This is a genomic window from Pseudomonas sp. SCA2728.1_7, from assembly GCF_018138145.1.
Taxonomy (GTDB): Bacteria; Pseudomonadota; Gammaproteobacteria; order Pseudomonadales; family Pseudomonadaceae; genus Aquipseudomonas; species Aquipseudomonas koreensis_A.
Genome location: NZ_CP073104.1, coordinates 5,288,098 through 5,518,783, shown reverse-complemented (window position 1 = coordinate 5,518,783; position 230,686 = coordinate 5,288,098). Strand labels below are relative to the sequence as shown.

General features: G+C 58.4%; 199 protein-coding genes, 1 tRNA gene and 2 pseudogenes (2 of these 202 running past the window's edge). 91 read left to right on the top strand and 111 right to left on the bottom strand.

Annotation, left to right across the window (positions count from 1 at the left end):
• A protein-coding gene (locus KBP52_RS24745) for a HAMP domain-containing sensor histidine kinase (protein WP_016986674.1) crosses the window boundary here: on the bottom strand, positions 1–230 show its start. It extends 1,045 nt beyond the left edge of the window; 230 of the gene's 1,275 nt are visible here — the first part of the coding sequence; the start codon lies at positions 228–230; the stop codon falls past the left edge of the window.
• A complete protein-coding gene (gene colR / locus KBP52_RS24740; RefSeq protein ID WP_016986673.1) occupies positions 220–903 on the bottom strand; it encodes a two-component system response regulator ColR in 684 nt (227 codons plus the stop codon). Before colR ends, KBP52_RS24745 begins: the two co-directional genes overlap by 11 nt.
• Before the next feature lie 202 nt (positions 904–1,105).
• Here colR and KBP52_RS24735 point away from each other — a divergent pair, with 202 nt between their 5' ends.
• Positions 1,106–3,055: an LTA synthase family protein gene (locus KBP52_RS24735; RefSeq protein ID WP_212621160.1), complete on the top strand. Its 1,950-nt coding sequence runs from the start codon at positions 1,106–1,108 to the stop codon at positions 3,053–3,055.
• A gap of 54 nt (positions 3,056–3,109) precedes the next feature.
• Complete coding sequence (locus tag KBP52_RS24730) at positions 3,110–3,853, top strand: phosphatase PAP2 family protein (RefSeq protein ID WP_212621159.1); 744 nt, start codon at positions 3,110–3,112, stop codon at positions 3,851–3,853.
• 14 nt (positions 3,854–3,867) lie between these two features.
• Here the strand turns inward: KBP52_RS24730 and KBP52_RS30600 are convergent.
• From KBP52_RS30600 to KBP52_RS24710, 5 genes and pseudogenes are all read right to left on the bottom strand, one after another.
• A pseudogene (locus KBP52_RS30600) lies at positions 3,868–3,957 on the bottom strand (metal ABC transporter ATP-binding protein); the annotation flags it as partial.
• An 89-nt stretch (positions 3,958–4,046) separates the two neighbouring features.
• A complete protein-coding gene (groL, locus tag KBP52_RS24725) occupies positions 4,047–5,693 on the bottom strand; it encodes a chaperonin GroEL (protein WP_016986670.1) in 1,647 nt (548 codons plus the stop codon).
• Between the two features lie 50 nt (positions 5,694–5,743).
• On the bottom strand, positions 5,744–6,037 hold the full coding sequence (locus KBP52_RS24720) for a co-chaperone GroES (RefSeq protein WP_007916610.1): 294 nt from the start codon (positions 6,035–6,037) through the stop codon (positions 5,744–5,746).
• A gap of 248 nt (positions 6,038–6,285) precedes the next feature.
• Entirely contained in the window at positions 6,286–6,762 is a 477-nt protein-coding gene (locus KBP52_RS24715) for an FxsA family protein (RefSeq protein WP_077574356.1), read from the bottom strand.
• 65 nt (positions 6,763–6,827) lie between these two features.
• A complete protein-coding gene (locus KBP52_RS24710) occupies positions 6,828–7,559 on the bottom strand; it encodes a DUF2470 domain-containing protein (protein WP_212621158.1) in 732 nt (243 codons plus the stop codon).
• Between the two features lie 164 nt (positions 7,560–7,723).
• Here KBP52_RS24710 and KBP52_RS24705 point away from each other — a divergent pair, with 164 nt between their 5' ends.
• Positions 7,724–8,482: an SDR family oxidoreductase gene (locus KBP52_RS24705; protein WP_064391936.1), complete on the top strand. Its 759-nt coding sequence runs from the start codon at positions 7,724–7,726 to the stop codon at positions 8,480–8,482.
• 132 nt (positions 8,483–8,614) lie between these two features.
• Here KBP52_RS24705 and apbC read toward each other — a convergent pair whose 3' ends face one another.
• Positions 8,615–9,709: an iron-sulfur cluster carrier protein ApbC gene (gene apbC, locus KBP52_RS24700; RefSeq protein ID WP_077574358.1), complete on the bottom strand. Its 1,095-nt coding sequence runs from the start codon at positions 9,707–9,709 to the stop codon at positions 8,615–8,617.
• Positions 9,710–9,864: 155 nt separating this feature from the next.
• Between apbC and metG the strand changes: the two genes are divergently transcribed.
• From metG to KBP52_RS24660, 8 genes are all read left to right on the top strand, one after another.
• The gene (metG, locus tag KBP52_RS24695) at positions 9,865–11,916 is read left to right on the top strand and encodes a methionine--tRNA ligase (protein WP_212621157.1); all 2,052 of its coding nucleotides are present in this window, start codon (positions 9,865–9,867) and stop codon (positions 11,914–11,916) included.
• Between the two features lie 114 nt (positions 11,917–12,030).
• The gene (locus KBP52_RS24690) at positions 12,031–12,600 is read left to right on the top strand and encodes an Rnf-Nqr domain containing protein (protein WP_116030036.1); all 570 of its coding nucleotides are present in this window, start codon (positions 12,031–12,033) and stop codon (positions 12,598–12,600) included.
• The gene (gene rsxB / locus KBP52_RS24685; RefSeq protein ID WP_137219166.1) at positions 12,597–13,805 is read left to right on the top strand and encodes an electron transport complex subunit RsxB; all 1,209 of its coding nucleotides are present in this window, start codon (positions 12,597–12,599) and stop codon (positions 13,803–13,805) included. Before KBP52_RS24690 ends, rsxB begins: the two co-directional genes overlap by 4 nt.
• The gene (locus KBP52_RS24680; protein WP_212621156.1) at positions 13,792–14,775 is read left to right on the top strand and encodes an RnfABCDGE type electron transport complex subunit D; all 984 of its coding nucleotides are present in this window, start codon (positions 13,792–13,794) and stop codon (positions 14,773–14,775) included. The genes rsxB and KBP52_RS24680 overlap by 14 nt, the downstream gene beginning before the upstream one ends.
• The gene (locus tag KBP52_RS24675) at positions 14,772–15,377 is read left to right on the top strand and encodes an RnfABCDGE type electron transport complex subunit G (protein WP_212621155.1); all 606 of its coding nucleotides are present in this window, start codon (positions 14,772–14,774) and stop codon (positions 15,375–15,377) included. Before KBP52_RS24680 ends, KBP52_RS24675 begins: the two co-directional genes overlap by 4 nt.
• Positions 15,374–15,955, top strand: coding sequence for an Rnf-Nqr domain containing protein (locus tag KBP52_RS24670; RefSeq protein ID WP_212621154.1), 582 nt, complete (start codon positions 15,374–15,376; stop codon positions 15,953–15,955). Before KBP52_RS24675 ends, KBP52_RS24670 begins: the two co-directional genes overlap by 4 nt.
• On the top strand, positions 15,952–16,590 hold the full coding sequence (gene nth, locus KBP52_RS24665) for an endonuclease III (RefSeq protein ID WP_077574364.1): 639 nt from the start codon (positions 15,952–15,954) through the stop codon (positions 16,588–16,590). Before KBP52_RS24670 ends, nth begins: the two co-directional genes overlap by 4 nt.
• Before the next feature lie 106 nt (positions 16,591–16,696).
• Complete coding sequence (locus KBP52_RS24660; protein ID WP_176091769.1) at positions 16,697–16,873, top strand: hypothetical protein; 177 nt, start codon at positions 16,697–16,699, stop codon at positions 16,871–16,873.
• Positions 16,874–16,962: 89 nt separating this feature from the next.
• On the opposite strand, the gene KBP52_RS24655 is transcribed toward KBP52_RS24660, so the two are convergent.
• On the bottom strand, positions 16,963–17,589 hold the full coding sequence (locus KBP52_RS24655) for a response regulator transcription factor (protein WP_007916656.1): 627 nt from the start codon (positions 17,587–17,589) through the stop codon (positions 16,963–16,965).
• A 507-nt stretch (positions 17,590–18,096) separates the two neighbouring features.
• Here KBP52_RS24655 and KBP52_RS24650 point away from each other — a divergent pair.
• The gene (locus tag KBP52_RS24650) at positions 18,097–18,813 is read left to right on the top strand and encodes a hypothetical protein (protein ID WP_212621153.1); all 717 of its coding nucleotides are present in this window, start codon (positions 18,097–18,099) and stop codon (positions 18,811–18,813) included.
• A 133-nt stretch (positions 18,814–18,946) separates the two neighbouring features.
• Here the strand turns inward: KBP52_RS24650 and KBP52_RS24645 are convergent, their stop codons facing one another.
• Entirely contained in the window at positions 18,947–20,164 is a 1,218-nt protein-coding gene (locus KBP52_RS24645; protein WP_016986656.1) for an argininosuccinate synthase, read from the bottom strand.
• A gap of 129 nt (positions 20,165–20,293) precedes the next feature.
• A complete protein-coding gene (locus KBP52_RS24640) occupies positions 20,294–21,205 on the bottom strand; it encodes an OmpA family protein (RefSeq protein ID WP_016986655.1) in 912 nt (303 codons plus the stop codon).
• 160 nt (positions 21,206–21,365) lie between these two features.
• On the opposite strand from KBP52_RS24640, the gene pyrC reads away from it, so the two are divergent.
• Both pyrC and rnt read left to right on the top strand, forming a co-directional pair.
• Positions 21,366–22,412 carry a dihydroorotase gene (pyrC, locus tag KBP52_RS24635; RefSeq protein WP_008079419.1) on the top strand — a complete coding sequence of 349 codons (1,047 nt, stop codon included), beginning with the start codon at positions 21,366–21,368 and terminating at the stop codon, positions 22,410–22,412.
• Entirely contained in the window at positions 22,409–23,086 is a 678-nt protein-coding gene (rnt, locus tag KBP52_RS24630; RefSeq protein ID WP_007916667.1) for a ribonuclease T, read from the top strand. Before pyrC ends, rnt begins: the two co-directional genes overlap by 4 nt.
• A 77-nt stretch (positions 23,087–23,163) precedes the next feature.
• Here the strand turns inward: rnt and KBP52_RS24625 are convergent, their stop codons facing one another.
• Positions 23,164–23,766: a peroxiredoxin gene (locus KBP52_RS24625; protein ID WP_003227723.1), complete on the bottom strand. Its 603-nt coding sequence runs from the start codon at positions 23,764–23,766 to the stop codon at positions 23,164–23,166.
• A 314-nt stretch (positions 23,767–24,080) separates the two neighbouring features.
• On the opposite strand from KBP52_RS24625, the gene KBP52_RS24620 reads away from it, so the two are divergent.
• Entirely contained in the window at positions 24,081–24,299 is a 219-nt protein-coding gene (locus tag KBP52_RS24620) for a bacterioferritin-associated ferredoxin (RefSeq protein ID WP_003227725.1), read from the top strand.
• Positions 24,300–24,500: 201 nt separating this feature from the next.
• Complete coding sequence (bfr, locus tag KBP52_RS24615) at positions 24,501–24,974, top strand: bacterioferritin (RefSeq protein ID WP_007916671.1); 474 nt, start codon at positions 24,501–24,503, stop codon at positions 24,972–24,974.
• Between the two features lie 181 nt (positions 24,975–25,155).
• On the opposite strand, the gene grxD is transcribed toward bfr, so the two are convergent.
• The 3 genes from grxD to KBP52_RS24600 form a co-directional block, all read right to left on the bottom strand.
• Complete coding sequence (gene grxD / locus KBP52_RS24610) at positions 25,156–25,497, bottom strand: Grx4 family monothiol glutaredoxin (RefSeq protein WP_008079424.1); 342 nt, start codon at positions 25,495–25,497, stop codon at positions 25,156–25,158.
• 97 nt (positions 25,498–25,594) lie between these two features.
• A complete protein-coding gene (locus KBP52_RS24605; protein ID WP_212621152.1) occupies positions 25,595–27,700 on the bottom strand; it encodes a molybdopterin oxidoreductase family protein in 2,106 nt (701 codons plus the stop codon).
• A gap of 134 nt (positions 27,701–27,834) precedes the next feature.
• Positions 27,835–28,125, bottom strand: coding sequence for a hypothetical protein (locus KBP52_RS24600; RefSeq protein WP_027612069.1), 291 nt, complete (start codon positions 28,123–28,125; stop codon positions 27,835–27,837).
• 403 nt (positions 28,126–28,528) lie between these two features.
• Here KBP52_RS24600 and argF point away from each other — a divergent pair, with 403 nt between their 5' ends.
• Together argF and KBP52_RS24590 are read left to right on the top strand one after the other, a co-directional pair.
• Positions 28,529–29,449, top strand: coding sequence for an ornithine carbamoyltransferase (gene argF / locus KBP52_RS24595; RefSeq protein WP_038369078.1), 921 nt, complete (start codon positions 28,529–28,531; stop codon positions 29,447–29,449).
• Entirely contained in the window at positions 29,446–30,555 is a 1,110-nt protein-coding gene (locus KBP52_RS24590) for an ABC transporter ATP-binding protein (protein WP_123593727.1), read from the top strand. The genes argF and KBP52_RS24590 overlap by 4 nt, the downstream gene beginning before the upstream one ends.
• Before the next feature lie 117 nt (positions 30,556–30,672).
• Here the strand turns inward: KBP52_RS24590 and KBP52_RS24585 are convergent, their stop codons facing one another.
• Together KBP52_RS24585 and ybaK are read right to left on the bottom strand one after the other, a co-directional pair.
• On the bottom strand, positions 30,673–31,455 hold the full coding sequence (locus KBP52_RS24585) for a PhzF family phenazine biosynthesis protein (RefSeq protein ID WP_212621151.1): 783 nt from the start codon (positions 31,453–31,455) through the stop codon (positions 30,673–30,675).
• 95 nt (positions 31,456–31,550) lie between these two features.
• Complete coding sequence (gene ybaK, locus KBP52_RS24580; protein WP_003227741.1) at positions 31,551–32,021, bottom strand: Cys-tRNA(Pro) deacylase; 471 nt, start codon at positions 32,019–32,021, stop codon at positions 31,551–31,553.
• Between the two features lie 362 nt (positions 32,022–32,383).
• On the opposite strand from ybaK, the gene KBP52_RS24575 reads away from it, so the two are divergent.
• From KBP52_RS24575 to KBP52_RS24525, 11 genes are all read left to right on the top strand, one after another.
• Positions 32,384–33,235 (top strand): MIP/aquaporin family protein, encoded by an 852-nt coding sequence (locus KBP52_RS24575; RefSeq protein ID WP_212621150.1) that lies wholly within the window; start codon positions 32,384–32,386, stop codon positions 33,233–33,235.
• Positions 33,236–33,312: 77 nt separating this feature from the next.
• Positions 33,313–34,815, top strand: a complete 1,503-nt coding sequence (gene glpK / locus KBP52_RS24570; protein ID WP_077574371.1) for a glycerol kinase GlpK — start codon at positions 33,313–33,315, stop codon at positions 34,813–34,815.
• A gap of 94 nt (positions 34,816–34,909) precedes the next feature.
• The gene (locus KBP52_RS24565) at positions 34,910–35,665 is read left to right on the top strand and encodes a DeoR/GlpR family transcriptional regulator (protein ID WP_007916700.1); all 756 of its coding nucleotides are present in this window, start codon (positions 34,910–34,912) and stop codon (positions 35,663–35,665) included.
• Between the two features lie 333 nt (positions 35,666–35,998).
• Positions 35,999–37,540, top strand: a complete 1,542-nt coding sequence (gene glpD, locus KBP52_RS24560; RefSeq protein WP_212621149.1) for a glycerol-3-phosphate dehydrogenase — start codon at positions 35,999–36,001, stop codon at positions 37,538–37,540.
• Between the two features lie 520 nt (positions 37,541–38,060).
• The gene (locus tag KBP52_RS24555) at positions 38,061–38,987 is read left to right on the top strand and encodes a glutamate/aspartate ABC transporter substrate-binding protein (protein WP_077574373.1); all 927 of its coding nucleotides are present in this window, start codon (positions 38,061–38,063) and stop codon (positions 38,985–38,987) included.
• A 192-nt stretch (positions 38,988–39,179) separates the two neighbouring features.
• Positions 39,180–39,926 (top strand): amino acid ABC transporter permease, encoded by a 747-nt coding sequence (locus KBP52_RS24550; protein ID WP_016986630.1) that lies wholly within the window; start codon positions 39,180–39,182, stop codon positions 39,924–39,926.
• On the top strand, positions 39,926–40,597 hold the full coding sequence (locus tag KBP52_RS24545; RefSeq protein ID WP_003227756.1) for an ABC transporter permease subunit: 672 nt from the start codon (positions 39,926–39,928) through the stop codon (positions 40,595–40,597). Before KBP52_RS24550 ends, KBP52_RS24545 begins: the two co-directional genes overlap by 1 nt.
• On the top strand, positions 40,594–41,328 hold the full coding sequence (locus KBP52_RS24540) for an amino acid ABC transporter ATP-binding protein (RefSeq protein ID WP_007963947.1): 735 nt from the start codon (positions 40,594–40,596) through the stop codon (positions 41,326–41,328). Before KBP52_RS24545 ends, KBP52_RS24540 begins: the two co-directional genes overlap by 4 nt.
• Positions 41,329–41,498: 170 nt before the next feature.
• The gene (locus tag KBP52_RS24535) at positions 41,499–43,400 is read left to right on the top strand and encodes an ATP-binding protein (RefSeq protein WP_212621148.1); all 1,902 of its coding nucleotides are present in this window, start codon (positions 41,499–41,501) and stop codon (positions 43,398–43,400) included.
• Positions 43,397–44,725, top strand: a complete 1,329-nt coding sequence (locus KBP52_RS24530) for a sigma-54 dependent transcriptional regulator (protein WP_077574375.1) — start codon at positions 43,397–43,399, stop codon at positions 44,723–44,725. The genes KBP52_RS24535 and KBP52_RS24530 overlap by 4 nt, the downstream gene beginning before the upstream one ends.
• Positions 44,726–44,736: 11 nt before the next feature.
• Positions 44,737–45,075 carry a GlpM family protein gene (locus tag KBP52_RS24525; RefSeq protein ID WP_212621147.1) on the top strand — a complete coding sequence of 113 codons (339 nt, stop codon included), beginning with the start codon at positions 44,737–44,739 and terminating at the stop codon, positions 45,073–45,075.
• A gap of 1,241 nt (positions 45,076–46,316) precedes the next feature.
• Here KBP52_RS24525 and KBP52_RS24520 read toward each other — a convergent pair.
• Entirely contained in the window at positions 46,317–46,982 is a 666-nt protein-coding gene (locus KBP52_RS24520; protein ID WP_137219178.1) for a DsbA family oxidoreductase, read from the bottom strand.
• Between the two features lie 178 nt (positions 46,983–47,160).
• Positions 47,161–48,195, bottom strand: coding sequence for an alpha/beta hydrolase (locus tag KBP52_RS24515; protein ID WP_212621146.1), 1,035 nt, complete (start codon positions 48,193–48,195; stop codon positions 47,161–47,163).
• A gap of 216 nt (positions 48,196–48,411) precedes the next feature.
• Here KBP52_RS24515 and KBP52_RS24510 point away from each other — a divergent pair, with 216 nt between their 5' ends.
• The 3 genes from KBP52_RS24510 (at position 48,412) to metR (ending at position 55,664) form a co-directional block, all read left to right on the top strand.
• Positions 48,412–53,964 (top strand): DUF6543 domain-containing protein, encoded by a 5,553-nt coding sequence (locus tag KBP52_RS24510; RefSeq protein ID WP_212621145.1) that lies wholly within the window; start codon positions 48,412–48,414, stop codon positions 53,962–53,964.
• A 127-nt stretch (positions 53,965–54,091) separates the two neighbouring features.
• Positions 54,092–54,604 carry a hypothetical protein gene (locus KBP52_RS24505; RefSeq protein ID WP_212621144.1) on the top strand — a complete coding sequence of 171 codons (513 nt, stop codon included), beginning with the start codon at positions 54,092–54,094 and terminating at the stop codon, positions 54,602–54,604.
• Between the two features lie 142 nt (positions 54,605–54,746).
• Entirely contained in the window at positions 54,747–55,664 is a 918-nt protein-coding gene (metR, locus tag KBP52_RS24500; protein WP_212621143.1) for a transcriptional regulator MetR, read from the top strand.
• Between the two features lie 125 nt (positions 55,665–55,789).
• Here metR and KBP52_RS24495 read toward each other — a convergent pair whose 3' ends face one another.
• The 5 genes from KBP52_RS24495 to KBP52_RS24475 all read right to left on the bottom strand — a co-directional run bounded on the left by KBP52_RS24495 (position 55,790) and on the right by KBP52_RS24475 (position 60,029).
• On the bottom strand, positions 55,790–56,287 hold the full coding sequence (locus tag KBP52_RS24495) for a GNAT family N-acetyltransferase (RefSeq protein ID WP_077574381.1): 498 nt from the start codon (positions 56,285–56,287) through the stop codon (positions 55,790–55,792).
• A 2-nt stretch (positions 56,288–56,289) separates the two neighbouring features.
• Positions 56,290–56,928: a LysE family translocator gene (locus KBP52_RS24490; protein WP_034153531.1), complete on the bottom strand. Its 639-nt coding sequence runs from the start codon at positions 56,926–56,928 to the stop codon at positions 56,290–56,292.
• Positions 56,929–56,951: 23 nt separating this feature from the next.
• Positions 56,952–57,371 (bottom strand): NUDIX domain-containing protein, encoded by a 420-nt coding sequence (locus KBP52_RS24485; protein WP_077574382.1) that lies wholly within the window; start codon positions 57,369–57,371, stop codon positions 56,952–56,954.
• A 68-nt stretch (positions 57,372–57,439) separates the two neighbouring features.
• Entirely contained in the window at positions 57,440–58,765 is a 1,326-nt protein-coding gene (locus KBP52_RS24480; RefSeq protein WP_212621142.1) for an APC family permease, read from the bottom strand.
• A gap of 442 nt (positions 58,766–59,207) precedes the next feature.
• Positions 59,208–60,029 carry a carbon-nitrogen hydrolase family protein gene (locus KBP52_RS24475; RefSeq protein WP_212621141.1) on the bottom strand — a complete coding sequence of 274 codons (822 nt, stop codon included), beginning with the start codon at positions 60,027–60,029 and terminating at the stop codon, positions 59,208–59,210.
• Between the two features lie 126 nt (positions 60,030–60,155).
• On the opposite strand from KBP52_RS24475, the gene KBP52_RS24470 reads away from it, so the two are divergent.
• On the top strand, positions 60,156–60,956 hold the full coding sequence (locus KBP52_RS24470) for a LuxR C-terminal-related transcriptional regulator (RefSeq protein ID WP_038368479.1): 801 nt from the start codon (positions 60,156–60,158) through the stop codon (positions 60,954–60,956).
• Positions 60,957–61,127: 171 nt separating this feature from the next.
• Complete coding sequence (locus KBP52_RS24465) at positions 61,128–62,747, top strand: FMN-binding glutamate synthase family protein (protein WP_123593738.1); 1,620 nt, start codon at positions 61,128–61,130, stop codon at positions 62,745–62,747.
• Positions 62,748–62,795: 48 nt separating this feature from the next.
• Here KBP52_RS24465 and KBP52_RS24460 read toward each other — a convergent pair whose 3' ends face one another.
• The 8 genes from KBP52_RS24460 to KBP52_RS24425 form a co-directional block, all read right to left on the bottom strand.
• The gene (locus tag KBP52_RS24460) at positions 62,796–64,226 is read right to left on the bottom strand and encodes a glycosyltransferase family 39 protein (protein WP_212621140.1); all 1,431 of its coding nucleotides are present in this window, start codon (positions 64,224–64,226) and stop codon (positions 62,796–62,798) included.
• Positions 64,216–65,178, bottom strand: a complete 963-nt coding sequence (locus tag KBP52_RS24455) for a lysylphosphatidylglycerol synthase transmembrane domain-containing protein (RefSeq protein WP_212621139.1) — start codon at positions 65,176–65,178, stop codon at positions 64,216–64,218. The genes KBP52_RS24460 and KBP52_RS24455 overlap by 11 nt, the downstream gene beginning before the upstream one ends.
• Entirely contained in the window at positions 65,175–65,915 is a 741-nt protein-coding gene (locus KBP52_RS24450; RefSeq protein WP_212621138.1) for an SDR family oxidoreductase, read from the bottom strand. The genes KBP52_RS24455 and KBP52_RS24450 overlap by 4 nt, the downstream gene beginning before the upstream one ends.
• Complete coding sequence (locus tag KBP52_RS24445) at positions 65,912–67,234, bottom strand: FAD-binding oxidoreductase (protein WP_212621137.1); 1,323 nt, start codon at positions 67,232–67,234, stop codon at positions 65,912–65,914. Before KBP52_RS24445 ends, KBP52_RS24450 begins: the two co-directional genes overlap by 4 nt.
• On the bottom strand, positions 67,231–68,700 hold the full coding sequence (locus KBP52_RS24440) for a UbiA family prenyltransferase (RefSeq protein WP_212621136.1): 1,470 nt from the start codon (positions 68,698–68,700) through the stop codon (positions 67,231–67,233). The genes KBP52_RS24445 and KBP52_RS24440 overlap by 4 nt, the downstream gene beginning before the upstream one ends.
• Positions 68,697–69,059: a GtrA family protein gene (locus tag KBP52_RS24435; RefSeq protein ID WP_212621135.1), complete on the bottom strand. Its 363-nt coding sequence runs from the start codon at positions 69,057–69,059 to the stop codon at positions 68,697–68,699. Before KBP52_RS24435 ends, KBP52_RS24440 begins: the two co-directional genes overlap by 4 nt.
• A 113-nt stretch (positions 69,060–69,172) precedes the next feature.
• Positions 69,173–70,657, bottom strand: a complete 1,485-nt coding sequence (locus KBP52_RS24430) for a glucosyltransferase domain-containing protein (protein ID WP_212621134.1) — start codon at positions 70,655–70,657, stop codon at positions 69,173–69,175.
• Between the two features lie 155 nt (positions 70,658–70,812).
• On the bottom strand, positions 70,813–72,234 hold the full coding sequence (locus KBP52_RS24425; RefSeq protein ID WP_116033074.1) for an amino acid permease: 1,422 nt from the start codon (positions 72,232–72,234) through the stop codon (positions 70,813–70,815).
• A 489-nt stretch (positions 72,235–72,723) separates the two neighbouring features.
• On the opposite strand from KBP52_RS24425, the gene KBP52_RS24420 reads away from it, so the two are divergent.
• The 3 genes from KBP52_RS24420 to KBP52_RS30595 all read left to right on the top strand — a co-directional run bounded on the left by KBP52_RS24420 (position 72,724) and on the right by KBP52_RS30595 (position 81,184).
• A complete protein-coding gene (locus KBP52_RS24420; protein WP_212621133.1) occupies positions 72,724–75,867 on the top strand; it encodes a transglycosylase domain-containing protein in 3,144 nt (1,047 codons plus the stop codon).
• 192 nt (positions 75,868–76,059) lie between these two features.
• Positions 76,060–80,862, top strand: coding sequence for a DUF6543 domain-containing protein (locus KBP52_RS24415; RefSeq protein WP_249122210.1), 4,803 nt, complete (start codon positions 76,060–76,062; stop codon positions 80,860–80,862).
• Positions 80,840–81,184, top strand: coding sequence for a hypothetical protein (locus KBP52_RS30595; protein WP_249122209.1), 345 nt, complete (start codon positions 80,840–80,842; stop codon positions 81,182–81,184). The genes KBP52_RS24415 and KBP52_RS30595 overlap by 23 nt, the downstream gene beginning before the upstream one ends.
• 53 nt (positions 81,185–81,237) lie before the next feature.
• Here the strand turns inward: KBP52_RS30595 and KBP52_RS24410 are convergent, their stop codons facing one another.
• From KBP52_RS24410 to KBP52_RS24385, 6 genes are all read right to left on the bottom strand, one after another.
• Positions 81,238–82,437, bottom strand: a complete 1,200-nt coding sequence (locus KBP52_RS24410; protein ID WP_349251745.1) for a hypothetical protein — start codon at positions 82,435–82,437, stop codon at positions 81,238–81,240.
• 63 nt (positions 82,438–82,500) lie between these two features.
• Positions 82,501–83,004, bottom strand: coding sequence for a CS1 type fimbrial major subunit (locus KBP52_RS24405; protein ID WP_249122208.1), 504 nt, complete (start codon positions 83,002–83,004; stop codon positions 82,501–82,503).
• Between the two features lie 33 nt (positions 83,005–83,037).
• On the bottom strand, positions 83,038–83,781 hold the full coding sequence (locus KBP52_RS24400; RefSeq protein ID WP_212621131.1) for a molecular chaperone: 744 nt from the start codon (positions 83,779–83,781) through the stop codon (positions 83,038–83,040).
• 44 nt (positions 83,782–83,825) lie between these two features.
• Positions 83,826–85,037: a hypothetical protein gene (locus KBP52_RS24395; protein WP_212621130.1), complete on the bottom strand. Its 1,212-nt coding sequence runs from the start codon at positions 85,035–85,037 to the stop codon at positions 83,826–83,828.
• A 4-nt stretch (positions 85,038–85,041) separates the two neighbouring features.
• Positions 85,042–87,564 (bottom strand): CS1-pili formation C-terminal domain-containing protein, encoded by a 2,523-nt coding sequence (locus tag KBP52_RS24390; protein WP_212621129.1) that lies wholly within the window; start codon positions 87,562–87,564, stop codon positions 85,042–85,044.
• A gap of 110 nt (positions 87,565–87,674) precedes the next feature.
• Positions 87,675–88,160, bottom strand: a complete 486-nt coding sequence (locus tag KBP52_RS24385; RefSeq protein ID WP_123593743.1) for a CS1 type fimbrial major subunit — start codon at positions 88,158–88,160, stop codon at positions 87,675–87,677.
• A 509-nt stretch (positions 88,161–88,669) separates the two neighbouring features.
• On the opposite strand from KBP52_RS24385, the gene KBP52_RS24380 reads away from it, so the two are divergent.
• Both KBP52_RS24380 and KBP52_RS24375 read left to right on the top strand, forming a co-directional pair.
• On the top strand, positions 88,670–89,245 hold the full coding sequence (locus tag KBP52_RS24380; RefSeq protein ID WP_077574396.1) for a PadR family transcriptional regulator: 576 nt from the start codon (positions 88,670–88,672) through the stop codon (positions 89,243–89,245).
• Positions 89,242–90,027: a siderophore-interacting protein gene (locus KBP52_RS24375; protein ID WP_212621128.1), complete on the top strand. Its 786-nt coding sequence runs from the start codon at positions 89,242–89,244 to the stop codon at positions 90,025–90,027. The genes KBP52_RS24380 and KBP52_RS24375 overlap by 4 nt, the downstream gene beginning before the upstream one ends.
• A gap of 102 nt (positions 90,028–90,129) precedes the next feature.
• Here KBP52_RS24375 and KBP52_RS24370 read toward each other — a convergent pair whose 3' ends face one another.
• Positions 90,130–90,771: a Pr6Pr family membrane protein gene (locus tag KBP52_RS24370; protein ID WP_212621127.1), complete on the bottom strand. Its 642-nt coding sequence runs from the start codon at positions 90,769–90,771 to the stop codon at positions 90,130–90,132.
• Between the two features lies 1 nt (position 90,772).
• A complete protein-coding gene (locus KBP52_RS24365) occupies positions 90,773–91,003 on the bottom strand; it encodes a VF530 family protein (RefSeq protein ID WP_007916799.1) in 231 nt (76 codons plus the stop codon).
• 300 nt (positions 91,004–91,303) lie between these two features.
• Here KBP52_RS24365 and KBP52_RS24360 point away from each other — a divergent pair, with 300 nt between their 5' ends.
• The 10 genes from KBP52_RS24360 (at position 91,304) to cmoB (ending at position 108,887) form a co-directional block, all read left to right on the top strand.
• Positions 91,304–92,665, top strand: a complete 1,362-nt coding sequence (locus tag KBP52_RS24360; RefSeq protein ID WP_212621126.1) for a carbohydrate porin — start codon at positions 91,304–91,306, stop codon at positions 92,663–92,665.
• A gap of 218 nt (positions 92,666–92,883) precedes the next feature.
• The gene (locus KBP52_RS24355) at positions 92,884–95,295 is read left to right on the top strand and encodes a glucose/quinate/shikimate family membrane-bound PQQ-dependent dehydrogenase (protein ID WP_077574400.1); all 2,412 of its coding nucleotides are present in this window, start codon (positions 92,884–92,886) and stop codon (positions 95,293–95,295) included.
• 509 nt (positions 95,296–95,804) lie between these two features.
• Complete coding sequence (locus tag KBP52_RS24350) at positions 95,805–96,179, top strand: DUF6124 family protein (protein WP_116033046.1); 375 nt, start codon at positions 95,805–95,807, stop codon at positions 96,177–96,179.
• A gap of 205 nt (positions 96,180–96,384) precedes the next feature.
• Entirely contained in the window at positions 96,385–101,832 is a 5,448-nt protein-coding gene (locus KBP52_RS24345) for a membrane-targeted effector domain-containing toxin (protein ID WP_249122207.1), read from the top strand.
• Entirely contained in the window at positions 101,781–102,116 is a 336-nt protein-coding gene (locus tag KBP52_RS30590) for a hypothetical protein (protein WP_249122206.1), read from the top strand. Before KBP52_RS24345 ends, KBP52_RS30590 begins: the two co-directional genes overlap by 52 nt.
• Positions 102,117–103,308: 1,192 nt before the next feature.
• The gene (lon, locus tag KBP52_RS24340; protein WP_249122205.1) at positions 103,309–105,726 is read left to right on the top strand and encodes an endopeptidase La; all 2,418 of its coding nucleotides are present in this window, start codon (positions 103,309–103,311) and stop codon (positions 105,724–105,726) included.
• A gap of 262 nt (positions 105,727–105,988) precedes the next feature.
• Entirely contained in the window at positions 105,989–106,381 is a 393-nt protein-coding gene (locus tag KBP52_RS24335) for a protease inhibitor I42 family protein (RefSeq protein WP_212621125.1), read from the top strand.
• Positions 106,382–106,383: 2 nt separating this feature from the next.
• The gene (locus tag KBP52_RS24330; protein WP_212621124.1) at positions 106,384–107,028 is read left to right on the top strand and encodes a lysoplasmalogenase; all 645 of its coding nucleotides are present in this window, start codon (positions 106,384–106,386) and stop codon (positions 107,026–107,028) included.
• Positions 107,029–107,154: 126 nt separating this feature from the next.
• Positions 107,155–107,934, top strand: coding sequence for a carboxy-S-adenosyl-L-methionine synthase CmoA (gene cmoA, locus KBP52_RS24325; RefSeq protein ID WP_175559565.1), 780 nt, complete (start codon positions 107,155–107,157; stop codon positions 107,932–107,934).
• Positions 107,931–108,887, top strand: a complete 957-nt coding sequence (gene cmoB / locus KBP52_RS24320; RefSeq protein WP_212621123.1) for a tRNA 5-methoxyuridine(34)/uridine 5-oxyacetic acid(34) synthase CmoB — start codon at positions 107,931–107,933, stop codon at positions 108,885–108,887. The genes cmoA and cmoB overlap by 4 nt, the downstream gene beginning before the upstream one ends.
• A gap of 385 nt (positions 108,888–109,272) precedes the next feature.
• Here cmoB and tadA read toward each other — a convergent pair whose 3' ends face one another.
• From tadA to treP, 7 genes are all read right to left on the bottom strand, one after another.
• Positions 109,273–109,773: a tRNA adenosine(34) deaminase TadA gene (tadA, locus tag KBP52_RS24315; protein WP_212621122.1), complete on the bottom strand. Its 501-nt coding sequence runs from the start codon at positions 109,771–109,773 to the stop codon at positions 109,273–109,275.
• Positions 109,773–111,149 (bottom strand): multicopper oxidase family protein, encoded by a 1,377-nt coding sequence (locus KBP52_RS24310; protein ID WP_212621121.1) that lies wholly within the window; start codon positions 111,147–111,149, stop codon positions 109,773–109,775. Before KBP52_RS24310 ends, tadA begins: the two co-directional genes overlap by 1 nt.
• 117 nt (positions 111,150–111,266) lie before the next feature.
• Positions 111,267–111,557: a PTS transporter subunit EIIB gene (locus tag KBP52_RS24305; RefSeq protein ID WP_212621120.1), complete on the bottom strand. Its 291-nt coding sequence runs from the start codon at positions 111,555–111,557 to the stop codon at positions 111,267–111,269.
• A gap of 2 nt (positions 111,558–111,559) precedes the next feature.
• The gene (gene ptsP, locus KBP52_RS24300) at positions 111,560–114,082 is read right to left on the bottom strand and encodes a phosphoenolpyruvate--protein phosphotransferase (RefSeq protein ID WP_212621119.1); all 2,523 of its coding nucleotides are present in this window, start codon (positions 114,080–114,082) and stop codon (positions 111,560–111,562) included.
• A gap of 62 nt (positions 114,083–114,144) precedes the next feature.
• Positions 114,145–115,368: a carbohydrate porin gene (locus KBP52_RS24295; protein ID WP_116033168.1), complete on the bottom strand. Its 1,224-nt coding sequence runs from the start codon at positions 115,366–115,368 to the stop codon at positions 114,145–114,147.
• Positions 115,369–115,474: 106 nt separating this feature from the next.
• A complete protein-coding gene (treC, locus tag KBP52_RS24290) occupies positions 115,475–117,124 on the bottom strand; it encodes an alpha,alpha-phosphotrehalase (protein WP_137218368.1) in 1,650 nt (549 codons plus the stop codon).
• Positions 117,125–117,214: 90 nt separating this feature from the next.
• A complete protein-coding gene (gene treP / locus KBP52_RS24285; protein ID WP_212621118.1) occupies positions 117,215–118,657 on the bottom strand; it encodes a PTS system trehalose-specific EIIBC component in 1,443 nt (480 codons plus the stop codon).
• A 235-nt stretch (positions 118,658–118,892) separates the two neighbouring features.
• On the opposite strand from treP, the gene treR reads away from it, so the two are divergent.
• The 3 genes from treR to KBP52_RS24270 all read left to right on the top strand — a co-directional run bounded on the left by treR (position 118,893) and on the right by KBP52_RS24270 (position 126,028).
• Positions 118,893–119,597 carry a trehalose operon repressor gene (gene treR, locus KBP52_RS24280; RefSeq protein ID WP_034156275.1) on the top strand — a complete coding sequence of 235 codons (705 nt, stop codon included), beginning with the start codon at positions 118,893–118,895 and terminating at the stop codon, positions 119,595–119,597.
• A gap of 101 nt (positions 119,598–119,698) precedes the next feature.
• Positions 119,699–122,785 carry a membrane-targeted effector domain-containing toxin gene (locus KBP52_RS24275; protein ID WP_212621117.1) on the top strand — a complete coding sequence of 1,029 codons (3,087 nt, stop codon included), beginning with the start codon at positions 119,699–119,701 and terminating at the stop codon, positions 122,783–122,785.
• Between the two features lie 105 nt (positions 122,786–122,890).
• Entirely contained in the window at positions 122,891–126,028 is a 3,138-nt protein-coding gene (locus tag KBP52_RS24270) for a membrane-targeted effector domain-containing toxin (RefSeq protein WP_212621116.1), read from the top strand.
• 77 nt (positions 126,029–126,105) lie between these two features.
• Here the strand turns inward: KBP52_RS24270 and guaA are convergent, their stop codons facing one another.
• The 4 genes from guaA to KBP52_RS24250 form a co-directional block, all read right to left on the bottom strand.
• Positions 126,106–127,683, bottom strand: a complete 1,578-nt coding sequence (gene guaA / locus KBP52_RS24265; protein WP_007916833.1) for a glutamine-hydrolyzing GMP synthase — start codon at positions 127,681–127,683, stop codon at positions 126,106–126,108.
• Positions 127,684–127,782: 99 nt separating this feature from the next.
• Positions 127,783–129,252 carry an IMP dehydrogenase gene (guaB, locus tag KBP52_RS24260; RefSeq protein ID WP_007916845.1) on the bottom strand — a complete coding sequence of 490 codons (1,470 nt, stop codon included), beginning with the start codon at positions 129,250–129,252 and terminating at the stop codon, positions 127,783–127,785.
• 117 nt (positions 129,253–129,369) lie between these two features.
• Positions 129,370–129,918 carry a sugar ABC transporter ATPase gene (locus KBP52_RS24255; protein ID WP_077574417.1) on the bottom strand — a complete coding sequence of 183 codons (549 nt, stop codon included), beginning with the start codon at positions 129,916–129,918 and terminating at the stop codon, positions 129,370–129,372.
• Positions 129,919–130,054: 136 nt separating this feature from the next.
• Entirely contained in the window at positions 130,055–130,822 is a 768-nt protein-coding gene (locus KBP52_RS24250; RefSeq protein ID WP_212621115.1) for a sulfite exporter TauE/SafE family protein, read from the bottom strand.
• 100 nt (positions 130,823–130,922) lie between these two features.
• On the opposite strand from KBP52_RS24250, the gene KBP52_RS24245 reads away from it, so the two are divergent.
• The 4 genes from KBP52_RS24245 to leuA all read left to right on the top strand — a co-directional run bounded on the left by KBP52_RS24245 (position 130,923) and on the right by leuA (position 136,290).
• A complete protein-coding gene (locus tag KBP52_RS24245) occupies positions 130,923–131,810 on the top strand; it encodes a LysR family transcriptional regulator (RefSeq protein WP_212621114.1) in 888 nt (295 codons plus the stop codon).
• A gap of 131 nt (positions 131,811–131,941) precedes the next feature.
• Positions 131,942–133,321 (top strand): exodeoxyribonuclease VII large subunit, encoded by a 1,380-nt coding sequence (gene xseA, locus KBP52_RS24240; protein WP_016984362.1) that lies wholly within the window; start codon positions 131,942–131,944, stop codon positions 133,319–133,321.
• A 3-nt stretch (positions 133,322–133,324) separates the two neighbouring features.
• Entirely contained in the window at positions 133,325–134,146 is an 822-nt protein-coding gene (locus KBP52_RS24235) for a M23 family metallopeptidase (RefSeq protein ID WP_102900320.1), read from the top strand.
• A 464-nt stretch (positions 134,147–134,610) separates the two neighbouring features.
• Positions 134,611–136,290, top strand: coding sequence for a 2-isopropylmalate synthase (leuA, locus tag KBP52_RS24230; RefSeq protein WP_008082522.1), 1,680 nt, complete (start codon positions 134,611–134,613; stop codon positions 136,288–136,290).
• 176 nt (positions 136,291–136,466) lie between these two features.
• Here the strand turns inward: leuA and KBP52_RS24225 are convergent, their stop codons facing one another.
• From KBP52_RS24225 to trmJ, 21 genes are all read right to left on the bottom strand, one after another.
• The gene (locus tag KBP52_RS24225; RefSeq protein ID WP_077574422.1) at positions 136,467–137,258 is read right to left on the bottom strand and encodes an amidohydrolase; all 792 of its coding nucleotides are present in this window, start codon (positions 137,256–137,258) and stop codon (positions 136,467–136,469) included.
• Entirely contained in the window at positions 137,246–138,394 is a 1,149-nt protein-coding gene (locus KBP52_RS24220) for a pyridoxal phosphate-dependent aminotransferase (protein WP_212621113.1), read from the bottom strand. Before KBP52_RS24220 ends, KBP52_RS24225 begins: the two co-directional genes overlap by 13 nt.
• A 214-nt stretch (positions 138,395–138,608) precedes the next feature.
• On the bottom strand, positions 138,609–140,078 hold the full coding sequence (gene der, locus KBP52_RS24215) for a ribosome biogenesis GTPase Der (RefSeq protein WP_008084638.1): 1,470 nt from the start codon (positions 140,076–140,078) through the stop codon (positions 138,609–138,611).
• Positions 140,079–140,315: 237 nt separating this feature from the next.
• Positions 140,316–141,467, bottom strand: a complete 1,152-nt coding sequence (gene bamB / locus KBP52_RS24210) for an outer membrane protein assembly factor BamB (RefSeq protein ID WP_034156262.1) — start codon at positions 141,465–141,467, stop codon at positions 140,316–140,318.
• Positions 141,460–142,101, bottom strand: a complete 642-nt coding sequence (locus tag KBP52_RS24205) for a tetratricopeptide repeat protein (protein ID WP_007916865.1) — start codon at positions 142,099–142,101, stop codon at positions 141,460–141,462. The genes bamB and KBP52_RS24205 overlap by 8 nt, the downstream gene beginning before the upstream one ends.
• 41 nt (positions 142,102–142,142) lie before the next feature.
• Entirely contained in the window at positions 142,143–143,432 is a 1,290-nt protein-coding gene (gene hisS / locus KBP52_RS24200; protein ID WP_016984369.1) for a histidine--tRNA ligase, read from the bottom strand.
• Between the two features lie 23 nt (positions 143,433–143,455).
• On the bottom strand, positions 143,456–144,565 hold the full coding sequence (ispG, locus tag KBP52_RS24195) for a flavodoxin-dependent (E)-4-hydroxy-3-methylbut-2-enyl-diphosphate synthase (protein ID WP_077574424.1): 1,110 nt from the start codon (positions 144,563–144,565) through the stop codon (positions 143,456–143,458).
• 3 nt (positions 144,566–144,568) lie between these two features.
• Positions 144,569–145,612, bottom strand: coding sequence for a RodZ family helix-turn-helix domain-containing protein (locus KBP52_RS24190; protein ID WP_212621112.1), 1,044 nt, complete (start codon positions 145,610–145,612; stop codon positions 144,569–144,571).
• Positions 145,612–146,370, bottom strand: coding sequence for a type IV pilus biogenesis/stability protein PilW (pilW, locus tag KBP52_RS24185; protein WP_212621111.1), 759 nt, complete (start codon positions 146,368–146,370; stop codon positions 145,612–145,614). The genes KBP52_RS24190 and pilW overlap by 1 nt, the downstream gene beginning before the upstream one ends.
• A gap of 12 nt (positions 146,371–146,382) precedes the next feature.
• The gene (gene rlmN / locus KBP52_RS24180) at positions 146,383–147,531 is read right to left on the bottom strand and encodes a 23S rRNA (adenine(2503)-C(2))-methyltransferase RlmN (RefSeq protein WP_212621110.1); all 1,149 of its coding nucleotides are present in this window, start codon (positions 147,529–147,531) and stop codon (positions 146,383–146,385) included.
• A 28-nt stretch (positions 147,532–147,559) separates the two neighbouring features.
• On the bottom strand, positions 147,560–147,985 hold the full coding sequence (gene ndk / locus KBP52_RS24175; RefSeq protein WP_007916882.1) for a nucleoside-diphosphate kinase: 426 nt from the start codon (positions 147,983–147,985) through the stop codon (positions 147,560–147,562).
• A gap of 88 nt (positions 147,986–148,073) precedes the next feature.
• Positions 148,074–148,274, bottom strand: coding sequence for a Fe-S cluster assembly protein IscX (gene iscX / locus KBP52_RS24170; RefSeq protein WP_027619659.1), 201 nt, complete (start codon positions 148,272–148,274; stop codon positions 148,074–148,076).
• Between the two features lie 14 nt (positions 148,275–148,288).
• Positions 148,289–148,630, bottom strand: coding sequence for an ISC system 2Fe-2S type ferredoxin (gene fdx, locus KBP52_RS24165; RefSeq protein ID WP_116033204.1), 342 nt, complete (start codon positions 148,628–148,630; stop codon positions 148,289–148,291).
• On the bottom strand, positions 148,630–150,495 hold the full coding sequence (hscA, locus tag KBP52_RS24160) for a Fe-S protein assembly chaperone HscA (protein WP_212621109.1): 1,866 nt from the start codon (positions 150,493–150,495) through the stop codon (positions 148,630–148,632). The genes fdx and hscA overlap by 1 nt, the downstream gene beginning before the upstream one ends.
• Before the next feature lie 51 nt (positions 150,496–150,546).
• The gene (hscB, locus tag KBP52_RS24155; protein WP_007916889.1) at positions 150,547–151,068 is read right to left on the bottom strand and encodes a co-chaperone HscB; all 522 of its coding nucleotides are present in this window, start codon (positions 151,066–151,068) and stop codon (positions 150,547–150,549) included.
• An 8-nt stretch (positions 151,069–151,076) separates the two neighbouring features.
• Complete coding sequence (iscA, locus tag KBP52_RS24150; protein WP_003227904.1) at positions 151,077–151,400, bottom strand: iron-sulfur cluster assembly protein IscA; 324 nt, start codon at positions 151,398–151,400, stop codon at positions 151,077–151,079.
• Between the two features lie 34 nt (positions 151,401–151,434).
• Entirely contained in the window at positions 151,435–151,821 is a 387-nt protein-coding gene (gene iscU, locus KBP52_RS24145; RefSeq protein ID WP_007916892.1) for a Fe-S cluster assembly scaffold IscU, read from the bottom strand.
• Between the two features lie 101 nt (positions 151,822–151,922).
• Complete coding sequence (locus KBP52_RS24140) at positions 151,923–153,137, bottom strand: IscS subfamily cysteine desulfurase (RefSeq protein ID WP_077574430.1); 1,215 nt, start codon at positions 153,135–153,137, stop codon at positions 151,923–151,925.
• A gap of 47 nt (positions 153,138–153,184) precedes the next feature.
• Positions 153,185–153,676 carry a Fe-S cluster assembly transcriptional regulator IscR gene (iscR, locus tag KBP52_RS24135; RefSeq protein ID WP_003227911.1) on the bottom strand — a complete coding sequence of 164 codons (492 nt, stop codon included), beginning with the start codon at positions 153,674–153,676 and terminating at the stop codon, positions 153,185–153,187.
• Between the two features lie 238 nt (positions 153,677–153,914).
• The gene (gene cysE / locus KBP52_RS24130) at positions 153,915–154,691 is read right to left on the bottom strand and encodes a serine O-acetyltransferase (protein WP_007916901.1); all 777 of its coding nucleotides are present in this window, start codon (positions 154,689–154,691) and stop codon (positions 153,915–153,917) included.
• A gap of 3 nt (positions 154,692–154,694) precedes the next feature.
• Positions 154,695–155,465, bottom strand: coding sequence for a tRNA (cytosine(32)/uridine(32)-2'-O)-methyltransferase TrmJ (trmJ, locus tag KBP52_RS24125; RefSeq protein ID WP_008084663.1), 771 nt, complete (start codon positions 155,463–155,465; stop codon positions 154,695–154,697).
• A 145-nt stretch (positions 155,466–155,610) separates the two neighbouring features.
• On the opposite strand from trmJ, the gene suhB reads away from it, so the two are divergent.
• Positions 155,611–156,429 (top strand): inositol-phosphate phosphatase, encoded by an 819-nt coding sequence (suhB, locus tag KBP52_RS24120; RefSeq protein WP_016984379.1) that lies wholly within the window; start codon positions 155,611–155,613, stop codon positions 156,427–156,429.
• 250 nt (positions 156,430–156,679) lie between these two features.
• On the opposite strand, the gene KBP52_RS24115 is transcribed toward suhB, so the two are convergent.
• The 6 genes from KBP52_RS24115 to queA form a co-directional block, all read right to left on the bottom strand.
• Positions 156,680–157,228, bottom strand: a complete 549-nt coding sequence (locus KBP52_RS24115) for a glycine zipper 2TM domain-containing protein (protein WP_007956693.1) — start codon at positions 157,226–157,228, stop codon at positions 156,680–156,682.
• A 121-nt stretch (positions 157,229–157,349) separates the two neighbouring features.
• Entirely contained in the window at positions 157,350–158,264 is a 915-nt protein-coding gene (gene secF, locus KBP52_RS24110) for a protein translocase subunit SecF (RefSeq protein WP_038362953.1), read from the bottom strand.
• Between the two features lie 9 nt (positions 158,265–158,273).
• On the bottom strand, positions 158,274–160,142 hold the full coding sequence (secD, locus tag KBP52_RS24105; RefSeq protein ID WP_077574432.1) for a protein translocase subunit SecD: 1,869 nt from the start codon (positions 160,140–160,142) through the stop codon (positions 158,274–158,276).
• A 64-nt stretch (positions 160,143–160,206) separates the two neighbouring features.
• Entirely contained in the window at positions 160,207–160,545 is a 339-nt protein-coding gene (gene yajC / locus KBP52_RS24100; RefSeq protein WP_007916913.1) for a preprotein translocase subunit YajC, read from the bottom strand.
• A gap of 43 nt (positions 160,546–160,588) precedes the next feature.
• Entirely contained in the window at positions 160,589–161,704 is a 1,116-nt protein-coding gene (tgt, locus tag KBP52_RS24095) for a tRNA guanosine(34) transglycosylase Tgt (protein WP_161986576.1), read from the bottom strand.
• A gap of 14 nt (positions 161,705–161,718) precedes the next feature.
• Positions 161,719–162,783 (bottom strand): tRNA preQ1(34) S-adenosylmethionine ribosyltransferase-isomerase QueA, encoded by a 1,065-nt coding sequence (queA, locus tag KBP52_RS24090; protein WP_077574434.1) that lies wholly within the window; start codon positions 162,781–162,783, stop codon positions 161,719–161,721.
• 107 nt (positions 162,784–162,890) lie between these two features.
• On the opposite strand from queA, the gene KBP52_RS24085 reads away from it, so the two are divergent.
• The 3 genes from KBP52_RS24085 (at position 162,891) to KBP52_RS24075 (ending at position 165,497) form a co-directional block, all read left to right on the top strand.
• A tRNA-Leu gene (locus tag KBP52_RS24085) sits at positions 162,891–162,975 on the top strand.
• Between the two features lie 164 nt (positions 162,976–163,139).
• Positions 163,140–164,381 (top strand): tyrosine-type recombinase/integrase, encoded by a 1,242-nt coding sequence (locus KBP52_RS24080; protein WP_212621108.1) that lies wholly within the window; start codon positions 163,140–163,142, stop codon positions 164,379–164,381.
• 258 nt (positions 164,382–164,639) lie between these two features.
• Entirely contained in the window at positions 164,640–165,497 is an 858-nt protein-coding gene (locus tag KBP52_RS24075) for a hypothetical protein (RefSeq protein ID WP_212621107.1), read from the top strand.
• 46 nt (positions 165,498–165,543) lie between these two features.
• Here KBP52_RS24075 and KBP52_RS24070 read toward each other — a convergent pair whose 3' ends face one another.
• Together KBP52_RS24070 and KBP52_RS24065 are read right to left on the bottom strand one after the other, a co-directional pair.
• Complete coding sequence (locus KBP52_RS24070; protein ID WP_212621106.1) at positions 165,544–166,401, bottom strand: sugar transferase; 858 nt, start codon at positions 166,399–166,401, stop codon at positions 165,544–165,546.
• 2 nt (positions 166,402–166,403) lie between these two features.
• Positions 166,404–166,811 carry a hypothetical protein gene (locus tag KBP52_RS24065; protein WP_212621105.1) on the bottom strand — a complete coding sequence of 136 codons (408 nt, stop codon included), beginning with the start codon at positions 166,809–166,811 and terminating at the stop codon, positions 166,404–166,406.
• A gap of 451 nt (positions 166,812–167,262) precedes the next feature.
• On the opposite strand from KBP52_RS24065, the gene KBP52_RS24060 reads away from it, so the two are divergent.
• From KBP52_RS24060 to KBP52_RS24030, 7 genes are all read left to right on the top strand, one after another.
• Positions 167,263–167,511: a helix-turn-helix domain-containing protein gene (locus KBP52_RS24060; RefSeq protein WP_212621104.1), complete on the top strand. Its 249-nt coding sequence runs from the start codon at positions 167,263–167,265 to the stop codon at positions 167,509–167,511.
• Positions 167,508–167,777 (top strand): AlpA family phage regulatory protein, encoded by a 270-nt coding sequence (locus tag KBP52_RS24055; protein ID WP_212621103.1) that lies wholly within the window; start codon positions 167,508–167,510, stop codon positions 167,775–167,777. Before KBP52_RS24060 ends, KBP52_RS24055 begins: the two co-directional genes overlap by 4 nt.
• On the top strand, positions 167,774–168,079 hold the full coding sequence (locus KBP52_RS24050) for a hypothetical protein (protein ID WP_212621102.1): 306 nt from the start codon (positions 167,774–167,776) through the stop codon (positions 168,077–168,079). The genes KBP52_RS24055 and KBP52_RS24050 overlap by 4 nt, the downstream gene beginning before the upstream one ends.
• A gap of 528 nt (positions 168,080–168,607) precedes the next feature.
• The gene (locus KBP52_RS24045) at positions 168,608–168,889 is read left to right on the top strand and encodes a hypothetical protein (RefSeq protein ID WP_212621101.1); all 282 of its coding nucleotides are present in this window, start codon (positions 168,608–168,610) and stop codon (positions 168,887–168,889) included.
• On the top strand, positions 168,886–169,158 hold the full coding sequence (locus tag KBP52_RS24040) for a DUF3077 domain-containing protein (protein ID WP_212621100.1): 273 nt from the start codon (positions 168,886–168,888) through the stop codon (positions 169,156–169,158). The genes KBP52_RS24045 and KBP52_RS24040 overlap by 4 nt, the downstream gene beginning before the upstream one ends.
• A complete protein-coding gene (locus KBP52_RS24035; protein WP_212621099.1) occupies positions 169,155–172,040 on the top strand; it encodes a DUF927 domain-containing protein in 2,886 nt (961 codons plus the stop codon). Before KBP52_RS24040 ends, KBP52_RS24035 begins: the two co-directional genes overlap by 4 nt.
• Before the next feature lie 98 nt (positions 172,041–172,138).
• Positions 172,139–172,993 (top strand): hypothetical protein, encoded by an 855-nt coding sequence (locus KBP52_RS24030; RefSeq protein WP_212621098.1) that lies wholly within the window; start codon positions 172,139–172,141, stop codon positions 172,991–172,993.
• A gap of 480 nt (positions 172,994–173,473) precedes the next feature.
• Here KBP52_RS24030 and KBP52_RS24025 read toward each other — a convergent pair whose 3' ends face one another.
• From KBP52_RS24025 to KBP52_RS24010, 4 genes are all read right to left on the bottom strand, one after another.
• Positions 173,474–174,658, bottom strand: coding sequence for an alpha/beta hydrolase (locus KBP52_RS24025; RefSeq protein WP_212621097.1), 1,185 nt, complete (start codon positions 174,656–174,658; stop codon positions 173,474–173,476).
• Positions 174,652–175,098 carry a response regulator gene (locus KBP52_RS24020; protein ID WP_212621096.1) on the bottom strand — a complete coding sequence of 149 codons (447 nt, stop codon included), beginning with the start codon at positions 175,096–175,098 and terminating at the stop codon, positions 174,652–174,654. Before KBP52_RS24020 ends, KBP52_RS24025 begins: the two co-directional genes overlap by 7 nt.
• On the bottom strand, positions 175,073–178,291 hold the full coding sequence (locus tag KBP52_RS24015) for a hypothetical protein (RefSeq protein ID WP_212621095.1): 3,219 nt from the start codon (positions 178,289–178,291) through the stop codon (positions 175,073–175,075). The genes KBP52_RS24020 and KBP52_RS24015 overlap by 26 nt, the downstream gene beginning before the upstream one ends.
• Positions 178,292–179,113: 822 nt before the next feature.
• Entirely contained in the window at positions 179,114–179,374 is a 261-nt protein-coding gene (locus KBP52_RS24010) for a DUF6429 family protein (RefSeq protein WP_212621094.1), read from the bottom strand.
• A 267-nt stretch (positions 179,375–179,641) separates the two neighbouring features.
• On the opposite strand from KBP52_RS24010, the gene KBP52_RS24005 reads away from it, so the two are divergent.
• The gene (locus KBP52_RS24005; protein WP_212621093.1) at positions 179,642–179,971 is read left to right on the top strand and encodes a hypothetical protein; all 330 of its coding nucleotides are present in this window, start codon (positions 179,642–179,644) and stop codon (positions 179,969–179,971) included.
• Between the two features lie 12 nt (positions 179,972–179,983).
• On the opposite strand, the gene KBP52_RS24000 is transcribed toward KBP52_RS24005, so the two are convergent.
• Positions 179,984–180,352, bottom strand: coding sequence for a PH domain-containing protein (locus KBP52_RS24000; protein ID WP_034156100.1), 369 nt, complete (start codon positions 180,350–180,352; stop codon positions 179,984–179,986).
• 45 nt (positions 180,353–180,397) lie between these two features.
• Complete coding sequence (locus KBP52_RS23995) at positions 180,398–181,144, bottom strand: hypothetical protein (protein ID WP_212621092.1); 747 nt, start codon at positions 181,142–181,144, stop codon at positions 180,398–180,400.
• Between the two features lie 125 nt (positions 181,145–181,269).
• On the opposite strand from KBP52_RS23995, the gene KBP52_RS23990 reads away from it, so the two are divergent.
• The 5 genes from KBP52_RS23990 to KBP52_RS23970 all read left to right on the top strand — a co-directional run bounded on the left by KBP52_RS23990 (position 181,270) and on the right by KBP52_RS23970 (position 185,209).
• On the top strand, positions 181,270–181,629 hold the full coding sequence (locus KBP52_RS23990; protein WP_137218391.1) for a hypothetical protein: 360 nt from the start codon (positions 181,270–181,272) through the stop codon (positions 181,627–181,629).
• 116 nt (positions 181,630–181,745) lie between these two features.
• A complete protein-coding gene (locus tag KBP52_RS23985; protein WP_212621091.1) occupies positions 181,746–182,483 on the top strand; it encodes a hypothetical protein in 738 nt (245 codons plus the stop codon).
• A gap of 72 nt (positions 182,484–182,555) precedes the next feature.
• Positions 182,556–184,475, top strand: coding sequence for an alkaline phosphatase D family protein (locus tag KBP52_RS23980; protein ID WP_212621090.1), 1,920 nt, complete (start codon positions 182,556–182,558; stop codon positions 184,473–184,475).
• Between the two features lie 228 nt (positions 184,476–184,703).
• Positions 184,704–184,958 carry a type II toxin-antitoxin system prevent-host-death family antitoxin gene (locus KBP52_RS23975; RefSeq protein WP_086791676.1) on the top strand — a complete coding sequence of 85 codons (255 nt, stop codon included), beginning with the start codon at positions 184,704–184,706 and terminating at the stop codon, positions 184,956–184,958.
• Positions 184,955–185,209 carry a Txe/YoeB family addiction module toxin gene (locus tag KBP52_RS23970; protein ID WP_108226058.1) on the top strand — a complete coding sequence of 85 codons (255 nt, stop codon included), beginning with the start codon at positions 184,955–184,957 and terminating at the stop codon, positions 185,207–185,209. The genes KBP52_RS23975 and KBP52_RS23970 overlap by 4 nt, the downstream gene beginning before the upstream one ends.
• Here the strand turns inward: KBP52_RS23970 and KBP52_RS23965 are convergent.
• Entirely contained in the window at positions 185,187–186,368 is a 1,182-nt protein-coding gene (locus KBP52_RS23965; protein ID WP_137218394.1) for an aspartate aminotransferase family protein, read from the bottom strand. The two genes, KBP52_RS23970 and KBP52_RS23965, sit on opposite strands and share 23 nt — an antisense overlap.
• A gap of 102 nt (positions 186,369–186,470) precedes the next feature.
• Here KBP52_RS23965 and KBP52_RS23960 point away from each other — a divergent pair, with 102 nt between their 5' ends.
• From KBP52_RS23960 to KBP52_RS23945, 5 genes and pseudogenes are all read left to right on the top strand, one after another.
• Complete coding sequence (locus tag KBP52_RS23960) at positions 186,471–187,376, top strand: LysR family transcriptional regulator (RefSeq protein WP_212621089.1); 906 nt, start codon at positions 186,471–186,473, stop codon at positions 187,374–187,376.
• Between the two features lie 56 nt (positions 187,377–187,432).
• Positions 187,433–187,837 carry a GNAT family N-acetyltransferase gene (locus KBP52_RS23955; RefSeq protein WP_077574458.1) on the top strand — a complete coding sequence of 135 codons (405 nt, stop codon included), beginning with the start codon at positions 187,433–187,435 and terminating at the stop codon, positions 187,835–187,837.
• A 60-nt stretch (positions 187,838–187,897) separates the two neighbouring features.
• A complete protein-coding gene (locus KBP52_RS23950; protein ID WP_212621088.1) occupies positions 187,898–188,413 on the top strand; it encodes a hypothetical protein in 516 nt (171 codons plus the stop codon).
• Between the two features lie 39 nt (positions 188,414–188,452).
• Positions 188,453–188,617 (top strand): annotated as a pseudogene (locus KBP52_RS30585) (two-component sensor histidine kinase); the annotation flags it as partial.
• A gap of 117 nt (positions 188,618–188,734) precedes the next feature.
• Positions 188,735–189,436 carry a hypothetical protein gene (locus KBP52_RS23945; protein ID WP_007949995.1) on the top strand — a complete coding sequence of 234 codons (702 nt, stop codon included), beginning with the start codon at positions 188,735–188,737 and terminating at the stop codon, positions 189,434–189,436.
• A gap of 293 nt (positions 189,437–189,729) precedes the next feature.
• Here the strand turns inward: KBP52_RS23945 and KBP52_RS23940 are convergent, their stop codons facing one another.
• From KBP52_RS23940 to hmpA, 10 genes are all read right to left on the bottom strand, one after another.
• Positions 189,730–190,221, bottom strand: a complete 492-nt coding sequence (locus KBP52_RS23940; protein ID WP_212621087.1) for a RidA family protein — start codon at positions 190,219–190,221, stop codon at positions 189,730–189,732.
• Between the two features lie 200 nt (positions 190,222–190,421).
• Positions 190,422–190,736 carry a helix-turn-helix domain-containing protein gene (locus tag KBP52_RS23935; protein ID WP_127929687.1) on the bottom strand — a complete coding sequence of 105 codons (315 nt, stop codon included), beginning with the start codon at positions 190,734–190,736 and terminating at the stop codon, positions 190,422–190,424.
• On the bottom strand, positions 190,733–191,077 hold the full coding sequence (locus KBP52_RS23930; RefSeq protein ID WP_127929688.1) for a toxin: 345 nt from the start codon (positions 191,075–191,077) through the stop codon (positions 190,733–190,735). The genes KBP52_RS23935 and KBP52_RS23930 overlap by 4 nt, the downstream gene beginning before the upstream one ends.
• Positions 191,078–191,192: 115 nt before the next feature.
• Entirely contained in the window at positions 191,193–192,080 is an 888-nt protein-coding gene (gene cyoE / locus KBP52_RS23925) for a heme o synthase (protein WP_007916939.1), read from the bottom strand.
• An 11-nt stretch (positions 192,081–192,091) separates the two neighbouring features.
• Positions 192,092–192,427, bottom strand: a complete 336-nt coding sequence (gene cyoD, locus KBP52_RS23920) for a cytochrome o ubiquinol oxidase subunit IV (RefSeq protein ID WP_007916940.1) — start codon at positions 192,425–192,427, stop codon at positions 192,092–192,094.
• A complete protein-coding gene (gene cyoC / locus KBP52_RS23915) occupies positions 192,427–193,050 on the bottom strand; it encodes a cytochrome o ubiquinol oxidase subunit III (protein ID WP_016985612.1) in 624 nt (207 codons plus the stop codon). The genes cyoD and cyoC overlap by 1 nt, the downstream gene beginning before the upstream one ends.
• 3 nt (positions 193,051–193,053) lie before the next feature.
• Positions 193,054–195,084: a cytochrome o ubiquinol oxidase subunit I gene (cyoB, locus tag KBP52_RS23910; protein ID WP_077574460.1), complete on the bottom strand. Its 2,031-nt coding sequence runs from the start codon at positions 195,082–195,084 to the stop codon at positions 193,054–193,056.
• Positions 195,085–195,087: 3 nt separating this feature from the next.
• Positions 195,088–196,029 carry a ubiquinol oxidase subunit II gene (cyoA, locus tag KBP52_RS23905; protein WP_007916947.1) on the bottom strand — a complete coding sequence of 314 codons (942 nt, stop codon included), beginning with the start codon at positions 196,027–196,029 and terminating at the stop codon, positions 195,088–195,090.
• An 842-nt stretch (positions 196,030–196,871) separates the two neighbouring features.
• Positions 196,872–197,381 carry a disulfide bond formation protein B gene (locus tag KBP52_RS23900; protein ID WP_077574461.1) on the bottom strand — a complete coding sequence of 170 codons (510 nt, stop codon included), beginning with the start codon at positions 197,379–197,381 and terminating at the stop codon, positions 196,872–196,874.
• A gap of 255 nt (positions 197,382–197,636) precedes the next feature.
• Entirely contained in the window at positions 197,637–198,818 is a 1,182-nt protein-coding gene (hmpA, locus tag KBP52_RS23895) for an NO-inducible flavohemoprotein (protein ID WP_212621086.1), read from the bottom strand.
• A gap of 164 nt (positions 198,819–198,982) precedes the next feature.
• On the opposite strand from hmpA, the gene norR reads away from it, so the two are divergent.
• The 5 genes from norR (at position 198,983) to KBP52_RS23870 (ending at position 203,552) form a co-directional block, all read left to right on the top strand.
• Positions 198,983–200,542 (top strand): nitric oxide reductase transcriptional regulator NorR, encoded by a 1,560-nt coding sequence (gene norR, locus KBP52_RS23890; RefSeq protein WP_137218400.1) that lies wholly within the window; start codon positions 198,983–198,985, stop codon positions 200,540–200,542.
• Between the two features lie 312 nt (positions 200,543–200,854).
• Positions 200,855–201,757 (top strand): chemotaxis protein, encoded by a 903-nt coding sequence (locus KBP52_RS23885; RefSeq protein WP_034156080.1) that lies wholly within the window; start codon positions 200,855–200,857, stop codon positions 201,755–201,757.
• A gap of 27 nt (positions 201,758–201,784) precedes the next feature.
• Positions 201,785–202,243 (top strand): GNAT family N-acetyltransferase, encoded by a 459-nt coding sequence (locus tag KBP52_RS23880; protein WP_077574464.1) that lies wholly within the window; start codon positions 201,785–201,787, stop codon positions 202,241–202,243.
• 149 nt (positions 202,244–202,392) lie between these two features.
• The gene (locus KBP52_RS23875) at positions 202,393–202,719 is read left to right on the top strand and encodes a hypothetical protein (RefSeq protein WP_212621085.1); all 327 of its coding nucleotides are present in this window, start codon (positions 202,393–202,395) and stop codon (positions 202,717–202,719) included.
• An 83-nt stretch (positions 202,720–202,802) separates the two neighbouring features.
• A complete protein-coding gene (locus tag KBP52_RS23870) occupies positions 202,803–203,552 on the top strand; it encodes a YkgJ family cysteine cluster protein (protein WP_123595728.1) in 750 nt (249 codons plus the stop codon).
• A 104-nt stretch (positions 203,553–203,656) separates the two neighbouring features.
• Here KBP52_RS23870 and KBP52_RS23865 read toward each other — a convergent pair whose 3' ends face one another.
• The 3 genes from KBP52_RS23865 to KBP52_RS23855 form a co-directional block, all read right to left on the bottom strand.
• Complete coding sequence (locus KBP52_RS23865) at positions 203,657–203,896, bottom strand: hypothetical protein (protein WP_212621084.1); 240 nt, start codon at positions 203,894–203,896, stop codon at positions 203,657–203,659.
• A gap of 112 nt (positions 203,897–204,008) precedes the next feature.
• Positions 204,009–204,314 (bottom strand): hypothetical protein, encoded by a 306-nt coding sequence (locus tag KBP52_RS23860; protein ID WP_077574467.1) that lies wholly within the window; start codon positions 204,312–204,314, stop codon positions 204,009–204,011.
• Between the two features lie 274 nt (positions 204,315–204,588).
• The gene (locus tag KBP52_RS23855) at positions 204,589–204,951 is read right to left on the bottom strand and encodes a DUF6124 family protein (RefSeq protein WP_116031565.1); all 363 of its coding nucleotides are present in this window, start codon (positions 204,949–204,951) and stop codon (positions 204,589–204,591) included.
• Positions 204,952–206,200: 1,249 nt separating this feature from the next.
• On the opposite strand from KBP52_RS23855, the gene KBP52_RS23850 reads away from it, so the two are divergent.
• From KBP52_RS23850 to KBP52_RS23815, 8 genes are all read left to right on the top strand, one after another.
• A complete protein-coding gene (locus KBP52_RS23850) occupies positions 206,201–207,502 on the top strand; it encodes an IS4 family transposase (RefSeq protein ID WP_077571455.1) in 1,302 nt (433 codons plus the stop codon).
• 164 nt (positions 207,503–207,666) lie between these two features.
• Positions 207,667–208,827: an efflux RND transporter periplasmic adaptor subunit gene (locus KBP52_RS23845; protein WP_212621083.1), complete on the top strand. Its 1,161-nt coding sequence runs from the start codon at positions 207,667–207,669 to the stop codon at positions 208,825–208,827.
• Positions 208,824–211,925 (top strand): multidrug efflux RND transporter permease subunit, encoded by a 3,102-nt coding sequence (locus KBP52_RS23840; protein WP_212621082.1) that lies wholly within the window; start codon positions 208,824–208,826, stop codon positions 211,923–211,925. The genes KBP52_RS23845 and KBP52_RS23840 overlap by 4 nt, the downstream gene beginning before the upstream one ends.
• A gap of 9 nt (positions 211,926–211,934) precedes the next feature.
• A complete protein-coding gene (locus KBP52_RS23835; protein ID WP_007916978.1) occupies positions 211,935–212,612 on the top strand; it encodes a heavy metal response regulator transcription factor in 678 nt (225 codons plus the stop codon).
• The gene (locus tag KBP52_RS23830; protein WP_212621081.1) at positions 212,602–213,966 is read left to right on the top strand and encodes a heavy metal sensor histidine kinase; all 1,365 of its coding nucleotides are present in this window, start codon (positions 212,602–212,604) and stop codon (positions 213,964–213,966) included. Before KBP52_RS23835 ends, KBP52_RS23830 begins: the two co-directional genes overlap by 11 nt.
• A 417-nt stretch (positions 213,967–214,383) precedes the next feature.
• Positions 214,384–214,605: a hypothetical protein gene (locus tag KBP52_RS23825; RefSeq protein ID WP_007916980.1), complete on the top strand. Its 222-nt coding sequence runs from the start codon at positions 214,384–214,386 to the stop codon at positions 214,603–214,605.
• Between the two features lie 197 nt (positions 214,606–214,802).
• Positions 214,803–216,119: an OprD family porin gene (locus KBP52_RS23820; RefSeq protein ID WP_212621080.1), complete on the top strand. Its 1,317-nt coding sequence runs from the start codon at positions 214,803–214,805 to the stop codon at positions 216,117–216,119.
• A 223-nt stretch (positions 216,120–216,342) separates the two neighbouring features.
• Entirely contained in the window at positions 216,343–217,851 is a 1,509-nt protein-coding gene (locus tag KBP52_RS23815) for a sensor domain-containing diguanylate cyclase (RefSeq protein ID WP_212621079.1), read from the top strand.
• A gap of 176 nt (positions 217,852–218,027) precedes the next feature.
• Here KBP52_RS23815 and lpxC read toward each other — a convergent pair whose 3' ends face one another.
• The 11 genes from lpxC to murF all read right to left on the bottom strand — a co-directional run.
• On the bottom strand, positions 218,028–218,939 hold the full coding sequence (gene lpxC / locus KBP52_RS23810; RefSeq protein WP_007916984.1) for a UDP-3-O-acyl-N-acetylglucosamine deacetylase: 912 nt from the start codon (positions 218,937–218,939) through the stop codon (positions 218,028–218,030).
• 112 nt (positions 218,940–219,051) lie between these two features.
• Positions 219,052–220,248 (bottom strand): cell division protein FtsZ, encoded by a 1,197-nt coding sequence (ftsZ, locus tag KBP52_RS23805; protein ID WP_007916986.1) that lies wholly within the window; start codon positions 220,246–220,248, stop codon positions 219,052–219,054.
• Positions 220,249–220,352: 104 nt separating this feature from the next.
• A complete protein-coding gene (gene ftsA, locus KBP52_RS23800) occupies positions 220,353–221,612 on the bottom strand; it encodes a cell division protein FtsA (protein ID WP_007916987.1) in 1,260 nt (419 codons plus the stop codon).
• Positions 221,613–221,627: 15 nt separating this feature from the next.
• On the bottom strand, positions 221,628–222,494 hold the full coding sequence (locus tag KBP52_RS23795; RefSeq protein ID WP_007916989.1) for a cell division protein FtsQ/DivIB: 867 nt from the start codon (positions 222,492–222,494) through the stop codon (positions 221,628–221,630).
• Positions 222,495–222,498: 4 nt separating this feature from the next.
• Positions 222,499–223,458: a D-alanine--D-alanine ligase gene (locus tag KBP52_RS23790; RefSeq protein ID WP_134177977.1), complete on the bottom strand. Its 960-nt coding sequence runs from the start codon at positions 223,456–223,458 to the stop codon at positions 222,499–222,501.
• Complete coding sequence (gene murC / locus KBP52_RS23785; RefSeq protein WP_137218408.1) at positions 223,455–224,915, bottom strand: UDP-N-acetylmuramate--L-alanine ligase; 1,461 nt, start codon at positions 224,913–224,915, stop codon at positions 223,455–223,457. The genes KBP52_RS23790 and murC overlap by 4 nt, the downstream gene beginning before the upstream one ends.
• Positions 224,908–225,978 carry an undecaprenyldiphospho-muramoylpentapeptide beta-N-acetylglucosaminyltransferase gene (gene murG, locus KBP52_RS23780; protein WP_212621078.1) on the bottom strand — a complete coding sequence of 357 codons (1,071 nt, stop codon included), beginning with the start codon at positions 225,976–225,978 and terminating at the stop codon, positions 224,908–224,910. Before murG ends, murC begins: the two co-directional genes overlap by 8 nt.
• Positions 225,968–227,179, bottom strand: a complete 1,212-nt coding sequence (ftsW, locus tag KBP52_RS23775) for a putative lipid II flippase FtsW (RefSeq protein ID WP_174244528.1) — start codon at positions 227,177–227,179, stop codon at positions 225,968–225,970. Before ftsW ends, murG begins: the two co-directional genes overlap by 11 nt.
• 2 nt (positions 227,180–227,181) lie before the next feature.
• Positions 227,182–228,528 carry a UDP-N-acetylmuramoyl-L-alanine--D-glutamate ligase gene (gene murD / locus KBP52_RS23770; protein WP_077574476.1) on the bottom strand — a complete coding sequence of 449 codons (1,347 nt, stop codon included), beginning with the start codon at positions 228,526–228,528 and terminating at the stop codon, positions 227,182–227,184.
• Positions 228,529–228,533: 5 nt separating this feature from the next.
• Positions 228,534–229,616: a phospho-N-acetylmuramoyl-pentapeptide-transferase gene (gene mraY / locus KBP52_RS23765; protein ID WP_007917000.1), complete on the bottom strand. Its 1,083-nt coding sequence runs from the start codon at positions 229,614–229,616 to the stop codon at positions 228,534–228,536.
• Positions 229,616–230,686, bottom strand: partial view of a UDP-N-acetylmuramoyl-tripeptide--D-alanyl-D-alanine ligase gene (murF, locus tag KBP52_RS23760; protein WP_212621077.1) — the 3' portion only. It continues 297 nt past the right edge of the window; the window shows 1,071 of its 1,368 coding nt (coding positions 298–1,368); its start codon lies off the right edge, out of view — the gene reads right to left on this strand; it ends in the stop codon at positions 229,616–229,618. Before murF ends, mraY begins: the two co-directional genes overlap by 1 nt.

Sequence of the window (230,686 nt, the reverse complement as noted above, 5' to 3'; positions counted from 1 at the left end):
CCGCCGCTGAAATAGAACAATTGGTCCGGTTCCGGGCGGTGGCTCCAGTCCGAAACATTGTCCATGAGCAAAAGGCGCTGCAGGTCGCCGCCCAGCCCGGCCGAAATCAACTTCTCTTCCACAAGGTGCACGGTCGCAACAATGCCCATGGCAAACGCGCCGGCCACCAGTGCGCTCATCAGCGCAAAAGCGATGATGATCCGCTGGGAAAGGCTTTGCTTAAACTCCATCGCGGCCCTCGGCCAAGCGATAACCGACGCCATGCACGGTGTGCAGCAGTGGTTTGGCGAACGGTTTGTCAATCACCTGACGCAATTGGTGCACGTGGCTGCGCAGGCTGTCGCTGTCCGGGCAATCATCACCCCACAGCGCCTCTTCAAGAATTTCCCGACGCAAGACATGCGGGCTCTTCTGCATCAACACCGCCAGCAACTTCAGGCCGACCGGGTTGAGCTTGAGAAACTTGCCTTCACGGGTCACTTCCAGTGTATCGAGGTCATAGCTCAGATCTCCGACCTGCAACGCCCGGCGTCCGCCACCCTGGGTACGCCGCATCACCGCTTCGACGCGCGCGGCAAGTTCCGACAGGGCGAACGGTTTGACCAGATAATCGTCAGCCCCGGACTTGAAGCCCTGCAAGCGGTCGTCGAGTTGATCGCGGGCAGTGAGCATGATCACCGGCGTGTCACGACGGGCGTCTTCACGCAGGCGTTTGCACAGGGTGTAGCCATCGATGCCGGGCAGCATGATGTCGAGCACGATCAGGTCGTAATGCTCGGTGGCGGCCAGATGCAGGCCTGACAGACCGTCCTGGGCGCAATCGACGGTATAGCCTTTGAGCCCCAGGTAATCGGCCAGATTGGCGAGGATATCGCGGTTGTCTTCAACCAATAGAATTCGCATGGGCACTCCTCCGTACACAGTAACGGCCGTCATGGCTCGCGCAGCTTAAGGCCATCGCCAGCTCAGGGCTAGGGCTGAAAGCCTCGTAAATCAACTCTCTCAGGCAAATTCAAAGCTTAACGAGTTTTTCACTATTGGTTCACAACCTGACTACAGTGACAACGCGAGACTCTCGCGCCATTAGATATAAGGAATGTAGACAATGGACTTTTTCAAGACGGCGCCCATGCGCCTTCTGCTGTTGGTCACTGGCGTCTGGCTGGTGCTGTTCTTCCTGACCCGAACCGTCCTGCTGCTGACTCACCTTGATGAGGCCGGCGGCATTGCGCTTTCCGTCTTCGGCATCGGTCTGTTGTATGACCTGGGTTTCCTCGCCTATGCCGCGCTGCCGATGGGCCTGTACCTGCTGCTCTGCCCGCCAGCGCTGTGGCGTCGCCGTGGCCATCGCTGGTTTCTGCAAGGGCTGTTGAGCGTCAGCCTGTTCGCCATGCTGTTCGTCTCGGTGGCCGAGTGGCTGTTCTGGGACGAGTTCGGTGTGCGCTTCAACTTCATCGCCGTCGACTATCTGGTGTATTCCGACGAAGTGCTGAACAACGTGCTGGAGTCGTATCCGATCGGTACGCTGTTGAGCATTCTGGCGCTGCTGGCCATTGCTATCAGTTTTGCCCTGCGCAAGCCGTTCAACTCTGCGCTGGACGCTCCGCTGCCGCCGTTACGTGGACGTCTGCTCAATGCATTGGCGTTGCTGGTGGTCGCCGGCCTGAGCCTGCAACTGCTCAGCCAGGATGCGCCGCGTGCGCAGGGCGGCAACGCCTATCAGAACGAACTGGCAAGCAATGGCCCATATCAGTTCTTCGCCGCGTTCCGGAACAACGAACTGGACTACACGCAGTTTTACGGCAGCCTGGCGCCGGAAAAAGTCGCCCAGCAGATTCGTGCCGAACTGAATGAACCCAACGCGCAGTTCATCGGCAAGGACCCGCAGGACATCCGCCGGATGATCGACAACCCCGGCACCCCACGCAAACCGAACATCGTGCTGGTAACCATCGAAAGCCTCAGCGCCAAGTACCTGGGCAGCAATGGCGACGAGCGTAACCTGACACCGAATCTGGATGCCTTGCGCAAACAGAGCTTGTACTTCAACAACTTCTACGCCACCGGTACCCGTACCGACCGCGGCCTGGAAGCCATCACCCTGGCCATTCCACCGACCCCGGGCCGTTCGATCGTCAAACGCATCGGTCGTGAAAGCGGTTTCGCCAGCCTCGGTCAGCAACTCAGCGCGGTGGGCTACGACAGCGTGTTTGTCTATGGCGGGCGCGGCTACTTCGACAACATGAACGCGTTTTTCAGTGGCAATGGTTACCGCGTGGTCGATCAGAGCAGCGTTGACGAAGCCGAGATTCATTTCAAGAACGCTTGGGGCATGGCCGACGAGGACCTGTACAAACAGACCCTGAAACTGGCCGATGCCGACTATGCCAAGCAGCAACCGTTTCTGTTGCAGTTGATGACCACCTCCAACCATCGCCCCTACACCTATCCGGACGACCGGATCGACATCAAATCCGGTAACGGTCGTGATGGCGCGGTGAAATACACCGACTACGCGATTGGCCAGTTCCTTGAGCAGGCGCGGCAGAAACCGTGGTTCGACAACACGATCTTCATCTTCGTCGCCGACCACACGGCCGGTAGCGCCGGTAAAGAAGACTTGCCGATCACCAACTATCAAATCCCACTGTTTATCTATGCGCCGAAACTGGTCGAGCCGCGTGAAAGTGGCCAACTGGCCAGCCAGATCGATCTTGCGCCGACGCTGCTGGGCCTGTTGAACATGGATTACCAATCGACGTTCTTCGGTCGCAACCTGTTGCAGGATAACCCGCTGCCACCACGTGTGGTGGTCGGCAACTACCAGCATCTGGGCCTGTTCGACGGCAAGGATCTGGCGATCCTCAGCCCGCGTCAGGGCTTGCGTCGGCATGACGATGCGCTGACCGAGAGCCGCGAATCCCGAGCGACCAGTGATGATCCACTGATCACCCGCGCGATCACTTATTACCAAACCGCCAGTTATGGCTTCAAGCAACAGCTGCTTGCCTGGAAAGCACCCAAGGAGGGTGCTCCACAAGTCAGCGAACGTTAATCGAAGCGCCCCGGGCTGATGCCCCGGGGCGTTTTCTTTTATTCAGGAACCAACATGTCATCAACTGTTGTACGCCCCACTCCTCGCCCGATGAATCTATGGCTGTATCTGGGCATTCCCGTCGTTGCAGCGCTCACGCTGGTCCTGCTGGAAATGACTGATCTGGACATGGTGCTGGCGCGGTTGTTCTATGACCCGGTGGCCGGCGACTTCATTGGCCGCCACAGTTTTTTCCTTGAAGACATCCTGCACGATCGCGCCAAACAGGTGGTGATCGGCTTCTCGGTGTTTGCGGTACTGGGCTTTATCGGCTCATTTTTTATCGCAAGACTGAAGCCATTCAAGCGTGAACTGGGCTGCCTGGTGCTGTCGCTGGGCCTGGCGACCTCATTCGTCACCCCGATGAAAGCCGTGACGGCTGTGCAGTGCCCTTGGAGCCTGGAGCAATTCGGTGGACATGAAACCTACAGCAAACTGATGGAACATCGCCCAGAAACCAACAAGCCCGGTCGCTGCTGGCCCGGGGGGCATGCGGCAACGGGGTTCACCTTGTTTGCGTTGTTCTTTGTCCTGCGTGATCGCCGTCCGCGTCTGGCTCGTCAGGCGTTTATCTTTGCCTTTGCATTGGGTTCGGTGTTTTCGATCAGCCGGATGATGCAGGGTGCGCACTTTTTCTCGCACAACGTGTGGACGGCGATTTTCTGCTGGCTGATTTGTCTGGGGTCGTATTACTGGGTGCTGTATCGCCCGGTGGTGAAGGCTGAAGTCGTCGCCAAAGCACACCCCGTCAGCGCCTGAAACACACATCAAAACTGTGGGAGCGAGCCTGCTCGCGAATGCGCTGTGTCATTCAACATTAATGTTGGGTGATCCGACGCCTTCGCGAGCAGGCTCGCTCCCACAGGGGTTTGGGGTGACGCTTATATTTGGGCAATAAAAAACCCCGCTGACTTTCGCCAGCGGGGTTTTGCGTTACAGGGGCAAGGCTGGCTTACATCATGCCGCCCATGCCACCCATACCGCCCATGTCTGGCATGCCGCCGCCAGCGCCGCCGTCTTTCTTCGGCGCGTCAGCGACTGCCGCTTCGGTGGTCAGGATCAGACCGCCGATCGACGATGCCGCTTGCAGAGCGGAACGAGTCACCTTGGTTGGGTCCAGGATGCCCATTTCGATCATGTCGCCGTATTCGCCAGTCGCAGCGTTGTAACCGAAGTTACCTTTGCCGTTCTTGACTTCGTTGACCACAACGCTTGGCTCGTCGCCGCTGTTGGCAGCGATCTGACGCAGCGGCGCTTCAACAGCGCGGCGCAGAACAGCGATACCGACGTCCTGATCAGCGTTGTCGCCTTTCAGGTCGTTCAGGGTTTGCAGAGCACGGATCAGCGCAACGCCACCGCCAGGTACCACGCCTTCTTCAACGGCTGCACGGGTTGCGTGCAGGGCGTCTTCAACGCGGGCTTTCTTCTCTTTCATTTCAACTTCGGAACCAGCGCCAACCTTGATCACTGCAACGCCGCCGGACAGCTTGGCCAGACGCTCTTGCAGTTTTTCACGGTCGTAGTCCGAGGAAGTTTCAGCTGCCTGGGCACGGATCTGAGTGATACGCGCCTGGATATCAGCTTCTACGCCAGCACCGTCAACGATGATGGTGTTTTCCTTGGAGATGGTCACACGCTTGGCGCTACCGAGGTTTTCCAGGGTAGCGGCTTCCAGGCTCAGGCCGATCTCTTCGGAGATAACGGTACCGCCGGTCAGAACAGCGATGTCCTGCAGCATGGCCTTGCGACGGTCGCCGAAGCCTGGCGCCTTGACGGCGGCGACTTTAACGATGCCACGCATGTTGTTCACAACCAGAGTCGCCAGGGCTTCGCCTTCAACGTCTTCGGAAACGATCAGCAGTGGACGGCCGGCTTTGGCAACGGCTTCCAGCACTGGCAGCATTTCGCGGATGTTCGAGATCTTTTTGTCGACCAGCAGGATCAGCGGGCTGTCCAACTCGGCAACCATGGTCTCTGGCTTGTTGACGAAGTACGGGGACAGGTAACCACGGTCGAACTGCATGCCTTCAACAACCGACAGTTCGTTTTCCAGGCCAGTGCCTTCTTCAACGGTGATCACGCCTTCTTTACCGACTTTTTCCATGGCTTCGGCAATGATGTCGCCGATGGAGCTGTCGGAGTTGGCCGAGATGGTGCCGACCTGAGCGATTGCCTTGGTGTCAGCGCATGGCTTGGACAGGTTCTTCAGCTCTTTGACGATCGCGATGGTCGCTTTGTCGATACCACGCTTCAGGTCCATCGGGTTCATGCCGGCAGCGACGGCTTTCAGGCCTTCGTTGACGATCGACTGAGCCAGAACGGTAGCGGTGGTAGTACCGTCACCAGCGTCATCGTTGGCACGGGAGGCAACGTCTTTGACCAGCTGCGCGCCCATGTTTTCGAAGCGATCTTCGAGTTCGATTTCTTTGGCGACGGAAACGCCGTCCTTGGTGATGGTCGGAGCGCCGAAGCTCTTCTCGATGATCACGTTACGGCCTTTCGGGCCCAGGGTCGCTTTTACTGCGTCAGCCAGGACGTTGACGCCCTTGAGCATTTTTTTACGGGCGGAATCGCCAAACAGAACTTCTTTAGCAGCCATGATCGATATTCCTTAAATACTTTGTAGTAGCGGGAAAATGAACGGGGGTATCAGCCTTCGATAACAGCGAGGATTTCGTTCTCGCTCATTACCAGCAGGTCTTCGCCGTCGACTTTCACTGTGTTGCTGCCGGAGTAAGGACCGAACACAACCTTGTCGCCTTCTTTAACGGACAGTGCGCGCACTTCGCCGTTTTCCAGAGCTTTGCCCGGGCCTACAGCGAGAATCACACCGTGGTTGGCTTTTTCAGCAGCCGAACCTGGCAGGACGATACCGCCAGCGGTTTTCTTTTCTTCTTCGCTGCGACGGATTACGACGCGGTCATGCAGAGGACGAAGCTTCATTGTCGATCTCTCCTAATTGTGGTTTTCATCGGCCGGTGTAGTCCCGGCGGGTTTAACAAATCCGGCCTGCGCCGGTTGCGGTTCGTCGAACGAACCGCGGAAGACTGACTGGCTCAAATGCCAGAAACCTTTCGGTGACCGATACATAAGGGCGCATAAGCTTATTACAAGGGCGAGCCCAGAAAATTTTTCACTCTGGAGGCCCATAAATGAACACGGCACCCGAAGGTGCCGTGTGGCTAACGCAGTTACTTGCTGTCGCGGTGTTCGAACTCGCCTTCGATCACATCACCCTCGCGGCCCAGAGGCTGACGCGGTGCAGGACCGCCACGGGGCTGCAGGTCGTCGGCGAACGCACGCTGACGCATGGCCTGTTCTTCGGCGCGCTGACGCATTTTGTTCGCCAGCAACCGGCGGCTGAATGGCAGCAGCATGACCAGACCGACCACATCGCTGATGAAGCCCGGCAGGATCAACAGGCCGCCGGCCAACGCCAGCATCAGGCCCTCAAGCATGGTTTGCGCGGGCAGTTCGCCGCGGTTCAGGCTTTCACGGGCACGCAGGGCGGTGGCCAGACCGGCGACGCGCAGCACAAAAACACCGAACATCGAGCCGAGAATGATCAGCAGCAGGGCCGGGAAAAACCCGATTGAGCCTGCCACTTTGACGAATACGAACAGCTCCAGCACTGGAAACAGCAGAAAGAGCAACAGAAAAGGGCGCATCAAAGTTTCCTCAACGCAAGAAATGCCTTGCAGTAAGCCTTAGATGACGTCGCCCTTTCGTGAATTCAAGCATCGGCCACTGAATTTTTTCCCCAGACCTCGGCGTGAGCCAATGAAACCAGGGCTTCGCGCACTTGTGTCGGCGTATTACAAGGTGCCGGAAACGGCAACCAGTACAGCGCCTGACCGATGCGCAGGTGCATGCCTTCGGTGTCGATCCCGGCCAGTTGCGCCGGTACAGTTTTCGGCAGACCGGCAAGGTCGACGTAGTGCGCGATGGCTTTGGCGTGATCGCTGTTCATGTGTTCGACCATGCTGATTTCGGCCTTGCCGGCAAACGGATTGGCCAGGGTCAGTTGATCGATCCAGTGAATCGCGCCGAAACCGCCGATGTAGCGGTGACGCACCGGGTTCAATACCCAGAAGTCGAAATCGTGGGCCTTGTGGTAGTTCTGCGAATCCGGGAAGTAACGGTAGTAACGCTCGGCGGCAGCTTCGATGGCAGCTGCGTCTTCGAGCTTTTGCGCTTCGGCCAGATAGGTCAGGCGACCAACGGCTTGCACATCATCGGCCTCGCGCTCGCCGACGAGCATCGAGCATTTCGGGTCTTTTTGCAGGTTGTGGGTGTGCTGGGCGATGCGGCTGATCAGGATCAGCGGCCGGCCCTGCTCGTCCAGGCAGTACGGCACCACGGAGCCAAAAGGAAAACCGGGCATCGATTTGGAGTGCGTCGACAGCACTCCACGGTATTCCTTGAGAAGCAATTCTCGGGCATTCTTCGCCACTTCAACGCTCAATTTATGACTCCTTAAATAGTATCCGTCGAAAAAACGGACGGGCGCCCGGGATCAAGTCCCCGTCACGCCAGCGGGCAATTCTCATGTGCAAACCAGCCACGGCCGGTGCAGATCGAGAGTCGCTGAAAACAAAAACTACTCAGACCTGCTATCGGGGCATGCGAATGCAACTCAACGACAAAGTAATCATTATCACTGGCGGTTGCCAGGGTTTGGGCCGTTCGATGGCCGAGTATTTCGCCGGCAAAGGCGCGAAGCTCGCCCTCGTCGACCTCAATCAGGAAAAGCTCGACGACGCGGTCGCGGCTTGCAAGGCCAAGGGCGTCGAGGCGCGCAGCTATCTGTGCAACGTCGCCAATGAAGAGCAGGTCGAGCACATGGTCGCTCAGGTTGCTGCCGATTTCGGTGCGATCCACGGCCTGATCAACAACGCCGGGATCCTCCGTGATGGCCTGCTGCTAAAGGTCAAGGACGGCGAAATGACCAAGATGAGCCTGGCACAGTGGCAGGCCGTGATCGACGTCAACCTGACCGGCGTGTTCCTCTGCACCCGTGAGGTGGCGGCGAAAATGGTCGAGCTGAAGACCAGCGGCGCGATCATCAATATTTCGTCGATCTCGCGGGCGGGCAACGTTGGCCAGACCAACTATTCGGCGGCCAAGGCCGGTGTTGCTGCAGCGACAGTGACCTGGGCCAAGGAGCTGGCGCGTTACGGCATTCGCGTGGCGGGGATTGCGCCGGGCTTCATCGAAACCGAGATGACCCTGGGCATGAAGCCGGAAGCGCTGGAGAAGATGACTTCGGGGATTCCGCTCAAGCGCATGGGCAAGCCGGAAGAGATTGCGCACTCGGCGGCGTATATCTTCGAAAACGACTATTACACCGGGCGGATTCTGGAGATGGATGGCGGGTTGCGGATCTAACCCCCACCACAAAACCCGTGTAGGAGTGAGCCTGCTCGCGATTGCAGTCATTCATTCAACAAATCTGTTGAATGGTATTCCGCTATCGCGAGCAGGCTCACTCCTACAGGTTTATTCAGTGTTGCGGATGCATCAATCGTCGCTGATGGTGATGTTCGGCATCGCCGGTGTCGCCGCTTCCTGCAACACAATCCGCGCGCCGACGTGGCGGGCGAGCTCCTGATAAACCATGGCAATCTGGCTGTCCGGCTCGGCGATCACCGTTGGCTTGCCGCCATCAGCCTGCTCGCGGATCAACATCGACAGCGGCAGCGACGCCAGCAGCTCTACGCCGTACTGGGTCGCCAGTTTCTCACCACCGCCCTCACCGAACAGATGCTCGGCATGCCCGCAGTTCGAGCAGATGTGCACGGCCATGTTTTCCACCACGCCCAGCACCGGAATGTTGACCTTGCGGAACATTTCCACGCCTTTGCGTGCGTCCAGCAGTGCCAGATCCTGTGGCGTGGTGACGATCACTGCGCCGGCCACCGGGACTTTCTGCGCCAGGGTCAGCTGGATATCGCCAGTGCCCGGTGGCATGTCGATGACCAGATAATCCAGATCGCCCCACGCGGTTTGCGTGACCAGTTGCAGCAAGGCGCCGGAGACCATCGGCCCGCGCCAGACCATCGGCGTGTTGTCGTCGGTCAGGAACGCCATCGACATGACCTCAACGCCGTGAGCCTTGAGCGGCACGAACCACTTCTGGTCCTTGACCTCAGGGCGGGTGCGCTCGGGAATGCCGAACATGATGCCTTGGCTCGGGCCGTAGATATCAGCGTCGAGAATCCCCACTTTGGCGCCTTCACGGGCCAGGGCCAGCGCGAGGTTGGCGGCGGTGGTCGACTTGCCCACGCCGCCCTTGCCCGACGCCACGGCGACCACGTTCTTGACGTTGGCCAGCCCCGGAATCTGCGCCTGCGCCTTGTGCGCAGCGATAACACTGTTCACTTCAACCTTGGCGATCACCACGCCGTCGAGGTTTTCGATGGCCATTTGCAGCAGTTGCGCCCAGCCGCTCTTGAACAGACCGGCGGCGTAACCGATTTCCAGCTGCACGTTGACGCGGTCACCGACGATCTCGATGTGCTTCACGCAACCGGCGCTGACCGGGTCCTGGTTCAGGTAAGGGTCGGTGTATTGGCTGAGGACGGCTTCCACCGCTGCGCGAGTGACGGCGCTCATGGGCAACTCCGATAACAAGACTGGGAAAAGATGGCGGGTATCCTACCCCTTCTATCCTCCGGACGGCACGCCCGGCAACGATTTGCAGGGGTGAAATATCTTGCCCGGCGCTTTATAGTGGCCGACCTCCGTTTCATCAAGTAGCGAAGCCCCACATGTCCGAACCACGCAAGATCCTCGTCACCAGCGCCCTGCCCTACGCCAACGGTTCGATTCACCTTGGCCATATGCTGGAATATATCCAGACCGATATGTGGGTGCGCTTCCAGAAGCATCGCGGCAATCAATGCATTTATGTCTGCGCCGACGACGCCCACGGTTCGGCGATCATGCTGCGCGCGGAAAAGGAAGGCATCACCCCGGAACAACTGATCGCCAATGTGCAGGCTGAACACAGCGCCGACTTTGCCGAGTTCCTGGTTGATTTCGACAACTTCCACTCCACTCACGCCGAAGAAAACCGTGAGCTGTCGAGCCAGATCTACATCAAGCTGCGTGACGCCGGGCACATCGCCCAGCGCTCGATCACCCAGTATTTCGACCCGGAAAAGAAAATGTTCCTGGCCGACCGCTTCATCAAGGGCACCTGCCCGAAATGTGGCACCGAAGACCAGTACGGCGACAACTGCGAAAAATGTGGTGCGACCTACGCCCCGACCGACCTGAAAGATCCGAAGTCGGCGATCTCTGGCGCCACCCCGGTGCTCAAGGATTCCCAGCACTTCTTCTTCAAACTGCCAGACTTTCAGCAAATGCTGCAGACCTGGACCCGCAGTGGCACCCTGCAAGACGCCGTCGCCAACAAGATCGCCGAATGGCTGGACGCCGGCCTGCAGCAGTGGGACATCTCCCGCGATGCGCCGTACTTCGGTTTCGAGATCCCGGGCGAGCCGGGCAAGTATTTCTACGTGTGGCTGGATGCGCCGATCGGCTACATGGCCAGCTTCAAGAACCTTTGCGACCGCACGCCGGAGCTGGATTTCGACGCGTTCTGGGCCAAGGATTCCACCGCCGAGCTGTACCACTTCATCGGCAAGGACATCGTCAACTTCCACGCGCTGTTCTGGCCAGCGATGCTTGAAGGCGCCGGTTACCGCAAGCCGACCGGCATCAACGTACACGGCTACCTGACCGTCAACGGCCAGAAAATGTCCAAGTCGCGCGGCACCTTCATCAAGGCCCGTACGTATCTGGATCACCTGTCGCCGGAATACCTGCGTTACTACTACGCGGCCAAACTGGGCCGTGGCGTCGATGACCTCGACCTGAACCTCGAAGACTTCGTGCAGAAGGTCAACTCCGACCTGGTCGGCAAAGTGGTCAACATTGCCAGCCGTTGCGCCGGTTTCATTCAGAAAGGTAACGCCGGCCTGCTGGTCGGCACCAATGCCGCGCCGGAGCTGACCGAGGCGTTCCTCGCTGCCGCGCCAAGCATTGCCGACGCCTACGAGGCCCGTGATTTCGCCCGCGCCATGCGTGAAACCATGGCCTTGGCCGACCGCGCCAACGCGTGGATCGCCGACAAAGCACCGTGGTCGCTGAACAAGCAGGAAGGCAAACAGGATGAAGTCCAGGCGATCTGCGCCACCGCCATCAATCTGTTCCGCCAACTGGTGATCTTCCTCAAGCCGGTGCTGCCGCTGCTGGCCGCCGATGCCGAGGCGTTCCTCAACGTCGCCCCGCTGACCTGGAACGACCACACCACGCTGCTGGCCAACCACCAGCTCAACGAATTCAAGCCGTTGATGACCCGCATCGACCCGGTAAAAGTACAAGCCATGAGCGACGCCTCGAAAGAAGACCTGACCGCCAGCCAGACCGACACCGGCGCCGCCGCCCCAGCCGGCAATGGCGAACTGGCCAAGGATCCGCTGTCGCCGGAAATCGACTTCGATGCCTTTGCCGCGATCGACCTGCGCGTCGCACTGATCGTCAAGGCCGAACACGTGGAAGGTGCTGACAAGCTGCTGCGTCTGACCCTCGACATCGGTGACGAGCAACGCAACGTGTTCTCGGGGATCAAGAGCGCCTACCCGGATCCGTCCAAACTCGACGGTCGACTGACCATGATGATCGCCAACCTCAAGCCACGGAAAATGAAGTTCGGTATCTCCGAAGGCATGGTGATGGCAGCCGGCCCTGGCGGTGAAGAAATCTACCTGTTGAGCCCTGACAGCGGCGCCAAGCCGGGTCAACGCATCAAGTAACACTCGGCGGTGAATTGATCCCACAGGCGTGCCCGGCATGCCTGTGGGATTTTTCATATCTGGCCGGATAATGCCTAACCTTAAGAGACACCCGCCCGTTTCGCTGGCAGAACCATGACCGAACTCGTGCTTACGCTTATCAGTGCTGCGCTGCTCAACAACTTCGTGTTGCACTGGCCGCTGGGCGTCGATCCGCTGTTGGCGGCCAGTCGTCGTCAGGTGCATGCGTTGGGGCTCGCGACGTTGTGCCTGATGTTGGTTGTCGGTGTGCCGGGTTATGCGATCTGGCATTGGCTGTTGGTGCCGTTGCAACTTGAGACGCTGCGCCTGTTTGTGTTTCTGCCGTTGAGCGTGTTGCTGATTGCGCCACTGTTGAAGCTGCTCGCGCGCAGGCTGCCGAATCTGCCCTTCGAAGGTTTGTGGCCATTGTTGCTGGGCAATGCCGGCGTGCTCGGGCTGGCACTGATCAACGCGCAAAACGATCGGGGCCTGCTGCAGGCGACCGCTTTGAGCCTCGGTGCCGGTCTGGGTTTCTGGCTGGTACTGAGCCTGTTCCAGGATTTGCGTGAACGTACGGCCGACAACGATATTCCCCTGCCCTTTCGTGGCTTGCCGATCGATTTGATCAGCGCCGGACTGATCGCAGTGATTTTTCTCGGATTCAGTGGACTGATCAAAACATGAGTCTGATTCAACGCATCGATGCCCTCCTGCCGCAGACCCAATGCGGCAAGTGCGGCCACCCCGGGTGCAAGCCGTATGCGCAAGGCATCGTCGCAGGCGAGCCGATCAACAAGTGCCCGCCGGGCGGTGACGAAACCATTGCCGCGCTGGCTGAACTGTTGAAAGTGCCGGTGCTGGAACTGGACATCAGTCGCGGCGCAGCGCCGCCGCAAGTGGCGTTCATCCGTGAAGCCGAATGCATTGGCTGCACCAAGTGCATCCAGGCCTGCCCGATCGACGCGATTGTCGGCGCGGCGAAACTGATGCACACGGTGATCATTGACGAATGCACCGGTTGCGACCTGTGTGTTGCGCCGTGCCCGGTGGATTGCATCGAAATGCATCCATTGCCACCGAGCACGTTGCCGGTGGTTGGCGGTCTGGCATTCAGTCTTGAAGAACAGCGCGCACGGGCGGCCAAACGCGACCACGCGCGTCAACGTTTCGAGCGTCGAAACCAGCGCTTGCAACGCGAAGAACAACAAAAGCAGGCAGAGCGTGAAGCGCGGGCAAAACGGGCGGCGCAACCTGAAGTGACTGCAACCGATCCGGTACAGGCAGCACTGGAACGGGTGCGTGCGCAGAAAGCGGCGACCGCTGATGCGGCGCTGAAGAAAGCCAAGATCGATGTGGCCATGAGCCGTGCGCAATTGCACAAATCGTTGAAAGCTTTCGGCCATCCGCCAACGTTCGAGCAGCAGACCCAACTGATCGTGTTGCAGCAGCAGTTCGAAGCGGCCGAACAGGCTCTGGCGGCCGTTGAAAGCAGCGCTGCGCCAGCACCCACAGTGCCTGCCCCTGCCAAAGACGCCGATCTGAAACGGGCGAAGATCCAGTTGGCCATGCGCCGCGCTGATCTGAAAAAAGCCCAAACCGCCGAAGCGGCGCCGGAGCAGATCGCCGCGCTGGAACAAGCATTAAGCGATGCCGAGCAGGCCCTGCACGCCGCCGAAGCCACCAGCGATCAACCTTTGCCTGACCTGGTGCGCGTCGAAAAACGCCCTATCGACAGCCAGCTTCGCCAGTTGAAAACCGAATTGGCCTACGCCCGCGCGGACCTCAATAAACTCGAACGTCGCGCCGACACGCCCAGTGAAACCCTCGACAAGGCCCGCGCCCGCCTGCAAGACGCCGAGCGCCAGGTGCAAGATCATGTCGCCCCTTGAGGCACCCGAAGACCGCCTGCAACAGGCGATGAAACGGGTGCTGCTCGCCGCCTTGCCGGGGCTGCTGACGCTGTTCTGGTTGTACGGCTGGGGCGTGTTGATCAACTTGATGTTGGCTATCGTCACCGCGTTGATGGTCGAGGCAGCTGTCCTTCGCCTGCGTCGACAGCCAATGCAGCCGACACTCAGCGACGGCAGTGCGCTGGTCAGCGCGACATTGCTGGCCGCCGCCCTGCCACCTTATTGCCCGTGGTGGCTGACGGTAACGGCGATTGCCTCGGGTCTGTTGTTTGGCAAGCACGTGTACGGTGGCGTTGGTAGAAATCCGTTCAATCCGGCGATGCTCGGGTTTGCCTTGGCCATGGTGATGTTCCCGCAGCCGATGACCCATTGGCCGGCCCATGGCCTGGATCTGACGGCAACGTTTCAACAGGTATTCGGCGCAGGCCAGGCGCCGGACGCTTGGGCGCAGGCCACGGTGCTGGACAGCCTGCGCATCAACAAAAGCCTGACCATGGACGAATTGTTCGCCAGCAATCCGGCGTTCGGTCGCTTTGGCGGCCACGGTGTGGAATGGGTGAATCTGGCGTTTCTCGCCGGCGGCTTGTTTTTGCTGCAACGCCGGGTCTTCGATTGGCACGCACCGGCAGGCATGCTCGCCAGTCTATTTGTCGTCAGCCTGCTGTTCTGGAATGGTTCCGGGTCGGATTCGCAGGGGTCGCCGCTTTTCCACCTGCTCAGTGGCGCGACCATGCTGGGCGCGTTCTTCATCATCACAGAACCGGTCTCGGGAGCTAAAACCGCGCTCGCCCGCCTGCTGTTCGGCATCGGGGTCGGGCTGCTGACTTATTTGATTCGCACCTGGGGTGGGTATCCGGATGGCGTGGCGTTTGCGGTGCTGCTGATGAATCTTTGCGTGCCGGCGCTGGAGCGATTTGCCACTGACCGTCAGGTTGAGGTGAGGCCATGAATCGTACGGCGAGCGCGTTTATTGTGCTGCTGTTGGCGGTGATCGGCATCGGCGCGACCTACTTCGTACAGCGCATTAACGCACCGCAGATTGCCGCCGAACAGCGTTTGATCGAAAGCCGCAAACTGCTCGACCTGCTCCCGCTCGAGACCTACGACAATCAACCGCTGGAACAGCCTCTGGCTTTGACAGACACCACCCTGAGTCACAGCACCTTGTCGGGCGGCTATCGCGCGACCCGAGACGGCCAGGCCGTCGCGATACTGTTGCGCAGTCAGACCCAGGGTTATGCGGGTGCCATTGAGCTGTTGATCGCCATCGATACCACCGGCAAATTATTGGCGGTGAAAACCCTTGAACAGACCGAAACCCCGGCACTCGGCGGGCATCTGGGTGACTGGCCGAATGCCTGGCTGCAAACGTTTACCGGCCAATCAGCCAAAGAGCCGACCGATGCAGGCTGGGCGCTGAAAAAGGATCAAGGACAATTTGATCAAATCGCCGGTGCGACCATCACCTCGCGCGCGGCGATCAACGCTATCCATGATGCGCTGCGCTACTTCGATGAACATCGGTCGGCACTGCTGGGGAGCGGAACATGAACCGCTCGGCAGCCCTTTCGAATGCTTTGATGCTGACACTGCTGCTTGGCACCAGTAACTCCTTGGCAGGCGCACTGGGGGCATTATTGATGTTCGCCAGTGTCGTGGGTCTGTATGGCCTGTGCATGCCTGTTTTACGCGCTCGCCTCACTGGCACGAGCGCATTGCTGGCTGGCCTGCTGCTCGCCGCGACCTTCAGCAGTTGTGCAGACCTGTTGGCGCAACGCTGGTTTCTGCCCTGGCAGCAAACATTCGGCCTCTATACCGGCCTGATCGCCTTGCAATGCGTGGTACTGGAACACAATGGCTTCTGGCGCTCATCGCTGGTCGAGCGCTTGAAACTCTGCGGCATGTTCGGCGGATTGATGTTGCTGCTCGCCGGGCTGCGTGAACTCATCGGTCACGGTAGTCTCGGCCGGGGGCTGTCCGAAGACTGGCCAGGTTTTGTTGTATTTAGCGAAGGGCTGCACCTGATCACCTTGATCCCCGGTGCTTTTATTTTGTTGGCGCTGCTGTTGGCGGCGCGCCAGGCGTTGATTCGCCCGAACTCGATATCCAAGGAAACGCATCGCCCATGAATGCTGCAAAACGTCTGGAGATTTTCCGCCGCCTGCACGAAGACAATCCGGAGCCGAAGACTGAGCTGGCCTACTCCTCGCCGTTCGAGCTGTTGATCGCCGTGATTCTTTCTGCGCAGTCGACTGACGTCGGCGTCAACAAGGCCACGGCAAAGCTGTTTCCGGTGGCCAATACGCCGGCGGCGATCCACGCTTTAGGGGTCGAAGGTCTATCGGAATACATCAAGACGATCGGTCTCTACAACAGCAAGGCCAAGAACGTCATCGAAACCTGCCGCCTGCTGGTCGAACGCCACGGCAGTGTGGTTCCGCAAACCCGTGAAGAGCTCGAAGCCTTGCCGGGAGTGGGCCGCAAGACCGCCAACGTCGTACTCAATACGGCTTTCCGGCAACTGACCATGGCCGTCGACACCCACATCTTTCGGGTCAGCAACCGCACCGGCATTGCACCAGGTAAAAATGTGGTTGAAGTGGAAAAGAAGCTGATGAAGTTCGTACCCAAAGAATTCCTGCTCGACTCTCATCACTGGCTGATTCTTCACGGCCGTTATGTGTGTCTGGCCCGCAAGCCACGCTGCGGCAGCTGCCGGATCGAAGACTTGTGCGAGTACAAGGACAAAACTTCGGACGATTGACCGGCTATTGGAATAATTGATAAGTCGATTGAAAAAATCTTTTTTACCCGCCGCAGGAATATCGATATAAGGAGCGCCAGAGGCATTCTTAGCCGGGAGTTAGCTGATGAGTAGCGACAAAGAGCCACTGGATGTAGATGACGATATCGCTGCAGAAACTGATGATGCCGAACCTGTGCTCGAAGTCGCCAAGACCAATCTCAGCAAGCGCCGTACGATCGATAATCTGCTTGAGGAGCGCCGACTGCAAAAGCAATTGGCCGAGTACGATTTTGATGACTGATACTTGAAAGCCTCCCGAAACGGAGGCTTTTCACTTTCTGCGGCTAGCTGAGTTTGATCGGCCCATGACCCTGTCAGCCATCGATACATTCAGACCAGACCATTACGCTGCGCCAGTTCGATAAGATCAACCAGGGAGCGAGCATTGAGCTTCAACAACAAGCGAGTCTTGTAGGTACTCACCGTTTTGTTGCTCAAAAACATGCCATCGGCGATTTCCTTGTTGGTTTTGCCCCGCGCCAACTGCTGCAACACCATCATTTCCCGACCGGACAGACGATCGACCATGTCGGCTTCACTGGCATTACCCAGACTGGTACGCACTGTATGCAAAGCCTGATTGGGAAAATAACTGTAGCCGGACAAGACGGCCTTGATTGCGCTGAGCAACTCGGTCAGGTCCTGCTGTTTACAGACATAACCGGCAGCCCCCGACTGCATGCAGCGCATTGAAAAGTGCCCAGGCGCCTGGGAAGTCAACACCAGTACTTTAATAGGCATCGCCGTCGACGTCAGGCGTGCAATAACTTCCAGACCATCAAGTTTTGGTATTCCTATATCCAGAATGACAATATCCGGCATTTGTTCGCGAGCAAGTTGTAACGCATCCACACCGTTATCAGTTTCTGCGATGACTTCGTAGCCATGACGTTCCATCAGCATACGTACCGCAAGACGAATGACAGGGTGATCATCCACGATCAGCACTTTATTCATGGGCAAGTCCAGTTTCGCTGTTCGAATTTTTAGAACACGCACAATAGCCCAGTCACTTGCTCTATGGCATGCCGGGGTTATCATGCACTTGCATCGAGAGACATCCCCTACAGCGATCGCGGATTAATCCTACAAAAAATCGCTACTCTCCTAAAAATCCGACGTTATTCCCTCCTCCATCCAAAGCAATAGTTCTCTTCCAACTTGTTACAGACTACGACTGACGACATCGAGTTCGTGACTCGCCGCAGACCTGCACTGGCCAAAACGGCCTCGCCCCCCTTGAGCTTGCGCTCGGCAGAGGACATTTATTACAAACCGCAAACATAACGCAATAGCAGACACACGAACTCGATAACAGCGAGCAGAATATAAACACTTGAAACAAGATATTTATACCCGACCCAATACTTTTACTATAAATATAAATACCTGAAAATCAACTACCCACTTCTCAACCAACACAAACCATTAACCATGAGAAAGACCAGACACAAGAGTACAAACATGCTGAAAATAAAAAACAAGATCACTAACCCAATGACAGTAATTGCCATATTTGCAGCCATCTCGGAAACATCAGCCGCAGTTTCCCTGCCTTTTCTCGACAACAAAGACAGGGAGATTTACGTGTGGTTTCTGATCAGCTTCCCATTCTATTTGCTATTTCTGTTCTTTATTACTTTAAACTTTAACTACCGCTCTCTTTATTCGCCTTCAGACTTCGGCAAAGACAAGAGTTTTCTAAAAACAATCGACAACAATGACCGCGAGAGCAAACGAAACACTTCGACTCAGGAGTCATCCACGCGAGGTACATTTGAACTATCAAGTTGTGTCGTGCCCAACGAGTCAGCCACAGTGGAATGCAAAGTCTCGTGCACAGTGCACACCGCGCCCGACCCACCTGGGGGGACCAACACCAAGTCGAGTCTGATTGTTCAGCACAACATCCAGTTGCCCGCGTGGATCAGCAACCTGCATCTCATTGATGCGCGAGATGTCGACGCGTCAAAAGAATTAGCCACGATTCTGGAAAATATCCGAAACCTCGACAGGAAAACTGTCCGTGTGGTGGTGTTTCTTTCCAATCATGTGTCGGACGTTTTACTGACGAAAAATGCGCTGCTGCACATCAAGCAGGTTAAAAAAGGCTCAGGCAAAACGCTTTGTATTGTTTATAACCTGTGCTCACAAGCGGTGACGCTGCTGGGACGGGCATGAAAGATGAGTCGTAGCCACGAACGCGAAGACCAGGAACACGGCTCGATCAGAGATAGGCAAAGAATGATGCAAAAAGGGCGACCTTGTCTCGATGACAAGGCCGCCCTTTTCATTGCGCGTCAGTCTGCAACGCTTAGAACAGCTTGCGACCCTTGTTGGCCGCAATGCGCATGCGCAGCGCGTTGAGCTTGATGAAGCCCGCCGCGTCGGCCTGGTTGTAAGCACCGCCGTCTTCTTCGAAAGTCGCGATGTTGGCATCGAACAGCGAGTCGTCGGACTTGCGGCCAGTGACGATCACGTTGCCTTTGTACAGCTTCAGGCGAACGACACCGTTCACGTTGACCTGCGAAGCATCGATCATCTGTTGCAGCATCAGACGCTCAGGGCTCCACCAGTAACCGGTGTAGATCAGGCTGGCGTATTTCGGCATCAGCTCGTCTTTCAGGTGAGCAACTTCGCGGTCCAGGGTGATCGACTCGATGGCGCGGTGAGCGCGCAGCATGATGGTGCCGCCCGGGGTTTCGTAGCAACCACGGGACTTCATGCCGACGTAACGGTTTTCAACGATGTCGAGACGGCCGATACCGTGAGCGCCACCGATCTTGTTCAGCGTTGCCAGCACGGTGGCCGGAGTCATTTCGACGCCGTCCAGCGCAACGATGTCGCCGTTACGGTAGGTCAGTTCCAGATACTGTGGTTTATCAGGAGCGTTCTCCGGGGAGACGGTCCATTTCCACATGTCTTCTTCGTGCTCGGTCCAGGTGTCTTCCAGCACGCCGCCTTCATAGGAGATGTGCAGCAGGTTGGCGTCCATCGAGTACGGGGACTTCTTCTTGCCGTGACGCTCGATCGGGATCGCATGCTTCTCGGCGTAGTCCATCAGCTTCTCGCGGGACAGCAGGTCCCACTCGCGCCAAGGTGCAATGACTTTTACGCCTGGCTTGAGTGCGTAGGCACCCAGTTCGAAACGCACCTGGTCGTTGCCCTTGCCGGTGGCGCCATGGGAAATGGCGTCAGCGCCGGTTTCGTTGGCGATTTCGATCAGACGTTTGGCGATCAGCGGACGTGCGATGGAAGTACCCAGCAGGTACTCGCCCTCGTAAACGGTGTTGGCGCGGAACATCGGGTACACGAAATCACGCACGAATTCTTCGCGCAGATCGTCGATGTAGATTTCTTTGACGCCCATGGCCTGGGCCTTGGCGCGGGCCGGCTCGACCTCTTCGCCTTGACCGAGATCGGCGGTGAAGGTCACCACTTCACAGTTATAAGTATCCTGCAGCCACTTGAGGATCACCGAAGTGTCCAGGCCGCCGGAATACGCCAGAACGACCTTGTTTACGTCCGCCATGCCATCACTCCACGGGGTTCTACGGAAAGCCGAGGAGTCTACCGCTCAAACGCGATAATTTACAGAGGCGCGACAGCTTAAGACGACAAAGCGACAGAATCTGTCGAGAGCGCGACGATGACCGGCGGGTCAGGAAGTTGCTGCAGTGCTGGCTGGTGTACTCGCTTGAGGCGCAGGTGCGGGGCTGGTCGGCGCCACGCGCGCCAGTTTGACATTGACCCGACGGTTCTTCGCACGATTGGCCGCATTGGTGTTCGGCACGATCGGATATTGCTCGCCATGGAAGCGTACGGTGATCTGCGATTCCTGAATGCCGTTGGCCTTGAAGAAGTCGACCACTGCCAGCGCTCGGCGGCGCGACAGTTCACGGTTGGTCAGGCGATTGCCGCTGTTGTCCGAGTGGCCATCGAGCTCGATGTGATTGACCGTCGGATCGGCCTTCATGAATTCGAGCATCACTTGCAGCTTGGCCTTGGCGGCGGCGTCCAGATCAACGCCCTCGCCGGGGAAGCCGATCTGCGACTGCTTGATCTGGTCGAAATTCTGCGGCAGCAATTTCGCCACACAGGTCTGATAGTCGTTAAACGCCTTGCTGAATTTCACCGGCAATAAACGCACTTCCGAGACACGGCCATCGCCAGACGCGCGACGTACAACCGGGCTGCGCCCGTCCAGCAGACCGCTGATCAGACCTCCGGCCTGCGACTGCGAACTGCTGAACAGCACGTTGCCGCTGCCGAGCCGGACGCTGCCCAGATTGATGTCACCACGCCCTGGCTGCCAAGGCGCAGCGGCTGCCAGCAACGTTGCCGAACCACCGCCAAGCATGGCGTTGTAGGCGTTCAGACGGAAGATCGCCTGCTCGCCCGCCTTGCGCACGAACTCGCCCGAGCCGAAATCGGTGATCGGCTGGGTCAGGCGACATTCGAACTTGTCGCCGGCGACCGTCCACTCAATGTTCTCCAGACGGGTCTGGTACGTGAGCGCCATCGCGGGAAGGCTGGCAAACACACTGAGCAAGGCTAAATAACGCTGGCGCACGGGAGGCTCCATTGGCTTCTGAAACACAAAGACCGATTCACACTATGTTTACGGCATACCTACGGGATATCGGAAGCTTCCCGCAAAACTTGATAGCGAGTGCCTGCAAGAGTCTTTTCCGGTAGCATTCGCCTCAGTTTGACCCGCCTGGAATCCCCTCATGTCCGACCGCCTGACCCTGCTGCGTCCCGACGACTGGCACATTCATCTTCGCGATGGTGCCGTGTTGACCAATACCGTTGCCGATGTTGCGCGCACTTTCGGCCGCGCGATCATCATGCCCAACCTGGTACCTCCGGTGCGCAACGCCGCTGAAGCCGACGGCTATCGCCAGCGGATTCTCGCTGCCCGCCCGGCCGGCAGTCGCTTTGAGCCGCTGATGGTGCTGTACCTCACCGACCGCACCCAGCCCGAAGAAATTCGTGAAGCCAAGGCCAGTGGTTTTGTCTATGCCGCCAAGCTGTACCCGGCCGGCGCGACCACCAACTCCGATTCCGGCGTGACCAGCATCGACAAGATTCTGCCGGCAATCGAAGCCATGGCCGAAGTCGGCATGCCGCTGTTGATCCACGGTGAAGTCACCCGTGGCGACGTCGATGTGTTCGACCGCGAAAAGATTTTCATCGATGAGCACATGCGCCGCGTGGTCGAGCGTTTTCCGACGCTGAAAGTGGTGTTCGAACACATCACCACCGCCGACGCCGTGCAGTTCGTCAACGAGGCTTCGGCCAACGTTGGCGCGACCATCACCGCGCATCACCTGCTCTACAACCGCAATCACATGCTGGTGGGCGGGATTCGGCCGCACTTCTATTGCCTGCCGATCCTCAAGCGCAATACGCACCAGGAAGCCCTGCTCGACGCCGCCACCAGTGGCAGTGCGAAGTTCTTCCTCGGCACCGATTCGGCGCCGCACGCGCAGCACGCCAAAGAAGCCGCTTGTGGCTGCGCCGGCTGCTACACCGCGTACGCCGCCATCGAGATGTATGCCGAAGCCTTCGAACAGCGTAACGCGCTGGACAAGCTCGAAGCCTTCGCCAGCCTCAACGGCCCGCGGTTCTACGGCCTGCCGGCAAACACCGATCGCATCACCCTGGTTCGTGAAGAATGGACCGCCCCGACCAGCCTGCCGTTTGGCGAGCTGACCGTTATCCCGCTGCGCGCCGGTGAAAAACTGCGCTGGCGCCTGCTGGAGGAACACGCGTGAGTGAAGACCATTTCGACGACGAACTGGACGGTCAAAGTGGCGGTGGCGGTTCCCGTCACCCGATGGCAGCACGCTTTCGCGGCTACCTGCCGGTTGTCGTTGACGTAGAAACCGGTGGCTTCAACTCGGCCACCGATGCGTTGCTGGAGATTGCTGCGACCACCATCGCCATGGATGAAAAGGGTTTTGTTTACCCGGACCACACCTACTTCTTCCGTGTTGAGCCGTTCGAAGGCGCCAACATCGAAGCAGCGGCGCTGGAGTTCACCGGGATCAAGCTCGATCACCCACTACGCATGGCGGTCAGCGAAGAAACTGCGCTGACCGACATTTTCCGTGGCATCCGCAAGGCGCTGAAGGCCAACGGCTGCAAGCGCGCGATTCTGGTTGGTCACAACAGCAGCTTCGACCTTGGCTTCCTCAACGCGGCCGTTGCGCGTCTGGACATGAAGCGCAACCCGTTCCACCCATTCTCCAGCTTCGACACCGCGACGCTGGCCGGTCTGGCCTACGGTCAAACCGTACTGGCGAAAGCCTGCCAGGCTGCCGACATCGATTTCGATGGCCGTGAGGCGCACTCGGCACGTTACGACACCGAGAAAACCGCTGAGCTGTTCTGCGGCATCGTCAACCGCTGGAAACAGATGGGCGGCTGGGAAGACTTCGACGACTGATTGATGGTCGTCGGGTAAATCCCGCGCATAAAAAAACCGGCCACGTGGGCCGGTTTTTTGTACCTCGACGTTGCGCCTTACAGGGCCGCAGCGTTCTCGGTCAGGTAAGCAGCAACACCTTCTGGCGAAGCGTTCATGCCTTTGTCGCCTTTTTTCCAGTTGGCAGGGCAGACTTCGCCGTGCTCTTCGTGGAATTGCAGAGCGTCGACCAGACGGATCAGCTCTTCCATGTTACGGCCCAGCGGCAGGTCGTTGATGATCTGCGAGCGGACAACGCCCTTGTCGTCGATCAGGAACGCGCCACGGAAAGCCACGCCGCCTTCGGATTCAACGTCGTAGGCCTTGGCGATGTCGTGCTTCATGTCGGCAGCCATGGTGTATTTCACCTGACCGATGCCGCCATTGTTCACTGGAGTGTTGCGCCATGCGTTGTGAGTGAAGTGCGAGTCGATCGACACAGCGATCACTTCAACGTTGCGTGCCTTGAAGTCGGCCATGCGGTTGTCCAGAGCGATCAGCTCGGACGGGCAGACGAAGGTGAAGTCCAGTGGGTAGAAGAACACCAGGCCGTATTTGCCTTTGATGGCCGAGGACAGGGTGAAGCTGTCAACGATCTCGCCATTGCCGAGTACGGCCGGGACGGTGAAGTCAGGGGCTTGTTTGCCTACGAGTACGCTCATTGATATCTCCTGGTGTAAAAACTTGAAGTTCAGGGTCCGCGCCAGCCTGCCACCCTCAGGCGACAGCCCTGTGACACGAACCCCCTTCGCAAGGGCCGACCATCATACACTGCGAATTTGGCCTGTCCTTAACGGTTTTTCAAAGCAGGCGCAGAACGGTGGTGCATTTACGGGGCCAGGCAAATCGCCAGCAAATACCGTTCGTCAGTCATGGTGGTTAATCAGCTGAAGCGTTCCGAAAGCACTTTGACAATCATTCTCGTTAACATTAAGATCCATCGCAATTGAGTCACAACCAGCGACGGTTCTCACTTATGTATGTTTGTCTCTGCACTGGCGTCACCGACGGACAGATCCGCGAAGCGATCTATGAAGGTTGCTGCAGCTATAAAGAAGTCCGCCAGGCCACCGGCGTCGCCAGCCAATGCGGCAAATGTGCCTGCCTTGCCAAGGAAGTGGTCCGCGAAACCCTGACCAAGCTGCAAACCGCTCAGGCCGCGATCCCCTATCCGGTAGAATTTACCGCTGCGTAATAACACCCCATTCCAAAGAACCGGACTTATGTCCGGTTTTTTTATGCCTGTAAATCAATTGCTTAGGCTCCAGACGCGGAACACAAACATTCTTATTCCGATTAATTTTCATATATTATTCAATAACTTAGGTTTGACACTTATAAGTACGAAGCTCAAACTCTGCCGTATATACAGCGAATACAGGGCAGGACTCCGATCATGAAAGGCGACATTACAGTCATCCAGCATCTCAACAAGATCCTTGCCAATGAGCTGGTCGCGATCAATCAGTACTTCCTGCATGCGCGCATGTACGAAGATTGGGGCCTGAACAAGCTCGGCAAACACGAATACAAAGAATCCATCGACGAGATGAAACACGCGGACAAGCTGATCAAGCGCATCCTGTTCCTCGAAGGCCTGCCGAACGTGCAGGACCTGGGCAAGCTGCACATCGGCGAGCACACCAAGGAAATGCTGGAGTGCGACTTGCGTATCGAGAAGACCGGTCACGCTGACCTGAAGACCGCGATCGCACATTGCGAAACTGTCGGTGACTTCGGTAGCCGTGAACTGCTTGAAGACATTCTCGAATCCGAAGAAGAACATATCGACTGGCTGGAAACCCAGCTGGGTCTGATCGATAAAGTCGGTCTTGAGAACTATCTGCAATCGCAGATGGGCGAAGAGTAAGCGCTGCCGAAGGCCGCGATCTTTTCAGATTGCACCGGCAACTTGCAGTAACTTTTCGAACGCACTAAAAAGCCCCGCCCTCTTTCGAGTGGCGGGGCTTTTTATTGGCTGAAGATCAGAAGATCGCAGCCTCGTTTCACTCGACAGCTCCTACACAAGCAGCAGCTGTCGCGTAAGGCCGTCAGGCTTCGGACTTGTTCGCCGCTGCCGCTTCAACAGCCGACTTGATGGTGCTTTGCAGCGAACCGTCTGCAGCCATCTCGGTCATGATGTCGCTACCGCCGACCAGTTCACCGCCGACCCACAGTTGCGGGAAAGTCGGCCAGTTGGCGTACTTCGGCAGGTTGGCGCGGATTTCCGGGTTCTGCAGGATGTCCACGTACGCAAACTTTTCGCCACACGCCATCACAGCCTGCGCAGCTTTCGCGGAGAAGCCACACTGTGGGGCATTCGGCGAGCCTTTCATGTAAAGCAGAATGGTGTTGTTGGCAATCTGCTCTTTAATCGTTTCGATGATATCCATGGAGCACCTCGGCTGAACTTTCCGACTCATGGGTCGGCACGGTGACGCATTGTAACGGAATCCCGAGCGCCATGCTCGGTCTCCCCGACAGTCATGCTCAGGCCGCCGCCACCGTGACCGGCACGCCATTAAGCGCCGCGTTACCCGACAACTCATCAAGCTGGCATTCATCGGTCAGGTCATTGGCACTCGACCCCGGCTGGCCACTGGCAATCGCCATTTGCACACCTGGCCGCGCATGGCCCCAGCCGTGCGGCAAACTGACCACACCCTTCATCATATCCAGACTGCCAAGCACTTCCACCTCGATCTGGCCGACCCGTGAACTGACGCGCACAAGCTGACCATCGTTAAGCCCACGGCTGGCAAGATCATCCGGGTGCATCAGCAACTGATGACGCGGCTTGCCCTTCACCAGACGGTGATAGTTGTGCATCCACGAATTGTTGCTGCGTACGTGGCGGCGGCCAATCATCAGCAGCTCATCAGCGGCCGGAGCCTGTAGCGCAGCGAAACGTGCAAGGTCAGCGAGAATCTCTGGCGGAGCGGCCTGCACGCGCTGATTCGGCGTTTTAAGACGCGACGCCAGATTCGCTTTCAGCGCCCCCAGATCAATCCCGTGCGGATGATCGAACAATGTCGCCAGTGACAGCTTTTGCTCAGATGCGTCGCCGTACATCCCCATACGCAGGCCCATGTCGATCATCTTCGCCGGTGGCATGGTCGGTTTCAGCTCCTTGCCGGTCTTTTCGGCAAAGGCCTTGGCCAGGCCCACGAAGATCTCCCAGTCATGCAAGGCGCCCTCTGGCTTGGCGAGGATCGCGCGGTTGAAGCGGGTGACGTTACGCACCGCGAACAGATTGAACGTCGTGTCGTAGTGATCATTCTCCAGCGCCGAGGTCGACGGCAGGATCAGGTCGGCATAGCGCGTGGTTTCATTGATGTACAGGTCGATGCTGACCATGAACTCGAGACCGTCCAGCGCCTGCTCCAGTTGCCGTCCGTTCGGCGTCGACAGCACTGGATTACCAGCGACGGTGATCAGTGCACGGATCTGGCCCTCACCTTCAGTAAGCATCTCTTCGGCCAGCGCCGAGACCGGTAACTCGCCGCCGTATTCAGGACGTCCCGAGACACGGCTCTGCCATTTGTTGAAATGCCCGCCCGAGGTCGACGCCACCAGATCCACCGCAGGTTCGGTGCACAGCGCGCCGCCAACCCGGTCGAGGTTGCCAGTGACCAGATTGATCAACTGCACGACCCAATGGCACAGCGTACCGAACGCTTGCGTCGAAACGCCCATGCGCCCATAGCACACCGCACTCGGCGCTGCGGCGAAGTCGCGGGCCAGTTGGCGGATCTGCTCAGCAGGCACGGCGCACAGCGGGCTCATGGCTTCAGCAGTGAAACCTGCGACGGCTGCACGCACTTCGTCCATGCCATCAACCGGCAGATGACTGTCGCGGGTCAGCCCCTCGCTAAACAGCGTGTTGAGCACGCCAAACAACAACGCCGCATCGCCCCCAGGACGCACGAACAAATGTTGGTCGGCTATCGCCGCCGTCTCGCTGCGCCGTGGATCGACCACAACGACTTTACCGCCGCGCGCCTGGATTGCCTTTAAACGTTTCTCGACATCCGGCACGGTCATGATGCTGCCGTTGGACGCCAGCGGATTACCGCCGAGAATCAGCATGAAGTCGGTGTGATCGATATCTGGAATCGGCAACAGCAGGCCGTGGCCGTACATCAGATAACTGCTCAGGTGATGCGGCAACTGATCGACCGAGGTCGCCGAGAAGCGATTACGCGTCTTCAACAACCCGAGGAAATAGTTGCTGTGGGTCATCAACCCGTAATTGTGCACGCTCGGATTACCCTGATAGACCGCCACGGCGTTCTGCCCATGACGCTCCTGGATGGCCGCCAGCTTTTCAGCCACCAGCGTAAACGCCTCGTCCCACTCGATCGGCAGCCATTCACTGCCCACCCGGCGCATCGGCTGACGCAGACGATCCGGATCGTTCTGGATATCTTGCAGGGCCACGGCTTTGGGGCAGATATGGCCACGGCTGAAGGTGTCGAGCGCATCACCCTTGATCGAGGTGATCGCGACATTGCCGTCAGTTTCGGTGGTCTCGATGGTCAGCCCGCAAATGGCTTCGCACAGGTGGCAGGCACGGTGATGGAGAGTCTTGGTCATGGCCAGTCTCTGTCTTGTTCTGGGCGGGTAATCACGCCCGCGGGAACAAAACTATGGCCCCGGCGCCGTTCAGGCGCCAGCGACGTTCGTCTTGTGAATCGACACCTATCAGGTGAGCCGATAAACCGCCATGATCAGTTCGACGGCAACTGCGGCGGCGCGGCCAGCTGAATTTCCTGGATGGTTTCGATCTGCTCGTGGGCGACGTGCACACCGGTGAGTTCGCCGATCAATCGCCAGTGTTCGTCGAGGCCGGCACTGATGGTCGCCATGCGATCGATCATGTGGCGACCGGCGGTCTTCACCACTTCGTCTTCGCTGCGCAGCAGTTCGAAGGACATTGAGGTGACCGACGCGGTGAGATGGGTCAGAGAGCGAGCCGTATGGCCCAGCAATTCCATTAACAGTTTTTCTTTCGATTCCATGCGGAGGCTTCCTGCGTCGCTCGAAAGTTATTTATAACCCAGCACTTTGCTTTAGCAAATGTTTCAGCCTGAGCATCCGACCAAATGATGGCATGGCGCCACGGTCGTAAACCGACCCAAGCGACACGATCCCCGCCACGCCGCATTGCCAAGCCCCGCGAGGCCAGTGTACAAAGGAACTCGCTGCTGTCCTGAACCCGGCTTCAAATGCGCGACTGCAACATCCAGTGCGCCCTTCGATTTCCGCAAAAACCGTAGCCTATTGGAAAAACGCGACATTTAGTGTCAATATCGCGCCTTCCCCTATTTCGTCGCCCCGTGCGGCTTACGCCGCAGGTCTCGCCCGTTGTTCCGCTAAACAAGGCTTTGAGCATCTGCGGTTTGTAGCAAAAGGTAGTCAATGATGAGCGCAAGGCACTTTCTCTCCCTGATGGATTGCACGCCCGAAGAGCTGGTCAGCGTGATCCGTCGAGGCGTTGAGCTCAAGGACCTGCGTAACCGCGGCGTACTGTTCGAGCCTCTGAAAAACCGCGTGCTGGGCATGATCTTCGAGAAGTCCTCGACCCGTACCCGGATCTCCTTCGAGGCTGGCATGATCCAGCTCGGCGGCCAGGCGATCTTCCTCTCGCCCCGCGATACCCAACTGGGCCGTGGCGAGCCGATCGGCGACTGCGCAATTGTCATGTCGAGCATGCTCGATGCGGTGATGATCCGTACCTTTGCCCACAGCACCTTGACCGAATTCGCCGCCAACTCCCGCGTGCCCGTGATCAACGGCCTGTCCGATGACCTGCACCCGTGTCAGTTGCTCGCCGACATGCAGACGTTCCTTGAGCATCGTGGCTCGATCCAAGGCAAGACCGTGGCCTGGATCGGCGACGGCAACAACATGTGCAACAGCTATATAGAAGCGGCGATGCAGTTCGACTTCCAGTTGCGCGTTGCCTGCCCGGAAGGCTACGAGCCCAACCCAGAGTTCGTCGCCAAGGCTGGCGATCGTGTGACCATCGTCCGTGATCCTGCCGACGCCGTACGCGGCGCGCACCTGGTGAGCACCGATGTCTGGACTTCGATGGGTCAGGAAGAGGAAACTGCCAAGCGCCTCAAGCTGTTCGCCCCGTTCCAGGTCAACCGCGCCCTGCTCGACCTCGCTGCCGAGGACGTGCTGTTCATGCACTGCTTGCCTGCGCACCGTGGCGAAGAAATCAGCCTCGACCTGCTTGATGACCCGCGCTCTGTCGCGTGGGATCAGGCAGAAAACCGTCTCCACGCACAGAAGGCCCTGCTCGAGTTCCTCGTCGAACCGGCATATCACCACGCATGAGCCATGAATTACTGCTGAACCTGCGCAACCTCGCTTGCGGTTATCAAGATCAACGCGTGGTGCAGAACCTCAATCTGCACCTCAACGCCGGTGACATCGGCTGCCTGCTCGGCTCGTCCGGCTGCGGCAAGACCACCACCCTGCGCGCCATCGCCGGTTTCGAGCCGGTGCATGAAGGTGAGATCACCCTCGGCGGCGAAACCATTTCCAGCGCCGGTTTCACTCTGGCGCCGGAGAAACGCCGGATCGGGATGGTGTTTCAGGATTACGCACTGTTCCCGCACCTGAGCGTCGCCGACAATATTGCCTTCGGTATCCGCAAGCATCCGAACAAGGAGCGCGTGACCGAAGAACTGCTCGAACTGGTCAACCTGAAGAACCTCGGCAAACGCTTCCCGCACGAGTTGTCCGGCGGCCAGCAACAGCGCGTAGCCCTCGCCCGCGCATTGGCGCCGGAGCCGCAATTGCTGCTGCTCGACGAGCCGTTCTCCAACCTCGATGGCGAACTGCGGCGCAAGCTCAGCCATGAAGTGCGCGACATCCTCAAGGCTCGTGGCACCAGTGCGATTCTGGTGACCCACGATCAGGAGGAAGCCTTTGCCGTCAGCGATCACGTTGGCGTGTTCAAGGAAGGTCGGCTGGAGCAATGGGACACGCCGTACAACCTTTACCACGAACCGGCAACGCCGTACGTGGCCAGCTTCATCGGTCAGGGTTACTTTATTCGCGGCCAGCTCGGCAGCCCGGAATCGGTGCAGACAGAACTGGGTGAGCTGCGTGGCAATCGGGCTTATACCTGGCCGATTGGCGGGGCGGTGGATGTACTGCTGCGCCCGGATGACATCGTTTATGCGCCGGAAAGTGGCTTGAAAGCACGGATTGTCGGCAAGACGTTCCTGGGCGCGTCGACGCTGTATCGTCTGCAATTGCCGACGGGGGCGCAGCTGGAATCGATCTTCCCAAGCCATGCGGATCATCAGGTTGGCGCGGAAGTGGGAATTCGTGTTGCCGCTGAGCATCTGGTCTTGTTCCAGGCTTCCGGCAGCACCGCCGCACAAATCCCGGCAGTGGAAAACGGCGTCCGCCGCTACAGCGCCGCGCTCTGATCCAACACGATTCTCCTTGTAGGAGTGAGCCTGCTCGCGATAGCGGTGTGTCAATCAACACATATATTGACTGACACACCGCTATCGCGAGCAGGCTCACTCCTACAGGGTTTTGCGTTAACCCAGGATCAGGGTGCCGCTCGCAACCAGCGTCGCATTGCCGCCAATCTTCACCCGCTCACCTTCCAACCGGCAGAATAACTCCCCGCCTCGTGCCGAGCGCTGGCACGCGGTCAGACTCGATTTGCCCAGTCGCTTCGACCAATACGGGATCAGGCTGCAATGCGTCGAGCCGGTCACCGGGTCCTCATTAATGCCAATCGCCGGTGCAAAATAGCGCGAGACGAAATCGTGCTGATTGCCCCGCGCCGTGACAATCGCGCCCAGCCAGGGCAGCTTGGCCAGTGCAACCATGTCCGGCTTGCAATCAAGCACGGCTTGCTCAGACTCCAGCACCACAAACAGTTCGTTTGAGCCGAGCACATCAACGGCTTCAACGCCCAATGCTCGTTCGACATCGAGCGTCACACCAATCTCTGACGGCATGATCGAAGGGAAATCCAGCCACAACCGATCACCTTCACGCGTGACACTCAGCGGGCCGGATTTACAGGTGAAGTCGATACGCTCGGCGGTTTCCTTATAGATCTCGAACAGCACATAAGCACTGGCCAGCGTGGCGTGCCCGCACAACGGTACTTCAGTGGTCGGGGTAAACCAGCGGATATGCCAGACCGATCCCTCACGCACCAAAAACGCGGTTTCCGCCAGATTGTGCTCAGCAGCGATCTTCTGCATCAGCTCATCCGCGAGCCATGCATCCAACCGGTAAATCATCGCCGGATTGCCACTGAACGGCCGATCACTGAACGCGTCGACCTGATGAAACTCGAGCTGCATAACCTTCTCCCTAAGTCAGTCGCCAGAGCATGCAACCACGATGCGCTCAGCGCCAGTGACAGAACCGGGCAATTTTCTACATACAGCGATAACGCTTACGCGCGGCCGATATCGGCAAATTTCGCCTGGGTATGCTCGGCGAGCACGGCGGGTGCCAGTTCGACCTCCAGGCCTCGCCGACCGGCGCTGACATAAATAGTCGCAAAACCCTGAGCCGAGTTATCGATGAAGGTGCGCAGGCGCTTCTTCTGCCCCAGCGGACTGATGCCGCCCAACAGATAACCGGTGGAACGCTGGGCTGCTGCCGGGTCGGCCATCTCGACTTTTTTCACACCAGCGGCATGCGCCAGACCTTTGAGGTCGAGGCTTCCGACGACCGGCACCACCGCCACCAGCAACTCGCCCTTTTCACTGGCTGCGAGCAGGGTTTTAAACACCTGCGCCGGCTCCAGTGCCAGTTTCTCTGCGGCCTCCAGCCCATAGGACGCGGCCTTTGGGTCATGTTCGTAACTGTGCACGCGATGTTCGGCACGAACTTTTTTCAACAAGTCCAACGCAGGGGTCATGGCAGCTCCGGGCTCGGCAGTGGCGGAAAAACACTGTGCCGGATTCTAGGTGATCAGCCACTAAAAGGCTCTATCCCAAGCCACGTTTCCCGTGGCTTACAGACTTTTCGAGTGCACGGCACTGCAGCGACGGCAGAGGATCATTCACACAACGAATAGTTTTATTGTGACCGATGGTTCACTTTCGACCTTTGACAGGTTTGTTTCTTGTCTATATTTTTTCGAATCTGAATAATGTAAGAATTATCGTCATCGCAGCACCCAGCAGTAAACCGGGAAAGGAATGGGGATTCCTGAACGGGGAAAATCGCGCCCTGCCCTGACGGCAGCGCGCCAGACAACAACAAAAACCGAGGTTTTCAATGACAACTGCTTTACAGCAACCAACGCTCTCGAGCCAATGCATGGCCGAGTTTCTGGGTACTGCCCTACTGATCTTTTTCGGCACCGGTTGTGTCGCCGCGCTCAAAGTCGCGGGCGCCAGCTTTGGCCTGTGGGAAATCAGCATCATCTGGGGCGTCGGCGTGAGCATGGCGATCTACCTCACTGCCGGCGTTTCCGGCGCGCACCTGAACCCGGCCGTGAGCATCGCGCTGGCGATCTTCGCTGACTTCGAAAAGCGCAAACTGCCGTTCTACATTCTTGCCCAGATCGCTGGCGCCTTCTGCGGCGCGCTGTTGGTTTACACGCTGTACAGCAATCTGTTCTTCGATTACGAACAAGCTCACCAAATGGTTCGTGGCTCGACCGCCAGCCTTGAGTTGGCCTCGGTGTTCTCAACCTTCCCGAATCCGGTGCTGTCGACCGCCCAGGCCTTCCTGGTCGAGATGATTATCACCGCGATCCTGATGGGCGTGATCATGTCGCTGACCGACGACAACAACGGCCTGCCGAAAGGTCCGCTGGCGCCGCTGCTGATCGGTTTGCTGATTGCCGTGATCGGTAGCTCGATGGGCCCGCTGACCGGTTTTGCGATGAACCCGGCGCGTGACTTCGGTCCGAAACTGATGACTTTCTTTACCGGCTGGGGTGAAATTTCCTTCACTGGCGGTCGCGATATTCCGTACTTCCTGATTCCGATTTTTGCACCGATTGTCGGTGCCTGCCTCGGCGCAGCCGGGTATCGCGGGCTCATCGCCCGTCACCTGACCGGCGCCACACCTGCTACAAAGGATGCAGAACCGGCCATTGACGGCAAACCAAGAACTTCTTGAAACAGTCGGCGCCGGCTCCTGCCCAATAGAGCCTGCGCCACGGCCCACTCTCCCTTATTTCGTCCAAGGCAATCGACATGACCGACATTCAGAATAAGAACTACATCATTGCCCTCGATCAGGGTACGACCAGCTCCCGCGCGATCATTTTCGACCGCGATGCGAACGTGGTCTGCACCGCGCAGCGCGAATTCGCTCAGCATTACCCGCAGGCCGGTTGGGTCGAACACGACCCGATGGAAATCTTCGCCACCCAGAGCGCAGTGATGGTTGAGGCCCTGGCCCAGGCCGGTCTGCACCACGATCAGGTCGCCGCCATCGGTATCACCAACCAGCGCGAAACCACCGTAGTCTGGGACAAGACCACCGGCCGTCCGGTGTACAACGCCATCGTCTGGCAGTGCCGCCGCAGCACCGAGATCTGCCAGCAGCTCAAGCGCGACGGTCACGAAGAGTACATCCGCGATAACACCGGTCTGGTCACCGATCCGTACTTCTCCGGCACCAAACTGAAGTGGATCCTCGACAACGTCGAAGGCAGCCGCGAACGCGCGCGCAACGGCGAATTACTGTTCGGCACCGTCGATAGCTGGCTGATCTGGAAGTTCACCGGCGGCAAAGTACACGTCACCGACTACACCAACGCCTCGCGCACCATGCTCTTCAACATTCACTCGCTGGAGTGGGATTCGAAGATGCTCGAGATCCTCGACATCCCGCGCGAGATGCTTCCGGAAGTGAAGGCCTCTTCGGAAATCTACGGTCGCACCAAGAGCGGCATCGCCATCGGCGGTATCGCCGGCGACCAGCAAGCCGCCCTGTTCGGCCAGATGTGCGTGGAGCCAGGCCAAGCGAAAAACACCTACGGCACTGGCTGCTTCCTGCTGATGAATACCGGCGACAAAGCGGTGAAATCCCAGCACGGCATGCTCACCACCATCGCCTGCGGCCCGCGTGGCGAAGTTGCTTACGCACTGGAAGGGGCGGTGTTCAACGGCGGTTCGACCGTGCAGTGGCTGCGCGATGAACTGAAGATCATCAACGACGCCCACGACACCGAATACTTCGCCAATAAAGTGAAGGACAGCAACGGCGTGTACCTGGTACCGGCGTTCACCGGTCTCGGCGCTCCCTACTGGGACCCGTATGCCCGTGGCGCACTGTTCGGCCTGACGCGCGGCGTACGCGTGGATCACATCATTCGCGCTGCGCTGGAATCGATCGCTTACCAGACCCGCGACGTGCTCGACGCCATGCAACAGGACTCCGGCGAACGCCTCAAAGCCCTGCGCGTGGACGGCGGCGCGGTGGCGAACAACTTCCTCATGCAGTTCCAGGCCGACATCCTCGGCACGCAGGTCGAGCGTCCGCAAATGCGTGAAACCACAGCGCTTGGCGCAGCGTATCTGGCTGGTCTGGCGTGCGGTTTCTGGGGCAGCCTGGAAGAACTGCGCGGCAAAGCGGTGATCGAGCGCGAGTTCGAACCGAGCCTCGACGAAACCGAGAAAGAGAAGCTGTACAAGGGCTGGAAAAAAGCCGTCAGTCGTACCCGTGATTGGGCGCGTGAAGACGCTGAATAAGCCAACCTGAGTACTCGTATCTGTATGTACTGGTCGGGAGCGGATTCCTGCGTCATCATGGGCAAATTTTGCACGGCAGCCCAAAGGAAGCCCCATGAATCTGCCTCCCCGTCAGCAGCAAATCCTCGAACTGGTCCGCGAACGCGGCTATGTGAGCATCGAGGAAATGGCCACGCTGTTCGTTGTTACCCCGCAAACCATCCGCCGCGACATCAATCAGCTCGCGGAAGCCAATCTGCTGCGTCGCTACCATGGCGGTGCTGCCTATGATTCCAGCGTCGAAAACACTGCCTATGCGATGCGCGCCGATCAGATGCGCGATGAAAAACAACGCATCGGTGAAGCCATCGCCGCACAGATTCCCGATCACGCCTCGCTGTTCATCAACATCGGCACGACCACCGAATCGATTGCCCGCGCCCTGCTCAATCACAATCACCTGAAGATCATCACCAACAACCTGCACGTGGCGTCGATGCTCAGTGCCAAGGATGATTTCGATGTGCTGCTGACCGGCGGCAATGTGCGTCGTGACGGCGGTGTGGTCGGTCAGGCGAGCGTGGATTTCATCAATCAGTTCAAGGTTGATTTCGCCCTGGTCGGGATTAGCGGGATCGATGAAGACGGCAGCTTGCTGGATTTTGATTATCAGGAAGTGCGGGTTTCGCAGGCAATCATTGCCAATGCGCGGCAGGTGATTCTGGCGGCGGATTCGAGCAAGTTCGGGCGTAACGCGATGATTCGCCTCGGCCCGATCAGCCTGATCGATTGCCTGGTGACCGATCAGCAGCCGGTGCCGGCGCTGGCGCAGTTGTTGAGTCAGCACAAGATTCGCTTGGAGGTCGTTTAACTACCCTTCTCTTCATTGTCTGTACTGACGCCTTCGCGAGCAGGCTCGCTCCCACAGAGATACGAGCCAATCACAAGATTTGTGAGTCTTCCACCCACTGTGGGAGCGAGCCTGCTCCGGGCGGCGATCCGACGAAAACAATCGATCAAACAACACGTCTTCTGCGCCCTTGCGCGCATTTAATGTTCGAAAATTTTCTTTTAGCCGCCCTTCGATGAGTTTTTTCAATCGAATGCGACTGGCTGCGCGCGTCTTTATGGGCTACCATTTTCGCAAATGAACATTCATGTTCGATTTCCAATATAGAAAATCAAAAGAACCCGAGGCCAGCCGATGTCCACCTCTACCTTGCGTACGCCCCCAATCTCCGAGATCTACGACATCGCCGTTATCGGCGGCGGGATCAATGGCGTGGGGATCGCAGCGGATGCCGCCGGTCGCGGGCTTTCGGTGTTCCTTTGTGAAAAAGACGATCTGGCCAGCCACACCTCGTCGGCCAGCAGCAAGCTGATCCACGGCGGCCTGCGCTACCTCGAACATTACGAATTCCGTCTGGTGCGTGAAGCGCTGGCCGAACGCGAAGTGCTGCTGGCCAAGGCGCCGCACATCGTCAAGCCGATGCGCTTCGTGTTGCCACACCGTCCGCACCTGCGCCCGGCATGGATGATCCGGGCCGGCCTGTTCCTGTATGACAATCTCGGCAAGCGCGAAAAACTGCCAGGTTCGAAAAGCCTGAAGTTCGGCGCCGACAGCGCACTGAAAAGCGAAATCAAGAAAGGCTTCGAATACTCCGACTGCTGGGTCGACGACGCCCGCCTCGTGGTTCTGAACGCCATGGCCGCCCGCGAAAAGGGCGCCCATGTGCACACCCAGACTCGCTGCGTCAGCGCCCGTCGCGCCAAAGGCCTGTGGCACCTGAATCTGGAACGTGCCGACGGCAGCCTGTTTTCGATCACCGCCAAAGCGCTGGTGAACGCCGCCGGCCCGTGGGTCGCCAAGTTCATTCGTGATGACTTGAAGATGGAATCGCCGTACGGCATCCGTCTGATTCAAGGCAGCCACATCATCGTGCCGAAACTGTACGAAGGCGATCACGCGCACATTCTGCAAAACGAAGATCAGCGCATCGTTTTCACCATTCCGTACCTGAACAACCACTTCACCCTGATCGGCACCACCGACCGTGAATACACCGGTGATCCGGCGAAAGTGGCGATTACCGATGCCGAAACCGATTACCTGCTGAAAGTGGTCAACGCGCACTTCAAGCAGCAGATCAGCCGCGACGACATCCAGCACAGCTACTCGGGCGTACGCCCACTGTGCAACGACGAATCCGACAACCCGTCGGCCGTCACCCGCGATTACACTCTGGCCTTGTCGGCTAGCGGCGAAGAAGCGCCACTGCTGTCGGTATTCGGCGGCAAGCTGACCACCTACCGCAAACTCGCCGAGTCGGCGATGGCGCAGTTGCTGCCGTTCTTCACCCAGATGCGCCCGAGCTGGACAGCCACCGCTACCCTGCCCGGCGGCGAAGACATGACCACCCCGCAGGCCTTGTGCGCGCAGATTCGCGACAAATTCGACTTCGTGCCGACCGAGATCGCTCGTCGCTGGTCCACCACCTACGGCAGCCGCACCTGGCGCATGCTTGAAGGCGTGGAAACCCTGGCCGACATGGGCGAACACCTCGGCGGCGGGCTCTACACTCGCGAAGTGGATTACCTGTGCAGCGAAGAGTGGGCGACTACGGCGCATGACATTCTGTGGCGTCGTAGCAAGCTGGGCCTTTTCACTACCCCGGCAGAGCAAGAGAAGCTTGCGGCGTATCTGGGTAAGGTCGAACAGAACCGTAGCAAGATCGAAGCGGCGTGATGTGAACATCGCTTAAACGAAAGCCCCTGAATTGAGAGATTCAGGGGCTTCTTGTTTTGTGGGTTCTGTTGAACCTGATTGTGTCAGTTAGAGCTTTCCCCCTCACCCCAGCCCTCTCCCCCAGGGGGTAGAGGGGGAAGGGAGCCGATCGAGGTGCTCTGTAAAGCCTGAGTTCGACTCGGTATCTCAAGTCGGTGCATCTCACCCAGTCGCCGCGTTCAGTCCCCTCTCCCTCTAGGAGAGGGCTAGGGTGAGGGGCTGTTGCTCGTTCGGTTTTCCGAACGCGACTTCCCGGTCGATTCGGTAAACCGGATCAGTTACGCCAAAACAAACCATCACAAAACTTTAATAACGTTATAAATCATCAACTTAAGTACACGCCGCTGGTCTGGCACGAGTCATGCTCTACACTCTCTCGACGAATGCTTGTTGTGCCAACACTTCAGGAGCCGTCAGGCATTCGAAGCACAAAAGGGCCGACGAACTGGCTCCATAAAAAAAACAATTCGAGGAAAATTTGATGCGCATCGTTCCCCATATCCTGGGCGCAGCCATTGCGGCCGCTCTGATCAGCACGCCAGTTTTCGCCGCCGAACTCACCGGCACCCTGAAGAAGATCAACGATTCGGGCACCATTACGCTCGCTCACCGCGACAGCTCCATTCCGTTTTCCTACATCGCGGATGCTTCCGGCAAACCCGTGGGCTACTCCCACGACATTCAAGTGGCCATCGTTGAAGCCCTGAAAAAAGACCTGAACAAGCCAGACCTGCAGGTCAAGTACAACCTGGTCACCTCGCAAACCCGTATCCCGCTGATCCAGAACGGCACCGCGGATATCGAGTGCGGCTCCACCACCAACAACGCCGAACGCGCCCAGCAAGTCGACTTTACCGTCAACATCTTCGAAATCGGCACCCGTCTGCTGGTCAAGAAAGACAAGGATGGCAAGCCGTCCTACGCTGACTTTGCCGACCTGAAAGGCAAAAACGTCGTGACCACCGCTGGCACCACGTCCGAGCGCATCATCAAAGCGATGAACGCCGACAAGCAGATGGGCATGAACATCATCTCCGCCAAAGACCACGGTGAATCCTTCAACATGCTGGAAAGCGGCCGCGCCGTTGCCTTCATGATGGACGACGCGCTGCTGGCCGGCGAAGAAGCCAAGGCCAAGAAACCGGCTGACTGGATCATCACCGGCACGCCACAGTCCTTCGAAGCCTACGCGTGCATGGTTCGTAAAGACGACCCGGCCTTCAAGAAAGCGGTCGATGACGCCATCGTCGCCCTGTACAAGTCTGGCGAGATCAACAAGATCTACAGCAAGTGGTTCGAAAGCCCGGTTCCACCAAAAGGCCTGAACCTGAACTTCCCGATGAGCGACAAGGTAAAAGATCTGATCGCCAACCCGAGCGACAAGCCGGCGCCTGACGTAAAAATCTGATTCCTGACTAACCTTATTGCCTGAGGGGGCCACTCTCCTCAGGCGTCTGTTACTACCTGCGGGCTGTACTGTGGAACACTCGACCTGGCGGTTTTCGAGCCGATCGCGTGTGCCTGACGTTCAACGTCAGGCGGGAAAGGATCTTCCCCAAGCGGGTGCTTGTACATCGATCGATCTCGAGGGGAGACCCTAATGAATTACAACTGGGACTGGGGCGTGTTCTTCAAGTCCACCGGCGTCGGCAGCGAGACTTATCTCGACTGGTACGTCACCGGTTTGGGCTGGACCATTGCCATCGCCATCGTGGCGTGGATCATCGCCTTGCTGCTGGGCTCCATTCTGGGCGTCATGCGCACGGTGCCAAACCGCATCGTATCGGGCATTGCCACCTGCTACGTCGAGCTGTTCCGTAACGTGCCGCTGCTGGTTCAGCTGTTCATCTGGTACTTCCTGGTACCCGACCTGCTGCCGCAAAACCTGCAGGACTGGTACAAACAGGACCTCAACCCGACCACCTCGGCTTACCTGAGCGTTGTCGTCTGTCTGGGTCTGTTTACCGCTGCCCGTGTCTGCGAACAAGTGCGTACCGGTATCCAGGCGCTGCCACGCGGCCAGGAATCCGCCGCCCGCGCCATGGGTTTCAAGCTGCCGCAGATCTACTGGAACGTGCTGCTGCCCCAGGCCTACCGGATCATCATTCCACCGCTCACCTCGGAATTCCTCAACGTCTTCAAGAACTCCTCCGTGGCGTCCTTGATCGGCCTGATGGAACTGCTGGCGCAAACCAAACAGACCGCTGAGTTCTCGGCCAACCTGTTTGAAGCCTTCACCCTGGCCACGCTGATCTACTTCACCCTGAACATGAGCCTGATGTTGCTGATGCGCATGGTCGAGAAGAAAGTCGCCGTGCCCGGCCTGATCTCCGTGGGGGGTAAATAATGGACTTCGATTTCAGCGGCATCATCCCCGCTATCCCGGGCCTGTGGAACGGCATGGTCATGACCTTGCAGTTGATGGTCATGGGTGTGGTCGGCGGCATCGTGCTGGGGACGATCCTGGCGCTGATGCGCCTGTCGTCGAGCAAATTGCTGTCCCGCGTGGCCGGCGCTTATGTGAACTACTTCCGTTCGATTCCGCTGCTGTTGGTGATCACCTGGTTCTACCTGGCGGTGCCGTTCGTGCTGCGCTGGATCACCGGTGAAGACACGCCGATCGGTGCGTTCACCTCCTGCGTCGTGGCCTTCATGATGTTCGAAGCCGCGTACTTCTGCGAAATCGTCCGGGCCGGTGTGCAGTCGATCCCCAAAGGCCAGATGGCCGCCGCGCAGGCGATGGGCATGACCTATGGCCAGACCATGCGTCTGATCATCCTGCCCCAGGCGTTCCGCAAGATGACGCCGTTGCTGCTGCAACAGTCGATCATCCTGTTCCAGGACACCTCGCTGGTCTACACCGTGGGCCTGGTGGACTTCCTCAACTCCGCCCGCTCCAGCGGCGACATCATCGGTCGTTCCAACGAGTTCCTGATCTTCGCCGGTGTCGTCTACTTCATCATCAGCTTTTCCGCCTCGCTGCTGGTCAAGCGTCTGCAAAAAAGGTTTGCCGTATGATCTCTATCAAGAACATCAACAAGTGGTATGGCGACTTCCAGGTGCTGACTGATTGCAGCACCGAGGTCAAAAAAGGCGAAGTGATCGTGGTCTGCGGCCCGTCGGGTTCCGGCAAATCGACCCTGATCAAATGCGTCAACGCGCTGGAACCGTTCCAGAAAGGCGACATCGTCGTCGACGGCACGTCGATTGCCGACTCGAAGACCAACCTGCCGAAACTGCGTTCGCGCGTCGGCATGGTGTTCCAGCATTTCGAGCTGTTCCCGCACCTGACCATCACCGAAAACCTGACCATCGCGCAGATCAAGGTGCTGGGCCGGAGCAAGGAAGAGGCGACCAAGAAAGGTCTGCAACTGCTCGAGCGCGTCGGTCTGTCGGCGCACGCCCACAAGCACCCGGGGCAACTGTCCGGTGGTCAGCAACAGCGTGTGGCGATTGCCCGTGCGCTGGCGATGGACCCGATCGTCATGCTGTTCGACGAACCGACTTCGGCGCTCGACCCGGAGATGGTTAACGAAGTGCTCGACGTGATGGTGCAACTGGCCCACGAAGGCATGACCATGATGTGCGTAACCCACGAAATGGGCTTCGCCCGTAAAGTGGCTGATCGGGTGATTTTCATGGACGCCGGCAAGATCATCGAGGACTGTCCGAAAGAGGAATTCTTCGGCGACATCAGTGCCCGCTCGGAACGCGCGCAGCACTTCCTCGAGAAAATCCTGCAGCACTAAAACCGAGTACTTGCGCCATCACATTGATCCCTGTGGGAGCGAGCTTGCTCGCGAAAGCGGACTGACATTCAACATTGATGTTGGCTGATCCGACCTCTTCGCGAGCAAGCTCGCTCCCACAGGGACAGCGGTGAGCCTGCAAGTGTGGTGGTTGACCCAAGGCAACTGTGATGAAATGCGACCCCAATCTCTATCGCGCCGCGCCGCCATCACTTGCCGTGAAGCCTCGTCTGATTCGTCATTTGTTCCTGCCGCCACTGATCATCGCCCTGATGATCGGGTTGGGTTTTATCGGCTTCTGGACCAGTGAGCATTTCGGCATTCGCAGCCTCGGCGAAAATGGTCAGCGCCAGCTCGAACTGCACGCCCGCGCGGTCGAAAGCGAGATCAGCAAATACACCTACCTGCCCAGCCTGCTGGAACTCGAAACCAGTGTGTCGCAGCTGCTGGCCGACCCGACCCCGGAGCACCGGCAAAAGGTCAACGATTACCTTGAAGGCCTGAACCGGCGCAGCCGCAGTCGGGCCATCTACGTCATGGACACCACCGGCCGCGTCATGGCCACCAGCAACTGGCGCGATGTCGACAGTTACCTCGGTGAAGACCTGTCCTTCCGCGCTTACTTCCAGAAAGCCATCCGTGGCGAACCCGGGCGTTTCTACGGCATCGGCAGCACCAACGGCGAACCCGGTTACTACCTCGCTCATGGCCTCGAAGAGCACGGCAAGATCATTGGCGTCGCCGTGGTCAAAGTGCGCCTGGAAGCCATGGAAGAACGCTGGCAACGCGCGCGTCTGGAAGCGTTCGTCAGCGATGAAAACGGCATCATCATTCTCTCCAGCGATCCGGCCCGGCGCCTGAAAGCAGTGATTCCGCTGAGTGAAGCCACCAAGGAAAAACTCGCCCGCAGCCTGCAGTACTACTGGTTCCCGCTCAACGAGCTGCAACCTCTGGCGCGCGAAACCTTGTCCGAGGGCGTAGAAAAACTCACCTTCCCGGCCAACAGCGAAGTGCAGTCCGGCGAGGACGACATCAGCTATCTGGCGCAAACCCGACCGCTGAGCGACACGCCGTGGAATTTCACCCTGCTCACGCCTTTGCAGGACCTGCGCCGCGAAGCGATCAACCAAGGCATTCTCGTCGCCGTCGCGTTCGCGCTGGTGGCCTTCCTGCTGATCGCCTGGAACGAGCGGCGCAAGGTCATCGCCACCCGCCTCGCCGCCCGCGAAGCCTTGCAGGAAGCCAACAATCAGCTGGAGCGTCGGATTACCGAACGCACCACCGACCTGCGCGCCAGCAACGAACGGCTGAAGAGCCAGATCCGCGAACGCCGCCAGGCCGAAGAGACCCTGCGGCGTGCGCAGGATGAGCTGGTGCAGGCCGGCAAGCTCGCCGCCATTGGCCAGATGTCGACCAGCATTGCTCATGAATTGAACCAGCCGCTGGCGGCGATGCGCACGCTGTCGGGCAACACCGTACGCTTCCTCGAACGTGGTCAGCTCGACGTTGCCAGCACCAACCTGAAAACCATCAACGACCTGATCGACCGCATGGGCCGGATCACCGCCAGCCTGCGCTCGTTCGCCCGGCGCGGTGACAACAAGGGTCAGGCCAGCCTCGGCAAAGCGGTCGATGCCGCCTTGCAAGTGCTGGGCGCCCGGGTGGAAACCTCGGCGCTGAACGTGCATCGTCAGTTCATCGACGTGCAAGTGCAGATCGACCAGACCCGCCTCGAACAGATTCTGGTCAACCTGATCGGCAACGCCCTCGACGCCATGCAGGCGCAGCCCCAGCCCGAACTGTGGCTGGAGGGCGAAGAGTTCAACGCCAAGTATCGCCTGCGCGTACGCGACAACGGCCACGGCATCGACGCCGAAGCGCGCAAGCATCTGTTCGAGCCGTTCTTCACCACCAAGCCCGGCGAACAAGGCCTGGGCCTTGGTTTGACCCTTTCCGCCAGCCTCGCCGCTGCCACCGGCGGGCATCTGGGTGTCGAACACCCGGCCAGCGGCGGCTCCACCTTCGTCCTCAGTTTACCGTTGGTAAGCCCTACTCCTGCCGAGCCAATATGAACCACGACCTTAGTGTGCTGATCGTCGAAGACGACCCCCATGTGCTGCTCGGCTGCCAACAGGCGCTGACCCTGGAAGACATTCCCTGCGTCGGCGTTGGGAGTGCCGAGGAAGCGCTGGAGCGTGTCGGCGACAATTTTGCCGGCATCGTCATCAGCGACATTCGCCTGCCGGGCATTGATGGCCTGGAACTGCTGACCCGCCTCAAGCAGCGCGATCGCAGCCTGCCGGTGGTGTTGATCACCGGCCACGGCGACATTTCCATGGCTGTCGGCGCGATGCAGAAAGGCGCCTACGACTTCATGGAAAAACCGTTCTCGCCGGAGCGTCTGGTGGATGTCGCGCGACGGGCGCTGGAGCAACGCAGTCTGGCTCGCGAAGTGTCATCGCTGCGTCGGCAACTGGCCGAGCGTGATTCCCTCGAGGGGCGGATCATCGGCCGCTCGCCGGCGATGCAGAACCTGCGCGAACTGATCGCCAACGTCGCCGACACTTCGGCCAACGTGTTGATCGAAGGCGAAACCGGCACCGGTAAAGAACTGGTCGCCCGTTGCCTGCACGATTTCAGTCGCCGCCACAGCAAACAATTTGTCGCTCTGAACTGCGGCGGCCTGCCGGAGAACCTCTTCGAAAGCGAAATTTTCGGCCACGAAGCCAACGCGTTTACGGGCGCCGGCAAACGCCGGATCGGCAAGATCGAACACGCCGACGGCGGCACATTGTTCCTCGACGAAGTGGAAAGCATGCCACTGCCGTTGCAGATCAAATTGCTGCGTGTGTTGCAGGAACGTACCCTCGAACGCCTCGGCTCGAACCAGAGCGTGGCGGTGGATTGCCGGGTGATCGCGGCGACCAAGTCCGACCTCGACGAGTCGAGCAAGGCCGGGGAGTTCCGCAGCGACTTGTACTACCGCCTCAACGTGGTGACGCTGGAACTGCCGCCACTGCGCGAGCGCCGTGAAGACATTTTGCAACTGTTCGAGCACTTCACCCAGCAGTCGGCGCTGCGCTTTGATCGCGCGCTGCCGGAGCTGGATAACCAGACCCTGTCGAACCTGATGAGCCACGACTGGCCGGGCAACGTGCGCGAACTGCGCAACGTCGCCGAACGCTTCGCCCTCGGTCTGCCGGCGTTCAAGAAGTCGGGGGCCAACAGTGGCGGACAAGGGCTGGCGTTCGCCGAAGCGGTGGAAGCGTTCGAACGCAACCTGCTCAGCGATGCCCTGCAACGCAGTGGCGGCAACCTGACTCAGGCCAGCCTGGAACTGGGCATGGCCAAGACCACGCTGTTCGACAAAGTGAAAAAGTACGGTCTGAGCCATTAAGCGAGAACGATGTGGATCTGTTTTTCAAAGCCCTGTTGGGCGCCGCGGTAGTTCTGATCCTCGCGGCGCTGTCGAAAACCAAAAACTACTACATCGCCGGATTGGTGCCGCTGTTTCCGACGTTTGCGCTGATTGCGCATTACATCGTTGGCAACGGGCGTTCGATTGAGGATTTGAAGACCACGATCGTGTTCGGCATGTGGTCGATCATTCCGTACTTCGTCTATCTGGCGACGTTGTATGTGATGGTTGATCGATTGCGGTTGGAGGCTTCGTTGGCGGTGGCGGCGGTGGTCTGGTTGATGGCCGCCACAGTGCTGGTCAGCGTTTGGGTGCGCATCCACAGCTAAGATCAAAATCCACCCTCACCCCAGCCCTCTCCCAGAGGGAGAGGGGGCCGACCGAGGTGTCTTGCGTCTGACATCGACCTGAAAGATCCAGTCGATTATAGATTCGCTACAACACGTTCACGTCGGCGTATCACGCCAGCATCCCCCCGATCAGCCCCCTTTCCCTCTGAGAGAGGGGCCGACCGAGGTGTCGCTCAAATGACATCACCCGAAAAACCGAGTCGATTATGGATTCAGCGAAGCACGCTCAGGTCGGCGTATCACTCCAGCATCCCCCAATCAGTCCCCTCTCCCTCTGAGAGAGGGGCCGACCGAGGTGTCGTTCAAGTGACATCACCCGAAAAACCGAGTCGATTATGGATTCAGCGAAGCACGTTCAGGTCGGCGTATCACTCCAGCATCCCCCAGTCAGTCCCCTCTCCCCCTGAGAGAGGGGCCGACCGAGGTGTCGTTCAAGTGACATCGACCTGAAAAACCGAGTCGATTATGGATTCAGCGAAGCACGCTCAGGTCGGCGTATCACTCCAGCATCCCCCAGTCAGTCCCCTCTCCCCCTGAGAGAGGGGGCCGACCGAGGTGTCGTTCAAGATACATCGACCTGAAAAACCGAGTCGATTATGGATTCAGCAAAAGCACGCTCAGGTCGGCGTATCACTCCAGCATCCCCCAATCAGTCCCCTCTCCCCCTGAGAGAGGGGCCGACCGAGGTGTCGTTCAAGTGACATCGACCTGAAAAACCGAGTCGATTATGGATTCAGCGAAGCACGCTCAGGTCGGCGTATCACTCCAGCATCCCCCAATCAGTCCCCTCTCCCTCTGAGAGAGGGGCCGACCGAGGTGTCGTTCAAGTGACATCACCCGAAAAACCGAGTCGATTATGGATTCAGCGAAGCACGTTCAGGTCGGCGTATCACTCCAGCATCCCCCAGTCAGTCCCCTCTCCCCCTGAGAGAGGGGCCGACCGAGGTGTCGTTCAAGTGACATCGACCTGAAAAACCGAGTCGATTATGGATTCAGCGAAGCACGCTCAGGTCGGCGTATCACTCCAGCATCCCCCAGTCAGTCCCCTCTCCCCCTGAGAGAGGGGGCCGACCGAGGTGTCGTTCAAGTGACATCGACCTGAAAAACCGAGTCGATTATGGATTCAGCAAAAGCACGCTCAGGTCGGCGTATCACTCCAGCATCCCCCGATCAGTCCCCTCTCCCTCTGGGAGAGGGTTAGGGTGAGGGGCTTTTGCTCTTTAGTTGACGATGCCACCCTTGGACTCGGCCATGATCTGCCGAATCGCTCCGACAAACGTCTCCACCGGCTGCCCGCCCGTCACCGCGTATTGCCCGTTGAACACCACGGTCGGCACCGAACTCACCCCGCGCTGCAGCCACAACTGCTCTTCTTCACGCACCTCATCGGCAAACTCGTCCGACGCCAGAACAGCCTCGGCCCGCTGGCGATCCAGCCCGACACTTTCCGCAATCTGCACAAGCTGCCGAGGATCCGACGGATTGCCTCCATCACTGAAGTACGCCTTGAACAGCGCCTCTTTCAACGGCAATTGCAAACCTTCAAGCCCGGCCCAGTGCAGCAAGCGATGCGCATCAAAAGTGTTGTAAATGCGGCTGTTGCCGTCGGTGCGAAAGGCAAACCCGAGTTCTGCACCACGAGCGCGGATCGCTTCGCGGTTCTTCTGCGACTGCTCCGGGGTTGAACCGTATTTTTCTTGAATATGCTCGGCGATGTTCTGCCCATCGGCGCCCATTTTCGGATTCAGTTCGAACGGCTGGAAATGGATCTCGGCCTGCACTTCGTTGCGCAAGATCTCCAGCGCCTGTAACAAACCACGCAAACCGACGACGCACCACGGGCAGGAGACGTCGCTGACAAAATCGATTTTCAAAGCGGAACTCATCACACACCTCGCGAGGGGAAATCTTGCGGGAAAGTTTGCACGATACACCGGGGCAGCGTTTTGTGGTGACCGTAACGGCCCCTTCGCGAGCAGGCTCGCTCCCACCCTTGGAGGGCGTTCCCCTGTGGGAGCGAGCCTGCTCGCGAAGAGGCCCGCTCAGACAACACAAATACCTCGGTTACAGCAGATTCCCGCCCACCACCGGCTCAATCTGCGCCCAATGCGAGGTGTCTTCACGATGCGCCTGCAAATACGGCAGCACCGCCGCCAGCAATGGCTCCTTGAACGCCTCTTGAAAGCGATGCGCCAGCCCCGGAATCAGCTTCAACTGACTGCCACGAATATGCGCCGCCAGATGCACGCCGTGCATCACCGGCAGCAACGGGTCCGCCGTGCCATGCACCACCAGCGTCGGCACCCGCAACTGATTGAGCAACGCCACCCGACTCGGCTCGGCGAGGATCGCCATGATCTGCCGTTTCACGCCTTCGGGGTTGAACGCCCGGTCATACGACGCGGCTGCCTGCTGCAGCAACACCTGCCGATCATCGGTGACCGAAGGGCTACCCAGCGCCGCCAGTAAATCCGCCTGTTGCTCCAGTGCCACCTGACGATTCGGTGCACCGCGTCGCGAGAGAAGTTGCACCAGCGCCGCACTCGGTGCCGGCAAGCCTTCGGCGCCAGACGTGGTCATGATCAACGTCAGGCTTTCGACCCGCTGTGGCGCCATCGCCGCCATGTGCTGGGCGATCATCCCGCCCATGCTCGCGCCCAGTACATGGAATTGCTCAACGTGCAAAGCGTCCATCAAACCCAGCGCGTCGTCCGCCATATCGGTCAGGCTGTACGGCGCCGCCACTGGCAAACCGAGCTTGTAACGCAGCACTTCGAAGGTCAGGTTGGCTTCAACCGGCGCCTGACGCCAGGTCGACAAGCCGACATCGCGGTTGTCGTAGCGAATCACCCGAAAGCCCTGCTGACACAACGCGACGACCACTTCGTCCGGCCAGTGGATCAACTGCCCGCCCAGGCCCATCACCAGCAGCAACGCCGGGTCCGACGCCCGACCAATGCTCTGATAAGCAATGCTGACTTGTTGCAGATCAGCGTGCTCGGTCGGCACGTTGACATCACAACGCGCTGCCGCCATCGACGGCGCACTGAACAAAAGCGCGGCCAACATGGCCGCGACGGATAAAAACACCTTGTGCATGAAAAACACCGAAACGCAGAACCCCAGTAGAGCGCGAGTCTGATGAAGTTTGTACAAGCGCGCTGCCACAGTTCGATGACAGTTTGATGAAGAGTGCCGAGCGGTCACGCGGGGTTGTTGCAAAGAATATCTATGTACCGCCATCGCCTTGCGCGATTTGTCTTGAATGACCCGTTCCGGAACGGATGAGCCGTTCCCCTTGCGAGTCATGCCACCATGCCCGATCGCCTTAATCTGGATGAAGCCAGCGCCCCCTCACCATTGCCCACGGTAGCCGGGCACCTGCCGAAAGTGACCGATGACAGCCTGTTGCAGCAGGCCAGCCACCGCTGGCGCGCCAGCAGCGAAAGCTTGCGCCAATTGTTTGCCGGCAGCCCGGCCCTGCGCGACACGATCAATGAGTTACTGCGACAACAACTGCAACTGGACGGCGAAACCACGCACTTGCACTTTGCTGCCACTGATGAGCACCCCGAACATATCGTCAGCCTTACCGATACGTGTGCCTTTGTCGCTCAACAACCGACGCTGGAAACCGATCTGGATCAGCGTTGCCACCTCACCGGCATCAGCACAAATCATGCGTTGTACGCGTTGAAACCCCTGCAACTCCTGGAAAAGCTCAAATCGCTCGATCCCGCGAAGAGCCACGCCACACGCTGGAGAAACTTCTGGGAAGCGCGCGCGCCGCGCACACCGGTGTCACGCAGCAGCCGTGCCACGCAGCTTTACCGTGCGCATTTCGAAGCCACCGCGCACACGGCGTTCGCCAACCAGACCATTAGCGCTGCTCAACTCAAAACGCTGCAACAGGTCATCGATTCGGGTGCCGGTGCACTGACCCTTGATGGCCAACCCATCCACACGCAAAAGCCGGCGCTGGTGCTGAGCAATCACAGTAAAGTGAAACTTCCGGGGGCGTGGGTGATCAGCCTGGGTGATTTGGCCACGGCCGCGCCGCTGCTGTATCTGCCCGGCAGCGCCGTGTCGATCCAGGCCTTCAAGAGCCGCGCCGAGCTGCAAGCCTGGCTGACCAGCCATGTGCAAATTCCCACCGATCTGCCCAAGGACATCCTGCGCTTTGACTACAGCGCAGCGCTCGACCCGATGGTCACCGGGGCGAGCGATCTGTTCGCCGACCGACACCATGCGCAGCTCGATGCCTTGAGCAATACCAACAAAGACAAAACCGGGATCAGGGAGCACGGCGCGCGATCCCTGGTGCATGTCGACCTGATCGATCATCAGCGCAGCAACGCGATCATTGTGGCGGCACCGACAACTCCAACCACGCCTGCCAGCGACGACGAGCTCGATGAAAAGCCGCTGTTCGGCAGCCTGTCGGCCGCTATTCCACTGGCCGTGCGCCAGGCCGCGCTCAAACGCGAGCGCGTTGCACTCGAGCGTTTGCAGGACAACGACGGTGACGGTTCTCGTTACCGCCAATGCAAGGAGGCCCTCAAAGCACTGGAGACCGCCGAACAAGCCGGTGAGCGCGCCGCCACATCGCTGCTTTACCGCGAAAATCTTGATTTGAGCGCCTTCAATACAGCGCTCGCTGCGCTCCGTCAGGCGCACAAGGACGGCTTGCATGCCGAAGCCAGACTGCAAGCAGCGCTGGGACAACTCGACAGCGCTGAACACGATCTGCTCAAAGCCGTGCTGAACACCCCCATCGCGGCCGAACGTGACATTGACTTCACGGCGGCCAGCCTGACCTTGTCGATGAGCGAAAGAAAAGACGGGGTCACTTCCACGCAGAGCGAAACGCTCAAGGGCGTGCTGGTGATCGCACCTCAGGCCGCACTCTCGGACAGCACCTCAAGCGCCAGCCTGATGCTCTACTGGCCGGGCACTGGTGGTGGTCTGCAACGATTTGCCGACCGTCGCACACTGGCGCGCGAGGTGTTCAAGATTCAGGATCAGGACAGCGAACTGGCCCTGCAACTGAGCACCCTGACCGCTGACCCGCTGCATCACTGCCTCAATGAACTGATCGCCGACTTCGAAGCGCAAGCCACCCGCCTGCGCGGCAAACCCGAGCAGGCTGACGCTCTGGAAACGCTGCGCCAGGCCTGTCTTGCCGCTGTGCAGGTGCCGGTTCACGCCGCCCGAAGCCTGGCCTTCGCTCACCTGCTGGAGCAGGAACGCAGCGGCACTCTCGCCGGCCATCTGCCAGGCTGGCTGATCAAACTCAAGGAGAGCGAGCGTAGCGGGCTTAAACAGAACATCGAGGCGTACATCGCGGCGATGCGTGAAAGCCACGCCCTCATGACTCTTGCGCTGGAACCCCGTGACGACTTCACTCGCCGCCACCTGCATGCCCGACTGCGCAAGGATTTTTCTCTTGAAGGGCACTTTTCCGTACAAGTCGAACTGCCTGATTCGACCAAAACCGAAAAGGTCCCCGAGTCCGGCCCCGGCGGCACGCGGACATCCACCGTCATTGTGCCGAGCAAAACCCGCAGCAAAATGTCACTGGAGGACCTCGCCCAGCTCAATATCGACAACGTGCATTCAGTGCTCAATGACCCGCTGTCGAAGCGCCTGATATTCCTGCGCCTGGAGGTCACTGCAACGCTGAAAAGGGATCGCACTCGTCTGCTCAACGGCATCAACCTGACCTACCTGCGCAGAGTCCTGCCGGAACTGGACCTGCCTAAAGCCTATGAGCAAAAGATCCACGACGCGTTCAGGGGCGCCGCCAGCGAGTCGGAATTTGTCAAACAACACCGCCGGGAAAGCCTGATAGAACCCTGGCGCCTGATGCTGAAAATCCAAAGCGAAAATGCGCGCCTGCAAAAGCACCTCAACGCTGATGAGTCCGCGCTGCTGAACATCGCCATTGATGCCAACACCGCGCAAGCGTGGCAAGCCAACGGCAAGCGCATTGTTCTGTTGCCGGTGTCGCTGAAAGTCGGCGGCAAGGACACACTTGGCGAAGGACCGGTGACCCTGTCTGGTATCAGCTTCATCGAAGAACAGATCAGCGGCGTCACCCTGTTGTACCTGCCAGACAGCCACGACGAGCAGTTTTTCCGCCGCTACGACAATCTTGAAGCGGCGCGCAAAGGGCTATTCAGGTTGTGCGCAAATGACAAGTGGATCGAGTACCTGGCGAACAGAGCGTTGCATGGCAACGTCAGGGCGCATGTCAGCCGAATCGGCCACGCCGTGGAAAAAAATTTCGATGGCATTATCGAAGTCGGCGTGCGCTGGCCGGTAACTACTTCATTCGCTGCGCACCTGCTCGATGCACATATGGGGCGCTTGATCGAAGCCCATCGCGGCACGTCGCGCTCCAACGATGAGCTGTTCTTCGAGCGCTACACCCTGAAAGGCCCGCGCGCTTTCAATTACATAAAAATGGCCTTGGGGATGGTGCCTTTTGTTGGCAGCGTGCTAGCGCTTTACCAGGCCTGGACCGCTGCCAATCAGGCCACAGCAGCGTTTTTGCGTGGTGATGTGGCGGACGGTCTGGCGGAAATCGAGTCCATGTTGCTGTCGTTGATCGATGCGTTCATGGATCTGCTCCCGGGCGAAGCAGTGGCCTCGACCCTCTCGCGCACGACACGTGCATTGACACAGGCTCGGCAGCTTCACGCGGTGCTCGGCAACGTGGCAGCGCTGCACGGCAAGTCGCAGCGTCAGGCCAGGCATGTGCTGACGCGCTTCAAGGATTACGAATATGAAAAGCCGATCTCTCTGGCCGGCACAGAGCCTTCCAGCCACGGCCTCTACCGTGGTATCTACCGGCATGCCGACGGCGATTTCATCGAACGTCAGGGTCGCCTGTACCAGGTTGAGCTGAGCAAGGACTCGCGCCAGTGGCGCCTGTCAGGCAACTCGCGAAAAACCTACAAGCAGCCGATCGCCCTGGATGAAAGCGGGCATTGGGACACCTGGTTCGGCGTTTACGGGACCGCCCTTGAAGGCGGCGTGGTGGGTGGCGGCAATGTGGGCGGGCGCATGCTCGATACACTCGACCCTTACTGGCCGCCGGTGATTCGGCAACGCTTGCCCCGCTGGCTGGTGGATCGAAACTTCCGTCGTCACCATCAACTGACCGCCGCCGCTGACGACTTGGCCGATCAATTGCAACGCAGGGGGAGAAAAAGCGACGAGGTGCTCAATGTCTACCGCGAAGCTTCGGAAGTGGAGCGCGTGGCCATGTGGCCAACGGTCGAAGCCGCTTGCGTTGGCGATATCCAGGTAGCCAGACAGCGGTATGAGGTGTTGACCGAGCTGACTGCGCTGACCCAGGGCAGAAAACGCAGGGCTGTCGCCGAAATGCAAAGCAAGGCCGCCTGGCTGTTGACTGATCGTTATCGGCGCCGCGCCATTCACCTGTCGCATAACATTATCGGGATGACACGAGCAGTCAAACGATTGAGGCAGCTACACAATGCGCTGCCAGCTGATGCTGTGGCACAACGCTTGAAACACATTGAAGACATACACAGGTTTCGTGTCGAGATCGTGAACAAGCTCGAACAATTGGGGGAACTCAGGGACCACGTCAATCACTGGTATGAACGCATACTTGCCAAAGACCGACCGAAAATTTCGGCGCTGGTCGATAACACCAACACCCGCCACAGTGAACCCGTCTTGCTGTACCTGAAAACCTCCCAACGCTTGGAAATCGTCAAAAGAACCGGCAGTCCCGACGATGCATCGTGGCGCTACTTTGCAACGGTGGCGGAACCCCTTCGCAACAAGATCGATGAGCGCCTGTACCGCCAGTACGACCTGCCGAACATTCAGAGCACTACCGCCGAACGTACCCGCATGCTTCAGGAAACCATCGACACTTGCGTCGAGTTTCGTCGCGAGATGGCCGTCTGGACCGCCAGCTATCCGCAATTCTTCCATCTCGACGTGGTCGAGCCCTTGCTGGAAGGCATCGATCGCTTGGCTGATCGAGCGCGTGCCGCTATCAACAAGCCACCCGAACCCAAGATTGCAGGGAAACCTCTGCAGCGCGTATTCATCACTGAGGACAACCAATTACGCCATGGCGTGGAGCAATGGGACAACGTGACCAATACCCGTCGATATAAATGCACCGGGGCTGGAGGCCATGAGGAAATCTATGTACAAGGCGCTGATGGCAAATTACGGCTGACCAACCCGCAACCCGCAGCCACCCGCCCGCCCGCGTGGTTGAATCAGGCCACCCTGGTCACCGAGGCACAACTGCGTCTGGATGACGTAGGAAATTACCGCGCCAAGGTTCAGAGAAACGCCAACAAGGGCATGCTCCCCATCGATCTGGAACACATGATGAAAGGTCGGGCGAGTGAACTCATCACGCGCGCCGACGCCATCACTGGCAAGTCTGCCCAGCACCCGATCATCCAGCGACTGCGCGATCAGGCAAGCGAACTACTCATCGAAGGTCGTACCCTCCGCACCGAACGCTCGTTGACCAGTCAAAAGCCTACCGACGGCATGCTGGATGACCTCATCGATCAGCAAGCGGTGGAGATCCGCAAAACTCGTCCGATCCAGCAACTGGCTAACCATCATGGCCAAGCCAACTACCTGCAGGAATATGAGGTCTGGAATCTCACGCAGGAGCCTGCGCAACTGCTCTGGTACGTGCATTTCCATTACCGCTCGGCCACCCGGCCTTTGCGCAAGTTCGAAAGGGCCCACCTGAAACTCCCCCAGCATCGCATGCTGACTCACGCTGACGAGCCGACCTTGCTCGACTCCAGAATCACCGAACAGTCGATTGTCCTGAGGCATTTCGAAGGGGTGTGAATGCGTACTTCATAACCGCCCGTCGCTACTGTCAGATCTGACAGTAGCGCGACCTTGCGTTTACGCAGCCAATGGTTCGACGACGGAACTCATGGTGAAGCGTCGATACGATTACGGGATGGCAGACATGAATAAAAATCTTCTGCAAAACGGCGACTTCGGCACTGGCAAGTTTGCGCCTTGGGAGGTTCATGCATTCCAAGGCAAGGCCAGCGTCGTTCAGCATAACCTCGGCTATCAAGCGAAGGTGCTGCCTGGTGTAGATAACGGCGTCGTACTGTTGAATCGATTCGACGCCCCGCCCGGGGCCTTTACCGTGCAGATCGATGCATCCGCGCCTGAGGCCAAATACCATCAGGATCCGCCGAACATCGACACGCACCCGATTCTGTTTTTTATCATCTCGGGCTATGGAGCGGACGGCAGAACGATCCAGTACGACGTCGGTAGCTGGTGGCTGAAACCTGCGCAAATGCCTTTCGAATACTCCGGCGTCATGTTGCCAGATGTAGTGAGCGCCCAACTGCAAGTGTCCTTTCCCTCTGATCCTCTTAAGGTCAAGGGGTCGCTCTACATCGATAACGTCAGCTATATGCTCGACCCGCCAGGGCAGATTCATAAAACGCGCTGGAGTCAGTGATCGGCAGCCCCCACTCAGAAACTGCGCAGCGGGTAGGTGACACTCTGCGGGCAAAAGATTTCGTAATCATCGACAGCCCGCCAAACATGAGACAAACTCAACCTTTTAGTGTTTATCACAAGTTTTCCTCATGGAGCCATCAGTGCTTGAAATCCGTCACCTGAAAACCCTGCATGCCCTGCGCGAAGCCGACAGTCTGGTGGACGCCGCTGACCGTTTGCACCTGACGCAATCGGCGCTGTCCCACCAGTTCAAGGAGCTTGAGGAACGTCTGGGCATGGCGTTGTTCGTGCGCAAGACCAAACCGGTGCGGTTCACCAGCGCCGGTTTGCGCCTGCTGCAACTGGCGGACGCGACCCTGCCGCTGTTGCGCGCCGCCGAGCGCGATATCGGTCGTCTGGCCGGTGGCACCGCCGGGCGTTTGCACATGGCCATCGAATGCCACAGTTGTTTCCAGTGGCTGATGCCGACCATCGACCAGTTCCGCGATGCCTGGCCGGAAGTCGAACTCGACCTCGCCTCGGGGTTCGCCTTCGCACCGCTGCCGGCGCTGGCCCGTGGCGATCTGGATCTGGTGGTGACGTCTGATCCACTGGAAATCGCTGGCATCACCTATGTGCCGCTGTTCACTTATGAAGCCATGCTGGCCTTGGCCAATCAGCACGCATTGGCGAGCAAACCGTACATCGTCCCCGAAGACTTGCTCACGGAAACGCTGATCACCTACCCGGTGGAACGCGATCGCCTCGATATCTTCACGCGCTTCTTGGAACCGGCCGATATCGAGCCGGCACAGGTGCGCACTTCAGAGCTGACGGTGATGATGATGCAACTGGTCGCCAGCGGCCGTGGCGTCTGCGGCATGCCGCACTGGGCGCTGCACGAGTACAGCTCGCGCGGTTACGTGAAAGGTAAACGGCTGGGGGAAAAAGGCTTGTTCGCGACGTTGTACGCGGCGATTCGTACCGACATGCTCGATGCACCGTACATGCGCGATTTTCTGCTGACGGCGAAAGACACGTCGTTCTCGACGCTGGATGGTGTCAGCGCCGTGCGCTGAGTCAAGTACAGCGCGAACTCTGTGGGAGCGAGCCTGCTCGCGAATGCAATCGGTCAGTTGCCAACGTTGCTGACTGACACATCGCTTTCGCGAGCAGGCTCGCTCCCACAGGGATCAGTGTGAAATCAGATCTCGCGCCACATGTGGATCTTGTCGAAGTAGTCTTCACCCACCCGCACCGCTAATGGTTCGAGGCCGAACTGGATGAAGCCGCAGCGCTGATAGAGGTTGAACGCGGCGTCATTGCCGGCGGTGACGGTGAGCTGGAGCAGTTTCAGCGCCGGATGGTTTTGCGCTTCGGCAATGGCCGCCTGCACCAGTTCATGGCCCAGGCCATGCTGGCGAAAATCCGCCGACACGTACATGCCGAACAACGTGGCCTTGTGACGAGCCTTTTCGCGCGGTTCAAAGGCCAGGCCGACGATGCCGGCCAACGTGCCGGCTTCAAACGCGCCAAGCACCACGTCGAGCTTGCTGGTCAGGCGCCCTTCCCACCAGCTCAATGGCATCACCGCGCGTTCGCGCACGCTTGAGGTGAAGGCCTGCGGATGACGGTCATAGGCTTCGAGCATCAGTTCGCGGTAAGCCAGGGCATGGCTGGCGTCCAGCTGTTCGATCCACATGTTCACGCCGTCCTGCGCTGCTCAAACATCAGGCGCACGGCCAGACCAGCCAAAACGAAGCCCATGAAATAACGCTGCAGCGCCAGCCATGTCGGGTTGCGCACAAACCACGAAGCAATGCCGGCCGCGAACAGCGCGATCAGCAAATTCACGCAGAAACTGACGCTGATCTGGGTCAGGCCGAGAATGATGCTTTGGGTGAACACCGAGCCGTGTTCAGGGGTGATGAATTGCGGAAATACCGAAAGGTAGAACACCGCTATTTTCGGGTTCAGTGCGCTGGTCAGAAAGCCCATGGTGATCAACTTGCGCGACGAGTCCGCCGGCAATTGTTGCGCTTCGAACGGCGAGCGCGCCCCGGGTTTCAGCGCTTGCCAGGCCAGCCACAGCAAATACAGCGCACCGGCCCACTTCAGCACTTCATAGGCCATCGGCACCGCGAGGAACACGGCGGTCAAACCTGCCGCTGCCGCAAACAGATGCACAAAGAACCCCGCCACCACGCCCAGCAACGAGGTCACCCCGGCCTTGCGTCCCTGACAGATCGAACGCGAGATCAGGTAGATCATGTTCGGCCCCGGCGTCAGCACCATCAGCAAGGCGGCAGCGGCGAAGATCAGCAAGTCTTGAAGCGGGATCATGGCAAAGTCCTTTGCGTGGATGATCAGGCAATTGCGCTCAGCGAGTTGCGATAAAACGGCAGGATCAGGTCGCGTGTCAATGGCGCCAGATCGACTGCTGGATCAGTGGCCGGATCGACCCAGATCACTTCTTCGATTTCCGCTGCCGGCATGACCTCAGTGTCGATCGTCAGTTGAAAGATTTCGGCTTGTACAACGCATCCCGGCTCGTTGGCGGCAGGGGCGGAAAACTGCCCGATAAACGTCGCCTGCGCCGAGTCGATCTGCAAGCCCAATTCCTCCTCCAGCTCACGCGCCAGTGCATGCACCGGCAACTCGTGCGCCTCGATCTTGCCGCCCGGTTGCATGAACGCCGTGGTACCGCGCTTGCGTACCAGCAGGGTCTGCCCTTGAGTGTTGAGCAACAATGCGGCGGCAATACGAATCGTGGAAGCAGTCGACATACGAAAAACCCTTGGCGCAAAAGCGCCAAGGATCACATGCCGGTCAACGGTGTGCCAAGCCGCAAGGTTCAGGTCGCTTCCTGAAAATCCATCTCCGGCGGCTGCCGGCGGAAACCACCGGTGAGCACCGCCAGATACACCACGCCGATCGCCAGCCAGCTCAAACCCAGATACACCGCCAGATGATCGAGGCTGACCATCAGCCACAAGTCCGCCACCAGCCCGATAAACGGGAAAACCAGAAACAGCAGCAGCTCGCGCGGGCCTTTTTTCTCGCCGCCGATCCAGTAATGGAAGATCACCGACAGGTTGACCAGACTGAACGCCAGGAATGCGCCGAAGTTGATGAACGAGGTGGAGGTGGTCACGTCGAGTTTCAGCGCCAGCAATGCCACCACGGCGCAGAGCAGGATGCTGTTGACCGGTGTGCCAAAGCGCGCGTGCAGCGTGCCGAAGAACGACTTCGGCAACACGCCGTCGCGGCCCATGGCGAACAACAGTCGCGAACCGCTGGCCTGTGCCGACAGCCCCGAGGCGAACTGGCCGACAATCAGACCAATCAGGAAGATCGACACAAACAGGTCGCCACCGATGTTGCGGGCGATTTCATAGGCGGCCGAATCGACGCTGTCGAACTGGAACGACGGATGGGCGATCTGCACGAAGTATGAAACGCCGACGAAGATCAGCCCACCGATCAAGGTGATCAACATGATCGCCCGCGGGATGGTGCGGCGTGGGTCACGGGTTTCTTCGGTCAAGGTGCTGACCGCATCGAAACCGAGGAACGAGTAGCAGGCGATGGCCGCGCCGCTCATGATCAGCGGCATGTGCATGTCGCCGTTGAAGAACGGTTTGATCGACCACAACGGCGTGCTCGCATCGCCGCCGATGTAGTGCACGCACAGCGCAACGAAAGCGATCAACACGAGGAATTGCACCAGCATCAGCAAGGCGTTGATGCCGTTGGCCAGTTTCAGGCCAATGATATTGATAGCGCTGGTGATGCCGATGAATGCCAGCACCCAGATCCATTGCGGGATCGACGGGAATGCCGACGCCAGATACGCCGCACCGATCAGCCAGATCGCCATGGGTAGAAACAGGTAATCGAGCAGTACGGCCCAACCGGCGATGAAACCGAGCTTGGGGCTGATCGCCTTGCGCACGTAGCTGTAGGCGGAACCTGCAACCGGGAAAGCAGCGGCCATACGGCCGTAGCTCATCGCCGTGAAGAACATCGCGATCAGCGCCGCCAGATAGGCGGCGGGGACCATGCCGGCGGTGGATTGGGCGAGAATGCCGAAGGTGCCGAGGACAATGATCGGCGTCATGTAGGCGATGCCGAACAGCACCACCGACCCTAATGAAAGGGTGCGTTGCAAACGAGCCATGGGCGACTTACTCCGAATTTTATTGGATTTATGGCAGAGCCGAGTTCGGCGAATGTTTCGGTTCTTTTTTTTGTTCTCGGGTGTTGCTGATTTTTATGTTCGACTTGAAATCTTTTCCCCCTCACCCCAGCCCTCTCCCCCAAGGGGGCGAGGGGAAAGGGAGCAGATCTCCGTGGGTTTCAAATCCTGAGTTCGACTTGAATTCGCAGTTTCAAATCCTGAGTACGACTTGAACTCGCAATTGCAAATCCTGAGTACGACTTGAACTCGCAGTTTCAGATCCTGAGTTCGACTTGAACTCGCAGTTTCAAATCCTGAGTTCGACTTGAACTCGCAGTTTCAGATCCTGAGTGCGACTCGGTATTTCAGGTCGGCGTACCTCGAACAATCAGCTCGGTCAGTCCCCTCTCCCTCCGGGAGAGGGCTAGGGTGAGGGCAGCGGTCAACGGCGTGGAATCAACAACTCACGAACACCATCGCCGCGCTCCACCACCTCCCCCGGCAACTTCAAACGCTGATCATCCAGATAGCGGTAATCCCTGCGCGCAATCTCTAACCGGTCGAAATCCAGCTCAACGCTGAACGTCCCTTCTTCCCGCCCGGCCTCGAACAGCAACGTCCCCAGTGGATCGACCAGCGCACTGCCACCCGCGAACACCAAACCGTCGTCCCCCGCTTCCACACGATTGACCATCAGCGCAAACGCCTGATTCTCCTGAGCACGGGCCATGATCGCGGTGCGGTGAGTCGATGCGTATGGGTCCATGTTGCCGTTGGTCACGATGAGCAACTCGGCACCCAGTTGCGCGAGGGCACGGGCCGACTCCGGAAACTCGATGTCGTAGCAAATCAGCAAGCCAACGCGCACACCGTTCCACTCACAGGTGGCATAGCGGTCGCCGGCCTCGAACACGCCACGATCCGACGCCCACAAATGCGTCTTGCGGTATTTCAGGGCAATACCTTCAGGGGTGATCAGCAGCGTGGTGTTGTAGAAGCGCCCGTGGTCGTTCTCGGCCATGCCGATCACCACGGCGATATTGCGTTCGCGCGCTGCGGCCAGCACCGCGCTGACGGTCGGGCCGTCGAGGGGTTCGGCGGTTTGCGCGACGGTCTCGGCCGTCGGGAAGCCCATCAAGTGGGTCTCCGGGAAAACGATCAATTGCGTGTCGGTCGCGCACGCGGCAATCGCTGCGAGTGCGCGTTCGAGGTTATATGCCGTGGCATTGTCACGGCCCGCCAGTTGGGCGAGTTCGACTTTCATGGGGATTCCCTTGTTATGAGCGGCGGGCGCGGAAAGATTGCCCGGTGGCTGTCTGTGGGCCAGTATGCGCAGCAAGCGAGCGGCCAGGGAATTACGCGGCCGGGGTAACCCGATAGGGGTAGATCGATGACACTTTCGTTTGACGACATCACCTGGCACCGCGCCGTCGGGCAACTGATCGACGCGCTCGACAAGCCGAATTTCTGGGCGCAACTGGTGCGTTTGCTCGACCAATACGTGCCGTTCGATAGCTGGGTGGTGCTGCTGTTCAGCGCCGATCAACACCCGCAAGTCTTTGCCGAATGCCCGGGCGCAGACGGCAGCCCTGACCCGTTGTTTCAGGATTATCTGCGTGGCCTGTACCTGCTTGATCCGTTCTACATCGCCTGCCGCGAGCAAACGCGCACCGGTCTGTATCGCTTGTCCGAGGTGGCGCCGGAGCATTTCGAACTGACCGAGTATTACCAGCGATACTTTCGTCTGAATGTCGTGGCCGACGAAATCCAGTTCAATTGTCAGCTCGAAGGCGATCGCACGCTGTGCCTGTCACTGGGCAGTGAAAAACGTTTCACTGGCGAACATATCGCGTTGCTGTCATTGATCCAGCCTTGGGTGCTGGGCCTGCTGCGCCAACGATTGCCCTATGAGATCAACGAAACCGTGGCCCTCGCCGCCGCCCCTGTCCGGGCAGACTGGAGGGTGCAACTGGAAGCGTCGGTGCAACAACTCAAAGGTGCGCAACTGACCGCCCGTGAGCTGGATGTAGGGCGTTTGATGCTCAGCGGTTGCTCCAGTAAAGAAATCGCCCGTAAGCTGGAAATCTCCGTAGAAACCGTGAAAGTCCATAAGAAACACATGTACAGCAAGCTGGGAATCAAATCCCAGTCCGAGCTGTTTTCGATTTTTCTTCAGGCACAAAACGCCTGATCGTTTGGTGAAGTTGCCTCATGTAGGAGTGAGCCTGCTCGCGATGGCGTCGGGTCAGTCAAATCATTTGTAGCTGATATACCGCTATCGCGAGCAGGCTCACTCCTACAGGGGAATGTGTTTATCCCTGAATCTTCGCTGATTATTCCGAGTCCGAACCAAGGAAACCGTATGAGCCTGTCACTCCTGAGCCGCTACGCCTTCTTTGCCGTCTGCGTGATATTTACCCTCGCCAGCCTGCCTTTCCTCGAACATGACTGGCTGTGGCCGATCACTGCGGTCACCGGCGTACTGAGCCTGATCGGTCTGTTCGACCTGCTGCAAAGCCCGCACGCCGTACGCCGTAATTACCCGATCCTCGGCAATATCCGTTATCTGGTCGAAGGCATCCGCCCGGAGATCCGTCAGTACCTGCTGGAGTCCGACAGTGATGCCCTGCCCTTCTCCCGCGCGCAGCGTTCGCTGGTCTATTCGCGAGCGAAAAACGAAACCGCTGACAAGCCGTTCGGCACGCTGATCGATGTCTATCAATCCGGATTCGAATTCATCGGCCACTCGATGCGCCCGGCGCCACTGAGCGACCCGAGCAGTTTCCGCGTCACCGTCGGCGGCCCGCAGTGCAGCCAGCCGTACTCGGCGTCGGTGTTCAACATCTCGGCGATGAGCTTCGGCTCGCTCAGCGCCAACGCCATTCGCGCACTCAATCAAGGCGCAAAACTCGGCAACTTCGCCCACGATACCGGCGAAGGCAGCATCAGCCCGTATCACCGCGAACACGGCGGCGACCTGACCTGGGAACTGGGCAGCGGCTACTTCGGTTGCCGCACCAGCGACGGCCGTTTCGACCCGGAACGCTTCGCCACCCAAGCGCAGAATCCGCAAGTGCGGATGATCGAAATCAAGATGAGCCAGGGCGCCAAACCCGGCCACGGCGGCATCCTGCCCAAGCACAAAGTCACCCAGGAAATCGCCGAAACCCGTGGGATCCTGATGGGCGAAGACTGCGTGTCGCCGTCACGCCACAGCGCGTTTTCCACGCCGATCGAAATGATGCAGTTCATCCAGCAACTGCGTGAACTGTCCGGCGGCAAACCGGTGGGTTTCAAGTTCTGCCTCGGCCATCCGTGGGAGTTCATGGGCATCGCCAAAGCCATGCTGGAAACCGGCATCCTTCCCGACTTCATCGTCGTCGATGGCAAGGAAGGTGGCACCGGCGCCGCACCGGTCGAGTTCACCGACCACATCGGCGTACCGATGCGCGAAGGCCTGCTGTTTGTCCACAACACGCTGGTCGGCCTGAACCTGCGTGACAAGATCAAACTCGGCGCCAGCGGCAAGATCGTCAGCGCCTTCGACATCGCTAGCGTACTGGCCATCGGTGCCGACTGGGCCAACTCCGCACGCGGCTTCATGTTCGCCATCGGCTGCATCCAGTCGCAAAGCTGCCACACCAACAAATGCCCGACCGGTGTGGCGACTCAGGATGCCTTGCGCCAACGTGCGCTGGTGGTGCCGGACAAGGCGCAGCGCGTGTTCAACTTCCACCGCAATACGCTGAAGGCGCTGGCGGAAATGCTCGCCGCAGCCGGGCTGGAACATCCATCACAACTGTCGGCCAAGCATCTGGTGCGACGCATGTCGGCGACCGAGATCAAACTGTTTTCGCAGTTGCACGTGTTCCTGAAACCGGGGGAATTGCTCACCGGAGAAGTGAATGGCGAGTTCTATTCGCGGATGTGGCAGATGGCGCGGGCGGACAGTTTTGAGCCGCAGGAAGTGGCGGCGGCCTGATTTTATTCACCGGCTGCCTCACTTCTGGTGTGGCAGCTTGCCCCCCCCTCACTTTTTTACAGAGCTATCGGGAGCTGTTCGATACTCAACGGCCAGTGAATCGCCGTCTCTCCTTTCACCTACCATTACAACGTTATACCGCTTCAGTAATACGTCGTCAGGCAGGGGAATACCGCGGCTAGCGAGAAGATAAAAAACTGCAGGTGGTTGCGAGGACTTCAAATCGTTTAGCAAGTCTTCTTCGCGCTTTATCTCAATTGACGACCCTAACAATTTAAAGTACTGACCAAACTCTATGTACTGCCTGGAATACAAAGGAGCTTCAATCTGCTCATTGATTAATTCTTGAATCAGATCACGCATCTGACTGACAGGCTTCAATTGATTCTCAAAAGTAGATTCAGGTTTGTAATCGGTATACAAGGGTGTCATTGAAAAGCACAGAACAACCACCGCAACCCCTCCCCTGATCCATCCATCCCTAATCAAACTCAAGCCATAAGCGAGCAATATCAGAAGACCCGGAAGCAAAACAATCAAACTTCGCATCGTCAACACGGGTTGAAAATACAGTGAGCGCATGTAAGGAAGCATGGCACACACAACAAACCAGAAAACAAACAATCTAAGTACTTCGCGATTTTGCTCGTCGCTCCCTAATCGAGTGAGCGCTGCCAATAAAAGCGCAGAAAATATGGCAGCCAAGGACAAGCTTCCAAAGTACAAATAAAACAGCTCGATAAAAAACAGGTCATTGGGACTAGGTATCCAAAACCCTTGTCGGTTAAAATTCTCCAGCACAAAGGAAACATGTGGCGAGAGACTAATCATTATAAAAATCGCGGCCATGCCAAACCGATAAAAAATCCTTTTATTAAATGAGACCTCAAACAACTTACAAACCACAAACAATGCCTGAGAAGCGACTACCAAAAAACCAAAATAGTGAGTATTTACAACTAATGCAGCCACCAATGAATAACCAGCAACGGGCAACACCGCGACTGTTCGCACTGCCTTCACAAACATAAAAAAAGAAACCATTGTCAACAACGCCAACAACTCATAGGAGCGCGTTTCTTGCGAATAGGTAATCAAATAAAAATTTATCGCCACCAACCACGCAGCAAACACTCCAACTCTTCCATTGAATAATTGCCGCCCACTTAAATACGCAACCGGAATTAGCAGAACGCCAAAAACAACAGAAAGATACCTCCCGACCATTTCTCCAAACCCAAACACCTTATAAAACACCCACAACACCAATTGGTACAGCGGGGGATGAACATCTATCAGCGTTCGCCGATACACTTCAAGGAAACTGTTATCTGGATGGCTCGTCGCCACACTGAACACCTCATCAAGCCATAACGCATCGACTGTCAAGTTACGCAATCGCAAATAGCTACCCACCAACAGAGCGATCAGTAAAGAGAAACAGCCCAGTAAGCGCTCGTTTCGAAGATTAGATTTCATCGTGAATTGTTTCCACAGCAGTGCTTGTCAAAACGACGCTGCCCAAGAGCACCGCCAGCCACAACGTCACCAACCGCAACAACACCGTCGCCGCAATCGCATCCGGCAACCCAACCCCACCCGACACCAGCAAAGCCACCATCACCGCCTCGGCGCTGCCCAGCCCACCCGGCATGAAGCTCAACGCCCCCGCCAACATGGCCACCGCATAAATGAATAGCGCAAACGCCAGGCCCACATCCGCGCCCATCGCCTGCAAGATCCAGTAAAACGCCAGCGCTTCAAGTCCCCATGCCAGCAGGCTCAACAGCGTTGTGACGATCAGGCGGCGTGGCGTGTGGCAGCGGCGCGACTGGTGCAACACCTCGATGGCATGGCGCAGTAACCGGGAGAACCCGTCGTGGCGTTGATCGATGCGCCGATCGATCGCCCGGACAAGGGCTGGCGAGATCAACAAGATCCCGGCGCAAGCCAGCAACACCAGACTCGTGACGACTATCGACAAACCTTCGGGATGCGCGCTCAAGCCGAACAACGCCAGGCCGACCATGGCCAGCAGGTCCGCCAGCCGCTCACTGAACAACGCAGCAAAACTGTGTGCATAAGGCACATCCCAGCGTTTGAGCAAAACGCCACGCAGGGCTTCACCGGCTTTGCCGGGTGTGGTGGTCAGGGCGAATCCGGCCAGATAGATTTTCAGGCTCGGCCGCCACGGCAGCGGATGGCGCAAGGCATTGAGGTAAACCTGCCAACGCAGGAACCGCAGACCGTAGCCGAGCAACACCATGCCGACGATCTGCCCGCCCTGCCACCCGCCCACTCGACTGACCGCCGCGCTCACGGACGCCCACCCGCCCCACAGGGAAACAGCGAGATAAGCGAGGGCGGAGCAGATCACCGAACCGATCAAAACCCGATAACGCCACCCGGACAACATCAGCGCCTGATTCACAGGTTCAGCCTTTTGAATAGCGGCTGCGGTATGGCCCTGATTATCCACATGATCACCCTCCAGAATCCCGGCACGTACAACACCGCAACCCGACGATCAATGCCTGCAACAATTCGCCGAGCGACGGCGTCCGGTTGTGCCACCAGCAAGGCTGGCAACGCCAGTTCCCGGGTCATGGGCGTATCGACAAACCCGGGCTTGATGGTGATCACATGCACACCTGACTTGAACAAGCGCGCCCGCAAGCCTTCGCAGAACGTTGACACCGCGGCCTTGGCCGCGCCGTACAGGTAATTGGAAGGTCGCCCGCGATCCCCGGCAACCGAGGAAATAACCGCCAGTGTGCCGTGCTGCCGGGCAGCCATGCGGTTAGCCAACAGCGTCAACAGGGCCATCATTGAACTGCCGTTATTGGCGAACTGCTCCATCGCTTGCTCAACACTCTGTTCGCATGCCGACTGATCCGGTAAGGAACCGTAGGCGACCAGACAGATATCCACCGTCTGCAACGTCGCCAGGCATTTCTCGTACATGAGCGAATGTGCGGCGATATCACTGGCGTCCATGACGTACGTGGTTACCGCTCTGGCACCTCGGGCCTGCAGATCGGCGCAGGTTTGCTGGAGCTTTTGCGCATCCCTGGCGACCAGGAACAATTCGCTCCGATCTGCCGCCCACAATCGCGCGCAAGCGCAAGCAATCGCCGACGTGGCGCCCACAATTAGTATTTTTCTCATCGAATGACTCGCTGCCAAAAACGAGAGATCAGGGCCGGGTCGCGCATCGCTTCCAGCTGCTCCCAGGCGGGATAGGCCTGGCGAAAATCACTGCCACTCATGTGCGCGTCCTTGGCCGGATACAAGCGCCCCCCCGCTTCCCGGACTATGGCATCGAGACGCGGCAGAAGCGTTTTCGTCAGCTCACTGCTCTGCGGAAAATCCAGCGCCAATGAAGTACCCGGCATGGGAAAGGAAAGCCATCCTGGCGACGCAATATCGCCGCAACGCTTGAGCACCGCGAGGAAGGAGCCGCTACCGCTACGCGCAATCGACTTGAGTAATTCGGCAAGTGCCGCTGCCGCCATCGGTGCCGGCAAAACGCACTGAAACTGCTGGAAACCTCTGCGTCCGTAGAGACGATTCCAGTTCTCGATACGATCCAGCGGATAGAAAAACGGGCTGTAGGCAACCGTTCGATAGTGTCGGGTCGGCGGTTGCGGTTGCTGTTGCCAGTAATGACGGTTGAACAGTTTCAAGGTGAACGGATTGATTAGCGATACCGGAGAACGCATCGGTACAGGCAACGAATGTGGCGCCACGACCTCAAGCGGCCCCGATGTGCAATGATCACCAGCCGTAAAGCATCCGCGCCCACGGGCGCTGTTCTTGGCCAGGCAATCGATCCACGCGGCGCTGTATTCATACCGCGCATCCATGTCCGCCGACAGGGCAAAGAAGTCATCCAGACAGTCAAAACGCACCCGAGTACTGTCGATCAAGCTGGACTGAATCCTGCGCAGACGGATGCGCACCCAGGTGATCACGCCCGTCAGGCCCAGCCCGCCGATGGTGGCAGCAAACCACTGTGGATTTATCGTCGGCGAACAGAGCATCGGTGCTTGTACGGAGCGGTGCAGACCGAAACACACCAGTGAACCGGCAAACGTGCCGCAACGGTGGTGATTCTTGCCATGCACATCATTGGCCACGGCCCCGCCCAGCGTCACATGCCGCGTTCCGGGCGTGACTTGCAAAAACCAGCCCCGGGGAATGGCCAGTTGCAAAATCTCGCCCAGCGTCACGCCCGCCTCAGCGCAGATCTCACCGTTTTCCCAGTCGGTTTCGATAAAGCGATTCAGGGGGCGTAGGTGCAACACATGATCGCTGACCGCCAGACAGCTATCGCCATAGCTGCGGCCATTGCCGAAAGGCAACGTTGTGCCGTGGGCCTCGATCAACCGCTGCCACTGCGGCCCCACATCGGCTTGCCACTGGCAGGGATGACCGTTCTGAGGGGCATGAGGATAGTTTCCCCAAGAGGCAAATGAGACCTTCATGCCGCCACCCAGAAAATCAGGCAGAACACCGTCCCCATCGCCAGACTCCAGCGATCACGCAGTGCGAAGACCACCGGATCCTGATTCATTCGGCCGCGATGGGTCAGCAGCCAGATCCGGGTGATCCACAGCAACATCACCGGGCACGCCAGCCAGATCCACCGAGGGTGCGCGTACAGCGCGGTGGTTGCGCTGTCATGGATGTATAGCGCCAGCACCATGACCGCGAGATAACCGGATGCAGCGCCCAAAGAGGAGAGCATCGCCAGATCAGCGGGAAAGTAATCCCGGCCGCCGGTTTTTCCGGTAATGCCGCTGTGCAGCGCCATCAACAATTCGGCATAGCGCTTGACCAGAGCCAGGCTCAAAAACATGAACATGGAGAAGGCCAGCATCCAGCCCGTCAACTCGAGTTCGAAAACGGCGCCACCAGCGATGATGCGCAAGGTGTAGAGCAGCGCCAGAGCAATCACGTCGAGTGCCATCAGCCGCTTCAACACTAGCGAATACACCAGCGTCAGCACGTAATAACAGGCGAGCACGGCGAGGAATTGACGAGGCAGCCACAACCAGGCGCCCGTGAAGGACATCAACAGCAACAGAGGAAAAACCGCCAGCCCGGACTGGATCGACAGGGATCCGCTGGCGAAGGGTCGATGGCGTTTGGTCGGGTGTTTGCGATCATCGGAAAGGTCGAGCAGGTCATTCAGAAGGTAGACGCCTGATGCACACAAGCCGAACAGCACGAATGCCAGCACACCGCGCCCCACCAGCAACGGGTTGGCCAGTTGATGCGCAGCAATAAGAGGGACAAAAATCAGCGCATTCTTCATCCACTGATGAATACGCAGCGCTTTGTATAACCCCCTGAAATACGTGACGTCAGAGCGAACCACCTGGACAACGTTGCCCAATTGCCGGGTGGCACGTTCGACACCCGGTAATGGATTGACGATATAGGTTTGCCTGGCCGATCGCCAAACCGGCAAGTCGTCCAGCGAGTTACCGACGTAATCGAAACCGCCTTCACCATATAACGTCACCAGCACATCACGCTTGTTTGCTCCCGAAAGGTTCTGCTCGAGGGTCGTCCCTATGACGTCATCAAACACCATCAGATGCTCGGCAATACGTGCTGCCAATGCGTGATGGCTGGCCGTGGCCAGTACAATTTTCCGACCGGTGTTGCGCTGCGCCTTGATCATCCAGAGCACGTCAGCATCGTAGGGCAACGTGGCGACGTCGATGTCCGTCGCGTGGGCCAATCGATCTTTCAAATACGCTTTGCCGCGCCCGAGCCAGGCCAGAAGTTTCAGGCACTGCAACGGCTTGTTGCGAACAAAGGACATGGCACATTCGAACAGCAAATCAGATTTGATCAGGGTTCCGTCCAGATCGACCACAAACGGCCTTGCAGCATCGCAAGACGCTGACGGCGGCGGGGACTCAGGCAGAGGGATGTTCATGTCCGCCGCCCCCGAAACAGCACAAAGCGAAAGAAGCAGTACCCCGACACAATATTCAGCAGCGAAAACGATGCCACCGTCACCAGTCCGGGCAAACGCCAGACATCCGCGAGGCCCCCTACGCCAAAGCTCACGCTGCCCATCAGGCCGATGAACATCAGGTAGAAGAACACCGACGTTTCTCTCTCGAAGAGGTAAAGCACGTTCAAGTAGAACGAGAACGCTGCGGCCACACAGAACGCTGCAAAGTTGCTGGCAGCCTGGTCCAGGCCGACCGCATTGCAGAGCACGAAAAATATCTGCCAGTGGATGAGCGCATCGGCCACTCCGATCACGCTGGTTGCAGAAAATCCTTTCATGGCCGTTGCTAACCGTTTCGGTTGGACGAAGCTCCAAGCTAGGCCAGGGTGTGGGAGCGGTCTACTGTCAGAAATTACAGGTAGAGGGCTTTATCCGACCAACGGTCAGCGTTTCACCACTGCAACAACCGCCCGTGCGGCGGCTCCCTCATGACGATAAAACCGTAATCGCCGAGAAGATAAATGCGGTAGTACAGACTCTCCACCAGCGCGGGATAACCCAGATACCCGACGTGGGTGGCGTTGCGTCGCTCACGTTCGGCCACCACATTGGTGATGCCCACCGAGGGCAGGTTTTCCGCAAGCACGTAGTAATCGATATTCAGCAGATAACGCAAAACCGGCAGCTGTCGGAACGATCCCTCGGCACTGGCCAGCCAGCGCTCGGAATAATTGATCGACAGGTAAATACGCTTGGCTTCCCGTAGCTCGCGATGAGCGGCGATGTCGTGACCGAGGCTGTACAGGGCTGCGGTGGCGAAGGTTTTCTGCATGTTCAACACGCGGCCGTAGGCAAACGACAGCGACAACGTCGCCAATAGCGGGATCATCAACAGCAAAGGCAACAAGCGGTGATAGGGCGCCAACGCCAGTCGGGCGAGAAAGAACAGAAACACCAGGAGCACGCCGAACCCCATCAACGTGCGCGCGCCCTCGTTGAAGTCGCGAAACAGCAGCGTGATGCCTGGCACCAGTAGCACCAGCACGGCCAGTGCCGCCAGACTGATCAGCGCAACGCTTGCGCGCCGTTCCGGACGACCAAGACGTGCCAGCCCCAAGAGCGCGCAAAGCATCAGAGCGACAAACACCCAAAGATATCCGCCGTGAAACAACAGCGCGGTTTTTTCCAGCACGCGACCCAGGTTGGTGATGACTTGCAGTAATGGATGCCCTGCCCTGTCGAGCAGCTGCGCTTGCCGCGAAGCCGCCATGAACGGATACGCGGTGACGCTATAGATCGCGACGCCAAGACCGAGTTGCGCAAGCTTGCCGCCGAGCAAGTGCCAGATCTCCGGCCACGAAACTCGGCGGTGCAAAACCCTGAGCAACTCCACACAACACAAGCCAAGAAAGACGTTGATGCTGATCTGATACAACCCGACGCCCAGTGCAATCAATACCGCCGGCACCAACCAGCGTTGCACCCGCGTCGAACCGTGAAAGGTGATCGCGCAGATCATCGCCACCAGACTCAAGGCCATACTCGGTCCGTCGTACTGATAGGATAAATTCTGCAGCAGAAAAGGGTTGTACCAGAGCGGCAATGGCACCAGACAACTGGCCAGCGTCGGCTCGGCAAAGTAGTGAAAGGTCAGTCGGGTCAGCGTCAGACTCATCGCCACAGTGGCGAGCAGCAACGGCAAGGGGAAGATATCCGGCGCAGCGCCGGTGAACGTCAACGCCTGATACAGCCAGTCGGCAAACAAGCGTCCGTAGTCGGCCCAGGCATTACCGGCGGCCAGTGCCCGCCAGTTGTCGTCAATGTAGGAAAAGTCGGCGAGGATCAACGGCAGAACATACAACCCGCTCGCCAGCAGAAAGAACAACAGGACCTGGCGCCGGCCGAGTTCACGAACGACAAAATCGCTGATCCTCATCGCTGCGCCTCTATTCACTACCGCGCCAAGTGATACCGATTTGAACCCCTGCGCCGGGTTTGTATCGTTCTTTCAGACCGGCGGTCAGGAGGCAACAGCGCCCACAAAAAAGCCCCGATCTCGCGACCGGGGCTTCGTTTTTCAGCCGCTACGACTCAAGAAGCCGAACGCGCAGCAGCCTGCGTTTCGCCGGTCGGTTGCAACTTGAACACATAGAACAACACGGTCAGCAGCACCAGGAACGCCGGGCCCACATACAGCGCCACGCGCGTGTCCGGGAAGTACGCCATCAGGCCGACCACCAGCACCAGGAATGCCAGCGCAAAGTACGAGCTCACCGGGTACAGCCACATCTTGTACTTGAGGCCGGCACGTTCGCTGGCGCTCAGGCCTTTGCGGAATTTCAGCTGCGCCAGCAGGATCATCACCCAGGTCCAGATCGCGCCGAAGGTGGCAATCGAGGTCACCCAGACGAAGACTTTCTCCGGCACCAGATAGTTGAGCATGACGCCCAACAGCAACACCCCGATCGACAGCAACAGCGCACGACGTGGCACACCGTTATTCGACGTCTTGGCAAAACCGGCCGGGGCCTGGCCATTTTGCGCCAGGCTGTAGAGCATGCGCCCGGTGCTGAAGATGCCGCCGTTGCACGACGACAAGGCTGCGGTAATCACCACGAAGTTGATGATGCCGGCGGCGGTCTTGATGCCCAGACGCTCAAAGGTCATCACGAACGGACTGCCCTGCGTGCCGATTTCATTCCACGGGTAGATCGACAGAATCACGAACAGTGCGCCGACGTAGAACAGCAGAATCCGCCAGAACACCGAGCCGATCGCATCGGGAATGGTCTTCTGCGGGTTCTTCGCCTCACCGGCGGTCAGGCCGATCATCTCGACGCCGAGGTAGGCGAACATGACCATTTGCAGCGACATCAGCACGCCGGTCACGCCATTGGGCATGAAGCCGCCGTGGGCCCACAGGTTGGAAATCCCCAGCGCCACACCGTCATTACCGAAGCCGAAGGCGATGATGCCGACGCCACCGATGACCATGGCGATGATGGTGACGATCTTGATCAGCGCGAACCAGAACTCGAATTCGCCGAAGGCCTTCACCGCGATCAGGTTGATCGAGCCCATGCTGATCAGCGCCGCGAGCGCCCAGATCCAGCGCGGCACATCGGGAAACCAGATGCCCATGTACACCGCCACCGCGGTGATTTCCGCGACGCAGGTCACCAGCCACAGAAACCAGTAATTCCAGCCAGTGAGGAAGCCTGCCAATGGACCGAGATAGTCTTGCGCGTAGCGGCTGAACGAGCCAGCGACCGGGTTGTGCACGGCCATCTCGCCGAGGGCGCGCATGATCACCAGGATCGCCAGACCACCCAAAATGTAGGACAGCATGATCGCCGGGCCGGCCATTTCGATGGCCTTGGCCGAACCTAGAAACAGACCAACGCCGATACAGGCGCCGAGCGCCATCAGGCGAATATGCCGTTCGCCGAGTTCGCGTTTGAGCGGACCGCCCTGAGCGGTGTCGCCGTGAGGCAGTTGATTGCCGACTGGCATAGGGGTGCAACCTCGTCTTGTTATTGGATATGACCACCGAGTATCGAAGCGTCGGCCGATAAGCCTTGGCTGGTGTGAAACCGCGTGTACCTCGTGGGTAAACGCGTCCTGCAGGTCAACCTGCAAGATCAGCGGGGCGTGCAGTATAAAAAGCCTTGGGCAGGACTTTTCACTCTATAAACCACAACATTCAGCGACAACTCTCGGCAATAGCCCGGTTTGCGGAGAGGCATTACCTGCTTTACGTAGGAATATTCGCCACTGAAAAAGCCGGCGAGTATTGCACAGCATTGGTGCATCGTCATGTATCCGCTTGGCCAGCATTGCCCTATAGAGCGCTCTGACTTGCAGGTTTTCGCCCCGGCACCAGCCGTTCAGATTTATTCAGCAACTACCCCTCGCCCATCCCGCACATTTTCTTCCCCGCCGCCAACCACCGTCTAAGCTTCAGACAAGTCCGATCAATCTGCGTGAATGGATCAATCGACTATGGGCGCTTTGTGGCAAACCGATTCGAGTAAAGCCGTGGTTCCGACTGAACGAGTGGATGAAGCGCCTGTCCCTGAAAAACCCCGCCGCAATCGGCACGGGTGGAAGGCTTTCTGGTTGTTGCTGTTGATTATCGCGATCGTGGTAGGGCTGGCCGCATCCAAGGAAATGCGCACTTCGCGCTTTCAGTCGCGCGAGCTCAGCCAATACGCCGCATCGCTGACTTACCATCTCGAACCCGGCCCCAGCGAAGCGATTCGCTATCCGGGCAACGGGCCGTTCGATCTGCGCCTGGGTTACAGCTCTCTCGATGAGTTCCTGCCGCGTCTGCTCAAACGTAACTATGTCGTCACCGAGCAGACGCGGTTTTCCCCGGCGCTGCTCAGCTACACCGACAAAGGCCTGTTCGTGCCGTATTCGGAAAAGATCCAGGCCGGGCTGTCGATCACCGATTGCCGGGCTGCGCCGCTGTATAAGTACAACTATCCGCAACAGCTGTACGCAAGCTTCGCGGCGATCCCGCCCGTGGTAGTCAGCAGCCTGTTGTTTATCGAAAACCGTTTTCTGCTCGACCCGAAACAACCGCTGGCCAATCCGGCAGTGGATTGGCCGCGCTTCGGCATGGCGGCGTGGTCGCAAGTCGCCAAATTGCTGCGTCTGCCGGGACAATCGGCAGGCGGCAGTACGCTGGCGACGCAATTGGAAAAGTACCGGCATTCACCGGAAGGCCTGACGGTGTCCGGTGCCGAGAAACTGCGGCAGATGATGTCCGCCAGCGTGCGCGCCTATCAGCCCGGCCCGCAAACCCTGGGCGCGCGGCAGAATATCGTGCGCGATTATCTCAACAGCGTGCCGCTGTCGGCGGTGCCGGGGCATGGTGAAGTGCATGGCATGGCGGAAGGTCTGCGCGTCTGGTACGGCAGTGACTTCAACCAGGCCAACGCACAGTTGAACAGCCCGGCCACCGATCCGAAAACCATGGCTGCCAAAGGCCTGGCCCTGCGCGAGATGCTCTCGCTGATGATCGCCCAGCGTCGCCCTTCGTATTATCTGACCAAGGGCCGCGAGGAACTCGCCGACCTTACCGACAGCCATTTGCGTCTGCTCAAACAGAACGCGGTGATCGATGGCGCATTGGCCGATGCCGCTCTCGCGAGCAAGGTCAGCTACCGCGACTGGCAGACCCAGCCGACCATGCAGCCCATCGAAACCAACAAGGGCATCAGCGCCGCCCGCAGTCGTCTGGCGAGCATGCTCAACCGACCGCTGTACGACCTCGATCGTCTCGACCTCTCGGCCACCAGCACCCTGCAGGGCGAGCTGCAAACCCAGGCCACCGCGTACCTGAAGAAACTCGCCGACCCGGCCTATGCCGCCGAAATCGGCCTGCTCGGCGAACGCTTGCTGACGCCGACCAGCACCACGCAAGTGCGCTACAGCTTCACCCTCTTTGAACTGACCCCGGACGGTTCCCGCGTGCGGGTGCAGACCGACAGCACCGATCAGCCGTTCGACATCAACGAAGGCAGCAAGCTTGAACTCGGCTCAACGGCGAAAATGCGCGTGCTGACCACTTACCTGCAAATCATCGCCGAGCTGCACGACAAGTACGGCGCCATGAGCGTGCCGGAGCTCAAGAAAGTCGAAGTCCCCGATCAGGACCGCTTGAGCCAGTGGGTCATCGATTACCTGATCCAGAACAAGGATCACGACCTGTCGAAGCTGCTCGGCGCAGCCCTCGACCGCAAATACTCGGCCAGCCCCGGCGAGGCATTTTTCACCGGCGGCGGTTTGCACACGTTCCACAACTTTCGCAAGGAAGACAACGGCCGCCTACCGACCCTGCGCGATGCCCTGCGCGAGTCGATCAACCTGCCATTCATTCGGCTGATGCGCGATCTGGTGCGTTACACCACCTACTCCGGCCCCAACAACAGTGCCGAATTGCTCAAGGATGATCGCGACCCGCGTCGCCAGGAATACCTCGCCAGTTTCGCCGACCGCGAAGGCACCTCGTTCCAGCTCAAGTTCTGGAAAAAGTACAAAAACAAGGACACCCAAGCGCGTCTGGATACTTTCCTCGACAGCATGCGTCCGACGCCGATCCGCATGGCCGCCGTGCATCGCTACCTGCTGCCCGATGCCAGTCAGGCAGACTTCAACACCTTCGTCCGTTCCCACCTGAAAGGCGCCAAGCTCAACGAAAAACTCACCGATGATCGCCTGATCCGCCTCTACGATTCCTACGGTCCCGGCAGTTACGATTTGCCCGATCAGGGCTTTATCGCCAAGGTGCACCCGCTGGACCTGTGGATGATCGGCTACCTGCTCCACCACCCTGACGCGACCTTCAGCGAGATCGTCAAGGCCAGCCATTTCGAACGTCAGGAAGTCTACAGCTGGCTGTTCAAGAGCAAGCACAAGGGCGCCCGCGACAGCCGTATTCGCACCATGCTCGAGATCGAGGCGTTCCTCGATATTCACCAGCGCTGGCAGAAAGTCGGTTATCCGTTCGATCACCTGGTGCCGTCACTGGCCACCGCGATTGGCAGCTCCGGCGACCGCCCCGCCGCCCTCGCCGAACTGATCGGCACCATCCTCAATGACGGCGTGCGCATGCCGACGCTGCGCATCGACAGTCTGCATTTCGCCGCCGACACGCCGTACGAAACGCAACTGGTCAACGACCCGCATGTCGGCAAACGGGTGATGCCATCCGAGGTCGCCACGGCCATGCGCGAGGCGTTGTCGCAAGTGGTCGATGCCGGTACGGCAAAACGTGTTTCCGGCAGTTTCAAACTGGCTGATGGCAGCCCACTGGCCATGGGTGGCAAAACCGGGACCGGCGACAACCGCATCGAGGCCATCGGTTCGGGCGGACGCATCCTCAGTTCGAAGTCGATCAACCGTACCGCAACCTTCGTGTTCTACATCGGCGATCACCATTTCGGCACCCTCACCGCGTTCGTGCCGGGGCGCTCGGCGGAGAACTTCAAATTCACCTCGGCCCTGCCCGTGCAGGTGCTCAAAGGCATGGCACCGATTCTCACGCCGTATCTGCAACCGGGCAGCGACTCGCAATGCAAGCCAACGCAGACGGCGAGCATCGCAATGGTCGAGGCGCCACGCCCTACAGCGAGGTAACAATTCGTGTCAGGTATTTCTGCATCAGGGTGACGTTTTTTCGCTGTCGCGGGTGGTACTTATGTATTTTTCAGATTCGAATTTTCGTCGGGTTAGCCAGTCGCAGCGCTGTTTGCCTCCCGATCTTTGAACTTTTGTTTTGCCCTGCCGTGGGTAGGCTGATCACTCCTCAACAATCAAGGATGATCGGCCATGTCTCTCTCCCCCCAGCCTGCGGACAACGCGGACAAAGGACGGCACTACGATTTCATCAAGTCCGCCGTCAACGACAATTTCAAAACCGCCACCGTCAGCCGGGGCATCGCCTTGGCAGCTTCGCCACTGAAGATTCAATCCTGGTACACCAGCGCGCCCGCCGCGTATCTGAACAAACTCGACGCCGCCAATCTCAAGGCCTGGAGTTCGCAGAACCGCGTTGATCAGCTGCTGGCCAAAACCGATCTGCATGCCTTCGCCGAGCCGCTGCTCAAGGCAAAAATCAAGGAACGTCACGGCATCGAGCCGGACGTCAAAAGCACCTTTCTGCGCTTGTACCTGCCGAAAGACAAACCGTGGTATGCCATTGATGTTTCCAAGGGCGTCGTTACCCGCACGGTCTCGCTACTGGATGCCGCCCTGCACAACTTCGCCAGCAGTGAAACCATCGGGCATGGCTCGGACTACATCAGCCAACCCGATGCGCGAGGCTTGTTCGATGTCGTGCCGATCAAGGGTGCAATGCCCATCAGCCAGTTCCAGACGCTGTGCCGCGATCTGGACATCGGCGCGCAGTATAAAAAGCACCTGGAAAGCTACCTGCTGCCCGGCGAACCGCTGGCCGAAAGCGTGCTGCAATACAAGGTGAACGAGAGTCAGAAAGACGCCCTCGCCGTCGCCGCGCATCTGGCCTTGATCAAGGAAGACATCCAGTACGACGCCTACAAGATGCTGCTGACCTTGGCCGAGGACAAACCGCAGCTGCTGCTCAACGGGCGCTCAATGCAGTGCTCTGACCTGTCGTTGCTCGGCACCCGCCTGACCGGCATCCTGCTGCTGACCCATACGGTTTCGGACAGTCGCGGCGTTCGACGCCTGATCGTCTACATCCCTCACGACCCGGATCACCCGCTCAAGGAGTACAACTCTCTGAAGGCGTTCCGCGATGAATTGGCGCGCCAGTTTCGCGAAGACCGACTCAGCGAATCGACCGGACAGACCTACCGTCAGTTCTTCAGCCAGTTCGTCGACCAGCAGCAACGCGGGCACTTCTTTGCCGAGCTGGAACAACGGCTGTTCATCGTCAGGTACCACCCGCGTCAGGACCCGACCGATCAGCGACCGGTCTGGCGCAAGGATCCGCTGGACAATCCCAACCTGCAATTCAGCCGGGTGAAATTACCGGGCGATTACTGGCGCCACGCCTACCAGCAAAAGCTCAACAAGATCCTCAACGACGCGCGGGAAATCGCCGTTTCCACCGCCGACACCGACAGCAAGGCACGCTGGGCCTGGTGGGACAACTTCAAGAAAATCCTCTCGGACATTTTCAATGTCGCATTGTTGATCGCCACGCCGTTCGTGCCCGGGCTGGGCGAATTGATGATGGCCTACACCGCTTACCAACTGACCAGCGATGTCATCGAAGGTGTGGTCGATCTGGCCGAAGGCCTGTGGGAAGAAGCCGCCGGGCATGTCATCAGCGTGGTGACCGACATCATTCAGCTGGCCGCTTTCACCGCCGGCGCGCAGATCGGCGAAGCCTTTCGCGTCAAGCTGTCACCGCTGGTTGACGGCATGAAACCGGTGAAACTGCCCAATGGCAAAAACAGCTTATGGCACCCGGACCTGAGTCCTTACGAACGCAACGAACTGATGCTCTCGCCAGACGCAAAACCTGACCGCCATGGCCTGCATCAGTACGGCAACGAAAACGTCCTGCCGCTGGAGGGCAAGTTGTTCTTTGTCGAAAAAGCCTCAACTGACGCGACGTCCAACACCCACCGCATCAAGCACCCGACCCGCACCAACGCCTACCGCCCAACGCTCGAACATAACGGTCACGGTGCCTGGGTGCATGAAGTGGAGAACCCGCAAGACTGGGGCGACGCGACGTTGATGCGCCGCCTGGGCCACAGTGCCGAACGTTTTTCCCCCGCGGAGCTTGAGCAGATTCGTATCAGCAGCGACACCGATCACGAAACGCTGCGGCAGATGCACGTCGACAGCAGCCCGCCGCCACCGCTGCTGGCCGATACCCTCAAACGCGCCAGTGCTTACGACGATGTGCGCACGGCGAGTGCCGACATACGCGGCGGTCGCCCGATCGACCCGCAAGCGGTGTGGCTGGAACCGATGTTGACCGGTTTACCGGGCTGGCCGCCTCGCAAAGCACTGGAGGTGTACGCCGATGCCAGTCTGACCGGCTATTCGCACAAGTATGGCAACCCGCTGGCTGAGCCCGCCGATACCTTGACCATCAGCCTCGGTGATCTCAACGCAGGCAGGCTGCCGGAACGGGTCGTAAACTTTCTCGACGAGCAGGCACTGAACCAACTGCTCGGTAACGATGTTGCGCCTGGCGAGCGAGTCGCAGCCCTGCGCAACCGGCTCGCGGACGCTGTCGACGAGCGCCGCGCCGCCGTATCGGATCGTATCTATCAGGCCGCAGAGCGCTCCGGTAAAACCGACCTGCGTGTGGTCAAGCAGACCTTCCCGCAGTTGCCCTTGTCGCTGGCGGAAAAACTCGTGGCACAAGCCACACCCGCTGAGTTTCAGCGAATCGCTGATGAAAATCGCCTGCCGTTGCGCCTCAAGACCCAGGCTCGAGAGCTGGATTTCGAAGCGTCTGCCGTCCGCGCGTATGAGGGGTTTTATCGCGACGATCTGATGACCGCCGACACCGAACGGCTGGCCCTCAACACCCTCAAAATCCACTCGGACAGCTTCGCCGACCAGCGCATCGAAGTGCGCGACGGCACCTTTGACGGGCCGCTGCGTTGCAGTGCGGGACCTGCCGACGCCAGCACGGTCAAGCGTTTGATCAGAGACGAAAATGGTCGGTACGAGGTGTTCGACGACAATCAGCGCCTGCTGCACAAAACCGACGATTTCTACGAATCGATCCTGCGTGCTGCACCTGCCGACAAGCTGTCGAAAATCGGTTACAAACCCGGCCAGGGTCACACGTTCCAGGTCTGGCTTATGGAACAGTCCGCCTCTGCGGCCGAGCGCCGAACCGCACTGGCAGAGCCTCCGATCCGCCCGGAGGCCTCCGTTGAAACCAGCACCCTGGTGCGTGGCTGGCTACGTCTGCCGCGCGCGCTTCGTGGATCGACACCAGAGGAGCGCATCAAGGATCTTTATCCGCGAATGCGTGCACATGAAGTGCAGCGATTCATCGAAAAACTGCGCATTGATGGAGACCCGGTCGAAGGCATCAAGCGGCTGGAGGATGAACGCGAGCATTTGAAGGAGACGCTAGAGAACTGGCGCAAGAGTTACCCTGATGATACTCAGCCTTCCGGTGAGTGGGCGCCTGGGCTGAAGATGGATTTCAATCTAAACGGCGGAATGAAGCTCAGAGATCAATTGATCAAATGCTTCGAACGCCAAAGCGAAGTATTTGGCGAAAGCAGCAAGCTCCCCGGACAGGGCTACACCCTGGATCTGTCAAGCGAGTTTCCAAACGGAGATTTGCTGCGCTGGTGGCGCGATTTACGCAAGCAACCTGACATGCAGCGACATTTTGATCAAATCACTGCGCTTCGGCTGGACAACTGGCGTCTGTCGGCCAATGCCGATGATGTGCTCGGCAGCTTCCCCAAACTGCGACAGGTGAGCGCTCGCCAATGCGAGTTGAAGGAAATCCCCGCCAGTCTCGGACAATTACGTCACCTCGAAGAACTGGACCTGACGGACAATCGCATCAGAATGACAGCGCCGTCGAAAGAACGGCTTGGTGGTTTGATCCGGCTTCAGTCGCTCAACCTCAACGGCAATCCGTTGCGTGAGCCTCCCAATGTCGGGAGCATGTACCGTTTGCGGGAATTGAGCCTCGCCAAAACCGACATAGAGACATGGCCCGAAGGCTTGTTCAAAGTCGGCAATATAAATAAACACAGGCCGCGCGGTTTCATGCTCGATATGCGCTCGACGTCGGTCAACACATTGCCCGAGGTTAAGCTGTGGTCCGATCAAGCGTTCGTCATCAGCCGCGCCCGTTTCGATAGAGAGAAGCTTTCAGAGCAGGATCAGGAGCGGTTTGAAAATTACCGAATGTCCTCCGGTTTTTCCAAACTGCAAGCCAAATTCGAGAGCGTCAGCAACGAGCTCCTTCATTGGCAATCATTCGATAACACTGAGATTTTCAGTTCCTCGCAGTCCTTCAGGCAGTATAGAGAGGAGTCCTGGCACGACCTGATGGCGGAGCCTGAGTCTGCAGGTTTTTTCAGCGTGATCCGAATACTCAGGGAGAGTCACGATTACCGCTCGGGCAACGGGCGTCGACAATTGACCCAGCGCGTCTGGGAGATGATCGACGCCATGACACTGGATTCGCAACTGCGAGAAAAACTGTTCAGGCAGGTCGTGTCACCGAACGATTGCGGAGATCTCGGCGCGCAACTGTTCAACTCTCTGGGACTGAAAGTGCTGGTGTCAAAAGCCTACGCAGAACCCACCTCCAGCAAGGTGCTGGACGACACACTCGTAGGTCTGGCGCGCAGCGCGGCCCGATTGAAAAGTGTCGGTGAAGAAGCCAGGGCAGAGTACAGCAGCCAAGAGCAACAACACCTGATCAACCCTCGCAATCTGGCCCCCGATGAAGTGGAAATCTATCTCGCGTTCGAGAAAGGACTGGCGCAAAGACTGGAACTGCCTTGGCAATCTCAGGGCATGCTCTACGAACAGCGCTCTGGCGTGACGGCCGAAAAAAATCGACCGCGCCCACACCATGATCATGAACCGGGAGAAAGGCGACGGATTGGTCAGTGCCATGATCGATCTGTCACCGGATAACTTCTGGGAACAACACCTGCGCAAGACCCATCCGACGCAATACGAAACCAATGACACTCTGTTCGAGGAAAAGCTCGAGCTGCTTGATGAGTTGCGCGAAGCTCAAGTGGAGTACGCCAATGCCACCCCCCAAACGATCAATCAGCTCATCCGCAAGATGGAGGACCTGGCCAACAGAATCGGCATTCCCCAGCAAGAGGTGTTCAGTGAAGGTGTCATGAGCGTAAGACTCTACGAAAAACGGCTCGATGACATCGGTTATGAGCGCAAGGAACTGTCACGACGTCTGACCCGAGAAGCGATGATCAGCGCGGGTCTCTGACAGTTATGCGCCGTCGCTCGGCCATCAGCAAAGCTGGCCGAGCGACACCGTGTCTAACCGGCTTCAGAATCCCAGATCACCGTGATATTGCCGCGATAGGGTTTGTCAGCGGCATTTTTTATCAGCCAGTCGGTGTCCTTCTCGCCAATGTCGAAGTGCAGCGTGCCGGGTTTGCGATCAACGTATTGGGCAGGCTGGAAAGGAACTGATTTCTCACGCCCCAACAGCTTTCGCCGCACCGGTTGACCGGCGCTGTCGGTCAGGCCATTGGGCAAACTGACACTGACGTCGACCGGGCCGCCAAACCCGGTCTCGCGGTTCATGATGGCACAGCCCGAGCCCCAGCCCAGAGAGTGCTCGCATTCAAGTTTCATGGTGAATTTCGACGAAGCGGAGATATGGAAGATCTGGTCGCGATACAGGCGCACGGGCTTGCGCCCACTGTCGAGCCAGCGCTGCCAGCCGCCCTGAGGTTCCAGGGCGATGTGGTTGCCACCGGGTGGGATATCCACTTTCAGGGTGTGCTGTACGTCCAGCACGAAATCAAGGGTCAGGGTGTCGTCGTCCGGTTGAAACAGTTTGCCCATATCAAAATCACCGCCAGGCCCCAGGCTGTAAGTCAGTGAGCCGGTATAACGGCCCGTAGACATGTTCAATGGGTTGGGGGTACGCAGCTCGTAGGTGATGTCCAGCTTGTCGAAGTACATCGACGGAATATGGTAGGCCGGCACCTTGAAACAGTGGGCCTCCTGCGTGGTTTTCCAGAAGAACCGCCAGCTGTCTGCCTCGTAGGCACCGACGCCGCTGTGCCAGCAAGGGGCCGGTATGCCTTGTACCCAATTCCCCGTGACCCATAATCTGGAATGGCCTTCAAGTGCATTGTTGCCACCTGCCAGCCGCACCGCCGGATGACTCAGTACATATTTGGAGCCCATGCCAGTGATGCGTATTTCCAGGGATTGCGTTTCCTGCGTCTGGCTGTTTGTCACGGTCAGACGCCGCAAATTGGCGGGCGCTTTTACCGCCGCCCAATCAAAGATCCCCACATAACGAGTGGAGTTGAAACGAATGGGCAACTCAATGCTGAACATTCCGTGACTTTCACACTGACCCGGATAGATCGCGCAATAACCGCTGTTTGGCGTTTTATTGACGAACGTATTCTTGTCCGGCCTGGAAGAATCAGGCTGAAACAACGCACGAATTTCCTGATTGATCGCCTGCGCCTGAGAGATGTTCAACGCGGCCAGCAATCCCAGCCAAAGGTAGCTTTTCATTATTCGTCCTGCCTCTGATGAGCCTGATCTGTGTTGTTTTCATTGCGCCCCCGGTGCCCGCGCGTTGAACAGCAACACCACGTTGCCGTTGTAGTCTCCGGAGCGATAGCCGCCGGCGGGTTCAATCGGTTCGATCTTCAACGCCACGCGTTTGCCGGTGGCGGCCTCCTCCTGCGAGAGCACTTGGCGCGGGATGACGTGCGAGCTCAATTCGACGCCATTGAAGGTGACCTGCAGCTCAATGATTTCTCCAGGGCGGCCATTTTCCAGGAAAGGCTCGGACCCCAGGCGTGCCTCGATCGCGCTGCTGTCATGGCGCACATCGAAATTTTTCTCCAGGCCGCCGAGGGTGGCGCGCGGATAATCCCACGCCAGCCGTTGCGGGCGGTGAATCCAGTCCGGTTCTGCTGGAATGATGTAGAACGGGCGACTGGGGATGGTCAGGGACACTTCGAAGGTGTGTTCTTCGCGCGCGGCCCACGCCCCGGCGCCAGTCAGCGCGGTGGCGGCCAACAGCGCGCCGGCAATGGATTGCTTGATCATGTGGGTTACCCGATGCGTCATTGGAAAACCTGCCTAGCGACTGGCGATCTTCATGGTTTTTTTCTCGCTGCCTTCGATCAGAAAGAAGCGGTATTCGCGACCTTTCTCTTTATCGAAGGCAAAGGTTTTGCCGGCCAGCACATGGTGTTTGGTAGTGGCGCCGCAGTCGGTTTCCTTGGTCAGCGAACAGCTTTTGAACTCGTCGACGATGATCACGGTGTTGCCGTCGTTGCGCAGTTCGTAACGGCTGTCGGTGTCATTGACCACCGTGGCGAAGCGGGCATCCTTGGGCCGGACAAAAAAGATCGTGCCGAAGCCGGTCATGACATTGACGCCCGCCGTGAGGGACTTCTTGTAGTCATCGCGCTCTTCGCTGCTGACGACAAAGTCGTCTTCCTTTTCCGGCACCACCGGAACGAAACGCAAACGGAAATAGCGCTCACGATCACGCGCGCCCATGTACAACAGCCGCGTGCCCTGCATGCCCTGCGCCGGTACGATCAACCGCGCCGGGCTGGCCATCAGGCCATTGCGCGAAGCGCCGTCGGCGGCATTCTCGACGGCAATTTCCTGTGGGGCGCCGTCGGCGCCGTAAACGATTTCCAGCACATTGATCTTGACGAACGCGGTGGCGTCACCGCTGTTGAATACCCGTTTGAGGTAGGTACTTTTGTCGGCATCGAGATAGTCGTACACAGTGCCGACATTGATCTGCGGTCCGGCCTGCGCCGTCAGGCAAAACACGCTGAGCAGGCTCAGCAGAAAACCACGGTTCATCGTTTTCAACTCCCGAAAATTGGACAGAGGCCTAGCCCGGACAGTCATACGTCCGAGTCCCAGATAATGGTGATGTTGCCGCGCAGCCGGTCGGTCTTGCCGGGCTGCAGAAGAAAATCGATGGCGAACGGGGTCATCTCGAACAGCAGCGAGCCGGCCTTGCGATCGACATAGTGACCGGGCTGGAAGGGACCCGCCCAAACGTTGAAACGCAGCGGCGAGCGAGTGACATTACCGCCGCTTGGCCCTTCGATACCCGGCGGTAACGTCAGGAAGACTTCGACCTCGGTGGTGTCGCCCTTCGGGCTGCCCAATTTGCACGCCGTGCCGCCCGTGGAGTTGCACAGCATCAGCACCTTGAAACGTGACGAGGCAGAGAGGTAGAAAAGTTGATCGCGAAAAATCCGCGTCGGCTTGCGCCCGCTGTCGATCCAGCGTGCCCATCCGCCTTGGGGTTCGAGTGACACCTGATTGCCCCCCGGCGGCAGATCGACCTTGAGGGTGTGCTGCACGTCGAGTACGAAGTCCAAAGTCAGGCTGTCGTCGTCCGGTTGAAAATCGGCACCCATACTGAAATCACCACCGCTGCCAAGGCTGTAGGTCATTGAGCCGGTATACAGCCCCGACGACATGCTCAGCGGATTGGGCGTGCGCAGTTCATAAGCAAAGTCGAGGGTGTCGAAATACATCGGCCCGATGACCGCCGTAGACTTCTTGACGCAGTTCGCCTCCTCAGGGGTTTTCCAGAAAAACCGGTAGCTGGCAGGGGTGGGCACACCGACGCCGCTGTACCGGCAGGGCGCAGCAGCGTAGACCCAACTGTTGCTGTCCCAGAGTCGCTGGTGACCCAGCAGCATGTCATCCACGCCGACCAGTTCGTGCGCCGGGCGAGTCAGCACATATTTAGAGCCGATACCGCTAATACGCACTTCAACGGTTTCTGTCTCCTGCGTTTCCGTGTTTGTCACCGTCAATCGCCGCCAATTGGCAGGGGCTTTGATCCCAACGCCCCAATTGGCGCCAATATGATTGGCACTGAAACGAACCGGCAATTGAATGCTGAACATGCCGTTTTCTGCACACTCACTCGGGAAAGTGGCGCAGTACCCACTGTTCGGTGTCTTGTTGACGAACACGTTCTTGCTCGGCTGTGAAGGATCCGGCTGGAACATCGCGCGAATTTCATGACTGGCCGCCTGCGCCGTGGTTACGCCCATTGCCAATGCCAGTCCCAAGCTTCCTGCTATTGCTTTCATCCTTTCAACCCGCCTTCTGTTCTGTGGACGTCACATCGGCCAACGTGTCCGGCGTGCACCGCAGGTCGCCGATCATCAGCACATTGTTTTCGCTGCGGTGGCTGCCGGCATCGAGGCGGAACTGGCACAGCAACTGATTGCCCTGACGCACTTCCAGGGTCGGTGAGCCGGCATTCATTTCCATCGAGAAGAACCCGTCGACTTCGGTGACCCCACGGCTGGCGTGGTTGATCACGTGATGCCCCTTGAGCGGCCGCCCTTGCTCGTCGATGAGTCGGCCGAGCACGGTCAGGGTTTTCATCACCCGCACCTTGCGATACTCCACGCCGCCCTTGTTCAGGTGATAACGGCTGCGCGCCGGTTCGATGGTTGCCGCCGGCACGTTGTTGCCTTCGAAGTCGAAACTCACCGAGCTGTTCTGGTACGCGGTGATCGGGATGAAATTGCGCCCCGGCTTCAACGCCGCCCCGCCACCGCTGTAATCGTCGGCGCGCAGAACGATGTCCTCGATGTCCGACTCGACATCAACAATCATCCCGGCGCCGCGCACCTCGCTCTGGCTGGTCATGAGCATTTGCTGGCCGCCGACTACCAGCGTGCTGTCGACGTTGAGGCCGCCGGTGAAATTGCCGTTGTAGGACGAGCGCTGCACAAACGCATCGCCATTGACCGCATCGGTGCGGAAATTGGTCAGGCTCGACATGCCCAGGCCATAGGTGTCGGTCAACGCCGTGACCGACACGCTTTGCAGCACGTGATCCTTGAAATCCTTGCGCCAGCCGAGCGAGGCATTGTTGTCGCGCGCACCGTCGCGGGCCGTACGAGAACCGATGCTGCCGGTGATCTGTTGGCCGGGCGCGCCAAGTGCCAGGTTGACGCTCAGGTCGACCCCGCGATTGCGCGCATCGCCACTGCTGTAGCTGCCCGGCCGGTCGAACAACGACAAGCGCCAACTGGCGTCGCTGCCAAACAGCTCGGCGCGCTGGGTCCAGCCCAGATCCACGCCCATGCCTTCGACGTTACCTTCGCTGTGGGAAACCCTCGCGTTGACCGAGCTTTTGCTGCTCAGCCGATGGTTGAGCGCCAGTGACGAGTTGCTGGTCTGGCCGATAAACACATTGCGCGGGCGAACGCGGGTGCCGTCCGGCAAGGTGTCGTAGGTGTAAGTACTGTCGAGCCAGCTGCGGTTGTGGCTGACGACCACGCTGCCCGAGCCATAGTTGTACAGGCTCTGCAGATCGAGACCGGTGCCGTAATCCTCGGTTTTATAAACGTTGGCGTACAGGCTGAGGTGGTTGGCCAGCGTCCAGTCGATGGACGTGCCGTATTGCAGCTTTTCACGAATCTGCCGCGCCGACAGACCGAGAATCACCCGTGGATGCAGCAGGTAGTTCACCGAAGCGCCGGCCGTGGGGCTGCCGCTGGACTGGGTGTCCCAGTTGCTCAGCAGCTTGCTTTCTTCACCGGCGAAGACGTTATAGCGCCAGCGTTCGTCGAGGTTGCGCCAGTTGTTGGGCTTGTACACCAACTCCTGGGTGGTGGACGTGATCTGGCCGTCTTCGATCAGCCGCACTTCCACCTCATAAATACCGCCGGGCAATGGTCGAGTGTCGAGGGTCTGCAAACCGGCCGGCACCGATTGCGTATTGATCAGCAGGCCATCGCGCCAGATCTCCACCGAGCCCTGGCGGTTGGCGGTGACATAGATCGGATAAACACTGGGCATCGGGCTGTTGATGGCCAGGCTGTCGGAGCTGCCATACATCACGCCGACGGCGGTGTCGGGGCTGGTGCCGAACGTGCGCGGTTGGCGCGTCAGTCCTTCGGAATTAGGGGTGAAATAGCCCAGGCGGAAAAAACTGCCCTGCAGTTCGCGCTGGGTGTGTAACTCGTGAATCGCGTGATACAGCTTGTCGTCCGGACCGCCGAGCCGGGCCAATTGCAAATTCAGCGTCTGGCTCCAGTTGCCCAGGCTTGAGCTGGCTTCGAGGCCGAAGCGTCCGCCAAGGTCCTGATCCTGACCGCCATTGAGATTGAGCTGGTTACGCACCATCAAGCCACTGCTACCGCCTTCGGGCTGATCGTAATAGCGCTTGGCCTGAACATCTCGCTCAGCGTTTTCCGTTGCGATCGACACCAGCGAATTTTCCAGGTTGTAGTGCACTGCCAGAAACTGGTCCGGGCAAGAACCGCTACACGCGCCCAGCGGCACACCGGACTTGAGATAACCGGCCCACTTTTCCCGTTCGGCAGGGCCAAAGCGGTTTTCGCTGGTGTCAGTGAATTCGAGCAGGGTGATGCGATCGTCGCGGGACAACACCACCATGGCCTCACCGAGCGGTTGCTGGTCGACTTCGACCCGCACCGCCAGAGGCACATCAAAGAAATGCTCCTCGAAATCCGCCGGCAAACCTTTGGCCTGCGCCAACAGACTGCGAGGTGTCGTACCGGCGTTGCTGGAAGCCACGGCTGCGCTGGCACAAAACAACAGCGCAAGCGCAGCCGCGATGGGTGTCATCGGGAACATGAACTCGTACTCTGATTACAAACAATGGAAGTCCGACGGGGCAGACACTTCTGCCTGCCCCGTCGGTTAACGCCGCTGTAGGGTCGGGCGCTTAATGCCTGTTCACGCGATCAATTGACCGGTGGCACTGCATCAAAAATCATTGCCACGGAACCGGTGTAATCACCCGGTTCGAAGTTGCTGCCGCGAGCGGTGATTTTCAGTGGTGCACGATAGTTGACGTCCGACTCGGACTCACCCACGACCATTTGCGGGGTCAGGGTCAGTTCCTTGTTATTGAGCAGGACTTGCAGGTCGATGGTGGTGTTGCCGGCCACCAGTTTCGGCTGGCTCTCGAGGCTGGCGTGTACCGAGCCGTTGTTGTTGCGCACATCGAAGAAGCCATTGACGTCGCGCATCTTGCCGGTGGTTGGCTGATAGCTCATGTCCTGGTCCTTGTTGACCAGATCCGGATCCGTCGGCACGACATAGAAACCGTTGGTCGGCACATGCGCGACAAGGCTGATCGAGTGCGACGCTTCACCAGCGGCGAATGCGCCAGTGGAACCCATTGCCAGAAGAGCCAGTGGAGCGGCGATTGCGAGTTTCTTGAACATCGTTATGTACCTGTTTTCTTGATAGGGGGATGAGCATTGAAAGTTCAAGAAAATGACTCCCCAAGTCTCTGCCCGAGTTGCGCCAGATCAACTTGAACTTTCAATGCCGGGGCATCATCGACTGTTGCCTCTGGAATGTAAGCAGGCAACTTCCGACAAACTCGTAGTTAATCAACCCTATGACCCGCAAGAAAAAAGAACAAAAAACAGATATTCGAAACAGCGACTGTAAGTTCCACCCTACAGACAGTTTCAGTTAAAAAACCATACAGCAACTTCGCCTCGCCACTACGGTAACTTGCAGTTATTTAGAATATGTACTCTAGAGCAAATAGAGCGATGACTTTAACTCTGAAGTTATTGTTTCCGACATCCGGTCAAAAAATCTCTGCTTGCCTTCGTATCGCTTCTGCCGCTCGTCAGCCAACACCCCGTCTCGCAGAAAAACGTCTTGCGTCACGCTTAAGATATATCTTAAGTTGTATCTAAACACGACGAGAGAAGACGAAATGAGAGACCATCATTCCCCCCACCGCGAACACGGCGACGGCCGTGACGGCTTCGAAAAACGCCCCGGACGCGAGCGCGGCGGCCGTGGCCCACGGGTGTTCGCCCCCGGTGACCTGAAATTGCTGCTGCTGGCGCTGGTCGCCGAACAGCCATGCCACGGCTATGACCTGATCCGCCAGATCGAGGGCATGTTCGACGGCGCCTACAGCCCGAGTCCCGGGGTGATCTACCCGACCCTGACCTTTCTCGAAGAAAGCGAGCTGATCAGCGGCGACGCCGAGGGCGGCAAAAAACGCTACAGCGTCACCGACGCCGGTCGTTTGTCTTTAAGCGAACAAGCCGTGGCGCTGGATGGCGTGCGCATGCGTATCGATGTGAGCAAACGCTCGCTGCGCGGCCATGATCGGCCGCCGGAAATCCACGAGGCGGTACACAACCTGCGCCATGCCCTGCAAATGCACCACGGCCGCTGGAGCCCGGCAGAAATCCTGCGCGTGCGTGACCTGCTCAACGACACCGCCAAAGCCATCGTCGACGGCCCTGCCGTTCAACCTGTTTCGGAGAAAAGCCAATGACTGCAGTCGATACCCAAACCATTCACCGCGTGATGCACGAAATCAAACGCCGCAAGCTTGAGGTGTTGCGCGTGGTCGATCTGACGCCGCGCATGCGCCGCATCACCCTCGGCGGGCCGGAGCTGGCCGGTTTCATCAGCCTCGGTACCGACGACCACGTCAAACTGCTGTTCCCGCAGAATGCCGAACAGGCGGCGGCGCTGGAAACAATGGAGCTCGGCGCCGGCAAGGACGACGGACCGAAACCGGAAATGCGCGACTACACCCCGCGTCGCTACGACCTCGATGCGCTGGAACTGGACATCGATTTCGTCCTGCACGGTGACGGCCCTGCGTCGACCTGGGCGGAACAAGCCCAACCCGGGCAATTCCTGCACATCGGCGGCCCGCGCGGCTCGATGATCGTGCCGGACATTTTCGACAGCTACCTGCTGATCGGCGACGAAACCGCCCTGCCCGCCATCGCCCGCCGCCTCGAAGGGCTGGCGGCCAATCGCAAGGCGCTGGTGGTGATCGAAGTGGAAAACGGCGCCGAGCAGCAAGTGCTGGAAAGCCCGGCGCAGGTCAATGTGATCTGGGTGCTGCGCGAAGGTAGCAAGGACAATTTGCTGGCGACGGTGAAGCAATTGCAGGTGCCCACGGGCAATCTGTATGCCTGGGTGGCCACCGAAACGAAAGTGTCACGGCAGATTCGCCGGGTGCTGATCGATGAGCATGGGCTGGATGAGCAACTGATCAAAGCCGTCGGCTACTGGCGCGCTGAAGGATCTGAAGAAGAGTGATATCCCTTGTAGGAGTGAGCCTGCTCGCGATAGCGGAGTGTCAGTCAATAAATTTGCAACTGTTCCACCGCCATCGCGAGCAGGCTCACTCCTACAGGTGCTTTAACTTCGTACGGCTTGCCAGCGGTCGAGGCCGATGACCACCAAGCCAATCCCCACAAACCCCACCAATATCCCCCCGGCATTGACCAGCACCTGTGGATAACCCAACACCGCCACATCAATGAACGGATACGCATACGCGCCGAGCAAATGCCCGCGCAGCAAGGCGTAGATGAAATACACCAGCGGATAAGTCAGCCACACCGGCAGGTGCCACCAGCGCAAACTGCCCTTGGGCACGCACAGCCACCAATAGCCCAGAAACAGCAACGGCATCACATCGTGCAGCAATTCATCGGCGATAAATTGCCAGCCTTCCGGGTGCCACAAGTGCCGCAGCAAAAGGCTGTAGGCCAGCCCGACCACGACAATGCTCACGGCAATCCCGCTACTCACCCACGGCTGCAAAAACCAGCGGCGCGCGACGGATTCACGCGCGGTCACCGCACAGGTCAGCACCGTCGCCACCAGCGTATTGGTCAGAATCGTGAAGTAACTGAAGAAACTCACCAACCCGCCCAACAGGCTGGCGCCGACACTCAAGCGTGCGAAGAAAATCAGGTACAGCTGAATGCCCAACCCCGCCCAGCCCAGTACGGCTGCGCAGGTGATCAGGCGACGGCGCCAACAACCGGCGTCCATCTCAGAGCGGTCGCTTGGTGCGCATCAACTTCACGTACAGACGCTCGACCTTCTCCCGCGCCCACGGGGTTTTGCGCAGAAACGTCAGGCTCGACTTGATGCTCGGATCGCTCTTGAAGCAGCGAATATCGATGCGCTCGGCCAGCCCCGACCATTCGTAATGGCTCACCAAGGCATTGAGGATCTGTTCAAGGGTCACGCCGTGCAGTGGATCGGGGGTTTGTTCGTTCATGCCAGGCCTTTGGGCGAAGTGAAAATGCAGAAGCCGCGCACCTTAGCCGAGGGGGTGTTCGGGTGGAAGGCCTACCTTCAAATGTAGGCCAACCTGAAAAGATCGCAGGCTGCGAACCGGTCGACAATGCGCCCGTTTGCCGCACTGTTACCGAATCCGAAACGCTGCATGTTCACAAAAGGCCTTTGTCTTTTTGTAACAGATCATTATCCTGCCGCCCTTCCGCTGAATCGCTTCACTGCCTGCGACTTATTGAAGCACTCAGCCCGCACCCCGAAAACACCAAAAAAAGACTTAGCCATGCCCGATTTTTCCTTCTCCCGAGACAGCGCTATCTCAACCCTGCGCCTGATTGGCGGCTGCACCGCTCTCGGCCTCGCCACCAGCGTCCAAGCGGCTCCCGCGTTCGACAGTGAATCACCGTACATGCTCGGTGACTGGAACGGCACGCGTACCGAACTCTCGGAAAAAGGCTACGACTTCAAACTCGATTACACCGGCGAAATGGGCAGCAACCTGCACGGTGGCTACGATCACGATCGCACCGCGCGTTACAGCGATCAGTTCGGTCTGGGCACACACCTCGACCTGCAAAAGATCCTTGGCTGGGACGACGCCGAGTTTCAACTGACCATCACCAAACGCAGCGGCAACAACATCAGCAACGACCGCATCAACGATCCGCGCGTCGGCGGTTTCACCTCGGCCCAGGAAGTCTGGGGCCGTGGCCAGACCACCCGTCTGACGCAGATGTGGTATCAGCAGAAATTCTTCGATCAGAAACTCGACATCAAGGTCGGTCGCTTCGGCGAAGGCGAAGACTTCAACAGCTTCCCGTGCGACTTCCAGAACCTCGCGTTCTGCGGTTCGCAGGTCGGCAACTGGGTCGGCGGCATCTGGTACAACTGGCCGGTCAGCCAATGGGCGCTGCGCGTCAAATATCACCTGACCCCGGAGCTGTATGCACAGGTCGGCGCCTACGAGCAGAACCCGTCGAACCTCGATCGCGGCAACGGCTTCAAACTCAGCGGCAGCGGCACCCAAGGCGCGATCCTGCCGATCGAACTGGTGTGGACGCCGAAACTCAACGGTCTGCCGGGCGAATACCGCGCTGGTTATTACTACAGCAATGCCAACGCCACTGACGTCTATAAAGACAACCACGGCCAACCGGCAGCGCTGAGCGGTGAAGCCTATCGCAGCGCGTCGAGCAAACACGGCGTGTGGCTGGGCATTCAGCAGCAAATCACCAGCATGGCCAGCGATAACTCGCGCGGCCTCAGCGTGTTCGCCAACGGCACCATGCACGACAAGAAAACCAACGCGATCGACAACTACGTGCAGGCCGGCATCACCTACAAAGGCCCGTTCGACGCGCGCGCCAAGGACGACATCGGTTTCGCCCTCGCCCGTGTGCACGTCAACCCGGCCTTCCGCAAAAACGCTGAAGCAAGCAATCAGGCCAACGCCGTTTACGACTATGACGATCCGTCGTTCCTGCCGCCGCAAGACACCGAATACAGCGCCGAGCTGTATTACGGCGTGCACGTGACCAACTGGCTGACCGTACGCCCGAACCTGCAATACATCCGCCACCCCGGTGGCGTGAACAACGTCGACGACGCCCTGATCGGCGGGATCAAGATCCAGTCCTCGTTCTAAAGCACACCACGGATCAAATGTAGGAGTGAGCCTGCTCGCGATAGCGGTGTTTCAGGCGACATTTCCAGAGACTGACACACCGCCATCGCGAGCAGGCTCACTCCTACAGATGAAATTCGTTAGCTAGACAAGTTTTTATCTGAACCATGCCTGTGCCAAATCGTCATCTAAAGTGACTACAGCGCGGGACTACATAAAACGTCACGGAGAATCACACTATGAGCACCGAAAGTGCTTCGAGTCGGGGCCGTTTGCTACCGAGCCTGCTCGGCATTCTGCTTCTACTGATGGGCCTGGCCATGTTGGCCGGTGGGGTCAAGCTGAGCATGCTCGGCGGCTCGCTGTACTACCTGCTGGCCGGTATCGGCATTGCGCTGAGCGGCATCCTGTTGCTGATGCGTCGTCGCGCAGCGCTGGGCCTGTACGCCATCGTTCTGTTTGCCAGCACCGTTTGGGCGCTGTGGGAAGTCGGTCTGGACTGGTGGCAACTGGTGCCACGTCTGGCCCTGTGGTTTGTCCTCGGCTTCGTGATGTTGCTGCCGTGGTTCCGTCGTCCGCTGCTGCTTAACGGCCCGGCGCCGATGGGCACTGGCGGTTTGACCGTCGCCGTGGTGCTGGCCGGCGTCACCGCTCTGGCCAGCCTGTTCACCCACCCGGGCGAAACCTTCGGCGAACTGGGCCGCGACACCGCGGACACCACCAGCACCGCACCAGCCATGCCCGATGGCGACTGGCAGGCCTATGGCCGCACCGAGTTCGGTGACCGTTACTCGCCGCTGAAGCAGATCACCCCGGCCAACGTCGGCAAGCTGCAAGAAGCCTGGCGCATCCAGACCGGCGACCTGCCGACCGCGGATGACCCGGTCGAGCTGACCAACGAAAACACCCCGCTGAAAGCCAACGGCATGATCTACGCCTGCACCGCGCACAGCAAAGTGTTGGCCCTGGACCCGGACACCGGCAAAGAATTGTGGCGCTTCGACCCACAGATCAAGAGCCCGGTCGGCTTCAAAGGCTTCGCCCACATGACTTGCCGTGGCGTGTCGTACTACGACGAAGCCGCTTACGCGAAAACTGAAAACGCAGCCTCGGCGGTGATTTCCGAAGCTGGCAAAGCCGTTGCTCAGGCTTGCCCGCGTCGTCTGTACCTGCCAACCGCTGATGCTCGCCTGATCGCGCTGAACGCCGACACCGGCAAGATCTGCGAAGGCTTCGGCAACAAAGGCGTGGTTGACCTGACTCAAGGCATCGGCCCGTTCACCGCTGGTGGCTACTACTCCACCTCGCCAGCGGCGATTACTCGTGATCTGGTGATCATGGGCGGTCACGTCACCGACAACGAATCGACCAACGAGCCATCGGGCGTGATCCGCGCTTTCGACGTGCGCGACGGTCACCTCGTGTGGAACTGGGACAGCGACAAGCCAGACGCCACCGAGCCTTTGGCTCCGGGCGAAACCTACAGCCGCAACTCGGCGAACATGTGGTCGCTGGCCAGCGTCGACGAAAAACTCGGCATGGTTTACCTGCCACTGGGCAACCAGACGCCAGACCAGTGGGGCGCTGACCGCACCCCGGGCGCCGAGAAATTCAGCGCCGGTGTTGTAGCCCTAGACCTGGCCACCGGTAAAGTGCGCTGGAACTACCAGTTCACCCACCACGACCTGTGGGACATGGACGTTGGCAGCCAGCCAACCCTGCTCGACATGAAAACCGCCGACGGCGTGAAACCTGCGCTGATCGCACCGACCAAACAGGGCAGCCTGTACGTCCTCGACCGTCGTGACGGCACGCCGATCATCCCGATCAAGGAAATCCCGGTCCCGCAAGGCGCCGTCAAAGGCGACCACACCGCACCGACCCAGGCCCGTTCGGACCTCAACCTGCTGGCCCCGGAACTCACCGAAAAAGCCATGTGGGGCGCGAGCCCGTTCGACCAGATGCTGTGCCGCATCCAGTTCAAGGAACTGCGTTATGAAGGCCAGTACACCCCGCCGTCGGAACAGGGCAGCCTGATCTACCCGGGTAACGTCGGCGTGTTCAACTGGGGCGGCGTCTCGGTCGACCCGGTTCGGCAAATGCTGTTCACCAGCCCGAACTACATGGCCTTCGTGTCGAAAATGGTGCCACGCGAGCAAGTCGCCGCCGGCAGCAAACGCGAAAGCGAAACCGCTGGCGTGCAACCGAACACCGGCGCGCCCTACGCGGTGATCATGCACCCGTTCATGTCGCCATTCGGCGTACCGTGCCAGGCCCCGGCCTGGGGCTACGTCGCCGGTATCGACCTGACCACCAGCAAAGTCGTGTGGAAACGCAAAAACGGCACCAGCCGCGACAGCTCGCCAATCCCGATCGGCTTCACCTTGGGCGTGCCAAGCATGGGCGGCTCGATGGTCACGGCTGGCGGCGTCGGCTTCCTCAGCGGCACCCTCGACCAGTACCTGCGCGCGTACGACGTGAACAGCGGTAAAGAGCTGTGGAAATCGCGTCTGCCGGCTGGCGGCCAAGCGACGCCGATGACCTACACCGGCAAGGACGGCAAGCAATACGTGCTGCTGGTTGTCGGCGGTCACGGTTCGCTGGGCACCAAGATGGGTGACTACGTGATTGCGTACAAACTGCCGGAATAAGTTTTAGCGGCGGTGAAAATGAAGGCGATGCCCCGCAAGGGACATCGCCTTTTTTGTGCACGCCATTTCAGAATTCACCACAAAACCTGTAGGAGTGAGCCTGCTCGCGATAGCGGTATGTCAGCCAACATCTTCGGTGACTGATTTACCGCTATCGCGAGCAGGCTCACTCCTACAAAGGACGGTGTTCGTCCTACAGAAGCGCATTGTCAGCGAGAGTTTTCCGACAAGTCGCGTCGGTTGTGCCTCGGAAATCGGCTGGATAGGCTCTGGGGGTCGCTGCAAATTCAGCGAACGGGCGTCGCGGCCCGACCTCTTAAGGCATAATCGCCCCGCTGACTAACGCACATAAGTGTCTGTCAGCTTGTTTTATGGCGGCTGTGCGCGGGATACCTTCGGGTATGCCGAAGTGCCTTGGGAGTCGGTCCGCGAACCCGCGTATAGCTGCCACCCTCGAATTGCTTCGCGGCAACTAGAGGGATGGCTCCACCATTCCCAAGGAGTCAAAAATGAAAAAGCCGACACCCAATCCGCCAGAAACCGATGACACCTCGCCCTACGAATCCCCCGATTCCAAGAAATTCCACGAAGCCGCCGAACGCGCCCTCGACCACTACCTCAAACCCAACGCCTTGACCCTGCGCTTCCACAAACCCAGCACCATGTTCCAGGTTGCCCCCGAACAGGACAGCGAAAGCCTGCTGGTCCACGCCTGCGAATCCCTGGCCCAGGCCAGCCTGATGACCAGCGACATCGCCGCCTACATCGACCTGCCGCAGCGACGCACGATTCTGGCGATCCAGCAAATCATCATGCTCGCCGAACTGGCCGTGAACCGCGTGCTGGATAACCACGAAATCCCGCAATCCCCAACACACAGCTAACCCCCTGTGGGAGCGAGCCTGCTCGCGAAGGCGTCAGTCCATTCAGCCGTTTGAGTGACTGACACAGCGCTTTCGCGAGCAGGTCTGGGGGGCTGTTTGACGAAATCGAACACATCGAAAGATCACTCCCCCATACATAGATACCACCCGCCCCCCACTGCCCCTCGCCATGCTGGCCGCTCACCCTCAGCATGGAAAAGCGCCCATGAACCCCGCCACAGCTCCCACGCCCGAAGAGATCAAAAACGATCTCAACGCGATCGGCCATCACCTGTTTGATACACCAACCCCATTGCTTCCCGAGCAGCAACCGACCACCGAAGAGGCCTTTCTGAAACGCCTCGACCAGCAATTGAACACCTACCGCACAAGCTACCTGCAACGCAGCCGCGCGCTGTTTCAGGCGTTGAAAAACAGCGATCTGCAAAGCGATGCAGGCAAACAGCTGATCGCCACGCTGAAAGTCAGACTGGCCAGCCAACTGATCAACATGGACCAGAGCGACCGGATCGACGATAAACCGGCGAAAACCTTCCTCAACCATGATGCCGGCTTCACCGCCATCGGCCACGAAGCCAGGCAGGCTGTCACCGACCGCCTGTTGCACCCGCAAGCCGGCGAACTGCTGCAAAAGCTCGATTTGGCCCCGATACTGCGTCCGGCCATGTACGCGCTGCAGTTCAACTATCAACGCACCACCGTTGAGCTGGCCGGTGCCTTTGTTGTCATGGAAAAGGACACTCGCCGAGTCAAGGACTTGCAGACCGACCAGAGCATGGGTTTCGCCCTGCTGTTCACCCCCGCAAGAGGTATCGAGTTTTTCAACTCCCTTGCTGATCTCGACAACCAGTTGCGCTCGTCCCTGAACCAGGCCAGCGGTAGCGAAGAATTCATGCTCATGCTGCCGAGGCGCTATCACGCGGTGGGCGCAGCAGGGATCTGGCCGCTGCTGCTCGCACCCATCGACAGCAAACCCTTGTTCGAACACACCTACGATGCGCTGATCGAAAAACGCACGCAGGATATCGAGCGCGCCTTGAGCTTCGCCGATAACCCGCAACAAGACCCCAAGCAATTGCTTACAGCGCTGGAGCGCGCAATTGCTGCCGCACTGCCGGATCTCACGCCGCGTCTGGCATTACGCGCGCAAACCTTGTTCGAACGCCACCTGCGCTACAGCTCACCGCACTGGTACCGCAGCGCCAGCACCGCGCAGAAAGACGCACTGGCTGAGCATCTGCGCAACTACCAGCAGGCGCGGCAACACCTGCTCGACCTGATGGAGCCGGTAGGCAGCCTGACGACACTGGCCCGCCAGCAATGGCTGGAACGCTTGAGCGAAGACCTGGAAATCGACGATCTCGAGCCGGAAAAGTTAAGCCTTTCGACCGATCGCCGAGTGCCGGGCTACGGCGTTTACGTGCATCAATCCAGTCTGCTCGAACTGTCCTTGCGCGGCCCGCACACCGGCGATGAATTACCGGGCTCGGCGTTTTTGAAGCACACCACCCTCACCTACGATGGCGCGCCTCTGCCGCCAGCCTACGTTGACGTGACGCCGGCGTGGCTGATCAAACAAGCCGTGGAACTGCAACCTCGGATTGACTTCCATCACTTGCAAAAAGCGCTTCAGGCCAAGCCCGCGATCAACCCCGCCATCAGGCAGATGCTCGATCAACGTATTGTCGCCCTCGCTCACACGGCTGTGCTGCAAGGGCACTTGCTCGACAGTGACCTGCAATTGATTCAGCGCCTGCGCGACGGCAGCGATCCGCGCCTGCGCGCCGCCACCCTGTCGCTGCACGGCGCGCAGTTGCAGGACTTGTGGGTGCTGCGCCACAACGATGACAGCGGCGCGCTCAAACGGCTGTTGCTGTGCACGCCACAGGCGCCGCGGGACCAACAATTCCAGGCCTTCGACAGTGAGCGCGAATGCCAGACCCACCTGCTCGGCTGGGCCAGGCACAGTGATGTCGCCGAGAGCATGGCCGGCTACCTGATCAGCCGCGCGCCCATGCGCTTTCGCGCGAAGGTGCGTCACGTGTTGGCCGGGCTGAGTTTCAAACCTGAGGCGCTGGAGCATCAAAAGGTCACGTTCGATTACGCCGACAGTCATTCCGATTGCCTGCGTACGATGGCTGAACTGGTGCTCGCCACACGGATCGACGACTACGATTTCTGTACACCGCTGTGGTATCGCGCAACCACGGCTGCCAACCGCCGAAAGCTGACGACCCTGAGTGAAGACGCCGAAGGCGCCTTGCGCGCGTTCAACAAGCATGCCTTGTCGGGCAGCCGCTTTCCGGCGTTTGATGACTACGTGCACGAACAAGCAAAAATCAGCTTGAACCGCTTGCTCAAGCGCACCACCAACGATGTCGATCCGGATACCGTCTGGGCTTACTCGCCGACCTCCCTCGTGCGCTCGTGGACGCCAAAACCTTTGACCTACACAGCGCTTTATCGCGATGGCTACGCCGACGGCATCGGTTTTCTCGATGACAAATTTTCCCGATCGGCGCGCTTCCGAGGGCCGCAGGGCATCGATATCAGCAACCTGACCGCACAGAATGTCGCGCGCTCGGTCACCGGTGTGTGGATCGGCCAGCGCTACATCGCCAAGGTCAAGGCTGAACTGCAAAGTTCGACGAGCGAAGGTTACGACTTCAGACGCAACGCGACCCTGGCCATTACCCAGCGCCAGATGAAAAGCGCCGCGCTGGAATGCCAACTGCAAGGCCATATCGCCAGCCATGATCTGCAATGGCTGGAGCAAAGTATCGACAGCATGGCTGAGACGTCCGGGTCGATGCGCACGAAATATCCGCTCCAGCGCTTGATGATCGACGGCGAATGGGTGCTCGATGCGTGGTTGTTCAGCCATGGTGACAACCCGGTTCTGCTCTATACCCCCGAGACGCCCGACGGTGTCGCTTGGCGCGAAGCGCGGCTGTTCAATTACCTGCTTCAGCAGCAGTCCGGGATGCTCGAATACCTGACCTTGCGCGTCGGCGTCAGCGCCCGGACGCGGGTTCGCACGCACCTTGAAAACATCAGGAAAGGGCTGCCCAAAGACCTCAATAAAACCACACCCAGCCCTGCACGTTACGACTCGACCCGCGCGGTCGCGGCGGTCAGTGATCTGCGCACGGCCCTTTACAACATGAAGCTGCAACGGCGTATCGACGACGTTAACGCCACTACCACCAGCCGTGCCGAGATGATCGCCGGTCTGGTCTGGACCAGTGTCGAATGGATCGCCGCCATTGCCACGGCGCCGTTCCCGCTGCTGAGCTTGAGCACCGGCCTGCTCCTGGCGTTCAAGGACGCCATGCTCGCCCTGCACGCGTACCGTCAGGGTGACCACAGCGAAGCCTTCCAGCATCTGCTCGGCTATCTGTTCAACAGTGCCGGCGCGGTGCTGACCGACCTGCGTCCGGCGTTGCGTTCGCTCAAGCCCGCGCGTCGACCTTTGCGTCAGAGCACCGCCAGCGCCAGTGCCAGCAGCGAACAACAGAATGTCATGTCCGTGATCGACCAAGTGGCACCCCAACCTGATTGGGATGACATGCGCGTGGTGGTTTTCAGACACCAACTGTTCTTTACCGCGAACAGCCCCGACGCACTCGGGCGTTATCTGCTCTATCGGAGCAAGCCGAATTCCCCTGACCTCGTTTCTACCGGCATCCTGACCGTGCGCAATTCCGACGGGATGATGGTACGCAGCGGCATGGCCGGCGGCGCGCCCAAGTACCAAGCCGTGCCAGAGACACCCGGCCCCTACAAAGTCTATGGCGTGGAGCGCAAATACCGGCAGCGCGTCGAAGCAGTGATGAATCCGCAAACCCGCGAGGACATCCTCATGCGCGGTCAGGACGATATAGCCAACAGTCCGTACTTGATAATTGCCGGCGTCGTCAATGAACTTGCCTCGACACGCACCGCCTACCTGAAGCAGGTCGAAAAGCTCAGCGCAGACGCCACCGCGCATTTCGCCGAACTTGCCCCGCTGCCAGCCCGCGCCGAAGTTACGCCCGTCGGCGACGACCTGTCGTTTGCCCGGTTACTGACCAGCGACGCCGTCAAAGGAAAAAACCTGGTGATCGGCGCCCAGCCCGGTTCGATCGCCAGCAAACAACTGCTGATCGATGGTGTGGACCAACTCGTGAGCACAGGCTTCAAGCGACTTTACGTGGAATACCTGGCGGGGGATGTCTTCAATATCAAGCTGGAAAAGATGAACAAGGGCGGAACCTGGAGACACATCAAAACCCATCTTGAAGCCGTCGACCGTGCGCTGGGCCATGAGAAAAACGCGCCATTCTCTTATTTGGCACTGGTGCGTGCGGCTCGCGAAAAAGGTCTGAAAATCCATGCACTGGATGCTTCGACCAGCTACCAACTGGAAGGAGCGATGGTACTGAACGACGTCTCGCCATTGACCCCGCGCAGCAACAGCCTCAGGAATTTCTATTCGCACAAGACGCTGACCGCCGATATCGCCGATGCGCCTGAGGAACGTTGGGTGGTCCTCACCGAACAATCACGCATGAGCACCTTCAACAACACCCCCGGCCTGGCCGACCTGCACGCGGCCGTTGCCGTGCGCGTGGAAGATGTCGCACTCGATCAGCCGGCACGCATCGCCCTCGATTCAGCCGGTGCAATCGCCGGGGATACGGCCGCCAGGGGCGATTATCGGGTGCAATGGCCGACGGCGTACAAGGCGCCTCAGCCCGTCTCCCGGCCCGCACCGATTGCCCCCGTTGTCGAGCATTTCAGCGAATACGATATTGCGCCTTCGATGCGTGACGATATCGCGCAAATGTTGCATCAGCCCTACGCCATGGATTCAAGCTACACCCCGACCGTACCGCGTGAAAAACGGGCGTTCGAGGCGTTCATCGCCAACCGCGGGCGCCTGGAGAAAAAGGCCAGTGATGCTTTTGCTCACTACACGCCCCCCGAAGCGGCCACGCTCCCGACGCTCACCTCCGACACCACGTTCGAGGAGTTTTTGCGGCTGCTGGCAGACGGACGCTTGAACCTGCTGATCGGCGAGGCCCATTCCCACATAGCGAGCAAAGCGCTGCTGAAAAAGCACATGAAAGCGCTTAAGCGAGCCGGGTATGACACGCTCTACGTGGAACATCTGCTCACCGATTTGCACCAGGCCGACCTGGATATTTTTTATCGCACACAGCGCATGCCGGACAGATTGAAGGATTACCTGCGCGTCCAGGACCTTGGCCACATGCCCTCCCATGACGGTAACGATACGTACACAGAGGTCTGTCAGGCGGCGGCCAAATACGAAATCCGAATCAGGGCGCTCGACTGCACGGCGTCCTACCACCTCAAGGGTGTGTCTGACGAAGCTATCTCGCGAAACGAGATGTTCAGCTATTTCGCCAGCCAAGTGATCGAAGCCGACCAACTGGCACACGGACCGCATAAATGGGTGGCCCTTATCGGCAATGCCCACACCAATTACAACCTGGGTGTGCCGGGTCTGGCGGATACCCTCTCGGCGGTCAGTCTCCAGGTGCGCGACACTGCTCCGGAACTGGCCAGAGATATCCATCGCGGGGCGTGGGAGTGGTGGACAGCAAACGCGGCACCAATAGCCGGGCCTTGCGCAGCGATTTCCTGATGGAAGTGGCCGTCGCCGGAACGAAGCAGCCAGACCCGACGCCGTCTGTCAGCCGCAGCCAATTGACCCATTCCGGGATGTTCATGATCGAACGTACGGGCACGGACGGGCCCCGCCTAGTGCATAAATCCAAGACCGGCGACATCGTTGTGACACCGATCCAGGTCAATGACCACGGCTTGTTTTTCATTGATCGCTGGGGGAAGAAAGATCAGGGTTTCAAATACCTGCGGAGCTTGATCGATATGCTGGTCGATGATGTGAAATTGATCGAAGTGAAATAACCATCAGAGGTGATCTGCGCATTGCCAACAACACAGCCGAAAAGCCCCTCACCCTAACCCTCTCCCGGAGGGAGAGGGGACTGACCGAGGTGTTTGGGAGAGCTACGCCGACGTGCAATACCGCGTTGAACTCAGGTTCCGAATCAGATCAAAAGCCCCTCACCCTAGCCCTCTCCCGGAGGGAGAGGGGACTGACCGAGGTGTTTGGCAGAAGTACGCCGACGTAAAATACCGAGTCGAACTCAGGTTCCGAATCAGATCAAAAGCCCCTCACCCTAGCCCTCCCGAAACGTCGGACCGCCCGTAGGGAGAGGGGACTGACCGGGGTGTTTGGTGGATCTACGCTGACGTGAAATACCGAGCCGAACTCAGATTCTGAATCAGATCAAAAGCCCCTCACCCTAGCCCTCTCCCAGAGGGAGAGGGGACTGACCGAGGTGTTTGGGAAAGCTACGCCGACTTGAAATACCGAGCCGGACTCAGATTCTGAATCAGATCAAAAGCCCCTCACCCTAGCCCTCCCGAAACGTCGGACCGCCCGTAGGGAGAGGGGACTGACCGGGGTGTTTGGGACAGCTACGCCGACGTGCGATACCGCGTTGAACTCAGAACTTGAAAAGCCCACAAATCGGCTCCCTCTCCCTCGGGAGCGGGCTGGGGTGAGGGGCAAATCCACCACAAATCAAAAGCCGAACACCCGCGCTCTTCACCACTCAATAGGCCGAGTGTCAGCTCGCCTGCTCTTGATCTTGATCCACGGGCGACGTCGGAAGGCTGAGTGGAGGGATTGATCCGGGGGTGGGAGCGCAGCGACCGTTTGGCGCAGCCAAACACAGCGAGAGGAGGTGCAGCGAAGCAAACCGGAGACGCTGCGCCCGGATCGATCCCGGAGCGAAGGAACCCCGAGCCCCAGCGAGCGGGCCGCACGCAGGAGCAAGCGTTTTTTTTGCTTACTTTTTTGAGGCGTTTGTCAAAAAAGTGAGTCGCCGTCAGGGCGAAACCCTAAGCCGCCGTTACATAAATAACGGATATACACACCAAACACCCCCAACATGGTCGGCCCAAAGGCCGCCAAGTCGAAAAGCGTGAACCCTGTCAAAACCCTGAACACACAATCAGAAACACCGCCCCCCATTGAAACCACCCAAGCCCTGCCCCATCTAAGACCCATACCCCATTGCGCAGGTGCCCCATGAGCGACCAGCAAGAATTCCCGGAAAACCCCGACGACTACACCGAAGCCGAACACATCGAACACACCTCCTCCGGCAAAGGCCTCGCCCTGCCAGGCCAAAACCTGCCGGACAAGGTCTACATCATCCCGATCCACAACCGCCCGTTCTTCCCGGCGCAAGTCCTGCCGGTCATCGTCAACGAAGAACCGTGGGCCGAAACCCTCGAACTGGTCAGCAAATCCGAACACCACTCCCTGGCCCTGTTCTTCATGGACACGCCCCAGGAAGACCCGCGCCACTTCGACACCGGCGCCCTGCCGCAATACGGCACCCTGGTCAAAGTCCACCACGCCAGCCGCGAAAACGGCAAACTGCAATTCGTCGCCCAAGGCCTCAGCCGCGTACGCATCAAAACCTGGCTGAAACACCACCGCCCACCGTATCTGGTGGAAGTCGAATACCCGCACCAGCCCACCCAGCCGACCGACGAGGTCAAGGCCTACGGCATGGCGCTGATCAACGCGATCAAGGAACTGCTGCCGCTCAACCCGCTGTACAGCGAAGAGCTGAAGAACTACCTCAACCGCTTCAGCCCCAACGACCCGTCGCCGCTGACCGACTTCGCCGCCGCGCTGACCTCGGCCACCGGCCCCGAGCTGCAAGGCGTGCTCGACTGCGTGCCGATGCTCAAGCGCATGGAAAAAGTCCTGCCGATGCTGCGCAAGGAAGTCGAAGTCGCGCGCCTGCAAAAAGAGATTTCGGCGGAAGTTAACCGCAAGATCGGCGAGCATCAGCGCGAATTCTTCCTTAAAGAGCAACTCAAGGTCATCCAGCAGGAACTCGGCCTGACCAAGGACGACCGCAGCGCCGACCTCGAACAGTTCGAACAACGCCTGGAAGGCAAAGTCCTGCCGGCGCAGGTGCAGAAGCGCCTCGAAGAGGAAATGAACAAGCTGTCGATCCTCGAGACCGGTTCGCCGGAATACGCGGTTACCCGCAACTACCTCGACTGGGCGACCTCGGTGCCGTGGGGCGTGTACGGCGAGGACAAACTCGACCTCAAGCACGCGCGCAAAATCCTCGACAAACACCACGCCGGCCTCGACGACATCAAGGACCGCATCCTCGAATTCCTCGCCGTCGGTGCTTATAAAGGCGAGATCAGCGGCTCCATCGTGCTGTTGGTCGGCCCGCCAGGCGTGGGTAAAACCAGCGTCGGTAAATCCATCGCTGAATCACTCGGCCGGCCGTTCTACCGCTTCAGCCTCGGCGGCATGCGCGACGAAGCCGAGATCAAGGGCCATCGCCGCACCTACATCGGCGCGCAGCCGGGCAAACTGGTGCAGGCGTTGAAAGACGTCGAAGTGATGAACCCGGTGATCATGCTCGACGAGATCGACAAGATGGGCCAGAGCTACCAGGGCGACCCGGCCTCGGCGCTGCTGGAAACCCTCGACCCGGAGCAGAACGTCGAATTCCTCGACCACTACCTCGACCTGCGCATGGACCTGTCGAAAGTCCTCTTCGTCTGCACCGCCAACACCCTCGATTCGATTCCGGGTCCGTTGCTCGACCGCATGGAAGTGATTCGCCTGTCGGGCTACATTACCGAAGAGAAAGTTGCCATCGCCAAGCGTCACCTGTGGCCGAAACTGCTGGAAAAGGCTGGCGTGTCCAAGGGCAGCCTGAGCATCAGCGACAGCGCGCTCAAAGCCTTGATCGACGGTTACGCCCGTGAAGCCGGCGTGCGTCAGCTGGAAAAGCAAATGGGCAAACTGGTGCGCAAAGCGGTGATGAAGCTCATTGATGAGCCGAAAGCGGTGATCAAGCTCGGGCCGAAAGACCTCGAAGCGTCACTCGGTCATCCGGTATTCCGCAATGAACAAGTGCTGTCTGGTACCGGCGTGATTACCGGTCTGGCCTGGACCAGCATGGGCGGTGCCACGTTGCCGATCGAAGCCACACGGATTCACACGCTCAACCGTGGCTTCAAACTCACCGGGCAACTCGGTGATGTGATGAAGGAATCGGCGGAGATCGCCTACAGCTACGTCAGCTCGCACCTGAAGCAATTCGGCGGTGATGCGAAGTTCTTCGACGAAGCCTTCGTCCACCTGCACGTACCGGAAGGCGCGACACCGAAGGACGGCCCGAGCGCCGGCGTGACCATGGCCAGTGCGTTGTTGTCTTTGGCGCGTAATCAGCCGCCGAAAAAAGGCGTGGCGATGACGGGTGAACTGACGCTGACCGGGCATGTACTGCCGATTGGTGGGGTTCGCGAGAAGGTGATTGCGGCAAGACGGCAGAAGATTTTTGAGCTGATCTTGCCGGAGCCGAATCGGGGGAATTTTGAGGAATTGCCGGATTATCTGAAGGAAGGGATTACTGTGCACTTCGCGAAGAAGTTTGCGGATGTGGCGAAGATCCTGTTCTGACAGACAGCCCCCCCTCACCCCAGCCCTCTCCCTGAGGGTGAGGGAGCCGACCGTGAGATATTGCAGAGTTACGCCGATCTGAAATTACTTCGCTGAATCCATAATCGACTCGGTCTTTCAGGTCGATGTATGACACAAGACACCTCGGTCAGTCCCCTCTCCCCCTGGGAGAGGGCTAGGGTGAGGGCTTGGCGTTGTCACACTGTGTCTCATCTTCAGTTATGCTCGCCGTTCGTCGTGAACGCTCGGAGCTGCTGACCCTATGTCCCCCACTCGCCTGTTTCTCCCCCTCGCCCTCTCGTTGCTGGCCGCCTGCGCCACGCAACCGAAACACAACGTGACCGTGGAAAAACAAAGCGAATGCCCCGTACGGCTGACCAACGGGCAAAACCTCATCATCATGCTGCCAAGCAACCCGACCACCGGTTATCGCTGGGCCGTTCAGGACTCCGCTGGCGGGGTATTGCGCGCACTCAGCCCCGAGGTCTACAGCAATCCGGAAGATGCCGGAGTGGTCGGTGCAGCGGGTCTCTCGACCTGGCGCTTCCAGGCCTTCGCCCCCGGCACCGGGCGTCTGCGCCTGACCTCGCAACAGCCGTGGGCGCCGGAAGTGCTGCCGGTGGAAACCTTTGACTGCGCCATTTCGGTGAATTGATCGTGGGCTGGCTGATTCTGGCGCTGATGGGCGCGGTGACCTTTCTTTACGGCGTCAGCACCCATGCGGCGCTGCTCTGCCTGTTGGTCAAACCGCTGCCGGTGCTGGCGCTGCTCGGCTGGCTACATGATGCGCCGCCCAGCGACTATCGGCGCTGGATCAGCCTCGGGCTGATTTTCTCGTTGCTGGGTGATGTGTTGCTGGCGTGGCCGGGCGATCTGTTTGTATTTGGCCTCGGTGCGTTTCTGGTCGCACATCTGGCGTATCTGAAGGCTTATTTGAGTGACTGCAAGCGTCTGGCGATTTTGCCGCTGGTGCTTGCACTCGGTGTCGGCGCGGTGCTGCTGGGGATGCTCATTTCCAGCGGACTCGGGCCATTGCTAGTACCGGTGATTGTCTATGGCACGGCGATCAGTGCAATGCTCTGGCGCGCCCTCGCTCGCCTTGGCACCGATGTGCCCAAGCGTTCGGCGCTACTGGCGGCGGGCGGTGCGCTGGCGTTTGTGTTCTCGGACAGCGTGATCGGTATCGACCGTTTCGTCGCCCCTTTCCACGCCGCACCTTACGTCATCATCCTGAGCTACTGGCTGGGCCAGTGGGGCATCGCCGCCTCGGCGTTCTCTCAAAGTAAACGCGCCAGCCTTTAAAAGATCGCAGCCTGCGGCCCCTTCTACAGAAAACCGCATTCCCCTGTAGGAGCTGCCGCAGGCTGCGATCTTTTGATTTGCCGCTTTATCAGACAACCCAAGCATCCCGACGCCACTTTGGCTAAAATGCCGGCCTTTTCCACCGACACCGCCGGAACCGCCGTGAGCAAAGAACCCGATCGCATTTTCGCCAAGCCTCTGGCCCAGGTACCTGACTTCGCCTTCAACGAAGACGTGGTGCGGGTGTTCCCGGACATGATCAAGCGCTCGGTGCCGGGTTACCCGACCATCGTCGAAAACCTCGGCGTGCTCGCCGCGCAGTTCGCCCAGCCGAACAGCGTGCTCTACGACCTCGGCTCGTCACTGGGCGCGGTCACTCAAGCCCTGCGCCGCCACGTGCGCACCGACGGTTGCCGGGTGATCGCTGTGGATAACTCGGCGGCGATGGTCGAACGCTGCCGCGAATACCTCAACGGTCAGGATTCGATGTTCCAGGAGTTGCTGCCGGTTGAAGTGATCGAAGGCGACATTCTTGCCCTCGATTTTCAACCTGCTTCGGTGGTGGCACTGAACTTCACCCTGCAATTCATCGCCCCGGATCAGCGCACCGCGTTGCTCTCGCGCATTCGCCAGTCGCTGCTGCCGGGCGGCGCGCTGATTCTCTCGGAGAAGCTGCGCTTCAACGATGCCGAAGAACACGCGCTGCTGACCGATCTGCACGTCGCCTTCAAACGCGCCAACGGCTACAGCGAGCTGGAAATCGCCCAGAAGCGCAGCGCCATCGAAAACGTCATGAAGCCTGACAGCCTCGAAGAACACCGCGAACGCCTGTTGGCCGCCGGGTTCTCGAAAGTCGTGCCGTGGTTCCAGTGTCTTAACTTTGCCTCGTTGATTGCCTTGCCATGATTGATCTGTCCCCCCTCGCCCGCCGTCTGGCCGGCACACCGCTGGCCGAATGGGCCAACACCCTGCAGGCGCAACTCGACAAGAAAATGGAGAAAGGTCACGGCGACCTGGAGCGCTGGCAAAGTGCACTGGACGCCTTGCCGAAGATTCAGCCGAGCGAAATCGATCTGCTCAATGGCCTGAGACTCGACACCGATTGCGACGACGAAACCCGCGCGCAGATGCGTACTGCGCTGATGGGCCTGTCGCCATGGCGCAAAGGGCCGTTCGATCTGTTTGGCGTGCACGTCGACACCGAATGGCGCTCGGACTGGAAATGGTCGCGGGTCGCGCCGCATCTGGATCTGAAGGGCAAACGCATCCTCGATGTCGGTTGCGGCAACGGCTATTACATGTGGCGCATGCTCGGCGCCGGCGCGAACAGTGTGATCGGTGTCGATCCGAACTGGCTGTTTTTCTGCCAGTTTCAGGCGGTGCAACGTTATCTCTCAGAGCCGAACGCGTGGCATTTGCCGTTCCCCTTTGAAGACCTGCCGCCGAATCTGGAAGGTTTCGACACGGTGTTTTCGATGGGCGTGTTCTACCACCGTCGCTCGCCGATCGAGCACTTGCTGGCGCTGAAGGATTGCCTGGTCAAGGGCGGTGAACTGGTGCTGGAAACGCTGGTGGTTGAAGGCGACAAGCATCAGGTGCTGGTGCCGGAAGATCGCTACGCGCAGATGCGCAACGTGTGGTTCCTGCCGTCGGTCCCGGCGCTGGAATTGTGGCTGCGTCGCGCCGGGTTCAGCGACATTCGTTGCGTGGATGTGAGCACAACCACGGTTGAAGAACAGCGCGGGACTGAGTGGATGAAGTATCAGTCGCTGAGTGATTTCCTTGATCCGGAAGATCACAGCAAAACCATCGAAGGCCTGCCGGCGCCGATGCGCGCGGTGATTGTCGCTCGTAAATAATCCAATCACCCAAACACCGCGGTGAGCCCCCCCCTCACCCCAGCCCTCTCCCCAAGGAGAGGGAGCCGATCTTTGGGCTTTTCAAGATCTGGGCTCAACTCGATATCCTGGTCGCCATATTTCTACCAATCACCTCGGTCAGTCCCCTGTACCTCTGGGAGAGGGAGCTGATCGTTGAGGTTTTCAAAACTTGAGTTCGACTCGATAACTCAGGTCGGCGGACCTCGCCCATCCAGCTCGGTCAGTCCCCTGTACTCTGGGAGAGGGAGCTGATCGTTGAGCTTTTCAAAACTTGAGTTCGACTCGGTATCTCAGGTCGGCGGACCTCGCCTATCCAGCTCGGTCAGTCCCCTCTCCCTCTGGGCGGTCCGACGTTTCGGGAGGGTTAGGGTGAGGGGCTTTTTGCTCTTCGGGCGCGGAAGAACTCGGTCAACACCGCGCCACACTCCTCCGCCAGCACCCCGCCTTCATACAACACCCGGTGATTCAAAAAGCCCTTGGTAAAAAACTGCCCCTGACTCTGCACAATCCCCGCCTTCGGCTCCAGCGCGCCATACACCACCCGCGCCACTCGCGAATGCACGATCAACCCGGCGCACATGCTGCACGGTTCCAGCGTCACATACAGCGTGCTGCCCGGCAGGCGATAGTTATCCACCGCCTGCGCCGCCGCACGAATGGCGACCATTTCCGCATGGGCACTCGGGTCGCTGGTGCTGATTGGGCAGTTGAAGCCGCGGCCGATGATCTCGCCATCCTGCACCAACACCGCGCCCACCGGCACTTCGCCGAGGGCTGCGCCTTGTGCCGCGAGGGTCAGGGCTTCGCGCATGAAGTCACGGTCTCGGCTGCGGTCGATGATCGCGGCGGGGCGAATCTGGCGCATCACTTCACCTCGATGGCGGCCATCAGGCCGGTTTCCATGTGGTCGATCACGTGGCAGTGGAACATCCACACCCCCGGATTATCGGCCACCAGCGCCACTTGCGCGCGCTCGTTCTTGCCCAACAAATAAGTGTCGGTGAAGTACGGAATGATCTTGTGCCGGTTCGACGCGATCACCTTGAAACTCATGCCATGCAAGTGGATCGGGTGCTGATACTGGGTCATGTTCTTCAATTCGAAGATGTAGCTCTGCCCCAGCTTCAGGCTGGCGATCGGTCGGTCGGCACAAGTCTTGTCGGTGATGTCCCAAGCCTTGCCGTTGATCTGCCACAGGCTCGGCGGCCGGCCATTGTCGACGTTGACCGACACCGAGCCGACCCATTCGAAATTGAAGTTGAGTTTCTCGGCATTGGCCAGGTCCGGCTCTGCCACCGGGTTGGCCGGCAGCGCTTTTGGCCAGTCAGTCGGCGCCTCGTTATTGGCCACCGAACGCAGGGTGCCGAGACGTACCGGGCCATTGCGCAGCGACAACTCTTCGCCCGCCGCCGGTGCCTTGATCGCCAGACAAATGCGCATGCCCGGACCCAGCCAGTATTCCTTGCCCAACGGCCGTGGCTCGACCGGATTGCCGTCCAGCGCATAGATCTGCGCTTCGACACCGGGAATGTTGATGCGGTAAGTCAACGTGTTGTCGAGGTTGAGCAAACGCACCCGAGTGATCTGCCCGGCCGGCAGTTCGATCACCGGGGTCGGCACACCGTTGATCGTCGACAAGCGCCCCGCCGTACCGCCACGCGCCGCTTCACGGGGAATACTGAATTCGACGAAGTTGCCTACGTCATCGATGTGCCAGTTTTTCAGGCTCAAGGTTTTTTCGTACTTGAAACCGGTGGGTTCGCGCTCTTCGATGATCAGCGGCCCGACCAGACCGCGCCCGAGTTCTTCGCTGCTGCTGACGTGCGGGTGATACCAATAGCTGCCGGCATCCGGCACGCGGAATTTGTAATCGAAGTACTCACCCGGCAACACCGGCAACTGCGACACGTACGGCACGCCGTCCATTTCCAGCGGCAGACGAATGCCGTGCCAGTGAATGGTCGTCGCCACCGGCAAGTGGTTGATGAAGCGTACCCGCAGCCATTCACCCTGGCGCACACGCAACTCGGTGCCCGGCGCCGACGGGCCGAATGCCCAGGCCTCGGTCTTGTGCCCCGGCACCAGCTCGACGTCCAGCGGTGCGGCGATCAGTTCATAATCGTGGCCCGCCTCGGCGTCGGCCATTTTGCCCAGCCAATAACGCGACGCGCCCCCCGCACCAACGCCAACGACAACAAGACCGGCCAGGCCACCGAGGATTTGGCGACGGGTAAAGGACATGAACTCAACTACCTCACGTATCAGCGACAGGCCCTGAAGGCCTGCAAAAGGCGAATACGATACACCTGCGGTTGAGAAACAGTAAGGGCGACCTGAGGCCGCACATCACCTGCCGGCTTAAGGCCGCAGCCCGGTAATCAGGTGCACCACACCGTCCGCCAAGGGCATCACGCCCGCGACTCCGGCGGCGCTCAACGCCCGTTGGTCGATGTGCGACACATCACGCAACACTACCCGCACCCGCGTCAACGCCAGCGGTTGCTGCGACTTCAGGTTATCCACACCGCCCAGCGCCGCGACGATATCGGCGCTCAACTCGCCAGTCGGCTCGGCCGCAGCTGTCGGTGTGTCCGCGACCAGATCCGGGGTCAGGGCTTTCCAGAATGCCTTCTGCAATTGATCGAACATGTTCAGTTCTCCAGAACCCGCAAAGTATCGACGGTTGCCTCGTGAAACAGCTGCAACGCCTCGCGCACCTGCCCGGCACTTTCCAGACCGAGCACCTGTTGGGCGATGATCTGACAATCCGCCAGCGCAAGCTCGCGCACTGTTGCCTTGACCGGGGCAATCATCGGCACGCTCACCGACAGTTCGTCCACACCCAAACCCAGCAACAGCGGCACCGCCAGACGTTCAGAGGCCATCGCCCCGCACACGCCGACCCATTTGCCATGGGCATGCGCGGCCTTCACAGTCATGGCGATCAGACGCAGCACCGAGGGATGAAAACTGTCCGCCTGACTGGCCAGGCGCGGGTGATCGCGATCCATCGCCAGGGTGTATTGCGTCAGATCATTGGTGCCGACCGAGAAGAAATCCACCAGCGGCGCAAACAGATCCGCCATCAGCGCTGCGGCCGGCACTTCGATCATGATCCCCAGTTTCGGCCGTTGCGTTAGCCCTAGCGCGAGGATTTCCTCGTCGAGCATCTGCCGCGCCAGACGCAGCTCCGACAGCTGCGTGACCATCGGCAACATGATGTGCAAACGTGTCAGATCGCAGCAGCCGAGCATGGCGCGGAACTGCTCTCGCAATAATTGCGGGCGCTCCAGGCACAAGCGAATGCCGCGCACGCCGAGGAACGGGTTGGTTTCGCTGTCCATGGGTACGTAGGCCAGCGGTTTGTCGCCGCCGACATCGAGGGTGCGCACCACCAGATTGTGCGCAGGCCCCACGCAGCGAGCGATCGCGCTGTAAGTGGCGACCTGTTCGTCATGGCTCGGCGCGTGGTTGCGGCCCAGGTAGAGAAACTCCGAACGCAGCAGACCGACGCCCGCGCCCCCCGAGGCCATGGCCTGCTCGGTTTCAGACAAAGAGGCGACATTGGCCGACACCTCGACGTGATGGCCGTCACGGGTGCGCGCCGCGAGCGTTGCATTGGCCAGCTCATGCTCGTGGCGTTGGCGCTGTTGCGCGTGGCGCGCCTGCCATTGTTTGATCGCCGCCGAGTCCGGATACACATGCAGTTCGCCCTTGTCGGCATCGAGCAGTACTTGAGTGCCATTGCTCAGCGCAAGCATCTGCACCGGCACCCCGCAGATCGATGGCAGGCCACAGGCGCGTGCAAGAATCGCCACGTGACTGGTCGCGCCGCCCCCGACCGTAGCGAAACCCAGTACCTTGCTGGTATCGATACCGGCGGTCTGCGACGGCGTCAATTGATCGGCAATCAGAATGCTCCCTTGCGGCAGCTCCAGCGCCTGCTCGCCAATCCCTAGAAGCAGTTTGAGCACGCGGCGCCCGACATCGGTCAGATCCGCCGCCCGTTCGGCCAGCAGTGCACTGCCGAGCTGGCGAAACATGATCGCGGTTTCTTCAGTGGCGGCGCGCCAGGCGAACGCCGCACTTTTGCCCTCGTCGATCAACGCTTGCGCCTGATCGAGCAGACCCGGATCTTCGAGCAGTTCCTGATGGGCCTTGAAGATCTCGGCTTCGGCTACACCAGCAGCGGTATCACGCAAATGCTGCAAGGCCAGATCGGCTTCGATCAGGGCATTGGCGAGGGCCGCACGCTCGACGTCTGCTCCGCCGCCAAATTCGCTGACGTCGAAGACCGGTTCGCTGATCTGCACCACTTGGCCCAATGCCGAACCGGGTGACGCGCAGACGCCCCGCAGAAGCGTTAGCGCGACGACGACCTCGGTAGGCGCCACTGCCGTTACCGTTTCACCGCAGCCTTCGGCCAATAGTCGAGTCAGCACCTCGATCGCTGCATCAGCGTCTTCGCCCACCGCACTGAGCTGCACGCTGTCGCCGAACGCGGTCTGCAACGCCATGATCGCCACCAGCGATTTGGCGTTGGCTTGAGCCTGCTGCTTATGCAGGTAAATCTTTGCCGAGAAGACCTTTGCCGCTTGCGCGAACACTGCCGCCGGGCGCGCGTGCAGACCATTGGGGTTGGGCAGTTTCAATGATAGTGAGAAAACGGCCTGACCTTCTGCCGCCACTGCTTCCTCGCTGAGTGCCTGCGTGCTGGCTATTTCAAGCAACGGCTGAGCACTTTCGACCTGTCCGCTCGACGCGACCAGCCAGGTAAACGGCTCACCGCTGACCACCAGCATCAACGTCATCAGGCTGCGCGCATGCCGAACAATGTAATCGGCATCGAACTCGATCAGCGCCTGCCCGGCGGCAACCCGTTGCCCCTCTTCGACCAGGCGAGTGAAACCTTGCCCGCCGAGGTTCACCGTATCCAGGCCGATGTGCATCAACACCTGCACACCATTGTCATCGGTGATGCTCACGGCATGCCCGCTGGCTTGCACGTTGCTGACAATTCCGGCCATAGGAGCACAAAGGGTCGACGAGGTCGGATCGATGCACAGACCGTCGCCGATCACGCGCCCGGAAAACACCGGATCGGGCACTTGCTCGAGCGCCATCAGGACACCGGACAAGGGAGCCAGCAGTTGCAAAGGTTGGGGTGTGGCCATGACGTCACCTGCAGTTTTGTTCTTTGAAGTGCCGATGGAGCACGACGCTCCATCAGCATCGCTTATTTCCACCAGTATTCGACCTGCAATCCGACATTCGCACCGTGGCGAGCGGTGCCGAAAGCGCCGGTGTCAGACAATGCCGAGCCTTTCGCCAGTTCGTTGGCCGCACGTTTCGCCGCCTCGTTCCAGGTGGCATACGTGTAATACAGACGCACTTCGGGACGCGCCCAGAACTCCGGGCCTTTGGGCGACCAGGTCGGGGCAAACGTGAACTTGCTCAGCTTGCGCGTGCCGCCCGGTGCTTCGACTTGATCGTGACCCAGTTCGGTGACCAGTTTGAAGTGTTCGCTGAGCGCGTAGGCAGGCCTTATCCCCAACGATATCCAGTTTTGATCGGCACCGTCCGGGCGAATGTCTTTCTGATACACCGCCGCGATTTGTCCGCCAAAACGCGGGGTCACCTGCCAGTCGAAAAACTCGACGATCCGGTAGCTTTTATTGTTGTCGTCCAGTTTGACGTTGCCGGTATACCCCAGCCCGGTGCCCGGCCCCTCACCGTATTGCAGGGCCAGTTTGTTCTTGCCGCCGAGAAAATCCTTTTGCACATGTTGCGTGGTGATCGCCCAGCCTCGGTGGGCATCGCGGCTGTCGGGCTTGTCGATATAGCTCAGGCCGAACTCCAGCTCACCGCCCGGGTTGCTCTTGAAACCGGCGACGTTGAAGTCATGCCGATTGATGTAGTCCTTCTGGTACAGATTGTCCTTGCGCGAGAAGGCGTAGCTGTATTTAAGGTCGCCGATCAATACGTCTTCGACCCCGCCCCCGGTGGCGCTCTGGTTCCAGTAGTAGAAGTCGGAAATATGGATGTCATTCCGTTTGTAGTAGCGGCGCCCGGCCCACAGTGAACCGCCATTGAGCGCCGGCATTGCCGACCACTGTGCGTAGGCTTGCGGCAAGCGTATCGAGCCATTGTCGTCTTTGAACGTGGGGCTGCGGTCGTAGCGGTTATACAGCGAGGCCATGCCGTCGACACTCAGGACCGAACCATCGTCGAGGGTGTACAGATCCTGACGCAACTCCAGTTCACCGTACTGCTCGCACTCGTTACCCAGACGATATTTGGTCTGCGCACCGGGTAACTGGAAGCACGACTGACCGCTGCTGTTGACCGACGTGCCGACACCGCTGCGCAAGTAGCCGCCAAACTCCAGCGCTTGTGACGCTGGCGGTAAAGCCAGGCAAAAACCTGCGACTGCAAGGCTGCGATTTATTGTTGTTTTCATAAGCCACCCCATTGTTTTTATTGTCTGGTTGCATGAATTCGGCGCGCAGAAATCCCCCGCGCAGTGCTCTGCGTGTTGTTTTGAAAGCTGTTTTTTTAGTTAACGGTCAGGGATCGATCAGGTGCAGAACGAATGACTCGTAAGGTCTTAAAGTCACCTGGCGCTTGCGCAACGGCCCGTCCGCATAATTGCTGATCAACTGGCGCTGGCTCATCGACTCGCTGATGACCGTCGCCGGCAACTCCACTTCACAGGTTGTCCCGTAAAAGTTGTTCACCACCAACAAACGCTCGGCGTCACCTTCACGCACATACGCCCAGACCTGCGGATGCTCAGGCAGCAATTGTTGGTACAGCCCGTCGGTGATCAACGATTCGCTGCGGCGCAGCGCGATCAGACGGCGGTAGTGATGCAACACCGAGTCCGGGTCGTCGAGCTGATGGGCGACGTTGATCTGCGCGGCATTGGCCGGTACTCCGATCCACGGTTCGACGCTGCTGAAACCGGCGTTCGGCCCAGCGTCCCAGTGCATCGGCGTGCGGCCGTTATCACGGGACTTCTGCATGATCGCCGCCATGTTGTCGGCATCACTGCTACCGGCTTCACGTTTGAGGCGAAAGATGTTCAGCGTCTCGACATCGCGATAATGCTCGATCGATTCGAACCCCGGATTGGTCATGCCCAATTCTTCGCCCTGATAGACGAACGGCGTGCCCTGCAGAAAATGCAGCGCGGTACCGAGCATCTTCGCCGAGCGTTCGCGGTACTCGCCGTCATGGCCGAAACGCGAGACCACGCGCGGCTGATCGTGGTTACACCAGAACAGCGCGTTCCAGCCGCCACCGGCCTGCATGCCGGTCTGCCAGTCGGACAGAATTTTCTTCAGCTGAAGGAAATCGAAGTCGGCGCGTACCCACTTCTGCAGGTTCGGATAATCGACTTTCAAGTGGTGAAAGTTGAAGGTCATCGACAGTTCTTTCGACTGCGGATTCGAATAGCGAATGCAGTGTTCGAGGCTGGTCGATGACATCTCGCCGACATTGATCAGCTCGTGCCCTTCGAAGACTTCGCGGTGCATCTGCTGCAAGTACGCGTGGACATTCGGCCCGTCGGTATAAAAGCGGCGGCCATCGCTGCTGTCTTCGGGAAAGTCCTCAGGCTTGGAGATCAGATTGATCACGTCCAGACGAAAACCGCCCACACCCTTGTCTCGCCAGAACTGCATCATCCGGAACACTTCAGCGCGGACCTCGGGATTGTCCCAATTCAGGTCGGCCTGGGTGTGGTCAAACAGGTGGAGGTAATACTGACCGGTCTGGGCCTCGTACTCCCAGGCGGAACCGCCGAACTTGGATTCCCAGTTGTTCGGCTGATCACGCCAGATATAGAAGTCACGGTAAGGATTGTCGAGGCTGCTGCGCGCCTGCTGGAACCAGACGTGTTCGATCGAGGTGTGATTGACCACGATGTCGAGCATCAGCTTGATCCCGCGCTTGCCCGCTTCGGCGATCAACAGCTCGCAGTCGGCCATGCTGCCGTAGCTCGGATCGATGGCGTAGTAATCGCTGATGTCGTAGCCATTATCACGCTGCGGCGAACGCAGAAACGGCGTGATCCACAAGCAATCGACACCCAGCCAGTGCAGGTAGTCGAGCTTGGCGACGATACCGAGCAGATCACCTGTCGGGTTGCCGGCGTGGCTATGAAAACTCTTCGGGTAGATCTGGTAGATCACCGAACGTTGCCAGTCTTGCATGGCACAACTCCTTCAATAAGTCCGTGCAGCTCGCGCCCACATTGAAATGCGATCAACTGTGGGAGCGAGCCTGCTCGCGAAAGTGCTTGATCAGGCAACCCGATAACCGGGCCGGACAATCTTCATGCTCAATGCACAGGTCAGAACAAACGGCACGAGCATGGCAATCAGCATCCCCAGCACAAACATCGGGATGTACTGCGGAATGATCGAGATGAATCCCGGCAGGCCACCAACGCCAATGGCCGAGGCCTGAACCTTGTTCAACGAAAGAAACACACAGCCCAGCGCCGAGCCGGTCAGCGCGGCGTAAAACGGAAACTTGTAGCGAAGATTGACGCCAAACATCGCCGGTTCGGTGATACCGAAGTAGGCGGAAATCGCCGAGGTCGACGCCATGCTCTTGTCCCGCGCATTGCGCGTCATCCAGAACACCGCCAAGGCAGCACTGCCCTGTGCGAGGTTGGACATGACGATCATCGGCCAGATGAAGGTGCCGCCCTGGGTCGAAATCAATTGCAGGTCGACCGCGAGAAACATGTGGTGCATGCCGGTGATCACCAGCGGCGCGTACAGCAGACCGAAAATCGCGCCACCCACCATCGGCGCCAGGTCAAACAACATGACCAGCCCCTCGGTGATGAAGATGCCGATGTGGCGGGTCACCGGGCCGATCACCGCCAGCGCCAGCACGCCGGTGACGACGATGGTGGTAATCGGCACCACGAGCAATTGAATGGCGTTGGGGACGCGCGCGCGCAGCCATTTTTCGATGACGCTCATCACGTAGGCCGCCAGCAGAATCGGTAGGATCTGCCCCTGGTAACCGACCTTTTCCACCTGAAACAGACCGAGAATGTCGAAGTACGGCAACTGCTGCCCGTCCAGCCCGGCCACGGCCTTGCCGTAGTTCCAGGCGTTGAGCAGATCCGGATGTACCAGCATCAGGCCAAGCACAATGCCGAGGATCTCGCTGCCGCCAAAGCGTTTGGCCGCCGACCAGCCCACCAGCGCCGGCAGAAACACGAACGAGGTGTTGGCCATCAGGTTGATCAGGCTCCACAGCCCGTCGAGTTTCGGGTAGGCATCGAGCAGGGTCTGCCCTTCGATGAACATGCCTTTGGCGCCCAGCAGATTGTTGATACCCATCAACAGGCCGGCAATGATCAGCGCCGGCAGGATCGGCATGAACACGTCGGAAAACACCCGCACCAGCCGCTGCACGGCGTTGATCTTTTCGGCGCTTTTCTGTTTGACGTCAGCGATGGTCGACGCCGCGAGACCGGTCTGGCGACGCAGTTCGGCATAGACCTTTTCCACTTCGCCCGGACCGATGACTACCTGATACAAGCCGCCAGTGAAGAACGAGCCTTTGACCAGATCGATCTGATTGAGCGTGGCAGTGTCGACCAGGCTCGGGTCCTTCAGGGCCAGTCGCAACCGCGTGACGCAATGGGCAGCCTGTTCGAGGTTTTCGCTGCCGCCGAGGCTTTGCAGCAATTGCCTGGCGATATTCGGGTAGTCGTGGCTCATGCTAGTTCTTCCGCTATGGATTGTTGTTATTGGCAGCACGCCGAAGCGAAAAATACTCGTCTGTACGAGTTAATGCAACAACTCGTACAGACGAGTTTGTTTATGTATATTCCCGCCAGACCGAAGACGAATTTTCCTACTCAGCCCTAAGGTGATTTCCATCGTCCACATGGACAAAGCCCTACCCTGGCCTTAAGGTTCGTGGCTTTGAGCACAGTCGGCACCGAGCCTACCCATGAGCAAATACAACCAGATCTATAGCGATCTGCTGGCCAGCATCACGACTGAACGCCTGGAGCGCGGCGCCCGCCTGCCTTCCGAAACCGAACTGATGGACAGCTATCAGGCCAGCCGTGGCACGGTGCGCAAGGCGATCGAACTGCTTCAGGAACGCGGCTTTGCGCAGAAGATCCACGGCAAGGGCACCTTCGTGCTTTCGACCAACCCGATCGAGTTTCAGCTCGGTGGCATCGTCAGCTTTCAGGAAACCTACCCACGCCTGGGCAACGACGTCAGCACCGAAGTGGTCGAACTGAGTCAGATCCCGCTCGAAGGCGCCCTGCTCGAGCATATCCATGCCGAACCGGGCAGCCTCATCACGCGGATCAAGCGGGTGCGGCGGATCGATGGCAAACGGGTCATCCTCGACATCAACCATTTCGTCAGCGAAGTGATTCCCGGTCTGTCGCTCGACATCGCCGAACAGTCGATCTACGCCCATATCGAACAGACCCTGCAGTTACAGATTGCCTACGCGCAACGCACCATCGAAGCGGTGCCGCGCAGCAAAGATGATCAATTGCACCTGGACCTCGACGGTCAGAGCCATGTGATCGTGGTCAGCAACCAGACCTTCCTTCAGGACGGTCGTCAGTTCGAGTACACCGAATCGCGGCACACCTTGGACAAGTTCTACTTTTCCGACGTGGCACGGCGCTGACCCCGGCACGTTTTCAACGATCATGTGCGGTACATATGTAGTGCACTCCCCTTGAGCGAATCGGCCATGCTCGGCCTTCATTTCTCAAGGATGGAGAAAGCATGTACGCCACCCAACCAAGCCCTCTGCCGAACGCGGCCGACAAGGCTGCTCTGAAGCGAATAGCCTATACCGTCGTGCAGAACTGCCCCGGCCTGCAGGACGCTGCCCGTGAAGCGGCCCGTGATCTGCTGGAAGCCCAAGGCTTGTCGAGTCTTGATCCGGATGAGGTTTATTTCCATCGTTTCAAGACGGCCCAGAGCAGTACCCGCTCGTTTACCGGCTGGGAGCACATCCGCGAAAAACCCTACGAATCGATGACCCTGACGCAGTTGGTGATTCATCGTTTTCGCGCCACCGACCAGGACAATGCCGATCTTCTCGATCTGTACGGCGGCTTCTATACGGAAGGTCCGCAGTCTGAGAATTTCGACGAAAAGAACCAGGTGCGCCTGCATGGCAATGAGGTCTTGAAGGCGTTCTGGAACCTCGATTTCAGTGGGCACTACACGGCCATTCTGACGGACTTCTGGAACAGTCACGGCGAGGATTTCCGCACCTTGGCCAAGTGCAATTTCCTTAGCCGTGCGGTGCAGGCTCTGGATCTTGGGCAGCTCAACGGCAGTGACTTTCAATGGCTGGTGGATTCCGTGGTGGGGCCTCTCAGTTGGCCGGTCACCTTGAGCATGCTGCAAGCGAGTCACACGCCAACGGGAGAGGTTTGCGCCTTCGACATTGACGGGCACGTCGCCCCGCAACTGCTGCGCCTCGTCGCCCCCGCCGGCCGGCAGATTATCTATTTGCCCAATGAAGCCGAGGCATTTGTGGTCAAGGAAACGGCGGCGGACCTGCATTGGTGGGTGCTGGATCAGCTGAACGACGCAAAACGCCGCGCGACCTTCCTGAATCATTTTGCTCTCGCCGATCGTCAGCAGATGAGCGAGAACATTAGTGATCTGATGAATCGCCTGGTGGCCACCTGGGGCCGGGCCGACCATCATCTGATCAACCGTACAAACCAAGTGCTGAGCGATGATGCATTCAGTTGGCTACGCGACTCGACCCGCCAGGCAATGTTCGCAGAAGCGCACCTGTCCCTGACATCCAATGGCGATCTGCGCAAAAAGTTGTGGATCGGTTATCTCAGTGCGGGTCTCAAGGTGTTCGGGCCGATGGCCACTGTCGGATGGCCGCTGGCGTTGCCGGTAATAGGCGCGACCATCGCCAGCATGGGCCTGAATATCGATCAGGCGCAGAACGGCAAGACCAACGCCGAACGCAAGGCCGGCGTATTGGGGGCGGTACTGAGTGGCATCAACCTGTTATTCAACCTTCCATTGCTGATCGGCACCGGACCACTGCTGGAGATTGGCGCCGAAGTCGATGCGGCACAGGCCGCAGAAATGGCCGAGTACAGCGAAGCGCTGAATCCTCCCTCCGAGGCTGACAAGCCAATGCAGATCATGGTGCCGGACGATGCCGAAATCACCCTGCCAAATGTCGATGAAACGACGCTGATTCCTGCGCAGAACGCCCCATCGCCAGCGGTACCCGAACGTTATCAATGCAACGAGTTGCTCGACGGCACGGCACTCGGCGAGGAGTCCGGGAAGTTCCACGGAATCTACCGTCTCGACGCTGATCCGCCCTACGCCATCCTGATGAATGACGCTCCGTACTACGTGCGCTACTTCGCCAACTCTCGGGGCAGTGGTGACTGGGCGATCATTGACCCCGAGCGACCCAACCAGCTCGTCCACGCCCTGCCTGTCCGTCTCAATGGCGAAGGTGAATGGGAGCGCATGCCAGCACTGGGCCTCAAGGGAGGCGGTCAGTGCATGGGCAAGCAATGCGCCCCTGATATCGAACTCGATACCTTCGAACCGGTATCACCGGAGACGCCCGCACAACCAGTGGCAGAACCGCAATCGTCGACATCACGGCCCCCGCGCCCGGTGACCAGCGCCTACGACATCGACCCGCCGGTGCGTCGTTCGATAAAAGCCTGGGCACTGAATCTCAACGAAACACATGCCCAACTGCAGCCCGACGGTGCTGGCGGTTTCGGCATGGACGACCCGTTCGAGTTGTATGCCGCCGGCAAACGCCAACTCCTGCAGAGTTCAGCCCGAGGCTTTTTCAGGAACCTGCCGTGGGTTATTCAGCCTGCTCGTCCGGCAATGCGCGAAATCAGCCGCCTGATGACGCTGGCCGATCTTGTCGACGGGATTTTTGAAAGTGCTTCAGGGCTAGTGGTGGGAGAAACCCTTGATCGCATCGCCAGCCTGCGTTTTCTGATTGAAAGCATGCCGGCATTGGCTCGCCACGCGAAAACCCTCTACATGCGCGGGCTGCTCAGTGACTTCGCTCAGGTTGAACTGAACCGCTACTTCATCAGCGGCCAGATGACCGTGGATTTACGCACTTACCTGAACAGCCTCGGCACCGATCCCGGCGGTCTATTCAACCCGTTGGAACTGGTCCAGGTCGCACGAGCGAACGGGGTTCGGGTCCAGGCGATCGACTGCGCCGCCAGCTACAAAATGAAAACCCCGCTGCCCGCCGTCGACGAGCAGATGATGAGCACCTATCTGACAAACGACATCATGACCGGCGATGTCTACCTCAACAGCCCGGGAAAATGGATCGTAGTGACGGATGCTCACAACACCAATACCTTCAGAGGACTGCTGGGCATCAGTGAGTTGAAAGGAGCAATCGGTCTGCGAATCGATGAAGTCGGCATTGGTGAAGAGCTGGGCGTGGATGTCGATCCGGGTATTGAAGTACCACGCGGCAGCTCGCCCGGTGGCACTGTCAGGCAAGGAAATCCGGATCTTCTGCGCGCCGACTTGCGCTTGAAAGTCCAGGCACCCGAGCTGGCCTGGAGCGAGGAGACGCTGGAGAATCTTTTGTATAGGCGTGGCATGTATCTGTTTGAAAAAGCGGGCGACAGCTACACGCTGATCCACCGCAGCAAACAGGGCATGCTCCAGCGCACGCCGATAACTCGATTGAGTGACGGCAAGGTCTCGCTCCTCCGACCTGCGTGGCAGCGTGTGAATGACATCGCGTTCGCCAATCTGAAGGACATGTCTCAGCGGTTGTCCGATACCGGACTGATATTGCGTAGCCGGATCCCTGATTGAGGCTCTCCGGTTGAACATGAGGGACAATATGCGGTAGCCGGGTAGTGCACTCCCCTTGAGCAAATCGGTCATGCTCAGTTTTTGTTTCTCAAGGATGAAGAACATATGACCGCCCCCGAACGACGTCTCCTGCCAAACGCAGCGGACAAAACTGCCCTCAAAGCCATTGCCGCGACTATCGTGCAGACCTGCCCGAGTTTGCTCGACGCAGCCCGGCAAGTCGCCAACGAAATCCTGGCGGAAAAAGGACTGTCCGGCCTCGATCCCGACCGGATTTACTTCCACCGTTTCAAAACGGCGCAGAGCAGCTCGCTGACCTTCACGGGTTGGGAGCATATGCTGGAAAAGCCTTATGAAACGCTCACCCTCACGCAGTTGGTGATCCATCGCTTTCGTGCGACCGATCAAGACAACGCAGATCTCCTTGGCCTCTACTGCGGCTTCTACTCGGATGGCCCGGAGGCGGAAAACTTCAATCAGAGCAATGAAGTGCGATTGCTCGGCAGCGATGTGCTGAGGGCATTCTGGGATGTCGACTTCAGCGCGCGCTACACAGGTCAACTGGCGAGATTCTGGCAAACCTCGTCGGATAACTTCCGCGTCTTGGCAAAGTGCAACTTTCTCAGTCTGGCGGTGCAGGCGCTGCAGCAGGGTGACCTTGATGGCACTGATTTTCAGCGCATCGTCGGCTCGGTAATCGGGCCCGTCACCTGGCCCGTCACCTTGCAAATGCTGCAAGCGTTACACCCGGTCGGTGCTGAAGTGCGGGCCTTGGATCTCGATGGCCACGTCGCCGTCAATGCGCTGCGTCTGGTGGAAAGCAGCGGCCGGCAGACCCTTTACTTGCCAGGCGAGGCCCGGGCATTCCTCTTCAAGGACGATGAAGCGGATCTGCATTGGTGGATACTTGAGCAGATGAATTCAGACGACAAGCGCACGGCATTTCTCCAGCATTTCCCGCTGGCTGACCGCCATCACCTCAACGAAAACCTCACCGATCTGATGAACCGTCTGGTCAGCACCTGGGGTCACAGCGATCACCGCATGATCAATCGCAGCAACGTCGCGATCAGCGGTGACGCATTCACTTGGTTGAGCGAGTCAACACGCTCGGGCATGGTTGCCGAGGCGCACCTGGCGCTCACGTCCAACAGTGACCTGCGCAAAAAACTCTGGATCGGTTATTTGAGTGCCGGTTTGAAAGTATTCGGTCCGATGGCAGCAGTGGGCTGGCCTGTGGCGTTGCCTTTGATTGGCGCCAGCATCGCGAACATGGGATTGAACATCGATCAGGCCATCAACGGCACTACGCCAACCGAACGCAAGGCCGGTGTTACTGGCGCAGTGCTCAATGCCATCGACATTGTGTTCAACATTCCGTTTCTGATCAGCACTGGCGCGCAACTTGAAGTGGGCCCGCAGGTGGAGTTTGCCGAAGCTGAAGAAATGCGCGGATTGATCGAGTTCACTTCGCCTGACACACCCTTCTTGCCGCCTCTGGATCAACCGCCAATCCCGGTAGTTGATCCAGAAGTGCCCGTTGAGCTGACAAACGAAATCGCCATCGAGACTACCCTCGAATCCACCCGGCAGTTGGCCACGGCGGCTGCGCGCCAAGATTGGTCTGTTCCAAGGATTCCTGCCAAATATCGATGCAATGAGATATTGGCCCACCGTTCTGTAGAGGCAGCGCCAGGCAAATATGAGGGGATTTACCGCCTGGACAAGGAGCCGGGCCATGCCATTGAAATGGAGGGTACCGCGTACTACGTGCGCTACTTTGCCGACTCCGAAGACGCTGGCAACTGGGCCATCGTCGATCCCGAGCGACCTAATCAGTTTGCTTACTCGTTGCCAGTCCGCTTCGGCAGTAGCGGCAAGTGGCAACGCATACCTGCGCTGCGTCTCAGGGGAGGCGGCCAATGCGTGGGCAAGGCTGGTTTCCTGGACACCGACCAGTCCTCGTCCTCGGCCCCGGCTACAGCAACGCCGTCAGCGGAGCTTCCCCTCGTCGACCCGGTTTCACCGGTCGCGCGACCACTGCGCCTGGTGACTCCCCTCAACGACATCGCAGGAGTGGACATGGCGAAAATGAAAAGATGGGCCATGAACTTGCCTGAAACTTTCACCGAGCTCTCCAGTGCAAACCGCAGTAAACCATCAACGGCCGATACATATGCGGCCCATTTCCGCGAAAGACGCACGTCCCTGCTGAACGAGGCCAAAGAGTATTACTCAGAGCTGAACTGGACCAACCTGCCCGCACGGCCAGTCATCCCGCAAATCGATGTCGAGATGCAGACGGCTGAGCTGATTGATCGCATCTTTGCCAATACCGATGGACTGGTCGTCGGCGAAACCCTTGATCGCATCGCCAGCATGCGTTTCATGATCGAAAACATGCCGGCGTTCGCACGGCATATCGACACACTGTACGTGCGGGGATTGCTGAGCGATTTTGCCCAGACAGATCTCAACGAATTTCACCTGTCGGGAGAGATGTCAGAGGATCTTCGAGGCTACTTGTCCAGCCTGGGTACCGACCCTGATGGCCGGTTCAACATGCTTGAACTGATCAAGGCTGCCCAGGCCAATGGCATCCGCACCCAAGGTCTTGAAGTCGCGCACAGTTACAAGCTGAAGGTACCGCTGACTTCGATCGAAGAGCAGATGATCCACGCCCGGCTTGCCTCGCAAATCATGTGGGGTGACGAACTCCTCAACAGGCCGGGCAAATGGGTAGCCCTGGTCGAGGCACCGAACACCAATACCTTCAGAAATCTGCCAGGCATAAGCGAACTCAGGGGCGGCATCGGTTTACGGATTGAAGAAGCGACGTCCACCGAAACGGCCGGCATCAGCATCGACCCGGGACTGGAAGTCGCTCGGGGCCCTTTTGATAACGGGGCATCGACGCGCAACTCATCCGACTTTCTATTCGCGGATTTGCGCTTGCAGATCGAAACACCTGTGCCGCAGTGGACTGAGGCAACGGTGAATACACTGCTGAATCGCAACGGCATGTTCATGCTCGAAAAAACGCAGAATGCATACACGCTTGTGCGTCGCAACAGCGACGGCAATATCGTTCGAACCATGGTGAATCGCCGAGGGGATGGTCAGGTTTACATCTGGGCACAGTCGATGCCGCGGATCAGCGGCATCATGTTCCGTGACATCGGTGCGTTATCCCAGCGCCTGATAGAGATCGGCTTGACCCTGCAAAGTCGCATACCCAGCTAACTGTTTTTTCAGGGCATGAAACGAAAAAACCCTTGGCTTCAGGCCAAGGGTTTTTCGTTAATCAACCTGCAGCGGGATCACTCCCACTCAATGGTCGCCGGCGGCTTGCTCGACACGTCGTAAGTGACGCGGGAGATGCCTTCGATTTCATTGATGATGCGGCCGGAGACGGTTTCCAGCAGTTCGTAAGGCAGGTGAGCCCAACGCGCGGTCATGAAGTCGATGGTCTCCACGGCACGCAGGGCAACTACCCAAGCGTAACGACGGCCGTCGCCAACAACGCCAACCGATTTCACTGGCTGAAACACCACGAACGCCTGGCTGACTTTGTGGTACCAGTCGGCTTTACGCAGTTCTTCGATGAAGATGTGGTCAGCGCGACGCAGCAGGTCGGCGTATTCCTTCTTCACTTCACCGAGGATGCGCACGCCCAGACCCGGGCCCGGGAACGGGTGACGGTAGACCATGTCGTACGGCAGGCCGAGTTCCAGACCCAGACGACGGACTTCGTCCTTGAACAGTTCGCGCAGTGGCTCGACCAGTTTCAGGTTCATCTCTTCCGGCAGGCCGCCCACGTTGTGGTGCGACTTGATCACGTGAGCCTTGCCGCTTTTCGCGCCAGCCGACTCGATCACGTCCGGGTAGATGGTGCCCTGAGCGAGGTACTTGATGTTTTCCAGTTTGTTCGACTGGGCATCGAAGACGTCGATGAAGGTGCGACCGATGATCTTGCGCTTCTTCTCTGGATCGGCTTCGCCGGCCAGGTTGTTCAGGAACTGCTCTTCAGCGTTGGCGCGAATGACTTTGACGCCCATGTTCTCGGCGAACATGGCCATCACTTGCTCGCCTTCGTGCAGACGCAGCAGGCCATTGTCGACGAAGACGCAGGTCAGTTGGTCGCCGATGGCTTTGTGCAGCAGCGCGGCAACCACCGAGGAGTCAACGCCGCCGGACAGACCCAGCAGCACGTTGTCGGTACCGACCTGGGCGCGGATGTTGGCGATAGCGTCTTCAGCGATCTTCGACGGCGTCCACAGGGCTTCACAGCCGCAGATGTCGAGGACGAAACGCGAGAGGATGCGACCGCCCTGCTTGGTGTGGGTCACTTCCGGGTGGAACTGCACGCCGTAGTAGCCACGGTCGTCGTTGAACATACCGGCGATCGGGCAGCTCGGGGTGCTGGCCAGAATGTGGAAGTCTTCCGGCATCCTGGTGACCTTGTCACCGTGGCTCATCCATACGTCGAGGCCGAACAGGCCGTCAGCGTCGATATGGTCTTCGATGCCGTCGAGCAGGCGGCTCTTGCCGACCACGTCAACGCGGGCGTAACCGAACTCACGCAGCTCGGAACCTTCAACCTTGCCGCCCAGTTGCTCGGCCATGGTCTGCATGCCGTAGCAGATACCGAAGACCGGTACGCCCAGGTCGAACACTGCCTGAGGGCAACGCGGGCTGTCGGCGACGTGCACGGACTCGGGGCCGCCGGCGAGGATGACGCCTTTAGGAGCGAATTCGCGGATCGCATCTTCGTCCATGTCGAACGGGTGCAGTTCGCAGTACACGCCGATTTCGCGCACGCGGCGGGCAATCAGTTGGGTGTATTGCGAACCGAAGTCGAGGATCAGGATGCGGTGAGCGTGAATATCGAGGGCCATGATTCAGTCTCGTCTAAGTCGTTCAGAAACAGTCGTGATTCAGAAACAACTCGGGGCTGAATCAAACAGCCCCGGTTGCTTACTTTATTGCTTTAAGGCTCAACCTACGCGGTAGTTTGGCGCTTCTTTGGTGATCTGCACGTCGTGCACGTGGGATTCGGCCATGCCGGCGCCGGTGATCCGCACGAACTCAGGCTTGGTGCGCATTTCTTCGATGTTGGCGCTACCGGTGTAGCCCATCGAGGAACGCAGACCGCCCATCAACTGGTGAATGATCGCGCTCAGGGTGCCTTTGTACGGCACACGGCCTTCGATGCCTTCCGGAACGAGTTTCTCGGCGCCTGCCGAGGAGTCCTGGAAGTAACGGTCGGAAGAACCTTGAGCCTGGGACATGGCGCCCAGCGAACCCATACCGCGATAAGCCTTGTACGAACGGCCCTGGAACAGTTCGATTTCGCCCGGCGCTTCTTCAGTACCGGCGAACATCGAGCCCATCATCACGCAGGAAGCACCGGCTACGATGGCCTTGGACAGGTCACCGGAGAAACGGATGCCGCCGTCGGCGATCAACGGTACGCCAGTGCCTTCAAGGGCAGCAGCAACGTTGGCGATGGCACTGATTTGCGGGACGCCGACACCGGCGACGATACGGGTGGTGCAGATCGAGCCAGGGCCGATACCGACCTTGACTGCGTCAGCGCCTGCTTCGGCCAGAGCCTTGGCAGCGGCGCCGGTGGCGATGTTGCCGCCGATCACCTGCACTTCAGGGAAATTCTCTTTGACCCAGCGAACGCGGTCGATCACGCCTTTGGAGTGACCGTGCGCGGTATCGACTACCACGACGTCCACGCCAGCATTGACCAGCGCGGCTACACGGTCACCGGTGTCTTTACCGGTGCCGACAGCGGCGCCAACGCGCAGACGACCTTGATCGTCCTTGCTGGCCAGCGGGTAGGCTTTGGCTTTTTCGATATCGTTGACGGTCATCATGCCTTTGAGGGCGAATTTGTCGTCGACGATCAGCACGCGCTCGATGCGGTGCTTGTGCAGCAGTTCGCGTGCTTCGTCCTTGCTCGCGCCTTCCTTGATCGTGACCAGACGCTCTTTGGGCGTCATCACTTCACGGACGGTGGCTTCCAGACGGCTTTCGAAACGCACGTCACGGGAGGTGACGATGCCGACCAGGTCGCCATCGTGCAGCACCGGAACGCCGGAAATGTTGTGCATGCGGGTCAATTCGAACAGATCACGAACCGTGGCATCAGCCTCGATGGTGATCGGATCCTTGACGACGCCGGCTTCGAACTTCTTGACCTTACGCACTTCGGCAGCTTGCTGCTCGATGGTCATGTTCTTGTGGATAATACCGATGCCACCTTCCTGAGCCATGGCGATTGCCAGACGGGCTTCAGTAACGGTGTCCATGGCGGCAGAAACCAGAGGAATGTTCAGCTCGATGCCACGGGTAAGGCGGGTCTTGAGACTGACTTCGTTAGGAAGCACCTCGGAATAACCAGGCACTAGGAGAATGTCGTCGAATGTCAGAGCTTCTTGGCTGATACGCAGCATCGCGGGGGCTCCCGAGCGGGAAAATGGAAGCGCGCCATTATAGTCAGACACCCCCTGCTGTTCAATGTAAAACTCAGCTTAATATCAATGTTGCTGATGTACGGGAAATCCCCGGCCCTACAGCTCCACCTTGACCCAAGAGACAGGTTGATCGAGCCAATCGGCGAACTCGTCGATAAAGCTTTGCTTGAAGCCCGCCTCCAGCCAGTTGTTGAAGATGAAACCGAGGTTGGAAAACGCACATTCCTGCAAAAACAGAAAACCGTTGATGTCATCTTCATGCCCGCATTCCGGGCAAGTGAAGTTGTCGGTGCGGCCCGGGAACCAGTCTTCGAGGCTTTCGAACAGTGCTTCGCCGACTTCACGACGGCACTCGGCGCAACCGGCCTCTTCGAGGAAGCCTTTGGCCGGGGTATAGATACAGCGCTTGGTGACGATCTCCAGCCCATTGATCGGCTCACCGAATGGCAACGCTTGCGGGTGCAGGACCACGGCCCTCGCGCCGTCGGCGATCGCGTAAGCCATGCGATTGCCGGTGCGGCCACAGGTGCTCAGCTCTTCTTTGATGATGTTCTTGCGCACCAGCCAGCGCACGATCGCCCGGGCCCGGGGTTCGTGGACCGGCAGGGTGGAGATTTTCGGGACGATGATGCTTTGCGAATTCATGGAAAGTCCTGCGGTGTGGCTTCTGACGCCTTCGCGAGCAGGCTCGCTCCCACATCGGAATGCAGTTCCCTGTGGGAGCGAGCCTGCTCGCGAAGAGGCCTTAAAGGCCGGCAGCTTAATCCCTGACAAAATCCGGTCAAGTGCTGAGGTAGCGCCCGATCAACGCCAGCCCGCTCGCCAGCACCAGCCACGTCACCAACCGCACAAACGCCTCGCGCGACAAACGCATGGTCAACCGCCGCCCGATCCACAGCCCCAGCGCCATGGCCGGTAACAAACACAGCGCCAGCATCAACAAGGGTAGCTCGGCATACACACCCGCGATGGCAAACAGGCTCAGGCGCACCACCGTGCTGCAACTGATCAACGCACTTTGCGTGGCCCTGGCGGCCTCTTTCGGCAGTCGGCTGTTGAGATAAATCGCATATAAAAAGCCGCCACTGCCAAACAGCGCCCCAAACAACCCGCCCACCGTGCCCATCGGCACTGCCCACGCCGCCGACAATTGCGTCGGCCGCGCTTTCACCCACAGGCTGTAAATCGCGTAAGCGCTGATAAACAATCCCATCAACAACAGCAACACATCGGATTTGAGGTTGAGCAAGAAAATCACCCCCAATGTGCAACCCACCGCCATGCAAGGCAGCAGCCGCAACAACTCCGGTTTAGCCACATCCCGCCGCGACGGCAGCAGGTTGCCGAACGCCGCGACAAAATCCAGCAGCACCAGCAACGGCACAATCTTCGACAGCGGCATGAACAGAATCAGAATCGGCCCCGCCACCAGCGCCGTGCCGAATCCGGCGATACCGAACACGATGTAAGCCAGGGCGATGCCCAGCCCGATCACCGCCCAACCGCCGGGGCCCCACGCCCACTCACTCAACAACCCCGCCACGCTCATCGATGCGCTTCCTTAATAGGCCTGTGATGACTTTAGCCAGCGCCGAGGGTTGCGACTAATATCTTAAAAGTCGCTTACCCATCTCAAAAAGGCATGCCTGATGCTTTCAACCCGTCAACTGCGTTACTTCGTCGAAATCGCTGAGTGCGGCAGCTTCAGTTCGGCAGCCGAACGTTTGTTTGTTGCGCAATCGGCGCTAAGCCGGCAGATCAAGGACATGGAGACGCGCCTGCAAACCCCACTGTTCGAACGCACGGCGCGCCAGCCTCGACTGACGGCGGCGGGCGAAGCGTTTCTGCCGCGGGCAAGAAATCTGCTCAATGAGCTGACCAAGGCCAGCGCCATGGCCACGGAAGTCGGCAACGGTCAGCTCGGCACCTTGCGCCTCAGCCATTCCAGCACCGTGTCGATCAGCGGCCGTTTGCTCAGTGACATCGGCGCGTATCTGCAGCGACAACCCGGTGTATCGCTGGACATCGGCAAGTTGTCTTCCGAGGCGCAACTGGAAGAGTTGGCCGAGGGCCGACTCGATATTGGCTTGCTGCGCCTGCCGGTGTTGCGCCAGCGTGAAGGGATTCAGATTGTGCCGCTGTTTACTGAACGCTTGCTGCTGGCAGTTCCCATGGATCATCGGTTGGCCGCCGCTGAGCGTGTCGACCTGGCACAGTTGAAGGACGAAGCGTTCATCTCGATCCCGCACCCGCAACGCGGCGGCTTGAGTTATCTGTGTGCTGACCTGTGCATGCGTCAGGGCTTTTTCCCGAAAGCCGCGCGGGTAATGTCGCGCAAAACCACGCAGTTACAGTTGATTCAGGCCGGGTTCGGCATCGCCCTGCTGCCGGAATCGATGCAGGACATCGCTCCGAGCGGCGTACGGTTTTTGCCGCTGGCCGATGCCGACTGCCAAAGCACCGTCGCCCTCGCCTATCGCCAGAACCCCACCCCGCTGATCCAACACTTTATCGAAACCTTCACAACCCCCTTGTAGGAGTGAGCCTGCTCGCGATAGCGGTTGAACATTCAACCTATCCTGCGACTGACACACCGCTATCGCGAGCAGGCTCACTCCTACAGGGGACTTGTGGTGATTCAACGGCAAATGCCTTTAAACTGCGCCCCATGATTAAAGATCCCTTTGCAAGACTTGGCCTGGACCGTGAAGTCCTGACCGTCAGCCAGCTCAACGGCCGCGCGCGGGTGTTGCTTGAAGACGTGTTCAGCAATATCTGGGTCGAAGGTGAAATCTCCAACCTCGCCCGCCCGGCGTCCGGCCACATCTATTTCACCCTCAAGGACAGCGGTGCGCAGGTGCGTTGCGCGCTGTTCCGGCAGAACGCCGCGCGGGTGCGCCAGGCGCTCAAGGACGGCTTGGCGGTCAAAGTGCGCGGCAAGGTTTCACTGTTCGAAGGCCGTGGCGACTATCAACTGATTCTCGACACCGTGGAGCCTGCCGGTGACGGTGCGCTACGTCTGGCTTTCGATGCGCTGAAAGAAAAACTCAGCGCCGAAGGTCTGTTCAGCGCCGAACGCAAAGTGCCGCTGCCCGCGCATCCGCAGCGCATCGGCATCATCAGTTCGCCGACCGGCGCGGTGATTCGCGACATCATCAGCGTGTTCCGCCGCCGTGCGCCGCAAGTCCAACTGACGCTGATTCCGACCGCTGTGCAGGGCCGCGAAGCCACCGCACAAATCGTCCGCGCGCTGAAAATGGCCGATGCCCGTGGTTTTGACGCGTTGATCCTTGCCCGTGGTGGCGGTTCGCTGGAAGACCTCTGGTGCTTCAACGAAGAAGCCGTGGCCCGTGCCGTCGATGCCTGTGTGACGCCGATTGTCAGTGCTGTCGGCCATGAAACCGATGTATCGATCAGCGACTTTGTCGCCGACGTCCGTGCACCGACGCCGTCTGCGGCTGCCGAATTACTTGCGCCCGATTCCAGTCATCTGATCCGTCAGGTCGAAAGCCTGCATCGCCGTTTGGTGATGCGCATGCGCGACCGTCTGATGCGTGATCGCCTGCGCCTGGAAGGCATGGCCCGTCGCCTGCGCCATCCCGGTGAACGTCTGCGCCAGCAAGCGCAGCGTCTGGATGATCTGGACATGCGCATGCGCCGGGCGTTCGAGCGTCACCTCAACACCCGCCGCGAACGCTTGATTCGCCTGGAAACCCGCCTCGCCGGGCAACATCCCGGGCGGCAATTGGCGATGTTGCGTCAGCGTCTCGACAGTCTCGCCGAACGTCTGCCCCGCGCCATGCGCGAAGGCCTGAAAAACCGTCGCCTGCAATTGCACAGCCAGATGCAGACACTGCATGTGGTCAGCCCGTTGGCAACGCTCGGTCGGGGTTACAGCATTCTGCTCGATGAACGTGGCCACGCGATCCGCAACGCCGCGCAGACCCACACTGGCCAGCGCCTGAAGGCCAAACTTGGCGAAGGCGAACTGCAAGTGCGCGTCGAGGACAATCACCTGACGCCTGTCACCCTCTCTTTACTGGACTGATCCATGCCGCGTTTTCTGGCTCCACTGTTTCTGCTCTGCCTGACCTTCAATGCCCACGCCGACAGTTACATCACCCGGCTGCTGAACAAACCGGTGCCGGGTGGCGTGGCGGTGGTTGATCTGGGCGCGGCCGCGCAGGCACCGAAAGCCACGTATCAGGGCAAACCGGTGCTGGTGGTAAAAGAACAGAACAACTGGCTGGCGATTGTCGGCGTGCCGTTGACGGTGAAGCCGGGCGCGCAGCAGATCAGCAGCGGTGGGCGCAATCTGCCATTCACCGTGGGCAACAAGAAATACCCGGAACAGCGCATCACCCTGAAGAACAAACAGCAAGTAAACCCGGATCAGTCGAATCTCAAGCGCATCGAGGGCGAACTGGCCGAGCAGATCAAGGCTTACCGAAGCTTCAGCCCGAACACGCCAAGCAATCTGCTGTTGGACAAACCGGTGAACGGGCCGCTGTCGAGCAAGTTTGGTGTGCGTCGCTTCTTTAATGGTGAAGAACGCAATCCGCACGCTGGCCTCGACTTTGCGGTGCCGATGGGCACGCCGATCAAGACCCCGGCGGCGGGCAAGGTGATCCTCACCGGCAATTACTTCTTCAACGGCAACACCGTGTTTGTCGACCATGGGCAGGGCTTTATCAGCATGTTCTGCCATATGTCGAAGATTGATGTGAAGGTCGGCGATCAACTGGCGCGGGGCGCGGTGGTCGGCAAGGTTGGCATGACCGGCCGCGCGACCGGTCCGCACATGCACTGGAATGTCAGCCTGAATGATGCGCGGGTGGATCCGGCGATTTTCATTGGTGCGTTTCAGCCTTAAAAAATAGAGCGAAGCTTATGGCCTCATCGCGAGCAGGCTCACTCCTACATTGGACCGGTGTTGTGAACACGATCAACTGTAGGAGTGAGCCTGCTCGCGATGGCGGCCTATAAAACACCGCCACACTCAATAAATCTTCAAAAACTCAATTGCGCCCCAATCTAACCTCACGCAAACATCAACAAGATCCACCGCCTTAAGCGCAATAAAATCCTGCATAACCCCGCTTTCCGAGTATTCCTCTCAATTTTTTTCGACTGCTTGCCATCCTCTGCCCTCGCGGTTAGGGTTGAAGGCATGAAAACCTCTCACACCCTCATTCAGCTTCGCCAGCACCGCAGCCTGTGCCTTGTCAGCGCACGACTGCCAGGCTGAATCGCTGCGCCTCGTCCCACGCTTTTCCCAGAACATTCGTAACACCGGCAGGCCGCCTTTTTTCGGCCCAGACAATAAGGAATTTCCCGATGAGCATGCTCAAAGATCCGTCTTCGAAATACCGCGCGTTTCCTGTCATCAACCTGCCGGATCGCACCTGGCCGTCGAAAACCATCGACACCGCGCCGATCTGGTGCAGCTCCGACCTGCGCGACGGCAACCAGTCGCTGATCGAACCGATGGACGCGGTGAAGAAGCTGCGCTTCTGGAAAACCCTGGTGCAGGTCGGTGTGAAAGAAATCGAAGCCTCCTTCCCGGCCGCTTCGCAAACCGACTTCGACTTCGTGCGTACCCTGATCGAAGAAGGCCACATCCCGGACGACACCACCATTCAGGTGCTGACCCAGGGCCGTGAAGACTTGATCGAGCGCACCTTCGAATCCCTGCGTGGCGCGAAGAAAGCCATCGTCCACCTGTACAACGCCACCTCGCCGTCTTTCCGTCGCATCGTCTTCAACCAGGACAAGGACGGTATCAAGGCCATCGCTGTGAACGCGGCCAAGCTGTTCGTCAAATACGCGGCGATGCAGCCGGACACCGAGTGGACCTTCGAATATTCGCCGGAAACCTTCAGTGCCACCGAACTGGAGTTCGCCAAGGAAGTCTGTGATGCGGTGATCGAGGTGTGGAACCCGACGCCTGAGCACAAGATGATCCTCAACCTGCCGGCTACCGTTGAGTGCGCAACCCCGAACATCTACGCCGACCAGATCGAGTGGTTCGGCCGCAATATCAACCGTCGTGACAGCGTGATCATCAGCCTGCACACCCACAACGACCGTGGCACTGGCGTCGCGGCTACCGAACTGGGCCTGATGGCCGGCGCCGATCGCGTCGAAGGCTGCCTGTTCGGCAACGGCGAGCGTACCGGTAACGTCGACCTCGTCACCGTCGCCCTGAACATGTACACCCAGGGTCTCGACCCGCAGCTGGATTTCTCCGACATCGACGGCGTGCGCAAAGTCGTCGAAGAGTGCAACCAGATTCAGGTTCACCCACGTCACCCGTACGTTGGCGACCTGGTGCACACCGCGTTCTCCGGCTCGCACCAGGATGCAATCCGCAAAGGCTTCTCCCAGCAGAAACCAGACGCACTGTGGGAAGTGCCGTACTTGCCGATCGACCCGGCCGACATTGGCCGCAGCTACGAGGCGGTGATTCGCGTCAACAGCCAGTCGGGCAAGGGCGGCATCGCTTACTTGCTGGAGCAGGAATACGGCATCAGCCTGCCACGTCGCATGCAGATCGAATTCAGCCAGGTGGTGCAGCGTGAGACCGACCGCTTGGGCCTGGAAATGACCGCCAAGCAGATTCACTCGCTGTTGATCAGCGAATACCTGCAAGCGAACACCCCGTATGCGCTGGTCAGCCATCGCCTGCAGGAAGAAAACGGCAACAGCAATGTTGAAGTGGAAGTGGCGAGCAAGGGTCAGGGCGAAACCAATCTGCACTGGCGCGGCAAGGGCAACGGTGCGCTGGAAGCACTGGTCGCCGGCCTGCCGGTTCCGGTGGAGATCATGGACTACAACGAACACGCGATCGGCGCGGGCACCAATGCCAAGGCTGCGGCGTACATCGAACTGCGTGTGAATGGCGAACGTGCGGTGCACGGCGTGGGCATCGATGAAAACATCACCACGGCCAGCTTCAAGGCCCTGTTCAGCGCGCTGAACCGCTCGCTGAGCCAGCCTGAGGCGAAAGCGGCGTAATCGATCGCTGAAATGCAAAAGGCCCCGGCGTGCAAACTCCGGGGCCTTTTTTTGCCTGCAGGTTTTTGGCTGACTCTTATGGCCCCTTCGCGAGCAGGCTCGCTCCCACATTTGCAATGCATTCACCTGTGGGAGCGAGCCTGCTCGCGAAGGCGTCCTGACAGGCGCTGCGAGGATCAGGTGAACTCGAAGGTGTCGGCATCCAGATTCGCTGGGAAACGCTCGCGATAAGCCGCCAATGGTGCGGCTTCCAAAACCACCTTGAACACCCCGTCCGCCTCCCCCGCCGCCAGCAAGGTTTCACCCTGGAAATCCAGTACTTGGCTGTCACCGGTGTAGGCAAAGCCTTTGCCATCAGTGCCGACGCGATTCACCGCCGCCACATAACAAAGGTTCTCGATCGCCCGCGCCGGCAACAGGCGGTTCCAGTGCAACCGTCGCGCCCCCGGCCAGTTGGCGGTGTACAGCAGCAGATCAGTGTCCTGCGCATCGCGGCTCCACACCGGAAAGCGCAGGTCGTAACAAATCAGCGGGCGGATTCGCCAGCCCTTAAGCTCGAACTGCACCTGACGTTCGCCGGGCGTGTAATGGTTATGCTCACCGGCCATGCGGAACAGGTGACGCTTGTCGTAATGCAAGACTTCTCCGTCCGGTCGCGCCCACAGCAGGCGGTTGCGATGGCTGCCGTCAGACGCCTGAATAATCACGCTGCCGGTAATCACTGCATCGAGTTTGGCCGCCTGAACCCGCAGCCATTTGCTGGTCGGGCCGTTCTCGGCTTCGGCAAGGGTCTCGGACTCCATGGAGAATCCGGTGGTGAACATCTCCGGCAGGATGATCAGATCCGCCCCCCGCGCCTGCTCCAGCAACACCTCGAAATGCTCAAGGTTGGCCTGCCGGTCGTGCCAGGCCAGGCTGGTCTGGATCAGCGCCAGGTTGAGATCGGGCAACGCACTCAGATCACGCATAGTTTTGCCGCCGCTTCACGCAGCGTCTCCTCGCGCTTGGCAAAGCACAGACGCACCAGGCGCTGGCCTTGCGGTGGATTCTGGTAAAACACCGAGACCGGGATACTCGCCACACCGTGTTCGCGGGTCATCCACATGGCCATCTCGACGTCATTCAGGTCTGGACGGATCTGCGAGTAATCCACCAACTGGAAATAAGTGCCGGCGACACGCCTGAAAGTGAAGCGCGACGGCGCCAGCAGATCGCAGAACAGATCGCGCTTGGCCTGATAGAAAGCAGGCAGCTCTTCGACGTGTTCCGGATGCTCGGCCATGTAATCGGCCAGCGCGTATTGCAGCGGTGTGACGCCGCAGAAACTGACGTATTGGTGCACCTTGCGCAGCTCGGCGGTCAGCGCCGGCGGTGCAACGACGTAACCGGTTTTCCAGCCGGTAACGTGGTAAGTCTTACCGAACGAGCTGACCACGAAGGCGCGCTGATACAGCTCTTCATGAGCGAGCACGCTGACGTGCGGCACACCGTCGAACACCAGGTGTTCATAGACTTCGTCGCTGATCAGGTAGATGTCGCGATCACGGATCAGCGCCGCCAGTTGATCCAGCTCCGCACGGCTGATCAGTGCACCGCTCGGGTTATGCGGGGTATTGATGACGATCATTTTCGTGCGCGGGCTCAGGGCCGCGGCGAGCTGGTCGAAATCGATGGAGAAATCGTCCGGGTTCAACTGCACATGCACGCAGCGACCACCCGCCAACTCCGTGGCCGGCTCGTAGCTGTCGTAGCACGGATCGAACACGATGACTTCATCGCCGCTGTGGATAACCGCTTGAATCGCACAGAAGATCGCCTGGGTCGCGCCCGGCGTCACGGTCACTTCGCTGTCGGCATTGACCTGCACGCCATAGCTGCGAGCGATTTTCGCCGCAATCTGCTCGCGCAAGGCCGGCAATCCGGTCATCGGCGAATACTGGTTATGACCACTGGCAATGTGCCGACCGACCGCATCGCGCAACGCCTGCGGGCCGTCAAAATCAGGAAAACCCTGAGACAGGTTGATCGCGCCGGTTTGCGCGGCGAGCTGAGACATCTGCGTGAAAATAGTGATGCCGACATTCGGCAGCTTACTGGTGATCATCGGGGGTTCCCTGCTCAACACCCGGCTCTGACGACGGCGCGGGAGAGCCCGAGGATAGCCCATCCGACGCCCATAAAAAAAGGGCGCTCTGGTGAGCGCCCTTCTTATCGCCGAACCCATGTAGGAGCTGCCGAAGGCTGCGATCCTTTGATCTTGTCTTTGAAGCAAAATCAAAAGATCGCAGCCTGCGGCAGCTCCTACACGAAGTGATAAATCACTTCTTGTCGCGGCGCTTTTTGTCGGCTTTCTTGCTGTGCGACATCATTCGACGCTTCCTGTTGACCTGGCGGTCGGTCAGCGTGTTTTTGTTGCCTTCGTACGGGTTCTCGCCGCCCTTGAACTCGATGCGGATCGGCGTACCGACCAGCTTGAGCACACGGCGGTAAGTGTTCTCCAGATAGCGCACATACGACTTCGGCACTTTCTCGATCTGGTTACCGTGGATCACGATGATCGGCGGGTTGGCACCACCCAAGTGGGCATAACGCAGCTTGATCCGGCGGTTGTTGACCATCGGTGGCGCGTGCTCGCCAACCGCGTCTTCGAGAATCTGGGTCAGACGGTTGGTCGGCCAGCGGGTGACCGCCGACTTGAACGAGTTCTGTACCGACGCGTAGAGGTTACCCACGCCGGTGCCGTGCAGGGCCGAGATGAAGTGAATGTCGGCGTAATCAACGAAGAACAGACGACGCTGCAGCTCGACCTTGACGAAGTCGCGCTCGCTCGGCGTCATGCCGTCCCACTTGTTGATCGCGATGACCAGCGCACGACCCGACTCGATGGCAAAACCGAGCAGGTTGAGGTCGTGATCGACCACACCTTCGCGGGCGTCCATCACGAAGATCACCACGTTGGCGTCTTTGATCGCCTGCAGGGTTTTGACCACGGAGAATTTTTCGACTTCTTCGTGGATCTTGCCGCGCTTGCGCACACCGGCGGTGTCGATCAGCGTGTACTTCTCTTCATTGCGTTCGAACGGAATGTAGATACTGTCGCGGGTGGTGCCGGGTTGGTCATAAACGATTACCCGGTCTTCACCGAGCATGCGGTTGACCAAGGTCGACTTGCCGACGTTCGGACGACCGATGATGGCGATCTTGATCCCGTCTTTTTCGCTTGGGCCAGGAATGCGCTTGGCTTCCTCGCCTTCGGCAACGATCTCTTCTTCGCCGTCTTCCGGCTCTTCTTCGTCTTTGGGGAAATCACCCAGGGCGATTTCCAGCATCTGCGTGATGCCACGGCCGTGAGCACCGGCGATCGGGATCGCGTGGCCCATGCCCAGCGGGGCAAATTCAGCGCGGGCCATTTCCGGGTCGATGTTGTCGACCTTGTTGGCGACCACGTAGGAACGCTTGTTACGTTTGCGCAGGTGTTCGGCGATCATCTGGTCGGCGGCGGTAAAACCGGCCTTGGCATCTACCAGGAACAGCACAACATCCGCTTCTTCAATGGCCAGCAGCGACTGCTCGGCCATTTTTTCGTCCATACCGTGCTCGTCACCGGAGATACCACCGGTGTCGACCAGAATGTAGGAACGCCCTTGCCACTTGGCCTCACCGTACTGGCGATCACGGGTCAGACCGGACAAGTCGCCGACGATGGCGTCGCGAGTCCTGGTCAGGCGGTTGAACAAGGTGGACTTGCCGACGTTCGGTCGGCCCACCAGGGCGATTACGGGAACCATGCGGCTCTCCACTTCGTTATTTCAGAAAATACAAAAGCCGCTGCGAGGCAGCGGCTGGTGCTCGGGGCAACACTGTGGGTGTTCTTTGTGGGAGCGAGCCCGTTCGCGAAAAACGCCAAAGCACCGCGTTTATTCAGGCCATCTGCGTAATCGTTGACGCCCATCGCGAGCAGGCTCGCTCCCACATTCATACTCACAAGTGAAGCTGCCTGGGGGTGTTAACCCCAAGCATAGTTGTTACTTGATGGTCAGGGCTTCCAGTTTGCCGCTGTTGCCATATACATAAATCGTGTCACCCACCACCAGCGGACGGGCACGCAGGCCGTCGCTGTCGATGCGCTCACGGCCGACGAAACGACCGTCAACCTGACTCAGCAGGTGCAGATAACCTTCCAGGTCACCCACTGCAACATAGCTGGAGAACACTTCCGGGGCCGACAGTTGACGGCGAGCCAACGAATCGTTGCTCCACAATGCAGTGGTAGAACGCTCGTCGACGCCTTCAACGGTGCCCGAGGACAGGCTCACGTAAACGCTGCCGAAACCCTGAGCAATACCAGCGTAGCTCGACGCATCGCGCTGCCAGAGTTGACGACCGCTTTCCAGATCCAGTGCCGCGACGCGACCCTGATAGCTGGCAACGTAGAGAGTACCGCCGGACAACAGCAGACCGCCGTCGATATCGACTACGCGCTCCAGTTCCGAACGACCCTGTGGAATCGCGATCCGTTGTTCCCAGACCGGCACGCCGTTGGAAATGTCCAGAGCAACCACTTTACCGGTCGACAGGCCAGCCACCGCGAGGCGGTTGGTGACCAGCGGGGCACTGGTGCCACGCAGGGTCAGTACGGCCGGCGTGCTGTCATACACCCAGCGTTGGGTACCGGTGGAGGCATCCAGACCGATCAGACGATCGTCCTGAGTCTGCACCACGACCACGTCACCGTTGTTAGCCGGCGGCGCGAGGACTTCGCTGTTGACGCGAGCACGCCACTTCTCTTCACCGTTGCTGGTGTCCAGAGCGACCACTTCGCCACGCAGGGTGCCGATCAGCACCAGACCATAACCAACACCGACAGCGCCGGAGACAGGCAGATCAAGATCCTGCTTCCATTTCACGTCGCCATTGCCGCGATCCATGGCCATCACCACGCCAGTTACATCGGCGGCGTAGATGGTGTCACCGTCGATCGCCGGCACCAGCATGTTGTAGGTTTCGCCCTGACCGTCACCGATCGAACGACTCCACTGCTTGTGCAGAACCACTTCTTCTTTGAAGTCGGTCAGTTCAGCCGGTGGCAATTCTTTCTTGCTGTTGCTGCTGCAACCCGCGGCCAGAAGGGCCAGAGCCAGCAATGCTGCATGCTTCCAACGGATCACGTCACGCATCCCCTTTGGCCAGGTCGTCGAGCTTGATTTGAAGGCCACCGACCGCCGCTTCATCCGACAGTGCCGCCTTGGCTTTTTGATACGCCTTGTTCGCGTCATCGGTACGGCCCAGCTGCACCAGCAGGTCGCCCTTGAGTTCTTCGCGAGTGGCCAGGAACGCTTTGTCGGCGTCGCCGTCGAGCAGTTTCAGGCCGTCTTCAGCCTTGTTCTGCGCACCCAGTACCTGCGCCAGACGCTGACGGGCGATTTCGCCCAGCGCCGGGTTGGCCGGTTTGTCGACGATGGCTTTCAGCTCGGTCGCTGCGTCATCCAGCTTGCCGCTGTCGACCGCCACTTTGGCGACAAAAAGGCTGCCGTACTGCGCGTAGGCAGAACCGCCGAATTCGCTGTTGAGCTTGCCGGCCAGATCCGCAACGCGGGCAGCATCAGGCTTGCCGTCAGGCGTCAGCGTGGTTTCCAGCAATTGCTGATAGAGCACCGAGGCGCCTTGCGACTGGTTGCTCTGATACTTGTGATAAGCCTGCCAGCCGAACACGATGACCAGCGCCAACAGGCCGCCGGTGACCAGAGGTTTGCCGTTGCGTGTCCACCAGTCCTTCAAATCCGCCAACTGTTCGTCTTCGGTACTCGACACCCCAATACTCCTTAATCGCTAAATCGGCTGTTTGGACAGCTTCAACCCTGCACGACGCAGGTGGCCAGGTGAGCGGCGAGCGCATCCCAGGCAATGCTTTGTTGTTCGCCCTGGCCACGCAGGGGTTTGAAACCTACCACTTGCTGGGCCATTTCGTCGTCACCGAGGATCAGTGCGTACAGCGCACCGCTCTTGTCGGCTTTCTTGAACTGGCTTTTGAAGCTGCCGGCGCCGGCATTGACTTGCAGGCGCAGGTTTGGAAGTTGATCACGAACACGTTCAGCCAGGGCCAGACCGGCCAGCTCGGCTTCTTCACCGAAGGCGCACAGATAGACATCAACCTGACGGGAGATTTCTTCCGGGATCTGCTCCAGGGTTTCCAGCATCAACACCAGACGCTCGATGCCCATGGCGAAACCAACGCCGGTGGTCGGCTTGCCGCCCATCTGCTCGACCAGACCGTCGTAACGGCCGCCGGCACAGACAGTGCCTTGGGCGCCGAGCTTGTCGGTGACCCATTCGAAAACGGTTTTGCTGTAGTAATCGAGGCCGCGAACCAGTTTCGGGTTGAGCACGTAAGGAATGCCGACGGCATCCAGACGCGCTTTCAAACCTTCGAAGTGCGCACGGGACTCGTCATCGAGGTAGTCGGCCATCTTCGGCGCATCGACCAGCACCGCTTGAGTGTCGGCATTTTTCGTGTCGAGCACGCGCAGCGGGTTGGTTTTCAGGCGACGCTGGCTGTCTTCGTCGAGCTTGTCGTGGTGCGCCGAGAGGTACTCGACCAGCGCTTCACGATAACGACCACGGGACTCGCTGGTGCCGAGGCTGTTGAGTTCGAGTTTGACCGCATCACGAATACCCAGCTCGCCCCACAGGCGCCAGGTCATGGTGATCAGCTCGGCGTCGATGTCCGGACCGTCGAGGTTGAACACTTCCAGACCGATCTGGTGGAACTGGCGATAACGGCCTTTCTGCGGACGCTCGTGGCGGAACATCGGGCCGATGTACCAGAGTTTCTGCACCTGGCCACCACCGGTGATGCCGTGTTCGAGCACAGCACGCACGCACGCCGCGGTGCCTTCCGGACGCAGGGTCAGGGAGTCGCCGTTGCGGTCTTCGAAGGTGTACATCTCTTTTTCGACGATGTCGGTCACTTCACCGATCGAGCGTTTGAACAGCTCGGTGAATTCAACGATCGGCATGCGAATCTGCTTGTAACCGTAGTTATCCAGCAGACGCGCAACAGTGCCCTCGAAATAACGCCACAGGGGAGTCTGTTCGGGCAGGATGTCGTTCATGCCACGAATGGCTTGCAGAGACTTGCTCACTTTAAATCCTTAAATTCGTTCGATCAGCCGCGCGCGATAACCGCAGCGTCAGCTTCGACCTTTTCGGCCGCTTTCTGGCGGATCAGCTTTTCCAGCTCGTCCACCAGATTGTCATTCGTCAGTTTCTGCGACGGCTTGCCGTCGATGTAAATCAGGTTTGGCGTGCCGCCGGTCAAGCCGATATGGGCTTCCTTGGCTTCGCCGGGGCCGTTGACCACACAACCGATCACCGCGACATCCAGCGGCACCAGCAGGTCTTCAAGGCGCCCTTCCAGCTCGTTCATGGTTTTCACCACATCGAAGTTCTGCCGCGAGCAGCTCGGGCAGGCGATGAAGTTGATGCCACGGGAACGCAGATGCAAAGACTTGAGAATGTCGTAACCGACCTTCACTTCCTCGACCGGGTCGGCCGCCAGCGAGATGCGGATGGTATCGCCAATCCCCTCGGCGAGCAGCATACCTAGGCCCACGGCGGATTTCACTGTGCCCGAACGCAATCCACCGGCTTCGGTGATGCCCAGGTGCAGCGGCTGAACGATTTCCTTCGCCAGCAAGCGGTAGGCTTCGACGGCCATGAACACGTCGGAGGCCTTAACACTGACCTTGAAGTCCTGGAAATTCAGGCGCTCGAGGTGTTCAACGTGGCGCAGAGCGGACTCAACCAGCGCGGCTGGCGTCGGCTCGCCGTATTTCTTCTGCAGGTCTTTTTCCAGGGAGCCGGCGTTAACGCCGATGCGGATCGGAATCCCGCGATCACGCGCGGCATCGACCACTGCGCGAACACGGTCTTCACGACCGATGTTGCCCGGGTTGATGCGCAGGCAATCCACGCCCAATTCGGCTACGCGCAGAGCGATCTTGTAGTCGAAGTGGATGTCGGCAACCAGCGGCACCCTGACCAGTTGTTTGATCTTGCCGAACGCCTCGGCGGCGTCCATGTCCGGCACCGAGATGCGGACGATATCGACGCCAGCGGCTTCCAGACGGTTGATCTGCGCAACAGTGGCGGCGACGTCATTGGTGTCGCTGTTGGTCATGCTCTGCACCGCGATCGGCGCATCGCCGCCCACCGGTACGTTGCCGACCCAGATCTTGCGCGAAACGCGACGTTTGATTGGAGATTCGCCGTGCATGACTTATTGACCCAACTTCAGGCGAGCAGTCTCGCCACTGGTGAACGGAGCGATATCGACCGGCTGGCCGTTGTAGCTGACCTGTGCAGCACGGGCAACGCCCAGACGTACGCTAAGCGGCGGCTTGCCGGAAACGCTGACGCTATCGCCTTTATGCTTCAGACCACTGAAAATCACTTTGCCTCGGCCATCGGTCACTTGTGCCCAGCAATCGGCACTGAACTGCAGTTGGACCTGACCGTCGCCAGCCACCGGAGCGGCCGCTTCTGCGGTTGGTGCGGCAGTAGCAGGAGCAACCGGCGCAGTGGTGGTCGGTGCTGGAGTCGCGGGAACGTTTGGTGCCGGGGTTGCCGGGGTAGCGACAACTGGCGCTGGCGTATGAGCCGGGGCGGTCGTCGGTGCAGCCGGCGCAACCGGTGCGGCCGGAGTGGTTGCCGGGGTGGTAGCTTCGGCACCGGTCGATTCAGCGGTGGTTTCAGACTGAGGCAGCGCCAGCGCTGTGGAAGTATCGACCTGGTTCTCCTCGACAGCCTGGTCTTCCGGCTCGTCAATCGGGTGAATCTGGGTAGTGCCGTCAGCACCTTCGACTTCAACGTGCTCAGGCGCCAAAGAAGCCACATCCTTGCTGCGCAGCGACGTCTGATCCTGCCACCAGACGAAACCGCCGCCGATGACCGCGATCAGCAACAGCAGGCTGACAATACGCAGAATGGTGTGGGAAACCCGCACTGGCTCTTCGATACGGCCGAGGGCATGAACGTTGCTGCCCTGGGAATCGGTGCCGGTGGACTGGTCGAATTGCTGAACCAGAACGGTCTGGTCCATGCCGAGCAATTTGGCATAAGCGCGAATGTAACCGCGAGCGAAGGTATGCCCCGGCAGCTTGTCGAAAGCGCCGGCTTCAAGATTGCTCAGGGAAGTCACGGTGAGGTTGAGCTTGAGGGCCACTTCGGCCAGCGACCAGCCATTGCTTTCGCGGGCCTGGCGCAGGGTCTCACCGGGGTTAACGCGATTCGCTGCTACAACTTCGGGATGCGCCGCTTTCATCATTGCTCCGACAGGTATTGCTGATATTCCGGCGTACCGGGATAGAGTCGTTTTAATTGCAGGCCATAACTGGCGGCCTTGTCGCGATCTTCAAACACTTTTGCCAGCCGAACGCCGAGCAATAGACTACGTGCATTTTGTTCGGTGAGCAGGCTGAAACGGTCGTAATAGTCTCGCGCGGGCACATAATGCCTGTCTTCGAAGGACAACTCAGCCATTTCCAGCAATGCGCGTGGCTGTTGGCGGTTCAAACGCAGCGCCTTTTCCAGCTGCTGCTGCGCCAGATCACGCTGACCGAGCTTCGCCGCCGTCATGCCGAGGTTCTCGAACACACGCGAACGCTCAGGATACAGGGTATCGGCGGCGGCCTGTTCAAAACGCTCGTAGGCTTCTTTATAACGCTGTTGTTCGTAGAGAAAACTGCCGTAGTTGTTGAGGATGCGCGCATCGGCAGGACGGGAGGACAAAGCCTTGCGGAAGTGTTCGTCGGCCAGTTCAGGCTCCATTTCGGACTGAAACACCAGCCCGAGGGCCGCGTTGGCGTCAGGATCGGAACCGTCGATCTCCAGCGCTTTTTTCAGCGGCACCTTGGCCCGCTCGGTCATGCCTTGCTGCAAGTATCCCAGCCCCAACCGCACGTAGGCAGCCCGCGCTTCATCGCGGCCCTTGCTGGTCTTCATCGGGTTGTAGTCACCCGACAGGACACAACCAGCACACAGGCTGGTCAACAGCAACAGCAGCGCAAAGCGCAGGGACATAGAGATCCTCTCTTAATTTGTGTTCGCGGCGTTCTGTGCCAGATCGCTGTCGACGCTCAACTCGCGCACGGCGATGTAACGTTCGCTGCGACGGGTGCGATCCAGCACCTGCCCTACCAATTGACCACATGCAGCGTCGATGTCTTCACCACGGGTGGTGCGGACAGTGACGTTGAAACCGGCCTGATGCAACTGATCCTGGAAACGACGGATCGCGTTGTTGCTCGGCCGCTCGTACCCGGAATGCGGGAACGGGTTGAACGGAATCAGGTTGATCTTGCACGGAATGTTCTTCAGCAGCTCGATCATCTCGACGGCGTGCTCAACCTTGTCATTGATGTCCTTGAGCAAGGTGTACTCGATGGTCAGCACACGCTTCTCGCCCAGGGACGACATGTAGCGCTGGCACGACTCGAGCAGCATCTTAAGCGGATATTTCTTGTTGATCGGCACCAATTGGTTACGCAATGCGTCATTTGGTGCGTGCAACGACAACGCCAGGGACACGTCGATGTGCTTGGCCAGCTCATCGATCATCGGCACCACACCCGAGGTGGACAGGGTCACGCGGCGCTTGGAGATCCCGTAGCCGAGGTCATCCATCATCAGATGCATGGCGGCGACGACGTTGTCGAAGTTCAGCAATGGCTCACCCATGCCCATCATCACCACGTTGGTGATGGCACGGTCGACGGTAGCCGGGACACTGCCGAAAGATTTGTTGGCAATCCACACCTGACCGATGACTTCGGCGGCGGTGAGGTTGCTATTGAAGCCTTGCTTGCCGGTGGAGCAGAAACTGCAATCCAGGGCACAGCCTGCCTGGGACGAAACGCACAGAGTGCCGCGTTTGCCCTGGGGAATGTACACGGTCTCGACGCAGCTGCCGGACGCCACGCGCACCACCCACTTACGGGTGCCGTCGCTGGAGATGTCCTCGCTGACCACTTCCGGACCACGGACCTCAGCAATAGCCTTGAGCTTGTCGCGCAAGGCCTTGCTGACGTTCGTCATGGCGTCGAAATCATCGACGCCAAAGTGGTGAATCCATTTCATTACCTGACCGGCACGGAAACGCTTCTCCCCGATTGAGTCGAAGAATTTTTCCATTTCCTGTTGAGTCAGACCCAGCAGGTTGGTTTTTACAGTCGATGTAGTCATGGATTCACCTTCACTCTTAAGCCAATGCTTAGCGAGTGGTTACTTCAGTAGCTGCGAAGAAGTACGAGATTTCACGAGCAGCTGCGGCTTCGGAGTCCGAACCGTGAACAGCGTTGGCGTCGATGGAATCAGCGAAGTCAGCGCGGATGGTGCCGGCAGCAGCTTCTTTAGGGTTGGTAGCGCCCATCAGCTCACGGTTCAGAGCGATAGCGTTTTCGCCTTCCAGAACCTGAACAACAACAGGACCGGAGATCATGAAAGCAACCAGGTCGCCGAAGAAACCACGAGCGCTGTGCTCAGCGTAGAAGCCTTCAGCTTCAGCTTTGGACAGTTGCTTCAGTTTCGAAGCTACAACGCGCAGGCCGGCTTTTTCGAAACGAGTGGTGATTTCGCCGATGACGTTTTTTGCAACAGCGTCAGGCTTGATGATGGAGAAAGTGCGTTGAACAGCCATGGTGTAACTCCAGAAACGGTAATTTGCGAAAAATTAAACCCGCGAATTATACGCGGGTTCTTGGGTATTGCCTAACCTGCGAGGACGATCAGTCTACTTCTTCGATCCAGAGAGCCTGAACCGCTTCCAACACCTTCTCGCCGACACGGCCAGATGTGTTGTCGAAGTCAGGCAGTTCCATGATCCATCGCTGCAGGTCGACGAAATTGACAGAAAGCGGATCAACATCCGGCTTGGCTTCAGCCAACTCTTCGGCAATGCGTTGAACATCATTCCAACCGTAGCTCATGACAGTCTTACCAGTCAGTGCGGCGCTTCAGCCGCATGGTTAAGCGAATATTTCGGAATTTCGACGGTGATGTCTTCTTCACCAACGATAGCCTGGCAAGCCAGACGCGATTGCGCTTCCAGACCCCAGGCACGATCGAGGAAGTCTTCTTCCAGCTCGTCAGCCTCTCCCATCGAGTCGAAACCCTCGCGGATGATGCAGTGGCAGGTGGTGCAAGCACACACGCCGCCGCAGGCGCTTTCCATCTCGATATGGTGTTCGTGGGCCAGTTCGAGAATCGATGTGCCGGGCGCAGCCTCGACCACCATGCCTTCAGGGCAGAACTTCTCGTGGGGCAGAAAAATGACCTGCGGCATCAGATATCCTCGATTTCATTCAGATTGCGCCCCGACAGAGCGGCTTTCACCGTCAGATCCATGCGGCGGGCAGCAAAAGCATCGGTCACTTGCGACAGACGCTTGGTCTGCTGCTCGATGGCGTAACCATCAGTACCTTTCATCAGTTCGGCCAATTCCTGCAGCTGCAGGTCGATGACCATGCGCTCTTCGGCGTCGAGCAAACGCTCGCCATCAACCTCAAGAGCGCCCTGCACCGCTTCGATCAGGCGCTGGGCATCGACTTGCTGCTCACGCAGAACACGGGCGACTTTGTCGTCGTTGGCGTGCTGGAACGAATCTTTCAGCATCTTGGCGATTTCGCCGTCGGTCAGGCCGTAGGACGGCTTGACCTGAATGCTCGCCTCAACACCTGAACCCAATTCTCGGGCGGAAACGCTGAGCAGACCGTCGGCATCGACCTGGAAGGTCACGCGAATCTTCGCTGCACCGGCGACCATCGCCGGGATACCACGCAATTCGAAGCGCGCCAGCGAACGGCAGTCGCTGATCAGCTCGCGCTCACCCTGCAGCACGTGGATCGCCATGGCCGATTGGCCGTCTTTATACGTAGTGAAATCTTGTGCGCGCGCGACGGGGATGGTGGTGTTGCGTGGAATCACCTTCTCCATCAGACCGCCCATGGTTTCCAGCCCCAGGGACAGCGGAATCACGTCGAGCAGCAGCAGTTCGCCGCCATCGCGCTTGTTGCCCGCCAGCGTATCCGCCTGGATCGCAGCACCGATGGCCACCACTTGATCCGGGTCGATTTCAGTCAGAGGCTGACGACCGAAGGCTTCAGCAACAGCTTCGCGAACACGCGGTACGCGGGTCGAACCGCCAACCATGACCACGGCGTGCACGTCTTCCAGCTCAATTCCGGAATCGCGAACGGCGCGACGGCAGGCTTTCAGGCTGCGCGCGACCATTGGCTCGATCAGCGCATCGAAGGCTTCGCGGGTCAGCGGTGCTTTCCAGTCGCCGTAGACCACTTCAACGCTGGCCGAATCGGTCAGGGCTTCTTTGGCCGCACAAGCGGTTTGCAGCAGATTGCGTTGTGCACCCGGATCGAGATCGGCGGACAGCCCGGCGCTCTCGATGATCCAGCCGGCAATCGCGTGATCGAAGTCATCGCCGCCCAGCGCGCTGTCGCCGCCAGTGGCCAGCACTTCAAAAACACCGCCGGTCAGACGCAGAATCGAAATATCGAAGGTGCCGCCGCCGAGGTCATAAATCGCGACCAAGCCTTCGGCATGCTGATCCAGACCGTACGCCACAGCGGCAGCGGTCGGCTCGTTGAGCAGCCGCAGCACGTTCAGACCGGCGAGTTTCGCCGCATCTTTGGTGGCCTGACGTTGAGCGTCATCGAAATAGGCAGGAACGGTGATCACCGCACCCACCAGTTCGCCACCCAAGGTCGCTTCAGCGCGCTGACGCAGGACCTTGAGGATATCGGCGGAGACTTCGACCGGGCTTTTCGGGCCCTGCACGGTGTCGATGAACGGCATGTGCGACTCGCCACCGACAAAGCGGTACGGCAGTTGCTCGCCCAATTGCTTGACGTCGGACAGACCACGACCCATCAAGCGCTTGACCGACAGCACGGTGTTCAACGGATCGGAAGCGGCAGCCAGCTTGGCCGACTCGCCAACTTCGACGCGATCAGCGTGGTAACGCACAGCGGACGGCAGGATGACCTGCCCGTTTGCGTCGGCCAACGGTTCGGAAAGACCACTGCGCAACGCAGCGACCAGCGAATTGGTAGTGCCCAAGTCGATCCCCACAGCCAGACGACGCTGGTGCGGTTGAGGACTTTGGCCGGGTTCGGCGATCTGCAGTAGGGCCATCGTGATCAGGACTTATCTGTATATCAGGCGTGCGACCGGAGCGGCACTGGGTTAATCGTCGAGGCGCTCTTCTAACTGGCGCACTTCGTAGGTGAGCTTGTCGAGGAACTGCATGCGCCGCATCAGGCGTTCGGCCTGTTCGCGTTGCGCCGCATCATCCCAACAGGCTGCGAAGCTTTCATTGAGTTCTTCCTGAGCCACTTTCAAGCGCCGCTTGAACACCGCGACACCGTCAAGGTCGGCACTGTCCTGGAGGTCTTCGAGCTCTTCGCGCCATTGCATCTGCTGCAGAAGAAACTCGGGGTCATGGACCGTGACTTCCATCGGCACTTCATGCCCGCTGATGGTCAGCAGGTAGCGTGCGCGCTGGGCCGGACTCTTGAGCGTCTGATAGGCGTCGTTGAGCCGCGCAGACTGCTCGAGTGCCGACCGCTGCTCACGCTCGGAAGCGTCGGCAAAGCGGTCAGGATGAACGCCGCGCGCCAACTCACGATAGCGCGTGGCCAACTGCTCGAGATCCAGACGGAAACCCGGTTGCAGCTCGAATAAAGCGAAATGACAAGGAATACCCACGACAAGCCTCAGATGTTGAAGCTTTCGCCGCAGCCACATTCACCGCGTACGTTGGGGTTGTTGAACTTGAAGCCTTCGTTCAACCCTTCCTTGACGAAATCGAGCTCGGTGCCGTCCAGGTAGGCCAGGCTTTTCGGGTCGATGATCACTTTTTCGCCGTGACTTTCGAACACCTGATCCTCTGCAACCACCTCGTCGACAAACTCCAGCACGTAGGCAAGGCCGGAACAGCCTGTGGTGCGAACACCCAGACGAATCCCTTCACCTTTGCCGCGCCCGTCGAGGGAGCGCCGCACGTGTCGAGCAGCCGCTTCTGTCATGCTGATAGCCATAGGTGACTCCTTACTCGTCGCCAAATCCAGAAAGTCAGATCAAGCCTTTCTTCTGCTTGTAATCGCGAACAGCCGCTTTGATAGCGTCTTCAGCCAGTACCGAGCAGTGAATTTTCACTGGCGGCAGGGCCAGTTCTTCGGCCAGCTGAGTGTTCTTGATGGTTTCTGCTTCGTCCAGGGTTTTGCCCTTCATCCACTCGGTGGCGAGGGAGCTGGAAGCGATAGCCGAACCGCAGCCGTAGGTCTTGAACTTGGCATCTTCGATGATGCCAGCGTCGTTGACCTTGATTTGCAGACGCATCACGTCGCCGCACGCCGGAGCGCCGACCATGCCGGTGCCGACATCAGGATCTTCCGCGTTCATCTTGCCGACGTTGCGCGGGTTTTCGTAGTGGTCGATGACCTTTTCGCTGTAAGCCATGATTCTCAATCCTCACTCATCAGGGCCGCTCTTGAGACCCTGCAACTGCGCTGCGTAAACCGCCGCGTCGCTACAGGATCTGTATCTGGCGGCTTCTATATTTAGTGTGCCGCCCACTCGATTTTCGAGATATCGACGCCGTCTTTGTACATGTCCCACAGCGGCGACAGAGCGCGCAGCTTGGTAACGGCCTCGCAGACTTTCTGCGCGGCGTAGTCGATTTCTTCTTCGGTGGTGAAACGGCCGAAGGTGAAGCGGATCGAGCTGTGTGCCAGTTCGTCGTTGCGGCCCAGGGCGCGCAGTACGTACGAAGGCTCCAGCGACGCCGAGGTGCACGCCGAACCGGACGATACCGCCAGATCCTTGAGCGCCATGATCAGCGACTCGCCTTCAACGTAGTTGAAGCTCAGGTTCAGGTTGTGCGGAACGCGGGCGGTCAGGCTGCCGTTGACGTACAGCTCTTCCAGATGTTCGACCTGCTTGTAGAAGCGGTCGCTCAAGGCTTTGATACGGACGTTTTCGGCAGCCATGTCTTCTTTGGCTACGCGGAACGCTTCGCCCATGCCGACGATCTGGTGGGTCGCCAGGGTGCCGGAACGCATGCCACGCTCGTGACCGCCGCCGTGCATGGTCGCTTCGATGCGCACACGCGGCTTGCGGCTGACGTACAGCGCGCCGATGCCTTTAGGGCCGTAGGTTTTGTGGGCGGAGAACGACATCATGTCGACTTTCAGCTTCTGCAGGTCGATGTCGACCTTGCCAGTGGACTGAGCGGCGTCGACGTGGAACAGAACACCCTTGGCGCGGAGCAGTTCGCCGATCGCTGCGATGTCGTTGACGGTGCCGATTTCGTTGTTCACGTGCATCACGGAGACCAGGATGGTGTCTTCGCGCAATGCAGCTTCAATCATGGCCGGGGTGATCAGACCGTCTTCGGTCGGCTCGAGGTAAGTAACCTCGAAACCTTCACGCTCCAGTTGGCGCATGGTGTCGAGGACAGCCTTGTGCTCGATCTTGGAGGTGATCAGGTGCTTGCCCTTGGAGCCGTAGAAATGCGCCGCACCCTTGATTGCCAGGTTGTCGGATTCGGTGGCACCGGAGGTCCAGACGATTTCGCGCGGATCAGCGTTGACCAGATCGGCCACCTGACGACGGGCGTTTTCGACGGACTCTTCAGCCTTCCAGCCGAACACGTGGGAACGGGACGCCGGGTTACCGAAGTTTCCGTCGACCAGCAGGCATTCACTCATCTTTTGCGCAACACGCGGATCAACCGGGGTGGTCGCAGAGTAATCAAGGTAAATCGGCAATTTCATGGACTATCTCCTAAATCAGGGCTGGCGTGCCGCTAGCTCTCTGGCTGTCATTCGACGGCGGACGCTTCAATCTTGTCCAGGCGTGGCGCCTTGCTGTTGCAACGGCGCTGGTCCTGACGCTGGGCTACTTCTTGCACCTCACGGCGAGTCACAAGATCAGCCAAGCTGATACCACTTAGAAATTCGTGAATCTGCAGGCTCAAGTCGCACCACAGATGATGGGTCAGACAGGTGTCGCCGGAATGGCAATCGCCCTGGCCCTGGCATTTGGTGGCATCGACCGATTCGTTTACCGCATCGATCACCTGAGCGACCTGAATGCCCTGCATGTCGCGGGACAACTGGTAGCCACCACCCGGGCCGCGAACACTGGAAACCAGGTTGCTGCGGCGCAGCTTGGCGAACAGCTGTTCGAGGTAGGACAGGGAGATGCCTTGGCGCTCGGAGATATCGGCCAGGGACACGGGCCCGTGCTGCGCGTGCAACGCCAGGTCAAGCATGGCGGTCACGGCGTATCGGCCTTTTGTAGTCAGTCGCATGGACAGTTACCACGGAGTTCAGAATGGGGCGAGTATGCAATTCCCGAGTATTTAAGTCAACTTTAAGACCTAGTACTTTAGTCAGGATTACCCGCAAAAGAGCGCGCGCATCATAGCAAAGGCTGGCGGCATGCAGCCAGCGGTACCGCGTTATCGTTCTTCGCGAGCAGGCTCGCTCCCACAAGGGATACGCATTCCAATGTGGGAGCGAGCTTGCTCGCGAAGGACGCGCTGCGGTTTAGCTGGCTTTCGACTCGTCTTTGCCTTTGACGCAGGCGAAGTCTTCTTCACGCAGCTCAGGCAGATCTTTCGCACAGTAATTGCTGCCCAGATCCTTCAGCGCGCCGCACATCCCTTCCAGCCGCCCGTCCACTGCTTGCAGGTGATCGAGCAACTGACCGATGGCGCGCGCCACCGGGTCGGGCATGTCTTCGCTGACGCCGTAGGCATCGAAACCGATCTTCTCCGCCATGGCCTTGCGCTTGGCGTCCTGCTCCTCATCGGACTTGACGATGATTCGTCCAGGAATACCGACAACAGTGGCGCCCGGCGGCACTTCTTTGGTCACCACAGCATTGGAGCCGACCTTGGCACCGGCGCCAACCGTGAACGGGCCAAGCACCTTGGCGCCCGCACCAACAACCACGCCATCACCCAACGTCGGGTGGCGCTTGCCTTTATTCCAGCTGGTGCCACCCAGGGTCACGCCCTGATAAATGGTCACGTCATCGCCAATCTCAGCGGTTTCACCGATGACGATGCCCATGCCGTGGTCGATAAAGAAACGACGACCGACCTTGGCGCCCGGGTGAATCTCGATCCCGGTCAACCAGCGGCCGAAGTTCGACACCAGCCGCGCCAGCCATTTCAGCTCGTTGCGCCAGAGCATGCCGGCCAATCGATGAATCCAGATTGCATGCATACCGGGGTAGCAAGTCAGGACTTCAAAAGCGTTACGCGCTGCCGGGTCTCGATGGAACACGCTCTGGATATCTTCACGCAAACGCTCAAACATCATTTAGTCCTTCCGCTTAAGAAGCTCACCACGGGCCGCTTTCTGGGTTTCCGTGAGGATGCCACGCAAAATATTCATTTCCGCCCGGCTGACCGAGCTGCGTCCGTACAACCGGCGCAGGCGCGCCATCAAGTGCCGGGGTTTCTCGGGATCGAGGAATTCGATGGCGACCAGCGTCTGCTCCAGATGCTCATAAAAGCGCTCCAGCTCATCCATGGTCGCCAGCTCGGCGCTTTTCACCGAGGCCACTTCTTCTTTCTCGATCTTGCTCGGCTGACCTTGTGCCGCCAGCCAGGCCATGCGCACTTCGTAGCTCAATACCTGCACCGCCGCGCCGAGGTTCAGCGAACTGAACTCAGGGTCGGAGGGGATGTGCACGTGAAAGTGGCATCGCTGCAACTCGTCATTGGTCAGGCCGGAATCTTCACGGCCGAACACCAGGGCGATTTCGGCGCCCTGCCCGGCCTCCTCGACCACTTTGGTGCCGCATTCGCGCGGATCCAGCAGCGGCCAGGGGATACGACGGTCACGGGCGCTGGTGCCAAGCACCAGATTGCAGCCGACCAAGGCATCTTCCAGGGTGGCGACGACTTGCGCGTTTTCCAGGATGTCACCGGCACCGGAGGCGCGTGCATCGGCCTCGTGGTGCGGAAACAGGCGCGGTTCGACCAGCACCAATCGCGACAGACCCATGTTTTTCATGGCGCGCGCGGCCCCGCCGATATTGCCGGGGTGGCTGGTATTGACCAGGACGACACGAATGTTCTGCAGCAAGGGAGGCGCTCTCGGACACAGGAAAGGGGTGCAAATCTTACAGAACAGCCTACCGTTAAGCTATGAAAGCGAACAGCGTCCTTCACCTGAAGAAAAGTTCTGATAGAATGCGCGGCTTTCTTTAACAACCTTAGGTGACACATCCATGCAGCCCATGCTGAATATCGCGCTGCGCGCCGCCCGCAGCGCCAGTGAACTGATCTTCCGCTCCATCGAGCGCCTGGATACCATCAAGGTCGACGAAAAAGACGCCAAGGATTATGTATCCGAGGTCGATCGCGCCGCTGAACAGAAAATCATCGACGCACTGCGCAAGGCTTACCCTAACCACTCCATCCGCGGTGAAGAGACTGGCCTGCACGCCGGTACCGGCATCGAAGGCGAAGAGTACCTGTGGATCATCGATCCACTGGACGGCACCACCAACTTCCTGCGCGGCATTCCGCACTTCGCTGTCAGCATCGCCTGCAAATACCGTGGCCGCCTGGAACACGCAGTGGTTCTGGACCCGGTTCGTCAGGAAGAATTCACCGCCAGCCGTGGTCGCGGCGCCCAACTGAACGGTCGTCGTCTGCGCGTCAGCGGTCGCACCAGCCTCGACGGCGCCCTGCTGGGTACCGGCTTCCCGTTCCGCGATGACCAGATGGACAACCTCGACAACTACCTGGGCATGTTCCGCGCTCTGGTTGGCCAGACTGCCGGCATCCGCCGCGCCGGTTCGGCAAGCCTGGACCTGGCTTATGTGGCTGCCGGTCGTTTCGACGCGTTCTGGGAATCGGGTCTGTCCGAGTGGGACATGGCTGCAGGCGCCCTGCTGATTCAAGAAGCTGGCGGCTTGGTGAGCGACTTTACCGGCGGTCACGACTTCCTTGAAAAAGGCCACATCGTTGCCGGCAACACCAAATGCTTCAAGGCAGTTCTGACGGCGATCCAGCCGCACCTGCCGGCCTCGCTGAAGCGCTAAGCTTCACGCGAAACGAAAAAAGCATCCTTCGGGGTGCTTTTTTTATGCCTGGAATTCGTCACCCGCCACACCACCGGACCAATGTAGGAGTGAGCCTGCTCGCGATAGCGGTGTATCAGCCACCACCTGTATTGAATGATAAATAGCTATCGCGAGCAGGCTCACTCCTACAGGGGATTTGCTGTGCTGCTTAAATCGCGGGCACAAAAAAAGCACCCCGCAGGGTGCTTCCTGTTAGAACAGTCGGTACTTACTGACCCGGCTCATTCTGCGACAGAATCAGCTTGCCTTCCTTGTCGACCGGAATCTGGTTGCCCGGATCGCGATCCATCCGCACTTTGCCTTCCTTGCCATCGAGCGAGTAACGCACATCGTAACCGACGACCTTGTCGCTGATGTCATTGACCGTGTTGCAGCGGGTTTGCGTGGTGGTGTAGGTGTCACGCTCTTGCATGCCTTCCTGCACCTTGTTACCCGCATAACCGCCACCGACCGCACCGGCGACCGTGGCAATCTTCTTGCCGGTGCCGCCGCCAATCTGATTACCCAGCAAACCACCTGCCAGCGCACCGACGACGGTACCGGCAATCTGATGCTGATCCTTTACCGGTGCCTGACGCGTCACTGTCACGTCCTTGCACACTTCACGTGGAGTCTTGATCTGTGTTTTAACCGGTTCAACGGCCAATACTTGCGCATACTCAGGGCCGCTTTTAACCAGGCTGTAGGTGGCAACAGCACCCCCGGCAGTCACACCGACAGCACCCAATACCGCACCAACCAGCAACGACTTGTTCACATGAACCTCCTGACCATCACATACGGGACGCGCCCGCGCTTCTCCCAGCCTTGGAGCATAAAAAAAGGCGCGAGTTCAACTCGCGCCTTTCTTGGGCTGACAGCCGGGAAAACGATGGCCGTTATGGACGGTCGTCGACTTCCTTCTCGGTGTTGGCCGGAGGAATCAGATCCTCGGTAGTCAGGTTCAGCCAGATCAGCACCACGTTAGCGATGTAGATCGACGAATAAGTACCCGCCAGAACACCGATAAACAGCGCGATCGAGAAGCCGAACAGGTTGTCACCGCCGAAGAACAGCAGTGCCGCGATCGCCAGCAACGTGGAGATCGACGTCGCCATGGTGCGCAGAAGGGTCTGCGTGGTCGAGATGTTGATGTTCTCGATCAGCGTTGCCTTGCGCAGGACACGGAAGTTCTCACGAACCCGGTCGAATACCACGATGGTGTCGTTCAGCGAGTAACCGATGATCGCCAGCACCGCCGCCAGTACGGTCAGATCGAAAGTGATCTGGAAGTACGACAGGATACCGATGGTTACGATCACGTCGTGAATCAGCGAAACGATGGCGCCGACCGCGAATTTCCACTGAAAGCGGAACGCCAGGTAGATCAGGATGCCGCCGAGCGCCAGCAGCATGCCGAGGCCGCCCTGGTCGCGCAGCTCTTCACCGACCTGTGGGCCGACGAACTCGACACGCTTGACCGTCGCCGGGTTGTCACCGCCGAGTTTCTGCAGCGCTTGCGCGACCTGATGGCCCAACTGCGGGTCTTCACCCGGCATGCGCACCAGCAAATCGGTGGTTGCACCAAAGCTCTGCACGATGGCTTCGTGATAACCCGAAGTCACCAGCTCTTCACGCACCTTGGTGACATCCGCCGGACGCTCGTAGGTCAGCTCGATGAGCGTACCGCCAGTGAAGTCCAGGCCCCAGTTCATACCCTTGGTCACGACACTGAACATAGCCAGCAACGTGAGAAACACTGTGACGCCGAACGCGAAGTTGCGAACGCCCATGAAGTTGATTGTACGTAACATGGCAGCCCCTTAAATCCACAACTTCTTGAAGTCACGTCCGCCGAAGATCAGGTTGACCATTGCGCGGGTCACCATGATGGCCGTGAACATCGAGGTAAAGATCCCGAGGGACATGGTCACTGCGAAACCTTTGACCGGGCCGGTGCCCATGGCAAAGAGAATCCCGCCGACCAACAACGTAGTCAGGTTGGCGTCGAGAATCGCAGTGAATGCCCGGCCGAAGCCCTCGTTGATTGCACGCTGCACGGTCATGCCGGCGGCGATCTCTTCACGAATCCGCGAGAAGATCAGCACGTTGGCGTCGACCGCCATACCCATGGTCAATACGATACCGGCGATACCCGGCAGGGTCAGCGTTGCACCCAGCAGCGACATCAGGGCCAGCAGCAGCACCATGTTCACCGCCAGAGCGACGGTGGCGATGATGCCGAAGAAGCGGTAGATGGCGATGATGAACAGCGACACGAACAGCATGCCCCACAGCGACGCATCGATACCTTTGGTGATGTTGTCAGCACCCAGGCTCGGGCCGATGGTGCGCTCTTCAGCGAAGTACATCGGTGCGGCCAGACCACCGGCACGCAGCAGCAGCGCCAGCTCGGACGACTCGCCCTGACCGTTCAGGCCAGTGATGCGGAACTGAGCACCCAGCGGCGACTGAATGGTCGCCAGGCTGATGATCTTCTTCTCTTCCTTGAACGTTTGCACCGCAACGTCTTTCTCGACGCCATCGACCACTTGCTTGGTGTAAGTGGTGATCGGACGCTGTTCGATGAAGATCACCGCCATGCTGCGACCAACGTTCGAACGAGTAGCGCGGCTCATCAGCTCACCACCATGACCATCCAGACGGATGTTCACTTCAGGCGTGCCGTGCTCGCCGAAACCGGCCTTGGCGTCGGTAACCTGGTCACCGGTGATGATCAGACCACGCTCGATCTGTGCTGGCGGACGATTGCCTTCACGGAACTCGAAGGTTTCGGAGGTGGCTTTCGAAGCACCCGGCTCAGCAGCCAGACGGAACTCAAGGTTGGCCGTCTTGCCGAGAATACGCTTGGCTTCGGCAGTGTCCTGCACGCCCGGCAGCTCAACCACGATGCGGTTGGCGCCCTGACGCTGAACGATCGGTTCGGCAACACCCAGCTCGTTGACGCGGTTACGTACCGTGGTCAAGTTCTGCTTGATGGAGTATTCACGGATTTCCGCCAGCTTTGCCGGGGTCATCGCCAGACGCAGCACCGGTTGACCATTGAGGTCGGCCGGAACAATGTCGAAATCGTTGAAGTTCTTGCGGATCAGTGCACGGGCCTGTTCGCGGGAATCTTCATCGCTGAAGCCCAACTGAATGGCACCGCCCAGTTGCGGCAGACTGCGATAGCGCAGCTTCTCTTTACGCAGCAGGCTCTTGACGTCGCCTTCGTAGACTTTCAGGCGTGCATCGAGGGCTTTGTCCATGTCCACTTCCAGCAGGAAGTGCACACCACCGGACAAGTCCAGACCCAGCTTCATCGGGTGCGCGCCCAGATTGCGCAGCCATTGCGGGGTGGTCTGTGCCAGGTTCAGCGCGACGACGTAGTCATCACCCAACGCCTTGCGCACAACGTCTTTGGCCGGCAGCTGATCTTCAGCCTTGCTCAGACGGATCAGACCGCCCTTGCCGTTGGCGGCCAGCGTGGCTGCCTTGACGTTGATCCCGGACTCCTTGAGCGCAGTGCTCACACGATCCAGATCAGCCTGATTGACTTGCAGCGCAGTGCTTGCACCGCTGACCTGAATGGCCGGGTCATCGGGGTATAGATTCGGAGCGGAATAAATCAGACCGATCGCCAGCACCGCCAGGATCAGAATGTATTTCCACAGAGGATATTTGTTCAGCATCACGCCGCCCGTTATGAACGCGGGGCGCCTTGCGCGCCCCGTCGATTGAGTAGAAGTTGTTGCTTCAGATCGCTTTCAGCGTGCCTTTTGGCAGCGTGGCGGCGATGGCGCCTTTCTGGAACTTCATTTCCACGGTGTCGGAAACTTCCAGGACCACGAAGTCATCAGCCACTTTGGTGATCTTGCCAGCGATACCGCCGGTGGTCACAACTTCGTCGCCTTTCTGCAGGCTGCTCAGCAGGTTCTTCTGCTCTTTGGCGCGCTTGGCCTGTGGACGCCAGATCATCAGGTAGAAGATGACCAGGAAGCCGACCAGGAAAATCCACTCGAAACCGCCGCCCATTGGGCCGGCAGCAGCCGGTGCAGCCGCGTCAGCCATGGCGTTAGAGATAAAAAAGCTCATTTAGCACTCCAGTTGCAAATGTTGAATCTTGGGGTCAGAAAACTCAGTCCAAAGGCGGAACGGGGAGCCCGCGTTTGGCGTAGAAGGCATCGACAAAGGCGGCCAATGTACCCTGTTGAATAGCCTCGCGCAAACCAGCCATCAGCACCTGATAATGGCGCAAGTTATGGATGGTATTGAGCATGCTTCCCAGCATTTCGCCGCACTTGTCCAGGTGATGCAGATAAGCGCGGGAGAAGTTCTGGCAGGTATAGCAATCGCAGGTCGGATCCAGCGGCGATTCATCATGGCGATGGAACGCGTTACGGATCTTCAGCACGCCGGTATCAATGAACAGATGCCCATTGCGGGCATTACGGGTTGGCATCACGCAATCGAACATGTCCACACCGCGGCGCACACCCTCAACCAGATCTTCCGGTTTGCCAACGCCCATAAGGTAACGAGGTTTGTCAGCCGGCATCATGCCCGGCAGATAATCCAATACTTTGATCATCTCGTGCTTCGGCTCGCCCACCGACAGACCGCCAATGGCCAGGCCATCGAAGCCGATCTTGTCGAGGCCTTCCAGCGAGCGCATGCGCAGATCCTGGTGCATGCCGCCCTGAACAATGCCGAACAATGCAGCGGTGTTGTCACCGTGAGCATTTTTCGAGCGCTGAGCCCAGCGCAGCGACAGCTCCATGGAAATCCGCGCGACATCTTCATCAGCCGGGTACGGCGTGCATTCGTCGAAGATCATCACGATGTCGGAGCCGAGATCGCGCTGCACCTGCATCGATTCTTCCGGGCCCATGAACACTTTCGCGCCGTCGACCGGGGAGGCGAAGGTCACGCCTTCCTCCTTGATCTTGCGCATCGCGCCGAGGCTGAACACCTGGAAACCACCGGAATCAGTGAGGATAGGGCCTTTCCACTGCATGAAATCGTGCAGGTCGCCGTGTTCCTTGATCACTTGGGTGCCAGGGCGCAGCCACAGGTGGAAGGTGTTGCCGAGAATGATTTCTGCACCGGTGGCAACGATGTCACGCGGCAACATGCCCTTGACCGTGCCGTAAGTGCCCACCGGCATGAACGCCGGGGTCTCGACGGTGCCACGCGGGAAGGTCAGGCGACCACGCCGGGCCTTGCCATCGGTGGCCAGAAGTTCAAAGGACATGCGACATTCGCGACTCATTCTGTTTCCTCTGGGCCTGTTTGTTCAGGGGCAGTCGGTGCGGGATTACGGGTGATGAACATCGCATCACCGTAGCTGAAAAAGCGGTAACCGTTGTCGACGGCGGCCTTGTAGGCAGCCATGGTCTCGGGATAACCGGCAAATGCCGAAACCAGCATCAACAGCGTCGATTCCGGCAAATGGAAATTGGTCACCAAGGCGTCGACCACATGGAACGGCCGGCCCGGGAAGATAAAGATATCGGTGTCGCCACTGAACGGCTTGAGCACGCCATCGCGTGCAGCACTTTCCAGCGAACGCACGCTGGTGGTACCGACCGCAATCACCCGACCACCGCGCGCACGGCACGCCGCGACCGCATCGACCACGTCCTGGCCGACTTCCAGCCACTCAGTGTGCATGTGGTGATCTTCAAGCTTCTCGACGCGCACCGGCTGGAACGTCCCCGCGCCCACGTGCAGCGTGACGAAAGTAGTCTCGACGCCCTTGGCCGCAATCGCTTCCATCAGCGACTGATCGAAATGCAGCCCGGCGGTCGGCGCCGCCACCGCACCGAGTTTCTCGGCGTACACGGTCTGATAACGCTCGCGATCCGAGCCTTCGTCCGGGCGGTCTATATAAGGAGGCAACGGCATGTGCCCGACGCGGTCGAGCAACGGCAACACTTCTTCAGCGAAGCCCAGCTCGAACAACGCATCGTGACGCGCAAGCATTTCGGCTTCGCCACCGCCATCGATAAGGATCTTCGAACCCGGCTTCGGCGACTTGCTGGAACGCACATGGGCCAGCACGCGGTGCGTATCGAGCACCCGCTCAACGAGGATTTCCAGCTTGCCGCCGGACGCTTTCTGCCCGAACAGCCGCGCCGGAATCACCCGGGTATTGTTGAACACCATCAAATCGCCCGGGCGCAAATGCTCGAGCAAATCAGTGAATTGACGGTGTGCGAGGGCGCCGCTCGGCCCGTCAAGGGTCAGCAGGCGACTACCGCGACGCTCGGCCAAAGGGTGGCGGGCGATCAGCGAATCAGGGAGCTCGAAAGTAAAGTCAGCAACGCGCATGATGGAGTTCGTCTAGCAGGGCCGGAAAGTCTAGCGGAAATATCGAAAATTCTCTATGTACCTGATTGACCGACGGTAATCTCATCTCTATACTTCGCCGCCATTGAGCCCTGATGGCGGAATTGGTAGACGCGGCGGATTCAAAATCCGTTTTCGAAAGGAGTGGGAGTTCGAGTCTCCCTCGGGGCACCATATAGCAGTATCTGAAAGTCTTTAACAGACTCTCAGACCCAAAGAAACCGGCCACTTGGCCGGTTTTTTTGTGCCTGTCTGTTTACCCCTGTCTCACCTTATCCGTTGTATCCCTGTATCCCTGCTTGTATCCTGAGAAAAATACCGAACTTTGGGATACAAGGATGAAACGCGCAGACATCAAGCGCCGCCCCCTCGCCGATACGACGCTTGCAGGGCTTGAGCCTGAAACAAAGGAATATCGAGAGCTGGATGCAAACGGCTTGTATTTTCGGGTCAAGCCGGACGGTGGCAAGTCATGGCAACTCAGGTACAAGCGGCCTGCGGGTAACTGGGCATGGATGGGCCTCGGCGGCTATCCAGAAGTCAGCGGCGCACTTGCCCGTGAAAAAGCAGCCAATCTACGTAAGGTTGTCAGTAGCGGTGCCGACCCTCTTGAACAGAAGCGTTCCGCAAAAGCGGCAATCGATGCCGCTCGAACCCGAACCTTCAGAGCAGCTGCGGAAGCTTGGCTAAAGGCAAAGGAGGAGAAAGGTCTCGCTCCCTCCACCCTCAACAAAATCCGCACCTACCTCGACAAAGACATTCTTCCAGCGCTTGGTGATAAACCTCTGGACGAAATAACCCGAACCGATTGTGCAAATCTCCAGGCCTCCCTCGAAGCTCGGGAGGCGCATAACGTTGCTGAGAAATGTCGGACGTGGGTCAATCAGATCTTCGGCAGAGCAATCGGATTGGGACTGACAGAAAACGATCCAGGTAGCCGTCTACGCGACATCGCTGCTCAAGCACCGAAGACTCAACAACACCCTCATTTGCTAGAGCCCGAACTCGGCGAGTTTCTCGCCGCCTTAAAGAACACCCCCAGCAGACTCACCGCCAGAACGGCGGCATGGCTTTGCATTTGGACAGCCTCAAGGCCGGGAATGGTTCGTCTAGCGGAGTGGAAAGAGTTTGATCTTGATAAAGCTCTTTGGACTACGCCTGCATCGAAGATGAAGATGCGCCGAGACTTTGTGTGTCCCCTTCCGCGCCAAGCATTGATCGCCCTTAAAGAGCTGCAAACTTTAACCGGGCGAAGCCGCTGGCTATTTCCGGGAGTAGGCGCGAAGAACCCTACAATCAGTGAGAACACGATTAACAAGGTATTCGCGACCATAGGCTACAAAGGACGTCTTGTAGGTCACGGCACACGGCACACGGCGAGCACATTGCTCCGCGAACACGGATGGCCAAAGGAACATGTCGAGGCGCAATTGGCTCACAAAGAAGAGGGCATCTCAGGGGTCTACAACAAAGCTCAGTACCTCGAGCAACGAACAGCCATGATGCAGTGGTATGCCGATCATCTGGACAAACTGCAGAACGGGAACGTTGTCGCGTGCCAGTTTGGTAGGGCGATTTGACAGTGCAAACTCCCAACCCTCAAAAAAGCGGTGTTCCGCGTGTTCCATGTGTTCCGAAACTGCTGAAAGCCTTTAAGTTCATGGTTTTCAACGGTGGAACACAGAATGCTCTCAACTGGAACACATGGGCGATGGCACACAAAAGGTGTTCCGAAATCAGTAGAGACGGCGGGAGCCCTCCGCTCAGTGACGGCCTCAAAGCAATGTCGGGCGTGATCGCTCGCATTTTTACGGGCGCTGAAATGGGGCGAGGGGTGAATGTTGAATAGACAATTTTACTTGAGCGCCCCCCTTGATATTGAGGGATGGGAAGTTGTAGAAAAATTCGAACGATTCACGCTATACGACGAATTTGCAGACCGCATCGATGATGCTCTTGAACTCATAGCGGAGGGCCAAGAGCATTGGACGAGCCATCTGAAAGATGGGGAATGGTCCGAAGAGTCCATCCGGGTGCTGGCAAATGTCAGACGGTTCTCTTACAACATATCCCAACAATTTGAACGATCCAGAGACGACTTACCTCGATGCATTCACTGGACGATAGGGGAATCATCCAACTCAGCTATTGCTGAAAGCCAATATATCGCCGCGCTGGCGATTGATCGAGCCTGCCGAGTCATTGAGACACTGGAGAGGTGGTTGAGTGGCTTCGACGAGGATCTGTGTGCGGGAAATTTTGAGAATCTAGCGTCTCTGATTGCAGATCCGTCAGACGGCCTTGTGGAGTTTGTGGCAGAAGTACGTCATCAGCAGCCTCATTTGGAAATCGAAGCACGTGAGGCAGCCGCTGATTTGATGGGCACAGCCCGCTATTACATGACCTTGGCGAACGTCTATGCCTCGCCGCTTTTGAGCAGAGCAGATAAGATCCGCATTAGTGCGACTGCACGCAAAGCGGGCAACAACTCGGCAGCCATACGCCGAGAGGCCGCCATAGACCGCAATCAAAGTATTTGCGCTCACGCCAAGAGGCTGCTCAGTGATGGGCGATCACGAAGGGAGATCGTCGGCATCATTACAGCAACTGACTCAGCGCTCAAAACGCCTGGCGGCACCGCTAAGCTATCTGCAAAACAAATTCGCAACATTTTGATTGCGAACGGGGTGCTTTGAGCGACTCCGGCGAGGCTAAATATCGCCGAAGACCAAGGGCCAACTCTTACCAATTTAGAAGCCGACTCCGAAGCACTGGGACAAACAAACAAATCAAAATCTTCACATCCAGCCAAACGCTATGCAATTGCACATATTTCATATCCAATTTCGTTTGGCTTTCTGCTTCGTAGATTTTGTGGGCCGCACCCTGACCATAGACCTGCGCCCATCCAGTCATACCCGGCTTAACTGAATACCTAGCAGCATATCCACTTACAGTAGATATATAAAGATCATCCTCATCTAACCGATAAGGGCGTGGACCCACCAAGGACATATCGCCAGCCATAACATTGAAAAGTTGAGGCAACTCATCTAGCGAGTACTTTCGCAAAAAACGACCTAATCTCGTTACTCGCCCGTCGAGCTTACCTTCACTTTCAACCGCCAGACTACGACCAACATACATTGTGCGAAATTTATATGCATAGAACACCTTCCCCCCCATACCTCGACGAGGCTGACGAAAGAAAACCGGACCTTTCGAAGAGATCTTTATAGCAAGTGCCACTACTAAAAAGGTCGGCATTATAATCATTAACACTAAAAAAGCACCTGCTCGATCAAAAATCTCTTTAGCATAACTCACGCGCTGCCTACTATAAGAAACAACCATTGGGCCATAGTTAACCTTTTTATCCGCGCCTTTTAGATTCACCTTATAAAAGTGAGAATTTACGCTTATCCGTCGATGCCGATCATAAGAATGCACTGAATATTTTTCAGCCCAGGAGCCAACCGCCCTCTTTCGCAACGCAATTAGGTCACGAACTTCTTTATGATTTACACACAAAAAAACTACAACTGCTACTACCAAACAAACGCAAAAAAACAAGGAAAATATTGCAATCGCGTCTAACATGATCACCCCTTATAAACAAAAATGAACGTATTAAATGCGGTTATGGCCATAGCAACCGAGTATGCAACAATAAATAGAAACCACTGCAGCAACTTTTCTTTCCAGTGAGATACCTCGGCCCTTACGTGCGGCTCAACGAAAGCACCTATCGCCCACCAGCAAAGTAGAGAAAAAAACGTCAGAACGATAAACAATGAAACGCCTAAATTTCGAAATGTCCCCCCGGGAATCAACTTCGAAAATTCTTCTATAGTAAGCGCAGCTGTCAAATCAAAAACCCACAATACCAAAAGCCAATCCGTCCCACTTGATTTTAGTGCCTCTTTCTTGCGCAATAGCAGATTCGCAACAAATCCACATATTGGCGGGACAAGAACACCTGCACCGGTAGCTAGGTATTTAGTGTCCATTCAACCGCTCCAATTAATATACAAAATGCCTAACGAAGGGTGCCCCCTCCAGCATCACTCGCTTACTCTATAGAGCATAGCGTCCATGTTGACTACTCACTGCAACTATACCAGCAATGCTCACCATCACCTGTCAATGTTTTTCGCATGCAAATGCAGAACTTGATGAACTGGGTAATAAGCTTTCAGCACCTACCAAGGAAATGACCTTGTAAAGGGCAATGGCCCACACCAGACCCAACCTCTCTCACCAGCTCTCGATGAGGCTCTCATGGGCATAAACAAGGTCTCGGGGCTTCAGCTCTAGGCACTCAGATGTGAAAAAAGTGCTGCTCGATTTTGAGCGAGATACCCATCAATTCATTTGCTTTAAGGAAGTGAACTGCCGTTCATTTCCACCTCTGCATTTAGCGTTAGCCCTGTAACTCTCAACGACTACAGGAAACGTTCAATGACTGCCCCAAGCCTTCAACCTATCGTTCCACTTCCACCTTCTGCCGCTGACTTACTCACCCCCGATCAAGTGGCTGCCACTCTTGGCCTGTCGCATCGCACGCTCGCCGCCTGGCGCAGTTCGCGTCGCAATCCGCTGCCGTACGTAAAAGTCGGAAGCCGCGTGCGTTATCGGCCCAAAGATGTGTCGGCGTGGCTGGAAAGCCGCACGCATGGCGCCGCCGCAGCTGCGAGCAACGAGATATGAAAAATTCGCGCCTTCGCTCCTTTGCAAATGACTTCACACCAATCGACCCGTCGCTGACCCTCATCCGTATCGGCGAAGTCATGAGTATCGTCGGTCTCGCACGCCCCACCATCTACAAGCTGATGAACGAACCAGAAAGTGGATTTCCCAAAACCGTAAAGCTAACCAACAGCAACGCTCGCGGCGCCCCCGTGGCCTGGGTTTTGTCGGAAGTTCAAGCGTGGTCACGTGGTCGCATTCAAGCACGTGATGAGGTGGCCGCATGAGCCGCTCGATTGCCAATCAAGCCTTGATGCATCCTTTTTCAGTGCTGCGCCGCATCGGCTTTTCAGACGCCACGATGCAGCGCCTCGAGCGCTATCGCGGCCGACAAGACAGACAGGGACGCGTGGTCAGCGTACTTAGCTGGGCCGACGGTACATGGTGCGCCCTCGCGCTTCATTGCGAAAAATTTGGTGCGGTGATCGTTGATGAAGGCCAGCAAACGGCAGCCTACGAAGACGCCCGCTCCATGATCGATGACGGCTTCCTCCCCCTGCTCAATCTGCGTTGGGAAGCCCACGCCTGAAACGAAAACGCCCCCGGCGGCAACCGGGGGCGTTTGAGGTCAATCTGTATGCCCGATCAATTTATGTCGCATCAAAAAAATGCGCAAGGCTTCGTGCCGGTTGCGCTAATAAAATCTCGGGGTTATTCTGCCGGTGTCGCTGCAAATTCAGTGACCGGGTTTGGCGACCCGAGAGACTTGGCGCACAGGCGCCCCATACGACAGCAGGCGCTTTTTTTGTGCCCGCCGTTTCGTGTTATGGCAGCTGTGCGTGGGAGACCTTCGGGTCTGCCGGGTTCCAAGTTCCCGGTTCGCCAACCTGCGCACAGCTGCCACCTTAAATCGTTTGGCGACGATCAGTGGCAGCTCCATCTTCAAACTTGGAGCTACACCTATGTCCGCTCTCACTCCGTCCAGAAATCGCGCCGCTGCACACCGTGCAATGGCTCTCGCCGCTCTACACGCCAACTCCAGTCTTGCCACACGTCTCGCCCGCTACAACGCACATATGGCCAAAGCTCGCGCTCTCGAAGCCGCAGGCGGTGCCCAATGAACAACACCCTGAATTTTGCCCTGCCCGAAGACATTCTCAGCGTCAGTCAGCGCGCCGGAGCTGGTGTACCGATTGACGCTATCGCCTGCGCAATTGAGCGCGCGGACTCGGTGCTGACGTTGCTCGAAGACCACTTTGAAGGTGAGTCGCGCCTCTCCAACCGTGTTATTGCCGCCGTCATTTGGGATGTTCGCGGCACCCTCGGCTTGATCAAAACCCTCGCTCTGCACGGTGATACCACTTCCGTTCCAGCGGAGCACGAAGGCGGTGCGCTATGAACGCGTTGACCACGATTGGCCGCACGAATTTTTCGCCTGCCAATGCCAGCGGATTGAAGTTGTTTCGCGTCAACGCAGGCATCCCCATCGAAGATGCTCTGGAGCTAGCCTCTCAGTTGCAAGACCACGTGAATCTGCTCAACCGCGACGCCGCCATGAGCGATCAATGCGAACGGTTTAGTTGGCCTGCACTGTATCTAGGTGAAATGGCAAAAGCGCTGCTTGATGACGTGGCTGACACCCTGTTCGCGCCGAGGGCCGACACATGAGCCAGCACCAGAGCAGCAAAGCGAAACGTCCGAGCTTCGCCGACGTAAAAGCCGCATCGCTGAAGGAAATTGAACGTGTCCTAGCGCACTGGCTGCCCAACGGAAAGCGTGTCGACGGCGGCAAGGAATACACCGCCCCCAATCCAACTCGCACCGATAAGCGCGCAGGCTCGCTTAAGGTCAATTTGAACAAAGGCACCTGGGCTGACTTCGCCACCGGCGACAAAGGCGGAGACCTTATCGACTTGGTGCGCTACTTGAACGGCGGCACCGATGTCGAGGCGTGCGCAAAGCTCACGGAACTGCTGAGCGTGAGCGTCGGTGCGGCGCGGTCGGCTCCCGCTCAAGGTAAAACCAAAGCGCCAACATGGACTGCCATACAGCCGATCCCGGCCGAAGCGATGCAACGTTGCCCAGTCCGCCATCGAGATCACGGTGCTCCGTCGAAAGTCTGGATCTACCGTGACGCTAGCGGTCAGCCACTCATGGCGCTTTACCGCTTTGATCTCGGTCCAGATGAAGACGGCAAGCCTAAAAAAGTCTTCGCTCCACTGACTTGGTGCCAGCGCTCCAACAGCGAAACCACGCAATGGCGATGGCAGGGATTGCCTGACCCGCGTCCGCTCCTGCGCTTGGAAGAATTGGCACTGCGCGATTCTGCACCTGTCGTGTTGTGCGAGGGCGAAAAAGCCGCCGATGCGGCAAGCGAATTGATGCCGGACTTCGTGGCCACGTGCTGGCCGAACGGGTCTAACTCTTGGCACAAGGCCGACCTGGCACCACTCAAAGGACGTCATGTTGTGCTTTGGCCGGACAACGACAGCAGCGGCTCAGCGTGCATGGAAGAGGTCGCCAAAAAGCTGCACGAGATCGGTGCCAAATCGTTGCGATTCGTTGAGCTGGCTACGTTCAAGCGCAAACCCACGCTAAAAGATGGTCTAGCCGCGTTTGCCAAAGGTGGTAAGTGGGACGAAGGCGACGATGCCGCCGACGCGCTGGCCAAAGGTTGGACGGCAGCACACGTCGCCGAGCTGAAGCGCAGCGGTGAGTTTTTCGTCTCCCTCAACCACGAGCAGTCCGACGAACCTGCAGAGCCAAAAGCAGCAGCCAAACAACCGGCAAAATCGAAAACAGATTTGCTGCCCGGTGGATTTCGACTGGCCCCCGAAGGCGTGTTCTATACCGGCGATGATGGTGAGTCGCGGCCAGTGTGCTCCTCCTTGGAGATTCTCGCCCGCACTCGCGATGACAAGGGTCACAACTGGGGTTTGCTGGTTGAGTTCGACGATCCAGACGGCGCTAAAAAGCGCTGGAACATTCCCGCTCGTAACATGACCGGTGACTTCGGCAAAGACGTATTAGGGCCGCTGGTAGATATGGGATTGCGCTTACCTGGAACGCGCTCAGGTCGCAATGCGCGCAACGATCTTCAAAGTTATCTGCAAGGGTTCGACAGCAACGAGCGGGCACGTTTGGTCACTCGCCTTGGATGGCATGGGCCTGCATACCTGCTGCCTGATCAACAGATTGGTAACAGCCATGAGCACTTATTCTTCTGCGATTCCGGGGCGCAGCTGCCACCTATCAGCGAGGCAGGGACGCTAGAGCAATGGCAGCAGCAAATCGGTGCGCTGTGTGCTGGCAATCACCGCTTGGCGTTTGTTGTGAGCGTGGCCTTTGCCGGGCCGCTGCTGCACTTGTTAGGGCATGAATCAGGTGGCTTCCATCTGTATGGCGACAGCTCCGGCGGCAAGACGACTCATTTACAAGTTGCCGCGTCGGTCTACGGCGGGCCGAGATTGGTCCGGTCGTGGCGCTCTACCGACAACGCGTTGGAGTCGATTGCCGCCGCACATTCGGACGGCGTCTTGGTACTCGACGAAATCGGTATGTGTGATCCGCGCATCATCGGTGAAACGGTGTACATGCTCGGCAACGGCACGGGCAAAGCTCGCGCCAATGATCGAGGGCTAGCGGGCCGTCAGGTGCAAGAGTGGCGTTTGCTGTTTCTTTCGACCGGCGAAAAGACACTGGCGCAGCACATGGCCGACGCGAACAAAGAGCTAAAAGCAGGGATGGAAATCCGCATGCTGGCGGTGCCTGCGGATGCGAGCAAAGGCCTGGGCATGTTCGACGTGCTGAACGGGTTCGAAGACGCCGCCGCCCTGTCGGACGCACTCAAAGCACGAGTAGGCAAATACTACGGTACGCCGCTTACCGCGTTCCTGTCAGCGCTATGCAAGCCAGGTGAAATGCTCGGCTGGACAGCCATGCTGCGGCGCACGGTGGAGCGCTTTATCGCCAAGGCCCTTCCTGCTTCCGCCAGCGGTCAAGCGCATCGTGCCGCTGCCCGCTTCGGTCTTGCCGCTGCCGCAGGTGAACTCGCGACGGCGCTCGGTGTTACTGGCTGGCCGGAAGGTACTGCGACCACAGCGGCGCAGGTTTGCCTCAATGCTTGGCTCGAAGAACGCGGCGGTGCCGGGAACATGGAAGGCGACGCCATTGTGAGCCGATTGCAGCAGGTCATCGAGCGATTCGGTGAAAGCCGCTTCACCCGCTGGGACGGTCTTGCCGCCAAAACCGACGATCACGCACCACGGACCACCGACCGCCTCGGCTTCCGGCGCACAGTTGAACACGGCATGGGAGATGGCGTTTACACGTTAGTCACCTACTACTTCTTGCCCACCGCGTGGAGGGCGGAAGTGTTCAAAGGCATGAGCCTCACCCTGGTCAACCGGGAACTAATCGAGCGCGGGATTCTGGAAGCCAGCGCGGAAGGTCGTGCTGCGCAATCGGTGCGGCTCCCCGGGCTCGCCAAAACGAGAGCGTACGTGGTGCATGCCAACGCCCTCCTCTCCTCTGAAACCGAAGCCGCGTGAAGTATTGGCGGATTGAGGAGAACTGCCGGCCGCTTCGGGTCTGGCCCGCCCGGAATAATGCGTACAAACACCACAAATTTTGATATGGAAGAATTTTTATGAGCGAACTTCAAAAGCAACTCAAGCACCATCAAGCTGAACTGGAACGTCTCAAAAAGGCGCTACCGAATCTTAGCGCGGCGGCAAAGGAGGCCAAACGCTTCCACGCAAACAATCGCATTAATAGAGCGCCTTATCCTCGCGAAATCACTGATGCGTTTGATAACGCTAAATCTGCTATCGAGGGTCACGCTTCCGAGATCAAGCGTATTCAAAGGCTGGTCGACTGGGAAGATGGCACCCGGTTCGCGAGCGCCAACATCAAAAAGGCTCAGAAAGAAATCAGTCAGGTACAGAGCGACCTGCAAAAGCTGCAGGACAAACGCCTAAAACTTTCGACCAAACTGCAAAAGCTAGAGGATGAGAAACGAGCCGAAGTCGAGAAGGCCCAATATGCGGAGAAACAAGCCGCGGCGTGTTATGCGGTAGCTCTCAGTGACGGAAACGACGCAGATGAGCAGCGTGCGGAGAAGGTGTTGCATCTCGCCTCCGAAGCACTGGCAATGGTGACACGTGGCAAGCGAGGATTGGCAGCGACCGCGCAGGCCTTGAAAAACGAAGTCGAGAAGCTCGATGTGGAAATTGCAGAAGTCAGAGAGGTTTTGAAAGATCTTCGTCAGCGCCAGCTACGCGTAGCGCGGATCATGTGGGCTGACCGCATGGACAAGGCCGCTCAGGAATTCGCCGCAGTCGCGGCACACTTGGAAGCCACCGAGAAAGCCTTGGGATGGACAAGCTCGTTGAGTGAGCTCTATGTGCCCTTGCAAACCCCGCATGGGGCTTCGTGCATCAGCGAGAAGACAATCAGAGATAAAGCTTATGCACTGTCCATGGAGCAGTTGCTAGCCGCCTGACTCACCGCATCGCCGATATCTACGGCGATGCTTTCCACCTATAACCGGATCACCAAATCGCGGAACACCAATCGTGTTCCGAGTAACTGGTGTTCCGGTTATTCGCATTTGGTGTTCCGCCTCTGAAAGCCATGTGTTCCGTGGCCTCCGACGTTTCTGGAACACATGGAACACGTGGAACACTGCCTTTTCGCTACCTACGGATTAGCGTTCCCCTCGCCCCTTTTCACAGCGTGAACCTTCAGCGCGAGTGGACGCGACGGGTCGCTTCAGATCCTCAAATCTGCCGTATCTGATTCCTCCGGGGCAAAGGGGGCCGGAGCGGCAGATTTTATGGGTCCTCCCTAAGGGGGGCCCCCTACACGGGTTATCAGACTCGCAGATCTGCTCTAGCTAGAATAACGACAGGGATGTCCGTCTTATTATTAAATCAAACATGACGTAGAAACAGACAATGAATATGGCTCTGTGAAATTCCTCTTACTTAAATAAATAATATCCAAAAGAAACAGCCACACCTGCTAAAAGCAAATACTTGAAGTTTTTAACTTTATCAACACACCGCATAAATAAGACAGAAACATCCTGCACTAGTGACACAGATCGGGAGTCAACAGGATCAACACACTTACCACCAATTAATATTGGCAGCCATTGTCCCTCGACGAATGTAGGTCCGTCCTGACATTCTTCGAAATACAAACTATGACCACCAAGATGATACCGATTCAAGAAGCGAGAAGTATTTTCTCTATAGAAGCCAACTCTTCCCGCATAACCTAACCCGGGGACTGCTAATTTCGAGAACAAAAGCACATTATCATTAACACCACACTCGTTAACAGTTAGATCAGCTGCGCCAACTACATGATCAATATTTGTCTTCTCCGAAAGAGGGGAGCCACACATGATCACCACTCCAACTCTAGAAGAACTTTCAATAAACTTTAATGCCTCACAAAGAACAACCGAACCAAAGCTGTGTGCTACAACCACGATCCTCTTATCTTGATTCTGATCAATGATCCGTGCCAACCTGCGACCAATTTCAACTGCTTTCTTTTTCCGACTCCAAGGCACATAAAAATAGAAAAGATCTAAATATCCATATTTAATCTCCACAAAATCAAAGCTTCGTGAGTATTTTTTTATATTTTCAATCAAGCTCCTCTGCCAACTTCCATACGTACGTATGCCATGAACACTTATTAGCATCTGATCAGTAGCAAGCTTTTCTATTTTTTGCGAAGCCTCTACAATGGTCGTCACTTGCCTAATTAAAGAATCAATCCAATCCTGACTATTCAAGTTCCCATCGAGAACTACTGAAGCCGCATCTAAAAACGTCCGCTGATGCGTTTGCAAACCCTCGAAATCCGCTGTTAGACCAATTATCATTTTTGGCCGAATAAATGGCTTATATGTATCAGCAAGATCCTTGAGCAAATTCATGCTATGAAGTGCTTGGGGCGTACCATGATCTTTCTTGGGCAGGAGAACGTCCAAAATCAATAAATCACATGCCTCTAGCAATTCAACTCTCGCAGCATCAGCGCTGATACAGGTTGTAAAGACCATGTGCGGTAGTAAACCATGCTCCCTAAACTTCTGCTTTATTAACTCACCTCGAGGTGCGGAATCATCTACCAAAAGTATTTTCAACATCCAAGTTTCTCCAATACCGCACTCAACTTACCCTGCCAAACATCATCAGTCGTTTCGAAAACTATACAGCCCAGGTAGAGGTCACCCAACGTCTTTAAAAGGTCGTGAATTTGATCGATACTCAGACTCTGAGAATCGATACTGAAATCCTTATAGCCCGTCAGTACAACGAAAGGGACCAGTTTATTAGCCTTAGATAGCTTGGTTACAATCTCCTTTCCAGCAAGAGCGCGAAAACGTCCACCTTGAGTATTCTCATTCCTATCAAAAGTCGGCATGCTCATATCAACAATGAGAAGGTCAAACACTTTCTCATGAACAGCCAACAGGCCGGAATTATAAGATGCAGCCTCTGTTATATTCAGCGCGTCATTGGCCTTTAGAAACTCTACAACCTTGTCCCGCTTTAGCGGATTATCCTCGATTATCAAAATATTCATTTTTTAAACTCATAGTAGCCACAAACTCACTGCATTCTGCGTTGATATCAAATGAGAATCCGTCTGAAGTTGTGGTGAGTGTGCTAAAAATCTTATAGAGCCCTGACCCCCCTTCCTTTCTGTTCAACGGAGCGTGCGCAGGAGTCCATTTTTCTTTTTGAGCTCTTACTAGTGCCTGCGGATCAGCAAGCTCCCCATCTGCAATACCATTTTTGATAACAATTATATTCTCAGCGGTTGATACTCTATGTTCAATTTCGATAGCGCAAGTGCGACTTCCATACTTCACAGAGTTCTCCAAAGCAGTAAATATCGCAATAAACAGTGACCTCGCCTCCCGATATGTCAACTGCAAATGACTCTTAGTTTGAGTAAACGAAATTTCGCACTCATTATGCCCATAGATCGATTCAAAAGAAGAGACCGAAGCTTCAATTACAACTCCTAACTTTTCAAGCTCCTGAGAGTGCTGACCGCCTACAAACTTGAACCAGTTGACCACCACTTCAATTTGACTAGTGAACAACGACCGAGCAGTCTTTATTTCTTGCATTAAATCTATCATGGCGACATCTCCTTTTGCCAGATTGATAGACTCTTCTAATTGTGTAATAAGATCATTAATTTCCATAGAGAGATCGTTCGCGATGAGTAACTGAGCTTCCTTGGCGCTTTCGCTGGCCATCTCCCACATATACTCTATCAACGAGTTAAAAAAGGAATCTCCATCTTCAGATGCTTCTATAATGCTAGAAAGCTTTACCAGCTGATGGTGATAAGCTGTAAAATCAAAAATCCCACCTCCCCGCTCTACTCTCGTCTCTACACGAAACCTTTCATTAGTCGCGTTTAGAATTGCATCAACCTTCGCAGAGAATCTCTTCAGAAAAGCGTCAACTTCTTGCGTAATACTTGGATGTACGAAATTATATTTACCCAACCAGTATTCGTTAGAGATGTATTCTCCAGACTTCTGCACTGTCACTAGACGTGTTTTTTCAAAGCAAGATCGAAGTTGCGTGACGAAAACCATGTGGCGCACTTCTGCACTAAGATACTTATCAAGCCCATAGTTTTCGTTAAGAGCAAAATCTTCTACGGCATGAACATGAATACTGTAAAGAATTTCCGTCTTTTCGTTAGATGCGATGGCATTCGATCCGGAAACTTTAAATAGGTCTTTTGACGACTCCAGTGCACTCTCGCTATTAACGGGCTCTAGTAATATCCCACCAGGGAGTGATTTCGCCTGATCGAACAATGCAACATATACATGCTTCCTCATCGATTCTAATGTTTGAACATCAACGAAGAGTTTACCTGATTCTATTTTTGCCCTTAATTTTTCCGAGAATAATGTAACAAGTACATTATCGCGTTCATCTCGTAGCTGAACCTCCTTATCGGGCATTGCATTTATCAGGAGATCTATAATCGCAACTCGTTCATGAACCACTTCATCATTGGTTCTAAATTGGAATAAATTATCAAGCTGCGACGGTATACAGATGTTTTGCAGGAAAAATATTTCGTTTCGCGTTAAATTTTTCTGGACGAATATTTGCGATGGCCTATGTGTGCCGTTTGACAGCATAAACTCCTCAAAAAGCTCTGCCTTATATTCTTCAAAAACTAGCGAAAGCTCTTTCGAGTAAATGTCTAGCGCCATCAAACAAACAACAAAATCATCCCGCCCCCCCTTAGCAAGATCAGCAACCGAGCCACAAAGCCGTGCGAATGGAAGATGATAAAAATTGACGCTATTCTTCATATACTCGGAAACTGCAAAACTTATACAACCGATAACATCCCCATTATCCAGATAAATCTTGCTGCGAAGCTTTAAATAATCCGAGCGCACAGGAAACAATTCCTCACAGACGCGATCTTTGTTTCCCTCCTCAATAAAATACTTAACCGCCCTGTAATCTGGAAGTTTTTTTATTTGCTCTTCACTCGACAACTCCATTATGTACTCTTTATCTGCCGCCTTGGGAGTATTATACTTACCCAATGCGAGAGTACCTAATCGAGCAAGCTCTACGACACCCGACTCAGCGGTTTCATCCAGCAAAGAAAGAAGATGAAAAGATACCGACTTTGCCCATAACTCTCCACGAAACTTGATACTTAACTTTGTTATATACTCTATTTTTTCAGCAGTTGTAACTTCACATTGCAATATTGAGGACATATCCGACGCAAGGACGTCAAACAACGTATCTCTAGCGTGGGGTGAACCTAGATAAATCTTGGATTTCGCATATATCTCTATTAGGCCGGAGACTGCCTTGTCACCCTTCTTAAGAAACTCTTCGATACTATTAACAACTTCGACATACTTCCCGAGTGTATAATCATCTACAACTCCCCTCACATCTGCAGACAATGCTGGCCGTGCTGCTACTGCACACTTCAGTTCCTCATCGCCAATTAGGTCGTACAGCTCGATAATCTTTTCAGACAAATTCGGCTCAAGCGGATGCTTAGCACTTATTTCAAGAACGACTTCCTTAAATGTTGCATACTGATCAATTATTGACTCATGACCTTCAACTTTAAGAAACCGCAGGTCCGGCTTTCTCTCAGAATCTAAATACTGATGAAGATATCGACATGACTCGATATCACCGCTTTCTATCGCCTGCTCAATTCCAGAGGTCCGGTACTCTTGCAATCTTGCTCGGATATCACCAACAAAGACCCTAATTGAGCTACTCTCCGACATCATTTGAAGCCTGAAAACGGAGTTTGTAATATTTGCCTTAGGTATCGTTGCCTGAAGGCCAAGCAAATAAGGCTTCGTATCTTCCTTTTTTAGTTCCTTCATTATGTGGACTCTCATGCAGATTGCCCACCAAGACTTTGACAAACCATCAATCTTTTCGAGTATTTGCAATGCTTTATCGGGCAAGCTTTGCAATATGCAGCCATTAACGCTGTCTCTTAGCTCGTTAAATTCTCGCAGCACCTTTGAATTTCTTTTAAATAAACCTATCAACCAATGGAGGAACCCTACTGGAGAAAGAATTTCGTTCATAAGCAGCACATCGTAGTGCTCTCTATCCTCACTAAATAAAGGATTGAACTGCTCAGGCAACTTTGAATGCGACGCGACGGCTTCAATAAGTTGGTACTCGTTAGCGATATCGAACCTAGCGACTTCGCCTACTATTCGTTTCATCACTTTCACATATGTCTCTTCTCTTCGAAGAGTGAATATGGATTGGTCTAATGAAAGCTTTCTACCTTTGATTTTCTTTATGGTCTTCATTCTGTTTATTCTGTTATATCTAAAAGTAGCAAAATGCAATCACGCTACCACAGGAAACGGGAATTCAAAAGGGTTAGCCAAACGTAGAAAAACAGGCACTGATTGCGTTTCCCACTGTGCAATAGAGGCATCAGCCTTGCCTCTGCATAGACACTGGGTTAGGCAATCCGCCATGGGGCGCCATCGTCGCGCTATGAAGTCCTAAAGTAAGGGAGAGAGGATTGCTCGACCGTTCTCAATTTCAGAATGGTAGACAGTGCCGATCTACTAAACGATAGAGCCTCCGCCCCCCGCGCAGCTCCCTCTAAGACGTATGTGTACGCTGAGACGAGCTCTACAGCTCCGGTTTCTCTGATAAATGAAACCAATTTTCGGTCAATCACATGCAGGAGGATTGAAAACAATTTTTTGATGCTCCACCCTTTTAAGTCACTCACGTCTCAGTACCCACGTAGCATGCGACCTTTGCCAATGGGAGATCATTGGCGATCAGAGTTGGTCTCTATGCTTCGTTTTGGTAGTAAAATCGTTTTCAAGGCGACTTATTCTTGTATCCCTACATGTATCCCTTACGCGATAGATCCCCTGCAAGCCTTGAATAATATGGAGATATCGAGTCTCCCTCGGGCACCAAAACTAGGAAAGGTCTTGCTTAGCAATGCCTTTTTTTGTCTGCCGGAAAGTACTCGCGCCATGCGGAACGCTTACCACAGCACGGGGCGCACACGGAATGAAATGGACTCAGGTGTCGGAGTCAGTTGCAGGCTCAGCCTGAGCATTTCCCCCAAACAACCGCGCCGCTATCGCCCGCCCCCGCTCCAGCCCCTCCTCCGTCAACCAAACCGACTTGTTCCTGTTCACCGGGTTACTGATGAAACCCTGCTCATGCAATCGGTTCATGATCTCGAAATCGAATCCTTTCCAGGCATTGCCGTCGTCGGAACTGAGTGCTGCCAACAGGGCAAGCACGGCGTCTTCCATCAGTTTGTCGTCGTATTCCATGGTCGTCACTCCATTCGTGTTCAACAGTTAACGTCGAGTGTGTGAATGCTCACCATAATACTCACCGGCCTCCGATGGAAATGCCGCTCAATCCCGTGAAGATTATTGATCGGCTTCAGTGTGCCCGGCCTCGCCTTTGGGCTGCACTTGTTGATCCCGCTCCGTATAATCCCGCCACTCTGAAGGCAGCCCAGCGCATCTTGCACCTAACGGTGGCTGCCTCCAGTCATCAACTCTCACACTGACGGACGTCGCTAAAGGCACCCCATGGAAACGTCACTGGAAACAGTCGCCCTTTTCTCCCTCAAGCTCGCTTACGAGGAAGAAGGCCTGAGCCCGATTCTACGGGACGACATGGTCATGGGTGATTACCAGAAAGACATTTTCGAACTGCTGTTGCGGCGCGGGGATGTCGAGACCATTCAGTTCAAGATGAACGAATGCCTGGGCTTGGCGATGGACGCCTTGGGCGGTGTCGAGAAACCACTGGGGCGGGAGTTGCACAAGTTGTCCGCTGATTTCAGCGAGGCGCGTTCGCTGGAGCAACTGGATCAGCCGCTCCTCGCGCTCAAGGGTTATTTGAAAGACATCTTGTAATGGGCTGAGCCGTTACAGCAGATGCTTGGAAATGTACTTGGAAATCTCCACCATCGAAGTCTTCCCGGTGAATTCGAACTTCACTTTCCCCAGTGACGAGAAGTAAATCTCCAGCTCCGAGTCCAGATCGAAGGTGCCCGAGGTTTCCACCGAGTAGGCGACGATGTTCTTGTACGGCAAGGATGTGAAATCCTTCTTGCTGCCGGTAATCCCCTGAACGTTGACCGCGATGATGCGTTTGTTGGTAAACACCACGCCGTCACGCATGGCCTTGTAAGAGTCGATCACTTCCTCGCCGTCGAGCAACAGCGCGCTTACGCGTTCGGCGTATTCATCGTTCTGCTTGAGTTTGAAGAAGCCTTTGTTGTTGAAGTCGATCATCTGTCCATCCTCATATTCAAGAAAACATCCCGGTATTTCTTTGGTTCAACGACGGGCTTTCAACACGCGGATATCGGTTGGGAACCCGTCGGCGCCAACAAGCTTTTTCCAGCCCAGATACTGAAACTCGCCCTTCTCATCAATGTAATCGCCCTTCTCCACCGCTCGGCCGCCCATGATCGCCACGCGCTTTACCTCACCGCAACCGCCATCCGAAGGCCTGACCGTATAGATCACATACGGCTTCACGTATTGCGTGGCGCGGAAGTATTGGCCGCAGATTTCGTCGACGGTGATCAGCATGGTTTTCAGGCGTGCTTCGCCGTCGGTGTCTTCGTGCAGTTTGAGGAAGGATATGTCGCCGACGTCGCTGTAGCCGAGAGCGCGGGCGCGTTGATAGGCGGGGGAGTTCTGGTGGGCGATGCGGCCTTCCTCCGCAGCACCTTGCATTTTCGCGGCGAACTCGGCTTTGCCTTGGGCGATCATCGCTTCAGCCTGACCCGCTACGTTTTCGCATTGCGCAAATTCCCGGGAGCCGAGGTGATTGGGTGTCAGGTTCGAGCGCTGTTCATTCATGGTCTGCAGGTTGCTTTCCAGGGCAAACATCACGTCGTAGGCGGTGGTGCGACCGCTCTGCACGTCGGCCATTTTCTCCAGCACTCGTTGGCAGTTGCCGGCGTAATACTTCCAGCTGTTTTCCGGATGCTCTTGCACGGCGGCGAATGCTGGGGTCATTGCAGCGGCGAGTGTGATCGCGCAGAGCAGGCGCAAGGATTGGGTACTGACTGGCATAGGTAGTCCGTTACTGAGATAGAGCGGTGGCGCGACGCTACTATTTTGCTATCTTGCCGTCCACTGCCAGTAACGAGGTCGCCAACGCCTCGATGGAGTCAGTTTTCAGAGGGAGAAACACCTTGATGGCCGTGTTGTACTTTTTCGTCTGGGCAGCCGTTTGGGCTTGGGTCGTGCAGACCCGTGGTGCCTGGAACCTGATCCTCGCCAACCTGGCGGGTGCTGCCAGCGGCTTTATCGTAGCGATGATTTTTTCAGTGGTCTGTTCGGGCCTTTTCCCGGCGCACGTGTCTCCTTCGCCGGAGAACCTGGCCAGTAGCGTGTTGCAAATAATCACCACGTTCGGCGTACTGGCGGGCGTCTGGATGTGGCTAGTCCGGCGGCCTCAGCCCGAGCATCCGTTGGCCCGGCAACTGTTCGCCGGTATCTGTGGGCTGGCTGCTGGTGTGACGACGTTGGTGTTTTTCGCGATCAACTTTCACTGAGTAGCGCTCTCGTCACTGGTATTACACGTGTGTTTTGTTATCTTGCCGCCCATCGTCAGCGTTCACTGTGGGCGTGCGTTGATTTCAGGGTTTTGAAGGTTTAAGGAAAGGATCAAATGGAGTTTCTGCGTTTTCTGGCGATTGTTGCGGTTTGGGGGTTCATGTGGCGCTGGGTGGTCAAGAACCGTGGCAGCTGGAATATTTTCTACGGCAATATCGTTGGCGCAGCGGGCGGCTTCATTGTGGCGATGGTGGTGCTGTCGATCACGTTGTCGTTGTTTCCTTCGTCGCATGACTACGAACCGGCACAGGCTGAAAACACGCAAGTCACCGAGCCGACATCTCTATTGCCTGAAGCCGAGGCGGTCACACCCGCGGCCGATCTGAAGGATGCGCCGGTTTTTGCTGCCATCGAGCCGGACGACAAGCCCTCTCCCGCCGACTCCGCACTGTTGCCGAACTACGCCGTCCGGGCGCCGAAATCAATCGGGCTACAGACCGTGCTGGATCAAAGCGACTATGACGGTCGCATGGCCCTGGCAGCGCTGAACAAGAAATTGCGTGGCGACGCACTGGCCGACAAGTCGATGATTGCGTATGTCATGTGCAGCCCGTTTGTAACCAGCACGTTGCGCTTTCCCGCTTCGGCACGGTTTGCTGACAGCAAGGCGCTGGTCAGCCACCGCTTCAAGGATCAGGTCTACTCCTTCAACAACACCGTCACCGCGCGCAACATGAACGGCGACGATGTCACCTACCGTTTCGATTGCTCCGTGCAAGAGCAGCCGCGAGTTGACGCGATGCCTGCGCAATGGCGTTTGTTGGCGCTGAAACTGCAAAAAGCCGACTCTTAAGGCTGATTTAAGGGTTCAAGGCGCCGGCTGCGCTATCATCGCCGGCCTGTGCGCCTTGAGCTTCGCCCTCCGATGTCCCGACACCTCGCTGATCCCTCTTCGTTGCCTGCCGTGTTGGCCGGCCCACTGCTGCGCAGGCTGGAGCCGAAGCGGTTGGTGCTGTGGTTGATCGGTACGCGCCATCTGGCGCTGACATTGCGCCTGCAAGGTGTAGGAGACATTCCTCTCGACGCGGAGAAATGCACAGTCATTCCCGTAGGTCGTCAGGCGTTTGTTCATCTCATCGATGTTTCTCTCGACAGCGCCCTGCCCTGCGATACGCGGATCGACTATGACCTGCTGATCGATAGCACATCCGGCATCGCCGACTGGGCGGCGCATTTGCTGTACGGCGATGCAACCAGTCCGAACTTCGTCCTGCGCTCGCGGATCGATCAACTGCTGCACGGCTCTTGCCGCAAGCCGCATCACCCGGCGACGGATGGTTTGCTTTGCGTCGACCAATTATTGGCAACGGAAACCGATCCACAACAACGCCCCGCCCTGTTGATGATGAGCGGTGATCAGGTCTACGCCGACGACGTGGCCGGCCCGATGTTGCGGGCGATTCATGCCTTGATCGAACGTCTCGGCCTGTTCGACGAACACCTCGAAGGCGCCGTCGTCAGCGACAGCGCCAAGCTCTACGAACATCCGGCCAGTTACTACCACCGTGCGGATTTGTTACCGGCACTGGAGAGCAACGAGACATTGCGCGAGCGATTTTTCGGCGGGGCACGTAAGCCGATTTTCACCAGCAGCAGTGCTGACAATCACTTGGTGACGTTCGCCGAAGTCATGGCGATGTACTTGCTGGTGTGGTCGCCGACCGCCTGGTCGCTGATCAATCCGCAAGCACCCGAGTTAACGCCCGAACGCCTCAAGCGCTACACCCTCGAACAGACTCGCATCGATGCCTTCAAGACTGGATTAGGCAAGGTCGCCCGCGCGCTGGCGCATCTGCCGAGCCTGATGATTTTCGACGACCACGACATCACCGATGACTGGAATCTGTCTGCGCAATGGGAGGAAACGGCCTACGGCCATCCATTCTCCAAACGCATTATCGGCAACGCGCTGATCGCCTACATGTTGTGTCAGGGCTGGGGCAATAATCCCGATGCGTTCAAGGATGTGCTGGGGAAAACCCTGAGCCTTAGCGCCAGCGGTGATGATCAGTACCTCGACAGCCCGGTGCAGGATGATCTGATCGATGACCTGCTGCGCTTTCAGCATTGGCATTTCGTCCTGCCAACCAGCCCGGCGCTGGTGGTCATCGACACGCGCACACGACGCTGGCGCAGTGAGATGGCGCTCAAGCAACCCTCGGGCCTGCTCGATTGGGAGGCGCTGAGCGAACTGCAACAGGAGCTGCTTGACCATCCGTCAGCGATCATCGTTTCTCCGGCGCCGATCTTCGGCGTGAAGCTGATTGAAACGGTGCAAAAGGTCTTCAGTTGGTGCGGTTACCCGCTGCTGGTCGACGCGGAAAACTGGATGGCCCATCGCGGTGCTGCCCAGGTGATCCTGAATATTTTCCGCCACTCGCGCACACCGGGTAACTACGTGGTGCTGTCGGGCGATGTGCATTATTCCTTCGTCTACGAAGTACTTATCCGACACCGCAAGGCCGGGCCGCGAATCTGGCAGATCACCAGCAGCGGGATCAAGAACGAGTTTCCGAAAAGCCTACTGGAATGGTTCGACCGCCTCAACCGCTGGCTCTACTCGCCACGCTCCCCGCTGAACTGGTTCACCAAACGCCGACGCATGCGCATCGTGCCGTACACGCCGGAACATGCTGAGGCTGGCGAACGCCTATGGAACTCGGCGGGGATCGGTCAGGTGTTTTTCAATGAGCAGGGGCAGCCGCGCGAGATCATTCAGCACAATTCGAATGGCAAGGCGAAGACACGGATGCTGGCGCCGGATCTGGCGGATTATCCGGACTAGCCATAGTTTTTTCCTACACCGGGAATGCCGAATGCCGACAACGCGGCGGTTTCTCGCTGCCCGAGGCAGTGGACAAGGATTACAGCCTTCTCAGAAACGTCTCCAGCGCTCTTAAGTGATACTGAACGTGCTCGCAGCAAGCCTTCTGCGAAACAACCACTGATAGGTATCACCTTGTCATCATGTACTCATTTCTGTACGTTCTTTGCTAATAGCGAGGACTACTTCATGCAAACCATCAACTACACCACCGCCCGTGCGCATTTGGCCGAAACAATGGACCGCGTTAACGAGGACCGTGCTCCCCTTCTGGTCACACGCCAAAAAGGTGAGCCCGTCGTGATGATGTCTCTGGCTGAGTACAACGCACTCGAAGAAACAGCCTACCTACTGCGCTCTCCCGCCAATGCCGAGCGGTTGATCAAATCGATTGGCGAAATGCGTGCCGGCAAAGCCAAAGTGAGGCAATTGATCGAAGAATGAAAATCGAGTTCACGCCATCAGGTTGGGAAGACTATTTGTGGTTTCAACAGAACGATAAGGCCGGACTCAAACGTATCAATCTGTTGATCAAAGCAATCCAGCGCGAACCGTTTGAAGGTATCGGCAAACCTGAGCCGCTCAAACACAACATGAGCGGCTTTTGGTCCAGACGAGTATCGGGTGAGCATCGTTTGGTCTACAGCATTGAAGGTGGTGAGATTTGCGTTATTAGCTGCAAATATCACTACTGATGGTATGCCCCACACCTCTGACAATCATCTCCACCTCCCGCTCATCAATCGTCAACGGTGGCAGCAGCCGTATCGTCTTGCCACGCGTGACGTTGATCAACAGTCCATGATCCCGCGCGGCGATCAGGGTCAGATCACGCACCGGTTGTTTCAGCTCGATCCCGATCATCAAGCCCTGCCCGCGAATCGCCAGCACATTGGGATTGTCCGCCAGCTCTGCGCGTAGGCGAGTTAATAGCCGTTCCCCCTGAATCCGGGCGTTTTCCAGCAGGCCCTGTTCTTCGATGATATCCAGCACCGTGCAACCGACCCGACACGCCAGCGGATTGCCGCCGAAGGTGCTGCCATGGCTGCCGGGCGTAAACAGATCCGCCGCCCTGCCCCGGGCCAGACACGCGCCGATTGGCACGCCGTTGCCCAGCCCTTTTGCCAGGGTCATGACATCCGGGACGATGCCTTCATGTTGAAACGCGAACCAACGCCCGGTGCGGCCGATGCCGGTCTGGATTTCATCGAGCATCAGTAGCCACGCATGGCGATCGCACAAATCACGCAGACCCTTCAGATAATCGGGCGGCGCCAGTTGCACGCCACTTTCACCCTGAATCGGCTCGACCAGAATCGCCACGATGCGCTCGCCGTGCTTTTTCTGCGCCTGCTCGAGCGCCGCGAGATCACCGAACGGCACTTTGAGGAAATCCCCCGGCAATTCGTTGAAACCCAAGCGCACCGCCGGACCATCACTGGCCGACAAGGTACCGAGTGTGCGGCCATGGAACGCGTTGGCCATGACCACCACCAGCGGCTGTTCGATACCCTTGCGCCAGCCGTACAAACGCGCCAGCTTCAGCGCCGTTTCATTGGCCTCGGCACCCGAGTTATTGAAGAACGCACGCTCCATCCCCGACAGTTCGGTCAGCCGTTTAGCCAATTGTTGCTGCCAATCGATGCTGTACAGATTCGATGTGTGCAGCAACAACCCGGCCTGCTCGCTGATCGCCGAAACAATCCGCGGGTGCGAGTGGCCGACATTGGTCACCGCGACACCGGCCACCGCATCCAGATACTCGCGGCCGGCCTGATCCCACAGGCGAGTGCCCAGGCCCTTGGTGAAGCTCAAGGCCAGTGGTTGGTAGGTGTTCATCAGGGCGGCGGTCATGACTTCAAACTCCAGTGCAGGTCGGTGTGCTGGCAGTATGGTTAGCCAGCTAAACTGGATAAACTCGGCAAAACTTCATTCATTTAAAAGCAGGGCTTGATAATGGACCTGTTCCAGTCGATGAGCGTGTACGTCAAAGTCGTCGAAGCCGGGAGCATGACGGCGGCCGCGTTGCAGTGCGATATGTCGACGACCATGGTCGGCAATCACCTGCGTGCGCTGGAACAGCGGCTCGGAGTGCAATTGCTACAACGCACGACACGGCGACAGCGGCTGACTGAATTTGGCAGCGTCTACTACCAGCGTTGTCTGGATGTCTTGGGACTGGTGGCCGACTCCGAACGCTTGGCGGAACAAGCACTCGATGAGCCGCGTGGCCTGCTGCGCATTACCGCGCCACTGACTTTTGGCGTAGAACGCCTGGCGCCAGCGCTCAGCGAGTTTTCCCTGCAATATCCACAGGTCAAAATGGACGTGGTGCTGACCAACAGCCGTCCAGACTTGCTGGAAAGTGGTCTGGACGTGGCGTTTCGGCTGGGGCATTTCGACGAGTCGAATCTGATCGCCCGCCCTCTGATCGATTACACACTGACCGTCTGCGCCTCCCCGCAATACGTGGCCCGACGCGGCATGCCGCAAACCCCTGAAGATTTGCAACAACACGACTGCCTGTCGTTCGCCTACCCTGCCGGCGACGATTGGCAATCGGTGGAAAAACGCTGGCGCCTCAGCGGCCCGGACGGGGAAATTCTCGTCGACGTCAGCGGGCCGATGCTGATGAACACTTCCGCGGGTTTGCACCAGGCCGCACGCACCGGCATGGGCATCGTGATGCTGCCCGATGCACTGGTGGAACAGGATCTGCGCGACGGCAAACTGGTGACCGTCGTTCCCGACTATCAACCTCCAAGCCGCCCCCTGCATTTGCTTTATGCTCCGGATCGCTATCGTTTGCCGAAGCTGCGCCGCTTCGTCGAATTCGCGATGCAGACATGGGGCAGATCCTGAAAACGAGCGACCTGGACATTGTCTCGAAGAATTACTGACTAGGAGTCGAAGCGAAGATGAATAACAACCTGACCGTACGCGACCTGCTATCTGACGAAGTGGAGTCGGTACGGCTGTTCCTCGGCCAACATGGCTGGGGGCACCGTACCGGTTCCAGCGAACATTTCGCGCAACTCATCGAACACTCGCAACGCACGGCGATTGCCCTGCTCGGCGCGCAGATCGTTGGCTTTGCCCGGGGCATAACCGATGGCTTGTCCAACGGTTACCTGTCGATGGTCGTGGTCGATGGCGAGTATCGACGCACAGGCATTGGCCGCAGACTGGTTGAGCATGTCATGGGCGATAACCCCGATATCACCTGGGTACTGCGTGCAGGACGAGAAGGCGCCGAAGCCTTTTTTGCCCGCCTGGGTTTTGAGACGTCGGTGATTGCCATGGAGCGACCGCGATTGAAATAACGGGCGGGCGCTCTGGCAACCGCTATGATCAGCTTCTCTTTCCAGCATGGACGCTGCGCGATGCTCGTCACTCTTCAAAATACTCCCTTGTGGGTTTATGTGGTTTTTCTGGTTCTGCTGTATTTCGGCCTCAAGGCCCGCAAACCCCAACATGAAAGCCGGTTTTCCCTGCTGTCGACCCCGCTGGTGTTGTTGGGCTGGTCGCTGTTGTCGTTGAACCTGACGGTTGATCCAGGCTTGAGCCTCAGCGGCTGGCTCATTGCTTTGTTACTGGGCGCTCTGTCGGCATCGCTGATTTTCCCCAACAAGGGGATAAATCTTGATGATCCGGAAACCGGGTTGATCGTGCCGGGCACTTGGAAAGCGCTGATTCTGCTCCTGCTTTTTTTTGCAGTGAACTACTACTTCGGTTATCAGGATGACGCGCACCCAGAGCGCGCTGCCGCCCCGGATATGTTGCTGTTCAAAGCCGCAGCATCAGGCTTTATCAGTGGTCTGATTAGCGCTCGCTCACTGAAATATTACCGTTTGCTGCGCACCCTTCAGGCTCAACGTCCGCCATTGGGCGCCCAATGATTCAGGAACCGCTTTTCACCAACACCGGTTTTTCCTGAGGGGCTGCGTATCGTGCACCGTACCCTGCAATTACACGGGCGCGATATACAGTTACTGGGCATGAGCGGGCGTGGCGCGACATTCCGCTTATCGCTATCAACAGATCAGCAAAGCACCGAACAATGGATGATGCGTTCAATGAATTTGCACAGCCAGGGCAAATAGTTGAGACCGCCGGCCCGTTGCTCCGTGACAACGCCGCCGCGCTCCCCTAAATTAGTCGGCCTGAAAAAGCCCTCGGTTTTCTCATCTCCACTCAAGTTAAAAAGTAGTGAAATTTCAATGTCCGATTTCAACACCGCTGAATCCGTAGTCACCGAATCGTCCAAAGCGGAATACGAAAACTCCATCAATCTTTCACAACACCTGCCACAAGCCAAAATCATCAGCGAGATGGTCCTGGACGCGTTCCAGTCGACCCGCGAAAGCGACCAGATCCGCGAGCTGCGCGCGGCGATCCGTCAGGCTCACGATAGCTTCGATGACGACAAGGCCTACGAGCTGATGGGCGAACTCAAGGCGCTGAAAGACGCTGAAGCGGCGGACCTCGCCGCCCTTGAAGACCTCAGCAGCAAGTTCTCGATCGGCCGCATCCTGTCCAGCTTCAAGGATGATCCGGCGTTCCAGGAAATCGTTTACGGCCTCGCGCTGAAAGTGCTGAACCAGACCCATCAGGCGATCAGCAATCCGAGCGGCGGCAAGAGCAAGGCTGCGAAGAAGAAAGAAGTCGAAATCTTCACCATCAGCAAGGACGGCATCAGCGTGACCTTGCCACTGCGCACGCCACGCTCGCGCCTGAACGTTGACCGTGCAGCGCTGGAATTCCTCGGTTTCACCTTCGTCGGTGAAGGCGAAGAGGCGGAGCTGGAAAGCGAAGTCTTCGTCGACAACGCGGGTACCGAACAGGCAGTGAACCGCAAGAACATCATCACCGCACTGCAACAGCAGACTGCGTTTGATGGTTACAGCATCGCCGCGCAGTAATAGCGCAGCCACTGTACGAAAAAGCCCCGCGCTGAGATTCAGGCGGGGCTTTTTGGTTTTCGGCTTGGGATTAGCGGAATGGCGTAAATCCCAGCCCCTCACCCCAGCCCTCTCCCGAGGGAGAGGGAGAGGGAGCCGATCGGGAGATATTCAAGAGATGCACCGAAATGAAAGTGCTGCGCCGAATCCACAATCGCCTCAATCTCTCAGGTCGATGTATAGCGCAAGACACCTCGGTCGGTCCCCTCTCCCTCCGGGAGAGGGTTAGGGTGAGGGCAAGCCGCCAAACCACCTCAAGCCGAAAGATGCAACGCCACAATCATGTCGACCTCAATCGCCGCATTCTTCGGCAACTGATACACACCGACTGTGGTGCGCGTGTGCCGGCCGGCATCGCCGAGCACATGACTGAACACGTCCGACGCACCGTTGGCGACTTCGCTCAGGTCAACGAAGTCCGGCGTCGACTTCACATACACTGTCACCCGCAACAACGCCTTGATCTTGTCCAGCGAACCCACCGCATCGACGATCAGCGCCAGGCAACGCATCGCACTGATGCTCGCGGCGGCTTGCGCATCCTTGAGGGTCAGCTCCAGTCCGACGCGACCCGGATACTGAATCTTGCCGTTAGTGCGCGGCACCATACCGCTGATGTACAGCTCATCATGATGACGGATCAGCGGCGCGTAATTGCCGCCGGCGGTGTTCTCACCATAAATGTCGTAGTTCAGCTCTTGGGCCAGGGCAATAAAACGCTCGTCGCAGGTCATCCTCTCAGTCATTTCGCCCAGCCTTATGATCAGTGCATGAAGAACCGCAGGTTAAGACAGATGGGCAACCGCAAATGGCAAGGAGCTATCACTGTCATGGTTGGATCCAAATCTAGGGGGTTTGTTACTGCGCCGCAACCCGCAGTCACGGAAAACAAAAGCCCCACACCTCTTTCGAAGTAATGGGGCTTTAAATTTAAATGACTTTGTCGTTAAACGGCGCTCAGGCGATCAACCATGTCAGGGAATTTTTCAACCAAACGGATCAACAAAGCAGCTTGAGCATTTGGCTTTGACTTTTCCTGCTCCCAGTTTCTCAGAGTGCTGGGACTCGCCCTGATTCGCTTGGCAAAGACGGCTTGAGACATATGTAACTTTTCTCTCAAAGCCACGATTTCTTGGGCTCCGACTTCCGGGACTGGTTTGTCCTCAAGCACTGTATTGCGCAGGGTAATTTTTCCTTCGCGTTGAGCCGCCATCTCATCAACGCCCTGCATCAACTCTGCAAACAGGTCGCGTTTTTTCATGGGGTACCTCGTGTTTTCAACTCTTTATCTATGGCTTTTTTGAGCGCCTTTTCTTGCTCGGCAGTCAGATTCTCAAGCTCATCTTTGTCGTAAATTGCAAACATCCAGAACTGACCATCATTCATAAGCCAATAATAGATGACCCGCAAGCCGCCTCGTCGGCCCTTGCCACGTCGAGCATCAGCCCAACGTAGTTTTCTGAATCCACCCGTTCGGGGCATCACATCGCCTGCCAACGGATTGCCCTGCATATAAGCCTGCAGTTCTCGGTACTCATCGTCTGTCAGGTACTGACCAACGCTTGTGGTAAATATCGTTGTTTCAAAGAATACGGTTCGCATGTGCAAACTATAGGCAAATCGCCTACAGACAGACTATCAACAAATCCGGCTCCAGATAAACAAAAAACCCCGCACATCTCTCAATGTGCGGGGTTTTTCTTCAAGCCTTTGAGCCTTACGGCGCGTACGTCAGCAGCAACTCTGCCGGCACCTTGAAGTCCAGGGACATCATGACGCTCAACGCAGTGATGGTGAAGATCGAGAACACGAACAGCTTGCGTGCCCAGACCGTATCATCCACCGCTTTGTAGCCGGTCCAGGCCATGTACAACCAGTACATGCCCATGGCTGCGGCGACGGCGAGGTAGCTCATGCCGGCGTAACCGCTGAAGGTCAGCATCAAGGTCGCTACGAGGAACGCCAGGATGTAGAGCAGGATGTGCTTCTTGGCCACTTGAATCCCGCGCTTCACTGGCAGCACCGGAATCGATGCGGCCAGGTAATCGTTGAAGCGGAAGATCGCGATGGCGTAGGAATGCGGCATCTGCCACAGGCTGAACATCACCAGCAACGTCAGCGCGGCCATGTCGAAGCTGTTGGTTACGGCGACGTAACCGATCACTGGCGGCATGGCGCCCGACAGACTGCCCACCAGCGTGCCGTGAACCGACTTGCGCTTGAGGTACAGGCTGTAGAAGCCGACGTAGATGATGAAGCCGATCACCGCGAACAAAGCGGCCAACGGGTTGGCCACCTTGTACAACAACGCAACGCCGAGAACACCAAGGATGGTCGCGTAGACCAGGGCCAGTTTCAGGGAGATCAAGCCCTGCACCAGCACCCGGTTCTTGGTGCGTTCCATCTTCAGGTCGATGTCGCGGTCGATGCAGTTGTTGAACACGCAACCGGAGGCAACAACCAGGGATGTACCGATCATGGCAGCCAGAAACACCGCCAGATCCACATGCCCTTTCGAGGCCAGGAAAAACCCGCCTGCCACAGAAAGCACGTTACCGAAAATGATCCCCGGTTTGGTGATTTGGATAAAGTGCTTGAGCGACATCGGGTCTTACCTCACTTCGCCATCATGTAGGTGTGGATGCTGAACATGATCCACAACGACAGGCCAACCAGCAGCACGATCACGATCGCCGTAAAGACGAATGCAATCACGTTGTTACGCTGAGCAATGGAACGGTCCAGGTGCAGGAAGTAATACAGGTGAACGATCACCTGGATCACTGCGAACAGCAGAACGATTGCCAGCGTGGTGGCCTTCGGCAGGCTCGGGTACATCACCAGACCGAACGGGATGACGGTCAGGATCACCGACAGGATGAAGCCAATGGCGTACGACTTTACGCTGCCGTGGCCAGCATCATGGCTGTCATGGGAGTGTGCATTAGCCATTACAGAGTCCCCATCAGGTAAACAACGGTGAATACGCAGATCCACACCACGTCCAGGAAGTGCCAGAACAGGCTCAGGCAGCTCAGACGGGTCTTGTTGGTCGCCGTCAGGCCGTGCTTGTTGACCTGGTACATCATGATGCCCATCCAGATCAGACCCGCAGATACGTGCAGACCGTGGGTACCGACCAGGGTGAAGAACGCGGACAGGAAGCCCGAACGGCTAGGACCGAAGCCCTCGGAGATCAGCAGGTGGAACTCGTTGATCTCCATGGCGATAAAGCCTGCGCCGAGCAGGAAGGTCATGAACAACCAACCCAGAACCTGCTGCTTCTTGCCTTTGAACAACGCCAGCATGGCGAAGCCGTAGGTGATCGAACTGAACAACAGCAGAGCGGTTTCGCCCAGCACGTATGGCAGTTCGAAGATGTCGTGGCCCGCTGGGCCACCGGCTACGTTGTTTACCAGTACTGCGTACACCGCGAAGATCGACGCAAACAGAATGCAGTCGGTCATCAGGTAGAGCCAGAAACCGTATACGGTCATCTCGCCCGAGTCGTGGTGATGGTCATCGTGCCCATGGTCACCATGGGCGTGTCCAACATTGGTCACTAAGTTCGACATGGTTTAAGCCTGTTCCAACGAGGTTTCAACACGGGTGGCACCGGCCGGGATTTTCCCTGCCGCAACCAGACGCTTGTGCTGCTCGGCTTCGATACGCTCGATCGTTTCAACCGGAACCATATAGCCCTGGTCGTCACGTGCAGCGTGGATCACGAAGTAGATGATGGTGCCGGCCAGGCTGGCGATCGCCAACCACCAGATGTGCCAGATCATCGCGAAACCGAAGACGGTCAACAGTGCGCCCATCACCACGCCAGTGGCGGTGTTGTTCGGCATGTGGATCGGCTCGTACTTGGCCGGACGCTGGTACGCAGTACCGTTTTCCTTGGCTTCGGTGAACGGGTCGATGCAGTCAGCCTTAGGCAGCACGGCAAAGTTGTAGAACGGCGGTGGCGACGAGGTCGACCATTCCAGAGTGTGTGCATTCCACGGGTCACCGTGATCGCAAACGTTCTCTGGCTTGTTACGGTCACGCACGCTCACATAGAGCTGGATCAGCTGGCAGGCGATACCGACAGCGATCATCACCGCACCGAACATGGCAACGTACAGGTACGGTACCCACTCAGGGTTGGTGGTGGCGTTCAGACGACGGGTCATGCCCATGAAGCCCAGTGCATAGAGCGGCATGAACGCGACGAAGAAGCCCGAGATCCAGAACCAGAACGCTGCTTTACCCCAGCCTTCGTGCAGCTTGAAGCCGAACGCTTTCGGGAAGTAGAACGCGAAACCAGCGATGTAACCGAATACCGCACCGCCGATGATCACGTTGTGGAAGTGCGCGATCACGAACAGGCTGTTGTGCAGAACGAAGTCAGCACCCGGGATGGCCAGCAGTACGCCGGTCATGCCGCCGATGGCGAAAGTCACCATGAAGCCCAGAGTCCACAGAACCTGGCTGGTGAAGCGCAGACGGCCCTGGTAGATGGTGAACAGCCAGTTGAATAGTTTCACACCCGTCGGGATGGAAATCAGCATCGTCGCCAGACCGAAGAAGGCGTTGACGCTGGCACCCGAACCCATGGTGAAGAAGTGGTGCAGCCAAACCATGAAGCCCAGTACCGAGATCGCGCCCGAAGCGTAGATCATCGAGTGGTGGCCGAACAGTTTCTTGCCGGTGAACGCCGAGATCACTTCCGAGAAGATGCCGAATGCCGGCAGGATCAGGATGTAAACCTCAGGGTGGCCCCACGCCCAGAACAGGTTGACGTACATCATTGGATTGCCACCAAGTTCATTGGTGAAAATGTGGAAATCCATGTAACGGTCAAGGGTCAGCAGTGCCAGGGTAGCGGTCAGGATCGGGAACGAAGCCACGATCAGAACGTTTGCCCAGGTGCAGGTCCAGGTGAAGATCGGCATGTCCATCAGTTTCATGCCAGGGGTACGCATTTTCAGTACGGTCGCGAGGAAGTTAACCCCCGTTAACGTCGTACCTAACCCGGATAGCTGTAGCGCCCAGATGTAGTAGTCCATACCCACGCCAGGGCTGTATTGCAGACCCGACAATGGTGGATAGGCAACCCAACCGGTCTTGGCGAATTCGCCGACGCCCAGGGACAGGTTGATCAGCACTACGCCGGATACCAGCAGCCAGAAGCTCAGGGAGTTCAGGAACGGGAACGCAACGTCACGCGCGCCGATCTGCAGCGGCACTGCAAGGTTCATCAGGCCGGTGAAGAATGGCATCGCCATGAAGATGATCATGATCACACCGTGAGCGGTGAAGATCTGGTCATAGTGTTCAGGTGGCAGGTAGCCAGGCGAACCCTCGGTGGCCATGGCCAACTGGGTACGCATCATGATGGCGTCGGCAAAACCGCGCAGCAGCATGACCATGGCGACGATGATGTACATCACGCCGATTTTCTTGTGGTCGACCGAGGTCAACCACTCGGTCCACAAGTAGGTCCACTTCTTGAAGTAGGTGATTGCAGCGAACAGCGCCAGACCACCGAGGGCGATCATGGCGATGGTCACCATCACGATCGGCTCGTGGAATGGGACTGCTTCCCAACTTAATTTACCAAACATCGTTTACTCCTCTGCCCCGGCAGCTGAATGCGAACTCGAGTCAATTTCCGTGGCCGCCACTTCTTTCTCTTTCTTCTCGTGCTTCAGCGGCTTGCCCGGCTTCATACCTTCGTACTTGTCGACGATGATCTGGAACTGGTTCGGCGTGACCGAGGAGTAGAGCTCGACTGGGTTGTTCTGGCTCGGTTTGGCAAGGGCCGCGTATTCAGCTTGATCAAGCTGTTTAGGTGACTTCTTGACTTCACTTACCCAGGCGTCGAAATCTTCCTGAGTGGTGGAGATAGCCTTGAATTTCATACCGGTGAAACCCGCGCCGCTGTAGTTGGCGGAGATACCGTCCATTTCAGCGTTACGGTCAGCGATCAGGTGCAGCTTGGTCTGCATGCCCGCCATCGCGTAGATCTGGCCGCCCAGACCCGGGATGAAGAACGAGTTCATCACAGCGTCAGAGGTGATCTTGAAGTTGATTGGCGTGTGCGCCGGGAACACGATCTTGTTGACCGTGGCAATGCCTTGTTCCGGGTAGATGAACAGCCACTTCCAGTCCAGCGCGACCACTTCGATGGTCACAGGCTTGACGTCGGACTGGATCGGACGATACGGGTCCAGTTCGTGGGTCGAAATGTAGGTGATGTAACCCAAGGCAATGATGATCAGGACCGGGATGGTCCAGACTGCCACTTCGATTTTGGTCGAGTGCGACCATTTCGGGGTGTAGACGGCGTTCTTGTTCGACGCGCGGTACTTCCAGGCGAACAGGAAGGTCATGACGATAACCGGCACGACGACCAACAGCATCAGCAGGGTCGCGGTGATGATCAGGTTTCGCTGTTCCAGGCCAACCTGGCCCGTTGGATTGAGCAAGGTCATGTTGCAGCCTCCCAGCAACAACGTGCCGAGCAGCGGCACTAGGCCTAGTAATCTGGGGTACCTGTTTTTACTCATCTCACGACCTCTAAAGCAGCTTGCGCAATGCAGTTGGGTTTTGATCGCCAACACTTCACCCTGCCAAGGGTTGGCATTTTCTTTGGATTGAATAAGGGCCGCCCGTCGCGCGTCAGACGCTCGACAAAACCTGGGACAGCGGTCAGTTCTTATTCGAATTCGTGGTCAAAGGCCTTGTTACAGACCAATTCCATTTGGTGCGGAAAGTTGGAAGGCACCGACACCTGGGTGTCTTGGAAGCCTTGCGACTCACTCGACACCCGACTTTCTGCGCAGCGCCTTAATAAAAAGCGTTCCTTAATAAAGGCTGAACAGTGCCGGGAATTCAGTGCGGGCGATTGTAGATAGGTAGCGCCCTATACACCATGTCTTATCCCGAAATAATTTTTATCGATTCGAGCAACAATCCATCGCCATTTTTGCAAAAGTTCCGCATGTTATCGAAAACATTTCTCAACAAAAACACCAAAAATTGTAGGTGTACCCGCGTCAGTTCAGACAGCTCTGAAGGCTTTTTCCGAAGGTTCGAACAGCGCAAAGCCCGATAACCCAAGGCTTTTGGCCATATGCCAGCGCTTGTTAAAACTGCCTGCTATGGCACTCACGTGCTAAAGCCGAAAAACCCCGAAACAGACCAATCCTTTTTTGTAACAACGGCCGATTCCGCGTCACTCAAGAGCCCTGCGACACGGCGCGTGTGACAACATGTCGCACACTCGCCACACCCTCCCTTGCCGTCCGTCACGGTGTTTTCACAAACACTCTGAAATGCAAAACGCCCCGATATGCTGATACGCAAATCGAGGCGTTTTCTGTATCGGCCAGACAGCCGAATAGTTGACTCAGCGCAGTGCTTTTCGATTACGCGAGGTCAGCAGCGGCACCAGGATCACCACCAGCACGAACGCTACCAGCGCCCACTGTGCCAGCGACAGACCGAGGATTGGCGGGTACGGCGTCGAGCAGAAACCGTCGACCTGGAAGCCCAGCGGGAAGATCTTCGCCAGCGGCAGATCATCGACAATCGGCTGCAGCACATCGATGCCGCAACTCACCGCCGGATAGAACTGGGTGTACACGTGATGCCCGGCCACAGCCGCCCCGGCAATCGCACAAATGACCACCAGCACTTCGAACACGGTGATGCTGCGACGGCTGCGCATCGCTGCGCCGATGAACGCAAACAGCGCGATCAGCAGCAACGCATAGCGCTGCAAAATGCACAGTGGGCACGGTGCTTCGCCGAGCACGATCTGCATGTACAGCGCACCGCCGATCAGTGCCAGGCAGATGATGCCCAGCAGCACCAGAAAGCGCCGCTCACGGCCCAACCGAATCGTTTCCTCGCTCATCGCGTTTCCCTTATATGTCCATGGTTCAGCTGGCTTGCGGCTGAAGGTTGTCGCAAGTTTACACCGGGGGAATAAACGATAAAGCGGTTAAGAAACGATTAACCTTTAAACACTTTTCAAGAATCTGAATCGTGTAACGGCCATCGCGAGCAGGCTCACTCCTACAAGGGATCTGCGTCGTACACCATTCTCATGTACGCCACAGCCCCTGTAGGAGTGAGCCTGCTCGCGATGAAGGCGACTCAGTGTTAAGGATTATTCCAGAGCCGAAGCCGGTCCGAAGAACTCATAACGACTCTGCTTCTCCGGCACACCCAGCGCCTTCAGATGACGCTTGATCGCACCCATGAACCCCTTCGGTCCAAGGAAGTAGGCGTCGACATCACGCTCCTGCGGCAACCACTCGCCAAGCAGTGCCTGATCCAGCATCCCGACCTTGTCCGCCGCCGGGCTGACACCGTCATCTTCGGCATAGCAGTAAAAACGCTTGAGTTGCGGATGACGCGCCGCCAAATCATCAATCCAGTCACGAAACGCATGCACGCTGCCGTTGCGCGCGCAGTGAATAAAGTGCACCGGCCGCTCGGTTTCCAGCGCCGCTTCAAGCATCGCCAGAGTCGGCGTGATACCCACCCCACCACTGATCAGCACCAATGGCTTGTCGCTTGCAGTCAAGGTGAACTCACCCGATGGCGGAAACAACTGAATGCTCGCGCCGACCTGCAATTGATCGTGCAAGTGGTTGGACGCCCGACCACCCGGTTCGCGCTTGACGCTGATGCGGTACTGACCGTTGTTCGCCAGTGCCGACAGCGAGTAGTTGCGGCGGATTTCTTCACCATCGAGGATCAGCTTCATGCCGATGTACTGACCCGGCTCGGCCGCGAGGATCGGGCCTTTGTCTGCTGGTTCGAAGTAGAACGAAACGATCTCCGCGCTCTCCTCGACTTTGGCCGCAACGATGAACTCACGCGCCCCGCGCCAGCCGCCAACGGCTTGTTCTTTCTGGTCGTAGATCGCCGTTTCGGCGCCGATCAGAATGTCCGCCAGTTGGCCGTAAGCTGCGCCCCAGGCGCTCATCACTTCTGGCGTGGCGATTTCTTCGCCAAGCACTTCGGAAATCGCCCGCAGCAGACAGGCACCGACAATCGGGTAGTGTTCCGGGAGGATCTGCAGGGCCACGTGCTTGTTGATGATCTTCGCCACCAGATCGCCCAACTGGTCGAGCTGATCGATGTGCCGCGCATACATCAACACGCCGTTAGCCAAGGCGCGAGGCTGGTCACCGCTGGCCTGGTGCGCCTGGTTGAACAGAGGCCGAACTTCCGGGTATTCAGAGAGCATCATGCGGTAGAAGTGCGTTATCAGTGCTTCACCGCCGCTTTCCAGCAGAGGCACGGTGGATTTTACGATGGCACGATCCTGGACGCTAAGCATAAGAATGACTCCTGAGCTTTCTTGAAAAGTTGCCTTAGGGTTATCAGGTTCCGTGCCAACTTATTTATCGATGTAAATCAATAGCTTGTAAATATCGTAGTCATAAAGACTCAAAGACCTTTATAGTCATCCCGACTACATATTGTCTCTTTGACTACAAGACCATGACCGCCAAATCCCTGCTCACCGCCCTGCTGCCACTCGTCTCCGACCTGTCCCGCGAATTGCCCGAGGGCGAGCGTTATCGACGTTTACTTGAAGCCATGCGCGCCTTGCTGCCCTGCGACGCTGCAGCGTTGTTGCGCCTCGACGGCGAAGCGCTGGTGCCGCTGGCGGTGGACGGTTTGAGCACCGACACCCTCGGCCGGCGCTTCAAGGTCAGCGAACATCCGCGTTTTGAAATACTCCTCAGCGGTGCCGGACCCACGCGATTCGCCGCCGATAGCGACTTGCCCGATCCTTATGACGGTTTGGTCGACGGCCTCGACGAGCATCTGGAGGTTCACGATTGCCTCGGTTGTCCTTTGTTTGTCGATGAAAAACTCTGGGGCCTGATCACCCTCGACGCCCTCGACCCCGAGCGTTTCGAACCGATCGAACTGGACGCCCTGCAAGCTTTCGCCAGCCTCGCCTCGGCCACGGTCAACGCCGCCGAACGCATCCAGCGCTTGGCCAATCGCGCGGAGGACGAGCACCAGCGCGCCGAGGTCTATCGCCAGGCCAGCGGCCAACAGAACCGCGAGATGATCGGCCAGAGCAAGGCGCTGAAGAAACTGGTGGAGGAAATCAATCTGGTCGGCGGCAGTGATCTGACCGTGTTGATCACCGGCGAAACCGGCGTCGGCAAAGAACTGGTCGCCCAAGCGATCCATGCCGCCTCTCCCCGCGCCGATAAACCGATCATCAGCCTCAACTGCGCCGCGCTGCCGGATACGCTGGTCGAAAGTGAACTGTTCGGCCACGTGCGCGGCGCCTTCACCGGCGCCACCAGCGACCGTCGCGGCAAGTTCGAACTGGCCAATGGCGGCACGTTGTTTCTCGATGAAGTCGGTGAGTTGTCGCTCACTGTGCAGGCGAAATTATTGCGCGTTTTGCAGAGCGGTCAGTTGCAGCGTTTGGGCTCGGACAAGGAGCATCAGGTCGATGTGCGCCTGATTGCCGCGACCAACCGCGACCTCGCCGAAGAAGTGCGCAGCGGCCGTTATCGTGCCGACTTCTATCATCGCCTAAGCGTCTACCCGCTGCGCGTGCCGGCGCTGCGTGATCGCGGCCGCGATGTGTTGCTGCTCAGCGGTTTCTTCCTCGAACAGAACCGCTCGCGAATGGGCCTCAACAGCCTGCGCCTGAACAGCGACGCCCAGGAAGCACTGCTCGCCTACACTTGGCCGGGCAACGTGCGTGAGCTGGAGCACTTGATCGGGCGCAGTGCGTTGAAGGCGCTGGGCAATTGCAAGGTACGGCCGAAGATTCTCAGTTTGAGCGCGGCGGATCTGGATCTGCCGCGCGAGGTTGTGGATAACTCGGTTGAGGCTGGTGTCGGTGTCGTGGCTGAGATGCCGTTGATCACTGGAGATTTGCGCAGTGCGACCGAGCAGTATCAGCGGCGTTTGATCAGTGCGGCGCTGGAGCGTAATCAGGACAACTGGGCGAGTGCGGCGCGGGAGTTGGGGCTGGACCGAGCCAACCTCGGCCGCATGGCCAAACGACTAGGCATGAAGAGCTAAAAGCACACCCTCACCCTAGCCCTCTCCCGGAGGGAGAGGGGACTGATTGGGGGATATTGAAGAATTCCGCCGACGTGAAAGATCTTTACCGAATCCATAATCGACTCGGTCATTCAGGTCGATGTACAACGCCAGACACCTCGGTCGGCCCCCTCTCCCTTCGGGAGAGGGCTGGGGTGAGGGGCTTTGGCTTTTGATCTCCACGCCACCCGACAACTAACCTAAAGCCCACCCCTTTAACGCCGATAACCCGGCATCAATAGTTTCTGGCGATTCCCACCCTCGCCCACCACCTTTCCACAGAAGGTTCATATGTCCTCCACCAAAGCCCGCGCAGACTCACTTTCGCTTCTGCTGTTTACCTTGCGCAGCGGCAAGTTGATGGCGATCAACCTGCTGAAAGTCAGTGAAATCATCCCCTGCCCGCCGCTGACCAAACTGCCGGAATCGCACCCGCACGTGAAAGGCATCGCCACGTTGCGCGGCGCCTCGCTGTCGGTCATCGACCTCAGCCGCGCCATCGGCGAGCGTCCGCTGGAAGACCCGAACGGCGGCTGCCTGATCGTCACCGACGTCAGCCGCTCGAAGCAGGGCCTGCACGTGCAGGCGGTGAGCAAAATCGTTCATTGCCTGACCACCGACATCAAACCACCGCCGTTCGGTTCCGGCGGTTCGCGCGCCTACATCACTGGCGTGACCTCGGTGGACGGCACGCTGGTGCAGGTGCTGGATATCGAAAAGGTTATCCACAGCATCGCCCCGGCACAGATCGAAATGGCCCCGACCGACCTGAGCATGGAAGACGCTGATGTGCTCGGCAACGCGCGGATTCTGGTGGTCGACGACAGCCAGGTGGCGCTGCAGCAATCGGTACACACCCTGCGCAATCTCGGCCTGCAATGCCACACCGCGCGCAGTGCCAAGGAGGCCATCGACTGCCTGCTCGACCTGCAAGGCACGGCTCAGCAGATCAACCTGATTGTCTCCGACATCGAGATGTCCGAGATGGACGGTTACGCCTTCACCCGCACCCTGCGCGAAACCCCGGACTTCGCCCATCTGTACGTGCTGCTGCACACCTCGCTCGACAGCGCGATGAACAGCGAGAAAGCGCGTTTGGCCGGGGCGAACGGCGTACTGACCAAGTTCTCCTCGCCGGAACTGACCCACTGCCTGATCGAAGCGGCCAAACACGTCGCCGCCCAAGGGCACTGAGTCTTGGCCGAGACGTATTGTTTTTTGATGCGGCGCGATCTTGGCAAAGACGCACCGGATGCACCTTGGCCACAAGACATTGAACTGCGCACGTACTCCGTCGAAATGGCGGCGGACGTGCATCATTTGATGCAACTCGGTTATCGCGAAGGCGGCGGCCGAGTGCCGGCGCTGGACGCTTGGCAGCGGCAGTTCGAAACCGATCCTGAATATGATCCGAGCCTGTGTTTGATTGCCCGTGATGCCGAAGGCGTAGTCGGTGTGGCGCAATGCTGGACCAGCGCCTATATCAAGAATCTGGTGGTGCATCCGCGCATGCAGGGCCGCGGATTGGGCCGGGCGTTGTTGCTCAATGCATTCAAGGTGTTTCAGCAACGCCGTGAAGGGTTTGTTGATCTGAAGGTGCTGGAAGACAACCGGCGGGCGCAGCGCTTGTATGAAAGTGCCGGAATGTATGTGGTCCGCCGGGAGTTGGTGCCGGACTGATAGACCGTCTTCGCGAGCAGGCTCGCTCCCACCCTGGAATGCATTTCAAACTGTGTGAGCGAGCCTGCTCGCGAAAGGGCCGGCACAGGCAACTTCTAACACTCAGGCAGACTCAAACCTTGGCCACCCACGACCAAGGACGCCCCACCATGAAAGCCATCACCGCAAGCCTGCTCTGCCTCACCGCCCTCGCCTCCCAGGCCCACGCCTCCAGCCCCGACGCCTGGGCCGCTTACGACAAAACCGTGCTCGCCAGTTGCACCAAAGCCAGTGGCCTGAAAAACGCCAAACCCGTCGACGCCCCCGCACAATTCGACGACAGCGTCGGCTACACCGCCGTGTTGCTGCAAGGCCAATACCCGCAAAAACACATGAAAGGCCAGCAAGGCACCGAGCTTTGCCTCTACAACAAAAAATCGAAAACCGCCTTCGTCAGCGAGTGGGACTCGATCCGTCCGACCGCCAAATCCCAGTGAGTGGCGCATAACTTGCTTCGATCCGCGCCTGTGCGGTGGTTTTCCGCCACCGTTTCACACCCTGATTGAAGACAGATCGCTCAATGAATACGACGTTTTCCTGCGTAGGCTGCGGCAAATGCTGCACCGACCACCATGTCCCGCTGACCCTGGCCGAAGCCCGCATGTGGGCGGCGGATGGCGGTCAGGTGATCGTGCTGGTCGAGGCCTTTCTTGGTAATGGCCTGGGTTTGCCGGCGCAGCAGCGTGAACATGCCGAACGGCGTTCAGCGGTCGTTCGCAGCGGCGCGACAGACGCCCATGTGGCGATCACCTTCGCCGCGTACAACGTCGGCCCCTGTCGGAATCTTGACGAAGACAAGCTGTGCCGGATCTACGAGCGCCGGCCGTTGGTGTGTCGCATTTATCCGGCGGAAATCAATCCGCATATCCCGCTCAACCCTGCCGCCAAGGATTGTCCGCCGGAGTCCTGGCAACAGGGGCCGGTGCTGATTGTCGGCGGTGAGTTGGTGGATCAGGAACTGGTGGAGTTGATTCAACGCTCGCGCCAGGCCGATCGGGATGACATCGGCATCAAGGACGCGATTTGCGCGATGCTCGGCATTCGTACCACGGCGCTGAAGGGTGACGGGTTTACTGCGTACTTGCCGAATATGAGCGCGTTTGCTTCGGTGATTGATCAGGTGACCGCGCAACCGCTGGCAACTGCTCCGAGTGAGTGGGTGTTTCATGTGTCCGGGGATGATGTGGCCGGGCAAGTGGTGGCGGCCGGAGCGCAGGTGGTGACTGAACCGGCGCAGACGTATGCGTTCATTTCGCTGCGGGCGGCTTGATCCAGTTTCTTTAGCGTCCGCCCGGGCCTCATCGCTGGCAAGCCAGCGAAAGGTCCGGCACAGGCAGTATCAATCGCCGCGTTGAGCGCAGGCGGGATTAAAACTCAGCGCTTGCCCATCGAACGACGGGTGCCCGGCGGCGCCATGCCCGGGGTCTTGGTGTGGCCATTCTTGGCGCCGTTCTTGTACCACGGCTGGTTCGAGCCTTTGGCAGAAGCCAGTTCGCCCGGTTTGAACGGGAACTTGAACGCCGGGATATCGGCTTTGGTTTCGCTGGTATCGGCCAGATCAGCCGAGACATCGCTCACAGCGTCGTCAACCGGCGGCAGGGTCGGGGAAGTCATAAAAGCTCCGGAAAGCAAAAAGTCGGGCCCGATCAGTGAGCCGCGAAGGCGCGCAGTATACCTTTGCGCCCTGACTCGGCACCTGAAGATTTTGCAGCGCACGCCGAACGGTTTACAGGTAACTGATGATGACGATGCCTTTGTCGGTTGTGGTCTTCAGCGCTTCGTAGCGCATGGAAATCGGCAGCGCCTGATGACTGCAGGCGTTGCGATCAGTGTCGACATCGACGCTCACGCCGGGCTTGATTTCGATCTGACGAGACTCACGAGACGCAAACGCCCCGACCGGTCCGACCTGACAGCCCGAATCAACGATTTGCCCGGTGAAGCGGATCTCGCCGGATTGACTGGCCGGCGCGGCGAAGGCTGTGAGTGGAAGCAAGAGAAGCACAGACGGCAGAGCGGTTTTCAGCTTCATTTCAAGACACTCCCGGGGTGAGCGGCCCAGAGAACCCGGGCTACACAATGTTATCCGCGTACTGGGACGGATCTTGAGAAGCGTAGTGGGCAAATAAGTCCCTGATTGGGACTGATCGGTCCCTTTTTGGGACTGCTTAACAAAAAATGGCCGTTAGAGATGGGCTGCCCAATCAGACGTCTTCGCGAGCAGGCTCGCTCCCACAGGGGGACTGCGTTTCAAACGGTGGGAGCGAGCCTGCTTGCGAAGAACGATGACGCGGTGCTCAGACGGATTACGTTTGTGGATCAACCCGATCCAGCGCCCGGTTCACCGCAAGCTCGGCAAGCATGACGATCTGCTGGATCGCCAGCGCCGTACTGCGCTGCGGGCGACTGAGCTGATCAGCCAGATCAGCGGCCATGACATTGGCTGAAGCCAGCGATTCGCAGGCGTGGGCGAGCAGGCTTTCGGTGTCGATGTTCGGGTGGATGAGGAACATCGTACTGGGCTGACGCGGTTTGACCGGTTCGGGACAGAGGTAGAAATCGAGGGCGCGCTTGATGGCTTCGCGGGTTTTGATCTGGTCGTCGGCGCGGAGGGCGTCTTCGAGTGGGGTTGTGGGATCGATGGGTGGATCTGGAACTGGCTTAGTCATTGGAAACCCTATTTTGCAAATGGGAGCCATCCCTTGCCGTTTCTCACGCGGCGAAGTGGGTGGCAGCTATGTGCGGGGTGAGAAACCGGAAAAATAGGAAACCGGCCAGACCGAAGTCTGCCCGCACACAGCCGCCATGAAGCATTTGCAAGCAGCGGATAAGCCGCCGGCAATTATGCGGACTGATGGACTGATTCACTAATTTTTCAGGGTTCTCACACCCGATCACCGAGTTTTCGGCGACAACCAAAGACTAGAGAGCGCACGTCCGACGGACAACCTGAAAACCTTGTGGGAAGGTTCTGGTTATTTGACACAAATTTAAACAGCCAAAAGCCAACCCTCACCCTAGCCCTCTCCCAGAGGGAGAGGGAACTGACCGGGGTGTTTGGCAGAGCTACGCCGACGTGCGATACCGTGTTGAACTCAGGTTTTGAAACAGATCAAAAGCCCCTCACCCTAGCCCTCTCCCGAAGGGAGAGGGGACTGACCGGGGTGTTTGGCAGAGCTACGCCGACGTGCGATACCGTGTTGAACTCAGGTTTTGAAACAGATCAAAAGCCCCTCACCCTAGCCCTCTCCCGAAGGGAGAGGGGACTGACCGGGGTGTTTGGCAGAGCTACGCCGACGTGCGATACCGTGTTGAACCCAGATTCTGAAACAGATCAAAAGCCCCTCACCCTAGCCCTCTCCCGGAGGGAGAGGGGACTGACCGAGTTGTTTGGTAGAACTACGCCGACGTGCGATACCGCGTTGAACTCAGATTCTGAAAGGCCCACAAATCGGCTCCCTCTCCTCGGGGAGAGGGCTGGGGTGAGGGGCGAATCCAACACAAAACCAAAGCCGACCACGCCCCGCTCTTCACCACTCAATAGGCCGAGTGTCAGCTCGCCTGCTCTTGATCTGTAGGGCGACGTCGGAAGGCTGAGTGGAGGGATTGATCCGGGCGTGGGAGCGCAGCGACCGTTTGGCGCAGCCAAACACAGCGAGAGGAGGTGCAGCGAAGCAAACCGTAGACGCTGCGCCCGGATCGATCCCGCAGCGAAGGAACCCCGAGCCCCAGCGAGCGGGCCGCACGCAGGAGCAAGCCTTTTTGGTTACTTTTTCGGCGTCTGGAAAAAGTGACCCGCCGTAAGGGCCATCCCTTTCAAGGTCTTCGGTAAAATCCCCTGAAATTTCATTCAGGGATCCCCAAACGATGTGGGCCGATGTTCTAGCGCGTTTCGAGAAAAAAGCACCTGCCAGTGTCATGGCTAAATTGGCTCTGGAGCAGGCTATTGCCCCTGAGTGGGTCGATCAGGTTTTCGAAGAGCATCGGCAACGGCAGTATTCTCGTGAGCTGCTGTTCTCGACCATCATCAAGCTGATGTCCCTTGTTTCATTGGGCCTGAAGCCATCCCTGCACGCCGCCGCGCGGCAACTGGAAGATCTTCCTGTCAGTTTGGCGGCTCTCTACGACAAGATCAGTCGTACCGAGCCGGCGCTGTTGCGCGCCCTGGTTACGGGCTGCGCTCAACGCCTGACTCCAACCATAAAAGAGCTGGGTTGCACGACGATGCTGCCGGGTTGGCAGGTTCGGGTAGTGGACGGTAATCACTTGGCATCCACTGAGAAACGTCTGGGAGCTTTACGTCACGAGCGCGGCGCCGCTCGTCCCGGTTTTTCGGTGGTGGCATACGACCCCGACCTCGATCAGGTCATCGACCTTCAGGCGTGTGAGGATGCCTACGCAAGCGAGCGTGTTTGCGTGCTGCCGCTGTTGGCTGATGCCGAGCCGGGCCAAGTGTGGTTGGCTGATCGACTCTATTGCACGCTCCCGGTCATGGAAGCTTGTGAGCAGGCCCAGACCTCCTTTGTCATTCGCCAGCAAGCCAAGCATCCACGCTTGATTCAAGAAGGTGAGTGGCAAGAGCCGGTGCCTGTGGAAACAGGCACTGTGCGTGAGCAGATCATCCAGGTCAGAGGCGGTTACCAATGTCGGCGTGTCGAACTGACGCTTCATTCGCCAACGGACTCGGGAGACAGCAGCTTGATGTTCTGGAGCAACCTACCCCAAAGCGTCAGTGCACAGCAGATCGCAGAGCTCTATCGCCGCCGCTGGAGCATTGAAGGTATGTTCCAGCGACTGGAAGCGATTCTGGAAAGTGAAATCGAAACCCTTGGCAGCCCAAAGGCTGCCTTGCTCGGGTTCGCCACTGCGGTATTGGCCTACAACGTCCTGGCCGTCCTCAAACGAAGTGTCGAGCAAGCTCACCGGGAGACTCAGCCTGAAGGATGGGAAGCCTCCATCTATCACTTGGCGGTTCAGGTCAGGAGTGGTTATGAGGGAATGCAGATTGCGCTGCCCTCGGAATATCTTCCCGTTGTCCCTCTGGAGCAACTGGCCCAACGCTTGTTGGAGCTGGCCAGAAACATCCAGCCCAAACAAGTTGCGAAAAGCCCTCGCGGTCCCAAGGTGCCTAAACCCAAGACATGGGTTCAAGGTACAGCGGTCCATGCTCATGTCTCAACGGACAGAGTTATCAAGGCTGCCAAAACGAAAAGACCTTGAAAGGGATGGCCGTAAGGGCGGAACCCTGAGCCGCCGTTACCGCAGCAACGGATATGTACCCAGCGAAACTGACAGCGCCGACAGCTAGCCGTCACCCTACTGACCCGCTGACAGGTTTATAAAGACAACAACCCTGCCCAAACTCCGTCCGGCGCCCACCCCGCATGCGAATCCAAAAGAACAAAGCCCTGCTCGCCACCCTATTGATCGTCCTCGCAGGCGCAGGTCTGTGGTACGCCCTGAAACCCGCCCCGACCAAACTCGCCACCCCCACCGCCATCCCGGTGCGAGTCATAGCGGTCAGCGAAAAAGACGTCCCCCGCTACACCAGCGGCATCGGTTCCGTACTCTCATTACACAGCGTCGTCGTGCGCCCCCAGATCGACGGCATCCTCACCAAAATCCTCGTCAAAGAAGGCCAACTCGTCAAAGCAGGCGACCTGCTGGCCACCATCGACGACCGCTCCATCCGCGCCAGCCTCGATCAGGCCCGCGCCCAACTGGGCGAAAGCCAGGCGCAACTGCAAGTCGCCCTGGTCAACCTCAAACGCTACAAACTGCTCACCGTCGACGACGGCATCTCGAAGCAGACCTACGACCAGCAACAAGCCCTGGTCAACCAACTGAAAGCCACCGCCCAAGGCAACCAAGCCTCGATCGACGCCGCGCAAGTACAACTTTCCTACACGCAGATCCGCTCGCCGGTTACCGGTCGCGTCGGTATTCGTACCGTCGACGAAGGCAACTTCCTGCGCATGACCGACACCGCCGGCCTGTTCACCGTCACCCAGATCGACCCGATCGCCGTCGAGTTCTCGCTGCCGCAGCAAATGCTGCCGACCCTGCAAGGCCTGATCAACGAACCGCAACGCGCCCAGGTCAAGGCCTACATCGGCGCCGACACCGACGGCGAAACCGGCAATCTGCTCGGCGAAGGTCACCTGACCCTGATCGACAACCAGATCAACGCCAACACCGGCACCATCCGCGCCAAAGCCGAATTCGCCAATGCCAGCCAGAAGCTCTGGCCCGGCCTGCTGGTCACGGTAAAAATTCAGACGGCCCTCGACAAAGATGCTCTGGTCGTCCCGCCGACAGTTGTACAACGTGGCCTCGACCAACACTTCGTTTACCGGGTGAATGGTGACAAGGTCGAAGCCGTGCAAGTGCAGATGGTTTACCAAGGTAGCGGTCAGGACATCATCAAAGGCGTGAAGGCCGGCGATGTGCTGGTCACCGACGGCCAGTCGCGGCTCAAGCCAGGCTCGACCGTACAAGTGATGACCGAGCCGGCGCAGGTAGTGCAAGCGGAGCCGAAACCATGAAGGCGCACAAAGGCGTCTCCACGTGGTGCATCGATCACCCGGTCGCGACGATTCTGCTGACCATCGCCCTGGTACTGGTCGGCGCAATTGCCTTCCCGCGTCTGCCAATCGCGCCACTGCCGGAAGCGGAATTTCCGACGATTCAGGTGTCCGCGCAGTTGCCCGGCGCCAGCCCCGACACCATGGCCTCGTCCGTGGCCACGCCGCTGGAGGTGCAATTCAGCGCCATCCCCGGCATGACCCAGATGACCTCCAGCAGTGCCTTGGGCTCCAGCCTTTTGACCCTGCAATTCACCCTCGATAAAAGCATCGACACTGCCGCGCAGGAAGTCCAGGCGGCGATCAACACCGCCGCCGGCAAACTGCCCAAGGACATGCCGACCCTACCGACTTGGAAGAAGGTCAACCCGGCCGACAGCCCGGTGCTGATCCTCAGTGTCAGCTCGACGCAAATGCCCGGCACCGAACTCAGCGATCTGGTGGAAACCCTGCTCTCGCGTCAGATCAGTCAGATCGACGGCGTAGGCCAAATCAACATCACCGGTCAGCAACGTCCGGCGATTCGCGTGCAAGCCTCGGCAGACAAACTCGCGGCGATCGGCCTGACCCTCGCCGACATTCGTCTGGCGATCCAGCAGACCAGCCTCAACCTCGCCAAAGGTGCGCTGTACGGCGAATCGAGTATCTCGACGCTGTCGACCAACGACCAGTTGTTCCACCCCGAGGACTACAGCCAACTCATCGTTTCCTACAAGGATGGCGCCCCGGTTCACCTGCGCGATGTCGCCAAAGTCGTCAACGGTTCGGAAGATGCCTACGTGCAAGCCTGGGCCGGTGATCAACCCGGTGTGAACCTGGTGATCTCGCGTCAACCGGGCGCCAACATCGTTGAAACAGTTGACCGCATTCAAGCCGCCCTGCCCGGCCTCGAAGCAATGCTGCCGGCGTCGGTGCAGGTGAAAACCCTGATCGACCGTACGCAGACCATTCGTGCTTCGCTGCATGAGGTCGAGATCACCCTGTTGATCGCGATCATGTTGGTGGTCGCGGTGATGGCGCTGTTCCTGCGCCAGTTGTCGGCAACCCTGATTGTTTCGGCGGTACTCGGCGTGTCGCTGATCGCCAGTTTCGCCCTGATGTACATCCTCGGTTTCAGTCTGAACAACCTGACGCTGGTGGCGATCGTGGTGGCCGTGGGGTTTGTGGTCGACGATGCCATCGTCGTGGTGGAGAACATCCACCGACATCTGGAGGCCGGCGACGACATGCGCGAGGCGGCCATCAAAGGTGCCGGCGAGATCGGTTTCACCGTGGTCTCGATCAGTTTCTCGCTGGTGGCGGCGTTTATTCCGCTGCTGTTCATGGGCGGCGTGGTTGGGCGCCTGTTCAAGGAATTCGCCCTGACCGCGACTTCGACCATCATGATTTCCGTGGTGGTGTCGCTGACCCTGGCGCCGACGCTGGCGGCGCTGTTCATGCGCAAACCGGTGCATCACGCCCACGCCAAACCGGGCTTCAGCGAACGCTTGCTCGGCTGGTATGAACGAGGCCTGCGCCGCGCCCTCACCCATCAGAAACTGATGATCGGTGTGTTCGGTTTATCACTGGCAATGGCCATCGGCGGTTACATCTTTATCCCGAAAGGTTTCTTCCCGGTGCAGGACACCGGTTTCGTCCTCGGCACCACCGAAGCTGCGGCGGATATTTCCTACGGCGACATGGTGAAAAAACACCTGGCGATGGCCGAAATCGTCGCCGCTGATCCGGCCGTGCAGGCGTTTTCCCATTCGGTAGGTGTCTCCGGCAGCAACCAGACCATCGCCAACGGCCGCTTCTGGATCGCCCTGAAAAAACGCGGCGACCGCGATGTCAGCGCCAGCCAGTTCATCGACCGCATCCGTCCGCAACTGATGAAAGTCCCCGGCATCGTTCTCTATCTGCGCGCTGGTCAGGATATCAACCTCAGCTCCGGCCCGAGCCGCGCGCAGTACCAATACGTGCTCAAGAGTAACGACGGCGCGACCCTCGCCACGTGGACGCAACGCCTGACGGAAAAACTGCGCAGCAACCCGGCGTTCCGCGACATTTCCAACGATTTGCAACTGGGTGGCAGCATCACCCACATCAGCATCGACCGCAGCGCCGCCGCCCGTTTCGGCCTGACCGCGAGCGATGTCGACGAGGCGCTGTACGACGCCTTCGGCCAACGGCAGATCAATGAATTCCAGACTCAGGTCAACCAGTACAACGTGATTCTGGAGCTGGACACCAAACAACGCGGCAAGGCCGAAAGCCTCAACTATTTCTACCTGCGCTCACCGCTGAGTGGCGAGATGGTGCCGCTGTCAGCGCTGGCCAAGTTCGATGCGCCGACCATTGGCCCACTGTCGATCGCGCATGACGGTATGTTCCCGGCCGCAAACCTGTCGTTCAACCTCGCGCCCGGTGTGGCGTTGGGTGATGCGGTAATTCTGCTCAATCAGGCCAAGGCCGAGATCGGCATGCCGACGGCGATCAGCGGCAATTTCCAAGGCGCAGCGCAGGCGTTCCAGAGTTCACTGGCCAGTCAGCCGTGGCTGATTCTCGCGGCGCTGGTGGCGGTGTACATCATTCTCGGTGTGCTTTATGAAAGCTTCGTGCACCCGCTGACGATCATCTCGACGCTGCCGGCGGCAGGTTTGGGTGCGGTGATCATGCTGTGGATCTGCGGCCAGGACTTTTCGATCATGGCGTTGATCGGTCTGGTGTTGCTGATCGGTATCGTCAAGAAGAACGGCATCCTGATGATCGACTTCGCGCTCGAAGCGCAGCGCCACCGAGGCCTGTCGCCGCAGGATGCGATTTTCGAAGCGTGCATCACGCGGTTCCGGCCGATCATCATGACCACCCTCGCCGCGCTGCTTGGCGCGCTACCGCTGATGCTCGGTTACGGCACCGGCGCCGAACTGCGCCAGCCGTTGGGGATCGCGGTGGTCGGCGGTTTGCTGGTCAGCCAGATGCTGACGTTGTTTACCACTCCAGTCATATACTTGTGGCTCGAGCGGCTGTTCCACCGGCCCAAACCGATGCCCTCACCGGCGTTGGCGATCACAGACTGAGGCAGGGTCATGCGCGTTCTGATTATCGAAGACGAGGAAAAAACCGCGGACTATCTGCACCGCGGTCTGACGGAACAGGGTTACACCGTGGATCTGGCCCGCGACGGCGTCGAAGGCCTGCATCTGGCGCTGGAAAGCGACTACGCGGTGATCGTCCTCGACGTCATGTTGCCGGGCCTCGATGGCTTCGGCGTGCTGCGCGCATTGCGTGCACGCAAGCAAACCCCGGTGATCATGCTCACCGCCCGCGAGCGCGTCGAAGACCGCATCAAAGGCCTGCGCGACGGCGCCGACGATTACCTCGGCAAACCGTTTTCCTTCCTTGAACTGGTCGCACGTTTGCAAGCGCTGACCCGGCGCAGCGGCGGGCATGAACCGGTGCAGGTGAGCATCGCAGACCTGTGGATAGATCTGATCAGCCGCAAGGCCACTCGCGCCGGCACTCGTCTGGATCTGACCGCCAAAGAGTTCTCGCTGTTGAGCGTGTTGGCCCGCCGGCAAGGTGAAATCCTTTCGAAAACCGCGATTGCCGAGATGGTCTGGGACATCAATTTCGACAGCGATGCCAACGTCGTCGAAGTCGCGATCAAACGCCTGCGCGCCAAGCTCGACGGGCCGTTCGACGAGAAACTGCTACACACCATTCGCGGCATGGGTTATGTGCTGGAGAGCCGTGGTGTCCAGTAACTCGATTGCCCTGCGCCTAAGCGGGATGTTCACGCTGGTGGCGCTGCTGGTGTTTCTGTTGATCGGCGGCGCGTTGTATCAGCAGGTCGACAAAGGCCTGGGATTGCTCCCGGAAGCCGAGCTGGATGCGCGTTACAGCGTGCTCGAATCGGCGCTCAATCGCTTCGGTACGCCGGAGCACTGGCTGAAGATCAACGCCAAGTTGAAGCTGCTCGGCGAGGAAGACAAACGCATTCGTTTCTGGGTGGTGAGCGGCGATCCGGGTTATGAATACGGTCAGCCGGATGCGGCGATTCGCGCGTTCGCCCAAGGCCCGTTGGGCATGCATGATCTGCAGTTGCCCGACCATCCTTATCCGTTGAAAGTGTTGCTGACCGAGTTGCCAGCCAAGGATCAGCGTCCGCCGCTACGGTTCATGATCGGCATCGATACCGAGACCTTTCATGAGACGCAGCACAACCTGCTGATTGCCTTGATCGGGCTGGCGATTGTCGGTGTGCTGATGGCTTCGGCGCTGGGCTATTGGGTCGCGCGGATTGGTCTCAAACCGCTGATCAAACTGTCCCATGAAGCTCAACGACTGGCGCCTCCGCTGCGGGCCGGGCGCTTGCGTCTGTCGCCGCTGCCACCGGAACTTGAGCAGTTTGTCGACTCCTTCAACTCGACGCTGGAACGGGTTGAGCAGGCCTACTCGCGGCTGGAATCGTTCAACGCCGACGTCGCTCATGAGCTGCGTTCGCCGCTGACCAATCTAATTGGTCAGACTCAGGTGGCGCTGACCCGTGGGCGTTCTGCCGAACATTATTTCGAAGTGCTGCAATCCAATCTGGAAGAGCTGGAACGGCTGCGCTCGATCATCAACGACATGCTGTTTCTGGCCAGTGCCGACCAGGGCAACAAGGCGACCAAACTGACCTCGACGTCGCTGGCGGATGAGGTGGCAACGACCCTGGAATATCTGGATTTCATTCTTGAAGATGCGCAAGTTGAGGTGCAGGTCAGCGGCGATGCGCAGGTGCAGATCGAGGTCGCGCATTTGCGCCGGGCGTTGATTAATTTGCTGAGCAATGCGGTGCAGCACACCGGCGCGGGTCAGGTGATCGAGGTGCACATCGAGGTTAAAGAGCAGCAGGTGAGTATCGGCGTGGCCAACCCCGGTTCGCCGATTGCCAGCGAGCATTTGCCGCGCTTGTTCGAGCGCTTTTATCGGGTCGATGCGTCGCGCAGCAACAGTGGCAATAACCATGGCTTGGGGTTGGCGATCGTCAAGGCGATTGCGCTGATGCATGGTGGAGATGTGTTTGTGCGCAGTGATCGGGGGATGAATACCTTCGGGATTTATTTGCCGGTCTGAAAAGCCCCTCACCCTAACCCTCTCCCGGAGGGAGAGGGGACTGACCGTGGTGTTCTTTCGAAGTACGCCGACCTGAAAGCTCGAGTCGAACTCAGGCTTTGAAAAGCCCCCGATCGGATCCCTTTCCCCCTCGCCCCCCTGGGGAAATGGGACTGAGCGAGTTGTTCTCTCGAAGTACGCCGACCTGAAATATCCAGTCGAACTCGGATTCTGAAAAGCCCCGGATCTACTCCCTTTCCCCCTCGCCCCCCTGGGGGAGAGGGCTGGGGTGAGGGGGTTGCTCTTTACTACACCGCGATCTTCGACTTTTACCTCCTGCGCAACAGTCATTTATGAAAATCACGCTGTTTCCCAACGCCCGGCGACCTTATCTTTGCCCGCACCAAACAGCACTCGCCAAGCGAGAAGGTTTTCAAGATGTCCAACAGTATGGGTATTGCCAGCGCGTTCGTTTTGTCCTCATTGATCCTGTCGCCGATGGCGATGGCTGAAGAATCGCAGTCGTTCGTGGCGCACAATGTCGCTCGCGCTCAGGCCTTCGATCAGCATCAGGCCGAAGTGATGGCCAAGGCTCAGGACGCCTCGCAAGCCCCGCAGGCTGCTACTTCCCAGACTCAAGCAAGCGAGAAAGACAGCTGAGTCGCGCACCGCGCCAACGTTTCCCTCGACGCGGTTGTTTGGCTCTTCCCGTTCAACCGTCGTCATTCCAGGCCGCTGCCTTTCAGCGGCCTTTTTTCGTTGTGGTCTGAAAGCCGTTTGGTTCGTCTGTAACAACAAGAAACATCGAGCACCTCAAAATATAGAGGCGCCAGTTGACCCAAGGAGCTCCATTGCACGTGCGTTACCCAGTCCGTTTCACCCCGCTGTTCATTGCAATTACCGCAACGATTGCCCCTGCCGCTCACGCCGACGAGCCTGCCAAACAAGGCTTTGTCGAAGGTTCGAGCCTCAACCTCAACGCCCGCAACTACTACATGAATCGCAACCGCTTGCAGAAAGCGGACGACAACATCGAGTGGGGCCAGGGCTTTCTTGGCATCTTCAAGTCGGGCTACACCGAAGGTACGGTCGGTTTCGGCATTGATGCCCACGCCATGCTCGGGCTGAAACTGGATGGCGGTGGCGGCACCGACGGTTCGAGCATCCTGCCGGTCAGAGAGAACGGCGGCAAAGCGCCGGGGGCGTTTTCCACCGCAGGTGGCACGCTGAAAATGCGCGCGTTCGATACCGAGTTGAAGGCCGGTGATCTGTTCCTCACCAACCCGGTGATTGCCGGCGGTGACACGCGCATGCTGCCGCAGACCTTCCGTGGTGTGAGCCTGACCAACCACAGCTTCGACGGCTGGTTGATCGAAGGCGGCCAGGCCAGTTTCACCAAGCCTTACAACCAGAGTGGCCACACACGCATCGGCACTTCCTACGGGACATTGGCCGAGGGCGACGAGAGTCAGCACCTGAACTGGGCCGGCGTGGCCTGGAGCGGTGTCGAAGGCCTGACCAGCAGTCTTTACGCCTCCGAGCTGAAGAACATCTGGAACCAGTACTACTACGACCTCGACTACACGTGGCAGTTGAACGATCTGGTCAGCCTCAACCCGGGCCTGCACTTCTATCACACGCAAGACACCGGTGATGCGCTGCTGGGCAACATCGACAACAATACCTACAGCCTGCATTTCACCGTTGGCGTCGGTAATCACAGCGTTACTGCCGCGTATCAGCGGGTCAACGGCAACACGCCGTTCGACTACATCAGTCAGGGCGACAGCGTTTATCTGGATAACTCACAGCAGTATTCCGACTTCAACGGCCCGAACGAACGCTCGTGGAAGCTTAAATACGCCTACGACTTCGCCGGTGTCGGCGTACCGGGGCTGACCTCGTCTGTGTCCTACTCGCGCGGCACTGTCGACCTGACCAAAGTTGACCCCGACAGCAAAGGCTATTCCAACTGGTACAGCGCCGATGGCCGCAACGCCAAGCATTGGGAACGCGATCTCGACTTGCAGTACGTGGTGCAAAGCGGTCAGGCCAAAGATCTGGCGGTGCACTTGCAATGGGCGACCAACCGCGGTGGCAACGGTTACGGCGTGATTGATTCGGATACAGATGAGTACCGTGTGATCATCGACTACCCGATCAACGTCTTCTAAGATCGGCGCCATAACACCGTCTTGAATTCAGTGATGCCCGTCCTGTGGGAGCGAGCCTGCTCGCGAAAGCGGTCTACCATTCGACATCCAGGTTGAATGACACAGCGCTTTCGTCGGAACGCCGCCCGGAGCAGGCTCGCTCCCACATTGGAAATGGTTTCTGGCTTCGGCTGTGGTGTTTGGCCTACTACGCTTATAAGACTTCCCCAACCGATAACCCATCATGATCGCGAGCCGTACCCCACCCGTTGCGGGCAAGACCGGACGCCCCGAGCTGCTGCTGATCTGCGGCAGTTCGCTGACCGTGATCGCGATTCTGTGCATCGTCACGTTCCTGCTGATCCGCGAGCACGCCAACGCTCAGGAATCGGCGACCCGCAGCGCCACCACCATTGCGCAACTGATCGACGCCGATGTGCTGCGCACCGTCGAGTTGTACGACTTGACCCTGCAAGGCCTGATCGCTGCCGCCCAACGCGATGATCTGCAAACTGTCTCACCGCAGATCCGCCATCTGGCGCTGTTCGACCGCTCCACCACGGCGCGCTTCAAGGGCGACATTCTGCTCCTCGATAAACACGGGGATGTGATCGCCGATTCTTCACGAATCGAGCCGAAACCGGGCAATTTTGCCGACCGCGATTACTTCCTCGCCCACGCGTTCAACCGCGATGTCGGCATGTATATCAGCCGCCCGTTCAAGACCCGTTGCGACTGCGACGAAGCCAACCAGTGGCGCATCAGCTTCAGCCGACGGATTTCCTCGGACACCGGTGAGTTCGCCGGTGTGGCCGTGGCGTCGATGAAGCTCGACTACTTCGACCAGTTGTTCAACAGCCTCGACATCGGTAAAGACAGCACGTTGAACATCATCGACAACAACGGCGTGCTGCTGGCGCAGAAGCCTTATCTGCAAAGCGATTCGATCGGCAAGAGCTTCGGCAACCGGCCCAACGTCATACGGATTCTGCGCGACAAGAGTGGCAATGGCAGTTTCAACAGCGTTTCCAGCATCGACCATCAACAACGTCTCTATACCTATTCGCGGGTCGGCAATCTGCCGTTGATCGTGATGGTCGCGCTGTCCAGCGACGAGGTGTTCGGCACGTGGAGTCGTACCGCCCTGTTGATCAGCGGCGCCACGGGGGTGTTGTGCGTGGGTTTGCTGTGGCTGACCTGGCTGCTGGCCCGCGAGTTGCGCTTGCGCCAGCGGGCCGAGCGCGAGCTGGCGCAACTGGCCGCCACCGACGCGCTGACCGGTGTGGCCAATCGGCGGATGCTCGATCAGGCGTTGCGTCATGAGTGGTTCCGCGCCCAACGCTCGGGCAAGCCGATGTCGGTGATGATGATCGATGCCGACCACTTCAAGGCGTTCAATGATCGGCATGGGCATCAGGGCGGGGATCAGGCGCTGAAGACGCTGGCCAGGGTCATTACTGAAAGTGTGCGGCGACCGGCGGATCTGGTCGCGCGTTATGGTGGCGAGGAGTTCTCGGTGATTCTCGCCGAGACCGACGGTCATGGCGCGCAACAGATTGCCGAGCATATTCGTCAGGCTGTGGAACAGTTGCCGTTGGTCGACGGGGCCGAACGGCCGATGACGGTGAGTATTGGCATCGCGACGTGGACGGCGGCGAGTGAGATGACGCTGGAGCAGTTGCTGTTTGCGGCGGACAAGGCGTTGTATCAGGCCAAGGAAGGTGGGCGTAACCGGGTGGTGGTGGCTTCCTGATAAATGTAGTGGCTTCACCGGCCCTATCGCGAGCAGGCTCACTCCTACAGGGGAATGCATTTCAAATGTAGGAGTGAGCCTGCTCGCGATGGGGCCGGCCCAGGCAACACAAAAACTGCAGGCATAAAAAAAGGCCATCCGAGGATGGCCTTCAAAAAACTAGAGAGGTTTTTTACTTACACCGCCGCAACCGGGCGCATGTAAGAGATTGGTGCGGTGCTGGCGTCTTCGAACGTCACCACTTCCCAAGCATCTGTCTGCTCAATCAACTTGCGCAGCAGCTGGTTGTTCAGTGCGTGGCCGGACTTGAAGCCCTTGAACTCACCAATCAGGCTGTTACCCAGCAGATACAGATCGCCAATGGCATCGAGGATCTTGTGCTTCACGAATTCGTCTTCATAGCGAAGGCCGTCTTCGTTCAACACGCCATCGGCATCGACCACGATTGCGTTTTCAACGCTGCCGCCGAGTGCGAGGTTGTGCTTGCGCAGGTACTCGATATCACTCATGAAACCAAAGGTACGGGCGCGGCTGACTTCTTTTACAAACGAAGTGCTGGAAAAATCCACGCTTGCACTTTGGGTGCGGTCCCGGAATACCGGGTGATCGAAATCGATCTCGAAGCTCACCTTGAACCCTTCGAAAGGGACGAAAGTGGCGCGCTTGTCGCCGTCTTCCACTGTCACTTCACGCAGGATGCGGATGAATTTCTTGGCGGCGTCCTGTTCTTCCAGGCCTGCCGATTGAATCAGGAATACGAAGGGTCCAGCGCTGCCATCCATGATCGGGACTTCGGACGCGGAGAGCTCGACGTAGGCGTTATCGATGCCCAGGCCAGCCATGGCCGAGAGCAAGTGCTCTACCGTGTCCACTTTGACGTCGCCGTTGATCAGCGTCGTCGACATAGTGGTTTCACCGACGTTTTCCGCGCGGGCAGGAATCTGCACCACAGGGTCGAGGTCAGCGCGACAAAACACAATGCCAGTGTCGACAGGCGCAGGCTTGAGGGTCAGATAGACCTTCTCACCGGAGTGCAGGCCTACACCTGTGGCACGGATAATATTTTTCAGTGTGCGTTGTTTAATCATGGCTTGGGCCGCTTCAGCGCAAATTGCGAACTGGTATCAACAAAGGCTGGCGATGATAGCAGACCATGCCTTTGCTGAACACCAATCACCTTCATAGCCCTGATACATTCCATCAATCGGCCTGACGACGCAGGAAAGCCGGGATGTCCAGGTAGTCCAGATCATCTTGCGGATTCATCTTCGCGGCAGCCGCAGCACCGGCCTGAGCCTGGTTGCGCATGACGGTCGGACGGTCCAGATCACGGTAGTTGACCGCTGGTGCTTCCTGACGGGCCGCAGCCGGTTGTTGCACCTGGGCAGATGCCATGGAGGTGTGAACGGTGTTGTCGATGACCTTTACAGGCTTCTCGATTTTCGCGCCCAGACCGGTGGCAACCACGGTTACGTGCAGCTCGTCGCGCATGTCCGGATCGATAACGGTACCGACCTTGACCATCGCGTGCTCGGAAGCGAAGGCTTCGATGATCGAACCCACATCGGAGTACTCACCCAGAGACAGGTCAGGACCGGCGGTGATGTTCACCAGGATGCCGCGTGCGCCTTGCAGGTTCACGTCTTCCAGCAACGGGTTGCGGATCGCCGCTTCGGTGGCTTCACGTGCACGGTTCGGACCGCTGGCGCAGCCAGTGCCCATCATCGCCATGCCCATTTCGCTCATCACGGTACGCACGTCGGCGAAGTCGACGTTGATCATGCCCGGACGCTTGATGATGTCGGAGATACCGCGAACGGCACCGGCCAGTACATCGTCTGCCTTGGCGAAAGCCGACAGCAGGCTTGCGTCTTTACCGAGGATGGTCAGCAGCTTCTCGTTAGGAATGGTGATCAACGAGTCGACGCTTTCCGAGAGCATGCGGATGCCTTCATCGGCGATCTGCATACGCTTGCGGCCTTCGAACGGGAACGGACGCGTTACGACCGCAACGGTCAGAATGCCCATTTCCTTGGCCACTTCGGCGATGATCGGCGCAGCACCGGTACCGGTGCCGCCGCCCATGCCAGTGGTGATGAACACCATGTTGGTGCCCTGCAGGACTTCGGCAATGCGCTCACGGTCTTCGAGAGCGGCCTGACGACCTACTTCAGGGTTGGCGCCGGCGCCGAGACCTTTGGTCACGCCGGTGCCCAGTTGCAGAATGGTACGCGCGCCGATGTTTTTCAGCGCTTGAGCATCAGTGTTGGCGCAGATGAACTCAACGCCTTCGATGTTGCTCTTGACCATGTGATTGACAGCGTTGCCGCCGCCACCGCCAACACCGATAACTTTGATTACCGGGCTTGCGGGGATGTTGTCTACGAGTTCGAACATTTTCCCTCTCCTTACATTCTCTAGTTTTTTCGCCTACTGCATTTTTGTCGCGGTGCATCTACTGCTACTGCTTGCCGCTTGAAGCTTGACGCTTCGAGCTGCTTTTAAAAGTTGCCTTGAACCCACTTCTTCAATCGGTCCAGCAACGGCGCCTGTGGCTCTTCGTTGCTGTAGCTGTCGCGGCTGCCGATGCCGGAGAACGAAACTCCGTCGGACTGCTTTTGCAGGCCGTACATCAACAAGCCAACGCCAGTGGAATAAATCGGGTTGCGCACCACGTCATCCAGGCCTTTCACACCGTGCGGCACGCCAAGACGGACCGGCATGTGGAAGATTTCTTCGGCCAGTTCGGTAGCGCCTTCCATCTTCGAAGTACCGCCGGTCAGGACGATGCCGGCCGGGATCAGGTCTTCGTAGCCGCTGCGACGCAGCTCGGCCTGAATCAGCGTGAACAGTTCGTCGTAACGCGGCTCGACCACTTCGGCCAGGGCCTGACGCGACAGTTCGCGCGGTGGACGGTCGCCGACGCTTGGCACCTTGATGGTTTCACCGGCACCGGCCAGCTTGGCCAGGGCGCAGGCGTAGCGGATCTTGATTTCTTCGGCGTACTGGGTCGGGGTGCGCAACGCCATGGCGATGTCGTTGGTCACCTGATCACCAGCGATCGGGATCACTGCGGTGTGACGGATCGCGCCTTCAGTGAAGATCGCGATGTCGGTGGTGCCGCCGCCGATGTCGACCAGGCACACGCCCAGTTCTTTCTCGTCGTCGGTCAGTACCGAGTAGGCCGAGGCCAGTTGCTCGAGAATGATGTCGTCGATTTCCAGACCGCAGCGACGCACGCATTTTTCAATGTTCTGTGCAGCGTTGACGGCGCAGGTGACCACGTGAACTTTGGCTTCCAGACGCACGCCGGACATGCCCAATGGCTCGCGCACGCCTTCCTGGTTATCGATCACGTAATCCTGCGGCAGGGTGTGCAGCACGCGCTGGTCAGCCGGGATCGCCACGGCTTGAGCGGCGTCGAGCACGCGTTCAAGGTCAGCCGAGCTGACTTCGCGATCACGGATCGCGACGATGCCGTGGGAGTTCAGGCTGCGGATGTGATTGCCCGCCACGCCGACGAACGCCGAGTGAATGCGGCAGCCCGCCATCAGTTGGGCTTCTTCGATCGCGCGCTGGATCGACTGCACGGTGGACTCGATGTTGACCACCACGCCCTTCTTCAGGCCACGGGACGGATGGGTACCGATCCCGACGATTTCCAGCGAGCCGTCGTCGGAAACCTCGCCGACCAGCGCCACCACTTTGGAGGTGCCGATATCGAGACCGACGATCATTTTGCCGCTTTGCACGTTTGCCATGGGTCCTGCCTCTTCTTAATTCTTTGCGACAGCGGGTTGGGCTGTCGTCGGCGCTACTGGTTCCCGCCAGCCAACAGCAAGGCCGTTGGCGTAGCGCAGATCGATGCGCGCAATGTTCGTAATCTGGTCTTTAAGTGTCTTGTCATAGATGGCGATAAAGCGGCGCATCTTTTCCACCAGGTTGCCGCGTCCCAGCAGCAACTCGATGCCGGGGCCGGAACTGCCGGCACCGGTGGTCAGGAACCAACTCCCGCGTTCACGCAATTCCAGGCGCGCAATCGAGAAGCCCAACGGCCGCAGCATCTGGCTCAGCACCTGATACTGCTGCATCACTTGCTGCTGGGCCCGTTGTGGGCCGAACAGCTGTGGCAGGTGTTCGTAGTTCGCCAGTTCCTTGGGCGTAAACGCCTGGCCCTGGTTGTTCAGCAATGACTCGTCGCCCCAACGCGCCACCGGGAGTTGCTCTTCGAGGCGGATCACCACCTGGTCCGGCCACACGCGACGGACTTCGGCGTGGGCGATCCACGGCATCTGCTCAAGCTCGGTGCGCATGCCGGCCAGGTCGATGGTGAAGAAGCTCGACGCCACGTACGGGGCGATCCGCTGCTGCACCGCTTGCTGGCTGATGTAGCTCAGGTCGCCCTGCACGGCGATCTTGGTGATCGGCCGGTCGGCGTACGGCAGCAGACGCGTTGCGCCTTCGTAAGTACCGAAGCCCAGCACCACCAACAGCACCGGCCAGAACAGACTTTTCAGAAAGCTGAAATTGGCTTTCGGCAGGCGCGCGGACATCGGCTCTTTCGCCACCATTCGGCTGGCACCCCGTGGCACCGGCTTGCGGCCGGGTGCGGGAGGCTGATGTCGGAGCTGAGCGCCTTGCATCGTCTTAACCTCGAGCGTCTTCAACACTGGCGGCCAGAATGGCCAGAACCAGTTGCTGGAAATCCAGGCCAGCCGCACGGGCCGCCATCGGTACCAGACTGTGATCGGTCATGCCCGGTGCGGTGTTCACTTCCAGGAACCAGAACTGCCCGTCGGCGTCCTGCATCACGTCCGCCCTGCCCCAACCGGCAATACCCAGCGCCTCACAGGCCTTGGCCGTGAGATCCATGAGTTCCTTTTCCTTGGCGGCATCCAGCCCGCACGGAATGCGGTACTGGGTATCGTTGGCGATGTACTTGGCGTCGTAGTCGTAGAACGTGTGCGGTGTACCCAGGGCGATAGGAGGCAACACCTGGTCACGCAGGGTGGCGATGGTGAACTCCGGACCTTGAATCCATTGCTCAACCAAGACTTGCGAATCGTAGGTACTGGCCGCTTTCCATGCGTCGATCAACTCGGACGCAGAACTCACTTTGGCCATCCCGATACTTGAACCTTCATGCGCCGGTTTGACGATCAAAGGGAAGCCCAGTTCCGTCGCCGCGGAAATACAATCGGCTTCGCTGCACAGCACGGCGTGACGCGGCGTCGGAATCCCGAGGCTGTGCCAGACCTGCTTGGTGCGCAGTTTGTCCATCGCCAGTGCCGAGGCCAAGATGCCGCTGCCGGTGTACGGAATGCCCGCCACTTCGAGCAGGCCCTGCATGGAGCCGTCTTCACCGCCACGGCCGTGAAGAATGATGAACGCGCGGTCGATCTTTTCGCTGAGCAGACGTTGCAGAATGTCGTCGCCAACGTCGATGCCGAACGCGTCCACGCCAGCGCTTTGCAGCGCGTCGAGCACGGCGTTACCGGATTTCAGCGACACCTCACGCTCGGCACTCAAACCGCCGAAGAGCACGGCGACGCGGCCGAAGTCTTTCGGCGCGATGGTGGAGAACAGGTTGGCGTAGGCAGCAGTCATTTCAACTTCCCCTCGACCGACGCCGCCACGGCGCCAGCGAACAATTCACTTTTCAACAGCTTCGGCGCGAGACCGCCGATATCACCGGCGCCCTGGCACAACAGGATGTCGCCGGCACGCAACAGCGGCTTGACCAGCGGCGCCAGATCGACGCCACGCTCGATGTAGATCGGGTCGAGCTGACCGCGCTGGCGGATGCTGTTGCACAGCTTGCGGCTGTCGGCACCCGGGATCGGCTCTTCGCCGGCTGGATAGACTTCCATCAACAGCAACACGTTGGCGTCGGCCAGGACATTGACGAAATCGTCGTACAGGTCGCGGGTGCGGCTGTAACGGTGCGGCTGGTACACCATCACCAGACGGCGTTCCGGCCAGCCACCGCGCACGGCTTTGATAACCGCGGCGACTTCGGTCGGGTGGTGACCGTAGTCATCGACCAGCATCACGTTGCCGCCGTCCACCGGCAGTTCGCCGTAGACCTGGAAGCGTCGACCAACGCCCTGGAAACCCGACAGGCCCTGGACGATGGCTTCATCGCTGACGCCTTCGTCGGTGGCGATGCAAATGGTCGCCAGCGAGTTGAGGACGTTGTGGTTGCCGGGCATGTTCACCGACACGTCCAGCGGCTCACGATCCGGGCGCAGCACGGTGAAGAACGTTTGCATGCCTTGCTGGCGAATATTGATCGCGCGCACGTCAGCGTCTTCGCTGAAGCCGTAGGTCACGGTCGGACGTTTCACCAGTGGGAGGATTTCACGCACCACCGGATCGTCCAGGCACATCACCGCCAAACCGTAGAACGGCAGGTTGTGCAGGAACTCGACGAAGGTTTTCTTCAGTTTGTTGAAGTCACCGTCGTAGGTCGCCATGTGGTCGGCGTCGATGTTGGTGACCACGGCCACCAGCGGTTGCAGGTGCAGGAAGCTCGCATCGCTTTCATCGGCTTCGGCGATCAGGTAACGGCTGGTGCCGAGCTGGGCATTGGTGCCCGCGGCATTCAGACGACCACCAATCACGAACGTCGGATCCAGACCACCGGCAGCGAACACCGAAGCGATCAGGCTGGTGGTGGTGGTTTTGCCGTGAGTGCCGGCAACGGCGATGCCGTGGCGATAACGCATCAGTTCAGCGAGCATTTCTGCGCGCGGTACCACCGGGATACGGCGCTCAAGGGCAGTCGCGACTTCCGGGTTGGAGGTGTTCACAGCGCTCGACACCACCAGCACATCGGCGGTCGCGGCGTTCTCGGCACGGTGGCCGATGAAAATCTGCGCGCCGAACGATTCCAGGCGCTCGGTCACCGGCGAGGCTTTCAGGTCGGAACCGGACACTTCATAGCCCAGGTTCAACAACACTTCGGCAATACCGCACATGCCCACGCCGCCGATGCCGACGAAGTGGATGCGACGGATGCGGCGCATTTCCGGTTGCGGCATGGCTTTCTGATTCTCAACCATGGGCCACCTCCAGACAGGTATCGACCACACTACGGGTGGCATCGGGTTTCGCCAGACGGCGGGCCGCTTGGGCCATTTCTTCGAGTCGTTGCGGTTGCATCAAGACCTCTGTCAGGCGCGCGGCAAGGTCCGCGGCACCAGTCGTTCTTTGCGGCATCAGGAAGGCAGCGCCTTCGCGGGCCAAATAATCGGCGTTGCGGGTCTGGTGATCGTCGATCGCGTGGGGCAAAGGCACCAGCATCGAGGGCAGACCGGCGGCAGCCAGCTCACTGATGGTCAACGCGCCTGCGCGGCACACCACCAGGTCAGCCCAGCCATAGGCCTGGGCCATGTCTTTGATGAACGGCTGCACCTGCGCGTCCACGCCGGCGGCGCGGTAGCGCTCTGCAGTCACTTCATCGTGGTTTTTGCCGGCCTGATGAAACACTTCCGGGCGCAAATCGGCAGCGACTTGGGCCAGGGCTTCAGGCAGCAACTTGTTCAACGGTTCTGCGCCAAGGCTTCCGCCAAGGATCAGCAAACGCGCTTTGCGACCGGCCAGCGCAGGTCGCGATGTGTCGAGGAACAGCTCGCTGCGCACCGGATTTCCGGTGGTACGGCGGGTGTCCGACAGAGTAAAGGTGTCGGGGAAGGCTTCACACACTCGGGCGGCGAACGGCACCAGCAACCGATTGGCGGTGCCGGCCACAGCGTTCTGCTCGTGAACGATCACCGGCACACCGGCCAGTTTTGCGGCAAGGCCGCCGGGGCCAGTCACATAACCACCGAAGCCGACCACACAAACCGGCTTCAAGCGACGAATGATCGCCCGCGCCTGCCATACCGATTTCAGCAGCATGAACGGCGCCTTGAGCAGCGACAGCTTGCCCTTGCCGCGCAGGCCGCTGGCGTTGATGCGGTGCAGTTCCAGCCCTGCGGCCGGCACCAGTTCGTTCTCGATCCCGCGTGGCGTGCCGAGCCAGTGCACGGTGTAGCCGCGCGCCTGAAACTCGCGGGCACAAGCCAGCGCCGGGAACACGTGGCCGCCGGTTCCGCCGGCCATGATCAATACGTTAGCGCCCATGATTCGGCTCCTCGGCGAAGTCGCTCTCATGGAATTCCATTTCTTCACTGCCCAGGTGAGTTCGACTCTCCCACTCGATCCTCAGCAACAAGCCGAGACAGGCACAGCAGATCACCAACGAACTGCCGCCGTAACTGAGGAACGGCAAGGTCAGACCTTTGGTTGGCAGCAGGCCGACGTTCACCCCGATGTTGATCAGGAACTGACCAATCCACAGGAACGACAAACCGTACGCAACATAAGCGGCGAAGAACTGTTTGGCTTTCTCCGCCCACAGGCCGATGTACATGCCGCGAATACACACGAACACGAACAGTGCGACGGTGCACAGCGAACCGACCGCGCCGAGTTCTTCAGCCAATACCGAGAACACGAAGTCGGTGTGCGCTTCCGGCAGGTAGAACTGCTTCTGCACGCTGTTGCCCAGACCGACGCCCAGCCATTCGCCTCGACCGAAAGCGATCAAGGCTTGCGATAACTGATAACCGGCGCCGAACTGGTCGGCCCACGGGTCGGCGAAGTTGGTCAGACGCGCCATTCGATACGGCTGCATCTGGATCAACAGCACAACGGCGCCGACCGCCAATACCACCATCAGCGAGAAGCGGAACAGCCCGACCCCGCCAAGGAATAGCATCGCCGCCGCAGCGCCCATCATCACCACGGTGGCACCGAAGTCCGGCTCCATCAGCAACAGACCGGCCATTGGCAGCAGCACGATGAATGGCTTGAAGAAGCCCATCCAGCTTTCGCGCACTTCCTTCTGACGCCGCACCAGATAACCGGCGAGGTAGATCACTACGAATACTTTGGCGATCTCGGACGGCTGCACGTTGAAGAAGCTGAAACCGATCCAGCGCATCGAACCGTTCACTTCGCGCCCGATGCCGGGGATGATCACCATCACCAGCAAGCCGAACGCACCGATCAGCATCAGCCAGCCGAGGCGTTGCCAGGTGGCAATCGGAATCATCATGGTGACGATGCACGCGCCCAAACCGAGCACCACATAAATAAGGTGGCGAATCATGTAATACAGCGGACTGCCCGACTGCGCCGCCGCGACTTCGGTGGAAGCCGAGGCGATCATGATCAAACCGAGACCGAGCAGCGCCAGGCAACCGGCGAGCATCGGGAAATCGAGGTCGATGCCGCGCCCGGTGATGATCGGCGACGGATACGGCTTGATGATATTGAACAGGCTCATGCCAGGTCCTCCACAGCGCGGACGAACTGGTGACCACGGTCTTCGTAATTCTTGAACATGTCGAAACTGGCGCAGGCCGGCGACAGCAGCACCACATCACCCGGCTGGGCGGCGGCGCGGCATTGTGCGACGGCGTCAACCAGCGAGGTTGCGCGAATCAGTGGCACGGCATCACCGATGGCCGCGCCGATCTTGTCGGAGTCGCGGCCCATCAGGATCACGGCGCGGCAGTTGGCCGCCACCGGATCACGCAGATCGTTGAATTCGGCGCCCTTGCCATCGCCACCGGCGATCAGGATGACCTTGCCGTCGATATCCGCGCCCAAGCCTTCGATGGCGGCCAGGGCGGCGCCGACGTTGGTGGCTTTGGAATCGTTGTAGTACGCCACGCCGTCGAGATCACGTACCCACTGGCAGCGATGTTCGAGACCGGCGAAAGTGCGCAGGGCCGAGAGCATGGCGTCGAACGGCAAGCCCACAGCATGCCCCAGCGCCAGCGCCGCGAGGGCGTTGGACTGGTTGTGTGCGCCGCGAATTTTCAGCTCACGCACCGGCATCAGGTTCTGGAATTCGAAGGCCAGATACTTCTCGCCGTCTTCTTCGCGGATACCGAATGCCTTGAAGTCCGGTTTGGTCAGGCCGAAGGTCCAGCATGGCTGACCCTCGCCCATCAACGGACGACTCAGCGCATCCTGACGGTTGACCACGAACTGCTTGGCGCCACGGAAGATCCGGTGCTTGGCCAAGTGGTACGCCGGCAGACCGCTGTAGCGATCCATGTGGTCTTCGCTGATGTTCAGCACGGTGGCCACTTCGGCGTTGAGCTGGTCGGTGGTTTCCAGCTGAAAGCTCGACAACTCCATCACGTACAGCTCGACATCGTCGCTGAGCAGGTCCAGCGCCGGCGTGCCGAGGTTGCCGCCGACGGCGACGCGTTTGCCGGCCGCAGCCGCCATTTCGCCAACCAGGGTGGTGACGGTGCTCTTCGCGTTGGAACCGCTGATGGCCACGATCGGCGCCCGCGCGTTACGCGCGAACAGTTCGATGTCGCCGGACAGTTTCACGCCACGGGCCGCAGCGGCTTGCAGGGCCGGGGTCGCCAGCGCCAGGCCGGGGCTCACGTAGAGCTCGTCGGCACGGCAGAGGAATTCGACGTCCAGCTCGCCACAACGCACTTCCACGTGCGGATAGTCACGTTTGAGCGTGGCCAGTTCCGGTGGATTTTCCCGCGTGTCCGCCACGGCAAACGACGTGCCCCGGTTCGCCAGGAAGCGAACCAGGGACATGCCGCTCTTGCCGAGGCCGACAACGATGCGGAAGTGGTCAGAAGCGATCAGAGACACTCGTTCTACCTCAGCTTCAGGGTGGCAAGGCCGATCAACACGAGAATCACGGTGATGATCCAGAAACGGACGATCACGCGCGGCTCGGGCCAGCCCTTGAGTTCAAAATGGTGGTGGATCGGTGCCATGCGGAACACACGGCGACCGGTCAGCTTAAAGGATGCAACCTGAATGACGACTGACAGGGTTTCCATCACGAACACGCCGCCCATGATGAACAGGACGATTTCCTGACGGACGATCACCGCGATGGTGCCCAGAGCCGCGCCGAGTGCCAGTGCACCGACGTCGCCCATGAACACTTGCGCCGGATAGGTGTTGAACCACAGGAAACCGAGACCGGCACCGATCAGCGCACCGCAGAACACGATCAGTTCGCCCGCGCCCGGCACGTAAGGAATCAGCAGGTACTCAGCGAATTTCACGTTACCCGACAGGTAGCAGAAGATGCCGAGGCCACCGCCGACCATCACGGTTGGCATGATCGCCAGCCCGTCGAGGCCATCAGTCAGGTTGACTGCGTTGCTCGAACCGACGATCACGAAGTAGGTCAGCACGATGAAACCGAGGCCCAGCGGAATGCTGTAGTCCTTGAGCATAGGCAGGATCAGCGTGGTTTCCACCGGAGTGGAAGCAGTCATATAAAGGAAGATCGCCGCGCCGAGGCCGAACACCGACTGCCAGAAATACTTCCAGCGGCTCGGCAAGCCACGGGAGTTCTTCTCGATGACTTTGCGGTAATCGTCGACCCAGCCGATGGCGCCGAACAACAGAGTCACCAACAGAACAGTCCAGACGTAGCGGTTGCTCAGGTCAGCCCAAAGCAGAGTGCTGACGCCGATCGAAGACAGAATCAGCGCGCCGCCCATGGTCGGGGTGCCCGACTTGGACAGGTGCGATTGCGGACCATCGTTACGAACGGATTGACCGATCTGACGGTTCTGCAAAGTGCGGATCATCCACGGGCCATAGCACAGCGACAAAACCAGCGCGGTCAGCACACCGAGAATCCCGCGCAGGGTCAGGTACTGAAAGACCGCGAAGCCTTTGTAGAACTGTTGCAGATACTCCGCTAGCAGCAGCAGCATTAATGTTTCTCCAGACTGGACCCGCACAGAGCCGCAACGATGTTTTCCATCGCTGCACTGCGCGAACCCTTGATCAAAATGGTGGTGTTTGTGTCCTGCTCGGCGTCGAGGGCCTGAATCAGTTCGGCTTGCGTGCCGAAGTGATGCGCCTGTTCACCGAAAGCGTTTACGGCGTGAACCATGTTTGGCCCAACGGCATAAAGCGCGGAAACCTTGCCCCGGGCGTACTCGCCCACGTCGCGGTGCCCCTGCTCCGCCCAATCGCCCAACTCGCCGATATCTCCGAGCACCAGGACGGTGCGGCCGGAAAAGCCGGCGAGTATATCAACGGCCGCACACATCGAGGTGGGGTTTGCGTTGTAAGTGTCATCAATCACGCGCATACCGTTTTTCGCCAGTTGCGCGACGGTGCGCCCCTTGACCGGTTGCACGGCGCCAAGCCCGGTGGCGATACCGAACAGCGACACACCCAGGGCGTGCGCGGCAGCGGCGGCGGCCATGGAGTTGGCGACGTTATGGGTGCCGAGCAGGTTCAGTTGAACGCGCTCGACACCTTCAGGTGTTTGCAGATTGAAGGCCGGGCAACCACGGGCATCAGTGCTCAGATCGCTGGCGTAGAAGTCCGCCTGAGTGTTGCTCAGGGCGAAGGTCAGAACTTTGCGAGCGCCCGCACGGGTCTTCCAGATACCGAAGGCTTTGTCATCGAGGTTAAGCACGGCGATGCCATCGGCCGCCAGCCCGTCGATGATTTCGCCTTTGGCTTCGACGATTTTTTCCGGGCCGCCGAACTCACCAACGTGCGCGGTGCCGGCATTGTTCAGGATCGCTACGTGCGGTTTGGTCAGCCCGACGGTATAAGCGATTTCGCCCAGACGCGAGGCGCCCAGTTCGATCACCGCCGAAGTGTGCTCCCGGGCCAATTCGAGCAGGGTCAGCGGCGCGCCGAGGTCGTTGTTCAGATTGCCACGGGTCGCCAATACCGGACCGCGCGTGCGCAGGATGCTCGCGAGCATTTCCTTGACGGTGGTCTTGCCGCTGGAACCGGTAATCGCGGCGACTGGCTGAGTGAA

Excerpts from the sequence above, each read along its gene's own strand:
- KBP52_RS23850 (WP_077571455.1), top strand. The coding sequence starts at position 206,201 with ATGGCTAAATTGGCTCTGGAGCAGGCTATTGCCCCTGAGTGGGTCGAT.
- KBP52_RS24680 (WP_212621156.1), top strand. The coding sequence starts at position 13,792 with ATGTCGCCCCTTGAGGCACCCGAAGACCGCCTGCAACAGGCGATGAAA.
- KBP52_RS24465 (WP_123593738.1), top strand. The coding sequence starts at position 61,128 with ATGAGCCTGTCACTCCTGAGCCGCTACGCCTTCTTTGCCGTCTGCGTG.
- KBP52_RS24235 (WP_102900320.1), top strand. The coding sequence starts at position 133,325 with ATGCCGCGTTTTCTGGCTCCACTGTTTCTGCTCTGCCTGACCTTCAAT.
- KBP52_RS24060 (WP_212621104.1), top strand. The coding sequence starts at position 167,263 with ATGACTGCCCCAAGCCTTCAACCTATCGTTCCACTTCCACCTTCTGCC.
- KBP52_RS24375 (WP_212621128.1), top strand. The coding sequence starts at position 89,242 with ATGACTGCAGTCGATACCCAAACCATTCACCGCGTGATGCACGAAATC.
- KBP52_RS23875 (WP_212621085.1), top strand. The coding sequence starts at position 202,393 with ATGAAAGCCATCACCGCAAGCCTGCTCTGCCTCACCGCCCTCGCCTCC.
- KBP52_RS24245 (WP_212621114.1), top strand. The coding sequence starts at position 130,923 with ATGCTTTCAACCCGTCAACTGCGTTACTTCGTCGAAATCGCTGAGTGC.
- hmpA (WP_212621086.1), bottom strand. The coding sequence starts at position 198,818 with ATGCTTAGCGTCCAGGATCGTGCCATCGTAAAATCCACCGTGCCTCTG.
- guaA (WP_007916833.1), bottom strand. The coding sequence starts at position 127,683 with ATGGCCCTCGATATTCACGCTCACCGCATCCTGATCCTCGACTTCGGT.
- KBP52_RS24270 (WP_212621116.1), top strand. The coding sequence starts at position 122,891 with ATGACCGCCCCCGAACGACGTCTCCTGCCAAACGCAGCGGACAAAACT.
- ispG (WP_077574424.1), bottom strand. The coding sequence starts at position 144,565 with ATGCACGGCGAATCTCCAATCAAACGTCGCGTTTCGCGCAAGATCTGG.
- tgt (WP_161986576.1), bottom strand. The coding sequence starts at position 161,704 with ATGTCCTTTGAACTTCTGGCCACCGATGGCAAGGCCCGGCGTGGTCGC.
- KBP52_RS24040 (WP_212621100.1), top strand. The coding sequence starts at position 168,886 with ATGAACGCGTTGACCACGATTGGCCGCACGAATTTTTCGCCTGCCAAT.
- KBP52_RS24670 (WP_212621154.1), top strand. The coding sequence starts at position 15,374 with ATGAACCGCTCGGCAGCCCTTTCGAATGCTTTGATGCTGACACTGCTG.
- KBP52_RS23940 (WP_212621087.1), bottom strand. The coding sequence starts at position 190,221 with ATGACTGAGAGGATGACCTGCGACGAGCGTTTTATTGCCCTGGCCCAA.
- KBP52_RS23985 (WP_212621091.1), top strand. The coding sequence starts at position 181,746 with ATGGAGTTTCTGCGTTTTCTGGCGATTGTTGCGGTTTGGGGGTTCATG.
- KBP52_RS23965 (WP_137218394.1), bottom strand. The coding sequence starts at position 186,368 with ATGACCGCCGCCCTGATGAACACCTACCAACCACTGGCCTTGAGCTTC.
- KBP52_RS24720 (WP_007916610.1), bottom strand. The coding sequence starts at position 6,037 with ATGAAGCTTCGTCCTCTGCATGACCGCGTCGTAATCCGTCGCAGCGAA.
- KBP52_RS24355 (WP_077574400.1), top strand. The coding sequence starts at position 92,884 with ATGAGCACCGAAAGTGCTTCGAGTCGGGGCCGTTTGCTACCGAGCCTG.
- cmoA (WP_175559565.1), top strand. The coding sequence starts at position 107,155 with ATGCCGGCCTTTTCCACCGACACCGCCGGAACCGCCGTGAGCAAAGAA.
- KBP52_RS23835 (WP_007916978.1), top strand. The coding sequence starts at position 211,935 with ATGCGCGTTCTGATTATCGAAGACGAGGAAAAAACCGCGGACTATCTG.
- bfr (WP_007916671.1), top strand. The coding sequence starts at position 24,501 with ATGAAAGGCGACATTACAGTCATCCAGCATCTCAACAAGATCCTTGCC.
- KBP52_RS24445 (WP_212621137.1), bottom strand. The coding sequence starts at position 67,234 with ATGAAGGTCTCATTTGCCTCTTGGGGAAACTATCCTCATGCCCCTCAG.
- metG (WP_212621157.1), top strand. The coding sequence starts at position 9,865 with ATGTCCGAACCACGCAAGATCCTCGTCACCAGCGCCCTGCCCTACGCC.
- KBP52_RS23955 (WP_077574458.1), top strand. The coding sequence starts at position 187,433 with ATGAATAACAACCTGACCGTACGCGACCTGCTATCTGACGAAGTGGAG.
- colR (WP_016986673.1), bottom strand. The coding sequence starts at position 903 with ATGCGAATTCTATTGGTTGAAGACAACCGCGATATCCTCGCCAATCTG.
- lpxC (WP_007916984.1), bottom strand. The coding sequence starts at position 218,939 with ATGATTAAACAACGCACACTGAAAAATATTATCCGTGCCACAGGTGTA.
- KBP52_RS24420 (WP_212621133.1), top strand. The coding sequence starts at position 72,724 with ATGGGCGCTTTGTGGCAAACCGATTCGAGTAAAGCCGTGGTTCCGACT.
- KBP52_RS24050 (WP_212621102.1), top strand. The coding sequence starts at position 167,774 with ATGAGCCGCTCGATTGCCAATCAAGCCTTGATGCATCCTTTTTCAGTG.
- norR (WP_137218400.1), top strand. The coding sequence starts at position 198,983 with ATGACCGCCAAATCCCTGCTCACCGCCCTGCTGCCACTCGTCTCCGAC.
- KBP52_RS24295 (WP_116033168.1), bottom strand. The coding sequence starts at position 115,368 with ATGAAAACAACAATAAATCGCAGCCTTGCAGTCGCAGGTTTTTGCCTG.
- KBP52_RS24385 (WP_123593743.1), bottom strand. The coding sequence starts at position 88,160 with ATGTTCAAGAAACTCGCAATCGCCGCTCCACTGGCTCTTCTGGCAATG.
- KBP52_RS23980 (WP_212621090.1), top strand. The coding sequence starts at position 182,556 with ATGTCCCGACACCTCGCTGATCCCTCTTCGTTGCCTGCCGTGTTGGCC.
- groL (WP_016986670.1), bottom strand. The coding sequence starts at position 5,693 with ATGGCTGCTAAAGAAGTTCTGTTTGGCGATTCCGCCCGTAAAAAAATG.
- KBP52_RS24055 (WP_212621103.1), top strand. The coding sequence starts at position 167,508 with ATGAAAAATTCGCGCCTTCGCTCCTTTGCAAATGACTTCACACCAATC.
- queA (WP_077574434.1), bottom strand. The coding sequence starts at position 162,783 with ATGCGCGTTGCTGACTTTACTTTCGAGCTCCCTGATTCGCTGATCGCC.
- KBP52_RS24715 (WP_077574356.1), bottom strand. The coding sequence starts at position 6,762 with ATGCGCCCTTTTCTGTTGCTCTTTCTGCTGTTTCCAGTGCTGGAGCTG.
- KBP52_RS23995 (WP_212621092.1), bottom strand. The coding sequence starts at position 181,144 with ATGCCAGTCAGTACCCAATCCTTGCGCCTGCTCTGCGCGATCACACTC.
- cysE (WP_007916901.1), bottom strand. The coding sequence starts at position 154,691 with ATGTTTGAGCGTTTGCGTGAAGATATCCAGAGCGTGTTCCATCGAGAC.
- KBP52_RS24440 (WP_212621136.1), bottom strand. The coding sequence starts at position 68,700 with ATGAACATCCCTCTGCCTGAGTCCCCGCCGCCGTCAGCGTCTTGCGAT.
- KBP52_RS24470 (WP_038368479.1), top strand. The coding sequence starts at position 60,156 with ATGACACTTTCGTTTGACGACATCACCTGGCACCGCGCCGTCGGGCAA.
- KBP52_RS24080 (WP_212621108.1), top strand. The coding sequence starts at position 163,140 with ATGAAACGCGCAGACATCAAGCGCCGCCCCCTCGCCGATACGACGCTT.
- KBP52_RS24045 (WP_212621101.1), top strand. The coding sequence starts at position 168,608 with ATGAACAACACCCTGAATTTTGCCCTGCCCGAAGACATTCTCAGCGTC.
- cyoA (WP_007916947.1), bottom strand. The coding sequence starts at position 196,029 with ATGAGTAAAAACAGGTACCCCAGATTACTAGGCCTAGTGCCGCTGCTC.
- KBP52_RS24485 (WP_077574382.1), bottom strand. The coding sequence starts at position 57,371 with ATGTCGACTGCTTCCACGATTCGTATTGCCGCCGCATTGTTGCTCAAC.
- cmoB (WP_212621123.1), top strand. The coding sequence starts at position 107,931 with ATGATTGATCTGTCCCCCCTCGCCCGCCGTCTGGCCGGCACACCGCTG.
- KBP52_RS24005 (WP_212621093.1), top strand. The coding sequence starts at position 179,642 with ATGGAAACGTCACTGGAAACAGTCGCCCTTTTCTCCCTCAAGCTCGCT.
- KBP52_RS24415 (WP_249122210.1), top strand. The coding sequence starts at position 76,060 with ATGTCTCTCTCCCCCCAGCCTGCGGACAACGCGGACAAAGGACGGCAC.
- KBP52_RS24390 (WP_212621129.1), bottom strand. The coding sequence starts at position 87,564 with ATGTTCCCGATGACACCCATCGCGGCTGCGCTTGCGCTGTTGTTTTGT.
- treC (WP_137218368.1), bottom strand. The coding sequence starts at position 117,124 with ATGCAAGACTGGCAACGTTCGGTGATCTACCAGATCTACCCGAAGAGT.
- KBP52_RS24030 (WP_212621098.1), top strand. The coding sequence starts at position 172,139 with ATGAGCGAACTTCAAAAGCAACTCAAGCACCATCAAGCTGAACTGGAA.
- KBP52_RS24705 (WP_064391936.1), top strand. The coding sequence starts at position 7,724 with ATGCAACTCAACGACAAAGTAATCATTATCACTGGCGGTTGCCAGGGT.
- KBP52_RS23970 (WP_108226058.1), top strand. The coding sequence starts at position 184,955 with ATGAAAATCGAGTTCACGCCATCAGGTTGGGAAGACTATTTGTGGTTT.
- glpK (WP_077574371.1), top strand. The coding sequence starts at position 33,313 with ATGACCGACATTCAGAATAAGAACTACATCATTGCCCTCGATCAGGGT.
- secF (WP_038362953.1), bottom strand. The coding sequence starts at position 158,264 with ATGTTACGTACAATCAACTTCATGGGCGTTCGCAACTTCGCGTTCGGC.
- glpD (WP_212621149.1), top strand. The coding sequence starts at position 35,999 with ATGTCCACCTCTACCTTGCGTACGCCCCCAATCTCCGAGATCTACGAC.
- KBP52_RS24220 (WP_212621113.1), bottom strand. The coding sequence starts at position 138,394 with ATGATCACCAGTAAGCTGCCGAATGTCGGCATCACTATTTTCACGCAG.
- KBP52_RS24035 (WP_212621099.1), top strand. The coding sequence starts at position 169,155 with ATGAGCCAGCACCAGAGCAGCAAAGCGAAACGTCCGAGCTTCGCCGAC.
- KBP52_RS24650 (WP_212621153.1), top strand. The coding sequence starts at position 18,097 with ATGCTGAAAATAAAAAACAAGATCACTAACCCAATGACAGTAATTGCC.
- iscX (WP_027619659.1), bottom strand. The coding sequence starts at position 148,274 with ATGAGCTACGGTTGGAATGATGTTCAACGCATTGCCGAAGAGTTGGCT.
- KBP52_RS24460 (WP_212621140.1), bottom strand. The coding sequence starts at position 64,226 with ATGAAATCTAATCTTCGAAACGAGCGCTTACTGGGCTGTTTCTCTTTA.
- KBP52_RS24550 (WP_016986630.1), top strand. The coding sequence starts at position 39,180 with ATGAATTACAACTGGGACTGGGGCGTGTTCTTCAAGTCCACCGGCGTC.
- tadA (WP_212621122.1), bottom strand. The coding sequence starts at position 109,773 with ATGCGCCAGATTCGCCCCGCCGCGATCATCGACCGCAGCCGAGACCGT.
- KBP52_RS23900 (WP_077574461.1), bottom strand. The coding sequence starts at position 197,381 with ATGAGCGAGGAAACGATTCGGTTGGGCCGTGAGCGGCGCTTTCTGGTG.
- KBP52_RS24405 (WP_249122208.1), bottom strand. The coding sequence starts at position 83,004 with ATGATCAAGCAATCCATTGCCGGCGCGCTGTTGGCCGCCACCGCGCTG.
- cyoC (WP_016985612.1), bottom strand. The coding sequence starts at position 193,050 with ATGTCGAACTTAGTGACCAATGTTGGACACGCCCATGGTGACCATGGG.
- KBP52_RS23975 (WP_086791676.1), top strand. The coding sequence starts at position 184,704 with ATGCAAACCATCAACTACACCACCGCCCGTGCGCATTTGGCCGAAACA.
- ftsZ (WP_007916986.1), bottom strand. The coding sequence starts at position 220,248 with ATGTTCGAACTCGTAGACAACATCCCCGCAAGCCCGGTAATCAAAGTT.
- KBP52_RS24730 (WP_212621159.1), top strand. The coding sequence starts at position 3,110 with ATGTCATCAACTGTTGTACGCCCCACTCCTCGCCCGATGAATCTATGG.
- KBP52_RS23885 (WP_034156080.1), top strand. The coding sequence starts at position 200,855 with ATGTCCTCCACCAAAGCCCGCGCAGACTCACTTTCGCTTCTGCTGTTT.
- KBP52_RS23870 (WP_123595728.1), top strand. The coding sequence starts at position 202,803 with ATGAATACGACGTTTTCCTGCGTAGGCTGCGGCAAATGCTGCACCGAC.
- KBP52_RS24345 (WP_249122207.1), top strand. The coding sequence starts at position 96,385 with ATGAACCCCGCCACAGCTCCCACGCCCGAAGAGATCAAAAACGATCTC.
- ndk (WP_007916882.1), bottom strand. The coding sequence starts at position 147,985 with ATGGCTGTTCAACGCACTTTCTCCATCATCAAGCCTGACGCTGTTGCA.
- iscR (WP_003227911.1), bottom strand. The coding sequence starts at position 153,676 with ATGCGACTGACTACAAAAGGCCGATACGCCGTGACCGCCATGCTTGAC.
- murG (WP_212621078.1), bottom strand. The coding sequence starts at position 225,978 with ATGGGCGCTAACGTATTGATCATGGCCGGCGGAACCGGCGGCCACGTG.
- xseA (WP_016984362.1), top strand. The coding sequence starts at position 131,942 with ATGATTAAAGATCCCTTTGCAAGACTTGGCCTGGACCGTGAAGTCCTG.
- KBP52_RS24645 (WP_016986656.1), bottom strand. The coding sequence starts at position 20,164 with ATGGCGGACGTAAACAAGGTCGTTCTGGCGTATTCCGGCGGCCTGGAC.
- treR (WP_034156275.1), top strand. The coding sequence starts at position 118,893 with ATGAGCAAATACAACCAGATCTATAGCGATCTGCTGGCCAGCATCACG.
- treP (WP_212621118.1), bottom strand. The coding sequence starts at position 118,657 with ATGAGCCACGACTACCCGAATATCGCCAGGCAATTGCTGCAAAGCCTC.
- KBP52_RS24510 (WP_212621145.1), top strand. The coding sequence starts at position 48,412 with ATGCCCGATCGCCTTAATCTGGATGAAGCCAGCGCCCCCTCACCATTG.
- fdx (WP_116033204.1), bottom strand. The coding sequence starts at position 148,630 with ATGCCGCAGGTCATTTTTCTGCCCCACGAGAAGTTCTGCCCTGAAGGC.
- KBP52_RS24435 (WP_212621135.1), bottom strand. The coding sequence starts at position 69,059 with ATGAAAGGATTTTCTGCAACCAGCGTGATCGGAGTGGCCGATGCGCTC.
- cyoB (WP_077574460.1), bottom strand. The coding sequence starts at position 195,084 with ATGTTTGGTAAATTAAGTTGGGAAGCAGTCCCATTCCACGAGCCGATC.
- KBP52_RS23845 (WP_212621083.1), top strand. The coding sequence starts at position 207,667 with ATGCGAATCCAAAAGAACAAAGCCCTGCTCGCCACCCTATTGATCGTC.
- lon (WP_249122205.1), top strand. The coding sequence starts at position 103,309 with ATGAGCGACCAGCAAGAATTCCCGGAAAACCCCGACGACTACACCGAA.
- leuA (WP_008082522.1), top strand. The coding sequence starts at position 134,611 with ATGAGCATGCTCAAAGATCCGTCTTCGAAATACCGCGCGTTTCCTGTC.
- mraY (WP_007917000.1), bottom strand. The coding sequence starts at position 229,616 with ATGCTGCTGCTGCTAGCGGAGTATCTGCAACAGTTCTACAAAGGCTTC.
- KBP52_RS24020 (WP_212621096.1), bottom strand. The coding sequence starts at position 175,098 with ATGAATATTTTGATAATCGAGGATAATCCGCTAAAGCGGGACAAGGTT.
- KBP52_RS24360 (WP_212621126.1), top strand. The coding sequence starts at position 91,304 with ATGCCCGATTTTTCCTTCTCCCGAGACAGCGCTATCTCAACCCTGCGC.
- KBP52_RS24675 (WP_212621155.1), top strand. The coding sequence starts at position 14,772 with ATGAATCGTACGGCGAGCGCGTTTATTGTGCTGCTGTTGGCGGTGATC.
- KBP52_RS24075 (WP_212621107.1), top strand. The coding sequence starts at position 164,640 with ATGTTGAATAGACAATTTTACTTGAGCGCCCCCCTTGATATTGAGGGA.
- ybaK (WP_003227741.1), bottom strand. The coding sequence starts at position 32,021 with ATGACCCCTGCGTTGGACTTGTTGAAAAAAGTTCGTGCCGAACATCGC.
- ftsA (WP_007916987.1), bottom strand. The coding sequence starts at position 221,612 with ATGGCAAACGTGCAAAGCGGCAAAATGATCGTCGGTCTCGATATCGGC.
- nth (WP_077574364.1), top strand. The coding sequence starts at position 15,952 with ATGAATGCTGCAAAACGTCTGGAGATTTTCCGCCGCCTGCACGAAGAC.
- KBP52_RS24660 (WP_176091769.1), top strand. The coding sequence starts at position 16,697 with ATGAGTAGCGACAAAGAGCCACTGGATGTAGATGACGATATCGCTGCA.
- secD (WP_077574432.1), bottom strand. The coding sequence starts at position 160,142 with ATGCTGAACAAATATCCTCTGTGGAAATACATTCTGATCCTGGCGGTG.
- pilW (WP_212621111.1), bottom strand. The coding sequence starts at position 146,370 with ATGTCCCTGCGCTTTGCGCTGCTGTTGCTGTTGACCAGCCTGTGTGCT.
- murC (WP_137218408.1), bottom strand. The coding sequence starts at position 224,915 with ATGGTTGAGAATCAGAAAGCCATGCCGCAACCGGAAATGCGCCGCATC.
- KBP52_RS24585 (WP_212621151.1), bottom strand. The coding sequence starts at position 31,455 with ATGCAGCTCGAGTTTCATCAGGTCGACGCGTTCAGTGATCGGCCGTTC.
- KBP52_RS24025 (WP_212621097.1), bottom strand. The coding sequence starts at position 174,658 with ATGTTGAAAATACTTTTGGTAGATGATTCCGCACCTCGAGGTGAGTTA.
- KBP52_RS24690 (WP_116030036.1), top strand. The coding sequence starts at position 12,031 with ATGACCGAACTCGTGCTTACGCTTATCAGTGCTGCGCTGCTCAACAAC.
- KBP52_RS24540 (WP_007963947.1), top strand. The coding sequence starts at position 40,594 with ATGATCTCTATCAAGAACATCAACAAGTGGTATGGCGACTTCCAGGTG.
- KBP52_RS24575 (WP_212621150.1), top strand. The coding sequence starts at position 32,384 with ATGACAACTGCTTTACAGCAACCAACGCTCTCGAGCCAATGCATGGCC.
- KBP52_RS24310 (WP_212621121.1), bottom strand. The coding sequence starts at position 111,149 with ATGTCCTTTACCCGTCGCCAAATCCTCGGTGGCCTGGCCGGTCTTGTT.
- der (WP_008084638.1), bottom strand. The coding sequence starts at position 140,078 with ATGGTTCCCGTAATCGCCCTGGTGGGCCGACCGAACGTCGGCAAGTCC.
- ptsP (WP_212621119.1), bottom strand. The coding sequence starts at position 114,082 with ATGGCCACACCCCAACCTTTGCAACTGCTGGCTCCCTTGTCCGGTGTC.
- KBP52_RS23950 (WP_212621088.1), top strand. The coding sequence starts at position 187,898 with ATGCTCGTCACTCTTCAAAATACTCCCTTGTGGGTTTATGTGGTTTTT.
- KBP52_RS24370 (WP_212621127.1), bottom strand. The coding sequence starts at position 90,771 with ATGGACGCCGGTTGTTGGCGCCGTCGCCTGATCACCTGCGCAGCCGTA.
- KBP52_RS30595 (WP_249122209.1), top strand. The coding sequence starts at position 80,840 with ATGATCGATCTGTCACCGGATAACTTCTGGGAACAACACCTGCGCAAG.
- KBP52_RS23990 (WP_137218391.1), top strand. The coding sequence starts at position 181,270 with ATGGCCGTGTTGTACTTTTTCGTCTGGGCAGCCGTTTGGGCTTGGGTC.
- KBP52_RS23945 (WP_007949995.1), top strand. The coding sequence starts at position 188,735 with ATGTCCGATTTCAACACCGCTGAATCCGTAGTCACCGAATCGTCCAAA.
- pyrC (WP_008079419.1), top strand. The coding sequence starts at position 21,366 with ATGTCCGACCGCCTGACCCTGCTGCGTCCCGACGACTGGCACATTCAT.
- KBP52_RS24400 (WP_212621131.1), bottom strand. The coding sequence starts at position 83,781 with ATGAACCGTGGTTTTCTGCTGAGCCTGCTCAGCGTGTTTTGCCTGACG.
- KBP52_RS24065 (WP_212621105.1), bottom strand. The coding sequence starts at position 166,811 with ATGGACACTAAATACCTAGCTACCGGTGCAGGTGTTCTTGTCCCGCCA.
- bamB (WP_034156262.1), bottom strand. The coding sequence starts at position 141,467 with ATGCGTGACGTGATCCGTTGGAAGCATGCAGCATTGCTGGCTCTGGCC.
- KBP52_RS23860 (WP_077574467.1), bottom strand. The coding sequence starts at position 204,314 with ATGAAGCTGAAAACCGCTCTGCCGTCTGTGCTTCTCTTGCTTCCACTC.
- KBP52_RS23790 (WP_134177977.1), bottom strand. The coding sequence starts at position 223,458 with ATGACTGCTGCCTACGCCAACCTGTTCTCCACCATCGCGCCGAAAGAC.
- iscU (WP_007916892.1), bottom strand. The coding sequence starts at position 151,821 with ATGGCTTACAGCGAAAAGGTCATCGACCACTACGAAAACCCGCGCAAC.
- KBP52_RS24505 (WP_212621144.1), top strand. The coding sequence starts at position 54,092 with ATGAATAAAAATCTTCTGCAAAACGGCGACTTCGGCACTGGCAAGTTT.
- KBP52_RS24565 (WP_007916700.1), top strand. The coding sequence starts at position 34,910 with ATGAATCTGCCTCCCCGTCAGCAGCAAATCCTCGAACTGGTCCGCGAA.
- KBP52_RS24535 (WP_212621148.1), top strand. The coding sequence starts at position 41,499 with ATGAAATGCGACCCCAATCTCTATCGCGCCGCGCCGCCATCACTTGCC.
- KBP52_RS24010 (WP_212621094.1), bottom strand. The coding sequence starts at position 179,374 with ATGGAATACGACGACAAACTGATGGAAGACGCCGTGCTTGCCCTGTTG.
- KBP52_RS24735 (WP_212621160.1), top strand. The coding sequence starts at position 1,106 with ATGGACTTTTTCAAGACGGCGCCCATGCGCCTTCTGCTGTTGGTCACT.
- KBP52_RS24620 (WP_003227725.1), top strand. The coding sequence starts at position 24,081 with ATGTATGTTTGTCTCTGCACTGGCGTCACCGACGGACAGATCCGCGAA.
- hscA (WP_212621109.1), bottom strand. The coding sequence starts at position 150,495 with ATGGCCCTACTGCAGATCGCCGAACCCGGCCAAAGTCCTCAACCGCAC.
- KBP52_RS24225 (WP_077574422.1), bottom strand. The coding sequence starts at position 137,258 with ATGCGTGATCTGAGTGCGTTGCCCGATCTCAACCTGGCGCTGATCCAG.
- KBP52_RS24305 (WP_212621120.1), bottom strand. The coding sequence starts at position 111,557 with ATGTTCGATCAATTGCAGAAGGCATTCTGGAAAGCCCTGACCCCGGAT.
- suhB (WP_016984379.1), top strand. The coding sequence starts at position 155,611 with ATGCAGCCCATGCTGAATATCGCGCTGCGCGCCGCCCGCAGCGCCAGT.
- KBP52_RS24515 (WP_212621146.1), bottom strand. The coding sequence starts at position 48,195 with ATGCACAAGGTGTTTTTATCCGTCGCGGCCATGTTGGCCGCGCTTTTG.
- KBP52_RS24475 (WP_212621141.1), bottom strand. The coding sequence starts at position 60,029 with ATGAAAGTCGAACTCGCCCAACTGGCGGGCCGTGACAATGCCACGGCA.
- KBP52_RS24590 (WP_123593727.1), top strand. The coding sequence starts at position 29,446 with ATGAGCCATGAATTACTGCTGAACCTGCGCAACCTCGCTTGCGGTTAT.
- cyoD (WP_007916940.1), bottom strand. The coding sequence starts at position 192,427 with ATGGCTAATGCACACTCCCATGACAGCCATGATGCTGGCCACGGCAGC.
- KBP52_RS24000 (WP_034156100.1), bottom strand. The coding sequence starts at position 180,352 with ATGATCGACTTCAACAACAAAGGCTTCTTCAAACTCAAGCAGAACGAT.
- iscA (WP_003227904.1), bottom strand. The coding sequence starts at position 151,400 with ATGGCTATCAGCATGACAGAAGCGGCTGCTCGACACGTGCGGCGCTCC.
- KBP52_RS24255 (WP_077574417.1), bottom strand. The coding sequence starts at position 129,918 with ATGAATTCGCAAAGCATCATCGTCCCGAAAATCTCCACCCTGCCGGTC.
- KBP52_RS23825 (WP_007916980.1), top strand. The coding sequence starts at position 214,384 with ATGTCCAACAGTATGGGTATTGCCAGCGCGTTCGTTTTGTCCTCATTG.
- KBP52_RS24275 (WP_212621117.1), top strand. The coding sequence starts at position 119,699 with ATGTACGCCACCCAACCAAGCCCTCTGCCGAACGCGGCCGACAAGGCT.
- argF (WP_038369078.1), top strand. The coding sequence starts at position 28,529 with ATGAGCGCAAGGCACTTTCTCTCCCTGATGGATTGCACGCCCGAAGAG.
- KBP52_RS24520 (WP_137219178.1), bottom strand. The coding sequence starts at position 46,982 with ATGAGTTCCGCTTTGAAAATCGATTTTGTCAGCGACGTCTCCTGCCCG.
- KBP52_RS23795 (WP_007916989.1), bottom strand. The coding sequence starts at position 222,494 with ATGCAAGGCGCTCAGCTCCGACATCAGCCTCCCGCACCCGGCCGCAAG.
- guaB (WP_007916845.1), bottom strand. The coding sequence starts at position 129,252 with ATGCTGCGTATCAGCCAAGAAGCTCTGACATTCGACGACATTCTCCTA.
- KBP52_RS24495 (WP_077574381.1), bottom strand. The coding sequence starts at position 56,287 with ATGTGGATCGAACAGCTGGACGCCAGCCATGCCCTGGCTTACCGCGAA.
- KBP52_RS23935 (WP_127929687.1), bottom strand. The coding sequence starts at position 190,736 with ATGAAAAAACGCGACCTGTTTGCAGAGTTGATGCAGGGCGTTGATGAG.
- KBP52_RS24600 (WP_027612069.1), bottom strand. The coding sequence starts at position 28,125 with ATGGAATCGAAAGAAAAACTGTTAATGGAATTGCTGGGCCATACGGCT.
- KBP52_RS23815 (WP_212621079.1), top strand. The coding sequence starts at position 216,343 with ATGATCGCGAGCCGTACCCCACCCGTTGCGGGCAAGACCGGACGCCCC.
- KBP52_RS24140 (WP_077574430.1), bottom strand. The coding sequence starts at position 153,137 with ATGAAATTGCCGATTTACCTTGATTACTCTGCGACCACCCCGGTTGAT.
- KBP52_RS24335 (WP_212621125.1), top strand. The coding sequence starts at position 105,989 with ATGTCCCCCACTCGCCTGTTTCTCCCCCTCGCCCTCTCGTTGCTGGCC.
- rlmN (WP_212621110.1), bottom strand. The coding sequence starts at position 147,531 with ATGACTACATCGACTGTAAAAACCAACCTGCTGGGTCTGACTCAACAG.
- KBP52_RS24530 (WP_077574375.1), top strand. The coding sequence starts at position 43,397 with ATGAACCACGACCTTAGTGTGCTGATCGTCGAAGACGACCCCCATGTG.
- KBP52_RS23855 (WP_116031565.1), bottom strand. The coding sequence starts at position 204,951 with ATGACTAAGCCAGTTCCAGATCCACCCATCGATCCCACAACCCCACTC.
- KBP52_RS24190 (WP_212621112.1), bottom strand. The coding sequence starts at position 145,612 with ATGAAAGCGGCGCATCCCGAAGTTGTAGCAGCGAATCGCGTTAACCCC.
- yajC (WP_007916913.1), bottom strand. The coding sequence starts at position 160,545 with ATGAGCTTTTTTATCTCTAACGCCATGGCTGACGCGGCTGCACCGGCT.
- KBP52_RS24545 (WP_003227756.1), top strand. The coding sequence starts at position 39,926 with ATGGACTTCGATTTCAGCGGCATCATCCCCGCTATCCCGGGCCTGTGG.
- KBP52_RS24555 (WP_077574373.1), top strand. The coding sequence starts at position 38,061 with ATGCGCATCGTTCCCCATATCCTGGGCGCAGCCATTGCGGCCGCTCTG.
- KBP52_RS24350 (WP_116033046.1), top strand. The coding sequence starts at position 95,805 with ATGAAAAAGCCGACACCCAATCCGCCAGAAACCGATGACACCTCGCCC.
- KBP52_RS24380 (WP_077574396.1), top strand. The coding sequence starts at position 88,670 with ATGAGAGACCATCATTCCCCCCACCGCGAACACGGCGACGGCCGTGAC.
- grxD (WP_008079424.1), bottom strand. The coding sequence starts at position 25,497 with ATGGATATCATCGAAACGATTAAAGAGCAGATTGCCAACAACACCATT.
- KBP52_RS24450 (WP_212621138.1), bottom strand. The coding sequence starts at position 65,915 with ATGAGAAAAATACTAATTGTGGGCGCCACGTCGGCGATTGCTTGCGCT.
- KBP52_RS24490 (WP_034153531.1), bottom strand. The coding sequence starts at position 56,928 with ATGATCCCGCTTCAAGACTTGCTGATCTTCGCCGCTGCCGCCTTGCTG.
- apbC (WP_077574358.1), bottom strand. The coding sequence starts at position 9,709 with ATGAGCGCCGTCACTCGCGCAGCGGTGGAAGCCGTCCTCAGCCAATAC.
- KBP52_RS23840 (WP_212621082.1), top strand. The coding sequence starts at position 208,824 with ATGAAGGCGCACAAAGGCGTCTCCACGTGGTGCATCGATCACCCGGTC.
- KBP52_RS24250 (WP_212621115.1), bottom strand. The coding sequence starts at position 130,822 with ATGAGCGTGGCGGGGTTGTTGAGTGAGTGGGCGTGGGGCCCCGGCGGT.
- KBP52_RS24430 (WP_212621134.1), bottom strand. The coding sequence starts at position 70,657 with ATGAGGATCAGCGATTTTGTCGTTCGTGAACTCGGCCGGCGCCAGGTC.
- KBP52_RS24480 (WP_212621142.1), bottom strand. The coding sequence starts at position 58,765 with ATGGCTCGTTTGCAACGCACCCTTTCATTAGGGTCGGTGGTGCTGTTC.
- KBP52_RS23930 (WP_127929688.1), bottom strand. The coding sequence starts at position 191,077 with ATGCGAACCGTATTCTTTGAAACAACGATATTTACCACAAGCGTTGGT.
- KBP52_RS24425 (WP_116033074.1), bottom strand. The coding sequence starts at position 72,234 with ATGCCAGTCGGCAATCAACTGCCTCACGGCGACACCGCTCAGGGCGGT.
- KBP52_RS24070 (WP_212621106.1), bottom strand. The coding sequence starts at position 166,401 with ATGTTAGACGCGATTGCAATATTTTCCTTGTTTTTTTGCGTTTGTTTG.
- KBP52_RS24655 (WP_007916656.1), bottom strand. The coding sequence starts at position 17,589 with ATGAATAAAGTGCTGATCGTGGATGATCACCCTGTCATTCGTCTTGCG.
- KBP52_RS23960 (WP_212621089.1), top strand. The coding sequence starts at position 186,471 with ATGGACCTGTTCCAGTCGATGAGCGTGTACGTCAAAGTCGTCGAAGCC.
- cyoE (WP_007916939.1), bottom strand. The coding sequence starts at position 192,080 with ATGTCGCTCAAGCACTTTATCCAAATCACCAAACCGGGGATCATTTTC.
- rsxB (WP_137219166.1), top strand. The coding sequence starts at position 12,597 with ATGAGTCTGATTCAACGCATCGATGCCCTCCTGCCGCAGACCCAATGC.
- KBP52_RS24625 (WP_003227723.1), bottom strand. The coding sequence starts at position 23,766 with ATGAGCGTACTCGTAGGCAAACAAGCCCCTGACTTCACCGTCCCGGCC.
- KBP52_RS24605 (WP_212621152.1), bottom strand. The coding sequence starts at position 27,700 with ATGACCAAGACTCTCCATCACCGTGCCTGCCACCTGTGCGAAGCCATT.
- KBP52_RS24365 (WP_007916799.1), bottom strand. The coding sequence starts at position 91,003 with ATGAACGAACAAACCCCCGATCCACTGCACGGCGTGACCCTTGAACAG.
- KBP52_RS23880 (WP_077574464.1), top strand. The coding sequence starts at position 201,785 with ATGCGGCGCGATCTTGGCAAAGACGCACCGGATGCACCTTGGCCACAA.
- KBP52_RS24395 (WP_212621130.1), bottom strand. The coding sequence starts at position 85,037 with ATGAAAGCAATAGCAGGAAGCTTGGGACTGGCATTGGCAATGGGCGTA.
- KBP52_RS23865 (WP_212621084.1), bottom strand. The coding sequence starts at position 203,896 with ATGACTTCCCCGACCCTGCCGCCGGTTGACGACGCTGTGAGCGATGTC.